Below are 230,686 nucleotides of genomic sequence, written 5' to 3' on the forward strand. Positions count from 1 at the left end.
CCGAGGCGTCACCCCCTTCTGGGGCCGCTTCTTCGAGATCGCCGAGGGCTTTGTCCTGCTCACCCTGATCCCGCTGACGCTGGCGGTCTTCGACGTGTACGCCTCCGCGCGCGCCATGACGAGCTGAGCACGCGCCGGAGCGTACGGGCGGAAAGCGGGGCGTGAGGAGAACATCCCGCGCCCCGCGCTCACACCTTCACATCAGGCCGACGCCGCATCCGGTAGAAGCCGCGCCAGAGCCAACTCACGTCAGGTCGAACTCGCCGTCCCGCGCGCCCAGGACGAAGGCACGCCACTCGGCCTCCGTGTAACGCAGGACCGTGTCCGGGTCCGTGGACGAGCGCATCGCGACGGCGCCACCGGGCAGGTGGGCGATCTCCACCCGCTCCTCGTCCGCACTGGTGCCCGGCGCACTCAGCCATTCGACGCCGGAGATGTCGAGCGCGTACAGCTCGTTCTTCTCCCGCTCCTTGCGTGCGGCGAGTTCCTGGTCCTGTGCTGCGTCCGACATCGGCGCGCGGCCCCTTCCCGTTGGGCGGAAGAAATCTGAAGTCTTAGAAGTCTGAAGTCTTAGAAGGTGGAAAAGGTGAAGACGGGCGGCGGTCCGCGGACGGAGGGAAACCCCACCCGCGGAACACCGCCGACCACCGAGCGTATATAAGGTGTGCGCGGCTACGGACCCGTATCCCGGAACATCCGCCGAGGGAGCGGAAGTGCTGCTTCCGGGTGACCGGAGGCCGCTGACAGGGGCGGCCCTTCGCCCGTCTCACCCCCTGGTACCCTGTGTGACGACCCCCAGACCAGTCGACGCCGGAGCCTGCTTCGGGCCCGGCGGCCGGTGCTGGTGGGATCTCTCGCCTTCCGAGTCACCGTAGTTTCCCCTGAGGAGAAGACCAGGGGCGCTCGGAGGGAAACGACCTCTCTAGGAGTACGCGTGTCGCTGGACGTCGCAACGAAGAAGCAGATCATGTCCGAGTTCGCCACGAAGGAAGGCGACACCGGATCTCCCGAGGTGCAGGTCGCGCTGCTCTCGCGCCGGATCTCCGACCTGACCGAGCACCTCAAGACGCACAAGCACGACCACCACTCGCGTCGTGGTCTGCTCATCCTGGTCGGTCAGCGCCGCCGGCTGCTGCAGTACCTGGCCAAGAAGGACATCCAGCGCTTCCGTGCGCTGGTCGACCGCCTCGGCATCCGCCGCGGTGCGGCGGGCGCCCGATAAGACGCCGTGAAGGGAGCGGTTCCCGTACCAGGGGGCCGCTCCCTTTGCTGTACGTGCGCTGTACGTGCGACAAGTCACCCTCCGCTTTGTAGTCTGGTCGCACAGGGCCGCGCGGCTGCTGCCCGGGTTTCCCGGGGGTGCCGCGGCGCGGGCCCCGGGTGGCCGAAAGGCCATCGGCGCAGCCCGGGCGGGCGACGCCCCGGCCGGGTACGGACAAAGCGGAAACACACAACGCCATACTGAACGAGGAAGAGCGCACCCTCGCCGGTCCTCGGTAGTGGCCCCCGGGCGTACGACCCCCGGGTGCTTCGATCGAAGACCGGCCAGCCAGCACCGAGGCGCGCTCTCCACCGTCCGGCCGTCACACGGGCGGCACGGACACAAGACGCAGACAAGACGCACGCGTGTGGAGCGCCCAGAGCGCACCGGCCGCGTGAACTTACGAACACGGAGAATGCACTGGTGGAGAACGAGACCCACTACGCCGAGGCTGTCATCGACAACGGCTCCTTCGGCACCCGTACCATCCGCTTCGAGACGGGCCGCCTCGCCCGTCAGGCCGCCGGCTCCGCCGTGGCCTACCTGGACGACGACACGATGGTCCTGTCGGCGACCACGGCGTCCAAGAACCCCAAGGACCAACTCGACTTCTTCCCGCTGACGGTGGACGTCGAGGAGCGCATGTACGCCGCGGGCAAGATCCCGGGCAGCTTCTTCCGCCGTGAGGGCCGTCCCTCCGAGGACGCGATCCTCACCTGTCGCCTCATCGACCGCCCGCTGCGCCCCTCCTTCAAGAAGGGCCTGCGCAACGAGATCCAGGTCGTCGCCACGATCATGGCGCTCAACCCCGACCACCTGTACGACGTCGTCGCGATCAACGCCGCGTCCGCGTCCACGCAGCTGGCCGGTCTGCCCTTCTCCGGCCCGATCGGCGGCGTCCGCGTCGCGCTGATCAAGGGTCAGTGGGTCGCCTTCCCGACGCACACCGAGCTCGAGGACGCCGTCTTCGACATGGTCGTCGCGGGCCGCGCCCTGGAGGACGGCGACGTCGCGATCATGATGGTCGAGGCCGAGGCCACCGAGAAGACCATCAAGCTGGTCGAGGGTGGCGCCGAGGCGCCGACCGAGGAGATCGTGGCCGCCGGTCTCGACGCCGCGAAGCCCTTCATCAAGGTCCTGTGCAAGGCGCAGGCCGACCTGGCGGCCAAGGCCGCCAAGGAGACCGGCGAGTTCCCGGTCTTCCTCGACTACCAGGACGATGTCCTGCAGGCCCTGACCACCGCGGTCAAGGACGAGCTCGCCCAGGCGCTGACCATCGCGGGCAAGCAGGAGCGCGAGAGCGAGCTGGACCGCGTCAAGGCTCTGGCCGCCGAGAAGCTGCTGCCGCAGTTCGAGGGCCGCGAGAAGGAGATCTCCGCCGCGTACCGCTCGCTGACCAAGACCCTGGTCCGTGAGCGCGTCATCAAGGAGAAGAAGCGGATCGACGGCCGCGGCGTCACGGACATCCGTACGCTCGCCGCCGAGGTCGAGGCGATCCCGCGGGTGCACGGCTCGGCGCTGTTCGAGCGCGGCGAGACCCAGATCCTGGGTGTCACCACGCTCAACATGCTCCGTATGGAGCAGCAGCTGGACACCCTCTCGCCGGTGACCCGCAGGCGCTACATGCACAACTACAACTTCCCGCCGTACTCCACCGGTGAGACCGGCCGCGTCGGTTCGCCGAAGCGTCGCGAGATCGGCCACGGCGCGCTGGCCGAGCGTGCCCTGACGCCGGTGCTGCCGACCCGCGAGGAGTTCCCGTACGCGATCCGTCAGGTTTCCGAGGCGCTCAGCTCCAACGGTTCGACCTCGATGGGCTCGGTCTGCGCCTCCACCATGTCGCTGCTGAACGCCGGTGTGCCGCTGAAGGCCCCGGTCGCAGGTATCGCCATGGGTCTGATCTCCCAGGAGATCGAGGGCGAGACGCACTACGTCACCCTCACCGACATCCTCGGTGCGGAGGACGCCTTCGGTGACATGGACTTCAAGGTCGCCGGTACCAAGGAGTTCGTGACCGCCCTCCAGCTCGACACCAAGCTGGACGGCATCCCCGCCTCCGTTCTGGCCGCGGCCCTCAAGCAGGCCCGTGACGCCCGCCTCCACATCCTCGACGTGATGATGGAAGCGATCGACACCCCGGACGAGATGTCCCCGAACGCCCCGCGGATCATCACCGTGAAGATCCCCGTGGACAAGATCGGTGAGGTCATCGGCCCCAAGGGCAAGATGATCAACCAGATCCAGGAGGACACCGGCGCCGACATCACGATCGAGGACGACGGCACCATCTACATCGGTGCCGCCGACGGTCCGGCCGCCGAGGCCGCCCGCGCCACGATCAACGGCATCGCCAACCCGACCATGCCGGAGGTCGGCGAGCGCTACCTGGGCACCGTCGTGAAGACGACGACCTTCGGCGCGTTCGTCTCGCTGCTGCCGGGCAAGGACGGTCTGCTGCACATCTCGCAGATCCGCAAGCTCGCCGGTGGCAAGCGCGTGGAGAACGTCGAGGACGTCCTCGGCGTCGGCCAGAAGGTCCAGGTCGAGATCGCCGAGATCGACTCCCGCGGCAAGCTCTCCCTGATCCCCGTGATCGAGGGCGAGGACGAGTCCGAGGGTGACCAGAAGAAGGACGACGCCGACAAGTGACGTCCCGTAGTCCCGAGACGACGGCCCGCACCTCCCGTGAGGCGCGGGCCGTCGCCCGTACCCAAACACTGCTCAAGGGCAAGGACGGCGCCGGTACGGTCCGCCGTACGACGCTGCCCGGCGGCCTGCGCGTGGTCACCGAGACCCTGCCGACGGTGCGCTCGGCCACCTTCGGCATCTGGGCCCACGTCGGATCCCGCGACGAGACCCCGAGCCTGAACGGCGCCACGCACTATCTGGAGCACCTGCTCTTCAAGGGCACCCGCAAGCGCTCGGCGCTCGACATCTCCGCCGCGATCGACGCGGTCGGCGGCGAGATGAACGCGTTCACGGCCAAGGAGTACACGTGCTACTACGCGCGGGTGCTCGACAACGACCTGCCGCTGGCCATCGACGTGGTCTGCGACATGCTCACCGACTCGCTCATCCTCCAAGGCGACGTCGATGCCGAACGCGGCGTCATCCTCGAAGAGATCGCGATGACCGAGGACGACCCGGGCGACTGTGTGCACGACCTCTTCGCGCACACGATGCTCGGCGACACCCCGCTCGGCCGTCCGGTGCTCGGCACGGTCGACACCATCAACGCGCTCACCTCCGACCGCATCCGGCGCTTCTACAAGCGGCACTACGACCCCACCCACCTGGTGGTCGCCGCGGCCGGGAACATCGACCACCACAAGGTCGTACGCCAGGTCCGTGCCGCGTTCGAGCGGGCCGGCGCACTGGAGCGCACGGACGCGGTTCCGGTGGCGCCGCGCGCGGGCAGCCGCGCCGTGCGCGCCGCGGGCAAGGTCGACTTCCTGCACCGCACGAGCGAGCAGAGCCACGTCATCCTCGGCATGCCGGGGCTGGCCCGCAGCGACGAACGCCGGTGGGCGCTCAGCGTGCTGAACACGGCGCTCGGCGGCGGCATGTCCTCGCGCCTCTTCCAGGAGGTCCGCGAGAAGCGCGGCCTGGCGTACAGCGTCTACTCGTACACGTCGAGCTTCGCCGACTGCGGACTGTTCGGGGTGTACGCGGGCTGTCGCCCGAGCCAGGTGCACGACGTGCTGAAGATCTGCCGCGACGAACTCGAACTCGTCGCCCGCGACGGTCTGCCGGACGACGAGATCGCCCGCGCCGTGGGACAGCTCTCCGGCTCCACCGTCCTCGGCGTCGAGGACACCGGCGCCCTGATGAACCGTATCGGCAAGAGCGAACTGTGCTGGGGCGAGCAGATGTCGGTCGACGACATGCTGGCCAGGATCGCCGCGGTCACCCCGGACGACGTGCGGGAGGTGGCGCGGGAGATCCTGGGACGGCGTCCCTCGCTGTCCGTCATCGGCCCGCTGAAGGACAAGCAGGCCGACCGGCTGCACGAAGCCGTCTCCTGAAGCCGGGCCCGGACCGGTCTCGAACCGGTCCGGGGCGGCCCTACCGACAGCTGAGAACAAGCGAAGGAGCAGCGACATGAGCAAGCTGCGCGTGGCCGTACTCGGCGCCAAGGGCCGTATCGGCTCCGAGGCGGTACGGGCCGTCGAGTCCGCCGAGGACATGGAACTCGTGGCCGCCCTCGGCCGGGGCGACAAACTGGAGAGCCTCGTCGACGCGGGCGCCGAGGTCGTGGTGGAGCTGACCACCCCCGGCTCGGTCATGGGCAACCTCGACTTCTGCGTACGGCACCAGATCCACGCCGTGGTCGGTACGACCGGCTGGACCGAGGAGCGCCTGTCCCAACTGCGCGACTGGCTGGCCGAGTTCCCGGACACCGGTGTGCTCATCGCGCCGAACTTCTCCATCGGCGCCGTACTGACCATGAAGTTCGCCGAGGTCGCGGCCCCGTACTTCGAGTCCGTCGAGGTCGTGGAGCTGCACCACCCGAACAAGGCCGACGCGCCCAGTGGCACCGCGGCCCGCACCGCGCAGCTCATCGCCGCCGCACGCGAACGGGCCCAGAGCCCGGCTCAGCCGGACGCCACGGTCACCGCGCTCGAGGGCGCGCGCGGCGCCGACGTGGACGGTGTGCCCGTGCACTCGGTACGGCTGCGCGGCCTCCTCGCCCACCAAGAGGTCCTGCTCGGCGGCGAGGGCGAGACCCTCACCATCCGGCACGACTCCCTGCACCACAGCAGCTTCATGCCGGGCATCCTGCTCGCCGCCCGTCGCATTCCCACCGCTCCCGGCCTCACGTTCGGCCTGGAGCACTTCCTGGATCTCGGCTGAACCATGCGCGCGAAGATCACGTACACCGTCACGGCCGCCGTCCTCGTCGTCTACTTCGTCCTGGTCGGCAGCCGCGGCGTCCTGCTCATCCAGCACGGCACCCCGATCACCGTCGCCTTCGGGCTCTCGGTGCTCGTCCTGCCGTTCATCGGCGTCTGGTTCCTGTGGAAGAGCACCCGCTTCGTCACCAAGGCCAATGCCCTGGCCGCCGAACTCGAGGCGGAGGGCGGGCTGCCCGTCGACGAGCTGGTCCGTACGCCCAGTGGACGGATCGACCGGGACTCGGCGGACGCGGTCTTCGTCAAGCGCAAGGCCGAGACCGAGGCCGCACCGGGGGACTGGCGCTGCTGGTTCCGCCTCGCGGTCGCCTACCACGACGCCCGTGACACCCCGCGCGCGCGTAAGGCGATGCAGCGGGCGATCGCGCTGCACGAGGGCAAGCCGGTACAGGCGGAGACGGTCTAGAAATCCCTGGCCGCTTCGGGCGGCCGCCCCCAGGCGCGGCCTGAGGCTGCGGTCGACCTTACGAACGGGGTCCGGGCCCACCCTGCGGGAGCGGGCCGTGGGCCCCGGCGTGCTGCTGTGCCCAGGCCTCGATCCGGTCGGCGGCACGGTCGAAGGCCCCGGGCCTGCCCAGGAAGTCGGCGTTGTGCGTGGTCATCAGCGGGCGCAGTTCCTCGTCCGGCCGGGAACGCCGCTGCAGCACCAGGGCCTCGCCCTGCACGGTGCGCGGTAGGCCGAGCCAGCGCACGGGCTGCTGCGCGGTGCGGACGGCGGCGACCTGGTCCCAGGAGACGGTCCGGGTGGCGAACATCCCCACCCGTCGCACGCCCCGGCTGCCCACCCATGTCCCCATCCGCAGCATCCGCAGCGCGGTGGCGATGATCAGCAGCGCAAGGACTCCGCAGGCCAGCGTCTCGGCGGGTGACCCCGCGAACGCGATGATCACCGTGGAGAGCAGGACGAAGGCGGCGAGCAGAAGCAGCGAGGCGGCCAGGCCCACCCGCCACGGCCCGGGCCGGTACGGACGGCGCCAGCGGTCCGGGTCGGGGTGGGGGAGTTCGTCGTCGCCGCGCGCATCTCCGAAGGCTCGGTCGGCGGTGAGAAAGGTCAAGGGCACGACGGGTCCTCACTCGTACGCGATGGGGCTGCCCGGTGAGGCTACCGACCACTTCGTCCCGTCACCACCCCGGTCGCGGCCGACTGTCGGTGGCGGGCCGTAGAGTTGGCGCCGCCCGTGAGTCGTGAGGGAAGGACCCCGCAGATCGTGACCGACACCCCCGCCGAGGACCTCAAGCCCGCCTTTCGCAGCGATGTCGTGGTGGAGCTCGTGAAGCACGCCGCCAACGACAGCGACGTGTTGTGGGCCGCCCGTGTCTCCACCGCCGGCGAGCAGTCGCTGGACGAGTTGAAGAAGGACCCGGAGCGCTCCAAGGGCCTCATCAACTACTTGATGCGGGACCGGCACGGCAGCCCCTTCGAGCACAACTCGATGACCTTCTTCATCAGCGCCCCGATCTTCGTCTTCCGCGAGTTCATGCGCCACCGGGTCGGCTGGAGCTACAACGAGGAGTCGGGACGGTACCGCCGCCTGCAGCCCTCCTTCTACGTTCCCGGCAAGGACCGCAGGCTCGTACAGCAGGGCAGGCCCGGCAAGTACGTCTTCGTCGAGGGCACCGAAGAGCAGTACGACCTGACCACCCGTGTGATGGAGGACTCCTACCGGCAGTCCTACGAGGCGTACCAGGAGATGCTCGCCGCCGGAGTCGCCCGCGAGGTGGCCCGCGCAGTGCTGCCCGTGGGGCTGTTCTCCTCGATGTACGCGACCTGCAACGCCCGTTCCCTGATGCACTTCCTCGGGCTGCGCACCCAGCACGAACTCGCGACGACGCCCAGCTTCCCGCAGCGCGAGATCGAAATGGTGGGCGAGCAGATGGAGGCGCACTGGGCGCAGCTGATGCCCCTGACCCACGCGGCGTTCAACGCCAACGGCCGCGTGGCACCTTGATCACCGGGCACAGGTGTACGGGTCAGCCATGCGAGGTGTCCGGATTGCGGGGCTTTGTGAGGTTCATCTAGCCTGATCGCACGGACCCGGCACTGCTTGAACCCCCGAGCAGGCAGTGCCGGGCTCCGTCTTTGTCACGTCCAGCGGTCTGCCCCGAGGGGCGACCGCGCGTTGAGCAGCGAGTAGCGTGTTACCCATGGCTCCGACCTCCACTCCGCAGACCCCCTTCGGGCGCGTTCTCACCGCCATGGTCACGCCGTTCACGGCGGACGGCATTGTCGACCTCGACGGCGCCCAGCAGCTGGCCCACCACCTGGTGGACGCGGGCAACGACGGCCTGATCATCAACGGGACCACCGGTGAGTCCCCGACCACCAGCAACGCGGAGAAATCGGAGCTCGTACGGGCGGTCGTGGAGGCCGTCGGCGACCGGGCCCACATCGTGGCGGGCGTCGGCACCAACGACACCCGGCACAGCATCGAACTGGCCAAGGACGCCGAGCAGGCGGGCGCACACGGCCTGCTGACCGTCACCCCGTACTACAACAAGCCGCCGCAGGAAGGCCTCCTGCGCCACTTCACCGCCGTGGCCGACGCGACCGCGCTCCCGGTGATGCTCTACGACATCCCCGGCCGCAGCGGCGTACCCATCAACACCGAAACCCTGGTGCGTCTGGCCGAGCACCCGCGTATCGTCGCCAACAAGGACGCCAAGGGCGACCTCGGCCGCGCGAGCTGGGCCATCGCCCGCTCGGATCTCGCCTGGTACTCCGGCGACGACATGCTGAACCTCCCCCTCCTCTCGGTTGGCGCGATCGGCTTCGTCTCCGTCGTCAGCCACCTGGTGACCCCGGAACTCCGCGCCATGCTCGACGCCTTCAACGCGGGCGACGTGCACAAGGCCACCGAGATCCACCAGAAGCTGCTGCCGGTCTTCACCGGGATGTTCCGCACCCAGGGCGTCATCACCTGCAAGGCCGCACTCGCTCTGCAGGGACTCCCCGGCGGACCGTTGCGCCTGCCCCTGGTCGAACTGTCACCCGAGGAGACGGCCCAGCTCAAGAGCGATCTCGCGGCCGGCGGGGTACAGATCTGAGTACACACCTCGGCCGGACCCACCGAGTCACGGCCGACAAAGACTTCACAACTGAATAGGCAGGGCACTCCGAACGTCCCTGCCGTCCCACACAGTCACATGCACGAAACGTCATACGCGCCACGTGCCCCCGAGGTACGTGGCGCGCATGGTCAGGAGAGTCTTTTGAGTCATCCGCATCCCGAACTCGGCCGACCGCCGACACTCGCCAAGGGAGCCCTCCGGGTCACCCCGCTCGGCGGCCTCGGCGAAATCGGCCGGAACATGACCGTCTTCGAGTACGACGGCCGCCTGCTGATCGTCGACTGCGGAGTGCTCTTCCCCGAGGAGGAGCAGCCCGGAATCGACCTGATCCTGCCGGACTTCACGTCCATCAGGGACCGCCTCGACGACATCGACGGCATCGTCCTCACCCACGGGCACGAGGACCACATCGGCGGCGTCCCCTTCCTGCTCCGCGAGAAGCCGGACATCCCGCTGATCGGCTCCAAGCTGACCCTCGCGCTCATCGAGGCGAAGCTCCAGGAGCACCGCATCCGCCCCTACACACTCGAGGTCGCCGAGGGCAACCGCGAACGGGTCGGCCCCTTCGACTGCGAGTTCATCGCCGTCAACCACTCCATCCCGGACGCCCTGGCCGTCGCCATCCGCACGCCCGCGGGCATGGTGGTGCACACCGGCGACTTCAAGATGGACCAGCTCCCGCTGGACAGCCGGCTCACCGACCTGCACGCCTTCGCGCGGCTGAGCGAGGAAGGCATCGACCTTCTACTCTCGGACTCGACGAACGCCGAGGTCCCCGGCTTCACCCCGCACGAGCGCGACATCTCCAATGTGCTGCGCCAGGTGTTTGCCGGTGCCCGCAAGCGCATCATCGTGGCGAGCTTCGCCAGCCATGTGCACCGCATCCAGCAGATCCTGGACGCTGCCCACGAGTACGGCCGCAGGGTCGCCTTCGTCGGACGGTCGATGGTCCGCAACATGGGCATCGCCCGGGACCTCGGCTATCTCAAGGTGCCGCCGGGCCTGGTGGTGGACGTCAAGACACTCGACGACCTGCCGGACAGCGAGGTCGTCCTCGTCTGCACGGGATCCCAGGGCGAGCCGATGGCCGCGCTCTCCCGGATGGCGAACCGCGACCACCAGATCCGGATCGTCCAGGGCGACACCGTGATCCTCGCGTCCTCGCTCATCCCCGGCAACGAGAACGCGGTCTACCGCGTGATCAACGGCCTGACCCGGTGGGGCGCCAATGTCGTACACAAGGGCAATGCCAAGGTGCACGTTTCCGGCCACGCCTCCGCGGGCGAACTGCTGTACTTCTACAACATCTGCAAGCCGCGCAACCTGATGCCGGTGCACGGCGAATGGCGCCACCTGAGAGCCAACGCCGAGCTCGGCGCGCTCACCGGTGTCCCGCACGACCGCATCGTCATCGCCGAGGACGGAGTCGCGGTCGACCTCGTCGAGGGCAAGGCGCGCATCTCCGGCAAGGTCCAGGCGGGGTACGTCTACGTGGACGGCCTCTCGGTCGGCGACGTCACCGAGACCTCGCTCAAGGACCGCAGAATCCTCGGCGACGAGGGCATCATCTCGGCCTTCGTCGTCATCGATTCCAGCACCGGCAAGATCACCGGTGGCCCGCACATCCATGCGCGGGGTTCCGGCATCGACGACTCGGCCTTCTCCGCGATCATCCCGAAGGTCCAGGAAGTCCTGGAGAGATCCGCGCAGGACGGTGTGGTCGAACCCCACCAACTGCAGCAGCTCATCCGTCGCACGCTGGGCAAGTGGGTGTCCGACACCTACCGCCGGCGCCCGATGATCCTGCCGGTCGTGGTCGAGGTCTGACCCGGCCGGGAGCCGCGTCCGCACGCCGTCACTGGAGCGGAGCCCCTCGATTTGCTTCGAGGCGCTCCGCTCCAGTACGTTTACGGCTCCGCCAGCGAGGGAACACCGGCCGCTCACACGGTTGTTGGGACCCAGAGGGGGCGGAGAAACCGACTCAGAGTCTCTGATAAAGTCGGTTCAGCCGAAAGGGAGCCGCAAGGCGAGCGAATAGGCAAAGGCTTTCCAGCGGCCACTGGATCGAAATTCGGACCGGTAACGGGACGGGAAAACGGTCTGGTAGAGTCTGGAACACCGAAGGGAAGCGCCCGGAGGAAAGCCCGAGAGGAAAGCTTGGGTGAGTACAAAGGAAGCGTCCGTTCCTTGAGAACTCAACAGCGTGCCAAAAGTCAACGCCAGATATGTTGATACCCCGTCTCCAGCATCAGCTGGGGCGAGGTTCCTTTGAAGAAAACACAGCGAGGACGCTGTGTGCGGGAGCGATTATTCCTTGCTCTCGCACCGCTCTCGTGATGTGTCGTTCCGATTACGGGAAAACATTCACGGAGAGTTTGATCCTGGCTCAGGACGAACGCTGGCGGCGTGCTTAACACATGCAAGTCGAACGATGAAGCCGCTTCGGTGGTGGATTAGTGGCGAACGGGTGAGTAACACGTGGGCAATCTGCCCTGCACTCTGGGACAAGCCCTGGAAACGGGGTCTAATACCGGATAATACCCTCTCTCGCATGGGAGAGGGTTGAAAGCTCCGGCGGTGCAGGATGAGCCCGCGGCCTATCAGCTTGTTGGTGAGGTAGTGGCTCACCAAGGCGACGACGGGTAGCCGGCCTGAGAGGGCGACCGGCCACACTGGGACTGAGACACGGCCCAGACTCCTACGGGAGGCAGCAGTGGGGAATATTGCACAATGGGCGAAAGCCTGATGCAGCGACGCCGCGTGAGGGATGACGGCCTTCGGGTTGTAAACCTCTTTCAGCAGGGAAGAAGCGAAAGTGACGGTACCTGCAGAAGAAGCGCCGGCTAACTACGTGCCAGCAGCCGCGGTAATACGTAGGGCGCAAGCGTTGTCCGGAATTATTGGGCGTAAAGAGCTCGTAGGCGGCTTGTCACGTCGGTTGTGAAAGCCCGGGGCTTAACCCCGGGTCTGCAGTCGATACGGGCAGGCTAGAGTTCGGTAGGGGAGATCGGAATTCCTGGTGTAGCGGTGAAATGCGCAGATATCAGGAGGAACACCGGTGGCGAAGGCGGATCTCTGGGCCGATACTGACGCTGAGGAGCGAAAGCGTGGGGAGCGAACAGGATTAGATACCCTGGTAGTCCACGCCGTAAACGGTGGGCACTAGGTGTGGGCAACATTCCACGTTGTCCGTGCCGCAGCTAACGCATTAAGTGCCCCGCCTGGGGAGTACGGCCGCAAGGCTAAAACTCAAAGGAATTGACGGGGGCCCGCACAAGCGGCGGAGCATGTGGCTTAATTCGACGCAACGCGAAGAACCTTACCAAGGCTTGACATACACCGGAAACGGCCAGAGATGGTCGCCCCCTTGTGGTCGGTGTACAGGTGGTGCATGGCTGTCGTCAGCTCGTGTCGTGAGATGTTGGGTTAAGTCCCGCAACGAGCGCAACCCTTGTCCCGTGTTGCCAGCAGGCCCTTGTGGTGCTGGGGACTCACGGGAGACCGCCGGGGTCAACTCGGAGGAAGGTGGGGACGACGTCAAGTCATCATGCCCCTTATGTCTTGGGCTGCACACGTGCTACAATGGCCGGTACAATGAGCTGCGATACCGCGAGGTGGAGCGAATCTCAAAAAGCCGGTCTCAGTTCGGATTGGGGTCTGCAACTCGACCCCATGAAGTCGGAGTCGCTAGTAATCGCAGATCAGCATTGCTGCGGTGAATACGTTCCCGGGCCTTGTACACACCGCCCGTCACGTCACGAAAGTCGGTAACACCCGAAGCCGGTGGCCCAACCCTTGTGGAGGGAGCTGTCGAAGGTGGGACTGGCGATTGGGACGAAGTCGTAACAAGGTAGCCGTACCGGAAGGTGCGGCTGGATCACCTCCTTTCTAAGGAGCATCTAGGCCGCCAAGCTTGCTTGGTGGTCCAGAGCCATAACGCAGGCGAACGTCCTGCGATGGTCGCTCATGGGTGGAACGTTGACTATTCGGCACAGACAGTTGGATGGGTTCACTAGTACTGCTCTTCGGAGCGTGGAACGTGGAGATCGTCAACTGGCTGTGCCGGGCGCGCTGTTGGGTGTCTGAGGGTGCGAGCGTGAGCTCGCCCTTCGGTATGCCGGCCCCAGTGAACTCGGACTCTGGTTCGGGGTGGTGGGTGGTTGGTCGTTGTTTGAGAACTGCACAGTGGACGCGAGCATCTGTGGCCAAGTTTTTAAGGGCGCACGGTGGATGCCTTGGCACCAGGAACCGATGAAGGACGTGGGAGGCCACGATAGGCCCCGGGGAGCTGTCAACCGAGCTGTGATCCGGGGGTGTCCGAATGGGGAAACCCGGCAGTCGTCATGGGCTGTCACCCTTGCCTGAACACATAGGGCATGTGGAGGGAACGCGGGGAAGTGAAACATCTCAGTACCCGCAGGAAGAGAAAACAACCGTGATTCCGGGAGTAGTGGCGAGCGAAACTGGATGAGGCTAAACCTCAAGCGTGTGAGACCCGGCAGGGGTTGCGCTTGGGGTGTTGTGGGATCTCTCTTCTGTCGTCTGCCGGCGGCAGGACGAGTCAGAAACCGTTGATGTAGGCGAAGGACATGCGAAAGGTCCGGCGTAGAGGGTAAGACCCCCGTAGCTGAAACATTAGCGGCTCGTTTGAGAGACACCCAAGTAGCACGGGGCCCGAGAAATCCCGTGTGAATCTGGCGGGACCACCCGCTAAGCCTAAATATTCCCTGGTGACCGATAGCGGATAGTACCGTGAGGGAATGGTGAAAAGTACCCCGGGAGGGGAGTGAAATAGTACCTGAAACCGTGTGCCTACAAGCCGTGGGAGCGTCGGACACACTTTGTGTGTCTCGTGACTGCGTGCCTTTTGAAGAATGAGCCTGCGAGTTTGCGGTGTGTTGCGAGGTTAACCCGTGTGGGGAAGCCGTAGCGAAAGCGAGTCCGAATAGGGCGGTTTAGTAGCGCGCTCAAGACCCGAAGCGGAGTGATCTAGCCATGGGCAGGTTGAAGCGGAGGTAAGACTTCGTGGAGGACCGAACCCACCAGGGTTGAAAACCTGGGGGATGACCTGTGGTTAGGGGTGAAAGGCCAATCAAACTCCGTGATAGCTGGTTCTCCCCGAAATGCATTTAGGTGCAGCGTCGTGTGTTTCTTGCCGGAGGTAGAGCACTGGATAGGCGATGGGCCCTACCGGGTTACTGACCTTAGCCAAACTCCGAATGCCGGTAAGTGAGAGCGCGGCAGTGAGACTGTGGGGGATAAGCTCCATGGTCGAGAGGGAAACAGCCCAGAGCATCGACTAAGGCCCCTAAGCGTACGCTAAGTGGGAAAGGATGTGGAGTCGCAGAGACAACCAGGAGGTTGGCTTAGAAGCAGCCATCCTTGAAAGAGTGCGTAATAGCTCACTGGTCAAGTGATTCCGCGCCGACAATGTAGCGGGGCTCAAGCGTACCGCCGAAGTCGTGTCATTGCAGCAATACTCCCAACGGAGGCTGTGATGGGTAGGGGAGCGTCGTGTGCCGGGTGAAGCCGCGCCGGAAGGCAGTGGTGGACGGTTCACGAGTGAGAATGCAGGCATGAGTAGCGATACAAACGTGAGAAACGTTTGCGCCGATTGACTAAGGGTTCCTGGGTCAAGCTGATCTGCCCAGGGTAAGTCGGGACCTAAGGCGAGGCCGACAGGCGTAGTCGATGGATAACCGGTTGATATTCCGGTACCCGCTGTAGAGCGTCAAACATTGAATCCAGTGATGCTAAGCCCGTGAAGCCGTTCCGGACCCTTCGGGGAATGGAAAGTGGTGGAGCCGGTGACCCGAGCTGGTAGTAGGTGAGTGATGGGGTGACGCAGGAAGGTAGTCCATCCCGGGCGGTGGTTGTCCCGGGGTAAGGGTGTAGCCCGTCATCTAGGTAAATCCGGATGGCACGTGGGTGAGACCTGATGCCGAGCCGATTGTGGTGAAGTGGATGATCCTATGCTGTCGAGAAAAGCCTCTAGCGAGTTTTATGGCGGCCCGTACCCTAAACCGACTCAGGTGGTCAGGTAGAGAATACCGAGGCGTTCGGGTGAACTATGGTTAAGGAACTCGGCAAAATGCCCCCGTAACTTCGGGAGAAGGGGGGCCATTTCTGGTGATGAGCTTCGCGCTCTGAGCTGGGGGTGGCCGCAGAGACCAGCGAGAAGCGACTGTTTACTAAAAACACAGGTCCGTGCGAAGCCGTAAGGCGATGTATACGGACTGACGCCTGCCCGGTGCTGGAACGTTAAGGGGACCGGTTAGTCACATTTCGGTGTGGCGAAGCTGAGAACTTAAGCGCCAGTAAACGGCGGTGGTAACTATAACCATCCTAAGGTAGCGAAATTCCTTGTCGGGTAAGTTCCGACCTGCACGAATGGCGTAACGACTTCTCGACTGTCTCAACCATAGGCCCGGTGAAATTGCACTACGAGTAAAGATGCTCGTTTCGCGCAGCAGGACGGAAAGACCCCGGGACCTTTACTACAGTTTGATATTGGTGTTCGGTTCGGCTTGTGTAGGATAGGTGGGAGACTGTGAACTCTGGACGCCAGTTCAGGGGGAGTCGTTGTTGAAATACCACTCTGGTCGTGCTGGATGTCTAACCTGGGTCCGTGATCCGGATCAGGGACAGTGTCTGATGGGTAGTTTAACTGGGGCGGTTGCCTCCTAAAGGGTAACGGAGGCGCCCAAAGGTTCCCTCAGCCTGGTTGGTAATCAGGTGTTGAGTGTAAGTGCACAAGGGAGCTTGACTGTGAGACCGACGGGTCGAGCAGGGACGAAAGTCGGGACTAGTGATCCGGCGGTGGCTTGTGGAAGCGCCGTCGCTCAACGGATAAAAGGTACCCCGGGGATAACAGGCTGATCTTCCCCAAGAGTCCATATCGACGGGATGGTTTGGCACCTCGATGTCGGCTCGTCGCATCCTGGGGCTGGAGTCGGTCCCAAGGGTTGGGCTGTTCGCCCATTAAAGCGGTACGCGAGCTGGGTTTAGAACGTCGTGAGACAGTTCGGTCCCTATCCGCTGTGCGCGTAGGAATATTGAGAAGGGCTGTCCCTAGTACGAGAGGACCGGGACGGACGACCCTCTGGTGTGCCAGTTGTTCTGCCAAGGGCATGGCTGGTTGGCTACGTTCGGGAGGGATAACCGCTGAAAGCATCTAAGCGGGAAGCCTGCTTCGAGATGAGTATTCCCACCTCCTTGAGAGGGTAAGGCTCCCAGTAGACGACTGGGTTGATAGGCCAGATATGGAAGCCCTGTAAGGGGTGGAGTTGACTGGTACTAATAGGCCGAGGGCTTGTCCTCAGTTGCTCGCGTCCACTGTGTTGGTTCTGAAACCACGAACAACCTCCACACCCATGTGTATTGGGTGTGATGCCTGGTTGTCTGTTTCATAGTGTTTCGGTGGTCATAGCGTGAGGGAAACGCCCGGTTACATTCCGAACCCGGAAGCTAAGCCTTACAGCGCCGATGGTACTGCAGGGGGGACCCTGTGGGAGAGTAGGACGCCGCCGAACTAAACGTAGAAGGAGCGGGTCCCCGATCTTAGGGTCGGGGACCCGCTCCTTTTTTGTTTCCGTCACCTCACGTTCACGTTGCGCGGCAAGCATGCCCTGTATGGGGACACTTGCAATGCTGCGAGCCGCTGGTATCGGCGCTGGTGACGACGTTGTCGTGTCGGCCTTCGGGAACCCCGAGGTGGCCCGGGCGGTGGCCCTCGCGGGTGCCCGTCCGGTGTTCGCGGACATCGACGAGTCGAGCTACTGCCTGGACCCGGCCGCCGTGGAAGCCCAGGTGGGACCGCGGACCGCCGGTGTCGTCGCCGTCCACCGCTTCGGCCACCGCGCGGACCTTACGCGGCTGCACAGCATCGGTCGGCGGCACGGCCTCCTCGTACTGGAGCACCTGGAGCACGCCGAGGACGAGGTGGGCGACGAGGTGCGGCAGCGGCGGGTGCACGCGGCCTATCTGGACCGTCGGCTGAGCGGTGTCCTGACGCCGCTGCCGTCGGACGGGCACAGCTATGCGCAGTACGTGGTGCGGATCCCGGGGAACGGGCGGCCGGACCGGGACGCGTTCGCCAGGACGATAAGGGCGAGGGGCGTGGAGTGCCGGGTGCCAGTGAAGACGCCGTTGCACCGGACGCCGGAGTTCTTGCGGCAGGTGGCACTGCCGAGGACCGAGCGGGCCGCCGACGAAACGCTTGCGCTTGCGGTTGATGCCTCGATGGGCCGCCGCGATCTTCAGCGCACCGTGTCCGCGTGCAATGCCCTCGGCGGTCTGCTGATGCCTGCCTGAGGGGTGCGGCTCCGGGCCGGGTGGCCTGGCCCAAGTCCCTGATGGGGAGGGGCGGGACACCGGTTGGGAGCACCGCTTCGAACGGGGTATGATCTATCTCGTTGCCGCGCGGAAAGCAGGAAATCCGCGAAGTGACCGGCCCCTATAGCTCAGTCGGTAGAGCGTCTCCATGGTAAGGAGAAGGTCAACGGTTCGATTCCGTTTGGGGGCTCAGACAAACAAAGGCTCTCGCCCAACTGGGCGGGAGCCTTTGGTGTTTGAGGGGCGGGTCGGGGAGTGTTCCGGCCCGCCCCTCGTTCTTAGTCCGTGTGGAGGCCCGGGACGCGCATCGCCAGAATGGCCATGTCGTCCGAGGGCGCGTCCGAGGCGAAGCGCTCCACGGCGCGCATCACCCGTGCGGCCACCGCGCCCGCGGTGAGTCCCGTGGACGTGGCGAGGACCTCGGCGAGGCCGTCGTCGCCCAGCATGCGGGAGCCCTCACGGCGTTCGGTGACGCCGTCGGTCACGCACAGCAGGATGTCGCCGGGGTCCAGGGTGACGGTCTGTTCGTAGAGCTCGAGGTCGTCCATGACGCCGAGCAGCGGCTGCGGCTCGGCCGCCGGTTCGACGGTGCCGTCCTGGCGGAGGCGCAGGGGCAGCGGATGGCCCGCGCAGACCACCTTCAGGATCGCGCTGCCGTCCTCCTGCGGCCACAACTCCCCGTACAGCAGCGTCAGGAAGCGGCTGCGGGCGCCCTCGTCGAGGATGGCCGAGTTGAGGCGTTCCAGGACGGCGGGGCCGCCGAAGCCCTCGCGGGCGAGCAGGCGCAGGGCGTGCCGGGCCAGGCCGGTGACGGCCGCGGCCTCGGGGCCCGTGCCGCAGACGTCGCCGATGGCGAAGCCGTAGGCGCCCTCGCGGATGGGGAACAAGTCGTAGAAGTCGCCGCCGACTTCGTTGCCCTCGCCCGCGGCGCGGTAGATGACGTCGACCTCCACGCCCGGCACCTGGACCAGCTCGGGCGGCAGCAGGCTGCGCTGGAGGGACTGGCTGATGGCCGTCCGCTCCGAGTACAGGCGGGCGTTGTCCAGGGCGAGCGCCGCTCGGCGGGAGAGGTCCTCGGCGAGTTCCAGGATTTCCTGGCGGAAGTGTTCGTCGGTGGGCTTGCCGAGCGTCAGCATGCCGATGACGCGGTTGCGTGCCACCAGCGGGAGTACCACGGTCTCGCCGCCGACCGCGGAGGCGGTGGCGAGGGTGGTGCCCACGCCCGCGGCCAGGCTGGGCGGTTCGCCGAGGTCGAGGTTGCGCATGGAGGTGCGCAGCGCGGCCTCGTGCGCCGCCTTCGCCGGCGCGTTCCAGATGCGTGCGCCCGGCGTGGGCACCGGGTCGGGCGGATCGATCCTGGAGAGCAGGGCCTTGAGGCCGTCGATGCGTTCCTCGTCCTCGTGCAGTACGTAGGAGAGGTATGGGTCCGAGGACTGGTCGGCGATGGTGTAGACGGCGCACCAGGTGGCGAGCGTAGGGACGGTCATCTGCGCCATGAGCGCGAGCGTCTGGTCCCGGTCGAGGGTTCCTGCGAGGAGGTCGGAGGCCTCGACGAGGAAGGACAGCGAACCGCGGCGCAGGCGTTCGAGTTCGCCGAGACGGGCGGACTCGACGGCGAGGGCGATCCGGTCGGCGGCGAACTGCAGCCGCAGCGCCTCCTCGTTGGAGTACCGCCCGGGGGACTCGGCCGCGACACCGAGGGAACCGGTCAGGCGGCCCTCGACCTTCAGCGGCACGGTCACCACCGAGCGCATACCCGTACCGCCGAGGAGCGGCACCGCGCCGGGGACGACCGTGAGGTCCTCGTGGACGGCGGGCATCCGGGCGGAGCCGTAGCGGCCGGGGCCCGCCTCGACGGGGACGCGGGCGAAGCGCTGGCGGGCCGAGGGCAGTCCGGTGGAGGCGCGGACCTCCAGCTCGGTCTCGTCGTCGGTGGCCAGGAGCAGGAAGGCGGCGTCGCCGTCGAGCATGTCACGGGCGCGTTCGACGGTGCGCTGGAGGAGGCCGTCGAGGTCGTCCGGGGCGGGCGAGCCGATGAAGACCTCGAACGGGTCGGCCGAGGAGCCGTCGCCGGAGGAGGCGGACTGGTCGGACTGTGCGACGCGCAGCGGCGTCTGGAGGACGGCGCGTTCGTGGTCGCGTACCAGCAGGCAGACCGTGGAGGGCTCGCCGTCGGCGTCGCGGACCCGCAGGTGCGAGGCGTAGACGGGGGTGACCCGGCCCTGGGCGCTGCGGATGCCGTAGCTGCCCTCCCAGCGCGAGAGCTGGAGGGCCTCGGCGATGCCGGTGCTGATCCCGGGGGTGTGCGGCCAGGCGGCGAAGTCGGTCAGGGGCTTGCCGGTGACCTGGTCGGCGGCGTAGCCGAAGAGGGTTTCGGCGTCCTCGTTCCAGGAGCTGATGGTGCCCGCGCGGTCGATCTGGACGACCGCGACGCGGACCCGGCCGTCGGCCAGCGGGAGCACGTCGGTGGGCAGCGAGGGACCGGCCGAGCGGGTGCCGACCGGCCGGTCGGGGAGTTCGAGGGCGAACCAGACGTGCTTGTGGGTGGGGCTGTACTCGACGCCCCAGTGCCCGGCGAGCGCGGCGCAGAGCTGGAGGCCGCGGCCGCCCTCGCGGTCGGGGCTGCCCATGTTGACGGCCGACTGCTGGAGCGGGATCTCACGCTCCGGGTAGCGGTCGCCGACCTCGATGCGTACGGAGTTCTCGCTGCGCAGGCACAGGACCTCGGCGGCGGTGCCCGCGTGGACGACGGCGTTGGTGACCAGTTCGCTGGTGAGCACCACCGCGTCGTCGATGACGTCGGCGAAACCCCAGCCTTGCAGGGTGTCGCGGACGAAGGAGCGTGCGGTCGCGACGGAGCGGCCGACCGGTTCGAATGTCGCGGCCGCGCGGGCGGTGATCACAGAGCTCCTTGTGCCGTGGTCGACGTGTGCTGCCGTGCGGTCCGCCTGATCGTGCGGCCCTGGTTCGGGGGCGCCGCCCCCGGGCAGGTGCAGTCCGGTGGTCATGTGCGGCCGCGTCCTCCGATACCCGTGTCTGTGCCTGCCACCCCCGGCCGGGCGGTCCGGGTGGGTGGACAGCCGTCGCCCAGGTTACTTACCTTCGCCATTCATGCGGATGCCGCCCGCAACACTTTCCGCCCGGAGGGTGTGCGGAGGGTGTGCGAAGCTGCCGAACTGTTATGGCCTGGTTCAGCCGGGGTGAAACACTGGGCAGGCTTGGAACGAGAGCCCGATCACGAGGTCGACCCCTGCGGGAGGGACACGGTGGAGTCTGGCGCAGCGACGCGTAGCACCAGCACGCGCGCAGAAGGCGGACAAAACCCGGGTAAGCCGCGAAAGTCGCGCAACGGGACAACTACGGTCGACTCGGCGGCCCTGAACAGATTGCTCGCCGCCCTGGTGTCGATGCGCGACGGAAACTTCCGCAAGCGTCTCACCGTCTCCGGTGACGATGTGATGTCCGAGATCGCCGCCGTGTTCAACGAGGTGGCCGAGCGGAACATGCATCTCACCGGCGAGCTGACGCGGGTGCGGCGGATGGTCGGGCGTGAGGGAAAGCTCACGGAACGGCTGGAAACAGGCGCTTGCGAGGGCTCCTGGGCGGTGGCGATCGATGCCTCCAACGCCCTGGTCGAGGATCTCGTACGTCCGGTCTCCGAGGTCGGACGGGTGCTCTCCGCGGTCGCCGACGGCGATCTGGAGCAGCGGATGGAGCTGCGGGCGGAGGCACCGGAGGGCAACGGGCACCCGCTGCGCGGCGAGTTCCTCAAGGTCGGCCGGACCGTCAACAACCTGGTCGACCAGCTCTCCACCTTCACCGACGAGGTGACCCGGGTGGCCAGCGAGGTGGGCACCGAGGGCAAGCTCGGCGGGCAGGCCAGGGTGCGCGGGATGTCGGGTTCCTGGAAGGACCTGACGGACTCCGTGAACACCATGGCGTACCGGCTCACCGCACAGGTGCGCGACATCGCCCTGGTGACGACGGCGGTGGCCAAGGGTGATCTTTCCCGCAAGGTCACCGTGCACGTCGCCGGCGAGATGCTGGAGCTGAAGAACACCGTCAACACCATGGTGGACCAGCTCTCCTCGTTCTCCTCCGAGGTGACCCGGGTCGCCCGCGAGGTCGGCACCGAGGGTGAACTCGGCGGCCAGGCCCGGGTGCCCGGCGTCGCCGGTGTGTGGAAGGACCTCACCGACTCGGTGAACCTGATGGCGGGCAACCTCACCGCACAGGTGCGCGGGATCGCCCAGGTCACCACCGCGGTCGCCAACGGCGACCTGTCGCAGAAGGTCACCGTCAGCGCGCGGGGCGAGGTCGCACAGCTCGCCGAGACCATCAACCAGATGACCGAGACGCTGCGCACCTTCGCGGACGAGGTCACGCGTGTGGCCAACGAGGTCGGCGCGGAGGGGCGGCTCGGCGGCCAGGCGAACGTGCCGGGCGCGGCCGGTACCTGGAAGGACCTCACCGACTCGGTGAACACGGTCTTCCGCAACCTCACCACGCAGGTGCGCGACATCGCGCAGGTGACGACGGCGGTGGCCAACGGTGACCTGTCCCAGGAGGTCACGGTCGACGTCTCCGGCGAGATGCTGGAGCTGAAGAACACCGTCAACACGATGGTCGGGCAGCTCTCCGCGTTCGGTGCCGAGGTGACCCGCGTCGCCCGCGAGGTCGGTGTCGAGGGTGAGCTGGGCGGCCAGGCGCAGGTGCCCGGCGCGGCCGGTACCTGGAAGGACCTCACCGACTCGGTGAACACCGCCTTCCGCAACCTCACCGGGCAGGTCCGCAACATCGCCCAGGTGACGACGGCGGTGGCCAACGGTGACCTCTCGCAGAAGGTCACGGTCGACGTCTCCGGCGAGATGCTCCAGCTGAAGAACACCGTGAACACGATGGTGGACCAGCTCTCCAGCTTCGCCGACCAGGTCACCAGGATGGCCAGGGACGTGGGCACCGAGGGCCGCCTCGGCGGTCAGGCCCGGGTGGACGGCGTGAGCGGCACCTGGAAGGAACTCACCGACTCCGTCAACTTCATGGCGGGCAACCTGACGTCGCAGGTGCGCCAGATCGCGCAGGTGACGACGGCGGTGGCGCGCGGCGACCTGTCGCAGAAGATCGACGTCGACGCGCGCGGCGAGATCCTGGAGCTGAAGAACACCATCAACACGATGGTCGACCAGCTCTCCGCCTTCGCCGACCAGGTGACCAGGGTCGCCAGAGAAGTAGGTACGGAGGGCCGCCTCGGCGGCCAGGCACAGGTGCCCGGCGTCGCCGGAGTGTGGCGCGACCTGACCGACTCGGTGAACGGCATGGCCGGCAACCTCACCGCCCAGGTCCGCAACATCGCCCAGGTGGCCACGGCGGTGGCGCGCGGCGACCTGTCGCAGAAGATCGACGTCGACGCCCGGGGCGAGATCCTGGAGCTGAAGAACGTCCTGAACACGATGGTCGACCAGCTCTCGAACTTCGCGGAGCAGGTGACCCGGGTGGCCCGCGAGGTGGGCACGGAGGGCATTCTCGGCGGTCAGGCCGAGGTGCAGGGCGTGAGCGGTACCTGGAAGGACCTCACGCAGTCCGTGAACTTCATGGCCAACAACCTGACCATCCAGGTGCGCAACATCGCCGAGGTCACCACCGCGGTGGCCAAGGGCGACCTGTCGAAGAAGATCACCGTCGACGCCAAGGGCGAGATCCTCGAACTCGTCACCACCGTGAACACGATGGTCGACCAGCTGTCCAACTTCGCCGAGCAGGTCAACCGGGTGGCCCGTGAGGTGGGCACCGACGGCAACCTGGGCGGCCAGGCCCGGGTGCCCGGCGTCACGGGCATCTGGAAGGACCTGAGCGACAACGTCAACCTGATGGCCAACAACCTGACCAGCCAGGTGCGCAACATCTCCCAGGTGGCGACCGCGGTGGCCAACGGCGACCTGACCAAGAAGGTCACCGTCGAGGCGAGCGGCGAGGTCGCGCAGCTCGCCGACACCGTCAACACCATGGTGAAGACGCTGAGTTCGTTCGCCGACCAGGTGACCCGGGTGGCCCGCGAGGTGGGCACCGACGGCATCCTCGGCGGCCAGGCCCGCGTACCGGGCGTCTCCGGTACGTGGAAGGACCTCACCGAGTCCGTGAACCAGATGGCGTCCAACCTCACCGGCCAGGTGCGCAACATCGCCATGGTCACGACCGCCATCGCCAAGGGTGACCTGACCAAGAAGATCGACATCGACGCGCGCGGCGAGATCCTGGAGCTCAAGACCACCATCAACACAATGGTCGACCAGCTCTCCAGCTTCGCCGAGGAGGTCACCCGGGTCGCCCGCGAGGTGGGCACCGAGGGCCAGCTCGGCGGTCAGGCGCGGGTGCGCGACGTGGACGGCACCTGGCGCGACCTCACCGAGTCCGTGAACGAGATGGCCGGAAACCTGACCCGGCAGGTGCGCGCCATCGCGGCCGTCGCCACCGCGGTGACCCGCGGCGACCTCAACCTGAAGATCGACGTCGACGCGGCCGGTGAGATCCAGGTCCTGCAGGACAACATCAACACCATGATCGCGAACCTGCGCGACACCACCCTGGCCAACAAGGAACAGGACTGGCTCAAGGGCAACCTGGCGCGTATCTCCGGTCTGATGCAGGGCCGCCGCGACCTGGACGACGTCGCCTCGCTCATCATGAGCGAGCTGACCCCGGTGGTCTCGGCCCAGCACGGCGCCTTCTTCGTGGCCATGCCGACGGACGACGACCCGGGCGCGGAGCAGGCGGACGCGTACGAGCTGCGCATGCTCGGCTCGTACGGCTACTCGATGGGGTCCATGCCGACGTCCTTCAGGCCCGGTGAGACGCTGATCGGCACCGCGGCGCTGGAGCGGCGCACGATCCTGGTGGAGAACGTCCCGCCCGGTTACCTGAAGATCGCCTCCGGACTCGGGGAGGCTCCGCCCGCGCATGTGATCGTGCTGCCGGTGCTCTTCGAGGGGACCGTGCTCGGGGTGATCGAGTTGGCCTCGTTCCAGCCGTTCACGCAGATCCAGAAGGACTTCCTGAGCCAGATCGCGGAGATGATCGCCACCAGCGTCAACACCATCTCCGTCAACACCAAGACCGAGGTGCTGCTCAAGCAGTCGCAGGAGCTCACCGAGCAGCTGCGCGAGCGCTCCGCGGAGCTGGAGAACCGGCAGAAGGCGCTGCAGGACTCCAACGCGGAACTGGAGGAGAAGGCCGAGCTGCTCGCCCAGCAGAACCGCGACATCGAGGTGAAGAACACCGAGATCGAGGAGGCCCGGCAGGTGCTCGAGGAGCGGGCCGAACAGCTCGCCGTCTCGATGCGCTACAAGTCCGAGTTCCTCGCGAACATGTCGCACGAGCTGCGCACCCCGCTCAACTCGCTGCTGATCCTGGCCAAGTTGCTCGCCGACAACGCGGACGACAACCTCACGCCCAAGCAGGTCGAGTTCGCCGAGACCATCCACGGGGCGGGATCCGACCTGCTCCAGCTCATCAACGACATCCTCGACCTGTCCAAGGTCGAGGCGGGCAAGATGGACGTCTCGCCGACGCGGATCGCGCTGGTCCAGCTCGTCGACTACGTGGAGGCGACCTTCCGCCCGCTCACCGCGGAGAAGGGCCTGGACTTCTCGGTACGGGTCTCGCCGGAGCTGCCCGCCACCCTGCACACCGACGAACAGCGGCTGCTCCAGGTGCTGCGCAACCTCCTGTCGAACGCGGTGAAGTTCACCGACTCCGGCGCGGTGGAACTCGTCATCCGCACGGCGGGCAGCGATGTGCCCGTGCAGATCCGCGAACAGCTCCTGGAAGCCGGTTCGTTGCGCGAGGCCGACGCCGACCTGATCGCCTTCTCGGTGACGGACACCGGTATCGGCATCGCGGCCAGCAAGATGCGCGTCATCTTCGAGGCCTTCAAGCAGGCGGACGGCACCACGAGCCGCAAGTACGGCGGTACCGGCCTCGGTCTGTCCATCAGCCGGGAGATCGCGCGGCTGCTCGGTGGCGAGATCCACGCGGCGAGCGAGCCGGGACGCGGTTCGACCTTCACGCTCTACCTGCCGCTGCACCCGAGCGAACTGCCGCCGCAGGGCTACCCGCAGCCGATCCCCGGCAGCGACACCGCGCAACTGGAGGCGGCACCGGCGCAGGACGAGCGGCCCGACGTGTCCACGCCCGCCGAGGTCAAGTCGTACCAGGAGACGCAGAACGGAGCGGCGGCGCTGTTCCGCAAGCGCCGCCGGGCGGCCGTGACACAGCCCGGGCCGCTGCCGGAGCTTCCCGCGGCGTCGGAGTCGGCGGAGGTGACGGAGACGGCGGGCTTGTCCGTTCGTGAGGAGTGGGGCGCACCGAAGCCCGCGCCGGAGCCGCGGCCGCGCGGACGGCGCGGGACACAGTTCGGCGGCGAGAAGGTCCTCATCGTCGACGACGACATCCGCAACGTCTTCGCGCTCACCTCGGTGCTCGAACAGCATGGTCTGACGGTGCTGTACGCGGAGAACGGCCGGGAGGGGATCGAGGTCCTGGAGCAGCACGACGACATCACGGTCGTGCTGATGGACATCATGATGCCGGAGATGGACGGCTACGCGACCACGACGGCGATCCGCAGGATGCCGCAGTTCGCCGGGCTGCCGATCGTCGCGCTGACGGCCAAGGCGATGAAGGGCGACCGGGAGAAGGCGATCGAGTCGGGCGCTTCCGACTATGTGACCAAGCCGGTCGATCCCGATCATCTACTGACCGTCATGGAGCAGTGGATGCACGAGAAGTGACAAATTCGGCCCTTAGTCACTGACGGTGCCGGTCGTCCGACCGGCACCGTTGGCGGCACCCCGACACCTGTGCCGGGGTCTGCCGCGCTCTGCCGCCGTCGGTCCTCGTCCGTCCGGATCGGTGCGTATCGGTGCGCGTCTGTGAGGGACTGTCGGGGCCGTCGGGACACGAAATGGCTGGCTGGTGCAAGTGGTCGGGTGCCCGGGGCAGCGCGCGGGGCGGGCGAGGCCCTAGGGTGAGAGTGCATGGTCAGGGCGGACGCACCCGTCTCGGGAACTTTCTCCTGCCCACCCCGCGTTTGAGCCGTGTGCACAGTGACATCGCGGTGACAGGGTGTGGCGACGGGCAGGGTGCGGCTACCATGACCGGCACAAGGGCGGGCGGCGCAAGGGAGTCGTCGCCTGGGGCGGCGCCCGGCGCACAGCCGGGTCGAGGAGGGCGGGCCATGGTGCAGAAGGCCAAGATCCTCCTGGTCGATGACCGGCCGGAGAATCTGCTGGCGCTGGAGGCCATCCTCTCTGCGCTCGATCAGACGCTGGTACGGGCATCCTCCGGGGAGGAGGCGCTCAAGGCGTTGCTCACTGACGACTTCGCGGTCATTCTGCTGGACGTCCAGATGCCAGGAATGGACGGATTCGAGACAGCCGCGCACATCAAGCGGCGGGAACGGACCCGGGACATCCCGATCATCTTCCTCACCGCGATCAACCACGGTCCGCATCACACCTTCCGCGGTTACGCGGCCGGTGCCGTGGACTACATCTCCAAGCCCTTCGATCCGTGGGTGCTGCGCGCCAAGGTCTCGGTCTTCGTCGAGCTGTACATGAAGAACTGCCAGCTCCGTGAGCAGGCGGCGCTGCTGCGGCTGCAGATCGAGGGCGACGGCAAGGCCGAGCAGGCCAAGGAGCCCGCCGGGCTGCTCGCCGAACTCTCCGCGCGGCTCGCGGCAGTTGAGGAGCAGGCGGAGGCGCTGTCCAAGCAACTCGACGACGACGCCGCCGATGCCGCCGCCGTCGCCACCGCCGCCCATCTGGAGCGCAAACTCACGGGACTTCGCCGCGCCCTCGACGCCCTGGAGCCCGGCACGAGCGCCGAGGCGCCCTCGCTGCCCTCGCAGAACTGACCCACGCGCCACGGCCTGTTGAGGAAGCGTCAGTCGCGCGTGTCGGCGATCACGACACGAACGGGTGAACACGTGGGCGCGCGTGTCCGACCCGCCCGACACCGGTAACCTCACCACCATGGCCTCACGTACGTCCGGCAAGGGTTCCCAGGGCACGGCGGGCACCGCGAAGCGCGCCGGCCGTGGCGGGGGCGCGGCGAAGAAGGCGCCCGCGAAGAAGGCGGCAGCCAAACCCCCCGCCAAGAAGGCGGCGGCGAAGAAGGCGCCCGCCAAGAAAGCGGCGCCCAAACCCGCGCCGAATCCGACCAACGGCATCTTCCGGCTGGTGCGCGCCGTCTGGCTGGGCGCCGCCCACGCCGTGGGCGCGGGCTTTCGCGGCCTGGGCCGCGGCGCGAAGGGGCTCGACCCGGCGCACCGCAAGGACGGTGTGGCCCTGCTGCTGCTCGGCCTCGCGCTGATCGTCGCCGCGGGTACCTGGTCCAACCTGAAGGGCCCGGTCGGCGAGCTCGTCGAGACGCTGGTGACCGGCGCCTTCGGCCGCCTCGACCTGCTCGTGCCGATACTTTTCGCGGTCGTGGCCGTCCGCCTGATGCGTCATCCGGAACGGCCGGAGGCCAACGGACGGATCGTCATCGGCCTGTCCGCACTGGTCGTCGGCGTCCTCGGCCAGGTGCACATCGCCTGCGGCTCGCCGGGCCGCGACGAGGGAACCCAGGCCATACGGGACGCCGGAGGACTCATCGGCTGGGGCGCCTCCGCCCCGCTGATCTTCACCATGGGCGAGATGCTCGCGGTGGCGCTGCTCGTCCTGCTCACCGTCTTCGGCCTGCTCGTGGTGACCGCCACCCCCGTCAACGCCATCCCGCAGCGCCTCAGGATGCTCGGCATCCGCCTCGGGCTGCTCCAGGACCCGGACGACGACGGCGAGTACGGCGCACACTTCGACGACGACGACGACTACGCAGCCGACGGGCAGGGCGAGGACGCGTACGAGGACAGCAGGCGCGCACAGCCCGTGCGCGGGCGCCGGGTTCCGCGCGCGCTCCAGGCGCGCGACCCCGAGCAGGCGGAGCAGGCCGAGCAGGAGGCGCTCGCCAAGCGCCGCCGCCCGCGCCGGAGTTCCGCACAGCCCGCCCTGGAACGGCCCATGGACCCGGTCGACGTGGCCGCCGCCGCGGCGGCCGCCCTCGACGGTGCCGTACTGCACGGCATGCCGCCCTCGCCGGTCGTCGCCGACCTCACCCAGGGCGTCACCGTCGAGCGCGAACCGGATCCCTCGCCCGCCGTGCCGCCCGCGCGTGCCGACGAGGCGTCACCCGCCCCCGGCGCCAAGAAGCAGCGGACGGAGCGCGGCGGCCAGTCCGCGCTGCCGGTGCCCGACCTGACCAAGTCGGCACCCGACGCGCCGCGTGAACTGCCGCCCCGCGCCGAGCAGTTGCAGCTCTCCGGGGACGTCACCTACTCCCTGCCCTCGCTGGACCTCCTGGAGCGCGGCGGCCCCGGCAAGGCGCGTAGTGCCGCCAACGACGCCATAGTGGCCTCGCTCAGCAACGTCTTCAGCGAGTTCAAGGTCGACGCGGCCGTCACCGGCTTCACCCGGGGGCCGACGGTCACCCGCTACGAGGTCGAGCTCGGCCCCGCCGTGAAGGTCGAGCGGATCACCGCGCTCACCAAGAACATCGCCTACGCCGTGGCCAGCCCCGACGTCCGCATCATCAGCCCCATCCCCGGCAAGTCCGCGGTCGGCATCGAAATCCCCAACACCGACCGCGAGATGGTCAACGTCGGTGACGTACTGCGCCTCGCGGACGCCGCGGAGGACGACCACCCGATGCTGGTGGCGCTCGGCAAGGACGTCGAGGGCGGCTATGTGATGGCCAACATGGCGAAGATGCCGCACATCCTGGTCGCCGGTGCCACCGGCTCCGGAAAGTCCTCCTGCATCAACTGCCTGATCACCTCGATCATGGTGCGGGCCACCCCCGAGGACGTACGGATGGTCCTCGTCGACCCCAAGCGCGTCGAGCTGACCGCGTACGAGGGCATCCCGCACCTGATCACGCCGATCATCACCAACCCGAAGCGGGCCGCCGAGGCGCTGCAGTGGGTCGTCCGCGAGATGGATCTGCGCTACGACGACCTGGCCGCCTTCGGCTACCGCCACATCGACGACTTCAACGAGGCGGTGCGCAACGGCAAGGTGAAGCCGCCCGAGGGCAGTGGGCGCGAGCTGCAGCCGTATCCGTATCTGCTGGTCATCGTCGACGAGTTGGCCGACCTGATGATGGTGGCGCCGCGCGATGTCGAGGACTCGATCGTGCGCATCACGCAGCTCGCCCGCGCCGCCGGTATCCACCTGGTGCTCGCCACCCAGCGGCCCTCGGTCGACGTCGTCACCGGTCTGATCAAGGCGAACGTGCCCTCCCGGCTCGCCTTCGCCACCTCCTCGCTCGCCGACAGCCGGGTGATCCTCGATCAACCCGGCGCCGAGAAACTCATCGGAAAGGGTGACGGTCTCTTCCTGCCGATGGGCGCCAACAAGCCCGTCCGGATGCAGGGCGCCTTCGTCACCGAGGACGAGATCGCCCAGGTCGTGCAGCACTGCAAGGACCAGATGACGCCGGTCTTCCGGGACGACGTCACGGTGGGCACCAAGCAGAAGAAGGAGATCGACGAGGGCATCGGCGACGATCTCGACCTGCTGTGCCAGGCGGCCGAACTCGTGGTCTCCACCCAGTTCGGATCCACCTCGATGCTCCAGCGCAAACTCCGGGTCGGCTTCGCGAAGGCGGGCCGTCTGATGGACCTCATGGAGTCGCGCGGCATCGTCGGGCCGAGCGAGGGTTCCAAGGCTCGTGACGTTCTTGTGAAGCCTGATGATCTGGACGGTGTGCTCGCGGTCATCCGGGGGGAGGCTCAACCCTAGACCCTGCCGCCCCGACCTCCGCGGGCCCAGCGGCGTCCGGTAGCCCTTCCATGCCCTCAACCGGTGTGGGAGGCGTTCCCGTTCGCCGCGGAGCGGTCCGCGAAGACCGGAGGGGCAGGGCCGACCGTGGTTGCCCGACCTGTGCGCGGCCTGGCGGAGCCGATCGAGTCCGTTCGGAGCCGATCGAGTCCATTCCGTAAGCGAAGCGAGGGCAACCGTTTCCCCATGGCGTACGTCAAGTTGAGGGAGGGGACAGAATGGTGTCCCACCATCGCGGAAAGCGGCCATACAGATGGCGTAAGAAGTGCGTCCGCCCGGTTGCTCCCCCTTCTGACACCCCCCCTAGACTGAACCTCCAGCAGGTGGCTACACGCTCGAAAGGCGCCCCCGTGTCCATCGGCAACTCCCCCGAAGACGACAGCCAGTCGGACGTCCCGTCGGTAGATGACGGCCCGTCGGTCGGTGAGACGCTCAGGAAGGCCCGTATCGAGGCCGGTCTGAGCATCGAAGCAGTCAGCGCGGCCACCCGCGTGCGTGCGCCGATCGTTCAGGGCATCGAACAGGACGACTACTCCCGCTGCGGCGGCGATGTCTACGCGCGCGGTCACATCCGCACGCTGGCCCGCGCCGCAGGCATCGATCCGAAGCCGCTCATCGAACGCTTCGACGCGGAACGCGGCGGTGCGCCCGCGCCCACCCCCGCCACTCCCTTGTTCGAGGCGGAACGTATCCGCCGGGCCGAACCGCGCCGCCCCAACTGGACCGCGGCGATGGTCGCCGCGATCGTCGTGGTGATCGGCTTCGTCGGCTTCACACTCGCGAACGGCAACGACGACAAGGGTGGCCACGAGGCCGCCGAGGGCTCGACCCCGCAGACCAGCAAGCCGGTCACCAAGCCCGGTCACGACAAGCCGGGCGGCACGCGTCCGACTCCTACCGAGAGCGCCATCGCGGCAGCGCCGCGCGACAAGGTCACCGTCGTCGTCGAGGCGGCGGACGGGCGGAGCTGGATCGCCGCCCGCGACCACAACGGCCGCACCCTCTTCGACGGCATGCTCAAGCAGGGCCAGACCAAGACCTTCCAGGACAAGGAGAAGATCGGCCTGATCCTGGGCGACGCCGGTGCCATCGATCTGGTGGTGAACGGCAAGCCCGTGGACGACGAGTTCCGTCCCGGTCAGGTCGAGCGCCTCTCGTACACGAAGGGCGACCCGGCGGCCGGCTGACCGAGCGGCGGCGGTACGACGATCTTGAAGCGGTCCTGAGGGCGGGGACTGTCGGACGGGCCCGAATGTCCGCGTAGGCTTGTGCCCATGCCAGATCGCCGTACCGTCGCCCTTGTCACGCTTGGCTGCGCCCGCAACGAGGTGGACTCGGAGGAGCTCGCAGGCCGTTTGGAGGCGGACGGCTGGGAACTCGTCGAGGACGCCGCGGGAGCGGACGTCGCCGTCGTCAACACCTGCGGCTTCGTCGAAGCCGCCAAGAAGGACTCCGTCGACGCCCTCCTTGAGGCGAACGATCTCAAGGAGCACGGCCGTACGCAGGCCGTCGTCGCGGTCGGCTGCATGGCCGAGCGGTACGGCAAGGAGCTCGCCGAGGCGCTGCCCGAGGCGGACGGTGTGCTCGGCTTCGACGACTACACCGACATCTCCGACCGGCTGCGGACCATCCTGGGCGGCGGCATCCATGCCGCCCACACCCCGCGCGACCGCCGCAAGCTGCTGCCGGTCAGCCCGGTGGCACGCCAGGAGGCCGGTGCCCAGGTCGCGGTCCCGGGCCACGCGCCCGCCGATCTGCCGGATCTGCCGGAGGGTCTGGCGCCCGCCTCCGGACCGCGCGCACCGCTGCGACGCAGACTCGGCACCGCCCCGGTGGCCTCGGTGAAGCTCGCCTCCGGCTGCGACCGGCGCTGCTCGTTCTGCGCCATCCCGTCCTTCCGCGGCTCCTTCCTCTCGCGGCGCCCCTCCGACGTGCTGAACGAGACGCGCTGGCTGGCCGAGCAGGGCGTGAAGGAGATCATGCTGGTCTCCGAGAACAACACCTCGTACGGCAAGGACCTCGGGGACATCCGGCTGCTCGACTCGCTGCTGCCCGAACTCGCCGCGGTGGACGGCATCGAGCGGGTGCGGGTCAGCTATCTGCAGCCCGCGGAGATGCGGCCCGACCTGATCGACGTGCTCACCTCGACCGAGAAGGTCGTGCCCTACTTCGATCTCTCCTTCCAGCACTCGGCGCCCGCGGTGCTGCGCGCCATGCGCCGCTTCGGCGACACCGACCGCTTCCTCGACCTGCTCGAGACGGTCCGCTCCAAGGCCCCGCAGGCGGGCGTGCGCTCGAACTTCATCGTGGGCTTCCCCGGCGAGAGCGAGTCCGACCTCGCCGAGCTGGAGCGCTTCCTCACCGGCGCCCGCCTCGACGCGATCGGGGTCTTCGGCTACTCCGACGAGGACGGCACGGAGGCCGCCGGATACACGGACAAGCTCCCCGCGGACGTCGTTGCCGAACGCCTCGCGAGAGTCTCCCGGCTCGCCGAGGAGCTCACCGCCCAGCGCGCGGACGAACGCATCGGTGAGACCGTGGAAGTACTGGTGGAGAGCGACGGCAGCCGCGTCGACGAGGCGGCCGAGGACACGGACGAGACCGAGGTGTACGGGCGCGCGGCGCACCAGGCGCCCGAGACGGACGGACAGGTCTACCTGACCGGCGTCGAGGGGATCGCGGTGGGCTCGCTGGTCGAGGCCAAGGTGGTGGCCACCGAAGGCGTCGACCTGGTGGCGGAGCCGATCGGGCTCTCCGGAGAGTGTCACGAGGAGGCAGGCAGATGACCGGAGCTCCGGCGTCCGCCGCGGGCGGCTCCGGCGCATCGGCGGCGAAGCCGGTGCGCGGGGGAAAGCCGGACGGTTCGGCCGTCCGCCAGGTCAGCCTCTGGAACGTCGCCAACCTGCTGACCATGGCCCGGCTGCTGCTGGTGCCCGGCTTCGTGGCGCTGATGCTCGCGGGCGGCGGCTACGACCCCGCCTGGCGCTCGCTGGCCTGGGCCGCCTTCGCCATCGCCATGATCACCGACCTGTTCGACGGCCATCTGGCGCGTACGTACAACCTGGTCACCGACTTCGGCAAGATCGCCGACCCCATCGCCGACAAGGCGATCATGGGCGCGGCGTTGATCTGTCTGTCGGCCCTCGGCGACCTGCCGTGGTGGGTGACCGCCGTGATCCTCTCCAGGGAACTCGGCATCACGCTGTTGCGGTTCTGGGTGATCCGGTACGGCGTGATCCCCGCGAGCCGCGGCGGCAAGCTGAAGACGCTCGCCCAGGGCACCGCGGTGGGCATGTACGTACTGGCGCTGACCGGCCCGCTGGCCACCCTGCGCTGGTGGGTGATGGCGGTGGCCGTGGTGCTCACCGTGGTCACCGGACTCGACTACATCCAGCGAGCGATCGTGCTGCGCAGGCGCGGGCTCGCCGCGCGGCGGGCGGTGGACAGTGGCGGCACGGAGTCGGCCGGTGCTTCCGTGGTCGCAGCGCCTCCGCAGGCCGTAGCGGGTGAGGGTGCCGCGACCGCGGACGCGGGCCGGCGGGTGGGCGGCGAGGGCGCCGCTGCCGGGGAAGGGCGCGCGGGTGAGCGGCCCGCGGTGGAGCGGGACCGATGAGCGGGCCCGCCCACGAGGCCCTGCGGCTGCTGCGGTCCCGTGGTGAGACGCTCGCGGTGGCCGAGTCGCTGACCGGCGGTCTGGTGGCCGCCGACCTCACCGCGGTGCCGGGTGCCTCCCGCGCCTTCCGCGGCTCTGTCACTCCCTACGCCACCGAACTGAAGCACCGGCTCCTCGGCGTCGATGCGGAGATACTCAGGGCCCGCGGGGCCGTCGATCCCGAGGTCGCGCTGCAGATGGCGCGGGGCGTGCGTGAGGCGCTCGATGCCGACTGGGGGATCGCGACCACCGGCGTCGCGGGGCCCGAGCCGCAGGACGGACAGCCGGTCGGGACCGTGTTCGTCGCGGTGCGGGGGCCACTCGGCGAGGGGAAAGTGGCCGCACTGCGATTGAAAGGCGATCGGGCGGAAATCCGTAGGGAGAGTGCACGGAGCGTGCTCGCACTGCTTTGTGAAGAGCTTCCGGGGCAACAGTCCCGGAACGAGCGGACACAGGATACGGAACAATACGGGGGGACTTGATGTTTGCAGCCCTGAGTGAACACGACATCGTCCCCCGCACGACCGCGACGCAAGGCGGTACGGTGGGGCGTGAAGGATGCGGCTACACGGTCCGAGGAGGGAGCGACCGATGATTCTGCTCCGTCGCCTGCTGGGTGACGTGCTGCGTCGGCAGCGCCAGCGCCAGGGCCGTACTCTGCGCGAAGTCTCCTCGTCCGCCCGAGTCTCTCTCGGCTATCTCTCCGAGGTGGAGCGGGGGCAGAAGGAGGCGTCCTCCGAGCTGCTCTCCGCCATCTGCGACGCGCTTGACGTACGGATGTCCGAGCTCATGCGCGAGGTCAGCGACGACCTCGCACTCGCCGAGCTGGCCCAGTCGGCAGCCGCCACAGAGTCTGTCCCCGCACCGGTACGTCCGATGCTGGGTTCCGTCTCCGTGACCGGTGTGCCACCGGAACGCGTCACGATCAAGGCACCCGCGGAGGCGGTGGACGTCGTCGCCGCCTGACGCCAGTACTGCCAGAACCCCTGACGGGGCGGCCCCACCGGGCCGCACCGGCGGGGGTTTCGGGTTTTCCGGGCCTGATTCCGGTCAGGCGATCCGAGATCCACTGAAATGTTGCTTATGTCGCTATGTGACATGGTGGACAGAGTCGTGCGAAGGCGTCGCGCGTGAAGCGAATACCGACGAGGAAACCGGAGGATTCGGATGTACGTCGTGAAGAGCCCACTGGCGGACGCTGATCTCAAGGTCGTCTCCGAGGCCCTGCAGGGTGCCCTGGTCGACCTCGTGGATCTCTCCCTCGTGGCAAAGCAGGTGCACTGGAATGTGATCGGACAGCGGTTCCGCACTGTCCACCTGCAACTCGACGATGTCGTCGACACGGCCCGTAAGCACTCCGACACCGTCGCGGAACGGGCCTCCACACTCGGGGTCTCTCCCGACGGCCGGGCCGTGACGGTCGCCAAGAGCACCGGCATCGACCAGGTCGCCGAGGGCTGGATCAAGGACACCGACGCGGTCGACACCCTGGTCAAGGCACTCGGCGCCGTGATCACCAGGATGCGTGAGCGGGTGCTGAGCACGGCCGACCCCGACCCGGTGACCCAGGACATCTTCATCCAGCTCACCGCCGATCTGGAGAAGCACCACTGGATGTTCCAGGCGGAGAACGGATGAGGGACGGCTGAGGTACGGCGGACGGCGGCGGGGCTGCTGAAGGGCGGGCTCTGCTCGTCGCCCGGCCGTGCGCTCGTCGCCTGATCGCTGGGCAGGATGGGCTGTCTGGCCATCTGCTCGCCTGAATGCTTGGCCGCTGGGGAACCGGTTCCGGATGCTGTGTGCGTCCGGGACCGGTTCTGCGTTCGTTCGGGCCTATGGCTGTGTGCGGCCACCCGCTACGGGCCTGGCTGCGCCGCCTGGGTGCGGCCTCGGGTCGGGCGGGTGAGACTGGTCGCGGAGGTTGATGCCGGATGACCGTACGCGAGGAACGTGACGTTCTGTGCGGGGCCGGGCGCGTGCGGTGCCCGGGTCGGCCTCAGGGGTGCGCCGTGTGTGCGGTGGCTCCTCCGGGAGCGGGGGGTTCGGCGGGGGCCCGGCGTTCCGGGGGCGGGCGCGGTTTCAGCCCGTCCGGGAGCCGTGGTCCGATGGGCGGCCCAGGGGAGTGGGAGACGCCGCTGTGAAGGGCCGAATAGCGCGCTGCGGCGCGGCTCTCGTTCTCGGCCTGCTCTGGTGGGCCGCCGTGCTGCGGCTGATCCTCGTACCGGGTGCGGGCACCGCCGAGGCCGCGATGGCGGCGGGCGGCTGGAGCCTGAGCCTGTTGCCGGTGCACTGCGTACCGAAGCCCGCGGTACGGGACTCGCCCCGTACCGGCACCTGGCTGCGGCGGCTGGGTGGCGGGAAGTCCCTTGAGCGGAAGGCTCCTTGAGGGCGGGATGCGTCCTTGAGCGGGATGTTTTCCCGAGGGCGAAGGCTTGTTGAGGGCCAACGCTTCATGAGCGCCAAGGCTTCTTGAGGCGTGGGCGTGGCGGGAGCGCGTGCGCCGTTGCGCGTGGTGGTTCGGGCGCCCGCGTGCGCGGTGGCTCAGGCGCCCGGCGTACGGCGTGGGCGCCGGGGTTGCGTGGAGGTGCGGGGGTTGATCGCGGAGCCGCCGGGGGTGCGTGTGCGCGCCGGGGCGGGGGAGGGGCCCTGCTGGCACCTGGGGCACCAGTAGGTGGGCCGTTCGCGGCCGGGCTCGCCCTGGTCGGCCACGCGGACGGACGTCATGCAGCGCAGGCACGGGCGCGGGGCGCGGGCGTAGACGTAGTGGCGTTGGTCGGGGCGGCCGGTGGTCCGGCGCAGCGGGCGGTCGCGGTTGGCTTCGAGGAGCTTCTTGGCGAGCAGGGGGAGTTGCTCGGTGGCCTGCGCGGGCAGTTCGCCGACCGGGAGCCAGGGGGTGACGCGCAGCAGGAAGCAGATCTCGGACTTGTAGACATTGCCGATTCCGGCGAGGTTGCGCTGGTCGAGCAGTGCCTCGCCGAGTTCCCGGTCCGGCTCGGTGAGCAGATTGGCCAGGGCCTTCGCGGGGTCCCAGTCCGGCCCGAGCAGATCCGGGCCGAGGTGGCCGACGATCCCGGACTCCTCGCCGGTCCTCACCAGTTCCAGCACGGGCAGCCGGTAACCCACCGCGGTACGGGCCGAGTTGGCGAGGATCGCGCGGATCTGGTGGCCCTGGCCGCCGCGCCAGCGCTCCTCCGGCTCGAAGATCCGCCAACTCCCCTCCATGCCCAGATGGGAGTGGAGCGTGAGGCCCCCTTCGACGCGGGTGAGGAGATGCTTGCCGCGCGGGGTCACCTCCAGGACGCGGCGGCCGGTCAGATCGACCGTGGCCAGTCGCGGCACACGCAGGTCGCAACGGGTCAGCGGCTCACCCGCCAGCGCACTGTCCAGTTGCCGGGCGGCCTGCCAGACGGAATCTCCTTCGGGCATGGGACCAGGGTGGCACGGACCGGGGAGCCGGGGCACGGGCGGAAGAGCGGGGCGGCGACGGCCGGGACGCCCGCGCACCGCCGTGGGCCTCCTCAGGCGCGCAGTCGCAGCCCGCGTGGTGTGGCGTGGAAGCCCGCTCCTTCCAGTACGGGGCCGAATGGTGAGGTGAGTGCGGGAGTGCCGTTGATCCGTTCCACGGTCACCGTGCCGAGGGAGCCCGCGGCGGCCGCGGCCGCCAGGGACTCGGCGGCGGTGGTGAGCCGGGCCTCGCGTACCGCTTCGGCAGCGCTGTCGGCCTCCGTCCAGACCAGGAGTGTCTTGCCGCCGCGTTCCATGTAGAGGGTCAGTTCGCCGTCGACCAGTACGACGAGCGAGCCCGCCTTGCGGCCCGGCTTGTGCTGGGCGCCGCTGGGTGGTTCGGGCCAGGGCAGGGCGGCGCCGTAGGCGTTGGCCGGGTCGGCGGCGGCGAGAACCACGGCGCGCGCGGGTCCGGCCGTCCGCGACGGCGCACGGTGGAAGCCGTCCGCGTATCCCTCTGGCTGCTCGGGCAGGGACTGTTCGCGCTCGCGGGCGTTGGCCGTGGCGCGCAGCCGGTCCACCGCTCCGTCCATGGCGAACTGCGCGGCGCCGAGGCCCTCCACGACGTAACCCCGGCGCGCCTGGCCGCTCTCCTCGAAGACGGACAGCACCCGGTAGGCCGCGGAGAACCCGCCCTCGACGCCTTCCGCCGCCACCGCGCCGCGGGTGAGTACGCCGTGCCGGTCCAGCAAGGTACGGGCCAGCGCGTGCGCCCGCACCGTCGGATCCGGTTCGCGGACCGGCAGCAGTGACCAGCGCCCGGCGACGGTGGGCGGTCCGGAGCGTGAGGCGGGACGCGCGGCCGCGGTGAGGCTGCCGTAACGGCCCCGGGGCACCGCGCGTTTGGCGCGATGGGCGGTGGCTCCCGCGGTACGGCCCGACCCGAGCAGGGCCCGCATCGGCGCCAGGGTGTCGTTGGTGAGCCGTCCGGACCAGGCCAGATCCCATACGGCGTCGGCGAGTTGAGGGTCGGTGGCCTCGGGGTGCGTACCGGACCGTACGTGTTCCGCGATCTGCCGGAAGAACAGTCCGAACCCGCCGGACAGTGCGTCGAGGACCGCTTGGTGCAGCGGGGTCGGCTCCAGGGGGAGCGGTTCGGGCAGCAACAGCGGTGCGGCGTCGGCGAGAAAGAGGCGGACCCAGCCGTCCTTGCCGGGCAGCGCGCCCGCTCCGGCCCAGACCACTTCGCCCGCCGAGGTCAGTTCGTCCAGGAGGGCCGGAGCGAAGCCGGTGACCCGGGACGGCAGCACCAGGCGCTCCAGCGCGGACGCCGGTACGGAGGCGCCCTGGAGCTGTTCGACCGCGCGTACCAGTCCGTCGATGCCGCGCAGCCCCTGGCCGCCGAGGTGCTGCCACTGGGGCAGGAACTGGGCGAGCGCCGCCGGGGCCACCGGCTCGACCTCCTGCCGCAGGGCGGCCAGCGAACGGCGGCGGAGTCTGCGCAGTACGGTCGCGTCGCACCACTCCTGGCCGATGCCCGCCGGGTGGAACTCGCCCTCCACCAGCCGCCCGCCCGTGGCGAGCCGCTTCAGGGCTCCCTCGGTGACCGCCGCGCCGAGTCCGAACCGCGCCGCCGCGGTGGCGGTGGTGAACGGGCCGTGCGTACGGGCGTACCGGCCGAGGAGGTCGCCGAGCGGATCCTTGACGGGCTCGGTGAACGCCTCGGGCACCCCCACCGGCAACGCCGTACCGAGGGCGTCGCGCAGCCTGCCCGCGTCCTCCACCGCCGCCCAGTGGTCCCGGCCCGCGAGCCGGACCCGGATGGCACGACGGGCACCGCCGAGTTCCGCGGCCCACTGCGGCTCGGCGCCGCGCTCGGTCAACTCCTGCTCGGTGAGCGGGCCGAGCAGCCGCAGCAGGTCGGCCACCCCCTCCGCGTCCTTGACCCGCCGGTCCTCGGTGAGCCACTGGAGCTCGCGTTCGAGTTCGGTGAGCACCTCCGCGTCGAGCAGTTCGCGCAGCTCCGCCTGGCCGAGCAGTTCGGCGAGCAGCCGGGAGTCCAGCGACAGGGCCGCCGCCCGGCGTTCGGCCAGCGGCGAGTCCCCCTCGTAGAGGAACTGGGCGACGTACCCGAACAACAGGGAGCGGGCGAACGGCGAGGGCTCGGGGGTGGTCACCTCCACCAGGCGCACCGCACGGGACTCGATGTCGCCCATCAGCTCGGTGAGTCCCGGCACGTCGAAGACGTCCTGGAGGCATTCGCGTACGGCTTCGAGCACGATCGGGAAGGAGCCGTACTCGCTTGCCACTTCGAGCAGTTGGGCCGCGCGCTGGCGCTGCTGCCAGAGCGGGGTCCGGCGGCCGGGGCTGCGGCGCGGCAACAGCAGCGCCCGCGCGGCGCACTCGCGGAACCGCGAGGCGAACAGGGCGGAGCCGCCGACCTGTTCGGTGACCACCCCGTCCACCTCGCCCTTGTCGAAGGCGACATCGGCCGCGCCGACCGGGGCCTTCTCCGCGTCGTACTCGCTGCCGAGCCGCGCCGGGTCCTGGTCCAGCAGGTCCAGGCTCATCAGATCGGCGTCGGGCAGCCGCAGCACGATGCCGTCGTCCGCGTGCATGACCTGGGCGTCCATGCCGTACCGCTCGGACAGCCGGGCCCCGAGGGCCAGCGCCCACGGGGCGTGCACCTGGGCGCCGAAGGGGGAGTGGACGACGACCCGCCAGTCGCCCAGCTCGTCGCGGAAGCGCTCCACGACGATGGTGCGGTCGTCGGGCACATGACCGCAGGCCTCGCGCTGCTCGTCGAGATAGGCGAGGACGTTGTCCGCGGCCCAGGCGTCGAGTCCGGCGGCGAGCAGCCGCAGCCGGGCGTCCTCCGCGGACAGCGAGCCGACCTCGCGCAGGAACGCGCCCACCGCACGGCCCAGTTCGAGCGGACGGCCGAGCTGGTCGCCCTTCCAGAACGGCAGCCGCCCCGGCACGCCCGGCGCGGGGGAGACCAGGACCCGGTCGCGGGTGATGTCCTCGATGCGCCAGGAACTCGTACCGAGCGTGAACACGTCCCCGATCCGGGACTCGTACACCATCTCCTCGTCGAGTTCGCCCACCCGTCCGCCGCCCCGCTTGGGGTCCGCGCCCGCGAGGAAGACTCCGAACAGGCCGCGGTCGGGGATGGTGCCGCCGGAGGTGACGGCAAGGCGCTGTGCCCCCGGCCGCCCGGTGACCGTGCCCGCCACGCGGTCCCACACGACGCGGGGTCTCAACTCGGCGAAGGCGTCCGAGGGATAGCGCCCCGCGAGCATGTCGAGGACGGCGGTGAACGCGGACTCCGGCAGCGCGGCGAACGGTGCCGCGCGGCGCACCAGGGCGAGCAGGTCGTCCGCCTGCCAGGTGTCCATCGAGGTCATCGCGACCAACTGCTGGGCCAGTACGTCGAGCGGGTTCGCGGGCACCTTCAGCGACTCGATGGAGCCGGTGCGCATCCGCTCGGTCACCACGGCCGCCTGCACCAGGTCGCCCCGGTACTTGGGGAACACCACCCCGGTCGACACCGCTCCCACCTGGTGTCCCGCCCGGCCGACCCGCTGGAGTCCGGAGGCCACCGAGGGCGGTGACTCGACCTGGACGACCAGGTCGACGGCGCCCATGTCGATGCCCAGCTCGAGACTGGACGTGGCGACCACCGCGGGCAGACGGCCCGCCTTGAGGTCCTCCTCGACCAGCGCGCGCTGTTCCTTCGACACCGAACCGTGGTGCGCTCTGGCGATCACCGCGGAGGCGCCCCGTGCCGCACCCGAACCGCCCATCAACTGGGCCGGGGCGTGCGCCTCTTCGAGGGGTTCGCCGGTGGCGCGCTCGTGGGCGATCTCGTTGAGCCGGTTGCACAGCCGCTCCGCGAGACGGCGCGAATTGGCGAAGACGATCGTGGAGCGGTGCGCCTGCACCAGATCGGCGATCCGCTCCTCCACATGCGGCCAGATCGAGGGACCTCCCTCCGCACCGCCGTCGGGAGCCCCCGAGCCGTCGGCCGGCGGCGCGGCACCCGGCGTCTCACCGGGCGCGCTGAGGTCCTCGACCGGCACCACGACGGACAGGTCGAACTCCTTGCCGGAGGGCGGCTGAACGACCTCCGCCCTTCGCTGCGGCGAGAGGAAACGGGCCACCTCGTCCACCGGGCGGACCGTCGCCGACAGACCGATACGGCGTGCGGGGCGCGGCAGGAGTTCGTCGAGCCGCTCCAGGGTGAGCGCCAGATGCGCACCGCGTTTGGTGCCCGCCACCGCGTGCACCTCGTCGAGGATCACCGTCTCGATGCCGGTCAGGGCGTCCCGGGTGGCCGAGGTGAGCATCAGGAACAGGGACTCGGGGGTGGTGATGAGGATGTCCGGGGGGCGGGTCGCAAGCGCACGGCGCTCGGCGGCGGGGGTGTCCCCGGAACGGATCCCGACCCGCACCTGGGGCTCGGGCAGTCCCAGGCGCACGGCCTCCTGACGGATGCCGGTCAGCGGGCTGCGCAGATTGCGCTCCACGTCGACGGCGAGGGCTTTGAGCGGGGAGACGTACAGCACCCGGCAGCGCTTCTTCTGTTCCGCGGGCGGCGGCGCGGACGCGAGCCGGTCGAGCGCCGCGAGGAAGGCGGCGAGTGTCTTGCCGGAGCCGGTCGGCGCGACGACGAGGACGTCCGCACCCTGCCCGATCGCCCGCCACGCGCCCTCCTGGGCGGCGGTGGGCGCGGAGAAGGCCCCCGTGAACCAGCTGCGGGTCGCGGGGGAGAAGTCGTCGAGCGCGGACCTGACCATGCCCCCATCCTGCACCCGGCCACCGACAATGCCCGCCCACCTGCGCAAAGGCCGTTCGCAGGGGTATCGCAGAATGGAGGCATGGCAGGCTCACGGGAAGTCGCGCGGCACTGGCGGTACGCCCCGCTCCCGGGCGTCGACCTGCTCCAGGCGAGCTACGTACGCAAGACCTTCGTACGCCACACCCACGAGAGCTTCGTGATCGCGGCGATCTCGCAGGGCGTCGAGGTCTTCGACGTCTACGGGCCCCGCGCGGTCCCCGGCCGCTCCGGCCGCGGCGGGGCCGAGGTGCACGCCGGGCCCGGCATGCTCGCCCTCGTCAACCCGGACACCCCGCACACCGGCCGGGCGCACGGGCCCGAGGGCTGGCGTTACGGCGCTGTGTACCCGTCGCCGGAACTGGTCGCCGAGATCGCCGCCGAGACGACCCGGCTGCGCGGAACACCGGGCTTCACCGAGCCGGTACTGGACGATCCGGCCGCCGCGCGCCTGGTCCACGAGGTCCTGCGCGCCGCCGAGCAGGGCAACGCACTGGCCGCCGATACCAAGCTGCGGCTGGCGGTCACCCGGCTGCTGCGGCGCAACGGCGGTCCCCTGCCCCGGCGCGCGGTGCGCACGGCAGGCGCGCGGACCGCGGAACGCGCCCGTCAGCTGCTCGAGGAACGCATGGCAGAGCCCTCGTCACTCGAAGCCCTCGCGACCGAACTCGGAACCACTCCCTTCGCCCTGCTGCGCGCCTTCCGCGACGCCTACGGAATGCCGCCGCACACCTGGCTCACCGACGCCCGGGTACGCCGCGCCAAACGGCTGCTCGACACCGGCGTCCCGCCCGCGGAGGCGGCCGTCGCGGTCGGCTTCACCGACCAGCCCCATCTGAACCGCCACTTCACCCGGATCGTGGGGGTGCCGCCCGGGGCGTATCGGCGCGAGCGGCTCGGGGCGGACGAGGCGCACGGGACGTCGGGACTTCGGCTCTGACGCGGGAACGTCGTACAGGAAGTCGTGCCACAAGCCGCGCCGGAAGCCGTACGGGAAGGTGACGCGAGGTGGGTGCAAGAACGTACAAGACGACAAGCGGCGGCCTCTCGTAACGTCCGGGACGTGGGAGAACAGCACCTGGCAGCGGAAACGGCACGAGATCCGTCGGCGACGACAGCGGGATCGACAGCGGAGGGCACGAGTTCGGGGACGAGTTCGGGGACGAGTTCGGGCGGGGCAACGGCGACGGCAACGGACCGACAACTGGCCGGGATTGGGACCGAGGCCGCCTCGGAACCGGTGGCATCGGTGACGGCACAGGCACCTGACACCGAGGTGCCGAGCAAGACCGACGCGGCGGTGGTGCGTGACGCGCTCGGCGTCGGGGTCGCGGTGGGGCTGTCCGGCTTCGCCTTCGGGGTGACCTCGGCGGGCAGTGGCCTGAGCCTCGCGCAGACCTGCGTACTCAGCCTGCTGGTGTTCACCGGCGCCTCGCAGTTCGCCCTGGTCGGAGCCCTCGCGGCGGGTGGCGGTCCGCTGACCGCGGCGGCCGGTGCCTTCTTCCTCGGCACCCGGAACGCCTTCTACGGACTGCGCCTGTCGCAACTGCTCGCGCTGCCGCGTGCCGTACGCCCCCTGGCCGCGCACTGGGTGATCGACGAGACCACGGCCGTCACGCTGGCTCAGCCGAACCGGCGCGCGGCACGGCTGGGATTCGTCGTGACCGGTCTGAGCCTGTACGTGCTGTGGAACCTGACGACCTGGGCCGGAGCCCTGGGCGCCGAGGCCATCGGCGACACCGCGGCCTGGGGCCTGGACGCCGCGGGACCCGCCGTCTTCCTCGCGCTGCTCGCGCCCATGTTGCGCGGCACGACCCAGCGGACGACGGCGCTCCTGGCCGTACTGCTCGGTCTGGGACTGCTCCCCGTCCTCCCCGCCGGGGTCCCGGTACTCGTCGCCGCCCTGGCCGCACCCGCGGTCCTGTACGCGCAGGGCCTGCGCCGGGGTGAGCGTCGACGAGCGCGCTCGCAAGAACCTGCGGAACAAGCGGAACGAGAAGCGGCGGAGCCCGGAGGAGAAGGGGCTGAGACACGTTGAACATCTGGATCGCCATCGCGGTGACCGCCGCGGGCTGCTACCTGGTCAAGCTGGCCGGACTTCTGGTTCCGGCCGGAGTGCTCGAACGGCCGCTGGTCCAGCGGCTGGCCGCCCTGATGCCGGTCGCGCTGCTCGCGGCGCTCACCGCGCAGCAGACCTTCGCGGACGGCCAGACCCTGACCGTGGACGCCCGGGCGGCAGGGATCGCCGCGGCCGGTGTGGCACTCCTGCTGCGCGCGCCCTTCCTCGTGGTGGTCGCCTCGGCCATCGCCGTCACGGCTGGGCTGCGCGCCCTCATCGGCTGAGGGCGTGGCAGCTGAGGACATTCGGTGGCGGACAGCTCGGCCTGGGCTCAGCGCTCTACCGGTACGCCTGGGCTCAGCGTCCTACCGGTACGAGGGAGTCTCAGCCCAGCACCCTTCCGTACGCGGCGAGTGTGCGCAGCCGCTCGATGGTGACCATCGGCCTGCGTTCGACGGAGGCGGCGGGCGGGCAGACGCGCGCCCGCAGTTCGCCCGGGCTGCCCGCCGGACGGTCCGGCCAGCCGCCGTCCTCGCGTTGCTGGGCGGCGAGGAAGTCCAGCGCACCCTCCGTCTCGGCGTCGGTGAACCAGCAGCGGGCTAGGGAGTCGGGGCGGGGCGCGAAGTCGTACGGGAAGTAGTGCGCGCTGGAGGCTCCGGCGCGCGCCGGGTCCAGCACCACCAGCCGTTGCGCTCGTACCAGCCGCCCGAGGCGGTCCGCTGCCGCCCGGGCACGGGAGCGGTCGGCAGCGCTGTCCAGGAAGGTCACGGCCGACGCCACCTCGTACGGGTCGGGCGAGGCCAGCGAGTCGACCGCCTGCCAGCAGAACTCGGTGGCCCGGAACAGCCAGGCGTGCCAGACGTCGTTGCGGTGCAGCAGACCGACCACCGGCCCGGTCGCGCCGAGCTCACCGCGCGCGAGGCGCAGCGTGCCCGCCGCCCTCGGCACCGGCACGCCCGTCGGGCCCTGGCGCCCCTCGCCCGCGCGGGCGGCGAGCGCCCCGTCGGGTTCGGAGACCGAGGTCAGGTAGCGGCAGATCAGTTCGACGCGGCGGCCGTCGCAGCGCCCGACGGCCTCCAGTACGCGCAGCGCGTGCGCCGCGTGCGCCGCGCAACTTCCGGGGCCGCGCACCGCTGGATCCAGGCCGTGGCCGAAACTGCCGTCCTGGTTGGCGTACGCGGTGAGGGCGGCGTCGACCGGGTCGGCGGGGCCGCCGAGGAAGAGGTGCGCGAAAAGCCGCTGCTCCAGTACGCGACCGGTCAGCCAGATGAACCTGGCGGCGCGTCCGAGCGGTGACCCCGGGCCCTCGGGGGGCGGGGCGGGGGCGGACCAGAGAGCGCGGGCGGCGGCGTGCGGCGCGCGCGAAGGGAGTGCGGAAGCTCCTGTTTCGGCCATGTTCCGACCGTAGAGGGCGAAAGCTCCCGGGCAAGGCCTCTCGGGCCGGGAGCACTCTCAGGGGCGGGATACTGGGGTCATGCGGTTGACGGTCTTCTGGCAGCGGATGGGCGATCACTTCGGCGTGGGCTACGCCGACACCTTCGCCCGCGACCACGTCATGAGCGATCTGGGCGGGCGCACGGTGAACGAGGCGCTGGACGCGGGCTGGGAGGCCAAGGACGTCTGGCGCGTGGTGTGCGCGACGATGGGGGTGCCACCCGAGAGCCGGTGACGGTCCGGGAGGCGGTGACGCTCCGAAATCCGGTGACGGTCCGAAGGCCGGTGTCGGTGACGCCCGAAACCTGGTGGCGGCCCGGAAGCGGTGACCGCTCGACTCCGGTCCGTTCCGGGTGCGACCGTGCCCTTGCCGTCCCGGCGGACGGTTTGATGAACAGTTGGCGGAAAGTGGCCCTGGCTCTGGTCTTGACTGCGAGGTAGGCGAGACTGTCCGGGTGGCCCCCACAGACGAGACCGCGAAGGTCGCAGAGAATCCCGTAGCCGAGATCCCGTCCCCGGGCGGACCCGGCCCAGGAACCGCGAGTGTGCGGGACGCCGCCGCGCGTATGCCGCGGTGGCTGCCGCGCGCCATCATTCTCGCGCTGGCCCTCGTCGCCTGTTTCCAGTTCAGTATCTGGGCCTTCCACCAGCTCACCGGGCTGCTCCTCAACGTACTGATCGCGTTCTTCCTGGCGCTGGCCGTCGAGCCCGCCGTGAGCAGGCTGGCCCACCTGGGCATGCGGCGCGGTCTGGCCACCGGGATCGTCTTCCTGTGCGTCGTGGCCGTGGCGGCCGGGTTCGTCGCGCTGCTCGGCTCGATGCTGGCCGGTCAGATCGTGAACATGATCGAGAACTTCCCGCGCTATCTGGACCAGTTGATCAACTGGACGAACAGCACCTTCCACACGGAACTCAGCCGGGTCGAGGTCCAGGACAGCGTGGTGCACTCGGACTGGCTGCGGAAGTACGTGCAGAACAGCGCGAGCGGCGTCCTCGACGTCTCCGCCCAGGTCCTCGGCGGACTCTTCCAGCTCCTGACGATCTTGCTGTTCGCCTTCTACTTCGCCGCCGACGGACCGCGACTGCGGCGCACCGTCTGCTCGCTGCTGCCCCCCGCGCGGCAGGCCGAGGTGCTCCGCGCCTGGGAGATCGCCGTCGCCAAGACCGGCGGCTACCTCTACTCGCGCGGCCTGATGGCCCTGGTCTCCGGGGTGGCGCACTACGTCCTGCTCGAGTTCCTCAACGTTCCCTACGCTCCCGTCCTCGCCGTGTGGGTCGGCCTGGTCTCGCAGTTCATCCCGACCATCGGCACCTATCTCGCGGGTGCGCTGCCGATGCTGCTCGCCTTCACGGTCGACCCCTGGTACGCCCTGTGGGTGCTGATCTTCGTGGTGATCTACCAGCAGTTCGAGAACTACCTGCTCCAGCCGAAGCTCACGGCCCGCACCGTCGACATCCACCCCGCCGTCGCCTTCGGCTCCGTCATCGCCGGAACCGCACTGCTCGGCGCCGTCGGCGCACTCATCTCCATCCCCGCGGTGGCCACGCTCCAGGCGTTCCTCGGGGCCTACGTGCGCCGCTACGAGGTGATGGACGACCCGCGCGTCCACGGACACCGGACCGCCAACGCGCGGGGCGGTTCCTTCCGTTCGCGGTTCAAGCGTGTGGTGAGTGGGCCGGGGAGTCGCTGAGGTTCCGTACACGAACGGGGTCTGGGGGCGCCGGGCTTCCGTCGAAGAACGAGCCCGGTGTGGCGGGCCGGGCGTACGCTCGGTGAAGCGGCGGGTCGTGCTTGACACGAAAATCGAACATCCATTCTCATGGGGTCCGGCATCGCTCGCGACCGGGGGCCTTCCCCAGCGGATTCCCGTGAGAATTCCCCGAGTTATCCACAGGCCGGAGGGCGTCGAAGCGCATTGTCAGTGGCAGGCGTTAGCGTCTTTGACGTGAAGCGATCGACTCAAGCAAACCGGGTGGAACCCATGGCTGGAACGGACCGAGAGAAGGCGCTCGACGCCGCACTCGCGCAGATTGAACGGCAATTCGGCAAGGGCGCCGTGATGCGCCTCGGCGAGCGGCCGAACGAGCCCATCGAGGTCATCCCCACCGGGTCGACCGCGCTCGACGTCGCCCTGGGGGTCGGCGGCCTGCCGCGCGGGCGCGTGGTGGAGGTGTACGGACCGGAGTCCTCCGGTAAGACCACACTGACCCTGCACGCGGTGGCGAACGCCCAGAAGGCCGGCGGACAGGTGGCGTTCGTGGACGCCGAGCACGCCCTCGACCCCGAGTACGCCAAGAAGCTCGGCGTCGACATCGACAACCTCATCCTGTCCCAGCCCGACAACGGCGAACAGGCCCTGGAGATCGTGGACATGCTGGTCCGCTCCGGTGCTCTGGACCTGATCGTCATCGACTCGGTCGCGGCCCTCGTGCCGCGCGCGGAGATCGAGGGCGAGATGGGTGACTCGCACGTGGGTCTCCAGGCACGACTGATGAGCCAGGCGCTGCGGAAGATCACCAGCGCCCTCAACCAGTCCAAGACCACCGCGATCTTCATCAACCAGCTCCGCGAGAAGATCGGCGTCATGTTCGGCTCGCCGGAGACCACGACCGGTGGCCGCGCCCTGAAGTTCTACGCCTCGGTGCGCATCGACATCCGCCGTATCGAGACCCTCAAGGACGGTACGGACGCGGTCGGCAACCGCACTCGCTGCAAGGTCGTCAAGAACAAGGTCGCCCCGCCCTTCAAGCAGGCCGAGTTCGACATCCTGTACGGCCAGGGCATCAGCCGCGAGGGCGGCCTGATCGACATGGGCGTGGAGCACGGCTTCGTCCGCAAGGCGGGTGCCTGGTACACGTACGAGGGCGACCAGCTCGGGCAGGGCAAGGAGAACGCCCGCAACTTCCTGAAGGACAACCCCGATCTGGCCAACGAGATCGAGAAGAAGATCAAGGAGAAGCTGGGCGTCGGCGTGAAGCCCGCGGACCCCGCGGCCGAGCCCGAGCCCGGAGCCGACGCCGCGGTGGCCGCCCCGGCAGCCGATGCCGCCGCCAAGTCCGTTCCCGCCCCGGCCGCCAAGGCCACCAAGCCCAAGGCCGCCTCGGCCAAGAGCTGATCCGTGACACGGCGAACCGACTGGCCGGAGCCCGTGGCCGACGGCGGGGGATCGGGCGAAGGCCGGTGGAACAAGCGGTACGGACAGGACTCGGCGCAGGCTGAGAACTCCCGGAACTCGGCGAACTCCCAGAGCTCGGGAGACTTCGAGGACTGGGGGGACTCCGAGGGCTGGGACCCCGGACGGGGTGAGGCCGTGGACGCCCCGTCCGCGAACGGCCGCCGTCGGCGCGGTCGTTCGCGTGGACGGACTCCAGGGCACCAGGACAGCGCCGCTTCCCCGTCGAGGGCCGAGGAAGCGGCGCCGCCAGGGGACCCGGTGGAGCGGGCCAGAGCGATCTGCCTGCGCCTGCTCACCGGGACCCCGCGCACCCGCGCACAACTCGCCGCGGCTCTGCGCAAGCGCGGGATTCCGGACGAGGCCGCGGACGAGGTGCTGTCCCGGTTCGAGGAAGTCGGGCTGATCAACGACGGGGCCTTCGCCGATGCCTGGGTGGAGTCACGTCACCACGGCCGCGGGCTCGCCCGCCGCGCGCTCGCCCAGGAACTGCGCACCAAGGGCGTCGACTCCACCCTGATCGACGAGGCGGTCGGACAACTCGACCCGGAGCAGGAGGAGGCCACCGCCCGCGAACTGGTCGCCCGTAAGCTCCGGTCCACCCGCGGCCTCGACCGGGACAAGCGCCTGCGCCGTCTCGCCGGAATGCTCGCCCGCAAGGGCTACGGCCAGGGGCTCGCGATGCGGGTGGTACGGGAGGCTTTGGAGCAAGAGGGCGAGGATGTGGGGGAGTTGGAGGCGGGGGAGGGGGAGAGTGCGGAAGAGTTCTGAGCACCGGGCCGGAGATCGACCGGCGAAGCCGGAGTCGGCACGTGAAGCCGGAGACGACAGATGAAGCCGGACGACCGGTGCGTTCACGGATTCCTTCGCACGTTTCCGCCCTGCCTCAACTCCCGCCCTGCCTCAACTCCCGTCCCCGGCTTGGTCTTGTCCCTCGGCTCCGGCTCCGGCTCCAACTCCGCGCAGCCTCGTGCTCGCCGTCGGCTTCCTCGCTAGTGGACCTCGGCTATCGACGGGGCGCGCCACGAGGCGGACGACGGGCCGGACTCCGTGACCGGTACGACCGGCAGGCCTGCCGCGCGCCATGCCTGAAAGCCGCCGACGAGGTCCGTTGCCCGGTGGAGGCCGAGGTCCTTGAGGGAGGAGGCGGCCAGGCTGGAGGCGTAGCCCTCGTTGCAGATGACGACGACGTGGAGGTCGTGGCCGGTGGCCTGGGGGAGCCGGTGGCTGCCTCTGGGATCCAGCCGCCACTCGAGTTCGTTGCGCTCGACGACCAGGGCGCCGGGGATCAGGCCGTCCCGTTCCCGTAGGGCCTGGTAGCGGATGTCGATGAGCAGGGTCGTACCGGACTCGGACGCGGAATGGGCGGCGTGGGGCTGGACGCGGTCGAGACCGGCGCGTACCCGTTCCAAGTGCCCCTCGATGCCGGGGCGTTCGGCGCCGGGGGCTTCGGGGCGGGGATGTTCGCTCACTGCCAGTCCTCCGGGCGTTCCACGTGTTCGAGCCGCAGGATCGGGCCGGTGCGGCTGTAGCGGCGCAGGTGCGGCAGCGGTGGATAGTAGGCGTGGACGGAGACGGCGTGCTGCTCGGCCGACTCGTTGTAGACCTCGTGCACATGCTGCTGTCCGAAGGCCCGGCCCTTGCCCGCCGGGAGCCGACGCTGCCGGTCGACCCCCTCGGCGAGTTCGAGGGTGGTCCAGCCCTCCGTGGGAAGGCGTACGGCCAGGGCGTTCTCGGTCAGTTCGCCGGTGGCGGTGAGGAAGGCGCCGTAGGACTCGGCGTGGTCGTGCCAGCCGGTGCCGGTGCCGGGCGGCCAGCCGATGAGCCAGGCCTCGCTGCCGCCGGGACCGTCGAGACGCAGCCAGGTACGTCCCTCGGGGTCGAGCGGGAGCGAGGAGATGAGTTCCCGGTCGGCGGCGGCGCGTCGGACGAAGTCCAGCAGGTCGCCGGGGCCGGGTGCGGGGCCGGCACTCCGCGCCGAATCCGGGGAGGCGGAGGAACCCTGTCCGGCGCCGGACAATCCGGCGCGGGACGGTTCAGCACCGGGATGCTCGGCGCCGGGTGGGTCGACGCGGGGCGGGTCGGTGGGGTGCGGGTCGGCGGAATCGGCCGATGAGACCGAAGCTGAAAACGAAGTCGAGACCGGCTCGGGAGCCGGAGCCGAAGCCAGGTCCTGGTCAGCGGCCGCGACCTGAGAAGTGCTTACGGGATGTGACACGGGTGCCGTCCTGATGAGTGCGCTGGAGTCTCACACCGCGGTCACGGCCCTGGGCGTCGTACGCGACAGGGGAACCGAGAGGCCCGGGAACACCGGCGAAGGCGGCGTGAGAGAGGGGCAGGCGGGTTCAACAGGACGGACGACACACGCAGCCCGCGTAACGGACCAGGTCCATATGGACCCTCCGCCACAGCAGCACACGAGTGTCGGTCATGCTCCGGAGTACACCATGCTCCTTTACGGAGGGTCAACTCACCGATGCGGCCGGAGTCCCGCAGCCACCGCGCCCCCGCAGGTCAGCCGCGCGGCGGGGCCTCGGCTCGCCATGAGTCGTCCCCGCCCGAGGCACGAGGGACAGCGCTGTTCCGACCGCCGGTGCTCCTCGACCCCGAGCTCGCTCCGCTCCCCGAACCGGCACCGGCTTCCGACCTCGCACTGGTCCCGGCACCGGCATCGGACTCTGAACCGGCGTCGGCGTCGGCGTCGGCGCCTGCACCGGCAACGGTCCCGGAGCCCGCCCCAGCCCTCGAACCTCTCTCGCCCTCCGGACCCTCTCCGGCCCTCGCACCCGCTCCCGCCGCGGGCAGCGCACGCAGAGCCGCCCCGCGCCCAAGACCATCCACATCCCGAGCCACGGCCCTGGGAACCGCAACCGCCGCCGAACCTGCAATCACCCGCGGAGCCGCCCCCGCACCTTCGCCCGAACCCGCACCAGCCTTGGAACCGGCACCCGCCCCGGAACCCGCACCCGCACCCGCCCCGGAACCCGCGCCCGCCCCAGAACCCGGTCCAGCTCCAGAACCCCGCCCGGCTTCCTTCCGTCCCCCGTCCCGCTCCACAACACCGCGCCCGAGCGCCGCCTCCGCCGCCAGCTTCAGCTCCTGCGGGTGGACCCCGCCGAAGGACGCCACGAGGTGGCCGTCCGGGCGGATGAGAAGGACGGTGTGGGCGGCGGCGCCCGGGTACTCCTCGGCCACCAAGAGTTCGGCCGGGGCCGGAAGGGCCTCGACGGCGGCCGCGAGTCGGGGCATCAGGCCCGCGCTCATCCAGTGCCGCCGGTCCCAGACACCCGTGCCGGGAGCGACGAGCAGGACCAACAGGGCGCCGTGGCCCAGGCGTTGGCGCAGTGGCACGAAGGTGCCGTCCTCGGCCGTCACCGTGACATCCACGACCGGGGCACCGGGGGTGGTCCCCACGGCGCTGTGGGCGGGTGAACCGGCGGGCGCGAGCGGGGAGTTGCGGTAGGTGCCGGGGGAGCCGATCTTGCCGCGTCCGAGGTGGCCCTCGCTCAGCAGTACGTCGCTGCTGCGCGCGGTGCCCGGTACCAGCGCGCGCAGACCGCCCCCGCTCCGTACCAGGGGCAGCGCCTGGTCGGCGGCACGCAGCCGCGTGGAGACGGCAGCCCGGCGCTCGGCCTGGTAGCTGTCGAGCAGCGCCTCGGCGGGGCCGTGATGCCAGGCGAGGGCCAGCTTCCAGGCGAGGTTGTCGGCGTCGCGCAGGCCTTCGTCGAGGCCGTGGGTGCCGAGGGCGCCGAGCAGATGCGCGGCGTCCCCGGCGAGGAAGGCCCTGCCCACCCGCCAGCGCCGGGCGAGACGGTGATGGACGGTGTGCACGCCCGTGTCGAGCAGTTCGTACGCGGGGCTCGCGCCGCCGGTCCAGCCCGCGAGGGTCTGGCGTACCCGGGCCACCAGGGCCTCGGGCGTGACGAGTTCGTCCCGGGTGGGCAGCAGCCAGTCCAGGCGCCAGACGTCACCGGGCAGCGGACGGCCGGAGATCTCCTGGCCCTCGCCGCGCCACGGCGGGTTGCGGTGCAGCAACGCCTCGTCCTGCCAGGGGAGTTCGGCGCGCAGGGCGGCCACGGCGTGCCGTTCGACGGCGGTACGACCGGGGAACCGTACGCCGATCAGCTTGCGCACCGTGGAACGCGGTCCGTCACAGCCGACCAGGTAACTCCCGCGCCACCAGGTCTCGGTACGGCCCTTGCTGTGGGCGGTGACCGCGTCCTTGCTCTGCTCCAGTGCGTCGAGCCGGCTGCCCGGGACGATCCGGATGTGCCGTTGCCCCGCGACGGCGGTGCGCAGTGCCGAGGTCAGGACATCCTGCGCGAGGTGCAACGGGGCGGGATCCTCGTCACCGAACGTGACATGGCGCAATTCCTGTTTGCGGCGCAGCGAGCGCCAGCCCGCGAAGCGGCAGCCGTGTTTGGCGAAGTCCGTGCCGGTCAGACGCCGCACGAGCGCGGCCGTGTGCTCGTGCAGGACGACGGTGCGGGCGGGACGGCTCGGTTCGGCGGCGGCTGCCTCGTCCAGTACGACGGAGGGGACGTCGAGTCGCGCGAGCGCGAGGGAGAGCGTGAGCCCGACGGGCCCCGCCCCCACGACGATCACCGGATCCACGGCGTGGCGTCCCCGTCCCGGAGCGGAGTCCTGCGCGGGGCGCAGGAAATGTCAGTTGGAGCGGGGAGCACGATCACAGAACGTATGCAACCTATTGCGGGTTCCCACGTCAAGCGACGGAGGCAGTGGCGATCATGCCACTGCCTCTGTCGGGTTACCAATTCGTCCAGGGTGGCTAGAAGCCGCCGCCGACTCCTCCGCCGCCACCCTCGCCGGTCTTGAACGGGAAGTTGCCGGTGCCGGGCTCGTCGGCCTTCTCCGCCGCACTCACTCCGAGCACCGCGCCCGTGCTCCGCTTGCTCCGGCGCAGGAACTTCTCCAGCCAGGAGGCGAAGGTCGTGAGGATGAGGTTCACGATGATGAAGATGACGGCGACGACGACCAGCGCCTGCACGATGTTCGTGTAGTTCGAGGCGAGCGTCTTGCCTTCCCCGAGCAGCTCCGGGAACGTCAGCATGGCGCCACCGAGAGCCGTGTCCTTCACGATCACCACGAGCTGGCTGACGATCGCCGGAAGCATCGCGGTCACCGCTTGCGGAAGCAGGATCGAGCGCATGACCTGGCTCTTGCGCAGACCGATCGCGTTCGCTGCTTCCGTCTGGCCCTTCGGCAGGGCCAGGATGCCGGCCCGTACGATCTCGGCGAGGACCGAGGCGTTGTAGAGGACCAGGCCGGTGACGACCGCGTAAAGGGGACGGTCCTCACTGCTCACCGTGCCCGCGTTCGCGTAGAGCTGGTTGGCGAAGACCATCATCAGCAGGACGGGGACCGCGCGCAGGAACTCCACCACTACGGAGACCGGGACCCGGATCCAGCGGTGGTCGGACAGGCGCGCGATGCCGAGGGCCGCGCCGAGAGGCAGCGCGATCAACATCGACAGACCCGCGGCCTTGAGCGTCTCACCGAGGCCCGGCAGCAGATACGTGGTCCAGGCCTCGGAGGTGGTGAACGGCTCCCAGAGCTCCCACTCCAGCTGGTTCTTGTCGTCGAGGGTGTTCCAGACCCACCACAGGGCGAGGGCGAGCAGCACCAGGAAGACGACGGACAGGACCAGATTGCGGGCCCGGGCGCGGGGCCCGGGTGTGTCGTACAGAACGGAGCTCATCGCTTCACCGCCACGCGCTTGGCGAGCCAGTTGAGGAACAGGCCCATGGGGAGGGTAAGGACCACGAAGCCGAAGGCGAAGACGAGACCGATGAGGACCGTCTGGGCCTCGTTCTCGATCATCTCCTTCATCAGCAGCGCCGCTTCCGCGACGCCGATGGCGGCGGCCACCGTGGTGTTCTTGGTCAGCGCGATCAGGACGTTGGCCAGCGGGCCGATGACCGAGCGGAACGCCTGCGGCAGCACGATCAGGGTCAGGACCTGGGTGAAGTTCAGACCGAGCGCCCGAGCTGCCTCGGCCTGTCCGACGGGCACCGTATTGATACCGCTGCGTACCGCCTCACAGACGAACGCCGCGGTGTACGCGGTGAGCCCGAGTACGGAGAGCCGGAAGAACTGCGAGCTCGTCGCCTCCTCGGCGCCCAGGGTGACACCGAAGACCTGGGCCAGGCCGAGCGAGGTGAAGACGATGATCACCGACAGGGGGATGTTCCGGACGGTGTTCACGTAGAAGGTGCCGAACCACCGCATGATCGGGACAGGGCCGACCCGCATCGCCGCCAGCAGGGTGCCCCAGATCAGGGAGCCGACGGCGGAGAAGAACGTCAGCTGGATGGTTTTCCAGAACGCCCCGAGCACGTCGTAGCCATCAAGAAAGTCGAACACGATCTCCCGCGCTTCCGCGTGTGTCGAAGGAGAGGGGGTGCCGCATCACCATGCGGCACCCCGCCTGGCATTGCCTCAGTTCTTGATCTCGCCGATCTTCGGGGCGGGCTCGTTCTTGTAGTCGGCGGCACCGAGGTTCTTCTCCACGGCCTTCTCCCAGGCGCCGGAGCTGACCATCTTCTCGATCGCCTTGTTGATCTTGTCGATGGTCTCCTTGTCGCCCTTCTTGACGCCGACGCCGTAGTTCTCGTTGCTGAGCTGCAGACCCGAGAGCTTGAACTTGCCCTGGTTCTGCTTCTGCGCGGCGTAACCGGCGAGGATGGAGTCATCGGTCGTCAGGGCGTCGATGGCGCCGTTGGCGAGACCGGAGATGCACTCGGAGTAGGTGCCGTACTGCTGCAGCCTCGCCTTGGGGGCGATGCCGGGCTTGCCGTCCTTGCCCTCCTTGAGGTTCTGCGCCGAGGTCGAACCCGACACCGAGCACAGCTTCTTGCCGTTGAGGTCGGTGCCCTTGGTGATCTTGTCGTCGGCGCGCGTCAGCAGGTCCTGGTGAGCGAGGAAGTACGGCCCGGCGAAGTCGACCTTCTCCTCGCGCTCGGGCGTGATCGAGTACGTGGCCACGATGAACTTCACGTCGCCGTTCTTGAGCGCGTTCTCACGGTCGGCGCTCTTGGTCTCGACGAACTCGATGTCCTTCTCGTCGTAGCCGAGTTCCTTGGCGATGTACCGGGCGACGTCGACGTCGAAGCCGGCGAACTCACCGTTGGGCGTCTTCTGTCCCATGCCCGGCTGGTCGATCTTGATTCCGACCTTGAGCTTGTCGCCACTGTCGTTCGAACAAGCAGTAGCCGTACCCACCAGGGCGAGAGCGGCGGCCGCGGCGACGGAGACCTTGCGGAGCTTCATGGTGAACATCCTTTGATTCGGCACCAGGAGGGCCTGGTTGCAGGGGAGGCAAGGAAAGCCGGGCGGGAGGGGGCGCGCCGGGCGCCTCGCCTCCTGCGGGGAAGGATCGTGCCTCAGTGATGCAGGATCTTGGAGAGGAAGTCCTTCGCACGGTCGCTGCGCGGGTTGCTGAAGAACTGGTCCGGGGTGGCTTCCTCCACGATCCGCCCGTCCGCCATGAAGACGACACGGTTGGCCGCGGAGCGGGCGAAGCCCATCTCGTGGGTGACGACGACCATGGTCATGCCGTCCCGGGCCAGCTGCTGCATGACCTCCAGGACCTCGTTGATCATCTCGGGGTCGAGGGCCGAGGTGGGCTCGTCGAAGAGCATCACCTTCGGGTCCATCGCCAGGGCGCGGGCGATCGCCACCCGCTGCTGCTGGCCACCGGAGAGCTGGGCGGGGAACTTGTCCGCCTGCGAGGCGACTCCCACCCGGTCCAGGAGCTCACGTGCCTTTCGCTCCGCCGCCTTCTTGTCCGCCTTGCGGACCTTCACCTGGCCCAGCGTCACGTTCTCGAGCACCGTCTTGTGCGCGAAGAGGTTGAACGACTGGAAGACCATGCCGACGTCGGCGCGCAGCTTGGCGAGCGCCTTGCCCTCCGCGGGCAGCGCCTTGCCGTCGATCGCGATCGAGCCGGAGTCGATGGTCTCGAGCCGGTTGATCGTGCGGCACAGCGTCGACTTGCCGGAGCCGGAGGGCCCGATGACGACGAGCACCTCGCCCCGCTGGATGGTCAGGTCGATGTCCTGGAGGACATGCAGTGCGCCGAAGTGCTTGTTGACGCCGCTGAGCACCACCAGTTCGTCGGCCGCGGGTACGGCGTCCTTGGCCACCGATACGTGGGTCATCCGCTACTTGCTCCGTCCTCCTCGGTTGCGAGGACCTTAGTGACGCCGCCCGAGCAGCGTCATTACATCTGAGGGGAAATTGAGCATAACGATCCGGCTTCGGACGGGCACCGGTAGTCACCGGGGCACGTCTTCAGTCAGTGGGCTACCAGTGGACGCGTACCGGCTGGATAACGGAAGCCCACTACAGTGCGGCATTCCCTTGACGGCGCGCCCGTGATCGGGATGGATGCTCTGTTGGGTACCGAATTGTGACCTCGGGGCCCGGTGCCATTCGCTCGAACGAGTGGCCGCATCGACGAGGACAACGAGACGACAACGAGAGGAGACGCGTGAGACTGCTGCTTGTCGAGGACGACGATCATGTGGCCGCGGCCCTCTCGGCGGTGCTGTCCCGGCACGGCTTCGAGGTCGTGCACGCGCGCAGCGGCGAGGAGGCCCTGCAGGCACTGCTGCCCGACGACTCCGGCTGCGTCCAGGCCTTCGGGGTGGTCCTGCTCGACCTCGGCCTGCCCGACCAGGACGGCTTCGAGGTCTGCGGCCGGATCCGCAAGCGCACCAGCACCCCGGTGATCATGGTCACCGCGCGCGCCGATGTGCGCTCGCGCATCCACGGCCTGAACCTCGGCGCCGACGACTACGTGGTGAAGCCGTACGACACGGGGGAGCTGCTCGCCCGTATCCATGCCGTGAGCCGCCGCCACGCCTCGGGCGAGGGGGAGAGCCTGCCCGCCGGGGACATCCTCACGCTCGGCCCGGTCCACGTCGAGCTGCCCACCCGGCAGGTCAGCGTCGGCGGCGAGGTGGTGCAGCTGACCCGCAAGGAGTTCGATCTGCTGGCCCTGCTCGCGCAGCGGCCCGGGGTCGTCTTCCGTCGGGAGCAGATCATCAGCGAGGTCTGGCGCACCAGTTGGGAAGGCACGGGCCGCACTCTCGAGGTGCATGTGGCCTCGCTGCGGTCCAAGCTGCGGATGCCCGCCCTGATCGAGACGGTCCGCGGAGTCGGTTACCGGCTTGTGGCCCCCGCCGGTTAGCTTTCCCTGTGCACTCTCGTCTGCTGCCGCTGCTCATCGTCCTCATGGCGGGCGTGCTTCTCGCGCTCGGCTTTCCGCTGGCGGTGAGCGTGGCCGCCGCCGAGCAGCAGAAGGTCGTCGTCGACCGGATCGACGACACGGCCCGGTTCGCCTCGCTCGCGCAGTACGTCACCCAGCGCTCGACCGGCTCGCGCCGCACCGTCAAGGACGAGCGCCAGGAGACCCTGGAGCACGAACTCGACCGCTACCACGAGGTGTACGGGATCAGGGCGGGCGTCTTCTACCGCGACGACGAGCCCATGGCGCACGCCCCGCAGTCCTGGTACCTGCCCGCGCGGGGCGCCGAGCGGAAGGCGTTCCAGGAGGCGCTCCTTTCGCGGCCCGGGCACGACCCGGCGCAGGTCTGGCCCTGGCAGCGCGGCGGACGGCTGATCGTCGCCTCGCCGGTGGTACGGGACGGGGACGTGGTGGCCGTGGTGGTCACCGACTCGCCGACCGGTCAGATGCGCTCCAGGACCCTGCGCACCTGGCTGCTCATCTGCCTGGGCGAGGGCGCCGCGATGCTGCTCGCCGTCGGTGCCGCGCTGCGGCTGACCGGCTGGGTGCTGCGGCCGGTACGGGTACTCGACGCGACCACCCACGACATCGCCACCGGACGGCTGAAGTCGCGCGTCGCCGAGACCGGCGGGCCGCCCGAACTGCGGCGCCTGGCACAGTCGTTCAACGAGATGGCGGACAACGTCGAGGAGGTGCTCGAACAGCAGCGGGCCTTCGTCGCCGACGCCTCGCACCAGCTGCGCAATCCGCTGGCCGCCCTGCTGTTGCGCATCGAGCTGCTTGCCCTCGAACTGCCCGAGGGCAACGAGGAGATCGCCTCCGTACGCACCGAGGGCAAGCGTCTGGCCCAGGTTCTCGACGACCTCCTCGACCTCGCCCTCGCCGAGCACGCGGACGCCGACCTGGGACTGACCGACCTCGGCGAACTGGCCGCCGAACGCGTCGCCTCCTGGCGCGCGACCGCCGAGGCCAAGGGCGTACGCCTGACCGGCCACTGCCCCGCCCTGACCGCCTGGGCCGACCCGGTGGCCGTCTCCAGCGCCCTGGACGCCGTGATCGACAACGCCGTCAAGTTCACCCCGGAAGGCGGCGAGGTACGCGTCCTGGTCGCCGTGGAGGGCGAGCGCGCCGTGGTCCGGGTGCTCGACGAGGGGCCCGGCCTCACCGAGGAGGAGCTCTCCCGTATCGGCGACCGCTTCTGGCGCAGCAACCGGCACCAGAACATCAAGGGGTCGGGCCTGGGCCTGTCCATCACCCGGGCGCTGCTCGCGGCGGGCGACGGCACCCTCTCGTACGCGCACCGCGATCCGCACGGTCTCGAGGCCAGCGTCTCGCTGCCGCGCAGTTCGCCGCAGCCCTGACCGTTTCCCGGTGGAACCGAACTGGCCGTCGCAGGGCGGGAGTTGGGCCCGTACGGCCGCGAGTGCGGCTCATACGCGACGGCCGGGCCCCGCTCAGGGACCCGGCCGCCATGAGTGCTGTACGTACTCAGCCGCTCACGGCCAAGCGCAGTGTCACCAGCTGGAACGGGCGCAGCGCAAGCGCCACCGCACCGTCCTCGACGACGAACCGGGGCCCGTCCGCGAGTTCGCGCTCAAGGAGATCGGTCGCGACGACGGAGGCGGCCGGGAAGCCGAGGCGCAGCTTGGTCCGGGCGCGGCCGCCGGTCGCCTCGTAGAGCCGGACGACTACGTCGCCCGAGCCGTCGTCGGCGAGTTTGACCGCGCTGACGACCACCGCGTCGTCCTCGGTCCACGCCAGCGGGGAGACCGCGCCCGAGCCAGGTACGCGCCGCTCCGGCAGGTTGATGCGGTAGCCCTCGCGGACCGCGTCGGTGATCGAGGCGCCGGGGACCAGGGAGTGGCGGAAGCGGTGCACGCCCTGGTCGGTCTCGGGGTCGGGGAAGCGGGGGGCGCGCAGCAGGGAGACGCGGACCGTGGTGGTGGTGCCGGAGTCCTCCGGGCGGACGGTGCGGGTGACGTCGTGTCCGTAGGTGGAGTCGTTGACCAGGGCGACGCCGAAACCGGGCTCGGCGAAGTGGACGAAGCGGTGCTGGCAGGCCTCGAACTTGGCCGCCTCCCAGCTGGTGTTGGTGTGGGTGGGCCGGTACAGGTGGCCGAACTGGGTCTCGGCGGCGTACCGGTCGGTGTGCAGGTCGAGCGGGAACGCCGCCTTGAGGAACTTCTCGGTCTCGTGCCAGTCGACCTCGGTGTCGATGTCGAGCCGTGCGCTGTCGGCGGCCAGCCGCAGGACCTGGGTGACGCGCGAGGAGCCGAAGGAGCGGGTCACGGTGACGGCCGCGGCGCCCGGTTCCTCGGCGACGGTCACGGAGTCCGCCTCGGTGAGGTCGGTGACGACGTTGCGGTAGAACTCGTCGACGTCCCAGGCGTCCCACATGTTCGGGAAGTCGGGGTGGAGCTGGAGCAGGTTGGCCGCCCGTCCCGGCGCGATCGTCTCCCGGTCGGCGCGGATGTCGTACACGGAGACGACGAGCCCGCGCGTGTCGATGGCCACCCGCAGCAGGCCGTTGTCGAGGCCGTGGCCGCCGTCGGGGAGCGAGGTGACGGTGACGGTGCCCTCGGCGCTGGCCGCGGGTGCGGCGCCGCCCGCGAGGGCACCGGCGCGCGAGTGCGGGGCCGCGTTGAACACCAGCTCCGCACCCGGCTGCGCGGGCTCGCCGGCCAGCGCGCGCTGGGCGCCGTCGATGATCGCGTTCAGTTCCCCGGCCAGGCGCTGATAGGTGGCGCGGGCTTCACGGTGCACCCAGGCGATGGACGAGCCGGGCAGGATGTCGTGGAACTGGTGCAGCAGTACGGTCTTCCAGATCCGGTCCAACTCCTCGTAGGGGTACGGGAATTGGCTGCGTACGGCGGCGGTGGCGGCCCAGAGTTCGGCCTCGCGCAGCAGGTGTTCGCTGCGGCGGTTGCCCTGCTTGGTCTGGGCCTGGCTGGTGAGGGTGGCGCGGTGCAGCTCCAGGTAGAGCTCGCCCGCCCAGACCGGCGGTTCGGCGTATTCGGCCTCGGCCTTGGCGAAGAAGGCGGCCGGGGACTCCCACTCGACGGTGGGGGAGCCCTCCAGGTTCGCGAGCCGCCGTGACTTGGCGACCATCTCCCGGGTGGTGCCGCCGCCCCCGTCGCCCCAGCCGGTGGGGGCGAGCGAGTGCCGGGCCTTGCCCTTGTCCTTGAAGTTCGTCGCGGCGTGGGCGATTTCGCGGCCGAGCATCGAGCAGTTGTAGGTGTCGACGGGCGGGAAGTGGGTGAAGATCCGGGTGCCGTCGATGCCCTCCCACTGGAAGGTGTGGTGCGGGAACTTGTTGATCTGCGACCAGGAGATCTTCTGGGTCAGCAGCCACTTCGCCCCGGCCGCCTTGATGATCTGCGGAAGTCCGGCCGCGAAGCCGAAGGTGTCCGGCAGCCAGGCCTCGTCGTTCTCGATGCCGAACTCGTCGAGGAAGAAGCGCTTGCCGTGCACGAACTGGCGGGCCATGGCCTCCGAGCCCGGCATGTTGGTGTCGGACTCGACCCACATGCCGCCCGCGGGCACGAACCGGCCCTCCGCGACGGCCTTCTTGACCTTGGCGTAGACCTCGGGCCGGTGCTCCTTGATCCACGCGAACTGCTGCGCCTGCGACATGGCGAACACGAACTCGGGCTCGTCCTCCAGGAGCGCGGTCATGTTCGCGGTGGTGCGGGCGACCTTGCGGACGGTCTCGCGCAGCGGCCACAGCCAGGCGGAGTCGATGTGGGCGTGGCCGACCGCGCTGATGCGGTGCGCGGAGGCGTCCGCGGGCGAGGACAGCACCTCGGTGAGGCGGGCGCGGGCCGCGGCCGCCGTGCCCGGCACGTCCTGGAGGTCGACCGCGTCAAGCGCGCGGCCGAGCGCACGCAGCAGATCGGCCCGGCGCCCGCTGTCCAGGGGCAGTTCGTGCATCAGCTCACCGGCCACCTCCAGATCCATCACCAGCTCCCAGACCTCGGTCTCGAAGACGGCCAGATCCATCCGTGCGAGGCGGTACTGCGGCTCGCTGCCCGCGGTGTCCTTGTCGCCGAGCCGAGTGGGCAGGAAGGGGTGGTAGTCGAGGATGACCGGATTGGACGCCGCCTCCAGGCGCCACTCGACCCGCTCGCCGCCGGCCACCGGAGCGCCCACCCGTACCCACTGGTTGCGCGGGTTGAGGCCCTTCACCGGCTCGCCGTCCGGGGTGTAGACGAGCGCTTCGCACTGGAAGCCCGGCATCTTCTCGTCGAAGCCGAGGTCGAGCACCGCCTCCACGGTGCGGCCCGCCCATTCCTCGGGAACGGTGCCGGTCACCTTGAACCAGGTGGTGGCCCACGGAGCCCCCCACGCGTCGCCGACCGCGACCGGTGTGTGCGCGGCCGCGAGACCTTCGGCCACCGGCACCGGCTCGCCGGGGGCGACCCAGGCCTCCACGGTCAGCGGCACCGAGTGCGAGTAGACGGCGGGGAGGATGCGCTCCTTGAGGACGCGCTGCAGACGGGCCTCGATCAGGCCGCGGTCGTCATGCATGGGGAACTCCGTGTTCTGTGGTGACGGTGCGGGCGGGTGCCGGGTGGACTACCAGGGATGCTCGACGGTTACGGGAGAGGACGCGCTGTACAACTCGCCCACCGCGCGCAGTTCGAAACGGGCGGCGGGTTCGTTTCCGTCACGTGTCGCCCCCTTCACGTAGTACGCCGACTGCGCGGTCCCGCCGAGGAAGCGCCGGGTCCCGTCGGACAGCAGACGGTGCAGCTCGTAATGGCGTACGCCGTCACCGGCCGGGTCCCAGGCGAAGCGGAACCGGCCGTCCGTGCCGCTGCGGGTCACGCGCAGCGCGCGGGGCGCGGGCATCTCGGGGGCGCCGTCGCGCACCGCGAGCGCGCCCAGGCGCCAGGACACCTTCGCCTCCTTGCCGGTCAGGCGTACGGCGAGCCCGTGCACGGTGCCGGTACCGAGCGAGGACAGCTTCACCGTCGCCGTCGACCAGTCGCCCCGGGTGACGGTCTGCACCGGAAGGAAGCTGTACGCGAGCGGGGCGCCCGGCTCCTGTGGCGGGCGCAGGGCCACACCCAGTTCCACGGTGACCTCGCCCGCGTCCGCCCGGTGGGTCAGCTCCACCGTTGTCGCAGGCCCCAACGGCAGCCTGGTGGCGTGCAGTTCGACCGTGGTGGACCGCAGCGCGCCGTCCACGAGCAGGCTGCTGCCGCCGCGCCAGGCGGCGGCGAAGTCCAGGGTGACCGCGGGGCGTTCGCCCTCGGTGCGCACCACCCAGCGGCGGCCCGGCAGCACGTCCTGGAGCCCGAGATGGTTCCATGCGGCCTCGCTGCCGACCTCGCCGTTCTCGTACCAGCGCAGCCCGTGCCCGGTGTTGAAGGTGGTCGCGAACGGCAGGGCGGTCACCGTCGACCGGTCGGCGACCACGGCCGCCGCGGCCCGCCAACTGCCGCCCGGCTCGGCCGGATCCAGCGACTCGCCGGTCCAGAAGCGGTCGTCGGCGGCGTGGAACTGCCCCGGCGTCCGCTCCTTGGGCAGATGGTGCAGCGTCCACTCGGGCCGGTAGAAGCCGTACGAGGTGGTGTGCGGGCGATCCGCCGGGAAGAGGGCGTCCCAGTCGACCCGGGTGTCCCAGCCGTTGGACTCGACGTCGATGCCCGCCCACAGCTCGTACGGGCTGCGGCCGAGCTTGGCCGCCAGGTCGGCCGAGCCGGACAACAGCCCCAAGTTCCAGCGGAAGTTGAGGAACACGGTGTCGGCGACCTTGCCGTCCGCGCCGTGGAAGAACTGCTGGTTGTGCTCGTTGAGGGCGTTCTGCCAGGAGATGGCCCCGCTCTTGTCCATGGCGTCGTACCAGGTGATGCGCAGACCCTCGGCCTCGCCGAGGGTGCGCAGCGCGCGCAGGAAGTCCCGCATACGGGTGGCGAGTTCACTGTCGCCGCCCTCGGTCTCGACGTTCAGGAACCATCCGTCGAAGCCGTAGGTGGTGGCGACCTGGACGAGCTTGGCGGCCAGCGGGAAGTCGCCGTGCGCGTCCCGCTGCACCAGGTCGCGGGTCCACTCGATACGTCCGTCGAATGCGGTGGGCGGCAGGAAGACGGTGCCGAGGACCGGGACGCCGTTGCGGTGCGCGGCGTCCACCACCGGTGCGTTCGGGGCGAGGATCAGGCCCTCGCCGGAGGAGCCGCCCCAGAAGACCAGCTCGTCCCAGTAGGCCCAGTGGGTGGGCGCGTAGAAGTCGGCGGTCGGGCCGCCCTGCGAGGGGTTGGCGGCGGTGGGCCCGAAGGAGACCAGTGCGCTCACCCGGGCCTGGTCCGTGCGGGCCGAGGTGTTGACGGGCACCGGTGTGAACCGCTCGGCCAGCGGGACCGAGGCGGTGTTGAAGGCGAGGTCCGGGTCCTTGTCGGGGGACCACTTCCTGAGCGAGCGCCAGGTGATGCCGTCGCCGGGCGTGCCGGACGGCAGCGAGTCGGGGTACCAGTACGAGGCGTAGGGCTGGAGGTTGTCGGCGGCCGGTTTCCCGGTAGCCCCGCGAGAGGTGGCGGCCTGTGCGAACGGGGTGCCGAGCAGCGCGGCGGCGGCGCTCGCGCCGAGCAGGACGGTGCGGCGGCTGGGTGGGGTGTGCCGGGTGGGTTGGTGGGAGGTGCGCCGGGTGGGGTGGTGGGAGGTGTCGGACACGGACGGCTCCTTCGGCATCGGTATCAGTCGACCTCGTGCGGGCGGATCACTTCGGTGAGGCCGCGGGACGCCAAGTGGGCGGTGTCCTCGGCGAGTTCGGACAGGACCACGGCGGGGCGCACACCCTGTGCGGCCAGCGCCGCCCAGGCCTCGAAGAAGGTCCCGCCGGGTGCGCAGTGGGCGCGGGAGGGGGCGGCCACGGTGTCTCCCACGTCCAGTACGAGAGCCGTGGTGCGGGGCGCGGGGGCGTGGACGGTGCCCCGCCGGTCCTTCACGATCCGGGCGATGGCCTCCCCGGCGGGCTTGACCGTACGGTCGTTGGCGAGCAGCCCGAGGCTGTACTCCAGCAACGGGAAGTCGGCCAGCTGGGGCGCGACGTCGTGGGAGCACCACCAGGTCACGCCCCAGACGTCCGTGCAGTCCAGGGCGGCCGCGACGGTCGCCTCGGTGAACCGCGCGGCCCCGGCGGCTGGGATGTGCGGCTGCGGGGCGCCGACCTCCTGGAGCCACACCGGCCGGTGCGGATCGGTGTGCCAGGCGCGGGCGAGCTCGATCAGATAGGCCGCGTGCTGTTCGGTGGCCGTCGCGGTGGCGCCGTGCCGCTGCGCGGTGCCGTTGAACACCCAGGAGTGCACCGCCGTGGCCCCGCCGAGCCGGGCGGCCTGGGCCGGGGTGAACGGGTGCCCGTCCTGGTACCAGGCGGCGTCGTACTCGGCGTGCAGATGGAGCCTGCCGGGCGCGCCCCGTTCGCAGGCGGCGAGCATCCGGCGCAGCCAGGACTCGGCCTGTTCGTGGCCGATCCGGTCCGGGTCGGGATGCGGGCCGTCGGAGAACTGGTTGATCTCGTTGCCGAGGGTCATACCGAGGAAGTTCGGCCGGTCGGCCAGCGCGGCGGCCAGCGTGCGCAGGTACTCCTCCTGGCCCGAGAGCACGTCCGGGTCGGTGAAGAGGTTGCGCCGGTGCCAGGTTTGGGTCCAGGCGGGCAGGAAGTCGAAGCTGGACAGGTGGCCCTGGAGCCCGTCGACGTTGACGTCGAGTCCGCGCTCCGCGGCCGCGTCGGCGAGCTGGACCAACTGCTCGACGGCGCGCGGCCGGATCAGGGTGCGGTTGGGCTGGAACAGCGGCCACAGCGGGAAGACGCGGATGTGGTCCAGGCCGAGTCCGGCGATCGAGTCCAGGTCGGCGCGCACCTCGTCCAGGTCGAAGTCGAGCCAGTGGTGGAACCAGCCCTTGGTGGGCGTGTAGTTGGCGCCGAAGCGCGGGCTGCGGGCGGCGTCGGGCATGTGGGGTCCTCGCGCGGGGGAGCGGGATGGCGGGAAGGGCCGCGGGGCCGGGCGGGGCGGGGTCGTGGGCTGTTCAGCCCTTGACCGCGCCCTCGCCGACACCGCGGAAGAAGTAACGCTGGAGGCAGGCGAACAGCACGATCAGCGGGGCGACCGCGATGATCGTCCCGGCGGCGACGAGCCGCTGGTTGTCCGCGAACGCGCCGTGCAGATAGTCCAGGCCGATGGTCAGCGTGAACTTCTCCTGGTCGCTGAGGACGATCAACGGCCACAGGAAGTCGTCCCAGGCGCCCATGAAGGCGAAGATGGCGACGACCGCGAGGGTGCCCTTGACCGAGGGCAGCGCGACGTGCCAGAAGCGCTGCCAGGCGTTGGCGCCGTCGACGTACGCGGCCTCCTCCACCTCGTAGGGCAGGTTCGCGAAGGCGTTGCGCATCAGCAGGACGTTCATCGCGCCGATGCAGCCGGGCAGCACCACACCGATGAGGGTGTTGTTGAGCTGGAGTTCACGCATCGTCATGAACTGGGCGATGATGATCGACTCCACCGGCACCAGCATCGCCATCACAAAGGTCACCAGGGCGACCTTGCGGCCGCGAAAGCGCATCCGGGCCAGCGCGTATCCGGCGAGTGCCGAACCGACGCAGTTGGTCAGGACGTTGGTGACGGCGACCTTCAGCGAGTTCAGGGCGAAGTCCCAGACCGGGATGAGGTCGGCGACCTTGGCGTAGTTGTCGAGGGTCGGGTCGGAGGGCAGCAGCTGGGGGGTCTTGCTGTAGATGTCCTCGTTCGGGCCCTTGAGGGAGGTCGAGAGCTGCCACAGGAAGGGGCCGATCATCACGGCCAGGATCGCGAGCAGCAGCAGATAGCGCAGGACGAGCTGCCACAGCGGCAGCCGCCTGCCACCCGTGTCGCCGAACTCCTGTGCCCTGGCCGCCCGGCGGCGCGCCCTGCGCTCGGCCCGCGGCTCGGCGGCCGTACTCATGAGTCCTCCTTGCGGTTGGCCCGCAGCACGAGCAGCATCAGGCCGAGGGTGATCACGAAGACGACGACGGAGATGGCCGAGGCGTAGCCGACCCGGCCGCTGAGGCCGGTGCCGGTCTGCTTGACCAGCATCACCAGCGTGGTGTCGTCGCCGCCGGGGCCGCCGCCGGGCCCGGCCATCAGATACACCTCGGAGAAGACCTTGAACGCGGCCACCGAGGACAGCGCGCCGACGAGCACCATCGTGGAGCGCACGGCGGGCACCGTGACGGTGAAGAAGCGGCGGACGGCGCCCGCCCCGTCCACGGCGGCGGCCTCGTGCAGCTCACGCGGGACGTTGGCCAGCGCGGCCAGGTAAATGATCATGTAGTAGCCGAGGCCCTTCCAGACCGTGACGAGCATCGCCGAGACGAGCAGCAGCGTGGAGTCGCTGAGGAAGGGGATCCGGTCCAACCCCAGGCCCGTCACCATGGAGTTGACCAGCCCGCGGTCGTCCAGGAGCCAGACCCAGATGAGTCCGACGACCACGACCGAGGCGACGACGGGGGTGTAGAAGGCCGAGCGGAAGAAGGCGATGCCGGGGATCTTCCGGGCCACGAGCATCGCGAGCAGCAGGGGCAGGATCACCAGGAGCGGCACCACGCCGACCATGTACAGCAGGCTGTTGCGCAGCCCCGTCCAGAACTTGTCGTCGTGGATGAGCTCCTGGTAGTTGGCGCCGCCCACGTACTGCCCCTCGACCAGCGTGCGCCGGTCGGTGAACGAGTCCACCACCGTGGTCACGAAGGGGTAGAGGCTGAAGCCGCCGACGATGAGCAGCCCGGGGCCCAGGAACAGCCACGGGGTGCCGGGCAGATGCGTACGGACCTTGCGGTGCGGCCGGCCCCCGGGGGCCGGGCCCGCCGCGGCCCCCTTGGCGGGGCTCGCGGCGGGCCCGGCCACCGCGGCGGCGGTGGCCCGGTCGGTCACGGGGGACTCGCTCATGCCGTCTTCAGCAGCTTGTCGCACTCGGCCACGGCGGCGTCCAGCGCCTCCTTCGGGCTCTTCTTGCCCTGCATCGCCTTGGCGACCTCGTTGCGCAGGACCACCTTCATCTGCTCACTGAAGACCGCGGGCGTGTAGTTGACCGCCGTCTTGATCGCCTTCGCCGAGGCCACCTTCACCCGGCCCTCGTCGGTGCCGTCCTCCTTGGTGAAGAACGGGTCGTCCAGGGAGCCCTTGGTGGAGGGGAAGATGGTCACCTCCTTCGCGAAGCCCATCTGGTTCTCGGCGTTGGTGACGAAGTGCGCGAAGGCCACGGCGGCGGGCTTGACGTCGCTCTGCTTGTTGACCATGACGCCCATGACGTACATGTTGTCCTTGCCGGTGTTGCTCACCGCGGGCGTGATACCGATGTTCTTGTAGAGGCTCGGCGCCTCCTTCTTGTACTTCTCCAGGTCCAGCGCGCCGCCCGGGTTCATCGCCACGGACTGCTGCTTGAACTTGCGCCCGGTGGCCTCCGCCTGGTTGGTCAGTGCCTGCGAGTCCAGCGCCCCGGCGTCGAACAACTTCTTGTACTGGGTGACGAGTTCGACGCCCTTCGGCTCGTTGAAGCTGAACCCGGAGCCGTCCTCCTTCATGAGCTTCACGCCGTAGCGGCCGAAGTCCTCGACGGCGGGTATGCCGCCGAGCATGGCGATCTTGCCCTTGCTCTCGTCGGCCATCTCCAAGGCGGCGTCGAAGAGTTCGTCGTAGGTCTTCGGCGGCTTCTCGGGGTCCAGGCCCGCGTCCTTGAACAGCCCCTTGTTGTAGAACATCGGGCCGGTGTTCAGGTACCACGGGAAGGCGTAGACACCGTCCATGCCGGGCAGTTCGTGGCTCTTCCAGGCGCCTTCGAGGTACTCGCCGCGGTACTTGCCCGCCGCCTTCTCCAGGTTCATCGCGAGTCCGGCCTTGGCCAGCGGGTGGACCAGGTCGGGCGAGACGTTGACGACGTCGGGGAGGTTCCCGGCCGCCGCGTCCGAACTGAGCTTGTCCGCATAGCCCTCGGCGGGCTGGTCGATCCAGTTGACCTTGGTCCCGGGGTACTTGTCCTCGAAGTCGTCGATCAACTTCTCGAAGTAGCCCTTGAAACCGGTCTTGAGGTTCCAGGTCTGGAAGTCGACCGTCCCCTCGATCTTGCCCTCGGCGCTGTCCGAGCCGCCCTCGTCGGACGAACCGCAGGCCGTGAGGACGAGCACTGAACTGAGCGCCACCGCGGTGGCGGCGACTGCACGACGACGGGACATACGCATGGGGGCGGCTCCCTGCTCGGACCGGAACTTTCGGGGAAATGGGGCGGGTGGAACACCTCTGCCGGGGCCTTCGGGTGGGCACCCGGGGGCCGGTGAGGGACGAAGCGGGCCACCGGTCGGCTGCCGTCCGGCAATTCACGAAACCCTGGTCCTCCTCGGCGAGGAGTCCGGTTTCCGGGTGCAGGTTTCGGTGGCGCGGCAGACGCTAGTAATGCGGTTTAGTAACTGTCAATAGCCCTGCGAAGAATGATCGGCACAAGGACCGTTGAACGGTAATGCGCGGCAGGCCGGACCGAGACCGCCGAGAGTGCCCGGAAAGGATCTTCTCGCAGGTGACAGGCTGGAGTTGAGACGCTCGGCCGCGCGCACGACGGCGGCCGCCCGGGCGGTTGACACTTTCCGGCTGCTGCGTAAGTCTGAACAGGTAATGCGGTTTAGTGGAGAGCGTCGAAGATGAGGGAGGGGTCGCCCCGGCAGGCACGCCGGACAGGACCGTCATTGCTGTTCCACAGGCCGCGGCGGTGTGGTTCCGCCACCCTGCGGCCGGAGGTAATTACGCAGGACGGGCGTACGTCGCGTACCGTCACCGACTGCACGAGACGGCAGCCACCCCCCGCCGTATCCACGAGGAGCCCACGAGATGACAGTCCCCGCCGGTGACGCGCCCCGGGCAACTCCCGCGCGCAGGCCGACGATCAAGGACATCGCGCGCCGGGCCGGGGTCTCCGAGAGCGCCGTCTCCTTCGCGCTCAACGGGCGCCCCGGTGTCTCCGAGGGCACCAGGGAACGCATCCGCCGGGTCGCTGCCGATCTCGGCTGGCAGCCCCACATCGCCGCCCGTGCCCTGTCCGGCGAACGCTGCGGCAGCGTCGGCCTGGTCCTCGCCCGGCCCGCGCACACCCTCGGCGTCGAGTCCTTCTTCCTGCAACTCGTCTCGGGCGTCCAGGAGGTGCTCGCCGCCCGCAACGTCGCGCTGCTGTTCCAGGTCGTCGAGGACACCGGCGCCGAGTGCGCGCTGCTCAGGCGCTGGTGGGCGGAGAAGCGGGTCGACGGGGTGCTCGTGGTCGACCCGCGCGCCGGGGACCCGCGCCCCGAACTGCTCGCCTCGCTCGGCCTGCCCGCCGTCATGGTCGGCGCCCCGGCTCCCGGCGAGGAGGTGGACCGGATCTCCACCGTGCGGGCCGACGACGCGGCCGCCATGTCCTCGGTCCTGGCCCATCTGCACGGCCTCGGACACCGGCACATCGTGCATGTCGCCGGTCTGCCGGGGCTCGCGCACACCGAGCGCCGCATCCGCTCGCTGCGCGCCGAGGCGGCCCGCCTCGATCTCACCGGCGCCCGCTCGGTCACCACGGACTACTCGGACGCCGAGGGCGCCGAGGTCACCCGGCGGCTGCTCGACGACCCCCGGCCGCCGACCGCGATCATCTACGACAACGACGTGATGGCCGTGGCAGGCGTCAATGTCGCGGCCGAGCGCGGCATCTCACTCCCCGCCGACCTGTCCGTGGTGGCCTGGGACGACTCGGCCCTGTGCCGGGTCACCCACCCCCGCCTGACCGCCCTGGTACGCGACACCCCCGCCTTCGGCAGACTCGCCGCACAGGAACTGCTCGACCGGCTCGACGGCGGCCCGGTCCGCAGCGTCCAGGCCGAACTCCCGCACCTGGAACCCCGCGAGAGCACCGCGCCGCCCAGGACGGACACCGCCCCGGCGGACGCTACGGCTTGACCGACCGGTAGTAGCGCCGCGCCCCCTCGTGCAGCGGCAGCGGATCGGTGTACGGCGCGGTCCTGAGGTCGACCAGCTGTGCCGCGTGGACCTCCGCACCGATCCGGTCACGGCTGTCGATCACGGTCCGGGTGAGCCCCCGGGTCAGCTCCGGGTCGGCCCGGTCGGTGGTGACCAGGAGGTTGGCCACCGAGACCGTGTCGACGGCGACGCCGTGCTGGGCCGCGGGGTAGGCGTCGGCGGGCATCACCGAGCCCCGGTAGTAGCGCGAGGCGCCGCCCTGTGCGTGCAGCTCGTCGACGAGGTCACCGAGCGGCACGAACTGGATCCGGAACCGTTCGGACAGCTCGCGGACCGCGTTCGTGGGCAGGCCGCCGGACCAGAAGAAGGCGTCGATCTCGCCCCTCTCCAGGGCGGCGGGTGTGGTGTCGATCGCCATCGGCCGGGCGTCGAGGTCCTTGCCCGCGTCGATGCCCGCCGCCTTCAGCACCCGCTCCGCGATCAGCCGTACGCCCGAGCCGACCTGGCCGACCGCGACCCGCTTGCCGCGCAGCCCGGCCACGGACTCGATCGTGGACGCGCGCGGCACGACGAGCTGGACGTAGTCGTCGTAGAGCCGGGCCAGCCCGCGCAGCCGGTCGGCGCCGGGGCCGCCGTCGCGCCGGTAGGTCTCCACCGCGTCGGCCGCCGCGATGGTGAAGTCGCTCTCGCCGGTGGCCACGCGCCGTACGTTCTGCTGGGAGCCCTCGCTGTTGATCATCCGCATGTCGAGGTCGGGCATGTCCTTGGCGGCGGCGGAGTCCAGGAGCTGGCCGTAGCGCTCGTAGACGCCCGAGGTCACCCCGGTGCTGAAGGACACCGAACCACTCGGCGACTCGTCGTCGCCCGGCCCCGCCGGGCCCAGCCACCACAGCAGCAGCCCGGCCACCACGAGGAGGGCGGCCGAGCCCAGCAGGAAACCGCGGCGCTTGCGGCGGGAGAGGGCCTGGAACATACGGGCGATCCTGCCATTTCCCCACCCCCGCGGGCCAGGCCGGTACGGCGGACCGCCCCGGCGCCCCCGGCCGCGCCCCGCACCCCCTCAGTCGAAGTGCGCCGCGAGAAAGTCCAGCGCCCCGGGCAGCCCGCTCGTCCAGTACTCCCAGTCGTGGGTCCCCTCCCGGGCCGTGAAGTGGTACGGGACCTTCTTCCGGGCCAGCGCGAGGTTCAGCCGCGCGTTGCCCTCGAAGAACTCGTCGTAGGACCCGCAGTCCAGGTAGTACGGGGTGCGCGCCAGCTCCGCCGCGGGTGTGCGCTCGATGGTGTCGAGCAGGCTCCAGTACCGGCACAGCGCGTTCAGGCGTGCCTCGCCCGCCAGGCCCTCGCCCCATGCGCGGGCGTAGCGGACCCGGTAGGCCTCCGCGTCCAGCGCGACGATCTGCGCGTCGGTGCGGTGCGCCGTGCTCAGCCCGAACGCCCCGGCGAACATGCCCTGGTGGCGCAGAGCGAAGGACAGCGCCCCGAAGCCGCCCATCGACAGACCCCCGATACCGCGCCGCCCGGGCCGTCCGCCCGCCCGGTAGCGGGACTCGATGTACGGCACGAACTCCTCGGTCACCATGTCCGCGTAGCGGTACGCGCCGTCCGCGTCGTTCATGTAGTACGTGAGCTGCTGGCCCTCCTTGGGCGCGTACGGGTCGCGCCAGGCGTCCGGGATCGCCACCACGGTCGGTGGTATCCGGCGCTGTGAAATCGCCCTGTCCAGCAGGTACTTGAGGTTCCCGTCGCGCAGCCAGGAGGTCCGGTCGTCGACGCCTCCGCCGTGCAGCAGGAAGAGCACCGGATGGGTGGTGCGCCCCTCGGGGCGCCAGCCCGGCGGCAGATAGAGCGCGTAGAGCACCTCCTTGCCGAGGATCCGGCTGTACGTCCGCAGGGTCTCCGCCGTCCAGCCGCCCCCGCCGTCCGCGCGGACGGGCGCCGCAGACCCCACGGCGAGGGCCGCGGAGGCGGTGGTCGAGGCGGTGAGCAGGGTGCGACGCTTCATCGGGTCTCCCTCGCCGAAGGGCTTCGCGGTGCACACGGGACCGGCCGGGCGTCGGCGTAGTGCACCGCCGCCGGGCCGGTACGGCGTGGATAGTGCCGCCACCCGTCGAAGTCAATGACCGTGCGGGCGGCTGCACTTGGGGCCGTTGACCCTCGTACCCGGTGCCCCGCTCCGCCCCGTCAGGGCTTGCGGCCGACCCCGCCGAAGCTGCTCACGACCGGGGGCTGAGAGCCGCCCGCCGCGTCGTCCGGCTCGGGCCGCCAGCGCGACACGGACACCAGGCCCGGTTCGAGGACCTCGAAGCCGTCGAAGAAGCGGGTGATCTGCGCCGGGGTCCGGTTGACCCGCGGATTGTCGCTGGCCTGGTTCCACTGCTCGACCATCGCCCGCATCGACTCGGGACGGAACTCCTCGGTGCTGTCGCAGAACACCAGGTGGCTTCCGGCGGGCAGCGCGTCCGTCAGCCGACGGACGATCCCGTACGCGCCGTCATCGGTGATGTGGGCGGCGATACCGAGCAGCATCAGCGCGACCGGCTGCCCGAAGTCCAGTGTCCTGGCGGCCTGTTGGAGGATGGATTCCGGGTCGCGCAGGTCGGCGTCGATGTAGTCGGTGGCGCCCTCGGGCGTACTGGTCAGCAGCGCGGTGGCGTGCGCGAGGACGATCGGGTCGTGGTCGACGTAGACGATCCGGGAGTCCGGGGCGATGCGCTGGGCGACCTCATGGGTGTTGGCGACCGTGGGCAGCCCGGTGCCGACGTCCAGGAACTGGCGGATCCCGGCCGAAGCCGTCAGATGGGTGACCGTGCGGGCCAGGAACGCCCGCTGGGCCCGGGCCACGTGCACGATCTCCGGGTTGACCCTGCGGATCTCCTCGCCGACCTGCTGATCGATCTCGTAGCAGTCCTTGCCGCCCAGCCAGTAGTTCCAGATCCGGGCGGAGTGCGGCACGCCGCTGGTGGTCACGGGAACGTCATGTGCCATGAGAACTCTCCGAGTTGGGCCGCCGGTGGGCACTCCAACTTAGCGGCAGTGGCGAGAGGTGGATCCTAGAGGTCGCACTCGCCGTGACTGCCCCACGCCGGGAACGGATCGGCCTCCGGCACGCTTTCGCCGGGTGTCAGCAGGCAGTCGGCGAGTTCCTCACGCAGGGCGTCGGCGCGCAACTCGGTGCCGATGAAGACCAGTTCCTGGCCGTGACAGCTCTCCTCGGTGCGGACCCCGGAGGGCTCGAAGCGGGCGACCGACCCGGCCTGGGACCACAGGCCGGTCACCCCGGGGCGGCTCGCCAGCCAGAAGAAGCCCTTGGAGCGCAGCACTCCGCCGAACTCGCCGCTGTCCAGCCGCTCGGTGACGAAGGTCCACAACCGGCCGGGGTGGAAGGGGAGTTCGGCACGGAAGACGGTCGAGGAGATGCGGTACTCCTCGGTCTCCGGCACATGGTCGCCGTTGAGCTCGCGCACCCAGCCCGGCGCGGTCTGCGCGCGCTCCAGGTCGAACAGGCCAGTGCCGAGGACCTCGGCGAGGTCGACCCGGCCGTGCGCGGCGGGCACCACGCGGGCGGCCGGGTTGAGGCGGCCGAGTGCGGCGGTCAGCCGCCGTGCCTCCCGCTCGCCGACCAGATCGGTCTTGTTGAGCACCAGCACGTCGGCGAACTCGATCTGGTCCATCAGCAGATCGCTGACGGTGCGCTCGTCGTCCTCGTACTGGTCCAGGCCGCGCTCGGCCAGTGCGTCGCCGCCGTCGAGTTCGGGCAGGAAGTTCACCGCGTCCACGACGGTCACCATGGTGTCGAGCCGGGCGACATCGCCGAGGCTCGCCCCGTCGTCGCGGGCGAAGGCGAAGGTCGCGGCCACCGGCATCGGCTCCGAGATTCCGCTGGACTCGATGAGCAGGTGGTCGAACCTGCCCTCGCCGGCGAGCCGGCCGACCTCTTCGAGGAGGTCGTCGCGCAACGTGCAGCAGATGCACCCGTTGGTCAACTCGACGAGCCGCTCCTCGGTGCGCGAGAGCGCAGCCCCGCCGCCGCGTACCAGGGCCGCGTCGATGTTGATCTCGCTCATGTCGTTCACGATCACGGCGACGCGCAGGCCCTCGCGGTTGGCCAGGACATGGTTGAGCAGGGTCGTCTTGCCCGCGCCGAGGAATCCGGACAGGACGGTGACAGGCAGCGGCAGCCGGTTCATCTCCGTCAGCCCTCGGGGTGCAGGAGCCCGCGCTCGTAGGCCTTGGCCAGGCGCTGCGGGACGAGGTACGAGACGCCCTCCACAGTGACGGGAACGAGCTGCGGCGTCGACGCCTTCCACTGGGCGCGGCGGTGACGGGTGTTGCTGCGGGACATCTTCCGTTTGGGAACGGCCATGGGAAACCTCCTGGTGAGCCGGGGTGTCACAGGCTATATGAAAATGGATCCCATTTCATCCTCGACTGCACGCACCACCGGTCGTAGATGAAAGTGATTGTCATGGCTAATGTGCTGCCTCGCTCGTCCGGCCATTTCCGGGCGAGGGCACGGAAAGCGCCCTGCGCGCCGTGCGTCGGACGGTTGCCGAGTCACGGACGATGGGCGGTCAGCGATGGTCGAGCAGACGGCAACGGCCGTGGGCCCACGGGGAGTTGGAACGAGCCCGCCCGAGGGCGAGCGGCCGCGCCCGGCCCGGGTGTCCCCGGTGCTCGTCCTCGTTCTCGGCGCCGTCGCGGTGGTACTGCTCGGTCCACTGGGGCTCCCGGGGGCCGACGGGCCCGCGTTCGCGGCCTGGCGGACACTGCTCGTGGCCATCGTGGTCCAGGGCATCCCCTTCCTGCTGCTCGGCACCGTGGTCTCGGCGGCGATCGGCGCGTTCGTACCGGAGCGGGTGTTCGCCCGTGCGCTGCCCAAGGACCCGAGGCTCGCCGTCCCGGTGGCCAGCGCGGCGGGAGTCGTCCTGCCCGGCTGTGAATGCGCCTCCGTACCGGTGGCGGGCAGCCTGATGCGCCGGGGTGTGGCACCGGCCGCCGCGCTGGCGTTCCTGCTGTCCGCGCCCGCCGTCAACCCGGTCGTCCTGGTCTCGACGGCCATCGCCTTCCCCGGCAGCCCGGAAATGGTGGCCGCCCGCCTGGTCGCCTCGCTGCTCACCTCCGTGATCATGGGCTGGCTGTGGATCAGGCTCGGGCGCGAGGAGTGGCTGCGGCTGCCGAAGCGGACCGCCGGTCACGCCCCCGGAGCGAGCAGGCTCACCGAGTTCCGGCGCGGGCTCCAGCACGACTTCCTGCACGCGGGCGGCTTTCTGGTGGTCGGCGGCGCCGCGGCGGCGACCTTCGCGATCGTCGTACCGCCCTCGGTGCTCGACCTGTTCACCGACTCGCCCTGGCTCTCGGTGCTGCTGCTCGCCCTGCTCGCGGTGGTGCTCTCGGTCTGCTCCGAGGCGGACGCCTTCGTCGCCGCCTCCTTCACCGGGTTCTCGCCCACCGCCCAACTGGCCTTCATGGTGGTCGGACCGATGGTCGACATGAAGCTGATCGCCCTCCAGACGGGGGCGTTCGGGCGGGAGTTCGCGGTCCGCTTCTCCAGTGCCACGTTCGTGGTGGCCGTCCTGTGCTGCGTGCTGATCTCGGGAGTCCTGCTGTGAAGAAGTCCGCCCAGCCCCTGCTCCTGGTCCTGATCGGCGTGGGCCTGCTGCGCATCACCGTCGGCAGCGACCTGTATCTGCGGTACGTCAAGGAAGGGCTCCGTATCCCGCTGGTCGTCTCGGGCCTGCTCCTTGTCCTGATCGGCCTCGCGGGCGCCGTCGCCGTCCTCGCCGACCGGTTGCGCGAGCCGGTCACCGAGGTGAGCCTGGACGCGAACGGGCAGGTGGTACGGCGTACTTCGCGGGACGCGCACGCTGAGCACGACGGGCACGACCACGACGGCCACGGGCACGGCGAAGGCGGTACCCGGGTGGTCTGGCTGCTCGCCGTCCCCGCGCTGACACTGCTCTTCCTCGCGCCCCCGGCCCTCGGCTCGTACACCGCCTCCCGGGACCGTGCGGCGCCCACGGTCGAGAAGGAGTCCTACGACGCGCTCGGCGAGGGGCCGGTCGCGCCCATGCGGATGGGCGAGTTCATCGGCCGCTCGGTCAACGAGCCGAAGAGCCTGGCCGGGCGCCGGGTCACGCTGATGGGCTTCGTCGTCCCGGGGGAGAAGCCCGGAACCTGGTACCTCAGCCGGATCACGGTCAAGTGCTGCGCCGCCGACGCCCGCACCATGCGGATCGAGGTGCACGGCGTGAAGGCCCCGCCCGCCGACACCTGGGCCCAGGTCACCGGAACCTGGCGCGACGCGACGGTCGACCCGGCCGACCCGCTGCCCGCGCTGGACGCCGACGGGATCCGCCGGGTGTCCGAGCCGCGCAGCCCGTACCGCGATCTCGCACCGGCGGCACCCGCCAAGTCGCCTTCTTCGAAGAAGAGTTGAGCGCAGCGGGGGCGCGCCGGCGCCCCCGCTGAACAGGGCCCGGCCAGGTCCGGGGCGGCAGTCGCCGGGCTTCCCCGGATCAGCTCTTGGTCAGGCCGTTCAGGAGCAGTTCCGCGAGGTGCTCGTACGCCTCCGCGTCCGCGAGACCCGTCGACGCCGCGACCCGGCGCTGCTGGATCCGCACCATCACCGAGCTGATGACATCCGCGGCGAACGGCACATGGACCTGTCGGAAGACGCCCGCCGCGACGCCCTCCTCGATGAGCTGCTGCACCCGCCCCGCCGCCGCGCGCGTATTGCGCTCGTAGACCTCCGCCGCGGGTTCGAAGGCGGCCACGTCGTCGAAGAACTGCGGTGACACCGGGGCCAGTTCGTCCGAGACCGCCCGCAGATAGGCGGCCAGGCGCCGGGCGGGCTCGGTCTCGGAGGCCAGTACCGACTCGACCCGCTTGGTCGCTCGCCGGAAGAAGTGCACCACCGCCGCCCTGACGAGCTGCTCCTTGCTGTCGGCGATTCCGTACAGCGTCCGCTTCGAGCAGTGCAGCCGGGCCGCGAGGTCGTCCAGGGTCAGCCGGGCGAAACCCTCACTCACCAGCAGGGTCACCAGTTCCTCGAAGAGGGCCGAGCGGCGCGCGGCGCCACGGCCCGTCGGCTTCGGGGCGCTGGTGTCGCCGGCGGCTGAGGTCGCGGTCATCCGCTCAGTATTCCAGTGCCGCAATCCAGTGCCGCCCCTCGGACCCACTGCGCCGGGTTCCCGTGCGTACACAAAAGGGCTACGCTTGACGGTACTGAGGTACCCCCCTCAGTACCGCTTCGAGTGTCACTTGGAGTCACCATGGCAGTCGACCGCCTGCTTCCCACCCCTGAGGCAGCGGACCTCATCGCCCTCACCCGGGAGATCGCCGACAAGGAACTCGCCCCCCTCGTCACCAAGCACGAGGCCAGCGAGACCTATCCCGAGGGCCTGTTCGCGAAGCTGGGCCGGGCCGGGCTGCTCGGTCTCGCCTATCCGGAGGAGTTCGGCGGCGGAGGCCAGCCCTACGAGGTCTACCTCCAGGTTCTCGAGGAGCTCGCGGCACGCTGGGCGGCCGTCGCCGTCGCCACCAGCGTGCACACCCTCGCCTGCCACCCGGTGAACGCGTTCGGCACCGACGCGCAGAAGGAGCGCTGGCTGCCCGGCATGCTCGCCGGTGAGCTGATCGGCGGCTACAGCCTCTCCGAGCCCCAGGCCGGCTCCGACGCCGCCGCCCTGACCTGCAAGGCGGAGCGCACCGAGGACGGCTCCGGCTACCGCGTCACCGGCAACAAGGCGTGGATCACGCACGGCGGCAAGGCCGACTTCTACGCGCTGTTCGCCCGTACCGCGCCCGGCAGCCACGGCATCTCCTGCTTCCTGGCACCCGGCGCCGCCGAGGGCCTGACCTTCGGCCGCCCCGAGGAGAAGATGGGCCTCCAGGCGGTGCCCACCACCTCCGCGCACTGGGACGGCGCGGTCATCGACGGCGACCGGCTGATCGGTGAGGAGGGCCAGGGTCTGCAGATCGCCTTCAGTGCCCTGGACAGCGGGCGGCTCGGCATCGCGGCCTGTGCCACCGGGCTCGCCCAGGCCGCACTCGACGCCGCCGTCGCCTACGCCAACGAGCGCACCACCTTCGGCCGCCGCATCATCGACCACCAGGGCCTCGGCTTCCTGCTCGCCGACATGGGCGCGGCGGTCGACTCGGCCCGGGCCACCTACCTGGACGCGGCCCGCCGCCGCGACCTCGGGCGCCCCTTCAGCCGTCAGGCCAGCGCCGCCAAGCTGATCGCCACCGACGCCGCGATGAAGGTGACCACCGACGCGGTCCAGGTCCTCGGCGGGTACGGCTACACCCGTGACTTCCCGCTGGAGCGCTATATGCGCGAGGCGAAGATCATGCAGATCTTCGAGGGCACCAACCAGATCCAGCGGCTCGTCATCAGCCGCCACCTCGCCGCCTGACCGACGTCGCCCGGCACCTTCGCCGATCCGATCACACCTACGGAGTCTCATGGACATCGCCGGATCCACCGCGCTCGTCACCGGCGCCGCCTCGGGCCTGGGCGCCGCCACCGCCGCGGCCCTCGCCGCCCGCGGCGCCACCGTCTACGGCCTGGACCTGGACAAGGCCGTCGCCGCGGCCGACCCCGGCCCCGAGGGCGTCACCCTGCTCCCCGCCGACGTCACCGACGAGGAGCAGGTCCGGGCTGCGCTCGCCCGGATCGACGCCGACGGCGCCCGGCTGCGGCTCGCCGTCAACTGCGCGGGCATCGCCCCGTCCGCCCGCATCCTGGGCCGGCGCGGCCCGCACGACCTCGACCTGTTCAAGGCGGTGCTCGAGGTCAACCTGGTGGGCACCTTCAATGTGATGCGCCTGGCGGCCCAGTCCATCGCCCGCCACGAACCGGACGACAACGGCCAGCGCGGCTGCGTCGTCAACACCGCCTCGATCGCCGCCTACGAGGGCCAGGTCGGCCAGATCGCGTACGCGGCCTCCAAGGCGGGCGTCGCCGGAATGACCGTCACGGCCGCCCGCGACCTCGCCCAGTACGGGATCCGTGTGGTCACCATCGCCCCGGGCATCGTCGACACCCCGATGATGGCCGGTTTCAGCGATGAGGTACGGACCGGTCTCGCCGAGGGCGTCACCTTCCCGAAGCGCCTGGCCCACCCCGACGAGTACGCCCGTCTGGTCACGATGATCGCCGAGCACGACTACCTCAACGGCGAGACGATCCGGATGGACGGCGCGCTGCGGATGAACGCCCGCTGAGCCGCGGTACTTCGGCGCACGACGGCCCGCCGCCGGTCCTGTACGGACCGGTCGGCGGGCCCGTCCGTTCCTGGGCTCGGCCCACGGACTCCCGGACTCGGCCGCCTGACTCCCGGATTCAGTCCCCGGACCGCGGCTTCCGCAGCCGCTCCACCTGCTCCGCCGTCATGGGCCGCCCCAGCTCCGTACCGGTGAACAGACGCCCGCCGAGGTAGGGCGACTCGGTGCGGTCGGCGGGGAGTTCGGCCGCGTAGCGTTCCGAGTCGTCGACCGGGCGATAGCCAAGGGCGGTGCCCTCGGCGAGGGAGCACCAGCCACGGGTGTTGGCCGAGACACCCCAGACGGTCCGAAGGCCCGGCGACCGTGCGGTCAGACACGCGGTGAACAGCCGCCCCGCGTCGTCCGGGGACAGCCAGAGCCCCAGCGCGTGCCGGTCCTTGGGCCGCGGGGAGCACGAGCCGATGCGTACGCAGATCACGTCGAGCCCGAACCGGGAGTGGTACAGGCTCCCCAGGGACTCGACAGCGGCCTTGCTGAACCCGTAGTACGTGTCCGGCTGTGGCGCCGAGTCCGCCGCCAGACCGGTGCCGATGTGCCGGAACCCGGCGGCGTGCACGCTGGAAGCCAGCACCACCCGGGGCACCGAGGCCGCCCGCGCCGCCTCGAGAACCGTACGGGTGCCGTCGACGTTGACCGCGAGGATCTCCTCCCAGGGGCGCTCCGAGGGATGCCCGGCCAGATGGATCACCGCATCCGTCCCCGCACAGGCCGCCGCCATCACCTCGGGGTCGGTCACCGATCCGGTCACCGTCTCGCCCGACTCCGCGAGCGCGTCGTCCGCCGCCCAGGACAGATCGAGCAGCCTGAGGCGCCGCCCCTTGCGCAGCCGCGGAACGAGGACGCGGCCCACGCGGCCCGCCGCCCCGGTGATGAGCACGTTTTCCACGGGACCTCGCTTCGGGACGCGGGGGGAGGGAAGGCACTGGCGAATGCGTGCGGACCACCGTAGTGCCTGCTGCCCCGGCCGGAACCCTCCGTGCTGCGGCATGCGGTCAACTCCGGCGGAGGACAGGGGAGTTGACGCCGGTTCGCTAGCCTTCGGCGCGTTGCGGGAACGCCCGCCCGAGCAGCTCGTACAGCGCGTCCCGGTCCGCGGCTTCCAGCGAGGCCAGGCCCTGCTGGGTGTGGAGCATGCTGTCGCGGACGGTGGTGATGGCGCGCCTGCCCTCGTCGGTGAGCAGGACGTGCTTGACCCGACGGTCCGTGGGGCTCGGCTCGCGGTTCACCAGGCCCCGGCGCTCCAGGCGGTCCACCACCCCTGTGACGTTCGACGCGTCGCAGGACAGGGCGGTCGCCAGCTCACGCATGGTCGCGGTGCCGCGGCTGAGGACGCCCAGGGTGTTGGCCTGGGTCGAGGTGAGTCCCTCCTTGACCGCCGCCGCGGTGAAGTCGCGGTAGTACGCGACGAGTGAGTCCGACAGCCGCTGCATCAGAGCGGAGTCGGCGACGGGGGCAGGCGTGGGCATGCCGTCCAGCATACGGCCCCTGTGCGGGAAAAGCTTGACTCAGGAAACTATTGAGTTCTACCGTCTTTCACATCTGAAGTAATTGAGTACCTCAAGTATCTGAACCTCAAGTCTCCGCTCCCAGCGACACCCGAGAGAAGAAGACCCGAAGACCTGTGAACCCCACTCATCGCTCCGCTCGCGCCGGAACCGGCCTGGTCCTGGCACTGGGACTCGCCGCCATGGTCGTCTCGATGATGCAGACCCTCGTGGTCCCGATCCTCGGCATCATCCAGAACGATCTCGACACCACCACCGCCAACGTCAGCTGGGTCACCACCGCGACCCTGCTCTCCGCGGCCGTCTTCACCCCGCTGCTCGGCAGGTTCGGGGACATGCACGGCAAGAAGCCGACCCTGATCGGTGTCCTGCTCGTGATGGTCGCCGGGTCCGTGCTCGCCGCGACGACCAGCTCCCTGGCCCTGCTCCTGCTGGCCCGGGTGCTCCAGGGCGCGGCCACCGCGATCTTCCCGCTCGCCCTGTCCGTACTGCGCGACGAACTGGAGCCGAAGCGTCTGCCCGGCGCGATGGCCCTGGTGAGCGGCACGCTCGCGGTCGGCGCCGGGCTCGCCCTAGTCGGCGCGGGTCTGCTGACCCAGGGCTCGGACCCGGACTACCACCGGGTGTTCTGGCTCGCCGCCGTCCTCGCGCTGCTCGCCCTGCTGGCCGTAGTGACCGTCGTACCGACGTCGGCGCACCGGCCCGGCGGCCGTACCGACTGGGCCGGCGCCGGATCGCTGGCCCTGCTGCTCGTCCTGGTGCTGCTGCCGCTGTCCCAGGGCAACGAGTGGGGCTGGACCGACGTCCGTACGCTCGGGTCCTTCGCCGGTGCCGCGGTGATGGCCGTCGTCTGGGTGCTCGTGGAGCGCCGGGTCAAGGCGCCGATGGTGGACATGCCGATGTTCGCCCACCGGCCGGTATGGCTGACCAACCTGTCCGGACTGCTCCTCGGCTTCGGCATGTTCACCCAGTTCATCGGCGTCTCGTACCTGGTGCAGATGCCCGACGAGCTCACCGGCTACGGCTTCGGCGCCTCCGTGCTGCGCGCCTCGGTCGTCTACCTGCTGCCGACCACCGTGGTCTCCCTGATCGCCTCGCAGTTCGGCGGAATCCTCGTCCACCGCCTCGGCGCCCGGCTCACCCTCGCCCTCGGCGGAGCGATCGGTGTCGTGGGCTTCGCGTGGCTCACCTTCGCGCACGGCTCGACCGCCTCGGTGATCCTCGCCGGAATGGTCGTCGGTGTGGCCATCAGCCTCGGCTACTCCGCGCAGCCCGCCCTGATCGTCGCCAGCGTGCCCGCCCACCAGACCGGCATCGCCAACGGCATCAACTCCATCTCCCGCTCGGTCGGCAGCGCCGTGGCGAGCGCGGTGATCACCACCCTCCTCGCCGCCAAGACCCTGGACAACCTCCCTCCGGGAGTCCCGGACCTCCCGGCCGAGAGCCAGTTCACCACCGGCTTCGCCCTCGCGGGCGGCGCCTTCCTCCTGGTCGTCGTGGTGGCACTGGTCGGCCTGCGGCCCCACCACGCGGCCGCGGCCGACTTCTCCGCGGCCACCCCCGCCGCGCGCGAGAACGACGCGGCCACCCCGGTGGGCAGCGCGAAGTCCTGAACCAGCCGCACGACCGAGGGAATCGAGGGAAAGGTCATCCGGGCAAAGGGCTCAACCCCTGTGCGGGGAGGGGCTGTTCGGCCCAGATGACCTTTCCCTCGCGGTGGTGGCGGGCACCCCAGCGCGCGGCGAGCTGGGCGACGAGGAGGAGGCCGCGGCCGCCCTCGTCGAAGGTGCGGGCGCGGCGCAGGTGGGGTGCGGTGCTGCTGGCGTCCGAGACCTCGCAGGTGAGGGTGGACTGGAGGATCAGGCGGAGCTGGATGGGGGGTTTGCCGTAGCGGATGGCGTTGGTGACCAGTTCGCTGACGATGAGCTCGGTGGCGAAGGAGAGTTCGTCCAGGCCCCATTGGGCGAGCCGGTCGGTGGTGAGGGTGCGGGCTCCGGCGACCGCCGCCGGGTCGGCCGGGAGGTCGAGGGTGGCGACGTGCTCGGGGGCCAGCGACTTGGTACGGGCCACCAGGAGGGCGACGTCGTCCGTGGGGCGGTGCGGCAGGAGCGCGGCCAGTACGCGGTCGCAGATCCGCTCCGGTGAGTGGGGTGCGTGGGCGAGGACGTCGCGCAGGGTGGCACGGGCGACGTCGACGTCGTGGCTGCGGCTCTGAACGAGGCCGTCCGTGTAGAGGGCCAGGAGGCTGTCCTCCGGGAGCTCGAACTGGGCGGTCTCGAAAGGCAGTCCGCCAAGGCCGAGGGGCGGGCCGATGGGCATCTCGGGGTAGTACACCGACCTGACGGCGGGTGCCTCGTTCCCCTTGCTCGGGACCGGTTCGACTTCCCGCGCGTGCAGGGGTGTTCCGATGGCGGGCAGGACGTGGCCCGCACTGGCCAGTGCGCAGGTGCGGGAGATGGGGTCGTAGATCGCGTAGAGGCAGGTGGCGCTGAGTTCGCTGTCGTCGCGCTGTTCCTCGCGCTGGAGGCGGATGACGACATCGTCGAGGTGGGTGAGCAGTTCGTCGGGCATCAGGTCGATGTCGGCGAACGCGCGGACGGCGGTCCGCAGGCGCCCCATGGTCGCCGAGGCATGCAGGCCCCGGCCCACGACATCGCCCACGACCAGGGCGACCCGCGCTCCCGACAGAGGGATCACGTCGTACCAGTCACCCCCCACGCCCGCCCGCGCACTGCTCGGCAGATAGCGCGAGGCCATCTCCACGGCGGGCTGCTGTGCCGTGTGCAGGGGCAGCAGGCTGCGCTGGAGCGTGAGCGCGGTCAGACGCTCGTACGTGTACTGGCGGGCGTTGTCGATCGAGACCGCGGCCCTCGCCGAAATCTCCTGCGCCAGACGCAGATCGTCGTCGACGAACGGGTCGGCGGTGCGCTCGCGGACGAACTTCACCACACCCAGCGTGCTCCCACGCGCCTGAAGAGACAGCAGCAGAACCGAGCGGACCCTCGGAGCGCCGGGGGCCGATACCTCACGCAGGACAGGCTCCCCCGTACGCAGAACGCCGGCAGGATCCGAATCGGCGGGATACGTGTGCGCACCCCCGGTGGCCACCGGAGGACCCCCGTAAGGATCGCCGAACCCCTCGGGAATCTGCGCGATACGACGCAGCACCGGCTCAGCGGCGGAGGGCTCCGGCGTCTGACCGTCGTGAAGGACCGCATCGAGAAGGTCCACGGTCACGAAGTCGGCGAAGTCCTCCGTGCCCACCTCCGCCAACTCCTCAGCGGTACGCGCGATGTCGAGCGTGCTTCCGATCAGTGCGCTCGCCTTGTTCGCCAGGATCAGACGGCGTTGCACCTGGCGGTCGCGTTCGTGCTGGTAGAGGGCGACGACCTGTTCCGAGCTCCGGTCGACGTGGGCGAAGGTCGTCGCGAGCATGTGCATGGTCGCCTGGTCGATCAGCCGCCAGTCGGAGGTGAGGCGGGCGGCCTCCTCCCGCATCAGATCGAGCACCGCCATGTGGCCGAGCCTGAAGGCCCGCAGCAGAACGCTGAGCGCGATGCCGCGCCGGGCGGCCTCGCGGGCGAGTTCCAGGGCCAGGGGAGGAGTGGCGACCGTCGTCGGATCGAGGCGGTGCTCCAGCATGTCCAGGAGGACGGTCACGTGCCCGGCGGATTCCTCCAGCGTACGAGCGGCCAGGTCCTCGTACTCCGACAGTTCGGAGAGCTCGTCGCGCATCCTCTCCACGAGAGCCTCGGCCGACCGGTTCACCCGCGGCCGCAGCTCTTGAGCCAGGCGGCGCAGGAACGCGTCGACGTCCGTCTCCATACCGGAAAAGTACCGAAGGAGTGGGATCTGTGCCCCCTGGGTCGGCGACCGGTCCTCTCCGGGCCGGATCCCGGGCAACGGCAACGGGGGCACAGGCTGTCCGGCGCACCGCCTACCCTTGTGCGCATGAGCAGCATCGACCGGAGCCGGCCTGTGGACATCACGCGAACATATGAGGTGCGCACCTACGGGTGCCAGATGAACGTCCACGACTCGGAGCGGCTCTCCGGGCTGCTGGAGGACGCCGGGTACGTCAAGGCCCCCGAGGGCTCCGACGGCGACGCGGACGTCGTCGTCTTCAACACCTGCGCCGTCCGTGAGAACGCCGACAACCGGCTGTACGGCAACCTCGGGCGGCTCGCCCCGGTCAAGGCGGGCAAGCCCGGTATGCAGATCGCCGTCGGCGGCTGCCTTGCGCAGAAGGACCGGGACACCATCGTGCGGCGGGCGCCGTGGGTGGACGTGGTCTTCGGTACGCACAACATCGGGAAACTGCCGGTGCTCCTGGAGCGCGCCCGGGTGCAGGAGGAGGCCCAGGTCGAGATCGCGGAGTCGCTGGAGGCCTTCCCGTCCACGCTGCCGACCCGGCGCGAGAGCGCGTACGCGGCCTGGGTCTCGGTCTCGGTCGGCTGCAACAACACCTGCACCTTCTGTATCGTCCCCGCGCTGCGCGGCAAGGAGAAGGACCGCAGGACCGGCGACATCCTCGCCGAGGTCGAGGCGCTCGTCGCCGAGGGCGTCAGCGAGATCACCCTGCTCGGCCAGAACGTCAACGCCTACGGCTCCGACATCGGCGACCGCGAGGCGTTCGGCAAGCTGCTGCGCGCCTGCGGCCACATCGAGGGCCTGGAGCGGGTCCGCTTCACCTCCCCGCACCCGCGCGACTTCACCGACGACGTGATCGCGGCGATGGCCGAGACCCCCAACGTCATGCCGCAGCTGCACATGCCGCTCCAGTCCGGCTCGGACACCGTGCTGAAGGCGATGCGCCGCTCGTACCGGCAGGAGCGCTACCTCGGCATCATCGAGAAGGTGCGCGCCGCCATCCCGGACGCGGCGATCACCACCGACATCATCGTGGGGTTCCCCGGCGAGACCGAGGCCGACTTCGAGCAGACCCTGGACGTCGTACGCGAGGCCCGGTTCGCGCAGGCCTTCACCTTCCAGTACTCCAAGCGCCCCGGAACCCCGGCCGCCGAGATGGACGGCCAGATCCCCAAGGCCGTGGTGCAGCAGCGCTACGAGCGCCTGGTCGAGCTCCAGGAGGAGATCTCCTGGGCCGAGAACAAGAAGCAGGTCGGCCGCACCCTGGAACTGATGGTCGCCGAGGGCGGCGGCCGCAAGGACGACGCCACCCAGCGGCTCTCGGGCCGGGCACCCGACAACCGTCTGGTGCACTTCACCCGGCCCGAGGCGGAGGTCCGGCCCGGCGACGTGGTCGAGGCCGAGATCACCTACGCCGCCCCGCACCACCTCCTCGCCGAGGGCCCGGTACGCAGCGTGCGCCGCACCCGCGCCGGAGACGCCTGGGACAAGCGCAACGCGGCCGAGTCCGCCAAGCCCGCCGGAGTCATGCTCGGCCTGCCGAAGATCGGCGCACCGGAGCCGCTGGCCGCGACGACCGGTGGCTGCGGCTGCGACTGAGCTGCGAGGCCGGCGCGGGGCGTGGGGTACTAGGCTGCCGATCATGCTTGTCGCCGCCGCCGTCTGCCCCTGTCCGCCGCTGCTCGTACCCGAGGTCGCCGCCGGTGCGGCGCACGAACTCGACGCGGCGCGGGCGGCCTGCGCCGAGGCGCTGCGGCGGCTGGGTGCCGCGCGCCCCGACCGGCTCGTGGTGGTGGGACCCGCGGGTGCGGGGGCTCGCAGCGACCGGCATCCGCACGGATCCACCGGCTCCTTCCGGGAGTTCGGGGTGGACGTCGAGGTACGACTCGGTGCGGGGGAGCCCGTGCCGGGACCGTTGCCCGCCGCGCTGGCGGTGGCCGCCCGGCTCCTCGCCGAGGCCGGTTTCGAGGACGTTCCGGTCGAGGGGCTCGCGGTCGGGGAGGGCCTGCAGCCCTCTGCCTGCCGCGAGTTGGGCGCCCGGGCCAGTGCTGAGGACGCTCGCCTCGGCCTGCTCGTCATGGGGGACGGCAGTGCCTGCCGTACGGTCAAGGCACCCGGCTACTTCGACGAACGGGCCACCGCCTTCGACGCCGAGGCCGCGCGCGCACTCGGCGCCGCCGACACGGGCGCCCTCGCCGCGCTGGACGACGTACTCGCCCGCGAACTCAAGGTCTCGGGCCGGGCGCCCTGGCAGATCCTCGCCGGAGCCGCCGAACAGGCCGGGCTGCGCGGGGAGTTGCTGTTCGAGGACGCCCCCTACGGTGTCAACTACCTCGTTGCCGCCTGGACTTGAGCCGGACCGCACCGTCCTCCCGGGATCGTGTGCGGCGGGCCTGAGCCGGGCCTGAACCGCAAGCCATCCTCGGCCGCTCGCCAACTCCCGCCCCGCGCCCGCCCGTTCACCCGAAGTCGCCGAAGGGCGCGCCTCGTCCCGGAACGCTGAAGGGTGCGCCTCGTCCTCCGATAACGCGGAAGGGCGCACCGCACGCGGCTTCCCGCGCCGTGCGCCCTTCGCACCGCTCAGTTCAACATGCCTTCACCGGCTGGGTGGCGGGGTGCTGCCGCCTGACTCGTCCTTGTGCGCGAGCTTGTCGATCGCCCCCTTGGCCTTGCTGCGGCCGGACTCGATCTTCTCGCTGTACTTGCCCTTGGTCCGCTGGTCGACCGCCTTGGCGGCCTTGCCGAGGCTCTGGTCGATCTTGTCGCCGTGCTGCTGCGCCAAGTCCGAGACCTTGCCCTTCGCCGGTTGGAGCTTGGACTTGATGTTGTCCATGATGCCCATGGTTCACCTTCCCTCGACGTGGAAGTCGTCGCGGCATCCTCACCGCGGCCGGTCATCGGCCTGCGGCCCTGCTTCCCCGGACCGCGTGCGGCAAACTGCGGAAGAATGCCCTATTTGTGCTGCTCAGCCTACTCGTCCCGGTGCAAGGCCGCGCCGTGTTCGGACGGCGGCGCGGCGGCATACGTACCCGAAGATCCGCTTCGGCCGCCGGGTGCGCCACCACCCCCCGGGGTTTGCGAAACTGGGCGGGTGAGCAGCGCAGACATCGCACCCCGGGTCATCGCCGTGGTCGGCCCGACCGCCGCGGGCAAATCGGACCTCGGAGTCCATCTCGCCCGGCGACTCGGCGGCGAGGTGATCAACGCCGACTCGATGCAGTTGTACCGGGGGATGGACATCGGTACCGCCAAGCTCACCGAGGCCGAGCGCGGCGGTGTGCCGCACCATCTGCTCGACATCTGGGACGTCACCGAGGCCGCCAGCGTCGCCGAGTACCAGCGCCTGGCCCGGGCCGAGATCGACCGCCTGCTCGCCGCGGGCCGGGTGCCCGTACTCGTCGGCGGCAGCGGTCTCTACGTACGCGGGGCCATCGACAACCTCGACTTCCCGGGCACCGATCCCGAGGTGCGCGCCCGTCTGGAGGCGGAGTTGGAGGAGCACGGCTCCGGCGCGCTGCACGCCCGCCTGGCGCAGGCCGATCCGCCCGCCGCCGAGGCCATCCTGGCGAGCAACGGCCGCCGTATCGTGCGGGCTCTGGAGGTCATCGAGATCACCGGACGCCCCTTCACCGCGAACCTTCCCGGACCCGACTCCGTCTACGACACCGTGCAGATCGGCGTGGACCTCCCGCGCCCGGAACTCGACGAGCGCATCGCGCTGCGGGTGGACCGGATGTGGGAGGCGGGGCTCGTCGAGGAGGTGCGCGCGCTGGAGCGGAACGGACTGCGCGAGGGGCGTACGGCCTCGCGCGCGCTCGGCTACCAGCAGGTGCTCGCCGCCTTCGCCGGCGAGTGCACCGAAGCGGAGGCGCGCGCCGAGACCGTACGCGCCACCAAACGCTTCGCACGCCGTCAGGACTCCTGGTTCCGCCGCGATCCGCGGGTGCACTGGCTGAGCGGTGCGGCCGCCGACCGGACGGAACTCCACAGCCGTGCGCTGGCCTTGCTCGAACGACCGGTCACAGCCTGATCACGTCATGGCATCGGGACGCTCCGGCGGTCATCCGGGTCCTTGGGGCCGTGCCATCATCGAGCTTCGATCGACCAGTGAAGTCCTGAGTGGGAGGGCGCGTGGCGATGGAGGCCGGCCCTCACAAATCCGCAACGGGCGGTGAAGAGCTCAGTTCCGACGGGCCCGAAAGCGCGGCACCCTCGGTGAGCGACGACGGCCCCGCGGCGGACGAGATTCTCGCCGAGGAGGTCGAGGTCGAACTGCGGCCGCAGCGCCGCCTCGGCTTCTGGCAACTGACCCCTGTGGTCGGGCTCACCGCGGTCGGCTCACTGATGTTCGCCTTCCCGCTGGCCTTCGAGTTCGGCGACGGCGGCGCGGTCGTGGCCATGCTCGGACTGCTCCTGTGCTGCTGCGCCGCGGGCTGGGGCATGATGGCCGCCCGCCGCGTCGGCTACGCCCTGCCCGGCCTGCCCGCCCCCGGTTCGGGACGCCGTCCCGACTGGCGCGTGGTCCTCGCCTACGTACTGGCGCTCGCCGCGGTCACCGTGCTCGCCGTGTGGCGGGTGGCCCGGCTGCGCTGAGCCGCGGTCCCGGCCCGCGTCGCACCGTGCGCGCACCCCGTACGATCGAGGCATGAACAGCGCGCACGGCGATCGCTCCCACCAGGGCGGCAAGGGCACGACGGTCGCCTACCTCAAGGGGCACGGCACCGAGAACGACTTCGTGATCCTGCCGGACCCCGACAACGAGCTGGACCTGGGGCCCGCCGTGGTGGCCGCGCTCTGTGACCGGCGGGCGGGCATCGGCGGCGACGGCGTGCTGCACGTCGTGCGGTCCGCGGCGCACCCGGAGGCGGCGGCGATGGCCGACCGCGCCGAGTGGTTCATGGACTACCGCAACGGCGACGGCTCGATCGCCGAGATGTGCGGCAACGGCGTACGCGTCTTCGCGCGCTACCTCCAGCGGGCCGGACTTATCGGCGCGGGCGATCTCGCGGTCGCCACCCGGGGCGGGGTCAAGAGCGTGCACATCGCCAAGGACGGCAGCGAGCCGCTGTCCGGCGACATCACCGTCGGCATGGGCCGCGCCGTCCTGCCCGAGGGCGAGGTCACCGTCGGCGTCGGCGCGCGTGAGTGGCCCGCCCGCAACGTCGGTATGCCCAACCCGCACGCGGTGGCCTTCGTCGAGGACCTCGACCATGCCGGAGACCTTTACACGGCGCCCCGGTTCGCGCCCGCGGCGGCCTACCCGCGCGGCGTGAACGTCGAGTTCGTCGTCGACCGCGGCCCGTCCCACGTGGCCCTGCGGGTGCACGAGCGCGGCGCGGGGGAGACCCGCTCCTGCGGCACCGGCGCCTGCGCGGTCGCCGTCGCCGCGGCCCGCCGCGACGGCGTGGACCCGGCCCGCACCGGCACCCCCGCCACGTACACGGTGGACCTGCCCGGCGGGCGGCTCGTGATCACCGAACACCCGGACGGCGAGGTCGAGATGACCGGGGGCGCGGTCATCGTGGCCGAAGGCGAGATCGACTCCGCGTGGTTCGAAACCCTGAACCCCTGAAGGCGCTCCGCAACACCGTGACATCGCTCGAATGGGTGATCCTTTTCACGCTCGGCGAGAGCTGAACAGCCGCGCGTGATGGGGTCGGTAGCATCAAGCACCGGCCCGGCCGCCTCACCGATCACCCCGTTCCCTCGAACGGATCGCCTGGGCTTGCCGCACCGTGCCGGTCGAAGCAGCCGGAGGTGCCTGCCCATGAGTACGGAGGCGACGAACCCCGCCACGCCGCCCGCTCCCGAGGCCGGGCCGCAGCGCAGACGCCGGCCCCGTATCGAACTGCGCAGACTGGGCAGGGCCGCACTCCTCGGCAACACCGGACGCCACCGGCTGCCGGACGCCATCGGGCACGTGGCCGACGCGCACCGCGCCCACCACCCCGAAGCGGACCTCGAAATCCTGCACCGGGCCTATCTGCTCGCCGAGTCCTCGCACCGCGGGCAGATGCGCAAGAGCGGCGAGCCGTACATCACGCATCCGCTCGCGGTGACCCTGATCCTCGCCGAACTCGGCGCGGAGACAACGACGTTGACCGCCTCCCTGCTGCACGACACGGTCGAGGACACCGAGGTGACGCTCGATCAGGTCGGTGCCGAGTTCGGCAGCGAGGTGCGCTTCCTGGTCGACGGCGTCACCAAGCTGGAGAAGGTCGACTACGGCGCCGCCGCCGAGCCCGAGACCTTCCGCAAGATGCTGGTGGCCACCGGCAACGACGTCCGCGTCATGTCGATCAAACTCGCCGACCGGCTGCACAACATGCGCACCCTCGGCGTGATGCGCCCCGAGAAGCAGCAGCGCATCGCCAAGGTCACCCGGGACGTCCTCATCCCGCTCGCCGAACGCCTCGGTGTCCAGGCCCTGAAGACCGAACTGGAGGACCTGGTCTTCGCGATCCTGCACCCAGCCGAGTACGAGGCGACCCGGACCCTGGTGGCCTCCGGCACCGAACGCGGGCGCGACTCGCTGGCCGAGATGGCCGACCGGACCCGCGGTGTGCTGCGCGAGGCCGGGCTGAGCGCCGAAGTCCTCGTCAGGCCACGGCACTTCGTCTCCGTGCACCGCGTCCGCCTCAAACGCGGCGAGCTGCGCGGCGCCGACTTCGGACGGCTGCTGATCCTGGTCGCCGAGGACGCCGACTGCTACGGGGTCCTCGGCGAACTGCACACCTGCTTCACGCCGGTGGTCTCGGAGTTCAAGGACTTCATCGCGGTGCCCAAGTTCAACCTGTACCAGTCGCTGCACACCGCGGTCGCCCGCGAGGACGGCGAGGTCGCCGAAGTCCTCATCCGTACCCACCAGATGCACAAGGTCGCCGAGGCCGGTGTGGTCGCGCTCGGCAATCCCTACACGCCCGTCCCCGAGGGCACCGGTGAGCAGCCCGAGCAGCAGGTGCGCGGTCTGACCGAGCGCGCCGACCCGACCCGGCCCGGCTGGCTCTCCCGGCTCCTGGACTGGCAGCGGGCCGCACCCGACCCGGACACCTTCTGGTCCACGCTGCGCGACGACCTCGCCCAGGACCGCGAGATCACCGTGTTCCGGCCCGACGGCTCCCCGCTCGGCCTGCCCGAGGGCGCGAGCTGCGTGGACGCCGCCTACGCGGCCTACGGGGAGGACGCGCACGCGTGCATGGGGGCGCGCGTCAACGGGCGGCTCGCCACGCTCGGCACCCGGCTCGTCGACGGGGACATCGTGCAGCTCCTGATGGGGCAGGACCCCGCCTCCGGCCCGCCCCGCTCCTGGCTGGAGCACGCCCGTACGCCCGCCGCGCGGATCGCCATCGGACGCTGGCTCGCCGCACACCCGGGGCCCGCCCCGGCCGCCGACAACACCCGGGCGCGCACGCCCGCGCACGCCCATGCGCTGCGCCCCGCACCGGCGGGCGCGGTGGCGGACCGCCCGGGCGCCGGCGTGCGCCTGGCCGGATGCTGCACCCCGGTGCCGCCCGACACCGTCACCGGCTTCGCGGTACGCGGCAACCATGTCGCCGTGCACCGCGCCGAGTGTCCCGGCGCGACCCGGATGAAGGCCGAGGGCAGGCCGGAGGTACGGGTGCGCTGGGCCGGGACCTCGCAGTGCCGGGTCACCCTGCACGCGGAGTCCTTCGGGCGGGCGCGGCTGCTCGCCGACCTCACCGAGGCCATCGCCCTCGCCGGTGCCGCGATCGTCTCGGCCACCGTCGAGCCGCCCACCGAGCAGCGCGTACGGCACACGTACACCCTGCAACTGCCCGAGGCCTCACAGTTGCCGCGGCTGATGCGGGCCATGCGGGAGGTTCCGGGCGTGTACGACGTGACGCGGGCGCAGGCCGCGCAGCACTCCTGAGCGCGTGACCTGCGGGAAGGCAGGCGGCCTGCCGCGCGGGGCGCGAGGCGGTGCCCGCACCGGCCCGGCGGCGGCCGACCGGCCCGCGAAACTCCGGTGACGCGGGGTACGCGAGCGTGCGAACATCGTGGGGCGAACGCGGCGGGGACCGGCTGTCCGGCCTGTGGCGGGCCGGGGAATCTCCCGGGCGCCCCGTACGTTGTTCCCCACAGCGGGTGAAGTCCGTCCCGCTTCCCGGACCCTCGACGTAAGGACCCAATGACCTCCTCTTCTTCCCTTCCCCAGGCCGCACGGAGCGCTGCTCAGAAGTACGCTGAAGGACTCGCCAAGGACCTTCGGGCCGATGCCCTGATGGAAGAGGACGTCGCCTGGAGCCACGAGATCGACACGGACCGGGACGGCGACCAGTTCGACCGCTCGGACCGTGCGGCCCTGCGTCGTGTCGCGGGGCTGTCCACCGAACTCGAGGACGTCACCGAGGTCGAGTACCGCCAGCTCCGTCTCGAGCGCGTGGTACTCGTCGGGGTGTGGACCTCCGGCACGGTGAACGACGCCGAGAACTCCCTCGCGGAGCTCGCCGCCCTCGCCGAGACCGCCGGAGCCGTCGTGCTCGACGGTGTGATCCAGCGCCGGGACAAGCCCGACGCGGCCACGTACATCGGTTCCGGCAAGGCCCGTGAACTGCTCGACATCGTGCTGGAAACGGGCGCGGACACCGTCATCTGCGACGGTGAACTCTCCCCGGGCCAGCTGATCCACCTCGAGGACGTCGTCAAGGTCAAGGTCATCGACCGTACGGCGCTGATCCTCGACATCTTCGCCCAGCACGCCAAGTCCCGTGAGGGCAAGGCGCAGGTGGCGCTCGCACAGATGCAGTACATGCTGCCGAGGCTGCGCGGCTGGGGTCAGTCCCTGTCGCGGCAGATGGGCGGCGGCAAGGGCGGCGGGCTCGCCACCCGTGGTCCCGGTGAGACCAAGATCGAGACCGACCGGCGGCGGATTCGCGAGAAGATGGCGAAGATGCGCCGGGAGATCGCGGACATGAAGACCGGCCGCGAGATCAAGCGCCAGGAGCGGCGCCGCAACAAGGTGCCCTCGGTGGCCATCGCCGGGTACACCAACGCGGGCAAGTCCTCGCTCCTGAACCGGCTCACCGGCGCGGGTGTACTGGTGGAGAACGCCCTGTTCGCCACCCTCGACCCGACCGTGCGCCGGGCCGAGACCCCGAGCGGCCGCCTCTACACGCTGGCGGACACCGTCGGCTTCGTCCGGCACCTGCCGCACCACCTGGTCGAGGCGTTCCGCTCGACCATGGAGGAGGTCGGCGACAGCGATCTGATCCTGCATGTGGTGGACGGTTCGCACCCGGCCCCGGAGGAGCAGCTCGCCGCCGTCCGCGAGGTCGTCCGCGAGGTGGGCGCCACCTCGGTGCCCGAGATCGTGGTGATCAACAAGGCCGACGCCGCCGATCCGCTCACCCTGCAGCGGCTGATGCGCGTCGAGAAGCGGGCCATCGCCGTCTCGGCCCGTACCGGCCAGGGCATCGAGGAACTGCTCGAGCTGATCGACGCCGAACTGCCGCGGCCCGAGGTCGAGGTGACGGCCTTGGTGCCGTACGCGCTGGGCCGCCTGGTGGCCCGTGCGCACACCGACGGCGAGGTGATCTCCGAGGAGCACACCCCAGAAGGCACCCTGCTCAAGGCGCGGGTGCACGAGGAACTCGCCGCGGAACTCGCCCCGTACGCCCCCGCGGCCACGGGCTGACGCGACACCCGAAGGCCCCGACGGAGCACGCTCCGCCGGGGCCTTCGGCATGTCAGGGACCGCTGGCCTGACTTGCTGACCGCTGGCCGAGGACCCCTCAGCCCAGGTCCGGGTCCTCCCTGATCTCGATCTCCTTGCCGGTCCGCTCCCACTCCATGACGACGAGTTCATTGGAGCCGCGGCGCCACAGACGGCCCGGGGCGTACAGGGTGACCTGCGGGCCCCGGTCCGAGTACCGGCCGAGGGAGAAGCCGTTGAGCCAGAGCATGCCGTGGCCCCAGCCGGGCAGTGCCAGGAAGGCGTCGGCCGGGGTGCCCACGTCGACGGTCGCCCGATGGAAGGCGGGTGCGGTCGCCGACCCTCCGGGCTTGAACCGCAGGACGCTCAGGTCCTCCAGCGGCATGCCGCGGTTCTCCCAGCCGAACAGGGCCTGCGGGCCGAACATGACCTGGCCGCTGATGCCCTTGGGGTCGACGATCTCCTGCCCGTAGTTGACCCGGCCAGTGGCTTCCACCAGGAGGTCCAGGGTGCGGGACTCGCCCTCGACGGCGAACTCCACGCCCGTGTCGGGCTTGGTGCGGTCCAGAGTGCCGAGCAGCTTTCCGTCGCTGAACACCAGCGCACGGTCCCCGAGCCCGGTCACCTTGAGCTGCTGTTTGCCGAGCGGCCCGCGCACCGTGGTGCGGTAGTGGACCACGCCGTAGGGCTGTCCCAGCTTCTCCATGGGCAGCGGCGCTGCGCTGCGTACGGGCTTGCCGAGCCGGTCCAGGGAGTCGAGCAGGCTCACCGAGGCGGTGGTGGTGACCTTGCCCGCGGGCTGGTGCGGCGGGTCGGCGGGCAGCGGCCCGGGCGGCAACGAGCCGTACTCGCCGAGGACTTCGCGGATGCGGTGGAACTTCTCGGTGAGGCGGCCGGACTCGGAGATCGGTGCGTCGTAGTCGTAACTGGTGATCGTGGCCTTGTAGTTGGTACCCGTGCGATTGGCTCCGGCCCACCAGCCGAAGTTGGTGCCGCCCACGGCCATGTACAGGCAGACCGAGCCGCCCGCCTCGAGTATCTTGCGGACGTTGCCCGCGGTGGTGACGGGGTCGGTGGTGTTGTGCTTCCCGCCCCATTGGTCGAACCAGCCGTCCCAGAACTCGGTGCAGAACAGGGGGCCTTCGGGCTGGTAGGCGCGCAGGGCGGCGAAGGGTTCGGCGGGGTCGCCCGCGAAGTTGACGGTGGCGAGCTCGTCCGGCAGGTTGCCGCCGCGCAGCATGTAGTCGGCCGGGCCGTTGCTGCAGAACAGCAGGCTGTCCACGCCGAGCCCGCGCATCCGCTTCTTGAGGTGCTCCAGGTGGTCCCGGTCGTTGCCGAAGCTGCCGTACTCGTTCTCCACCTGCATGGCGATGATCGGGCCGCCCTTGGTGGCCTGGAGTCCGGTCAGCTGGGGCAGCAGCTCGCCGAACCAGGTGTCCACGGCGCGCTGGTAGGCGGGATCCGCGCAGCGCAGCGCGATGTCGCGGTCCTCCAGGAGCCAGGCGGGCAGTCCGCCGAAGTCCCATTCGGCGCAGATGTAGGGGCCCGGCCGCACGATGACCTTCAGCCCCTCCTCACCTGCCATCTCCACGAAGCGGACGAGGTCGCGCCAGTCGCGGAAGTCGGGCTTGTCGGTGCGCCGGGGCTGGTGGAAGTTCCACGCCACGTACGTCTCAAGGGTGTTGAGCCCCAGGTGGCGCATGCGTTGCATCCGGTCGCGCCAGTCGTCCGGATGGGTACGGAAGTAGTGGAAGGCGCCCGCCAGAATGCGGAACGGCTTGCCGTCCAGCAGGAACTCGTTTCCCCGGACCGTCAGGCCCGCGGGGTTGTCGGCCTCGGCGGCCACGGACCGGCCCGCACCCAAGGTGACGGCCGCGGCCCCGACGCCCGCGGCCCCAAGAAATCCTCTTCGGCTGAACTCGCTCACGGCAGCATCCTTTCGGCTCGGTCCACGGAGCATGTGTCTCCGCGATTGGATGTGTTGAGAAAAGTCAAAGCCTGGGGAAGTCTGTGGGTGCGCCCGTCGTTCCTCAAGATGTTTGCGTAAACTCGTTGGAAAGTTGGGAGACTTGAGATGTGGCGGCCTCCGCGCGCGGTGCGCACGGCAAGCACGACGACGTGACACAAGGACGGCGGCCCGCCCTCCCGGAATCCCGGGGGAGCGGGCCGCCGCCCGAACTGCCCTGTGTTACCGCGTCGGTTACCGCGAGCCGTACTTCTCGCTCACCAGGTTGAACACGTCCTGCGCGCCCTGTCCGAGCTGCGGACCGGCCAGCCAGGTGCTGTCCGCCGGGCCCATCGAGGTGTTGGAGACCAGCTTGGTCTTGTCACCGACCACCCGGAACCAGCCGCCGCCGGAGGAGCCACCGGTCATGGTGCAACCGATGCGGTACATCGTCGGCAGCGCGGCGCCGATCGACAGGTTGCCGGGCCGGTCGAGGCACTTGTGCATGATCTCGCCGTCGTACGGCGGGGCGGCCGGGTAGCCCCAGGCGCCCATGGTGCCGACCTCGCGGGCGTCCGGCACGGTGAAGTCGACGTCGAGCGCGTTGCCGACGGTCTCCTCCAGGGACTTGCCGCCCTGCTCCGGCTGGACGTGCATCACGGCGTAGTCGTACGCGAAGGCGTCCGAGCCGGAGTGCGAGCCGTTCGCGATCCACTCGTTGGAGGTGGCGACCCAGTCGGCCCAGTACTGGCCGTAGGGCTGCACCTCCTGGCGGGTGGCGTTGTCGCGGGCCGCGCCCTGCTTGCCGTTGTCGTTGTACGAGGGCACGAAGGCGATGTTGCGGTACCAGCCGCCCTCCTGGCCCGCGTGCACGCAGTGGCCGGCGGTCCACACCAGGTTGGACTTGCCCGGGTTGCGCGGGTCCTTCACGACCGTGCCGGAGCAGACCATCGGGCCCTCGGGGGCGTCGAAGAAGATCTTGCCGACCGGGGCCGCGTGGTTGTGGTACGGGGTCTTCTCGCGCTGGGCCTGCTTCGGCTCCGGGTCCGGGTCGCTGTAACCGCCGTCGTCGTAGGAGCTCTTGGCGCCGAGCGTGACGCCCGGGTCCTTCGCCTCCTTCATCCGCTCGGGCTTCCACAGGCCGTCGATGACCGGGTTGACGAAGTCCTTCGCCTCGCGCAGCCACTTGTCCTTGCCGAAGTCCTTCCAGCCGCCTTCGGCCCACTTGTCGGCGTCGATGCCGTGGTCCTTGAGCTTGTCCTTCAGGTCGCCGGGCAGCTCGACCTTGCCGCCCTCGTCCGCGCCCTGGGAGGAGTCGGCGGCGGGCTTGTCGGCGGCAGAGTCCTCGTCGCCGCCGCCACAACCGGTCGCGGTGAGCGCCAGGGCGGCGACCAGCCCGGTGGCGGCGACGGTCAGACGCCGCGCCCTGGAGAAGGGCGGTCGAATGGAACGCATGGTGCGTAAACCCCCGTGAGTACTTATGTGTGTCATGTGCTTGTCATGGCGTGGCCTGAATCTGTCCCCGGCCGCACGCCCAAGGCCCACCACTATGCCGGGCCAATCGCGGGTGAACAGCGGCGGGGTGGTGAAGATCCTGCAGGTAACCACCCCGCCGCGGTTTACCGGCCGCTCGCGTCGCCCGGATCGACCGGGTCTCGCGAGCAGGCCGTCAAACCGTGTCCGGATATGCCTACTTGGCGAACTTCTCGCTCACCGCGTTGTACACACCCTCGGCCTCCTTGCCCAGGCGAGGACCAGCCAGCCAGCCCGAAGTGATCGGGCCGATGGAGGTGTTGGAGACCAGCGCGGGCTTGCCGTCGCTGCCGTTCGCGATCCAGCCACCACCGGAGGAGCCACCGGTCATGGTGCAGCCGATGCGGTACATCGTCGGCTGGTCCTGGGTCAGCGACAGACGGCCCGGCTTGTCCGCGCACTGGAACAGCTTCTGACCGTCGTACGGCGGCGCCGCCGGGTAGCCCTTGGCCGTCATCTGCTCCAGCTTGGGCACCGCGGGCGCGTTGAAGTCGACCGACACGGCCGAACCGACCGTCTCCTCGAGGGACTTGCCCTCCTTGCCCTTCTCCGGCGTCACGTGGATCACCGCGAAGTCGTACGGCGCGCCGGCGCCGCCCTCGGCCGCACCCTGCTCGATCCACTGGTCGGAGGTCTGCGCCCAGTCACCCCACCAGACACCGTACGGAGCGATCTCCTCGCGGGTGGCCTGCTCCAGCTCGGAGGTCGGCTTCGCGTCGTTGTTGTACGAGGGCACGAAGGCGATGTTGCGGTACCAGCCGCCCTCCTTGCCCGCGTGCACACAGTGGCCCGCGGTCCACACCAGGTTGGACTTGCCGGGGTGCGCCGGGTCCTTGACCACGGTGGCCGAGCAGACCATCGAGCCCTTGGGGCTGTCGAACAGCAGCTTTCCGGCCTCCGGCGCCTTGCCGTGGTACGGCGCGCCGATCGCCTCGGCCTTGACCGGCTCCGGGGTCGGGTCGGTCACGCCCTGGTCGCCGGAGACGTCGCTGTCGTCGACGCCCTTGTCCGGCGGGTTGGCGTCACGCATCCGGTCCGGGTCCCACAGGTCCTCGATGATCGGGTTGACGAAGTCCTGGGCCTCGCGCAGCCACTTGTCCTTGTCCCAGTTCTTCCAGTCGCCGTTCTTCCAGGAGTCCAGGTCGATCCCGTGCTCCTTGAGGCGGTCGCGCACGTCGTCGATGCCGACGCCGTCGTCCGTGCCGTGACCCGGGTCCGTGTTGGTGGGCGAGGAGTCGCCGCCCGCGTTGTCGTCCTCGGGCCCGCAGGCGGTGGCGGTCAGCGCAAGTGCCGCAGCCAGAGCCAGAGTTGCCGCTGTTCTGCGGCGCGCGGCACCGGACCGGCGCACGGCGGAGTACGGACGTATGGATCGCATGGAGTGTCCCCCTGGGCTGAGATGTAACGCACCGCCGCCGGGTCCGACCGGCCGATTCCGGCCGTGCGCCCTGCGGCGTCGTGCTGCTGAACGGCTGCCCACACTATGCCGAGGCCGTACGTGACTTCGCACGGGACGGCAACGGTTCGGATACAGGCTGTCCAAGCAGGCAACCATGCGTGAATATGCCGATTTGGCGCCGTATGCCGGCTCATGGCTCTGGAGTCGGAGCAGCACGCCGGGGAGCCGGTGCCAAGGCGATTCCCGGGCGAGTACGAGCCGCTGTGAACCCTCAGCCGTTCACGGCAACTCCCGTCACCAGTGCGGCGGTTACCGGATGCCGCGGCGCGCTGAACAGGCGGGCGGTGGGGCCGGACTCGGCCACCCGGCCCTCGGTGAGGACCACCAACTCGTCCGTACGGTCGGCGACCAGCCGCAGGTCGTGGCTGACCAGGACCAGCGAAAGGCCGCGCCGCTCACGCAGTTCGCTGAGCAGGTCCATGACGGCCTCGGCGGTGTCCGCGTCGAGCGCGGAGGTGACCTCGTCACAGAACAGCACGTCGCAGTCGGCCGCCAGGGCGCGGGCGATCGCCACCCGCTGGCGCTGGCCGCCGGACAGCTCGTGCGGATAGCGGTCGGCGACCGCGGCGGGCAGTCCGACCTGGTCGAGGAGTTCCAGTACGCGGGCCGGGGCCTCGGCGCGGGTGGCCCTGCGGTGCAGCAGCAGCGGGCGGCGCAGTGCGGCGCCCGCGGTGCGGCTGGGGTTGAGGGTGCCCAGCGGGTCCTGCGGGACGAACTGCAGACGGCGGCGCTGCTCGCGGGAGCGGCGCCGCGCCGTGGGGGAGAGGCCCTCGCCGCTCAGCGAGACGGTCCCGCCGGTGGGCCGGTGCAGCCCGACCAGGGCGCGCAGCAGGGTCGTCTTGCCGGAGCCGGAGGCACCCACGATGCCGAGGTTGCTCCCGCTGGCGAGGGCGAATTCGATGTCGTGCAGGACCGGAACGCGGCGGCGGCGATGGGTGTGCGCGGCACTCAGGCCGGACACGGTGAGCACGGGCGGTCCGGCGGGAGCGGGCGCGGACGGCTCGTCCGAGCCGGCCAGGGACTCCCCAACCACACGTTTTTTTACGGGAGTTGGCGGCCGCGGCCCGGACAGGTCCACGACCTCGTCGGCGAGCCTGGCGACCAGGTCGGCGTCGTGGCAGGACAGGGCGAGAGCGATCCGGTGGCTCTCGGCGAGGTGCCGCAGCAACTCGGCTATCTCGTCGCGCAGTGCGGGGTCGAGTCCCGCCGTCGGCTCGTCGAGGAGCAGTACGGCGGGGCGGCGGGCCAGCGCCCGGGCGAGCGCGACCCGGCGCTGCTGGCCGCCGGAGAGCGCGCCGATGCGGCGGTCCGGCAGGCCGCCGTCGAGGGGCAGCCGCACCTCCGCGAGCTGCGCCGATATCGCCTCCCGGCCGCGGTCCGCGGCGACTTCGGCGAGCAGACGGCGCACGCTCATCCACGGGTTGAGGCTGGAGCCGGGGTCCTGGCCCACGTAGGCGACGCGGTCGCGGCGCAGGGCGCGCAGCTCGGCCGCGGGCAGGGCGAGCGGGTCCCGGCCGAGGACGGTGACGGTGCCTTCGGTGCGGGTGGTGCCCTCGGGCAGGGCGCCCGCGACGGCGCGCAGCAGGGTGGTCTTGCCGCACCCGGAGGGCCCGACCACGGCGGTGACCCGGCCGGGTGTCAGCTCCAGGTCGGCACCCTCCAGGAGCAGACGGCCGTTCGCGGCGGCGATGGTCAGCTGCTCGATGCGCACCGCACTCTCGCCGTCCGGTGCCTGGTTCTCCGAGTACCAGTCGGGCATGTGGTTCACAGCGCGGGCACCGCCTTCCGGCCGGTCGTGGGGACGAGGGCGGCGGCCGCCAGATTGACGCTCATGGCGAGCAGGCCGATGGCGATGCTCGGTGCGAGCACCGCCCAGGGGTTGAGCAGGATGCCGCCGGAGTTCTCGCGGATCATCAACGCCCAGTCGGCGTCCGGCGGTTGGGGTCCCACCTGGAGGAACCCGGCGGTCGCGACGAGATAGACGGCGGCGACGAACCGCAGCCCGAACAGGGCGAGCAGGGTGGCCCGGAGGTTGGGCAGCACCTCGCGGACGACCAGGTACCACAGCCGTTCGCCGCCGACCGCGGCCGCCTCCACGTATCCGGACCGCGCCACCGGGGCCGCCGCGCCCGCGACCAGCCGTACCGCGTAGGGGACGCCGAGCACCACGGACACGGTGACGATGGCCAGGCGTCCGCCGTCCGGCCAGGACAGGGTGACGAGCAGGATGCCGAGGACGGCGGGCAGCAGCATCAGCACGTCGGCGGCGCGCTCGACGATCCGTCCGACGGCCGGGCGCAGCGCGCTGACCGCGCCGAGCACCGCGGCCACCGCGGTGACCAGGACCGCGACGAGCAGCGAGGTGACGATGAGTTCGCGGCCGCCGGCCAGTACGCGGCTGAGAATGTCCCGCCCCAACTGGTCGCCGCCGAGCGGGGCTCCGCCGCCGGGTTCCGCATAGGGGGCGTCGACCGGCGTCTCGATCGACTTCGGGGCCAGCCAGGGACCGGCCAGGGCGAGGGCGGTGAGCAGCAGGGCGGGGGAGACCCGCAGGACGAGGCCGCTGCGCGAGGGCGCACCCGAACGCGCTGTCGGCGGGGCGGACTTGGTCGGTGTGGTCATGTCCGGCCTCCCGAGGCCCAGGCGCGTACGAGGTCGGCGAGCAGCAGGATGCCGGTGAGCACGGCGCCGGTCAGGGCGACGACCCCGGCGATCAGCGGGCCGTCGCGGTCGGTCACCGCTCCGGCGAGGACGGAGCCGATACCGGGGTAGTTGAAGATCGTCTCCACCACGACGGCGCCGCCGAGCAGCATGCCCGTCGACGTGGCGATGCCCGCCGTGATGGTGGGCAGTGCGCCGGGCAGCAGGTGGTGGGTGAGGATCCGGCGCCGGGGCAGCCCGTCAAGGACCGCGGTCTCGATGTGCGGCGCCTTGGCCTCGTCGGCGAGGGCGGCCCGCACGATACGGGTGTTCCAGCCGATCTGGGGGATCGCCAGGGCGAGTGCCGGCAGGACGAGCATCTGCCAGGAGGCGGGCGAACCGTTCGCGTCGGTGAGCGTGACGGCGGGCAGCCAGTCCATCCACAGGGCGAAGACCAGCACCAGTGCCACCGCGACGACGAACTCGGGCAGCGCGAGGATGCCGGAGGCGCTCGCCGAGACGGACCGGTCGACGGCGCCGCCCGGCCGGGCCGCAGCCCAGCAGCCGAGCAGCACCGAGACCACGGCCGTCAGCAGCAGCGCGATCCCGCCGAGCAGCAGGGTGTTGGGGAACGGGCGGGACAACAGGTCGGCGACCGGCTCGCCGTGTGCGGAGGTGCCGAGGTCTCCGGTGGGCAGGCCGGTCATCCAGTCCCAGAACCGTTCGGAGACCGGGCGGTCCAGGCCGAGCAGCCGACGGCGTTCGTCGACGTCGGCGGCGCTCTCCCCGCGTTCGGAGGTGGCGGTGGCCGCGTCGCCGGGGAGCAGTTCGACAGCGGCGAAGACGAGTGCGAGGAGCACGGCGAGCAGCAGGATCCGGCGGGTGAGGACTCCGGCCAGGTGCAGGGCTGTGCGCAGGAACGCCGGAACCGGCCGGGGCAGCGTGCTGCCACCGGCCGGTTCGGCTCCGCTCAGCGAGCCAGCCATGCCTGCTCGAGCTGTACGCGTCCGTAGCCGGGCAGGGTGGGCAGACCGCGGACCGGCGGGCCCGCGAGGTCGATGCCGTCGGCCATGCCCCACAGCAGGTAGCCGGACGACTCGTGCTGGATCTCCTGGAGTTCGCGCAGCGTCTTCGCGCGGGCCGCGGGGTCCTTGGTCGCCATGGCCTTGCGGTACGCGGCGTCGAACTCGGTGTTCTTCCAGCCCGCCTCGTTCTGCGCGGAGTCGGAGACCATGGTCTTGCTCGCGAAGAAGACCACGGAGTCGTTGGTGCCCCAGTAGGTCGTGTACAGGTCGCCCTTGAGCCAGGTCTTGTCCCAGAAGGTGGCGGACTCCTGCTTGACCACCTTCACCTTGACGCCCGCCTCGCGGACCTGCGAGGCGAACAGGGTGGCCGCCTCGGCGAGGCCCGGCACGTCCTCGGTGGTGAGCAGCCGGTAGGTCTTCGACAGGTCGAAGTCGGCTTCCTTCAGCAGCTTCTTGGCCTTCACCAGGTCGCGTGCGCGCTGTGGGACGTCCTTGACGTAGGCGGGGTCGCCGGTGCCGAGGATGTCGTTGGCGACCGTGCCGTAGCCGGACAGCACCTGCTTGACCATCGCCTCGCGGTCCACCGCCAGGCGCAGCGCCTCCCGGACCTTCGCGTCCGCGAACGGTCCGTCGGCGGTACGCATCACGATCGGCATCGCCATGTCGTTGGGGCGCCGCACGACCTGGATGTCGCCGCGCTTCTCGGCCGTACGGGCCGCCACCGAGCCGACGTTGGAGGCCACGTCGATCTGGCCGCCGAGCAGCGCGTTGGCCATCGCCTGCGGGTTCTCGAAGATCTTGACCTCGATGGCGTCGAGGTGGACCTCGCCGCCGTACCAGTCCTCGTTGCGGACCAGCCGGGCGTTGCCGGAGCGGAACCAGTCCAGCTTGAACGGGCCGGTGCCGGGTGCCTTGCCGACCTCGGAGTCCTTGGTGTCCTTCTTGAGGACGAAGGTCGTCAGACGGGTGAGCTGGGGCAGTTCGGCGTTGGGGTAGTCCGAGACCAGGACGACCGTGCCGGTGCCCTCGGCCTTGATGTTCTCCGCCTTGATGCCGGGCAGCCGGGAGGCGCCGGAGGGGGTGCCGCGCAGTCGCTTCAGGGACCAGACAACGTCCTCGGCGGTGACCGGTGAGCCGTCGTGGAACTTCGCGCCCTTGGCGATCGTGAACCGCCAGGTCTTCAGATCGTCCGAGGACTTCCAGGAAGTGGCAAGCCGGGGAACGGTGTTGGGCTTGGTGCCGGGGACGGTGAGGGTGTCGTGGACCAGCGAGATGATCAGGTAGTCGCTCTCGTTGGCCTGGGTGCTGTGCGGGTCGCGGGTGATGGCCGAGGCGCGGCCGAGCGCGCCGACCCTCAGTGTGCCGCCGCGACGGGGCTTCTCGTTCTTGCCCGGCTTGGCGGAGGTGTCGTCCCCGCCGCCGCAGGCGGCGAGGAACGTGGCCGCGCCTATTCCGCCACCGGCCCACAGGACTTGGCGTCTGTTCAGGTTCACGTACGACCGACCTCGATCCACTCCATACGACAGTTTGCTTAGGCGTGCCTATCCTAAGATTCGGCCATGCGCAAGCGGCGAGTGAGGCCTGTGACCTCACCTGTCGAAGCGTCAAGTCCGCGCACGGAAGCACGTGGTGGCCGAAATGCGCGAGGGGTGCACGGATCGAAGCACTGGACACTAGTAAGGCTTGCCTTACCTAAATCGCACTGATACGTTTCGGCCGCGTCGACGCCACAGTCTCCAGATCCGCGTTCCGGACATACCGCACCCCGCACCCGCACCCCGAAACGGATGATTCCGCCATGCCCACGGGAGCCGCGCCGATAAGGCAGCTCGACCCGCACGCCGTCGACGAGTTGACCCGCACCGCCCGGAAAATCCTCGCCGAGTTCGGCAGTTCGGCCACCCGGCCCGAACTGCTCGGCCGAGTCGCCGAATCCGCCGCCCTGTTCAGCGACCCGATCCGCGAGCACTGCCGTCCGGTCGACACCGACGACGGCCTGTTCGTCCTGCGCGGTCTGCCCCTGGACGACGCGGACATCGGTCCCACGCCCGCGAGTTGGGCCACCGCCGGCGACCGCGCGGCCGAATGGGACGTGATCCTGCTGCTGCTCACCGCCGCCATGGGCCACCCGATCGCCTGGGCGGGACAGCAGGAGGGCCGGTTCGTGCACAACATCGTGCCCTCGCCCGGACACGAGACGGAACAGACCGGCGCCAGCAGCGGCGTGCTGCTCAGCCCGCACACCGAGGACGCGTTCCATCCCGGCCGCGCGCATCTGCTGCTGCTCGCCTGTATGCGCAACCACGACGCCATCGCGACCACCGCGGCCAGTATCCGCAAGGTCCAACTCGCCGACGACGACATCGAGTCGCTGACCCGCCCGGAGCTGCCCATCCTCCCCGACGACGCCTACGCCGAGGCGCAGTCCTTCGGCGGCGTGCCACCGAAGGTCCCCACCCTCTGGCGCTCCGAGACCGGCACCACCCTGCGCTACGACCCCGCCTACACGCCCCTCGAAACGGCCTCCGCCGAACACCGCGCCGCCTACGCCCGGTTGACCGCCGAACTGGAGCGCGTCTCGGTGGCCGTGTCCCTGGAGCCCGGCGAGGTGCTCGTGGTCGACAACGACCTGGTCGTCCACGGCCGGGTGCCCTTCCAGGCCCGCTACGACGGCACCGACCGCTGGCTGAAGCGGGCATCCGCCCGGCTGCCCGGCCGCCGGAGCCGCCCGCCCGCCGAGCGGGAAGAACACGGCTACGGCCAGGCCGCGCTCGTGGCCCACCCCTGAACCCCGCCCTCTCCTCGTACGAAGGGACCAGCTGTGACCGGCACCCCCGCCAGCGCCGACCGCGACCCGGTCGGCATATCCGCGGACGACAAAGCCCTGCGCATCCTCAGCACCAGTGACGTCGCGGGCCTCGACATCTCCCTCGCCGACGTGGTCGCGGTGGTCGAACAGGCCTACCGCACCCTCGCCGACGGCAAGTCGGCCAACCCGCGCAAACTCACCGTGAAGCCCGAGGACGGCCACTCCGTCTCCTACGCGATGCTCGGCCGCGACGGCGTCCGCGAGGTCGTCGCTGTCAAGACCTCGTACAAGCACGGCCTGGACAAGTCGCGCGACGAGCAGCACTACTACACGACGCTGACCCTCTACGACGACGTCACCGGGCTGCCCGTGGCGATGATGGACTGCGGCCGCGTCGGCTCGCTGCGCACCCCGGCCGTCTCGGCACTGCTCGCCCGCGAGCTGGCCGCGCCCGCCAGCCGCAGCGCGCTGGTCATCGGCACCGGTACGCAGGGCCGTCTCGCCCTGCCCTTCCTGCTGACCACACTGCCCGGCCTGGATCGGCTGATGGTCCACGGCAGCCACCCCGAGGGCCTCGCCGCGGTCCGCGAACGCCTCCACCACTACTTCCCCGACCGGGAGTTGGAGGTCGTCGAGGACGTACGGGCGGCCGCCGCCGAGGCGGACGTGGTGGTGGCCACCGCCGGTCAGCACACCCGCGCCGCCGTCGAGTCGGCCGACCTGAAGCCGGGCGCCCTGTCGATCCTGGTCGGCCACGGCATCGCCCCCTCCACCCTGCACGAGGCGGACCGGGTGATCGCCACCAGCGAGGCGCAGATGCGGGTCACGGGCACCGACATGGCCGACGCCGACGGTCAATTCCCGGCCGTGGACGCGGAGTTCCCCGAGGTGATCGCAGGGCGCGCGAAGGGCCGGGGTGCCGCGGACGAGCGGATCTTCGCCTACAACAGCGGCCTGGTCGTCACCGACATCGCCCTTGGGCACCGGTTCGCCCAGCTCGCCGTCGAACAGGGCCTGGGAACGCGGGTGTCACTGTGGCAGTGACCCCTCTCCCGGCGGCGGCCGCCCCGCCGCTGCCCGCCCACCCGGACCCGTACCTCGACGCACTCCTCGCGAGCGGACTGCCCAAGGATCTCTCGTACGCCTTCGGTGGCCCGTTCCATCTGCTGCTGCCGGAGCGCTTCGACGCCAACCTGGCCGCTTTCACAAGGGTGTTGGACGAGACGGGCGTAGGCGGCCGGGTGTACTACGCGAAGAAGGCCAACAAGGCCGCCGCATGGATGGACCGCTGCGCGGTGACGGGCACCGGCGTGGACGTGGCCAGCACCGGCGAACTCCGGGACGCGCTCGGCCACGGGGTGCGCGGCGAACACCTCGTGCTCACCGGCCCCGCCAAATCCGCGGAACTGCTGCGGGTCGCCGTGCTTCAGGGCTGCCTGATCGCCGTGGACGCGCCCGACGAACTGGAGCACGTACTCACCCAGGCGCGCGCCCTCGCCCGCCGGGCCCGGGTCCTGCTGCGGCGACTGCCCCCGGCCCAGCCGCACAGCCGCTTCGGCCTCGACGACGCGGAACTTGAGGCCGCCCTCGCCCGGTGCGCCGAGGCCCCGGACGCCGTCGACATGGAGGGCTTCTCCTTCCACCTGTCCGGCTACGCCACCGAGCCGCGCGCCCAACTGGCCGTCGAACTGGTCGAGTTGTGCCTCAAAGCGCGCACCCTCGGCCTGCGCGCCGACCGGATCAGCATCGGCGGCGGCCTCGCCGTCGACTACACCGACGCCGCGCACTGGGAGCACTACCTGCGCGAGCAGCGGCCCGACCACTACCACGCGGGCAAGTCCTTCGACGCCGGGGACTTCTACCCGTACCACTCACCCGTGGCCGGCGCCGAGGCCCTGCGGGCGGTGCTCGGCGCGCACGCTCTCGCCGAACGCCTGCGCGCGGCAGGGGTCTCGCTCCTCCTGGAGCCCGGCCGTGCCCTGCTCGACGGCGCCGGATGCACGGTCTTCGGCGTCCAGGGTGTGAAGGACCGCCCCGGCTACGGCATCGTCACGGTGGACGGCAGCAGCCTGAGCCTGTCCGAGCAGTGGTTCAACAGCGAGTACCTGCCGGACCCGGTACTGCTGCGCGGCGAGAGCACCGGCGGCGAGCCGTACCCGGCCTGCGTCGGGGGCGCCACCTGCCTGGAGTCCGACATGGTCACCTGGCGCAAGGTGGCGCTGCCCGCACGTCCGGCCCCCGGCGACCTGCTCGTCTACCCCAACACCGCCGGGTACCAGATGGACTCCAACGAGTCTCCGTTCCACGAACTCCCGCTCCCGCCGAAGGTCGTCGTCGAGAACGCCGACGGCCGTATCCGCTGGCGGCTGGACCGCCACCCGCTCTCCTGACTCGCCCTCTCCCTCCCCCAGGAGTCCCCCGATGGACAAGGCGCTCTCGCGTCCTGCCGTGGTCAGCCGCGTCTCCGACCTCATCGGCCACACCCCGCTGTTCGAACTGTGCCGCACCGAGAACGGCAGCCGACTGCTCCTGAAACTGGAGCAGTTCAACCCGACCGGCACCGCCAAGATACGGATGGCCCGCCAGATGGTCCTGGACGCCGAGGAGCGCGGACTGCTGCGCCCCGGCGGCCGTATCGTCGAGTCCACCTCCGGCAACACGGGCCTCGGCCTCGCGGTGGTCGCCGCCGAACGCGGCTACACCTTCACCGCGGTCGTCGACCACCACGCCGCCGCCGACAAACTCCGCGGCATGAAGGCCCTCGGCGCCGAACTGGTCTACGTCGCCGAGGAGGGCGACGAGGAACTGGCCACCGCCGCCCGCGAGGAGTTCGCCGAGAAACTGGCGGACGAGGACGACACCGCCTACTTCACCGAGCAGCACAACAACGCGGCCAACGCGGTCGGTTACTACAGCGTCGCGCATGAACTCGACGCCGCCCTCGACGGCCGTATCGACATCCTCGTCGGCGCCGTCGGCACCGGCGGCGGGCTGTGCGGCACCGCACGGGAACTGCGCAAGACCGTGCCGGACGTACGGATCGTGGGTGTCGAACCGAAGGGCTCCATCGCCTTCGGCGGGCCCGCCCACGACTACTACCAGTCCGGCACCGGCACCCCCGAGGGCGCCACCATCGGCCTGCTGGTCGACTTCGACCTCATCGACGAGGGCGTCAAGGTCGGCGACGTCGAGGCCTTCGCCACCGCCCGCGTCCTCGCCCGCCGCACCGGTCTGCTCATCGGCGGCTCCGCGGGCGGCGTCGTCCACGAGGCGCTGACCCGCATGTCCGCCCTGGAACCGGGCACGACTATGGTCGCGCTGGTCAACGACGGAGGCGAGAAGTACATGGACACCGTCTTCCACGACGACTGGATGGACGCCCGCAACCTGACCGACCCGGCCGTCGAACGCGAAGTCGACGAGCTCCTGGCCAAACTCCGCGAGAACTGAAGCCCCATGCCGACACCGTTCACCACCCTGCTCAGCGACAGCCGTGCCCTGGCGACGCTGGCCGTACCGCTCGCCCTGACCCAGCTCGCCCAGGTCGCCCTGACCACCACCGACACGGTGATGATGGGCCTGATGGGCGCCGAGGCGCTGGCCGGGGGCGGCCTGGCGCTGGTCATCTTCAACCAGCTCCGCACCATGGGCGTCGGCATGGTCACCGCCGTCGGCAACCAGGTCTCCGCCGCCTCCGCCCGCGCCGACGAGGACGGCGAACTCACCGCGGAGGCGGCCGAGGAGGTCCGGGGAGTGGTGCGCGCCGGGCTGGCGCTCGCCACCCTGTCCGGCCTGTTCGGCGCCCTGGTGATCCTGGCCCTGGGCCGCCTCGTCGGCTACCTCGGCCAGGACGCCGACGTGGTGGACCGCGCCTGGCCGGTGATCCTCGCCCTGGCCCCCGGCCTGGTCCCCTGCCTGTGGTTCCAGGCCATCCGCCAGTTCACGGTCGGCATGCGCAGACCACAGGCACTGCTGCAGATCACCATCGCCTCGGTGGCCGTCAACGCGGCCCTCAACTGGGGCCTGGTGCACGGCACCTGGCTGCTGCCCGAACTCGGCCTGCCCGGCATCGGCGTGGCCACCAGCATCGTGTACGCCCTGACCTGCCTGGCCCTGTACGCCTCGGCCCGCCGCGACCCCCGGCTCGGCCCGCTGATCGACATCCGGATCTGGAAGTCCGACCCGGCCACCCTGCGCCGCCTCGGCGGCCTCGGCCTGCCCATCGCCGCGACCTACGGCTCCGAGGCCGGGTTCTTCTCCGTGGTCGCCCTGATCATCGGCACCTTCGGCAGCGCCGCCCTGGCCGCGCACACCGCGGTCAACCAGCTCATCTACATCGTCTTCCAGATCGCCGTCGGCCTCTCCCACGCCGCCTCGCTCAACGTCAGCCGGGAACTCGCCCTGGACCGGATCGTCGCGGCACGGCGCATCAAGAACACGGCCCTGGCCTGCGCGGCCGCCGTCATGGCCGTGGTCGGCCTCGTCTATCTGACCGTTCCCGGCCTGGTTCTGCGCCCCTTCCTCGACGCCTCCGCCCAGGACGGCAACAGCGCCACCGACATCGCCACCAACCTCCTCCTGGTCGCGGCGGTCCTCCAGTTCTTCGACTGTGCCCAGAACATCGGCGTCGGCCTCCTGCGCGGCCTCGACGACACCAGGAGCGGCTTCCGCATCACCCTCGTCGGCTACTGGCTCGTCGGTCTGCCTGCGGCCTGGCTGCTCGGCACCGTGGCCGACCTGGAGACGGTGGGCGTCTGGCTGGGCCTGCTCACCGGCCTCGCGGTCACCGCCCTGCTCCTGCTGCGGCGCTACGGGCAGGCGTTGTCGGGGCGGGCGGTGGGGGAGGTGGTCCCGGCCTGAGCCGATGGGGGCGGGCCCCCGGCTCCGGCCCAAGTGGCGTGCGAGCCCGGGCAGTTGAGGTGGCCTGCTCTCAGGCCGCCTCCGCCGCGGCCACCCGTCGCAGCCGGAGCCCGACGGCCGTGGCGAGCAGCGCGACGACCGCGGTGAAGATGACGCCCGCGGGCCTCAGACCCAGCCACACCGCCATCGCGCCGACTCCGACCACGGGCAGCGAGATACCCGCGTACGCGACGACGAAGAACGCAGAGACGGTCGCGCCCCGTTGGGCGTCCGGAGCGGCGGTGCCCACCGAGGTCACGGCGGCGCGGAAGGCGAGGCCCTGGCCGGTGCCGCCGGTGACCGCACCGCAGATCAGCAGGGGCAGGGATTCGAGCAGCAACGCCCCGGCGATCAGCGCGAGACCGGCGACCAGGACCAGACAGCCGTACGGCAGCGCGCGACGGGCACCGACCCTCGGCGACAGCAACTGCCCGGCGGTGGAGGCGAGGAACACGGAGAAGACCACCACGCCGGAGACGGCCAGATTGCGGACGTCGAGCGTCTCGGCGATGAAGCTGGGGGCCACCGCGGTGAACAGGCCGAGCAGCGAGAAACCCGCGAACCCGGCCAGCGCGGCCGGTGCGAACAACGAGCGGACCCGCGGCGGGACGACCATGCCCTGAGGCTTGAGCCGCGGCCGGTGCTCGCGCTCCGCGACCGTCTCCGGCAGGGCGAACAGCAGCAGCGCGGCGAGCACGAGCAGCGCCAGATGGACCAGGAACGGCAGGGTCAGCGGCCGGGGCGCGTACTCGGCGAGCAGCCCGGAGAGCAGCGGACCGCAGCCGAGGCCGCCCATGTTGGCGGCGGTGGCGGCGAACCCCGCACGGCTACGGGCGTCGGGCGCGGCCAGTTCCAGTACGGCGGCGGTCGCCGCACCGCTGAACAGCCCCGCGGCGAAACCCGAGAGCAGCCGTCCGGCGAACAGCAGCGGCAGCCCGCCCTCCAGCAGAAAGCACACCGCGCTCCCCACGGAGAGCAGCAGCGCGACCAACAGGACGGGGCGGCGCCCGGCCCGGTCGGAGTAGTCCCCGGCGGTGAGCAGCACCGTGATGACCCCCACCGCGTAGACGGCGAACACCACGGTGACCATCAGCTCCGAGAAGCCCAGCTCCTCGCGGTAGAGGCCGTACAGCGGGGTGGGCAGCGTGGTCCCGGCCATGCCGATGGCGAACACGGCCGCCGCCGCCGGGTATCCGAGGCGAACGGAGCTGGGCATGGGCTCACGCTAGGACGTCCCGGCGTGGATACGGGCGAGACGCGCAGAAGGCGGTCCCCGCCGCTGTGCCCCCACCGCACGCCGCCCCCGCGACACCGACGAGCGGGCGCGGACTCGGCGCGACCCGTGCTTCCCGTGCGCCCCTGCCATCCGGGCGACGGTCCGTTCGGCGGCTCTCCCACCAGGCAAAGGATCGGAAAACGTCCGTTCGAGCATGGGACACAGATATGAGACGAGCCACGCGCGCCGCAGCCCTCGCCGCGGTCGCGCTCTTGATCCCCCTCCTGGAAACGGCCCCCGCCACGGCCGAACCGACCCGGGCGGCCCGGCCGCCCGCCCGCCAGCACTCCGCACCCGAGTCGCTGACCTCGGACGACGCGCTGCGCGCCGCCGGATACGAGCGCATGGCGGTCATCCGGCTCTCGGGAGCGACCGGCACGCTGTGGCGCATCATCGAACCCGCGGGCGCCTGGACCTGGCACGGCAACCTCCACAACGCGCCTCCGGGCTCGCGCATCGAGGCCCGCAACTGGTTCGAGAACGTCATCACCAGTGCCGTGGTCGCGCCCGGCCACATCGGCGTCAACACCAGTACCTGGAGCAGCCGTGGCCGGTTCCGGATCTGTATCTACGTCGCGGGCGGACGCAGCGGCTGCTCCTACTTCTCGCCGACCTGATCCGCGACGACGGCCGTAGCGGTGGGCGGTTGACCCGCGCGGGCGCCCGGCAGGCCCCGAGGGCTGCCCGGCGCCCGCGCTCCGGCGTGCGCTCCACCCGTCCCCTCCGGCAACCCGCCGTCAAGCACCCGCACAGCAGAGGCGCTTCTGCCGCCTCGCCCGTTCGTCCCGGCCGGGCGCCCTCCCCGCGCACGGCAGCCCGCCGATGACCGCGCCGCTTCCGCTCGCGGCCGTGCCCCGGACCCCGCCCCGCAGGCGACGACAACTTCCCGCCACCGCAAGGATCTTCGGGTGAACCGTGATCCCCCGCCCCCACGGTCGTTGGTACTACGGGGCCCGTGGCCGTGCAGGGACCCCGCCGTGCCCGCGAGGGTGAGCACGTCGTGCCGGAAGGCAGCAGGGAGGACGAGAGCCCGTGGCCCTGACCGAGCCCGTCACGAGGGCGCCCGGTCCCGCGAAGGACGGCGTTCCACGACGCCGGGCGATCCGCGAGTCCGCGGCGCGCGGCTATGCGTGCGCCTTGCCCGTGGTGCCGGTACGGGCCCGCGGGCTGATCATCGAGGGCGCCGACGGTCGCCGTTACCTGGACTGTCTGTCCGGCGCCGCGGGCCTGGTACTGGGCCACAACCACCCCGTCGTCCTGCGCGCGATCCGCGAGATGCTGGACTCCGGCGAGCCGCTCCAGACACTCGACCTGGCAACTCCGGTCAGGGACAGGTTCGTTGGCGAACTCCTCGGGAGCCTGCCCGGTGAACTCGCCGGGCGGGCCCGGGTCCGGTTCTGTTCCCCGGGCGGGACGGACGCCGTCGAGTCCGCGCTCGCGCTGGTGCGCGCCGCCACCGGACGCACCGACCTGCTCACCTTCACCGGCGCCCGCCACCAGCCCTCCACCGCCGCACCGCCCACGGTGAGCACCCCGCTCCCGTACCCGCAGGACTACCGCTGCCCGTTCGGCACCGGCGGCGAGCGGGGCGCCCAACTCGCCGCGCGCTGGGCCGAATCGCTCCTGGACGATCCACTGTCGGGCATCGGGCGCCCGGCGGCGCTGCTCCTGGAACCGGTACAGGACGAAGGCGGCGTCCTCCCGGCGCCCGCGCCCTGGCTGCGCCGGCTGCGGGAGCTGACCAGCACGTACGGCATCGCCCTGGTCGCCGACGAGAGGCGGACCGGGATCGGCCGTACCGGGTCCTTCTGGGGCGTCGGGCACAGCGGAATCGTTCCCGAGGTGATGGTGCTCTCCGGCGCCGTGGGCGGCGGCATGCCGCTCGCGGTCCTCGTGCACCACGAGGACCTCGGCGACCCGCGCGACGAGGCGTCCCCGGGCACCGTCCGCGGCAACCAGCTCGCGATGGCGGCGGGCGCGGCCACCCTCGCTCATGTCCGGCGCAACGGCCTGGCCGCACGCGCCGGTGAACTCGGCGCCCGGCTGCTCGGCCTGCTGCGCACCCTCGGCGCCGCCCACGACTGTGTCGGCGAGGTGCGCGGCCGCGGACTGATGCTCGGCCTGGAACTCGTCGACCCGGCCGGTACCACCGCGGGAGCGCCCCCGGCCCCCGCCCCCGAACTGGCCCGCCGGGTACGGCAGGAGTGCCTGAACCGCGGCCTGATCGTCGGCCTGTGCGGACGCCACGACGCCGTCGTACGGCTGCTGCCCCCGCTGACGCTCACCGACGAACAGGCCGACGCGGTGGTCGAGCGGCTCGCCGACGCCCTGCGCGCGGCGGCCGCGGCCCGGCCGCCCGGCACCGATCCGCTCCGGCCCGACGTACGCCCTACGACTCCCATTCATCCTCCGAGGTAGCCCCCGTGAACGCGACCCCCTCACCCGACGGCACGCCCCGCAAGCCCGGTCAGGGCGAATCCCAGCCGTCACCGCAGCCCGAGACCGCCGCCGTGCCCCGGCAGGCGGCGGGCCCGCGCCACCATCCGCCCGCCCCGGCGGGGCCGGACCCGCTGGACCACGAGGACCCGCGGAGCGCCGCCCAGGCGGCGGGCGCCGAGAACCTGCTGCGCTGCTGGGTGCGCGAACGGGCCCTGGGCAGGCCGGAGAACGGCACGCTGCGGCTCGCGCTGCCCGCGTCGAGGACCGCCGTCCTGGTGCCGGTGCACTACTGGTCGCGTTCGGGCTGGCACCGCTTCGGGCCGCCCCGTATCGAAGGCGCCCCGACGAACGCACCGCCGCTCGACGCCGTCGCGCTGGCCGCCCTGCTCGCCCGGGAGGGCGCCGATCCGGCATCCGGCGAGGAGGTCCGGGTGCCCGAACAGGGCGCTGCCGCCCGGCGATCCGAGCCCCCGGCCGCTGCCGGCGCGGACACCGAGAGCGCCGATCTGGTGGCCAGGGTCGCCGACTCGGTGCGGCGCACCGCGCACTTCCTCGCCGAGCGCAGGGCCCGGCCCGGCGACCCGGCCGACCTGTTCCTCGGCGGCGAGCAGGCCCTGGTCCTCGGCCATCCGCTGCACCCCACACCCAAGAGCCGCGAAGGCCTCTCGGAGACCGAAGGGCGCCTGTACTCACCGGAGTTGCGCGGCAGCTTCCCGCTGCACTGGCTCGCGGTGCACCAGTCCGTACTCAGCGCCGACTCGGCCTGGACCGAGGGCGGCCGCGCGGTCCCCGCCGAGCAGCTCGCCGCCCGCCTCGGCGGCGCCGAACTGCCGCTCCCCGAGGGCTTCGTGGCCCTGCCCGCGCACCCCTGGCAGGTCCGGGAGGTGCGCGAACGGGACGACTTCGGCGAGCTGTTCGCCGCCGGACTCCTGGTCGACCTGGGCGCGCACGGCCCCCGGTGGAGCCCGACCTCCTCGGTCCGCACCGTCTACCGCACCGGCGCGCCCGCGATGCTGAAGCTCTCGCTCGGCGTACGGATCACCAACTCCCGCCGCGAGAACCTGCGCAAGGAACTGCACCGAGGCGTCGAGGTGCACCGTCTCCTGCGCGGCGGGCTCGCCGCCCGCTGGCGGCACGCGCACCCCACCTTCGACGTGGTGCGCGACCCGGCCTGGCTGGGTGTCGACAGCCCGCGGGGCGGTCCGCTCACCGGGCTCGACGTGGTGATCCGGCACAACCCCTTCGGCCCCGGCGACGACGTGGCCTGCGTCGCGGGCCTGGTCGCACCGCGCCCCACCGGCTCGGGCACCGGACCGCTCCGCTCACGGCTCGCGGAACTGGTGCAGCGCCTGTCCGCCCGGACCGGCGCCCCGCTCGGAGCCGTGTCCGCCGAGTGGTTCCTGCGCTACCTGGAACAGGTCGTGCGCCCCGTCCTGTGGCTGGACGCCGAGGCGGGCATCGCGCTGGAGGCGCACCAGCAGAACACGCTGCTGCTGCTCGACGCGGAGGGCTGGCCCGCCGGAGGCCGCTACCGCGACAACCAGGGCTACTACTTCCGTGAGTCACGGCGGGCCGAACTCGCCGCCCGGCTCCCGGGGATCGCGGCCGAGAGCGACACCTTCGTCGCCGACGCCGTGACCGACGAGCGCTTCGCCTACTACCTCGGCATCAACAACGTCCTCGGCCTCATCGGCGCCTTCGGCTCGCAGCGCCTGGCCGACGAGGAACTCCTCCTCGCCGCCTTCCGCCGCTTCCTCGCCGAGGCCGCGGGCGGCAGGGACAAGACCCGCTCCCCGCTGCCCGCGCTGCTGCTCGACACCCCGGTGCTGCGCTGCAAGGCCAATATGCTCACGCGGCTGCGCGGCCTGGACGAACTCGTCGGCCCGGTCGACACCCAGTCCGTGTACGTCACCTTCGCCAACCCCCTGCACGCATGAGCCCGGAACCCGCGGCCCATGCCACGGCGGACACCTCCACCGGCCCCGCCGCCCGCGACGCCCCGTACGACAACGAGGACACGCTGGAGCTGCGGCTGCCGCCGAGGCCCGAGCCGCTGCCCGCTCCCGAGGAGCCCGCGCCCGGTTCGTTCGCCCCGGGCGACCTCCTCGACCACGTCGCCCGCTGGTCACCGGCCCGTACCCCGCTCGGCGTCTTCCGGCTGGTCCCGGTACGCCCGGAGCGGGACCTCGCGCTGCTCGCCCGGTGGATGAACGACCCGGCGGTGGACGAGTTCTGGACACTGGCCGGGCCCGAGCAGCGGACGGCGGAGCATCTGCGGCCCCAGTTGGAGGGCGACGGGCGCAGCGTGCCCTGTCTCGGAGTGCTCGACGACGTGCCCATGAGCTACTGGGAGATCTACCGCGCCGACCTCGATCCACTGGCCCGGCACTACCCGGCCCGGCCGCACGACACCGGGGTCCACCTGCTGATCGGGGAGGTCGCCGACCGTGGCCACGGAGTCGGCCGCGTGCTGTTGCGGGCGGTGGCCGACCTCGTCCTGGGCCACCGCCCCGACTGCCGCCGGGTGGTGGCCGAGCCGGACCTGCGCAACACCCCCTCCGTCTCGGCCTTCCTGGGCGCCGGATTCCGTCTCGCGGCCGAACTCGACCTGCCCGACAAACGCGCCGCGCTCATGCTGCGCGACCGCCACCCGCGCGCGGCACCGCGCGCGAGACCGGACAACCAGCCACCCCCGCAAGGGAGTTGAGGTCGGCCCTGACCCCACGGGCGGACCCCTCGCCGCCGCGCGGCGGCCGAGCGACCTGCGACGAACAGCGCCACCCCGGCCGCTGCGGCCACCACCGGAGCGGCCACGGAAACCAAGGGCCACAAGCCCGGCAGCAGATCCGGCACCAGACCCGACAACAGACCCGACAGGCAGTTGAAGGAGTCCCCCCATGTCCGACAGGTTCGACGCGATAGACCCCCAGGCATCCGACACCCTCCGCCCGCTGTACCGCCCGTCCGAGCTGAACTCCGCGTCCTGGCAACGGGCCGAACGCACACTCCTGGCGAAGACACTCGCCGAGTTCGCCTACGAGGAGATCCTGCGGCCACTGCCGCGCCCGCAGGACGGGACATCGGACGGACACCCGCCGACCCGGCCCGAACCAGACGGTGTCCTCGGGCAAGTTCAGACGTACGCGATCCAACTCGACGCTCCGGACAGCGAGTTGACCTTCCGCGCACGGCGCGGGTCATACGGCGGCTGGCAGGTGGACGCCTCGACGATCACGCTCACCGAGGCCGGACGCGCGCCCCGGCCGTTCGGTGAGGTGACCGGCTTCTTCACCCGGGCCCGGGCCACCCTCGGCCTGGACGGCACCACCCTCGGCCACGTCCTGCGCGAACTGACCCGCACCCTCGCCGCCGACGCCCGGCTCGGCGAGAGCGCCCCGACCGCCGCCGCACTCGCCGACCTCGGCTACGCCGCACTCGAAGGACACCAGACCGGCCACCCCTGGCTCGTCCTGAACAAGGGCCGACTCGGGCTCTCCGCCGCCGACTTGGCGCAGTGGGCCCCCGAGGCGCGCCGCCCGCAACCCCTGCCGTGGATCGCCGTGCACACCCGGCTCGCCACCTATCGCGGCGTCGCCGGACTCGACACCGCCGAAGCCCTGTACGCCGCCGAACTCGCCCCGGACGTACGGCAGTTCTTCGCCAACGCGCTGCGAGCGCGCGGTCTGGACCCGGGGGAGTACCTGCTGCTGCCGGTGCACCCCTGGCAGTGGGACGAGATCGTGCTCCCGCTGTTCGCGCCCTGGGTCGCCACCGACGAGATCGTGCCGCTCGGCACCGACGCCGACCTGCGCCTGCCGCAGCAGTCCGTGCGCACCTTCCTGAACATCAGCCGCCCCGACCGTCTCACCGTCAAGCTTCCGCTGTCGGTCCTGAACACCCTGGTCTGGCGCGGACTGCCCACCGAACGCACTCTGGCCGCGCCCGCCGTGACGGCCTGGGTGCAGCACCTGCGCGACGCCGACCCCTTCCTCGCCGAGGAGTGCCGCGTCGTCCTGCTCGGCGAGGTCGCCTCGGTCACCGTTCCGCACCCGGTGTACGACACCCTGGACGGCCGGGACGGTCAGGGCGGCGAGGACGGCCGGGCGGCGGTCCCGTACCAGTACCGCGAACTGCTCGGCGCGATCTGGCGCGAACCCCTCACCGGACGGCTCGACCCGGGGGAGCGGCCGCGCACCCTCGCCGCGCTGCTGCACACCGACCCGCACGGCCGCGCCCTCACCGCCGAACTCGTCGCCCGCTCGGGACTGGCCCCGCGCACCTGGCTGCGGCACCTCTTCGCCGCGCTGCTGCCCGCACTGCTGCACTTCCTGTACCGCTACGGCACGGTGTTCTCCCCGCACGGTGAGAACACCGTCGTGATCTTCGACGCCGAGGACGTTCCGGTGCGGCTCGCCGTCAAGGACTTCGTCGACGACGTGAACGTGAGCGCCGAGCCGGTGCCGGAGCAGGCGGCGATGCCCGAGGAGGTGCGCCGGATCCTGCTCACCGAGCCGCCCGCCTTCCTCACCCAGTTCATCCACTCCGGGCTCTTCGTCGGCGTCTTCCGCTATCTCGCGCCCCTGTGCGAGGCGCAGCTCGACGTTCCCGAGGCGGAGTTCTGGCAGCTCGTACGGGCCGAGATCGTGCGCTACCAGGAGCGCTTCCCCGAGCTGAAGGAGCGCTACGAGACCTTCGACCTGCTCACCGAGCGCATCGAGCGGCTGTGCCTGAACCGCAACCGGCTGCACCTGGACGGCTACCGCGACCGGGGCGAGCGCCCGCACGCCGCCGTGCACGGCACGGTGCCGAACCCGCTGTACCGCGCCTGACCCGCGCCGACCCGACCCGACCGGGCCTGACCGGGGCCGACCGGACCTGACCGGATTCGCGCTCGTGGGGAGGGGAGTGTCAGTGGGGCGACGTAGGGTGGTCCGCGCTATGACGTCCTCGCGCCCCACACTCCCCGATCTCCTGCACGCCGCCGTGGAAGCGGTCGGCGGCAGCGAACGCCCCGGCCAGGTGACCATGGCCGAAGCCGTCGGCAGTGCCATCGACGACGGCAGCCATCTGCTCATCCAGGCGGGCACGGGCACCGGAAAGTCCCTCGGCTATCTGGTGCCCGCGCTCGCGCACGGCGAGCCGGTGGTGGTGGCCACGGCGACGCTCGCGCTCCAGCGCCAGCTCGTCCAGCGCGACCTGCCGCGCACCGTCGACGCCCTGCATCCGCTGCTGCGCCGCAGACCCGAGTTCGCGATGCTCAAGGGCCGCTCGAACTATCTGTGCCTGCACCGGCTGCACGAAGGCATGCCGCAGGACGAGGACGAAGGGCTCTTCGACCAGTTCGAGGCGGCCGCCCCGACCAGCAAACTCGGCCAGGACCTGCTCCGGCTGCGCGACTGGTCCGACGAGACCGAGACCGGCGACCGCGACGACCTGACCCCCGGTGTCTCCGACCGGGCCTGGTCCCAGGTCTCGGTCTCCTCCCGCGAGTGCCTGGGCGCGAGCCGCTGCGCGTACGGCGCCGAGTGCTTCGCCGAGAACGCCCGCGAGCGGGCCAAGCTCTCCGAGGTGATCGTCACCAACCACGCCCTGCTCGCCATCGACGCCATCGAGGGCGCGCCGGTGCTGCCCGAACACGGCGTACTGATCGTGGACGAGGCGCACGAACTCGTCTCCCGGGTGACCGGCGTGGCCACCGGCGAACTCACCCCCGGCCAGGTCAACAGGGCGGTCCGGCGCGCGGCCAAGCTCGTCGACGAGAAGATCGCCGACCAGATGCAGACGGCCGCCGAGGGCTTCGAGCGGCTGATGGAACTGGCCCTGCCCGGCCGCCTGGAGGAGATCCCGGAGGACCTCGCGTACGCGATGCTCGCCCTGCGCGACGCCGCCCGCAACGTCGTCTCCGCGCTCGGCAGGACCCGCGACAAGTCGGTCCAGGACGAGGACGCCGTCCGCAAGATGGCGCTCGCCTCCATGGAGTCGGTCCACGACGTCGCGGAGCGCATCACGCACGGCTCCGAGTACGACGTGGTCTGGTACGAACGCCACGACCGCTTCGGCGCCTCGCTCAAGGTCGCGCCGATGTCCGTCTCCGGCCTGCTGCGCGAGAAGCTGTTCGCCGACCGCTCCGTCGTCCTCACCTCGGCCACCCTCAAGCTGGGCGGCGACTTCAACGGCGTGGGCGCCTCGCTCGGCCTCGCCCCCGAGGGGACGAAGCCGCCCGCGGACGAGGAGGACAAGGCGCACCCGGTGTGGCGCGGCGTCGACGTCGGCTCGCCCTTCGACTACCGCAGGCAGGGCATCCTCTACGTCGCCTCGCATCTGGCCCGCCCGGCCCGCGACGGCGACCGCCACGACATGCTCGACGAGCTGACCGAACTGATCCAGGCGGCCGGCGGGCGCACCCTCGGACTGTTCTCCTCGATGCGCGCGGCCCAGCTCGCGGCGGAGGAACTGCGGTCCAGGATCCCCGAGTTCCCGATCCTGCTCCAGGGCGAGGAGACCCTCGGCGAGCTGATCAAGAACTTCGCCGCCGACGACCCCACCTGTCTGTTCGGGACGCTCTCCCTGTGGCAGGGCGTCGATGTCCCCGGCCCCGGCTGCCAGTTGGTGGTCATGGACAAGATCCCCTTCCCGCGCCCGGACGACCCGCTGATGAGCGCCCGGCAGAAGGCGGTCGAGGAGGCGGGCGGCAACGGCTTCATGGCGGTCGCGGCCACCCACGCCGCCCTGCTGATGGCCCAGGGCGCGGGCCGTCTGGTCCGTGCCTCCGGCGACCGGGGCGTGGTCGCGGTCCTCGACCCCCGGCTCGCCACCGCCCGCTACGGCAGCTATCTGCGCGCCTCGATGCCGGACTTCTGGTACACGAACGACCGCAACCAGGTCCGCAAGTCGCTGGCGGCGATCGACGCGAAGGCCAAGGCCAAGGCCGGGGACGGGGCCGAGGACGCAGCCGGGGACTCAGCCGGGGAGTGAACACCCGCTCGCCGCAGGGGAGTTGACCGGTTTCGGGGACGTCGGCGCACCGGGCGGCGGCAGGGCGCTCTTCCCGCCTGCCGCCCGCTGCCGAACCAGGCGAGCCCGCCCTCGGGTATGGCACGGCACCCCATGAAGTGGGCGCCGACTGTGGTGCCCGGCCCCATGTCCGGCGGCGGGCCGGCTTCCTACGGTGGCGGCCATGGACAGCACCCATGACGCCAGTCACGGGCGGCCGGGCGAACCCCTCGCCGGGCCGCCCGACGCCGCCCCGCTCGCCGGTCGTTCGGTACTGATCACAGGCGCGGCCGGGGGCATCGGCCGGGCCTGTGCGCGGGCCTTCGCCGCCGCCGGTGCCGAGGTTCACCTCACCGACCGCGCGGCCGAGGCGGCAAGGGCACTCGCCGAGGAGACCGGCGGTGTCGCCTACCCCGTCGAACTGGCCGATCCCGGCGCGGCGGAGGAGCTTCCCGCGGACGTCGACATCGTTCTCAACAACGCGGGCTTCCAGCACATCGCTCCCGTGCACGAGTTCCCGCCCGAGCAATTCACCCTGATCCAGCGGGTGATGGTGGAGGCACCCTTCCGCATCCTGCGCCGGACCCTGCCGCACATGTACGCCCGCGGCTGGGGCCGGGTGGTCAACATCTCCTCCGTGCACGGCCTGCGCGCCAGCCCCTTCAAGTGCGCCTATGTGGCCGCCAAGCACGCCCTGGAGGGGCTCAGCAAGGTGGTCGCCCTGGAAGGTGCGGGCCGCGGGGTCACCAGCAACTGCCTGAGCCCCGGCTACGTCCGTACCCCGCTGGTCACCGCACAGATCGCCGACCAGGCCCGGGCGCACGGCATCAGCGAGTCACGGGTCCTGGACGAGGTGCTGCTCGACCGCACCGCGGTCAAACGCCTCGTCGAACCCGAGGAGGTCGCGGCGGCGGCCCTGTGGCTGTGCGGACCGCACAGCGACTCCCTCACCGGTATGTCCCTCCCCCTGGACGGCGGTTGGACCGCCCGCTGACCCCGCGCACCCCCCCGCTCCGCTCACCCGCCCCCCACGCAACCCGTCCCCGCACCCCTTCGAGGAGGGCGCCCCATGCCCACACCATCCGCCGAGGCCGGACCCCCGGGCGCCGCACCGCCCGGCCCACGCGCCCTGCACAAGGTCGTGGCCGCGAGCCTGATCGGCACGACCGTGGAGTGGTACGACTACTTCCTCTACGGCTCGGCCGCCGCCCTTGTCTTCGGCAAGGTCTTCTTCCCCGAGTCCGACCCGCTCACCGGCACCCTGCTGTCCTTCCTGACCTACGCGATCGGCTTCGCCGCCAGACCGCTCGGCGCCCTGGTCTTCGGCCACTACGGGGACCGCGTCGGCCGCAAGAAACTCCTGGTGGTCAGCCTGCTCATGATGGGCGGGGCCACCACGCTGATCGGCTGTGTACCCGGCTACGCGAGTATCGGAGTCGCCGCGCCGGTCCTGCTGACCTTGCTGCGCCTGGTGCAGGGATTCGCGCTGGGCGGCGAGTGGGGCGGCGCGGTGCTGCTCGTCTCCGAACACGGCGACGCCCGGCGGCGCGGCTTCTGGGCCTCCTGGCCGCAGAGCGGCGCACCCGCCGGGAACCTGCTCGCCGTCGGCGTCCTGTCGCTGATGACCACGCTGCTCAGCGACGAGGCGTTCACCGCATGGGGCTGGCGCATCCCCTTCCTGCTCTCCGCCGTCCTGGTCGGCGTCGGGATGTGGATCCGGCTCGCGGTCGACGAATCACCGCTGTTCAAGGAGGCCCTGGCACGCGCCGAGGCCCGCAAGGCCGAGCAGGGTGCGGCCGCCGAACAGCCGCCGGTGCTCGCCGTGATCCGGCACCACTGGCGCGACATCCTGGTCGCCATGGGCGCCCGGATGTCCGAGAACATCTCGTACTACGTCATCACCACCTTCGTCCTCGCCTACTGCGTCGACCACCTCGATCTGGACAAACAGACCGCGCTGAACGCCGTACTCATCGGCTCCGCCGTGCAGTTCCTCCTCATCCCCGTCTTCGGGGCGCTGTCCGACCGGATCGGACGCAAGCCCGTGTACCTGGCGGGAGCCGTCGGCGTCGGCGCCTGGACCTGGCCCTTCTTCGAGCTCGTGGACACCCGGTCCTTCCCGGCGCTGGTCCTCGCGGTGACCGTCGGCCTGGTCTTCCACAGCGCGATGTACGCCCCCCAGGCGGCCTTCTTCTCCGAGCTCTTCGCGACCCGGATGCGCTACTCGGGGGCCTCACTCGGCGCCCAGTTCTCCTCGGTGGCCGCCGGAGCCCCCGCCCCGCTGATCGCCACGGCCCTGCTCGCCTCGTACGGCGATGCCACACCCGTGTCCGTCTACATGACCCTGGCCGCCCTGCTCACCATCGTCGCGGTACTCGCCGCCCGGGAGACCCGCGGCCGGGACCTCGCCCGTATCGAGGAGGGCGGGCGCGACGACGCCCGCACCAGCCGCGGGAAGAAGGCCGTCAGGTCCGGATGAGCCCGGATCAGCCGGATCAGCCGGGATGAGCTTGCGCCGAGGGAGATCCGGGGGCCTGTTCCCACGGGTCCCCTCGGCCGGGCGCCTCTGACACGATGGCCCGCACCATGCCCGAAGAGCCCGCATCCGCAGCCGCCGCCGGTGCCGCCCGCGCGCCCGGGCGGCAGTCCGAACTCCTCGCCCTCCTGGAACTCCTCGAACGGGACGCCCCGGCCGAGGAGTTCGGCGCGCTCACCGCCCGGGCGCGCGCCCAGGGCGCGGGCGCGGCGGACCTGGACACCCTGGAGCGGGCCACCGCCGCCGCCCTGCGCATCCGCAGCACCCTGCACCAGCACCGCCGCCGCGAGACCGAACTGGCCGCGCTGTTCGACACCGCGGGCGACCTCGCCGCCCTGCGCGAACTGGACGCGGTCCTCAGATCCATCGTGCGCAGGGCCCGCACCCTGCTCGGCACCGACACCGCCTACCTCACGCTCCCCGACACCGAGGCCGGGGACACCTACATGCGGGTGACCGACGGCAGCATCTCGCCGGTCTTCCAGAACCTGCGCCTCGAACTCGGCGAGGGCCTCGGCGGCCTGGTCGCCCAGACCGCACGCCCCTATGCCACCCCCGACTACCCGACCGACCGGCGGTTCCGGCACACCCGGGGCATCGACACGGGCGTACGGGACGAGGGTCTGGTCGCGATCCTCGGCGTGCCGCTGCTGCTCGGCTCCGGGACGGGGGAGACGACGGACGCGGCGGACACGACCGGCGCGGACGGCGGCGGCAAGGTCATCGGGGTGCTCTTCGCCGCCGACCGTTCGCCGCGCTCGTTCAGCCCCGACGAGGTGGCCCTGCTGTGCTCGCTCGCCGCCCACGCCGCGATCGCCATCGACACGGCGGGCGCCATGGAACACGCCCGCACGGCCCTGAACGAACTCGCCGAGGCCAACGCCCTGGTACGCGAGCACGCCCAGGCCGTCCAGCGCGCGGAGCAGGCGCACGACCGGCTCAGCCAACTGGTGCTCGGCGGCGGCGATGTGACCGATGTGGCCACCGCGCTCGCCTCGCTGTTCCAGGGCGCGATCACCGTCCACGACCCCGAGGGCCGGACCCTGGCGGCGGTGGCCGGGGCGGGTCCGAGCCGCCGCGACCTGGCGGCCGCGCCCGCGCCCAGGGCGGCGGCCGAGGAGTCACGGGCGGCGGGCCGGGCCGTGCACCGCGACGGGCGCTGGGTGTGCGCGGTCCTCGCCGGACAGGAGCCGCTGGGCTCACTGGTGCTGCACGGCCGCGACCGGCTCGGCGACCCCGACCGGCGGCTGTTCGAGCGGGCGGCGGTGGTGACGGCCCTGCTCCTGCTGCTGCGCCGCTCGGTCGCCGAGACCGAGAACCGGGTCCGGGGCGAACTGATCACCGACCTGCTCGCCGCTCCCGGCCGCGACCCGGCGGGCCTCGTCGCCCGCGGCCACCGGCTCGGCCTGGACCTGACCCGTCCGTACCTGGTCCTGGTGGCCGAGGCCCCCGACGACTGCCGCGGAAAGCTGGCCGCGGTGGCACCGCGGTACCTCTTCGGCGGCGCCGGCGCGGCGGCCGAACACCGGCAGTGCGTCGTGCTGTTGGTGCCCTCGGACGGCGCGGACGCCGGGCGCGCGGCCAAGGCGGCTGCAGCGGATCTCTCGTACCGGCTCGGGGCGCCGGTCACCGTCGCGGCAGCGGGGCCCGCGTCCGGTCCGGGCGCGCTCGCGGTGGCGCACGCCGAGGCGGTGCGCTGTCTGCGCGCCCTGCACATCCTCGGCCGGACCGGCGACGGCGCCTGCACGGCCGAACTCGGCTTCCTCGGCGTACTGCTGGGGGACGGCCACGATGTGGACGGCTTCGTGGAGAGCGCCCTCGGGCCGTTGCTCGCCTACGACAGCAGACGCGGTACGGACCTCGTACGCACCCTGCGCGCGTACTTCGCCTGCGGCGGCAGCCTCACGCGCAGCAAGGAGGTGTTGCACGTCCATGTGAACACGGTCGTCCAGCGGCTGGACCGGATCGGGGCGCTGCTCGGCGGTGACTGGAACACCCCCGAGCGGGCGCTGGAACTCCAGCTCGCGCTGCGGCTGCTCGACCTGACCGGGCGCGGCGGCGGGAACCCAACGGCCGGGCCGGACTGAGCTGGGCCCCGAGCACCCGGCGCGGTCACAACCAACCCCGGAACCGGCGCAGTTGGTCCCGGGGTCGGACAGGGGGTCCGGGCCTGCCGCCCGGACCGGGGGAGCGCTCAGACGCGGCGCAGCACCGCGACCACCTTGCCGAGGATGGTGGCCTCGTCACCGGGAATCGGCTGGTACGCGGAGTTGTGCGGGAGCAGCCAGACATGGCCGTCCTCGCGCTTGAAGCGCTTGACGGTGGCCTCGCCGTCCAGCATGGCCGCCACGATGTCGCCGTTCTCCGCGACCGGCTGGCGGCGCACCGTCACCCAGTCCCCGTCGCAGATCGCCGCCTCGATCATCGAGTCGCCGACGACCTTGAGCACGAACAGCTCGCCGTCACCGACCAGTTGGCGGGGCAGCGGGAAGACGTCCTCGACGGATTCCTCGGCGAGGATCGGTCCACCGGCGGCGATCCGGCCCACCAGCGGTACGTACGAGGCGGCGGGTTTGCCCGAGGTGTCGGTGGGCTGCACACTCGGGGTGTCCGAGCCCCGGACCTCGTAGGCGCGCGGCCGGTGCGGGTCGCGGCGCAGGAAGCCCTTGCGCTCCAGGGCCATCAGCTGGTGCGCCACCGAGGACGTGCTGGACAGACCGACCGCCTGGCCGATCTCCCGCATGGACGGCGGGTACCCGCGGCGCTGCACGGAGTCCCGGATCACCTCGATCACCCGGCGCTGGCGGTCCGTGAGCCCCGAACTGTCCGCCCTGATTCCGGGTGGCCTGCCGGGCAGGGAGCGTGCGGGACGTGGGGGGTCCGGATTTACGGATGCGTCATTCGCGGAGTTCACAGCATGCACCGGCTCGAGTCGGCCCTGGGAACGCTCCTGGGCAGTGAAAGTTGCACTGTCGGCGGTCGTGGTCACGTCGGCCCCTCTCGAGATCTTCTCCCTAATTGGACAACGGTAGTTGCTTTCGAAAGGTTGCGCCAAACACACGTTCGAGTGAAAAAGCGCAGATTACGTGACGTGATCAAGGGTTCGGGTGTAATGAGCGGCCCTCGGATGCGGACACCGATCCCCCGTGGGCTACGCTGCTCCGCCGTGACCGGGTCCTCGGCCGGGGCAAGTCTGCCATCCCCCGGAGCCCGCGAAGGTCACCGCCCCCTGCGCCGCGCGCGCCTTCGGATCGCCCTGCGAGGTCGCCCCGTGACCCCGTGTGCCCGCGCGCGCCAACTCCCCTGCCGCGACACGCGATAGGGTCGAAAATCGCAAGCCGACACCAGATCTAGTGGTTGGATTGCGTCAGCAGCCCAGAAGTTGTGGTGCCTGGTCCAGAAGGGTCCCCGGCATCGCCTATGCTTGGGGCTGCTTCCGCGGGGCCTCAACGGCCTTGCGGTGTCATGGATTCGTGCGGAAGAAGGAGTGTCGGGAAACATGCACTGCCCCTTCTGCAGACACCCCGACAGTCGTGTGGTCGACAGCCGGACAACCGACGACGGAACGTCGATCCGGCGCCGACGTCAGTGTCCGGGCTGCTCGCGCCGCTTCACGACCGTCGAGACGTGTTCACTGATAGTGATCAAGCGCAGTGGGGTCACCGAACCCTTCAGTCGCACCAAGGTCATCAACGGTGTGCGCAAGGCCTGCCAGGGCCGGCCCGTCACCGAGGACGCGCTCGCCCAGCTCGGTCAGCGCGTCGAGGAGGCCGTACGTGCCACCGGCAGCGCCGAGCTGACCACCCACGACGTCGGGCTGGCCATACTCGGTCCGCTGCGCGAACTCGACCTCGTCGCCTATCTGCGGTTCGCGTCCGTCTATCGGGCGTTCGACTCGCTCGAGGACTTCGAGGCCGCCATCGTCGAACTGCGGGAGGGGCTCGGCTTGCCGGACCCGGCCGCCGCTGCCGGACGGGTACCTGACGTGTCCGGCGAGGGGCAGGGAGTGACGCCGGGCGTCCCCCTGCCCACGGCCGCCGCCGACTGAACCCCGGCGGGCCGCCCGCCGGGGCGGCCGCAGGGGGTGGTCGGTGGCGCAGGAAGGTTTTGCTGGGGGGCGGCTGTGCGGCTCCCCGGTATCGGAACAGCAATGTGTTGCGGGAAGAACGCGGCATTTCAGGGCGTTATCGCCCGGTACAGGGAGGCGGCATGACAGAGACGGCGAGCGGTCCGGCACGAGGTTCCCGGGCCAAGAATGCGAAGGCCGGCAAGGGACTGCGTGTGGAGCGCGTGCACACGACCCCCGGAGTGCACCCGTACGACGAGGTGACCTGGGAGCGTCGTGACGTCGTCATGACCAACTGGCGCGACGGCTCGGTCAACTTCGAGCAGCGTGGCGTCGAGTTCCCCGACTTCTGGTCGGTGAACGCGGTCAACATCGTCACCAGCAAGTACTTCCGCGGCGCCGTCGGCACCCCGCAGCGCGAGACCGGTCTGAAGCAGCTGATCGACCGAATCGTGAAGACCTACCGGAAGGCCGGCGAGGACCACAGGTACTTCGCCTCCCCCGAGGACGCGGAGATCTTCGAGCACGAGCTGGCCCACGCCCTCCTGCACCAGATCTTCAGCTTCAACTCCCCGGTCTGGTTCAACGTCGGCACCCCTCAGCCACAGCAGGTCTCGGCCTGCTTCATCCTGGCCGTCGACGACTCCATGGAGTCGATCCTCGACTGGTACAAGGAAGAGGGAATGATCTTCAAGGGCGGTTCGGGCGCCGGCCTGAACCTGTCCCGCATCCGCTCCTCGAAGGAACTCCTCTCCTCCGGCGGCAACGCCTCGGGACCGGTCTCCTTCATGCGCGGCGCCGACGCCTCCGCCGGCACCATCAAGTCGGGCGGCGCCACCCGCCGGGCCGCCAAGATGGTCATCCTGGACGTCGACCACCCGGACGTCGAGGACTTCATCCAGACCAAGGTCAAGGAAGAGGAGAAGATCCGCGCCCTGCGCGACGCGGGCTTCGACATGGACCTCGGTGGCGACGACATCACCTCCGTCCAGTACCAGAACGCCAACAACTCGGTCCGTGTGAACGACGAGTTCATGAAGGCGGTCGAGACGGGCGGCAAGTTCGGCCTGCGTGCCCGGATGACCGGCGAGGTCATCGAAGAGGTCGACGCCAAGTCCCTCTTCCGCAAGATGGCCGAGGCCGCCTGGGCCTGCGCCGACCCCGGCATCCAGTACGACGACACCATCAACCACTGGCACACCTGCCCGGAGTCCGGCCGTATCAACGGCTCGAACCCCTGCAGCGAGTACATGCACCTGGACAACACGTCCTGCAACCTGGCCTCGCTGAACCTCATGAAGTTCCTCAAGGACGACGGCCTGGGCAACCAGTCCTTCGAGGTCGAGCGCTTCGCCAAGGTCGTCGAGCTGGTCATCACGGCGATGGACATCTCCATCTGCTTCGCCGACTTCCCGACCCAGAAGATCGGCGAGAACACCCGCGCCTTCCGCCAGCTCGGCATCGGCTACGCCAACCTGGGCGCCCTGCTCATGGCCACCGGCCACGCCTACGACTCCGACGGCGGCCGTGCGCTGGCCGGTGCCATCACCTCCCTGATGACCGGTACCTCGTACAAGCGCTCCGCCGAACTCGCCGCCGTGGTGGGCCCGTACGACGGTTACGCGCGCAACGCCGCGCCGCACAACCGCGTCATGAAGCAGCACGCCGACGCCAACGCCACCGCCGTACGCATGGACGACCTGGACACTCCGGTGTGGGCCGCCGCGACGGAGGCCTGGCAGGACGTGATCCGGCTCGGCGAGAAGAACGGCTTCCGCAACTCCCAGGCTTCGGTGATCGCCCCGACCGGCACCATCGGTCTGGCGATGTCCTGCGACACCACCGGCCTCGAACCGGACCTCGCCCTGGTCAAGTTCAAGAAGCTGGTCGGCGGCGGCTCGATGCAGATCGTCAACGGCACCGTCCCGCAGGCACTGCGCCGCCTCGGCTACCAGGAGGAGCAGGTCGAAGCGATCGTCGCCCACATCGCCGACCACGGCAACGTGATCGACGCCCCCGGCCTCAAGCCCCGGCACTACGAGGTCTTCGACTGCGCGATGGGCGAGCGCTCCATCTCCGCCATGGGCCATGTGCGGATGATGGCGGCGATCCAGCCCTGGATCTCCGGCGCCCTGTCCAAGACGGTCAACCTCCCCGAGACGGCGACCGTCGAGGACGTGGAGGAGGTCTACTTCGAGGCCTGGCGGATGGGCGTCAAGGCGCTCGCGATCTACCGCGACAACTGCAAGGTCGGCCAGCCGCTCTCGGCGAAGAAGAAGGACGTCACCGAGGAGCAGAAGGCCGAGATCGCGGAGAAGGCCGAGGAGGCCATCCGCAGCGCGGTCGAGAAGGTCGTCGAGTACCGCCCGGTCCGCAAGCGCCTGCCCAAGGGACGTCCCGGCATCACCACCTCCTTCACGGTGGGCGGCGCCGAGGGCTACATGACCGCCAACTCCTACCCGGACGACGGCCTGGGCGAGGTCTTCCTGAAGATGTCCAAGCAGGGTTCGACCCTCGCGGGCATGATGGACGCCTTCTCCATCGCGGTGTCGGTGGGCCTGCAGTACGGCGTCCCGCTGGAGACCTACGTCTCGAAGTTCACCAACATGCGCTTCGAACCGGCCGGAATGACAGACGACCCGGACGTGCGGATGGCCCAGTCGATCGTCGACTACATCTTCCGCCGCCTCGCGCTGGACTTCCTGCCGTTCGAGACCCGCTCCGCCCTCGGCATCCACTCCGCCGAGGAGCGCCAGCGCCACCTGGAGACCGGTTCGTACGAGCCCTCGTACGACGACTCCGTGGAGGTCGACGTGGAGGGCCTCGCCCAGTCCGCGCCGCGGCACACCGAGTCGCTGAAGGCGGTCGAGAACACCGGCACGAAGGCGGCCACGCCCGCCCCGCAGCAGGCCCACACCAGCGCCGAACTGGTCGAGATGCAGCTCGGCATCCAGGCCGACGCCCCGCTGTGCTTCTCCTGCGGAACGAAGATGCAGCGCGCGGGCTCGTGCTACATCTGCGAGGGGTGCGGGTCCACCAGCGGGTGCAGCTGACATAGGGCACCGATCAGGGGCAACTGACCTCGTAGGGGCGGTGGAACCGGGTTCTTCCCGGCTCCACCGCCTTTTGCGTGCGAGCGAACGATCCCGGAGCCGGGGGCGCGGAAGTTCGTCCGCGCTGCGCGAACTGCCCCAACTGCCCCTGGAGCTAAGCGGAACCGATTCTCCCCGTACGGGAACGGGGTCGTGCGCATCTGCCCGTATGGCCGGGCCAGTGCCCCAACTGCCTTGCCCGGCCTGGAGTCGACGGGAGCATGACCATCACCACACTCGGTGGCCGTACGATGGCGCGGTGCTGGTCAAGTGGATTCGCTGCACCGTCGTCGACCGCAAGGGCTTTGAACGAGGGCAGCGAAAATGGGCGGGGCTCCCGGGCGAGCCGGGCTTCCGCGGGCAGGGCGGGGGCTGGAGCAGGGGCAGGGCGGGTGTGGCGCACCTGTTCTCCTTCTGGGAGAGCCGCGCCTTCTACGACTCCTTCATGGCCAGGTCGCACACCCGGCTCGCGGCCGCGCAAGTGGGCACCTTCAAGGAACCGCAGATCAAGCTGTTCGAGCACCGCTTCGACGTGAAGACCGGTTTCGAACCGCGTTTCACGGACGCCGACCTGCTGCGCTTCGCCCACTGCCGGGTGCACGAGGAACGCGCCGAACACTTCTCCCTGATGCAGGAGAAGGTGTGGAACCCGGCGATGGCGGGCTCGCCCGGCATGGTCCGCGGCCTCTTCGCGGAGGCGCCCGGCACCGAGTTCCTCGTCCTGTCCATGTGGCAGTCGGAGGCCGAGCACGGCAAGTACCGCCGCGAGCGCATCGAACGCCTCTCGCTGCGCGCCCAGACCACGGCCGACATCGCCGCCATAGACGGCGACCTCGTGGACCTCGAACCCTCCTGGTGCGTCTGAGCCTGGCCTCGGCCCGGCTCCCGCCGCGCGCATGTCCGCACGTGCTCGCCGCCCGCCGTCACACCACGGGCGCACAACCGTCACCCGGGCGATCTAGGGTTTGTGCCATGGCACGCCCACGACGCATCGTCCTTGTCCGGCACGGCGAGTCCCAGGGCAACGTCGACGACACCGTGTACGAACGGGAGCCGGACCACGCCCTCGCGCTGACCGAGCGAGGTCTCGCACAGGCGCGAGCCACCGGGGCGCGGCTGCGCGAGCTCTTCGGTGACGAACGGGTCAGCGTGTACGTATCGCCGTACCGCCGTACCCACGACACGCTCGGCGCCTTCGACCTCGACCCGGAACGGGTCCGCATCCGCGAGGAGCCGCGGCTGCGCGAGCAGGACTGGGGGAACTGGCAGGACCGCGAGGACGTCCGCCTCCAGAAGGCCTACCGTGACGCCTACGGTCACTTCTTCTACCGCTTCGCCCAGGGCGAGTCCGGCGCCGACGTCTACGACCGCGTCGGCTCCTTCCTGGAGAGCCTGCACCGCAGCTTCGAGGCCGAGGACAGCCCGCCCAACGTCCTGCTCGTCACCCACGGACTGACCATGCGGCTGTTCTGCATGCGGTGGTTCCACTGGTCGGTCGCCGAGTTCGAATCGCTCGCCAACCCGGGAAACGGCGAGATGCGTGTCCTGGAGCGGGGCGAGGACGGCCGCTACACCCTGGACAAGCCCTTCGAGCGGTGGCGCGAACCGGAGCCGTACGGCGCCACCGGCCAGCCGCCGGGAAAGCCCGCGGGATGGCCCGCCGGATAAGCTGGCCGCAATATGACAAACCCTTGTCCCGCTGAAGCCCGGCGCCTGGAGCGCGCCCTGGCCAGTCTGCGCGGTCTCGCCGTCGGCGACGCGCTCGGTTCGCAGTTCTTCGTTCCCGACAACTACCCTCTCCTCGCCCGCCGCGAGCTGCCGTACGGCCTGTGGCAGTGGACCGACGACACCGAAATGGCCTGCTCGGTCGTCGCCGTGCTGGCCGCACACCACCGCATCGACCAGGATGCCCTGGCCCGGTCCTTCGCCGTGCACCACGACTTCGACCGCGGCTACGGCCCCGCGGTCAACCGGCTGCTCCGGCTCGTCCGCGAGGGCGGCGACTGGCGGGAGCTGGCCGCCGCGCTCTTCAACGGCCAGGGCTCCTGGGGCAACGGCGCCGCCATGCGGATCGCCCCGCTCGGCGCCTGGTACGCGGACGATCCCCAGCAGGCCACCCATCAGGCCGAGATCTCCGCCTACCCCACGCACCAGCACCGCGAGGCGGTCGTCGGCTCCATGGCCGTCGCCGCCGCGGCCGCCCTGGCCGCGGCCCCGGGCGGCCCGCCCGCCGGGGAGCAGCTGCTCGACGACGTCGTCGCGCTGCTGCCGCGCAGCGCCGTCACCGCCGGACTGCGGCGCGCCCGCGACATGCTCGACTACGACGACACCACGACGGTGGCCGCGGTCCTCGGCTGCGGACGGCGCACCAGCGCCCACGACACCGTGCCCTTCGCCCTGTGGGCGGCGGCGCGCAACCTCGGCGCGTACGACACGGCCTTCTGGGCGACCGCGCAGGCGGGCGGCGACGTGGACACCAACTGCGCGATCGTCGGCGGCATCGTGGCCGCCGGAGGGGCGGCACCGCCCGCGGAGTGGCTGGAGCGGACCGAGGAACTGCCGGACTGGCTGACCGTCGCCTGAGGACGTCGCGGAAGCGGTGGCGGGGCGGGCGCCCGGCGGGCCCTGGTTCCCCCACCACCTCTCAGGCGCCGCCGGGACCGGCGGCGCCCGAGAGCGCGTCGAGGTCGCTGCGGCGGACCTTGACCACGAACAGGGACACCAGCAGCGCCAGCACCGCCATCGCCACCGCCGGGAGGAACGCGGTCGCGATGCCCTGCGCGAGGACCTCGTGGCTCCAGGGCGGCGGAAGCTCGTGGGTCTTCGCGAACGCGGCCTTCTGTGCGGGGGTCGCCGTCGCGAGGAAGTCGCGTACCTGTTCCTTTGCCTCGTCACGGCTGGCCGTGCCGAAGACCGTGGTCAGGATGGAAAGACCGAGCGAACCGCCCACCTGCTGGGTCGCGTTGAGCAGTCCGGAGGCCGCGCCCGCTTCGTGCGGGGCGACGCCGGAGACCGCCGTCAGGGTCAGCGTCACGAAGTTCATGCCCATGCCCAGGCCGAACACCAGCATCGGGCCGAGTACCCCGTCCACGTACGAGCTGTCCACGCTGACGAAGCTCTGCCAGGCCAGCCCGGCCGCGGCGAGCGCCGAGCCGATCGCGATGAACGGCTTGGGCCCGAACCTCGGCAGGAACTGCTGTGCCAGACCCGAACCCACGACGATGGCCGCGGTCACCGGCAGGAAGGCGAAGCCGGAGCGGATCGGCGAGTAGCCGAGCACGTTCTGCACGAACAGCACGATGAAGAAGAACATGCCGAGCAGCGCCGCGGCGAGGCTGAGCATGATCACGTACGTGGCGGAGCGGTTGCGGTCCGCGAACATCCGCAGCGGTGTGATGGGCTCCTTGGCCCTGGCCTCGATGACCGCGAAGAGCAGCAGCAGTACGACGGCGGCGGCGAAAGAGCCGAGCGTGATCCCGTCCCGCCAGCCGTCCTCGGAGGCGCGGATGAAGCCGTAGACCAGGGAGGCCATGCCCAGCGTGGAGGTCAGTGCGCCCGCGATGTCGAACCTGCCCGGGTGGCGTTCGGACTCGTCGATGTACAGCGGCGTCACCAGGGCGATCAGCAGCCCGATCGGCACATTGACGAAGAGCACCCAACGCCAGTCGAGCCACTGGACGAGCATGCCGCCCGCGAGCAGGCCGACCGCACCACCGCCCGCGGACACCGCCGCGAAGACCCCGAACGCCCGGTTGCGTTCCGGGCCTTCGGGAAACGTCGTGGTCACCAGTGCCAGCGAGGTGGGCGAGGCGATCGCGCCGCCGACGCCCTGCACCGCGCGTGCGGCGAGCAACTGCCAGGGCTCCTGGGCGAATCCGCCGAGCAGCGAGGCCAGCGTGAAGAGCAGGATGCCCGCGATGAACACACGCCTGCGGCCGAGGATGTCACCGGCCCGTCCGCCCAGCAGCAACAGACCGCCGAAGGTCAGTGTGTAGGCGCTGACCACCCAGGTCAGGTCCGTGGTGGAGAAGTTCAGAGCCGTCTGGATGTGAGGCAGCGCGATGTTCACGATGGTCACATCGAGCACCACCATCAGCTGGCATGCCGCGATGACGGTGAGCGCGATACCGGGATGTTTGCCCCGCCGGGCCGCGCCTGGCTTCTGATCCTGTTTCAGCCGAGAAGTTGTCACTGAACGTCACCCACAAGTCTTTATCGAACGTAGATGCGCCGTTTCGCTCAGGCGGCATTCACTGTCAGTGAACGCAACTGCTCAACGGTTTCTGCTCTTTGTGTGCCTGTCGGCGTGTCCTTGGGCGGGCGGGGGTTGGACGGGGAGGGGTGGGGGTGGACTGTGGTTCGGGGTGTTCGGGTTCGGTCGGCTCTGGGGTCGACGGGGTGTGGCCGTGGTTGCGGGAGTGTCCGGTTGATCGTTTGCGGCCGCTTGTTCGCTGGGCACCCGGCCTGGGTTCGGAAGATGGGCTTCCGTTGACCGATGCCGGGGGAGCGGGTCGTGTCCCGTCTCGGGTCGAGTCACTGGTCGCGGATCACGTTCGAGGCGGGGTGATGGTCCCGAACCGGTGGGTCGTGGCTGGTGGTGCGCTTGGCGCGTGGGGTGCGTTCGTCCGTCGCCAACTCGCGGCGGGGCACGGCAGTTGAGCCCCCGGAATGCCGCGACGAGGTGCTGGCTCCCCAAGAAGTGTCGCGCAGATGTGTACGCAAGTTAAGGGTGCGGGAAGTGCCGGTGGCCGCGCGGTGAGCCGCGACCGCGAGCGCCTTCCCGCGTGCGCCGACTCCTTTACGAGGGACGGGGTGTCGTTTACGGGGGACGGGGTGTCGGCGGCGGATCACCACGTCGTACCCTGGAGGTGCCATGCCGTACCAACCTCCCACCCACACCGTCGAGCGCTCGATCCGAGCCACCACGGGCGCCAAGGTCGTCGCCGGTATCGATGAAGTGGGGCGAGGCGCCTGGGCGGGGCCCGTCACCGTCTGCGCGGCGATCACCGGACTGCGTCGGCCCCCCGAGGGCCTGACCGACTCCAAACTCCTCACGCCCAAACGCCGTGACGAACTCGCGGTGGTGCTCGGGAAGTGGGTGACCGCCCACTCCTTGGGTCACGCCTCGCACGAGGAGATCGACGCCATGGGGATGACGGCGGCCCTGCGCCTCGCCGCCACCCGTGCCCTCGACGGGCTGCCGGTGCGACCCGAGGCCGTCATCCTCGACGGCAAGCACGACTACCTCGGAGCGCCCTGGCAGGTACGGACGGTGATCAAGGGTGACCAGTCCTGCGTCGCTGTCGCCGCGGCCTCGGTCATCGCGAAGGTCCGCCGCGACAAAATGATGGCCGAACTCGGCGCCGACCATGCAGACTTCTGCTTCGCGGCCAACGCCGGCTACCCCTCGCCGGTGCACAAGGCCGCGCTGCTGGAACGGGGCCCCACCCCGTACCACCGTCTCACCTGGGCGTATCTTGATGCGCTGCCCCAGTGGCGGCATCTCAGGAAGCCGCGCCTGTGGGCGGACGAAGCGATTCCGGAGATCGAGGGCCAACTCGGCTTCGACTTCTGATTCCTGGCGTCCGTACGCAAGTCCCGACTCAACCGCCACCCGCCGACGCGAGTCGCAACGGCGTTTGATAAATATCAGCCCATGCCTCTCCTTCCCGAGGAGCCTCAGATTCACGAGAGTGCCCAGGGTCCCCGCGCCACCCCGGCCAGCAGCCGTACCGCGCCGACCCCTCGTCCCGTACCCGGCCCCCGTCCCGCTCGACCCGGCCGGCCCGGACCCGTACGTCCGTCCGCACCCGCTCAGCGCACGCCGCGTGAGCAGCAGACGGCGCCCTCCGGTGCAGCGGCCGGTGCGACGCCCCAGATCCAGCTCATCCCCGCCTCCGTCGAGGGTGCGCTGGACGCCGCCGAAGAAGCCGTCGACCTGCTGCTGGACTCCGGCCGCGCCCCCGGCGAGATCCTGGTGATCACCACCGGAGATCCCCACCCTTGGGCCGCCCACGAACTGTCCTTCGGCGAGACCGCCTACTGGGCCCAGCACGACGCCGGTGACGACGTCTTCCACGCCCAGTCCACCACCGCCGCACGTGCGACCACCCGCTCCGTCGTGGTCGTCGCCCTCAACGGCGGCACGGACGAGGCGGCGGCGAGCACCCTGCCGCTCGCCCTCGGCAAGGCGGGCTCCCTGCTGATCGTGTGCGGTGACCCGCAGCGCATCAACTCCATTCTCGGAGCGGGTGTCTGAGCCGTGCCATGTGGCACGGCTCAGGCCCGCCCCTGGGCCTGAGCCCTGACGCTCGGCCTGGGGCGACGCTGCCTGTCCGATGCCGTCGCCCGCGCTCGACCCGTTGAGCCGGGCGTCGTCCGGAGGAGCGGTCGACCCGGGCCCGCGTCGCGGCAGGGGCCAATTGCCGAACGGACCAACGGAGCGTCGCCTTGAGCGTTCCGCTCGGTGGGTCGGGCGTCAGCGCGACCGTCGATGCGTCGGATGTCAGCGTGCCGCCGCGCGCCGCATGGGTGCGGAGATCCCTCCGCCAGGGCGGAGGCACGGCACGTTGTCCGACAGTTCGGCGAGCGGTGTCGGCGACACCCCGGTGCGTGGACTGCGCCCGGAGCGCCCCTCACCCTCGACCCGCCACCCCTCCTGGGTGAGGACGATGTACGCCCCGCAGCGGAGGCCGTGCAAGGTACAGGCGTCCCGCAGCCCCCACATCCAAGCGCCGTCCTCTGCCGTCCACCGGTTGTCGCCGTCACGGCAGTAGAGCAGCACCGCCGTACGCGCCGGGGCGCGGCGACGCAGATCGTGCGGGATGACGCGTCGCAACTGGGCCAGCAGCGCGTTCCGGAACGCCCAACCGTCCGAGGCCGACGCCCGCTCGAACGAGGCGCTTGCCCGCAGCCGCTCCTCGGCGTCGAACACCGCGACCACCGCGGTGGCCGGGGCCGGATAGTGCCTGCCGTACAGTCCAGTGACGACCTGGCGAGGGTCGCGCAGCAGGGGCACTCCCGCGGCGGCCCACTCGTCCGGTTCGAGCAAGCGGCCGGGATCGGCTCTACGGGCGAAGTGCAGCGGCCCGCTGCGACGGGCGCCGCGGTCCGGCTCTCGCGGGGGCTGCGCGAATCCGAAGGTCACCATTCTCCCTTCGGACGCTCGCCCGCCGCGGTGGCAGGAGGGAACACGGGGGCACGCCACGTCAACCCGATTCCATACCCGGGTCGCGTAGAGGCAACGTCAATTCTTCCTTCCGTTCAGGTTCGCGGCAACGAGTAATTGGAGCCACTGCCTCGATTCCTCGTTGTTGGTCGATATCTCCCCTTCGTTCCGGGAGAGAAGGGGTGGGTGGGGCGGGAGCGGACGGAGGCGGCGGGCGGGGGGATGGGCCGTTGTACGGGGCGGGCGGGCGAAGTGGTGCGGCACCCTCGCCCGCGGTCTGCTCGGTACCGCTGCCGTACGGCGGTGGCGGCGGTGACTTCGATGGCAGCGGCGATGGTGAGGGTGACGGCAGTGGCGATGGTGACTGCAGTGTGCGGGCCGCCCGGCGCGGCGAGGCCCCTTCGCGCGCCGCAGCGTGATCATCCTGAGCCCGTCTTCACTTCCGGCGTCCATACTCGGCCTCTCCGACTCCTCTCCTCCACGCCTCAGTTGGTCCCCATCCCGTTGGGTCTTCCTCCCACGCCGCCCTGTTCCGCCTTCCCTGCCTCACCCCTGCACCGCGAGTACCAGCGGCAGCACCCCCTTCGCGCCTGCCCTGCGCAGCAACCGGGCGGCCATGGCCAAGGTCCAGCCCGTTTCGGTGAAGTCGTCGACGAGCAGAACCGGCCCTTGGGCACTTGCCAGTGCGCTGTTCAGGTCGGTTGGGAGAGCCAACGCGCTGTCGAGTGCCCGCAGCCGCTGGGCGCTGTTGCTCCGGGAGGCGAGGAGTTCCTCACCTCCCGGCTGATACGTCAGCGAGCCCAGCATCGGCAGACGCCCGACCTCGGCGATCCGTGCGGCGAGGGACGAGATCAGCGCGGGGCGCGAGGCCGAGGCCATGGCCACGACGCCGACCGGGCGCGGTGGTGCCTCAGCGGTTCCGGACGCCCAGCCACCCGGCCCTTTGGCCCAGTCGGCGAGTACGTCGACGACGGCGCCCGCCACATCGTCCGGTACCGGTCCGTCGGATGCCTGGCCGGTCAGCAAGGGCCGGAGCCGGTTGCCCCAGCCGATGTCCGAAAGGCGGCCCAGCGCCCGCCCGACCTCCGCCTGCTCGCCTGCCGGAATCCGGCCCTTGAGATCGATACCGACCGCTGAGAGCCCGGTCGGCCACATCTTCCTGGGCTCCACTTCCACCCCGGCCCGGACCAGTTCTCCCTTGGCCGTGCCGAGCGCCGCAGCCGATACGGCACTGTCGAAGCGCGGTCCGGAGCAGTTGTCGCACCGGCCGCAGGGCTCGGCCTCCTCGTCGTCGAGCTGCCTGCGCAGGAACTCCATGCGGCAGGTGTCGGTGCGCGCGTACTCCCGCATGGCCTTCTGCTCGGCGTCCCGCTGTCGTGCGACCCAGGCGTAGCGTTCGGCGTCGTACGCCCAGGGCTCACCCGTGCTCGTCCAGCCGCCCTTCACCCGGCGCACCGCTCCGTCCACGTCGAGCACTTTGAGCATGGTCTCCAGCCGGGAGCGGCGGAGCTCCACCAAGGGTTCCAGCGCGGGCAGCGACATCGGGCGGCCCGCGGCGGCGAGCGTGTCCAAGGTGTGCCGTACCTGCGTCTCCGGTGGGAAGGCCAGCGAGGCGAAGTACTGCCAGATCGCCTCGTCCTCCTGCCCCGGCAGCAGCAACACCTCCGCATGCTCCACACCGCGCCCGGCCCTGCCCACCTGCTGGTAGTACGCGATGGGGGAGGAGGGGGAACCCAGGTGCACTACGAAGCCCAGATCGGGTTTGTCGAATCCCATGCCGAGAGCGGACGTGGCGACCAGTGCCTTGACGCGATTGCCCAACAGGTCGTCCTCGGCCTGCTGACGGTCGGCGTTCTCCGTCCGGCCCGTATAGGAGGTGACGATGTGCCCCTGCTGCCGGAGGTAGGCCGAGACCTCCTCCGCCGCGGCGACCGTCAGTGTGTAGATGATCCCGGAACCTGGGAGCCGACCGAGGTTCTCGGCGAGCCAGGCGAGACGGTGCGCCGCATCCGGAAGCCGCAGCACTCCGAGGCTGAGACTCTCCCTGTCCAACGGGCCCCGCAGCACCAGGGCGTCCGAGGAGGATCCGGTGCCGAGCTGCTCGGCCACGTCCGCCGTGACACGCGCGTTCGCCGTGGCGGTGGTCGCGAGGACCGGTACGCCGGGCGGCAGGTCGGCGAGCATGGTCCGCAGGCGCCGGTAGTCGGGCCGGAAGTCGTGCCCCCAGTCGGAGATGCAGTGCGCCTCGTCCACCACGAGCAGACCCGTCGCCGAGGACAGCTTGGGCAGTACCTGGTCCCGGAAGTCCGGGTTGTTGAGGCGTTCCGGACTGACCAGGAGGACGTCCACCGCCCCCTCGGCCACTTCGGACTGGATCTGCTCCCACTCCTCCGTGTTCGCCGAGTTGATCGTGCGCGCGTGGATCCCGGCCCGTGCCGCGGCCTCCACCTGGTTGCGCATCAGGGCAAGTAGCGGTGACACGATCACGGTCGGTCCGCTGCCGCGCGCCCGCAGCAGGGCGGTTGCCACGAAGTAGACCGCGGACTTGCCCCATCCCGTGCGCTGCACGACGAGCGCCCGGCGCCCGTGGGCGACCAGCGCCTCGACGGCGAGCCACTGGTCCTCGCGCAGCCTGGCGCCGCCCGTCGGATCGCCGACGAGCCGGGCCAGGACGGCGTCGGCTGTTGTTCGCAGGTCTTCGCTCATGCCCCCATGCAACCCGATCGGTCGGACATCCGGCGACCGCGCCCGCGATCCTGTGGACAACTCCTGGCATGCCCCTGACCTGAGTTGTCCACAGGCCCCCACGGGTTTTCCCGAATCGGGCCATCGTGTGCCGCATGACCAATCACCACGAGGCAGAAGCCTTCGACACATCCGGAAACACCGCCGACCGGTACGCGAAGTCCTCCGGCCCGGCCCAAGAACAGAAGCCGATCACGCTGCGCTCCGCGGCCGAACTGGCCGATGCCCTCCCGTATTTGCTCGGGTACCGGCCCGGAGACAGCATCGTGCTGGCCGCCATCCACGCCGATGGCGGGCACGGAACCTTTGGCGGGCGCGCGAGGCTCGCCATCCCCGCCCGCGCGGAGGAGTGGCCGACGATCGCCCGCAAGACCGCCGAGTCCCTCATCGACGGGATCGAACGCCGACGCGGCAAGCCCGACGGAATGATCGTCTACCTCTCCCAGGAACCGCGAGGAGGGGAGAGTGGCCGCGAGGTCATGGAACGGCTCCGGCCACTGGCCCAGACGCTCCGGACCTCCTGCGGCGCTCTCGACGTCCCTGTGGTGGAGGCCCTGTGCCTCTCCGGAGGGAGGCTCTGGTCGTACTGCTGCCCCGGGCGCGGGTGCTGCCCGCCCGAGGGTGTCCCGATGGGAGTGCCGGGCACCTCCGTTCTCGCAGCTGCCGCAACCTTCGCGGGCATCCAGGTACGGGGTTCCCTCGAGGATCTCCACGCCCGGCTCACCCCATGGCGGACGGAGGGTGGGGAAATGGCCCCTCGCGCCGCGGAACAGGAACGGGAACTCGACGCCGCGTGCACCGCGCTCGTGCCCCGGATGCTCGGCGAGACCGAACGGTCGACGGTGGCCGAGGACACCCTTGACCTGGCCCGACACCTGACCGCGCGCCTGGCCGAGGCGCCGCCCTCGACCGGGGAGCCGGCCTCCGACCGACGTGACGACGGCCTGGTCGCCAACGACGAGGCAGCGGCGTTGATCCTCGGTCTGCAGGACCGGGACACCCGGGACCGGGCCGCGGAGTGGATGGAAGGGGACGAGGCGCGCCAAGCCTTGCGGCTCTGGCGAGCGCTGGCCCGGCGCTGTGTCGGGCGATATGGCGAACACGCTGCCGCGCCCCTGACGCTCGCGGGCTGGGTCGCATGGTCGCTCGGCGACGAGCTGGAGGCCCGCGAAGCTCTCGCCATGGCCCTGGCGGCAGACCCTCAGTACACCTTCGCCATGCTTCTGCACCGCGCGTGCAACGAGGGGGTCGAGCCGGAGGCGGTCCGGAAATGTCTCCGACAGTGCAGGGCGGACCGGGAGGCGGCGCGGACGAGGAGCAGTGGCACAGAGAGGAAGACTGAGGTCCCCGGGACGGGAAACCCGGCATCGCTCGCCGAGCGACGTATCAAGCCACTGCCCCGCCGCCCCTCCACGCCGCCGAAGCAGGCGCCCCACCACGCGAAGCCGGTGACGGGACGCCCGCCGAAGTACGGTCCGCGTGTCCCGTCCCAGAGCCGCCGAGTCGGCAGGCGCGGCGCGAGGAACAGCCGGTGACCACCGCAGCCGGGCAGTCTCGTGCACGGGTGGCTGCCGCACAGTACGGGGGCGTTCGCGGCAGCCGTCCGGCAGTGGTTCCAACTTCCGCCGATGCGCGCACAATGCGTCCGGATCCCGATGTGGGCCCTCCGTACGAACCGGATGTTTATCGTCAGGCAGACGACTATGATCACCGTCATGCCCCCCTACGACCCCTCGGCGTTCCCGCCCTTCGCCGTCACCGTGGACCTGGTTGTGCTCACCGTGCGCCGTCACGCCCTGTGCGCGCTGGCCGTGCGGCGCGGCGAACCTCCGTTCCAGGGCCGGTGGGCGTTGCCCGGGGGCTTCGTACGCGACGACGAGGACCTGGAGGCGGCTGCGGCCCGGGAACTCGCCGAGGAGACGGGGCTCTGCGCCCAGACCGAGGCACCGGAAGCCGAAGTCAAGGGTGCCCACCTGGAGCAGTTGGCGACCTACGGCGACCCGCAGCGGGATCCACGCATGCGTGTGGTGAGCGTCGCCCACCTCGTGCTCGCACCGGACCTGCCCGCGCCACGGGCGGGGGGCGATGCCAACAGCGCGAAATGGGCGCCGGTCGACGAACTCCTGGAACAGTCGGACGCCCGGCTCGGCGAGGAGCCCCCGGCCCCGCTGGCCTTCGATCACGCGCGGATTCTCGGCGACGGCGTGGAACGCGCCCGCTCCAAGATCGAGTACTCCTCGCTGGCCACCGCTTTCTGCCCGCCGGAGTTCACGGTCGGCGAGCTGCGCCGGGTGTACGAGGCGGTGTGGGGCGTCGCTCTCGACCCGAGGAACTTCCACCGCAAGGTGACGGGAACCCCGGGGTTCCTCGTGCCGACCGGGGGCACCACCACCCGGCAGGGCGGCCGGCCCGCTCAACTGTTCCGCGCGGGCGGCGCGACGCTGTTGAACCCCCCGATGCTGCGACCCGAGGTCTGAAGTCCGGCTCAACGGACGAAGCGCGGATCGCCACCGGTTGCAGCTTCCCAGAAAATCGGATATTTCAGGCTATCTTACTGAGGTACCCGCGGGGCCGGTCCGTGCCCGATCCGGACGGGCCCCGGCCGCCGAGCGGTCGCACCTCCCGTGAGAGAAGCGATGATTCAGGCCATCGGACTGACCAGCCATCCGTACCGGAAACTGCCGCCGGCCGTGGAGGACGTGTCCTTCGAGGCGCACGACGGTCAGGTCACGGCGCTGCTCGGCGGGCCACGTTCCGGCAGAACGACCACGCTCAGGCTGTTGCTGGGGCTGCAACCGGGCCGCGGCATCGCCTACTTCAAGGGGCGGCCGCTCCACGTCTTCGACCACCCCGCACGCGAAGTCGGGGCACTCGTCGGCGAGGTCTCGGGGCACCCGTCCCGGAGCGTGCGAGGTCACCTCCGGATGCTGTGTGCCGCCGTGGGCGCTCCCACCGGACGTGCCGAGGAAGTGCTCGACGTACTGGGCCTCGCCGAACTCGCCGGTGAGCCCCTGGGGCGGCTCTCACGCGGGATGGACCGGCGCCTGGGTCTTGCCGGTGCGCTGCTCGGAGACCCGCACACCCTGGTCCTCGACGAGCCCACGGCGAACCTGTCGAGTCGCGAGGCCCTGTGGCTGCGCGGCCTCTTGCGCGCCCATGCGGCACAGGGCGGAACGGTGCTGTTCACGACCGAGCACGCCAAGGAGGCGGCCGGTGTCGCGGACCGCGTGGTGGTGCTGGAACGCGGGCGGATCGTCGCCGAGCAGACCGTTGCGGACTTCGCGCGCACGCGACTGCGCCCACGAGTCTCGGTGCGCAGTCCGTACGCGGCTCGTCTCGCCGATCTGCTGACCAAGGAAGCGCGGGTGACCCACCGGTCCGTCGAGGTGGTGAAGGAGGACGGCAACCGGCTCTCGGTGTACGGGAGTTCTTGCGCGGATGTCGGTGACCTCGCGCATCGGCACGGCGTTCTCGTCCACCAACTCGCCGACGAGACGGGGGACATGGGTATCAAAGCGCACGCGCCGCCTGCCCCTGCCCGCCCACGGCTGGAGGCGTGCGAAGCCGTACGTATCGACGGCAGACGGTTCAACGCCGAAGCCGCGCAAGGTGGAACCGATGGCCCCGGTGCGAGCGACCGGCTGCGCAAGGGGGAATCGGAGCCCTCCGAGGGCTGGGGTGCGTCAAGCCCCGTGCAGGGTTCGGTCAGCGGAAAGGAAAGCGGCACCGCGGTACGGGGCGGAGATACGCCCCGGTCCGGTGGTGGAGCCTCACCTGGCGGTCCTGGCGGTCCTGGCGGTCCTGGCGGCGAGACGGTGCGGCGTACCGCTCTCCTCGACGGCAAGGCCGATCAGCACACCCGCACCCCCTCCGCGACCGAACGCAAGGCGACAACTGGCCGTCCCGAGAAGGCCGTCGAGCTCTCCCAACTACCACCACCGCTCACCATCCGTCCCGCACGCATTCCGGTGCGTGTTCTGACCTATGAATTGCGCCGGGCGTCGGGAGTGTGGGCCGGTTATCTCACTCTGGGCGTGGTCCTGTTCGTCTCCGCCGTGATTTCGTTCTGCCTGGTACGCAATGGGCAGACGCCTCAGCAACGGGTACTCGCCGCCTGGCCGCGAGAGTTGCCGCTGCCTCCGGCCGCGCTCGGGGCGGGAGTGCTCGGATCCCTGGCTTTCGGGGAGGAGTTCCGCTATCCGGTACTGGCGACCGAACGCTCGAGCGTTCCGCGCCGGTTGTCGTTACTGGGCGCCAAACTCGCCGTCACAGGAATGGCCGCGGTGCTCATCGCGCTGCTCACGGTCGGCTGTGACGCTGCTCTGCTACAGCTCGTATACGGGCCGAAGCCGAGTCCGGTACCCGACGACTGGCCCCTACTCATGGTGGGTTGGCTGGGCGTGGTGACCGGGTGCGCCTGGGTGGGGCTGCTGGCCGCAGGTGTCTTTCGGCGCACAACAGCCGGACTGGCCACGGTAGTTGGGCTCTCGGCCCTACTGGTCCCGCTGCTGAACAGGGTGGCGGATGTCCCTTCTGCGCACAGCGCGGCGGGCTTTCCGGCACGGCTGCGCTCACTGGCGTTCGTGCAGTGGCCGTTCGGAGCGCAGGAGTACTTCGCCGCGGTGGTGCGCGCGGCTACTCAACCCGTGGGTATCGCACTGTCGTTGTCGCTGTTCGCGCTGTCCTGCGCGTACGTGGTCATCTCGCTGCGGAGCAGGGCCCAGTAGCTGCGAACGGTCCAATATGGCACTCATATTGGGCGTAATGACGTGCCATTCGTTCAAAACCTTTCGAGAACGCGTCAATTGGGCCGCGGTAAGCGATCACCCTTTCGTGTGCTTTTCACCAAAGCCCTCAAGGGGGTTGGGGACCGGGCCGACAACAACAGTCGTGAGTACCCTTGCGCACACCATGATGACCGCCGCCCGCTCCTCGGATTCCGGGATCGCAGGACCGGGCGAACTCGACCGTTTCCCCTACGCGGAGGCTCCCGGAGTCGACCGCCCCGGCCCGCCCGCCTGGGAGGGCGCCGACCCGGAACTCGGCCGTGTGGGCCGGCGGACGGCAGGCAGCCGCGGCCGCGGCCTGCACGGCCAACTCGTTCAGCAACTGGGCCAGATGATCGTTTCCGGGGACCTCGGCGCGGACCGCCCGCTCGTTCCCGAGGAGATCGGCCAGCGCTTCGAGGTCTCGCGCACCGTCGTACGCGAGTCGCTGCGTGTGCTCGAAGCGAAGGGGCTCGTCAGCGCCCGGCCCAATGTCGGCACCCGGGTCCGCCCGGTCAGCGACTGGAACCTGCTGGACCCCGACATCATCGAGTGGCGCGCCTTCGGCCCCCAGCGGGACGATCAGCGCCGCGAGCTGAGCGAGCTCCGCTGGACGATCGAGCCGCTCGCCGCCCGGCTCGCCGCGGGCCACGGACGTGAGGACGTCCAGCAGCGGCTGACCGACCTGACCGAGATCATGGGGCACGCGCTGGCTCAGGCCGACGGGATCACCTACGCGCGGGCCGACGCGGAGTTCCACGGCCTGCTGATCCAGGTCGCCGGCAACCGCATGCTCGACCACCTCTCCGGCATCGTGTCCGCAGCGCTCCAGGTGTCGGGTGGGCCCTCCACCGGCTGTGACCGCCCCCACGAGGGGACCCTCGGTCACCACAGCCGCATCGTGGACTGCCTCGCCAACGGCGACGGCCAGGGCGCCGAGAGCGCCATGCGCCAACTCCTCACCGTTCACCCCGAGGTGGAGCGCGTGGTTCCGGCTCCGCGCGAGCACTGAATTCACAGGGAGAGGGCCGGGCGTGCGCGCCGCGCGATACTTCACTGCTCAACCAACTCCGTCCGGGCTCGTGTCGGTTCGCCGGCGACGGCGCGACCCGGGCGGGGTGCAGGAAGTGGCGTTCCTGATCGGATGTGACCGATCCGGATGGCGGACGTGCACGTCTCGCGTATGCCTTTGATCGTGTATGCCTGCATTTGTGGCCTTAAGGGGTGTGACTCGGGCCACGCAGATTGGGCGTAACACTCACGGGAACAGCGCGATGACCTAAGAGGTGACAGTCGAGGAGGGAATACGGCCGCCGTTCACGGCGCTGTGAATCTCCCCGGCCCCCGCCCGCGTCGCCGGCCAATCCCCAAGTCGGCGGTCGTCGGCTCCAGTCCTTCGTGGACGGGGCCGGAAGCCGTTTTCCATCGTTCCGAGAGGTTGTTCGTGTCGGCCAGCACATCCCGTACGCTCCCGCCGGAGATCGCCGATTCCGTCTCTGTACTGGCGCTCATCGAGCGGGGAAAGTCTGAGGGGCAGATCGCCGGCGACGATGTGCGTCGGGCCTTCGAAGCTGACCAGATCCCGGCCACTCAGTGGAAGAACGTACTGCGCAGCCTCAACCAGATCCTCGAGGAAGAGGGTGTGACGCTGATGGTCAGTGCATCGGAGCCCAAGCGCACACGCAAGAGCGTGGCGGCGAAGAGTGCGGCCAAGCGCACCGCCACCAAGACCGTGGCCGCCAAGTCCGTCCCCGCGAAGAAGGCCGCATCTGCGTCCGCTGCCGAGCCGGAGGCGACCGAGGTCTCCGCCGAGGCCGAGGAAGCATCACCGGCGAAGAAGGCCGCGGCCAAGAAGACGACCGCCAAGAAGGCGGCCGCGAAGAAGACCACGAAGAAGGCGGCGGCGAAGAAGACCACGTCCAAGAAGGACGCCGACGAGGCGACCGAGGACGAGGGCGCCGTCGACGAGGCACAGGTCGCCGCGGGCAAGCCCGGCGAGGAGCCCGCCGAGGACGGCAGTCAGGGCTTCGTCCTGTCCGACGAGGACGAGGACGACGCTCCCGCTCAGCAGGTCGCGGCGGCAGGCGCCACCGCCGACCCGGTGAAGGACTACCTCAAGCAGATCGGCAAAGTCCCCCTGCTCAACGCCGAGCAGGAGGTGGAGCTCGCCAAGCGCATCGAGGCCGGCCTCTTCGCCGAGGACAAGCTGGCCAGCGCCGACAAGCTCGCCCCGAAGCTCAAGCGCGAGCTGGAGATCATCGCCGAGGACGGGCGTCGGGCCAAGAACCACCTGCTCGAGGCCAACCTCCGTCTCGTGGTCTCGCTGGCCAAGCGGTACACCGGCCGCGGCATGCTCTTCCTGGACCTGATCCAGGAGGGCAACCTCGGTCTCATCCGCGCGGTCGAGAAGTTCGACTACACCAAGGGCTACAAGTTCTCCACGTATGCCACCTGGTGGATTCGACAGGCCATCACCCGCGCCATGGCCGACCAGGCACGCACCATCCGTATCCCGGTGCACATGGTCGAGGTCATCAACAAGCTGGCCCGCGTCCAGCGCCAGATGCTCCAGGACCTGGGCCGCGAGCCCACCCCGGAGGAGCTGGCCAAGGAACTCGACATGACCCCCGAGAAGGTCATCGAGGTCCAGAAGTACGGCCGGGAGCCCATCTCGCTGCACACGCCGCTGGGCGAGGACGGCGACAGCGAGTTCGGTGACCTCATCGAGGACTCCGAGGCCGTCGTGCCCGCCGACGCCGTGAGCTTCACGCTTCTGCAGGAGCAGCTGCACTCCGTGCTCGACACCCTGTCCGAGCGCGAGGCGGGCGTGGTCTCGATGCGGTTCGGCCTCACCGACGGTCAGCCCAAGACGCTCGACGAGATCGGCAAGGTCTACGGAGTGACGCGCGAGCGCATCCGCCAGATCGAGTCCAAGACGATGTCGAAGCTGCGCCACCCGTCCCGCTCGCAGGTTCTGCGGGACTACCTGGACTGATCCCCGCTCAACAGCCGTACGAGGCCCGGAACCGATCAAGGTTCCGGGCCTCGCGCGTGTTCGAGGATGCGGGAGCCGCGCCACTGACTCACCCTGGGTTTGCTGCCCCGTACAACGAGTGAGGAGAGCGTATGCGCCGTGGCTCCCGCATGATTGCAGCTCTGGTTTTCGGTGCCGCCGTTCTGTCCCTGCTCGCTCCGCTCTCGGCGGGAGCCGAGAGCGCGGTCGTCGGTGGACAGCGGGTGGGGCCGGGGGAGAGCCCGTGGGTGGTGGCTCTGACCAGCCGTGACCGGTTCGGCGGCAGGCGGGGAGGCCAGTTCTGCGGCGGTGTGGCGGTGGCGCGCACAACGGTGCTCACGGCGGCCCATTGTCTGAGCGGCGAAGTGCTCGGTGTGCCACTGCGGGAAGTGCGTGATCTGAGGGTCGTGGCCGGGCGTGCGGATCTGCGTATGCGAACGGGGAGTGAGACCGCCGTACGGCGGGCGTCCGTGAACCCCGCGTACGACAGGTCGACCAACGACGGTGATGTGGCGAAGCTCGAACTGGCCGAGCCGTTGCCGGCGAGCGCCGTGATCCCCATGGCCCGCCGGGGAGATACCGCGTACCGCGTGGGCACCGCCGCCCGGGTCTACGGCTGGGGCGATACCAGCGGCCGCGAGGACTATCCGGACGCGCTGCGTGGGGCCACGGTACGGGTCCTGCCGGACCGTGCCTGCGCCAAGGCCTATCCGGGCTCTGTGCAGGGGCGCTACGTGGCTGCGCGCATGCTGTGCGCCGGGGAGCCCGGGGGAGGGCGGGACGCCTGCCAGGGGGACAGTGGCGGGCCTCTGGTCGCGCGCGGGCGCCTGATCGGCCTTGTGTCCTGGGGAGGCGGCTGCGGAAGCGCCTCGAGTCCCGGCGTATACACGCGAATCGCCGGGGTGCAGGGCTTCGTCGACGGTCCGAAGTGACACATTGTGCGAGGCGGCGGTCACACAATGCGAGCGGGCGGCCGCCCCTTTGGCGGGGGCGGCCGCCCGATTCCGGCCATGGGGCCGGGGTGGCTCGTCGTTGAGGCCGAAGGTGTCAGCGCTCGCCTTCCTCGGCGCTCGGAGGGGCTGCGTTCAGCCGTTCGGTCTCGTCCTGTATCTCAGCGGCGATCTTCTTGAGTTCCGGCTCGAACTTCCGGCCGTGATGGGCGCAGAAGAGCAGTTCACCGCCGCTCAACAGGACGACGCGCAGATATGCCTGGGCGCCGCAGCGGTCGCAGCGGTCGGCGGCCGTCAACGGGCTCGCGGGGGTCAGAACAGTAGTCACGTCGCCTCTTCTCTAGCTCGACGAGCTGTCGTACCAGGGTCAACATCCAACCAGTCCGAAAACGTTCCCGCTCGCGGCATTTCCTTGAAGTTTTCTCTTCGTAGGCGGCTGGTTGCTGACGGTTGGCGGCGAATGTGCCGTATTGCGTGTCTTATGTGTCTTACGGGTTCGCGCTGTCTGTCAGTGTCTTAGTCCTCCCGGCTGGGTTGCCGGTTGTTCAGAAGGACGTGCCCGGAGCCTAAATGGTTCATGCCTCGTTGGGAACGTGATGTGTGCTTCACCCCAACGAGCGATCGTACGTACGTACGATTCTGTGAGGGTCCTGCACTAGTCTGAGTTTGAACGAGGGTGGCGTGACAACGGCTCTACCAGGCCTCGGTACCCTCTGACCGGCGACCGATGCCGGGCCCCTTACCCACTGGGGCCGCAACTGAAATTCAGCGAGGAGCGAACCGCGTGACCGCCGAGACGTCCGTGCCGTCCACAGCGCTGCTGACCGGAGCAGACCGTGACGGTTCCAACTACACCGCGCGGCACCTGCTGGTCCTCGAAGGCCTCGAAGCGGTCCGTAAGCGCCCGGGTATGTACATCGGATCCACCGACAGCCGTGGCCTGATGCACTGCCTGTGGGAGATCATCGACAACTCCGTCGACGAAGCCCTGGGTGGTTACTGCGACCACATCGAGGTCGTACTTCACGACGACGGCTCGGTCGAGGTCCGCGACAACGGACGCGGCATCCCCGTGGACATCGAGCCAAAGACCGGCATGTCCGGTGTCGAGGTCGTCATGACCAAGCTGCACGCGGGCGGCAAGTTCGGTGGTGGCTCCTATGCCGCCTCCGGTGGCCTCCACGGTGTCGGTGCGTCCGTGGTCAACGCCCTGTCGTCGCGCCTCGACGTCGAGGTCGACCGTGGCGGCCATACGCATGCGATCAGTTTCCGCCGCGGTGTCCCCGGCCACTTCTCCGGGCAGGGTCCGGACTCTTCGTTCGACGAGGGTGGCCTGAAGAAGACCAAAAAGGTTCCCAAGAACCGGGTCGGGACACGGATCCGCTACTGGGCGGACCGCCAGATCTTCCTCAAGGACGCCAAGCTCTCCCTGGACACCCTGCACCAGCGAGCCCGGCAGACCGCCTTCCTGGTGCCGGGCCTGACTCTCGTGGTGCGCGACGAGCTCGGCCTCGGCGAGGGCGGCACCAAGGGCGAGGAGTCGTTCCGCTTCGATGGCGGCATCAGCGAGTTCTGCGAGTACCTCGCGACCGACAAGCCCGTCTGCGACATCCTCCGCTTCTCGGGCCAGGGCACCTTCAAGGAGACCGTGCCCGTGCTGGACGACCGCGGTCACATGACGCCCACCGAAGTCACCCGTGACCTCGGGGTGGACGTGGCGCTGCGCTGGGGCACCGGCTACGACTCGACGGTGAAGTCCTTCGTCAACATCATCGCCACGCCCAAGGGCGGCACTCACGTCACCGGATTCGAACGGTCCGTGACCAAGACGGTCAACGAGGTGCTGCGCGCTCAGAAGCTGCTGCGGGTCGCCGAGGACGACGTCGTCAAGGACGATGCGCTGGAGGGCCTCACCGCCGTGGTCACGGTGCGTCTCGCCGAGCCGCAGTTCGAGGGGCAGACCAAGGAGGTGCTCGGCACCTCGGCGGCGAACCGGATCGTGGCGAACGTGGTGGCGAAGGAACTCAAGGCCTTCCTGACCTCCACCAAGCGGGACGCCAAGGGCCAGGCACGCGCCGTCATGGAGAAGATGGTCGCCGCCGCCCGTACGCGCATCGCCGCCCGCCAGCACAAGGAGGCGCAGCGCCGGAAGACCGCTCTGGAGTCCTCCTCGCTGCCGGCCAAGCTCGCCGACTGCCGCAGTGACGACGTGGAGCGCAGCGAACTGTTCATCGTCGAGGGGGACTCGGCGCTGGGCACGGCGAAGCTGGCCCGCAACTCCGAGTTCCAGGCCCTGCTGCCGATCCGCGGCAAGATCCTCAACGTCCAGAAGTCCTCGGTCTCGGACATGCTCAAGAACGCCGAGTGCGGAGCGATCATCCAGGTCATAGGAGCAGGCTCCGGCCGCACCTTCGACATCGACGCGGCGCGCTACGGCAAGATCATCCTGCTCGTGGACGCCGACGTCGACGGCGCGCACATCCGTTGCCTCCTGCTGACGCTCTTCCAGCGCTACATGCGACCCATGGTCGAGGCGGGCCGGGTGTTCGCGGCGGTGCCGCCGCTGCACCGCATCGAGTTGTCCCAGCCGAAGAAGGGCCAGGAGAAGTACGTGTACACGTACTCCGACCGTGAACTGCGGGACACCCTGCTCGAGTTGCAGCGCACCAACGTCCGGTACAAGGACTCCATCCAGCGATACAAGGGCCTCGGCGAGATGGACGCCGACCAGCTCGCGGAGACGACCATGGACCCGCGCCACCGGACGCTGCGCCGCATCAACATCTCGGACCTGGAGTCGTCGGAGAAGGTCTTCGACCTGCTCATGGGCAATGAAGTCGCCCCGCGCAAGGAGTTCATCACGGGGTCGGCGGCGACCCTCGACCGGTCGCGCATCGACGCCTGACCGCTCCGAGAGGGTCTGGGTGGAGGCCGGAGCCGCTGGTCTCCACCCCAGGGTGGAGGGTTCGAATCCACCCCGGATCCACCCCTGATCCGATGTGGGCCGACGGTTGAGCGGCGTAACTTCGAGGGCGTTCCTGCTGGTCCGTCCATGAAGGTGCCCATGTCCGTTCCGTTCCCCGCTCCCCTGATACCCGTTCAGGCCACCCTCGCCGTAGCCGGTGGCGAGCGCGTCCCGATGCTTCGCTCCGTACGGCGAGTGCGGTCGTGAGGCCGGGACTGTGGAAGGCCTGGCCCGCACCCGAAGCGCTGTCCCTGGCGAAAATGACGTTGGCGCGCCGCGTACTGACCTGGATGGTGCGGGCGTTGGTCATCGGCATTCTGATGTGGAGTGCCTTCGCGGATGCCGAGCTCTCCACCGGGATGCTCGTCGTCGCCGGGGCAGGGGTGGCTGGCTGTGCGGCGACAGCTTGGGCCTTTTTCCGGACGAGCCTTGAACACCGCTTGTGGCCCTCGCTGTTGCTTCTGGGAATGCTGCTCGGTGCGGGCATGGTTGCCGAAGCCGCCGGGCTCTCAGCGGTCGCGCTCATCCTGTGGTGCGGCTGTGTGGTGTCCGCGCTGGAACGGCTGCCGCTCATGGCTGCCGTTCCGACAACGGCGCTTGCCCTGGCTGCCTTTGTGTCCGTGGACGAGAGCTCCTGGTTCACCACGACGGTGACGGCGGGGGGTACGAGCCTCGCCGGTTACGTCCTGCGACTCGACGCCGAGGCGCGCGGCAGCGCGCAGCGACTACTCGAACAGGAACGGGCCGCGCGGCGAGCAGAGCGCGAGTCGGCGGCACTCGAAGAGAGATCACGGATCGCCAGGGAGATCCACGACGTCCTCGCGCACAGCCTGTCCGCGCAACTCGTGCACCTGGAGGCGGCGCGAGTCCTGCTCGACCAGAACGCCGAGCGCGATGTGGTGCGGGAACGTGTCGTCGCGGCCAGAGGCATGGCGCGACAAGGGCTGGAGGAGACTCGGCAGGCGCTCTCCGCCCTACGAGGCGATATGACGCCGTTGGAAGAGTACTTGAAGACGCTCGTCGCTGCGGCGGGAGGAAGTGAGGTGCAAGTGACGGGGGCGCCGCGACAGTTGCCCGCGGAGTCGTCCCAGACGGTGAGGAGGGTGGCGCAGGAGGCGCTGACCAACGTGCGCAAACATGCGCTCGGAGCCCGGGTCGACCTTCGGCTCGAATACGCGGAGGGCCATGTCACCCTCGCGGTGCGGGACTCGGGGGGAGCGCCCGGAGAACTCTCGCAAGCGGGAGGCGGATACGGCCTGTTGGGGATGCGGGAGCGTGCCGAACTGCTCGGCGGCTCGTTGGAGGCAGGGCCGTACGAGGAGGGATTCAAGGTGACGTTGAAGGTACCGGCATGACCGAACCGGGGGAGCGGCGCAATGCCAGGGTGGTGGTTGCCGACGACCAGACCGTGGTGCGCGAAGGCATCGTGATGCTTCTCGACCTGCTGCCCGGAATCACCGTGGTCGGCTCCGCGGCGGACGGGAACGAGGCGGTTGCCCGGGTGGCCGAACTCGCTCCGGACGCCGTCCTGATGGACCTGCGCATGCCGCGCTGCGACGGGGTCGAGGCGACGCGTCGGATCCGCGAACAGCATCCCGGAACGCAGGTCGTGGTGCTCACCACGTTCGGGGACGACGAGTCGGTCTTCCCGGCGCTGCGGGCCGGAGCCCGCGGCTATCTGACCAAGGACGCCGGCGGGGAGGAGATCGTCCGCGTCGTGCACAGCGTGCTGGCCGGAGACGCCGGATTCTCGCCCGCCGTCCAACGTCGGTTGCTGGAGCGCCTGTCGGCACCGCAGGACTCGTCACCCCGGTCGGAGGTGCCGGACGGTCTCACCACCAGGGAGAAGGAGGTGCTCGTACACATCGCGGAGGGGCTGTCCAACCACCAGATCGCCAGGGCGCTGCAGGTCTCGATGGCGACGGTGAAGACCCACATCAACAATCTGTTCGCCAAAGCGGGCCTCAAGGACCGGGCGGGGGCCGTGCGTTACGCATATGCCCACGGGCTTGTCCGCCCGCCGGACCGGTCCATCACCTGATGGTGTGAAGAGAGGAGGGAGCCAAACCTGGATCGTCACATTCCGCCCATCCTTGATGACGCGCCGCAACCAATCCGCGGCACGGGCAAGGAGAGTTCGGTGGACAAGCAGGTCGGGAACGAAGGCGGCAAGGTCCGGCTGGAGGATCCCTGGTTCGAGGCGCTGGCCTCGGGCTGGGAGGAACCTGACAAGACCGTCGGCGCTGAGCAGCCAGGGGTGCCACAGCCCCGGGCTTCGGAGTGCAGTGCCTCCAGCATTTACCTGGACGTGCAGCACAGCGCGGCCTTTCGCGAAGTGCGCAGCAGGTACCGGCGGTTCGTGATTCCGGCGGTGATCGCCTTCTTCCTCTGGTACGTGGCCTATGTGGTGGCCGCGACGACGGCTCCGGAACTGATGGCGCGGCCCGTGGTCGGCGTGGTGAACATCGCGATGTTCGCCGGTCTCGGACAGTTCCTGACGACCTTCCTGCTCACCTGGGCCTACGCGCGGCACGCACGGCTCCGCCGGGACCGGGCGGCGCTCGACCTCCGCTGGGACACGCAGGAGCGGACGCGGGGGATGCAGCGGTGACGGATAATCACCAGACACTGGCACTGGTGCTCTTCAGCGTCTTTGTCGCGGTCACCCTCACGATCACCGCGTGGGTGAGCCGGAACAGGCACGGATCGGCGGAGGAGTTCTACGCCGGAGGTCGGCTGTTCTCCCCCATGGAGAACGGATTCGCGATCGCGGGCGACTACATGTCGGCCGCCTCGTTCCTGGGAATCTCGGGGCTCATCGCGCTGTACGGCTACGACGGGCTGCTGTACTCGGTCGGCTTCCTGGTCGCCTGGCTCGTGGTGCTGATGCTGGTGGCCGAACTCGTCCGGAACTGCGGCCGGTTCACGTTGGCCGATGTGGTCGCGGCGCGGATGCGGGAGAAGCCCGTGCGCGTGGCCACGGGAGCCTCCTCCGTCACGGTGTCGGTTCTCTACCTGGTCGCCCAGATGGTGGGGGCGGGCAGCCTGGTGGCGCTACTGCTCGGCGGCAGCAGCGGGGCTGCCCAGGCATGGACCGTGATCGGTGTCGGCGCGCTCATGGTGATCTATGTGTCGATGGGCGGGATGCGGGCCACGACGTGGATCCAGATCGTCAAGGCCGTCCTGCTCATGGGGGGCGCCGTGGCGCTCACGGTGCTCGTACTGGTCCGTTTCCACGGAGACTTCGACGCGCTGCTGAGCACGGCGGCCGAGCGCAGTGGGCACGGTGACGATTTTCTGGCGCCCGGGCTCAAGTACGGCGGCAGTTGGACCGCCCGCTTTGACTTCATGAGCCTCGGGCTGGCCCTGGTCCTGGGCACCGCGGGACTTCCGCACATCCTGTCGCGCTTCTACACCGTGCCGACGGCGCGGGCGGCGAGGCGTTCGGTGGTGTGGTCCATCGGCCTGATCGGCAGTTTCTACCTGATGACGATCGTGCTGGGGTTCGGTGCGGCGGCGGTCCTCGGAACGAAGGAGGTGCGTGAGTCGAACGCGGCGGGCAACACAGCGGTGCCGTTGCTCGCCGGGGACCTCGGGGGCGGCCTCGACTCCATGGGCGGGACGGTGCTGTTCGCAGTCGTTGCGGCGATCGCGTTCGCGACGATCCTCGCCGTGGTCGCCGGAATCACGCTGGCCTCCTCGGCGTCCGTGGCACACGACCTGTACGCAAGTCTCCGGCGTGCGGGGGCCAAGAGGCACAGTGAGGTCGCGGTCGCGCGGGTCGCCGCTGCCGTGATCGGCGCGATCGCCATCGCACTGGCCCTGCTGGTGCGGGACTTGAACGTGGCGTTCCTGGTGGGCCTGGCCTTCGCGGTGGCGGCCTCGGCGAATCTTCCGGCGCTGCTGTACTCCCTGTTCTGGCGCAGGTTCAGTACCCGGGGTGCGGTCTGGTCCGTCTACGGAGGGCTGGTGCCCGCCCTGGTGCTGGTCGTGCTGTCCCCGGTGGTCTCGGGCAGCGAGACGGCGCTGTTCCCGGGCGTCGACTTTCAGCTCTTCCCGTTGGAGAACCCCGGGCTCGTCTCGATTCCGCTGGGCTTCCTGGCCGGGTGGATCGGCACGGTGACGTCCAGGGAACAGGCCGACGAGGCGAAGCACGCGGAGACCGAGGTGCGCTCGCTGACCGGAGCCGGGGCGGTCTGACGGCTCCTCCGCCGGGGCTCGCGGCCGACGCCCACAGACCGGTGGGCGGGACTACAGATCCGTCGCCCGTCAACAACCGTGCCCCGTAAGGGACTCGTGCTGTGCCGGTTCAGGGCGATGCCTGACCGGAATCCCATGCGTACCGGTGTTCCGGTCGGCCGGCCTCGCCGTAGCGCAGCGTCAGCCGGACTCGGCCGCTGCGTTCCAGAAGCTTGAGATAGCGCTGGGCGGTCTGGCGGCTCAGCGCGGTGCGATCCGCCAACTCCTGTGCGGACAACGGGCCCTCGGCCTCGCGCAAGGCGCGTCGCACCAGTTCGGCGGTGGTGGGGGAGTGGCCCTTGGGCAGTTCGGGCGGGGCGGTTGTCGACAGGGCTCCGAAGATCCGGTCGACCTCGGCCTGTTCGGCCTCGCCGCCGTCGTCGAGGGTGCCCAGCCTCGCGTACGCCTCCAAGCGTGACCGCAGACCGGCGAAGGAGAACGGCTTGACGAGGTAGTGCAGCGCACCGTGTCGCATCGCGGCTCGTACGGTGGCCACGTCCCGTGCCGCCGTCACCATGATCACGTCGGCCTGGTTGCCGCGTTCGCGCAGCGTCCGGACGACATCGAGACCGGTGCCGTCCGGCAGGTAGTGGTCGAGAAGGACGAGATCGACAGGCAGGCTGTCGAGTTGGGCGAGGGCGTCGGTCGCGCTGTGTGCCGTACCGGCGACGTGGAAACCCGGAACACGGGCCACATACGCGGCGTTGACGTCGGCGACCCGGGTGTCGTCGTCGACGACCAGGACCTCGATCACTGTGCCTCTCCCGTCACCGTGGGCGTCGTACCGTCCGGATCGGACACGCTAGCCGCAAGGTCCGGCGCGGCCCCGGCCACGGTGCCCGCCTCGTCGCCGCCGGAGGTCACGTCGAGCCGTTCGGGCCCGGCCGCGGAACGCCCGGTGGGCTCGGTCCGGCGGTCCCTGCCGGGCGCGGGTTCGGTGCGGCGGTCGGGAGTGCCTTCCCAGGAGCCAGGGTCGTCTTCCTCGTGAACGTCGGCCTCGGTGAGTGCCTCCGGGAGGACGATCGTGAACTCCGCGCCGCCGCTCGGGGACCGGTCCACCCGTGCACTGCCGCCCTGTCGATCGGCGAGCCTCTTCACGAGTGCCAGGCCGATGCCGCGCTTGCCGTGCGCGGGCGGGGTCTTGGTGGACCAGCCCTCCTCGAAGACTGCGCCGCGCTCGCCCTCGGGCACGCCGGGACCGGTGTCGCCGACCCGGAGGACGACGGTGCGCCCCTCGGCTCGCAGGGCGAGCTCCACCCGGGCAGAGGGAGTTCCGCTCACGGCGTCGAAGGCGTTGTCGACAAGGTTGCCCACGATCGTCACCAGGCCGCGGGCGTCGACCAGCCGGTCGGGCAGCGCGGGGTCGGCGGTCACCGAGAAGTCGACACCGCGCTCGGCGGCCACGGTCGCCTTGCCCACCAGCAGAGCCGACAGCAGTGGATCGTGGACCATCTCGGCCAGTTGTTCGGCGGTGACCCGATGGGCTCCGGTGATTTCGCTGACGAACTCGGCAGCCTCGTCGTGTAGACCGAGTTCGAGCAGGCCGAGCAGGGTGTGCATCCGGTTGGCGTGTTCGTGGTCCTGGGCGCGCAGCGCGTCGATGAGTCCCCGGGTGGAGTCGAGCTCGCGGCCGAGTTCCTCCACCTCGGTGCGGTCCCGCAGCGTCGCCACCGCTCCGCCGTCCTCGGTGGGCATCCGGTTGGCCACCAGGACGCGGGGCCCGCGCACGGTGAGCAGATCGGCGCCGGTCACCCGGCCTGTCAGTACGTCCGTGGTGCGGCCGGGGCCGAGCAGATCGTCGAGAGGACGTCCCACTGCGTCGCTGTCGATGCCGAGGAGCCGTTGGGCCTCGTCGTTGAGCAGACGCACTCGGCCCTGGGCGTCCAGCGCGACCACACCCTCGCGGATGCCGTGCAGCATCGCCTCGCGCTCTGCCAGCAGCCCAGCGATGTCGGAGAAGGCGAGGTCACGGGTCTGGCGGTGGACCCGCCGTGAGATGAGCCAGGCGGCCAGTGCGCCGACGGCGAGCGCGCCGCCCGCGTATGCGAGGAGGCCCGGAATCGCGTGGATGAGCCGGGCCCGCACGCTGTCGTAGGAAATGCCGACCGAGACCGCGCCGACGACCCGGCCTTCGGTATCGCGCAGCGGGACCTTGCCCCGTGCCGAGCGGCCGAGCGTGCCGTCGTCGATCTCCATGACCTCGTGCCCAGCCAGGACCTCGCGAGGGTCGGTGGACACGAAACGGCCGATCTCCGCCGGATCCGGGTGCGACCAGCGCACGCCCCGGTTGTTCATGATCACCACGTACTCGGCGCCGCTCGCCTGCCGGATCCGCTCTGCCTCGCGCTGTACGGGACCGTCGCTCGCCGGGCGGGTGTCGCGTACCTCGGCGGGAAGACCGGGGCGGGTGGCGGTGGTCTGCGCGACGGCGAGTGCCCGCCGCATCGCTTGGTCGTCGAGCTGGTCACCGAGTGGCGCGAGGAACAGGCCCGTAGCCAGCACGGCCACGCCCGCGGCTATCCCCAGCTGCATGAACAGCACCTGGGCGAACGCCCGCCGGGGCAGCGCGAGGCGTAGTCGTCGGGTGGCTGATATCGGGCTCATGGGTACGAACGGTACGGGGCAGGCCGGGTGCGGACGCAAGAGTGTGACGTCCGCCTCGCGCACGGCCATGCGGCGGTCCAGGCCTTCCGGCACAGGGGCTGGGGCCCTGCCGAGCCCGGCCGTATCAGGGCGGCGGTGCCGCGAATCACCCTTGGTGCGCGAGCTCCCGTACCGCCACGACATCCATCCGCGCCGGGGTACCGAGCGCGGCACCGCAGCTCTCCGGCCTCGGTGGCAGCGAGCTGCCCTGGGCGACGGTAACCAGCCATCGGCGACCGTCGGTGTGGGCCACGGTGATCTCCCAGCGGGGCGCGGCGCCCTCGGTGTGCTCGACGCGCAGCACGTCGGCCCGCAGTTCCCCGGTGGACGTGCGCACCGCGAGTTCCGCGGCCTGGCCCGGCCGGTCCCAGGCGGACATACCGCGGCAGCCCTCGGTGACGATCCGTCCCTCCTGGACACCGGCCAGGACGTCCTTCACGGCATGCGCCTCCGCCCTGCCGTACGCGTACCCGTAGGGCAGCACCAGCAGCGTGGGGGAGAAGCGGTGGCCGCCGAGGTGGGTGACCTCCCAGATGCCCTCCTGCCCTGACTCGCTCAGTTCCGCGGCCAGCGGGCGGCCGAGCAGCGCGCAGCAGCGGTCGCGCTTGCCGTTGGTGCAGACGAGTGCGAGGGGATGCGAGGTGTGCGGACTGCCGCCGAGAAGTGTGTCGAAGCCGGTCCGGTCGCCCTTGCCGAGAGCGGTGAAGTCGAGGCGCAGGAGCTCCGCCGGGTCCTGAAGCGTGGCCGTACGGAGCCAGGCGTTACCGGGGAGCGTGTGCGCCGCGTAGACACGGCGCACGCTGTTGGTGTGCGCATCGGCATGGCGGCCCGGACGCCGTATCAGCGCGACCCGCACGCCGGTGCCCGCAGCGGCCGATTCGAGTGCACGGCCCACCTCCGGATCCAGATGGCTGCAGGTGAGAGCCTGTGCTCCCCACGGACCTGGCTGCTCGATGAGCAGCCAGGTGGTAGCCGTGGCCGCGGTTCCGGCGAGCGGCTCGTCGAGGTGCTGCGAGGCTGTTGCGCACGTACTCACAGAGGTGAGCCTAACCTGCCCTACCCCCGCAACGGCGGCGCACTTGAACGCACGTCACGCGTGGCAAAGCGCGTCATGTTCGATCGGTTTCGGCCGTGGGCAGAGGCTGTGGCGGAGGCGGTCCCGTGTAACGGCCACTGGGACGCATACGGAGCGCCTGCTCCTCGTACTCCTCCATCGCATGTGCGATCCACCCCGCCGTCCGCGCGATGGCGAAAATGGTCTCTCCCGCTTCCGGCGCCATACCGCAGCTCACTGTCAGTACGGCCAGGGCGAGGTCGACGTTCGCGTGCAGACCCGTGTGACGTGCTGCCGTCGCCACGATGTCCCTCGCCGCGGCAAGGGCGGGCGCTGCGGCGGGCACCTTGTCGAGCTGCGTGAACAGGGCCTGCGCGCGGGGGTCTTCGCCGCGATAGAGGCGGTGGCCGAGTCCGGCCACCGGCCGTCCGGCCCGCAGTTCGGCCGCGACGGCCGGACCTGCCTCCCCCTGCTCCAGCACTTCGCGCAACAGCCGGTGAGCCAGTGCGCTCGCCGCGCCGTGCAGGGGGCCTTCCAGTACGCCCAGTCCCGCGGAGATCGCCGCGTACGGATGGGCGCGGGCCGACGCTGCGACGCGGACGGCGAGTGTGGAGGCTGCGAGGTCGTGGTCGACGAGCAGGGCGAGGGCGGTGTCCAGGACACGAAGGGTGGACTCGTCCGGTGCGTGATGGGTGAGGCGTCCCCAGAGGAGGGCGGCGATGGGGCCGCCCGCGGTGACGGGGCCGGCGACCGGGGGGAGCGCCCCGGCCAGGGTGGGGATGAGGGTGCGTCCGGTGCCGAGGACGGCTTTGGGGGACAGGTCGAAGCGCAGTGGGTCCACTGTCGCGGCCGCGATCGCGGATACGCGCAGCTTGTCGAGCGGTCCGCTGTCCTTGCGCAGCGCGGCGACGGCCTTGCGGGCGGCGTTGAGGTGGGTGCCGGGCGGTGTGAACTCGGCCCCCGGTTTCAGGGTGCCCGTCCACAGCCACTCGGCCGTCTCCTCGAAGCTGTGGCGGGTGGCCAGGCGGGTCGCGTCGACTCCGCGGAAGTAATAGCTGTCCTCGTCGATGAACGTGAGCCGGGTGCGTACCGCGAAGTCTCCGGTGGTCGGCTCCGGCCTGCGCTCACGGCTGTTGCGGCGGGCCAGCGCCTCGACCTCGTCGGGGGAGAAGGTGCTGCCCCGGCGGCCGGATGCACGCTGACTGCTCAGCAGCCCGCGGCTGACGTAGGCGTACACCGTCTCGGATTTCACGCCCAGGAGTTCCGCCGCCTCTCGGGTCGTGATCCGCGGAGGGGCGGTGTCGGCGTGCGGTGAGGTCGGCTGCTGGGGGTCCGTCATGGCGTCACCGTATCGGCAACTCTCTGTCATCTCTGCACTGGAGAAGGAATGTGTATTGACTCGATCAATATTGACAACAGTCAAGTCAATCATTGACAGTCAGGATCAAGAAATGACTGGTTGGGGCACCTGATCAAGGTTCCTCGCCGAACGACGGGAGCAGGCAGGCGATGAACATGCCGATCAACTCGCGAGCAGACGCATCGACAGCAGACGCATCGGACCGGCCTCGGCAGCCGCACACCACAGCGGCGCCCCCTCGGCCTCTTCATCGGGGCGACGCCGGTCGTACCTCCCCGACCGGTGCCGCGGCCGACATGGTTGACCAGGCGGCGAATGGCACGTCGCACTCGCCCGCACTCAACCCGACGGGGGAGACGCCCAACGGCAAGGGCGGCGAGGGCGGCACGGTGGAGGAGGTGAATCCGAGCGGCTCGACGGGTGCGGGGCTGACGGGTGCGGGGCTGCGGTCCAGCGGTGGAGGCGGGGGCCTCGCGGCGAGCGGCGACGGGGTAATCGAAGCGCCACGCGGGCTGGCCGGTGTGGTGGTCACCCGGACTGCGATCGGGGACGTTCGCGGCGGTGAGGGCTTTTACCACTATCGGCAGTACTCGGCCGTGGAACTCGCGCAGAAGCGGAGCTTCGAGGATGTCTGGTACCTCATGGTCCACGGGGCGCTTCCCGATGCGGGGCAGAGTGCCGAGTTCCGGCGGCAGACTGCTGCGCTGCGGAGCATCCCCGATGCGGTCAACGGCGTGCTGCCTGCGCTCGCCGAGGCCAGTGCCCGCTCGGGCCCCCTCGCCGGGCTGCGGACCGCGCTCTCGCTCTTCGGTGCGGCGGAGGGCTTCCTGCCCGTGTACGACACCGACGGCGCGCGGCGCCGTGCCGAGACCCTGGCCGCCTGTGCGGTGACCCCGACTCTGCTCACCGCACTGCACCGTCTCGGCCGCAGGCTGGAGCCGGTGGCGCCGCGCGAGGACCTGCCCTATGCCGCCAACTACCTGTACATGTTGACGGGGGTCGAACCGGAACCCGCGTATGCGCGGGCGGTTGAGCAGTACTTGATCTCCACGATCGACCATGGATTCAACGCGTCAACATTTACCGCGCGAGTCATCACATCCACGGGCGCCGATGTCGCTGCCTGTCTCGCCGGAGCCGTTGGCGCCTTGTCGGGCCCGTTGCACGGCGGCGCACCCAGCAGGGCCTTGGACACACTCGACGCCATCGGCAGCCCCGAGCGCATCGGCTCGTGGATTCGGGAACGCGTGCTTGCCGGGGAGCGGATCATGGGCTTCGGGCACCCGGTGTACCGGACCGAGGATCCGCGGTCGCGCATGTTGCGTGGGATCGCCGAGCAGTTCGGGGGCCCTCGCGTCGAGTTCGCCGTCGAGGTGGAACGTCAGGTGGAGGCGATCCTCGCCGAGCTCAAGCCAGGTCGTGCCCTGCACACCAACGTCGAGTTCTACGCGGGTGTGGTGATGGAACTCTGCGGGCTGCCACGGGAGATGTTCACCCCGACCTTCGCTTCGGCACGTGTGATCGGCTGGAGCGCCAACATCCTCGAACAGGCCGAGGACTCGAAGATCATCCGCCCTGCGGCCCGTTATGTGGGGCCGGTGCCGCCCGTGCCTGTACCTGAGCCGATCCGGGACTGAGTGCCGGTTTGCCGGAAGTCGGAAGCCGGATACAGGTTGCGGGTCGGCGACGGGCGCCGTGGTCGAGTGGAAGTTCGCCGGCGGAGCGGAAGCCGGGGGCGGGGGCGGCACTGAACGCGGTAGGGAAGGGCCGGACCGCTGAGTTGGCGGTCCGGCCTCGGTCCGGTTGGCGCCGATGGCTCCACTGGGCGGCGTGCCCCCGGTGCTTGTTGCTTTCTGGCGGGGCTTCGGGCCTTCACGTCTTCCGGGATACGGGTACGGGGTGTTCGGACCTCGGAGGGCGGTCGAGGGACGGCCGGTAGCAGCGGTGTCGGTGCGGTCTGCCGACCTATGTGCGAACCCAGAGGCAGAACGGATGGCCCGCAGGGTCGAGGAACACCAGGGTGTCGTCCTGGGGCTGGTAGGGGGCGAGTTCGGCGCCGCAAGCCGCCGCGTGTGCGCTGCCGGCAGTCAGGTCGTCGACCTCGAAGTCGAGGTGCATCTGCATCTGTTGATCGTCCGGAGCCGAGGGCCACCGCGGCCGTACGAACGTCGGCTCCGACTGGAAGGCGAGCGCGGCCCCGCCGTCGGGGGCCGCGAGCTTCACCCAGTCCGGCTCGTCCGTGACGACTGCCCAACCGAGCAACCGTACGTAGAACTGGGCGAGTTCAGGGGCGTTGGGCGCATCCAGCACCGTGCCGGTGAAGGTCAGGCGGGGATCGGGCATGGGCGGGAAATTCCTTCCGGAACGGGATGGGTCGAGGCAGCCTTGTGCGGGGATCTGTCCGCTTCAGCTGCTCTGTCAGTTTGCTCCGGTTGTTGCCATGTCCCCATGTCCCCATGTCCCCGTGTCGCCTGGCGTAGTTGGCGGTACCGGGGGCGGGCGTCACCGCCTGAGCTTGATCAATATGGATCACTATGCACTGGCGTGGATCGCTGTGGATTGCTCCAGGCGATGCGATGCGAGCCAGGCTTGATCGATCCAGGTCAACCAGCAACCTCGTGCAGTTTGCGGATCAGGGTGGATCAACATGGACGCGTCGTGTCATGTCTGCATGAGGCGCGTCAATGTGTATTGGCATGGACTCATGTGGATCGATATGGATCGCCTGGGTTGGTGCAAGTGGGTGCGTACACCTACTTGTAGATATGGGCAACTATTGAGTCGTGTTGATCAGCGTCGATAGACGTGGACCGGCATGGATCGGCGTGGCCCGGCGTGGATCGGTACGCATCAGCACTGTCCGACCGCGCTCGTATGCTGACGCAGTCATCCCGTCCATGGTCACGGCGTGCCCTGCGCCCGTTCGAAAGGTGTCGTCTTGAGCGAGGAGCAGATCCCGGTCGTCGTCCTTGCGGGCTTTCTGGGATCCGGCAAGACCACGCTGCTCAATCATCTTCTGCACAGCAGCGGAGGGAGCCGTATCGGCGCCATCGTGAACGACTTCGGGTCGATCGAGATCGATGCCATGGCGGTCGCGGGGAGCCTGGGGGACTCGACGGTGTCGCTGGGGAACGGCTGCCTGTGCTGTGCCGTGGACGTGAGTGAACTGGACGGGTTCCTGGACCAACTCACCCAGCCGTCGGCGCGGATCGACATCATTGTGATCGAGGCAAGCGGTCTGGCCGAGCCGCAGGAACTGGTACGGATGCTGCTGGCGAGTGAGAACCGGCGCATTGTGTACGGGGGACTGGTGGAGGTCGTGGACGCGGCCGAGTTCGACGCCACTCGGGAGCGGCACCCGGAGATCGACAGGCATCTGGCCGTGGCCGACCTCGTGGTCGTCAACAAGTCGGACCGGGTGGGCGCGGAGGAGACGACTCGTGTGCGTCGCCTGGTTGCGGATCTGACCGACCGGGCGGCGATCGTCGAGGCGGTCTACGGCCGGATCGACCCGGAGCTGCTCTTCGACCGTAAGCCGGTCACCGAACGCTTCGGCCAACTCTCCTTCGACGACCTACGGTTCCAGGACCAGGCCGGTGACCACGATCCCAACGGCCGCGATTGCGACTCCGACGTCTGCGCACATCCTCACCCCCGTCCCCACCCCCACCTGCACACCACGTACAAGAGCCTCGCCTTCACCAGCGAGACCCCCCTGCACCCCCGGCGCCTGCTGGATCTCTTGGACAGCCGACCGGAGGGCCTGTACCGGATCAAGGGGCAGGTGGACTTCGGAGCCGGGGACAGCGCGAACGCGTACGAGGTGCATGCCGTGGGGCGGTTCCTGCGGTTCACCCCGCACCGGTGGGCGGTCGGCGCCTCCCGTTCGACGCAACTCGTGTTCATTGGCTCGGACTTCGACGCCACAGCTCTGGAACGGGAGCTGGATGCCTGCCGCCAGAACGGGCCGCAGGACAGTCCCGAGGAACACAGCATGTGGGGCGTACTCCGCTATGTGCAGACGCCGGAAGAGCAGACGCCGGAAGAGCAGACGCCGCACGAGCAGCCTCCGCACGAGCGGGCCTCGGACGAGCAACCCGCAACAGCAGAGCCGGACGCCACAGCCGCCCGAGCCCCCGCCCTCTGACAGCCGCGGCGTCCTGCTCCGTCGACGCGGTCGGTCGGGCGGCCCCCACCAGCACTCCAACCCACTGGCAAGGGCAGCCCGCCCACCTACACCGCCAACCCCACCTACATCCGCATCCCCAACCCCACCTAAACCGGCCCCGCCACAGCCGCCACGGTCTTCGCCAGCGAGACGCCCGAGCCGTCGCGGCGCGGGTCCGGTTCGGGGAGTTCGGCGGCCGCGCCGCTCTTCTGTGTGGCGCGAGCGGGGGCGGGTCCGGCCCAGGCGATCGAGAGGCAGTCCTCGCCCTTGAGGAAGCGCTGGCAGCGGACGCCGCCGGTGGCCCGGCCCTTGCGCGGATACTGGTCGAACGGGGTCAGCTTGGCCGTGGTCTGTACCGAGTCGTCGAGGGTGCCGCGGGATCCGGCGACGGTGAACACCACCGCGTCCACCGCCGGGTCCACGGCCGTGAACGAGAGCACCTTGGCGCCCTCGGACAGTTTGACGCCCGCCATGCCGCCCGCTGCCCGGCCCTGAGGACGCACCTGGGAGGCCTGGTAGCGCAGGAGTTGGGCGTCGTCGGTGATGAAGACGAGGTCTTCCTCGCCGGTGCGCAGTTCGACCGCTCCGACGATCCGGTCGCCCTCCTTGAGGGTGATGACCTCCAACTCGTCCTTGTTGGACGGGTAGTCGGGCACCACGCGCTTGACCACGCCCTGCTGGGTGCCGAGCGCGAGGCCGGGTGAGGACTCGTCGAGCGTGGTCAGGCAGACCAGCGTCTCGTCGTCCTCCAGGGACACGAACTCCGCGATCGGGGCGCCGCCGGAGAGGTTCGGGGCGGTGGCCGCTTCCGGCAACTGCGGGATGTCCACGACGTTGAGGCGCAGCAGACGCCCGGCCGAGGTGACCGCGCCCACCTCGCCCCGAATGGTCGCGGGCACCGCGGAGACGATCACGTCGTGCTTGACACGCTTGCCGCCCTCGGGGAACGGCTCGGCGGTCGCGGTACGCCCGATCAGGCCGGTGGAGGAGAGCAGCACCCGGCACGGGTCGTCGGCGACCTGAAGGTCGGTCACCGGTACGGGCACGCCGGAGGATTCGAGCAGCAGGGTGCGCCGGTCGTTGCCGAACTTCTTGGCCACGGCGGCGAGTTCGCCCGAGACGAGCTTGCGCAGCTCGGTGTCGGATTCGAGGATGCGGGTCAGTTCCTCGATCTCCGCCGTCAGCCTGTCGCGCTCCGACTCCAGCTCGATGCGGTCGAACTTGGTGAGCCTGCGCAGCGGGGTGTCCAGGATGTACTGGGTCTGCACCTCGCTCAGCGAGAAGTGGCCCATCAGGCGTTCCTTGGCCTGGGCGGAGTTGTCGCTGGAGCGGATGAGGCGGATGACCTCGTCGATGTCGAGCAGGGCCACGAGCAGGCCCTCGACCAGGTGCAGCCGGTCGCGGCGCTTGCCGCGGCGGAACTCGCTGCGTCGGCGTACGACGTTGAAGCGGTGGTCCAGATAGACCTCGAGCAGTTCCTTGAGGCCGAGGGTGAGCGGCTGACCGTCCACCAGGGCCACGTTGTTGATGCCGAAGGACTCCTCCATCGGCGTCAGCTTGTAGAGCTGTTCGAGGACGGCCTCCGGTACGAAGCCGTTCTTGATCTCGATGACCAGACGGAGCCCGTGCGCGCGGTCGGTGAGGTCCTTCACATCGGCGATGCCGGTGAGCTTCTTCGAGCCGACCAGGTCCTTGATCTTCGAGATCACCTTCTCCGGCCCCACCGTGAAGGGCAGTTCGGTGACGACGAGCCCCTTGCGGCGTGCGCTGACGCTCTCCACCGCCACCGTGGCGCGGATCTTGAAGGTGCCGCGGCCGCTCTCGTACGCGTCGCGGATGCCGGAGAGTCCCACGATGCGGCCGCCGGTGGGCAGGTCCGGACCGGGTACGTGGCGCATCAGGGCGTCGAGGTCGGCGTTCGGATAACGGATCAGATGGCGTGCCGCGGCGATGACTTCGCGCAGGTTGTGCGGCGCCATGTTGGTCGCCATACCGACGGCGATCCCGGAGGAGCCGTTGACCAGAAGGTTCGGGTAGGCGGCCGGGAGAACGGCGGGTTCCTGCTCCTGGCCGTCGTAGTTGGGCCCGAAATCGACGGTGTTCTCGTCGATGGACTCCGTCATCAGGCTCGTGGCGTCGGCCATGCGGCACTCCGTGTACCGCATCGCGGCGGGAGGGTCGTCGTTGCCGAGCGAGCCGAAGTTGCCGTGTCCGTCGACGAGCGGGAGCCGCATGGAGAACGGCTGGGCCATGCGGACCAGGGCGTCGTAGATGGACGCGTCGCCGTGCGGGTGGAGCTTACCCATGACCTCGCCGACCACGCGGGCGCACTTCACATAGCCGCGATCGGGGCGCAGGCCCATCTCGTTCATCTGGTACACGATCCGGCGGTGGACCGGTTTCATTCCGTCGCGGGCGTCAGGCAGGGCCCTCGAGTAGATGACCGAGTACGCGTACTCGAGGAAGGAGCCCTGCATCTCGTCGACGACGTCGATGTCGAGGATGCGCTCCTCGAACTCCTCCCCGGGCTGCGGGGTCTTCGTGCTGCGGCGGGCCATCGCTGCTGCGGCTCCTTCACCAACATGAACGGGATCTGACGCCGACCATTGTGGACCTGCGTACCGACAACGCCGACCGCGACCCGTCGCAAGCGTGCGCGAGGGGGCGCTCAAGGGGTCTTCGCGAGCCGGGGCGCGGACCGGATCCTGGACGCCCCATGTTCACCCACAGCGTGCCGTCCGCGGGAACTTCGGCAGGTGTCAGCACGCTTGCATACAGTGGCAGCGCATTATCCGCACGGCGCTCGCCGCACCGGCACACGGGCCGGAGGACGGACACCGCACGGGACACGGACACGACGGACACAGCCCCTTACCGCTCACCGCTACGACAACCACGACAACTTCGGGTGCAGCGGCACTCGATCGAAGGGACGTACATGCCCATGGGTCACACGGCCACAGCGCAGGCGGCCTCAGGCGGCCTGACAGCGACCGAGCACCGCCTGGCCAACGGCCTGAGGGTGGTGCTCTCGGAGGATCATCTGACTCCGGTAGCCGCGGTCTGCCTCTGGTACGACGTCGGCTCCCGCCACGAGGTCCCGGGCCGGACCGGCCTCGCGCACCTTTTCGAGCACCTGATGTTCCAGGGCTCCGGACAGGTGCAGGGCAACGGGCACTTCGAACTCGTGCAGGGCGCGGGCGGCTCGCTGAACGGCACCACCAGCTTCGAGCGCACCAACTACTTCGAGACGATGCCCACCCACCAGCTCGAACTCGCCCTGTGGCTGGAGGCGGACCGGATGGGTTCGCTCCTGGACGCGCTCGACCTGCAGTCGTTGGACAACCAGCGCGACGTGGTGAAGAACGAGCGCCGCCAGCGGTACGACAACGTCCCCTACGGCACGGCCTTCGAGCGTCTGACCGCGCTCGCCTACCCGGACGGGCACCCGTACCACCACACGCCGATCGGTTCGATGTCGGACCTGGACGCGGCGACGCTGGAGGACGCGCAGTCCTTCTTCCGGACCTACTACGCGCCGAACAACGCGGTGCTTTCGGTCGTCGGTGACATCGACCCCGAGCAGACGCTGGCCTGGATCGAGAAGTACTTCGGTTCGATCCCGGGGCACGACGGCAAGCCCGCGCCGCGCAGCGGTGAGCTGCCGGAGACCATCGGCGAGCAACTGCGCGAGGTCGTCGAGGAGGAGGTCCCGGCGCGCGCGCTGATGGCCGCCTACCGGCTGCCGGAGGACGGCAGCCGCGCCTGCGACGCCGCCGACCTGGCCCTCACGGTGCTCGGCGGAGGCGAGTCCTCGCGCCTGTACAACCGCCTTGTGCGCCGCGACCGTACGGCCGTCGCCGCCGGTTTCGGTCTGCTCAGGCTGGCCGGTGCGCCCTCGCTGGGCTGGCTGGACGTGAAGACCTCCGCCGATGTGGAGGTGCCCGACATCGAGGCGGCCGTGGACGAGGAGCTCGCCCGGTTCGCCGCGGAGGGCCCCACCGCGGAGGAAATGGAGCGCGCGCAGGCGCAGTTGGAGCGCGAGTGGCTGGACCGGCTCGGCACCGTGGCGGGCCGCGCGGACGAACTGTGCCGCTACGCCGTCCTGTTCGGTGACCCGCAGCTCGCCCTGACCGCCGTGCAGCGGGTGCTCGACATCACCGCGGAGGAAGTGCGGGAGGTGGCCAAGGCACGGCTGCGTACGGACAACCGGGCCGTCCTCGTGTACGAGCCCGTCGCGGCCGAGGACGCCGAGGCCGACCAGGACGCCGCCGGTACCGAGGACGAGGAGACGGCGAAGTGAACGCCATGATGAAGTTCCACCCGCAGCCCACCGCAGGCGACGCCAAGCCGTGGGCCTTCCCCGCCCCGGAGCGCGGGCGGCTCGACAACGGCGCCACCGTGCTGCGCTGCCACCGCCCGGGCCAGCAGGTCGTGGCCGTGGAGGTGCTCCTCGACAGCCCGCTGGAGGCCGAACCCGCCGGGCTCGACGGAGTCGCCACCATCATGGCCCGCGCCTTCTCGGAGGGCACCGACAAGCACTCCGCGGAGGAGTTCGCGGCCGAGCTGGAGCGCTGCGGCGCCACGCTCGACGCGCACGCCGACCACCCCGGTGTGCGGCTGTCGCTCGAAGTCCCCGCCTCCCGGCTCGCCAAGGCGCTCGGGCTGCTCGCCGACGCGCTGCGCGCCCCCGCGTTCGCCGACAGCGAGATCGAGCGTCTCGTACGCAACCGGCTCGACGAGATCCCGCACGAGTCGGCCAACCCGGCCCGCCGCGCGGCCAAGGAGCTGTCGAAGCAGCTCTTCCCCGCCGAGTCCCGGATGTCCCGGCCCCGGCAGGGCACCGAGGAGACGGTGGCGGCGATCGACTCGGCCGCCGTGCGCGCCTTCTACGAGAAGTACGTGCGTCCCGCGGCGGCCACCGTCGTGGTCGTGGGCGACATCGCGGGCATCGACCTCGACGCGCTGCTCGGCGACACGATCGGCGCCTGGACCGGCGGTGCCGCGGTGACCGGCAGCCCCTCGCCGGTCACCGCCGACGACACCGGCCGGGTCGTCATCGTGGACCGTCCCGGCGCGGTGCAGACCCAGCTTTTGATCGGCCGGGTCGGCGCGGACCGCCACGACCGGGTCTGGCCCGCCCAGGTGCTCGGCACCTACTGCCTGGGCGGCACCCTGACCTCCCGGCTGGACCGGGTGCTGCGGGAGGAGAAGGGCTACACCTACGGCGTGCGTGCCTTCAGCCAGGTGCTGCGCTCCGCGCAGGACGGCTCGGGTGCGGCGATGCTCGCCATCTCCGGTTCCGTGGACACCGCCTCCACCGGCCCCGCCCTGGAGGACCTCTGGAAGGTGCTGCGCACCCTCGCGGCGGACGGTCTCACCGACGCGGAGCGCGATGTGGCCGTACAGAACCTGGTCGGTGTCGCCCCGCTGAAGTACGAGACGGCGGGCGCCGTCGCCGGGACGCTCGCCGACCAGGTGGAGCAGGAACTGCCCGACGACTTCCAGGGGCAGCTCTACCAGCAGCTCGCCGCGACGGGCACCGTGGAGTCGACCGCGGCCGTGGTCAACGCCTTCCCGGTCGACCGGCTCGTCACTGTCCTGGTGGGCGACGCGGCCGAGATCGAGGAGCCGGTGCGTGCGCTCGGCATCGGTGAAGTGACGGTGGTCACCGGCCAGTAGGACCGGTCGCCGGTCCGTGGGCCGGCAGCGAACGGCCCCGGTGTCGGCACCGCCACCGGGGCCGTTCGCTGTCTGGTTTCTGGTGAACGCACCGCTATGTCCTGTGTGATGGGCGACAAAAGACCGAATCGGTTTGGTCGCACCACCTCTCCCGCTTAGCGTCCTTCCGGCTGTTCGTCATGTGCGCGCCGCATCCGCGGCACCGGACAGTCATCGCCGAGTCCCCCGAAGGCGCGAGCCGGGGGAGCCGGGGACCCGCCTCCAAGGGCCCTTCGCGGTCCGGGAGTTCAGTTCCTGGGGTGAATCGGCCGCCCTCGCGGGCGTCCGTAGGAGACTTCCTGCTCCGAACCCGTCAGCTAACCCGGTAGGCGAGAGGGAAGGAAGGGACCAGCCACACCCATGGCGATCACCCGTGCCCGCGGGAGACACCGCAGACCGAGCCGCCTCACCAGGACGTCCGCCACCGCGGCCGGTGTCGCCGCACTCACCACCGCCGGGGTGCTCGGCGGTCTCGCGGCACCCGCCGGGGCCGCCGAGGAGTCCGTCGAGCAGAGTGGACTGGCCGGGGCGATAGCCATCGACCGGGTCGGCACCTCTCTCGCCGAGCGGATCGAGGCTCAGGCCGAGGCCCAGGAGGCCGCCGCCGCTGCCGAGGCCGCCAAGAAGAAGGCCGCCGAACTGGCCGAGCGCCGCGCCGAGGAGGCCAAGCGCAAGGCACGCGCCGAGCGGGCTGCCAAGGAGCGCGCGGCACGTGCCGCGGAGCGCCGCCGCCTCAACGCCTTCGTCCTGCCCGTCGAGGGCTCGTACGTCTCCACCTCGTACGGCGCCGGTGGTGGCATGTGGTCCTCCGGCAGCCACACCGGCGTCGACTTCCACGCCGCCTCCGGCACCTCGGTCCGGGCCGTCGGCCGCGGCACCGTCGTCAGCACGGGCTGGGGCGGCGCCTACGGCAACGAGGTGGTGATCCGGATGCACGACGGGACGTACACGCAGTACGGCCACCTGTCCTCGATCGGGGTCGCGGTGGGGCAGTCGGTGACGCCCGGTCAGCAGATCGGACTCGCCGGTGCGACCGGCAACACCACCGGGCCGCACCTGCACTTCGAGGCGCGCACCGGTGAGGACTACGGCTCGGACATCGACCCCGTCGCCTATCTGCGCTCCCACGGCGTGAATCTCTGAGGCGCCGCTCCCGGCCGGGAGCGCACCTCGGTGCGAAATGCCACGAAAGCCCTCGGCCTGCCCGCCGAGGGCTTTTGTGTTGTCCAAAAAATATCCCCGGATTCCCCTTCGCCGTCGGAAATCAAGTCACACTGCAATAGAGTCGTCTAACGCGTGCCGGTGAGCGGCGCGCGCGACAAAGCAGAGTGTTTCGCGCGGATCAATGCGGAGGTCCGGTCATGCGCATTCCCGCGCATTCGGTGTGCACGGCGATCCGGGACGACATCGTCTCGGGGGTCCACGAGCGGGGCGGGCGCCTCACGGAAGAAGTCCTCGCCCGGCGTTACGGGGTCTCCCGGGTGCCGGTGCGCGAGGCCCTGCGCACCCTGGAGGCCGAGGGCTTCGTGCTCACCCGCAGGCACGCCGGGGCCTGTGTCGCCGAGCCGACCGAGCAGGAGGCCGCCGACCTGCTCGACATCCGTACCGCCCTGGAACCGCTCGCCGCAGCCCGCGCCGCCCAGCGCCGCACGGAATCCCATCTCAAGGTGCTGCGGGGCCTGGTCAGGCTGGGGCAGGAGCGGTCCGTACGAGGGCACAGCGAGGATCTGCGCTCACTGGGCGGCTGGTTCCACGAGACGCTCGCGCAGGCCTCCGACAGCCCCGGGCTCATCGCACTGCTGACCCAGCTCCGGCACAAGATCTCCTGGATGTACACGATCGAGGCGCCGCGGCGGCCCGCCGACTCCTGGGCCGAGCGCGGCGCCATCGTCGACGCCGTGGCCCGCGGGGACGCCGAGCGCGCCCGATCGCTGACCGCCCTGCACGGTGAGCGGACCGCGCCTTTCCACCGGCTGAAGTTCGCGCCGGACCGCTCCCGCGTGAGGAGTTCGCAACATGCCGTAAACACGGCGAGCTCTCCTGATTAACATCGCTACCGTATACAAAGAATAGCCAATTTCCCTGCAGCTTTTCTTGTGCTGTCCACAGTGATTTACCGAAGGGAATACGTGGCCTTGGCGGTGGTGGAGAACCGGCCAAAGTGCGTACGCATGCTGCTTTTCCCTCGACCTGTTCGCGCCTAATTCTCGCGAACAGGTGGCCCGGCGTGCCCGAAAGTCGCGGAAAGTGCTGCGGGAATCCGTACCCGGAAATCCGGCCGGTGACCGGGCGGGCCGTCAGACCGTCTCGGGCAGTTCGTCGAGGCCCTCCGCGACCAGCTGCGCCAGCCGGTCCAGAGCCTGCTCGGACCCCTCGACGTCCGAGCTGAGCACGATCTCCTCGCCGCCCATCGCCCCGAGCCCGAGCACCGCCAGCATCGACGCGGCGTTCACCGGGGCACCCTCGCCCTTGGCCACCCGCACCGGTACCCCCGACGCGGCGGCCGCCCGTACGAAGACGGACGCGGGACGGGCGTGCAGCCCCTGCGGCCAGCCGATCCTGACGCGACGCTCAGCCATCCGTGCCGCCCTCCGTGAGTACGTTCAGCTCCGCTCGACTCCCAACCCAGTGTGGCGCACCCGCCGCGTCCGCCACAGGAGGACGGGTGGGCGGTGCGGCGGCGGACCGCGCCCCCCGCCCGCACCCGCACCCGCGCGCACGGGTCGCCGCAGGCGGATGACCCTTACGCTGGGGCCATGCAGACGCCGTCGGACCGGCACATCTACCCCGACCACTGGGAAGCTGACGTGGTGCTGCGCGACGGGGGAACCGCGCGCATCAGACCCATCACCACCGAGGACGCCGACCGCCTGGTCAGCTTCTACGAGCAGGTCTCGGACGAGTCGAAGTACTACCGCTTCTTCGCGCCCTACCCGCGGCTCTCGGCACGGGACGTGCACCGCTTCACGCACCACGACTACGTGGACCGGGTGGGGCTCGCGGCCACCGTGGGCGGCGAGTTCATCGCGACCGTGCGCTACGACCGGATCGACTCGACCGGCCGCCCCGCCTCCGCGCCCGCCGACGAGGCCGAGGTCGCCTTCCTGGTCCAGGACGCGCACCAGGGCCGCGGAGTCGCCTCGGCGCTGCTCGAACACATCGCGGCCGTCGCACGCGAACGCGGCATCCGCCGTTTCGTCGCCGAGGTGCTGCCCGCCAACTCCAAGATGATCAAGGTGTTCACGGACGCCGGTTACCAGCAGGAGCGCAGCTTCGAGGACGGCGTCGTACGGCTGGCCTTCGACCTGGAGCCCACCGAGGCCTCGCTCGCCGTGCAGTGGGGCCGCGAACAGCGCGCCGAGGCCCGCTCCGTGCAACGGCTGCTGCGCCCCGGCTCGGTGGCGGTCATCGGGGTGGGCCGCAGGCCGGGCGGCGTCGGCCGCACCGTGCTCGGCAACCTGCTCGCCGTCGGCTACAAGGGCCGCGTGCACGCCGTGAACCGCGCTCTCGACCCGCAGCAGCACGAGCTCGACGGGGTCCCCGCCCACCGGAGCCTGAGCGAGATCGGCGAACCGGTCGACCTGGCGGTGATCTCCGTACCCGCCCCACAGGTCCCCGAGGTCGTCGCCGAATGCGGGGAACACGGTGTGCAGGGCCTGGTCGTACTCTCCGCCGGGTACGCCGAGAGCGGCCCCGCCGGACGCGAACGCCAGCGTGAACTCCTGCGCCAGGCACGCTCGTACGGGATGCGGCTGATCGGGCCGAACACCTTCGGGGTCATCAACACCGCGCCCGAGGTCATGCTGAACGCCTCGCTGGCTCCCGAACTGCCGCGGCCCGGCCGGATCGGCATGTTCGCGCAGTCCGGCGCCATCGGCATCGCCCTGCTCTCCAGCCTGCATCGGCGTGGTGGCGGCGTGACCGGTCTGACCGGTGTCTCGACTTTCGTCTCGGCGGGCAACAGGGCCGATGTCTCGGGCAACGACCTTGTGCAGTACTGGTACGAGGACCCGGACACCGACGTCGCGCTGATGTACCTCGAATCCCTCGGCAACCCGCGGAAGTTCACCCGCCTCGCCCGCCGCACCGCCGCCGCCAAGCCGCTGGTCGTGGTGCAGGGCGCACGGCACAGCGGGGTCGCCCCGCTCGGCCACGAGGTGCGCGCCAGCCGCCTGCCCTACGCGACCGTCTCGGCGCTGCTGCGGCAGGCCGGGGTGATCCGCGTCGACACCATCACCGAACTGGTCGACGTGGGACTGCTGTTGGCGGGCCAGCCGCTGCCGGGCGGTCCGCGCGTGGCCATCCTCGGCAACTCCGAGTCGCTCGGACTGCTCAGCTACGACGCCTGTCTCTCCGAGGGTCTGCGCCCGCTGCGGCCCCTCGACCTCACCACCGAGGCCACACCCGCCGACTTCCACCGCGCCCTGCGCGGGGCGCTCGCGGACGAGCTGTGCGACTCCGTGGTGGTCACCGCGATCCCCGCGGTCGGCGAGGACGGCGCGGGCGACGAGGCACTGGCCCAGGTCCTGCGCGCCGCGGCCGCAGAGTTCCCGGACAAGCCCGTACTCGTAGTCCACCTCGAACTCGGCGGTCTGGCCCGGGCTCTGTCCGCGGCGACCAGCACCGCGCCCAAGCCAGTGTCCGCCTCGTCCGCCCAGTCCGGGCCCGCTGCCCAGCCCGCGCCCGCCACCCAGTCCGGCCCCGCCGCACCGTCCAGGCCGCCGACCGAGGCGCCGACAGGGGAACCGACCGTGACGCCACCCCCGCCGCAGAGCCCGCCCACCCCCGGCGCCGCGGCCCCGGCAACCCCACCCCCGCCCGGCACCCGAGCCGCCCGTATCCCGGCCTATCCCGCCGCCGAACGAGCCGTACGCGCACTCGCCGAATCCGTCCGCTACGCCCAGTGGCGGCGGGACCAGGCGGCCGGGCCGGGGCGGGTGCCCGAGTACGAGGACATCGACGAGAACCGGGCCGCCGCCCTCATCGAGCACCTGCTCGCCCGCAGCGGCGCGGACCCGCGCGGCATCACCCTGGAGCCTGTGGACACCGAGGCGCTGCTCGCCGCCTACGGCATTCCCGTGCTGCCCGCCCCTGAGGCGCCCAGCGCCGATGCGGCCGTCGCGGCGGCGCGCGCCCTCGGCTATCCGGTCGCGCTCAAGACCACCGCACCGCATCTGCGGCACCGCTCCGACCTCGGCGGTGTACGTCTCGACCTCGCCGACGAACACCAGCTGCGGCAGGCCTACGCCGAGCTGACCGGCAACCTCGGCAGCGCGGCGGAACTGCGTCCCGTGGTGCAGCCGATGCGGCCCCGCGGTGTCGACACCGTGGTGCGCGCCGTGATCGACGCCGCCGCCGGAGCGGTCCTCAGCTTCGGGCTCTCCGGCGCGCCCTCGGAACTGCTCGGCGACACCGCGCACCGGCTCATTCCGGTCACCGACCGGGAGGCCCAGTCCGCGATCCGCGCGATCCGCACCGCACCGCTCCTCTTCGGCTGGCGCGGTTCCGCGCCCGTGGACACCGCCGCCCTCGAAGAGCTGCTGCTGCGTCTGTCCCGTCTTGTCGACGATCATCCGGAGGTGGTCGCGGTGACCCTGGAGCCGGTGGTGGTCGCCAAGGAGGGGCTTTCGGTGCTCGGGGCGAGCCTGCGCCTGGCCCCGCCGCCGGTACGCGGGGAGCTCGGTCCGCGCACGCTGCCCACGTACTGACCTGTGCACGCACGCACCGCAGTGGCCCGCGGGGGCCGTAGGATGGCCGCATGGCCAAGACCAGTACGACGACCCAGGGGCTGCGCGCGGCGATCGAGCGCAGCGGTTACTACCCGGCTCTCGTGGCCGAAGCCGTGGAGGCCGCCGTCGGAGGCGAGTCCATCGGCTCGTACCTGGTCCACCAGGAGACCACCTTCGACGCCAACGAGGTCCGCCGTCATGTCACGGTCCTCGTCCTGACCGGCACCCGCTTCATCGTCAGCCACACCGACGAGCAGGCGGCCGACGCCACCTCGCCGAGCCCGTACGCCACCACCTCCACCGAGTCGGTGAAGCTGGGCCGTATCTCCTCCGTCGTGGTCAGCCGGGTCGTCGCGAACCCCGAGTCCTACACCCCCGGAACCCTGCCCCGTGAGGTCGTCCTCACCATCGGCTGGGGCGCCGTCTCCCGCATCGACCTGGAGCCCGCGGCCTGCGGGGACCCCAACTGCGAGGCGGACCACGGCTATACGGGCAACTCGACGGCGGACGACCTCAGCCTGCGGGTGAGCGAGGCGGGTGACGGCGCCGACACCGTGCGGCAGACCCTCGCCTTCGCCAAGGCGCTGTCCGAGGCGACCTCGGACGTCCGGAACTGATGGCCCAGCCCACCTGGGACGAACCCGAGCCGCTCGCCCTCGGCACCGCGCCCGTCCCGCAGTACGGCACGGGTTCGCTCGCCGATCTGCTGCCCACGCTCGCCGCGGGCCTCGGCGTCCCCGGAACCCAGGCGCGGATAGCCGAACTCGCGCCCGCCGACCGGGTCTGCGTCTTCCTCGTCGACGGCCTCGGCTGGCAGCAGCTCGGGCAGCACCCCGGCGAAGCCCCCTTCCTCACCTCCCTGCTGCACACCTCGCGCGGCGGCACCGGACGCCCGCTCACCGCGGGCTATCCGGCCACCACCGCGACCTCGCTCGCCTCCGTCGGCACCGGCCTGCCCCCGGGTGCGCACGGACTCCCCGGCTACACCGTGCGCAACCCCGGCACCGGCGAGCTGATGAACCAGCTGCGCTGGCAGCCCTGGGCGCCGCCGAAGGCCTGGCAGCCCCATCCGACCGTCTTCCAGCTCGCCGACCGGGCGGGAGTGCGCACCGCCCAGGTGACCTCGCCCGCGTTCGAGAGCACCCCGCTCACCAAGGTCGCGCTCAGCGGCGGCTCCTTCATCGGCCGGACCTCCGGCGAGGAACGCATGGACGTGGCGGCCGCCCAACTCGCCGCCGACGACCGGACGCTGGTCTACACGTACTACTCCGAACTCGACGGCGCGGGCCACCGGTTCGGGGTGGACTCCGAGGCCTGGCGGGCCCAACTCCGCTACGTGGACGGGCTCGTACGACGGCTGGCCGAGCAACTGCCGCCGCGCAGCGCCCTCTACGTCACCGCCGACCACGGCATGATCGACATCCCCTTCGACGAGCACCACCGTCTCGACTTCGACGAGGACTGGGAACTCAGCGCCGGAGTCGCCCTGCTCGGCGGCGAGGGCCGGGCCCGGCACGTCTACGCGGTCCCCGGTGCCGAGGCCGACGTCCTCACCGTGTGGCGGGAAGTGCTCGGCGACCGGTTCTGGATCGCGAGCCGTGAAGAGGCCATCGAGGCGGGCTGGTTCGGCCCCCGGATCGACGAGCGGGTGTACGGGCGGCTGGGCGATGTGATCGCCGCGGCGCACGACGACGCCCTGATCATCGCCTCGCGCCTGGAACCGAAGGAGTCGGCGATGGTCGGCAACCATGGTTCGATGACAGCGACGGAACAACTCGTTCCGCTCCTCGAAGTGCGCACCTGACCCTCCCGCCTCCACCTCGCCTGCCCCCCCACGACGCGAAAGGCCGTCCTTCCCCATGCCCGAGTTGGTGTTCTTCTCCGGAACCATGGACTGCGGAAAGAGCACGCTCGCGCTGCAGATCGGCCACAACCGTTCGGCGCGCGGTCTGCGGGGCCTGATCTTCACGCGGGACGACCGGGCCGGCGAGGGCAAGCTCTCCTCGCGCCTCGGTCTGGTCACCGACGCGATCGAGGCCGACGAGCGGATCGACCTGTACGCGCATGTGGTCGAGCATCTCTCGCGCGGCGGGCGCGCGGACTACGTCATCGTGGACGAGGCACAGTTCCTCGCTCCCGAGCAGATAGACCAGTTGGCGCGGATCGTCGACGAACTCGGCCTGGACGTCTTCGCGTTCGGTATCACGACGGACTTCCGCACCAAGCTCTTCCCCGGTTCGCAGCGGCTGATCGAACTCGCCGACCGCATCGAGACCCTCCAGGTGGAGACCCTCTGCTGGTGCGGAGCCCGGGCCACGCACAACGCCCGTACGGTCGGCGGGAAGATGGTCGTCGAAGGCGCCCAGGTCGTCGTCGGCGACGTCAACCAGGCGCTGGAGGAAGTCGGTTACGAGGTCCTGTGCCGACGTCACCACCGCAGCCGGATGACCAGTGCCACCGCACACGCCGCCGCGCTCTCGCCGGACGTACTCCCCGTCACCGAGTCCTGACCGCGCGCATGCGCCCCTGATCGTCGCCGCGTGGCAGAGGGGGTCGACGGGCCCGCCCGGCGGGGTGCAGCATGGAAGGGAACCGGAGCGCAGTCGTTTCGCGGAGGTGACCGCGATGGCTCTGCCCGTCCGTGCGCGGCCGGGGGCTCGTCATGCTCTTCCGTGACCGCGTCGAGGCCGGACGTCGTCTGGCCGCGGACCTCGGCCACCTGCGCGGGGCTCCGGTCGTGGTGCTCGGTCTGCCCCGGGGCGGTGTCCCGGTGGCACTGGAGGCGGCACGGGTACTGAAGGCCCCGCTGGACGTGTGCATGGTGCGCAAACTGGGTGTGCCCACCCAGCCCGAGCTGGGCATGGGAGCGATCGGCGAGGACGGCACCCGCGTCCTCAACAGCCGGGTACTCGCGGCCACCGGAGTCTCCGAGGCGGAGGTTGCCGCCGCCGAGACCCGCGAACGGGCCGTACTGGAGCGCCGCGCCGCGCTGTACCGCGGCGACCGCCCGCCGGTCGAGCTCGCGGGGCGGGTCGTGGTGGTCGTCGACGACGGGGTGGCGACCGGTTCCACCGCGCGCGTCGCCTGCCAGGTGGTACGGGCCCGGGGCGCGGAGCGTGTCGTGGTCGCCGTTCCCGTGGCACCGCAGGGCTGGACACAGACGCTGGGTGACGCGGCCGACGAGTACGTCTGCCCGCACACCCCGCCCGGCTTCTTCTCGGTCGGACAGTTCTACGACGACTTCGCCCAGACCGAGGACGCGGATGTGGTCGCCTGCCTGGACCGGGCTGCCGAGGAACTGCGCGGGGGCAGTGGGCCACGCGGGGGCGGGGAACGGTCGACGGGTGAGGAACCGCGTACAAATGCGGATGCGGATGGGGATGCGGGTACGGGCACGGGGCGGGACGGTGGTTCGCCCAGGGGAACCGTGCGGAGGGCCGGGCCGTGGACAGCGAGCTGAGCTTCGCCGTCGGTGAGGTGCGACTGGAGGGCACGCTCTCCGTTCCCCAACATGCCTGCGGCATCGTCCTGTTCGCCCACGGGAGCGGCAGCGGGCGGCACAGCCCCCGCAACCGGTACGTCGCCGCCGGACTCAACCGGGCCGGGCTCGCGACGCTGCTCTTCGACCTGCTCACCCGCGAGGAGGAGTCCGACCGTGCCAACGTCTTCGCGGTGCCGTTGCTCGCCGAGCGCCTGGCGGCCGCGGCCGGGTGGCTGCGCGGCCGGGCCGAAACCGAGCGGCTGCCGTACGGGTTCTTCGGCGCGAGCACCGGTGCGGCCGCCGCGCTCGCCGCTGCCGCCCGGGCGGACAGCGAAGCCGTCGCCGTGGTGAGCAGGGGCGGGAGGCCGGACTTGGCCGAGGCCGCTCTGGAGTCGGTCACCGCGCCGACCCTGTTGATCGTCGGCGGTGACGATGGTGTGGTGCTCGGCCTCAACGAGCAGGCACAAACCCGCCTGGGCAACTGCCCCAGCGAACTCGCCGTCGTCCCCGGGGCGACCCATCTCTTCGAGGAACCGGGCGCTTTGGAAGCGGTGGTGGACCTCGCCCGCGACTGGTTCCTGCGGTACTTCCCGCCGCCCGAGCCCGGGCCCGCCGCCTGACCATCGCGCCCGCTTTGGTCCCCTGCCACCACGGCTCTGAACAGCCGAGGACCGAAGTGCCGTGGCCCACAAGAGGTTTGGCGGTCATCGGCGACTTTGCCAACTGGTGCACGCAACACCGGAATTCCCATGGCGCACGGCGACCCGGGCGTCAAGAATCACCGGATGCACGAGATGCGTGAGAGGCATGAAGTGAGGCTGTCCGACGGGGTGGTGGCCCTGTCCCCGCTGCGCATGGACGATCTGGACGCGCACCTGGCGGGGGAGGACGAACTCCTCGTCCGGTGGCTCAGCGGCGGCCCGAGTACGCGTGAGAAGGCCGAAGCGTACTTCCGGCTCTGCCTGGAGCAGTGGGAGTCCGAGGGTTCTCTCCGCGCGTTCGGGGTCCGGGCCGGGACCGAGGGCGTGCTCGCGGGGACCATCGATCTCCGGTTCGGGGTGGAGGGTCTCGCCCCGGGCCAGGTGAACGTCGCCTACGGCCTCTACCCGTCCTGGCGGGGCCGGGGCCTCGCCACCCGCGCGGTGCTGCTGGCGTCCCGGTACGCCGGGACCGCGGGCGGGAAGCAGGCGGTGATCCGGGTGGAACCGGAGAACCTGGCCTCCGCCGCAGTCGCCCGGCGGGCGGGATTCACCCCGGGCGGGCGGACGTTCGGCAAGGACGGCACGGTGCTGGACTGGTACACCCTGGATCTGCACGAGCCCATGGTGGAGTGACGGGGGAGGGGCTGTGTTCGGGGCGAGACCGTACCGGGAGGGGAGAGGAGGGGCCGGGCCGGTCGGTACGGGACTTGGCCCCGCACCGACCCGAGGCTGCCCCGCTCGGGCGGCACCGTGACGGGCCTCGTCTCCGCCGCCAAAGCTTCCGTCACACCCTTCGCGACCCCCGTCTGCGACCCCTCCGCGATCCTCTCTGCGACATCGTTCGCGGCAACCGCCTGCGCGCCCCGCTGCACGCGTCGCACCGTCAACTCCCGCCCCCGGGCAGCTGTTTCAGCCCGAACGGTGCCGGTGGGCCGAACGGATCAGGGTGAAGAGGGCACCCTCGGGGTCCGCCGCCGTGAGCATCCGGCCGTGGGCCCCGTCCTCGGGCGGGTGCAGGACGTGGCCGCCGAGTTCGTCGACCCGCTCGGCGGCGAGCTCGGGGTCGTCCACCTCGAAGAAGGTCATCCAGTGGGCCCCGCGATCGCGGGGCAGCGACTGGCCGACACCGTGCATGGAGGCCACCGGCCGCCCGGCCAGGCGCAGGGTCAGATAGTCGAAGTCGGCGGAGATCTCCGCCTCCGTCTCGGCCTCGTAGCCGAAGATCGCCTGGTAGAACTTGACGACGCTCTCGGTCTCCCGGGTGACCAGCTCGTTCCAGGCCGGTGCGCCCGCGACGCCGCTGACCGCCGTGCCGAGACCCTCGGCAGGCTGCCAGATACCGAAGACGGCGCCCGCGGTGTCCGAGGCGATGGCGAGCCGGCCCGCCTCACCGGCGTCCAGCGGTCCCACTCCGACGGTGCCTCCACAGAGCCGAATGGTTTCGGCGGTGCGGTCCGTGTCCTCGGTCGCGAGGTACGGCGTCCAGGCGACCGGCAGGTGCCTTTCCGGCGGCAGCTGCCCGATGCCCGCTACGTCCTTGCCGTCGAGCAGCGCCCGCGCGTACGGGCCGAGTTGCTCGGGGCCCGGTTCGAACTCCCAGCCGAAGAGGGAACCGTAGAAGTTCTGAATTCCGGCGAGGTCGTGGACCATCAGGCTCACCCAGCATGGCTCGCCGGACAAGCGGGGTGGTGCCCCGTCGCGGGTTCGCGGTGTCGTCGGCTGCTGTGCCTCGCTCATCGTCACTCTCCTCTTGCCCCCTCCGGGGCCGTCACCGTCCACCGTGCCCCCGCGCCGACGCCCGTGCCAGCAGTCGCGTACCCGTCCGGCCGGGCATCACCGCCTGACGGCCGGTACGGCACCTCGGCGAGGACATCGGTTCCCTGCGATACGGGCACGCCGCACCGCGCCCCGCGTGGGAGCCCTGCCCCGCGGACGACTCCGGTGCGTGTCCGGCCGCTTGCTGAATGGCGTCGATCAGTTGTACACCGTGTGCCCTCGCCCGTACACCCTGTGGCATTGCGCGTTGATGTGCACGGATTGACCGGGGTGCCCGCGACCGGCCCGGGTGTGGGCGAGGATGTGGGCATGACTTCCCTGATCTCCGCCTCGGCACTGGCCGAAGAACTCGCCGGTGCCCGTCCGCCGGTACTCCTCGACGTCCGTTTCCAGCCCATGGGCGGCGAGAATCAGCAGCAGGCCTACCTGGCAGGCCACCTCCCCGGAGCCCTCTTCGTCGACCTCGACGCCGAACTGGCTGCCACGCCCGGAGCAGCCGGACGCCACCCGCTGCCCGACACCGAACTCTTCGGCGCCGCGATGCGGCGGGCAGGAGTCTCGGCCGGGTCCTCGGTCGTCGTCTACGACGGCGGTCTCGGCTGGGGCGCGGCCCGCGCCTGGTGGCTGCTGCGCTGGGCCGGACACACCGCGGTACGCGTCCTCGACGGGGGCCTCGCGGCCTGGCAGGGGCCCCTGGAGAGCGGCGCCGTGACCGCGGAAGCCGGTGACTTCGTGCCCGCTCCCGGCGCGATGCCCGTCCTGGACGCCGACGCGGCGGCGAAGCTCGCCAGGGACGGGCTGCTGCTCGACGCCCGCGCCGCCGAGCGCTACCGCGGCGAAGTGGAGCCCATCGACCGCGTCGGCGGCCACATCCCGGGCGCGGTCTCGGCCCCGACCGCCGACAACGTCGGCCCCGACGGCCTGCTGCGGCCCGCCGCCGAACTCACCGCCCGCTTCGCCGAATTGGGCGCCACTCGGGCCGAGCGGGTCGGGACCTACTGCGGTTCGGGCGTCTCGGCCGCCCAGCAGGTGCTCGCCCTGGAGGTGGCCGGTATCGAGTCCGCTCTGTATGTGGGTTCGTGGTCGGAGTGGTCCTCGGACACGTCCCGGCCTGTGGCCATCGGGGCCGAGCGCGGTTGAGGGGTCGGGGCTGATCGGGACGGTCTGTGACGAGCGATCCGTAGCGTCTGCGTCGGTCCGTGCGGTCCGTCCGGTCTGTGCGGTCCATGCCGCGTCGTTGTGGACCGGGCCCGATCGGGATGGTCGGTACGGGGCGCCCGCCGTGGGGCGAGGGAGCATGCGGACCGTCGCGGTGCTCGTCCCATGGCGTTGGGCTGCCGTTGGGCAAGTCAATGTGGATCCGCGTGTACCGGTGTCAGTCAATGTGGATCCATATGGATCCACATTGACTGACATGGACCAAAGTGGATTGCTATGGACTCGTGTGGACCCATGTAGGCCTGTATGGACTGAACGTAGAGAGTGTTGATCAATGCAAACGGTCTCGGGGCAGTCCAAGCGATGTCGGCGGTGTAGGTGAACCTAGATCAATGTGATCCAGTGTTGACAGCATGGATCAGTGCGGACGGTGCGGCGGGACCTGGATCAACGTGTACCGGTGTGCATGTAACTGGATCAACGTGTACTGGTATGGACGGAACTGGATCAACATGGACCAGTGTGTGCAGATCTAGATCAACGTAGAGCGCAGCGGGCAAGGCTGGATCAGTACGGACAAGACTGGATCAGTGTGGAGCGACATTGATTTGAGGGTGCACCTGACGGGATGCACCCTCAATCACGCTCAATCATGTAGCGGCTCATCGCTCGCAGCTCATCGCTAGCGCAGCACGACGACGGACAGAGCGCGACCGAACATCCCGTCCAAGCCGCGCCCCGCCACTCCTGACCGCTGTTCCAGCAGTCCAGCTGTCCGAGCTGCTCCCTATTCCTTATTCCTTCTTGCGCCGCGTACCGAAGACGATCTCGTCCCAACTCGGCACAGCGGCACGGCGTCCCGGCCGTACGCCGTCCGCCTCCGCCTGCCGGTCAGTGGAGCCGACGAGACGGTCGCGGTGGCTGGCCACGGCGCGAGGCATGAGCACGTCCGCGTAGGCGGCACCGGCGGACGCGGCGCTGGCGGGCGGCTCTTCCGCCTCGGGCTCCGCCTCGACCGAGGTCTCCTCGGCGGTGCGCTCGACGGGACCGGCGGCAGGGCGCTCCGGTACGACCAGGTCGCCACGGAAACTCGGCACTGCCTCGAGGAGGCTGGTGAGCGAGTCACGGCCCGAGTCCGCGGCGGCGGCCACCACCGGTGCCTCCTCGGGCTCCGGCGCGGGAGTCGAGGGCTGCGGGCGCTCGGCGGCGCGGTCCCGGGGGAGCCGGGCGATGCGCGGGACGAACGGGAAGCTCGGCTCCGGCTCGGCGATGTCGTCGGACTCGCCGATCAGCGAGCGCGCCTCGTCGTCCACGGCCTGGACGAGCCGCCGGGGCGGGTCGTACGTCCAGCTCGCGGTGTGGCCCTCACCGGCCACCCGATAGACGAGGCAGACCTCCCAGGTGCCGTCGTCGCGGCGCCAGGAGTCCCACTGCGCGGTGTCCTTGTCGGCGCCGCGCAGCATCAGTCGCTCCTGCACCGCCTCGCCGAGCTGGGGGCCGGTGTTCTCGCCGGGCCTGCGGACCGGGGTCTTGCGGGCGCGCTCCGCCATGAAGGCGCGCTCGGCGAGCACGGGGCCCTCGAAGCGGCGCACCCGGTCGACCGGGATGCCCGCGAGCTGTGCGACCTCTTCCGCGGTGGCGCCTGCTCGTATACGCGCCTGGATGTCGCGCGGGCGGAGATGGCTCTCCACCTCGATCTCGATCTGCCCGAGGCGCGGACGGTCGCCGCGCACGGCGGCGCGGAGACGTTCGTCGATCGGAAGCGTGTACTCCGTGCTGTCCGCAGCCTTGAGCACCAGTCGTGTGCCGTCGTTTGAGACGGCCACGACACGCAGTTCGGGCATGGGGACCTCCCGGGTGGTGCCTGCCGACGTCACCTGCGTCGCTGCTTCCGCTAGTCGAGTGTGGCCTGCCCGGGTGCGACCTGCCACTACCTTGCCGAGTTGCCCGGCGTGTCGGGCGTGAGCCCTGGTCCGCCGTTATGGCACGGTTACCTGTTCGCAACGCTAAGTGACCAATTCGGTCACCCTGTGCAACGAGTCCCCCTCCTGGCGGTCCTGTAGGGCCCCCGTCACCCTGGCGGGAGACCTGACCCAGGGCTCGTCACACTACTCCATTCGTGCCACGTCGGGGGCTCGGCGCGCCACTGAAGTTCTTCGGGTGGGCCGAACTCGGCCCTTCTGCATGCCCTGGTGACGGTCACCCAACGTGGTGTTCTTCACGGAATCCCCTCGCCAGGAATCCTCAATTCCGGCGAATCTTCCGGTTCTTGCGCAATCACCCTGAAGGGAAAGGAAGTTGACGCCGAGTCCGCTGCGAGGGGCCGGTACGCACCGCGCGAGACGCCCGTACGCCACCGCGCGGCCGCATGCCTTGCCGGCCTTCCCGAAGTCCCGTGTCCCGCACGGTAGTTCGAAGGGTCCCGGGAATGGTGGCCGGTCGACACCGCAGGCCACACCGTCCCGCAGTCGGCCCCACGGGCCGGGCGGCCCTGCCCGGCCGGGCAGTCCCCGAGTGGCGCCCCCGGCCCCCGAGCGGCAGCCCGCTCCCCGAGCGTCAGCTCAGTCCCCGAGTACCCGGCGCAGGTAGGCGTTGTCGAAGCGCCGGTCCGGGTCGAGCCGGTCGCGCAGCGCCGCGAACTCGCCGAAGTGCGGGTAGGACTCCGCGAAGTACGCGGCGTCGCGGGTGTGCAACTTGCCCCAGTGGGGCCTGCCTTCGTACGCGGTGAAGATGCTCTCCGCGGCGGAGAAGTACGCGCGGGGGGCCGTGCCCCGGTACAAGTGCACGGCGATGTAGGCCGATTCGCGTCCCGAGGCGGTTGACAGCGGGATGTCGTCGGCGGGTGCGGTGCGCACCTCGACCGGGAAGCTGATCCGCAGATCCGAGCGCTCGATCATGGACTTCAGTTCGCGCAGCGCGTCCACCAGCGCTTCGCGCGGCACGGCGTACTCCATCTCCAGGAAGCGCACGCGGCGTGGGCTGGTGAAGACCTTGTGAGGAATGTCCGTGTACGTACGGGCGGACAGTGCGCTGCTGGAGAGACGGGCCAGTCCCGGCACCGTCCTGGGCACCGCGCGGCCGAGTGAATTGACCACCTGGAACAGCCCGTTGGACAGGACCTCGTCCTCCAGGAAACCGCGGACCGGGTGTACGGGGGCGTTCGGGCCCGGGCTGCGGTTGTTCCGCTTGGTGATGCAGTTGTCCGTGTGGGGGAACCAGTAGAACTCGAAGTGGTCGTTGTCGGCGTGCAGTTCGTCGAACTCGGCCGTGACCCGCTGGAAGCTCATCGGCTCCTCGCGGGCGGTGAGCTGGAACAGCGGCTCCACCGCGAAGGTGAGCGCGCTGAGCACACCGAGTGCGCCGAGACCGATCCGCGCGGCCGAGAAGATCTCCGGGTTCTGCTCGGGGGAGCAGGTGAGCACATCCCCGTCGGCGGTCACCAGCTCCAGGGCCCGCAACTGCGCGCTCATCGAGGCCAGTTCCCGACCGGTGCCGTGGGTACCGGTGCTGACGGCACCCGAGACGGTCTGCTCCATGACGTCGCCCATATTGGCGAGCGAGAGCCCTTCGCGGGCCAGCGCCTTGTTCAGCCGCTTCAGCGGAGTGCCCGCGAGGACCGTGACCGTACCCTCCGCACGGTCGATCTCCCGGATGCCGGTGAGCAGATCGGGCCGCAGCAGAACACCGTCCGTGGCCGCGGCGGCGGTGAAGGAGTGGCCGGTTCCGACCGCCTTGACACGCAGCCCCTCGGCGGCCGCCTCGATTACCGCCGCCCGCAGCTCCTCGACCGAGGCAGGGGTGACCTCGCGGGCGGGGCGTACGACGACGTTCCCCGCCCAGTTGCGCCAGGCACCGCTGTTCTTCGGCATGTGCAGGTCCCTCCCGAGCGGCGCGGCGGGCGCGCGTGACGATTCCTCGTGAGCCGCGCACCGCGGTCCCCGATCAGGAGCACCGGAGACCGGCGCGGCCACCGCCCGCCGGTGGAAAGGGGATCATACTCACCGGTCGGTGCGGCCCGCCTTTTCGCGCCGTGGAAGTCGGGTGCCGCACGGGCCCGGTGGCCGCCCCGGGCCGGTCGCGTTCGGCGGCGCCGTGCCCGGGTGGCAGGATCACGGACATGTCCGAAGCGCCTGATCCCGGTCCGTACGACGCCCTGCTGCTGCTCTCCTTCGGAGGCCCCGAGGGACCCGACGACGTGCTCCCGTTCCTGGAGAACGTGACCCGCGGCCGCGGTATCCCGCCGGAGCGGCTGAAGGAGGTCGGGCGGCACTACTACCTGTTCGACGGAATCAGCCCCATCAACGACCAGAACCGGGCCCTGCTCGCGGCCCTGCGCGTGGACTTCGCGGGGCACGGACTCGACCTGCCGGTCTACTGGGGCAACCGCAACTGGACGCCGTACCTCACCGACACGCTGCGCGAGACGGTCCGCGACGGACGCCGCCGGATCCTGGTCCTCGCCACCAGCGCGTACGCCTCCTACTCGGGCTGCCGTCAGTACCGGGAGAACCTCGCCGCGTCACTCGACACGCTGCGGGCCGAAGGGCTGACCCCGCCGCGGGTGGACAAGCTCCGGCACTTCTTCAACCACCCCGGTTTCGTACGGCCGATGACCGAGAGCGTGCTCGCCTCGCTCGCCGAACTGCCCGCCGAGGCGCGGGAAGGCGCCCATCTCGCCTTCACCACGCACTCCATTCCGGTGGCCGCGGCGGACACCTCGGGACCGGCGGCCGAGCACGGCGAGGGCGGTGCCTATGTGGCGCAGCACCTGGAGGTCGCCCGGCTGATCGCCGACGCCGTACGCGAGGCCACCGGCACCGAGCACCCCTGGCGGCTCGTCTACCAGTCGCGCTCCGGGGCCCCGCACATCCCCTGGCTGGAACCGGACATCTGCGAGCACCTCGAAGCCGTGCAGGCCGAGGGCGCCCCCGCCGTCGTCATGGCACCGATCGGTTTCGTCTCGGACCACATGGAGGTCCGCTACGACCTGGACACCGAGGCCACCGCCAAGGCGGCCGAACTCGGCCTGGCGGTACGGCGCTCGGCGACGGTGGGCGCCGACCCCCGGTTCGCCGCCGCCGTACGCGAACTCGTCCTGGAGCGCGCGGCCGCCGAACGCGGGCTGCCCGTCGAACGCTGTGCGCTCGGCGCGCTCGGCCCCAGCCACGACCTGTGTCCGGTCGGCTGCTGCCCGGCCCGCACACCCAAGCCCGCGGCGGCGGGCGCCGACAGCCCGTACGCCTGACGGGCACCGCACACAGCGCCGGGCGGCCGACCGCCACGCCCTGGAGCGGCCGCCCAGCACGAACCCAGCACACCTCGCCCGTACCACCGCCGGAGGGACCGCGTTGACCGATCACCTGAGGGACGAACTCCTCGAACTCGCCCTGGAGGCCGCCCACCGCGCGGGCGACTTCCTGCGCGACTCGCGCCCCGACGACCTCGGCGTCGCCGCCACCAAGACCAGCGCGGTCGACGTGGTCACCGAGATGGATCTGGCCTCCGAGCGACTGATCACCGGCCTGATCACCGACCGCAGGCCCGACGACGGGATCGTCGGCGAGGAGGGCGCCAGCATCCCGGGCACCAGCGGGGTCGAGTGGGTCGTCGATCCGGTCGACGGCACCGTCAACTACCTCTACGGACTGCCCAGTTGGTGTGTGTCCATCGCGGCACGCAAGGACGGCGAGACCCTGGTCGGCGTGGTGCACGCGCCGATGCGCGGGGAGACCTGCCGGGCCGTCCTCGGGCAGGGCGCGTTCCTCAACGACACCCCGGCCCGGGTGCGCCCGGCGCCCGAGTTCTCGCTCGCCCTGGTGGGCACCGGCTTCGGCTACCTCGCCGAGCGCCGCGCCCAGCAGGCGGAGGTGGCCAGGAGCCTCATCCCGCAGGTGCGCGACATCCGGCGGGGCGGTTCGGCGGCCATCGACCTGTGCGACGTCGCCACCGGCCGGCTCGACGCGTACTACGAGCGGGGCCTGAACCCCTGGGACCTCGCGGCCGGGGACCTCATCGCCCGCGAGGCGGGGGCGCTGACCGGCGGACGTCCCGGTGAGCCGCCCTCCGGCGAGCTGACCGTGGCGGCCTCGCCCGGACTCTTCGCGGAGCTCCAGGGGCGCCTGGAGAAGCTGGGCGCCTGGCACGACGGCTGAGCGGCGCCGGACACGGACGAGGGCCCCGGTGGCGGAACATGTTCCGCCACCGGGGCCCTCGTCGTGCGTGGGTCAGGACTGCGAAGCGCCGAGCTGTACGCCGTGGTCGGCGGCGAGCCTGCGCAGGTCGTCGAGTTCCGACTGCTCGACCTCGGCCAGGAAGTCGTCGCCCGTCTCCCGGGCCTGGTCGAGGTCGGCCTCGGTCGCCTTTATGCGCTGAATAAGTCCTGTCGTGAAAGCGTCCATGGTTGCGCCCCCTCGTCCTGGGTCGTGGTCGGTGGCACGGGGGTGTGCCCAATGGTTGAGGTCCGATCGCAGCCGCCCCGCCTTTGCGGAAAGCGGTTCGTGGTACGCCACAGCGGCGGGCCTGATCGCGGGTGTGCAGACGTCTTCCCCCTGCCGTCTTCTACGGAAACCTCGATTCCACGAGAAAATCTGTGCCCGTTGGGCCGTCCGGGGCGCGACCTTGCGTGCCGGCCGTCATCTACGCGCGCCCGCCTGCCGCTGCTCCGCGCGCGACCGCCTTACCGCCGGTTTACGGACTCAACGGGCAGGATGGAGAGACTCCACCCCAGGACCGGGCCCGCGGGCCCACAGGAAGGACGACACGTGCGCGTACTCGTGGTCGAGGACGAGCAGCTGCTCGCCGACGCGGTGGCCACCGGACTGCGCAGGGAGGCCATGGCCGTCGACGTCGTGTACGACGGCGCCGCCGCTCTGGAACGCATCGGGGTCAACGACTACGACGTGGTCGTACTCGACCGTGACCTGCCGCTCGTGCACGGTGACGACGTGTGCCGCCGCCTCGTCGAGCTCGGCCTGCCGACCCGGGTGCTCATGCTCACCGCGTCCGGGGACGTCAGCGACCGGGTCGAGGGCCTGGAGATCGGCGCGGACGACTATCTGCCCAAGCCGTTCGCCTTCACCGAGCTGATCGCGCGGGTCCGCGCGCTCGGCCGGCGCACCAGCCTCCCGCTGCCGCCGGTCCTGGAGCGCGCCGGGATCAAGCTCGACCCCAACCGGCGCGAGGTCTTCCGCGACGGCCGGGAGATCCAGCTCGCGCCGAAGGAGTTCGCCGTCCTGGAGGTGCTGCTGCGCAGCGAGGGCGCCGTCGTCTCCGCCGAGCAGCTCCTGGAGAAGGCCTGGGACGAGAACACCGACCCCTTCACCAACGTCGTACGGGTAACAGTGATGACGCTGCGCCGCAAGCTCGGCGAACCGGCGGTCATCGTGACCGTGCCCGGCTCGGGCTACCGGATCTGACGCCGTGAGCAGCACCCCACAACCCCCGGCGACTCCGCCGCGCCCCACCTGGGACCCGCGCCGCGTCGAGCCGCCCTTCCCGCTGCTGCGCCCGACGATCCGGATAAGGCTGACCCTGCTGTACGGCGGGATGTTCCTGATCGCGGGCATCCTGTTGCTCTCGATCATCTATCTGCTCGCCGCGCAGGCCGTGCATGTCGGCAACGAACTCCCGTTCAAGATCATCAACGGCAGTGTCAAGGTGTCCTCGGACGCCTGCCCCGCACTCGTGGACGCGGGCGGCTCGCAGGACGAGTTCAACCGGGCGCTGAACGACTGCGTGAACCACCAGCGCCAGGAGGCCCTGGACGACCTGCTGAGCCGCTCGCTGCTGGCCCTGCTCGGCCTCAGCGTGATCGCCTTCGCCTTCGGTTACGGCATGGCGGGACGGGTCCTCGCGCCGCTCGGCCGGATCACCCGCACCGCCCGGCAGGTGGCCGGATCCGATCTGTCGCGACGGATCGAACTCGACGGCCCCGACGACGAGTTGAAGGAACTCGCGGACACCTTCGACGACATGCTGGAGCGCCTCCAGCGGGCCTTCACGGCGCAGCAGAGGTTCGTCGGCAACGCCTCCCACGAGCTGCGCACCCCGCTGGCGATCAACCGCACCCTCCTGGAGGTCCAGCTCTCCGACCCCTCGGCGCCGCCGGAACTCCAGCAGCTCGGCAAGACGCTGCTCGCCACCAACGAGCGCAGCGAGCAACTCGTGGAGGGGCTGCTGCTGCTCGCCCGCAGCGACAACCAGATCGTCGAGCGTGGCCCGGTGGACATCGCCGAGGTCGCCTCGCACGCCGTCGACCAGGTACGGGCCGAGGCGGAGGCCAAGGCCGTCGAGATCCGCAGCGACTGCGCGCCCGTCGTCGTACAGGGCAACGGCGTGCTGCTCGAACGGATCGCGCTCAACCTCGTGCAGAACGCGGTGCGGTACAACGTCGCGTCGGCCAAGGGGGCGGAGGAGCCCGGCTGGGTCGAGGTGAGCACTCGCGAAGAGAGCGGCCAGGCCGTGCTTCTGGTGGCCAATACCGGACCCGTGGTGCCCGCGTACGAGATCGACAATCTCTTCGAGCCGTTCCGGCGGCTGCGCACCGAGCGGACGGGCAGCGACAAGGGAGTGGGCCTCGGGCTGTCCATCGCGCGCTCGGTCGCGCGGGGGCACGGCGGGCGGATCTCCGCGGTGCCCCGGGAGGGCGGAGGACTGGTGATGCGTGTCACGTTGCCGGTGTGAGCGGATACTCGGAGTGCTGTCCCGGGATACAGCGTTCGCTTCTGGCGAAAATTTCCTGGGACTCAACCCTTGGGCTTGTGTGCGATCCGTCACAGCCCGCAGGGGTCCGGCCGACACTCTCCGTATCCGAACAACACGCCGAATAGCCCGGAAAAGCCGGGTTTCCCCGGGCGGTAAACACGGGAAGTACACGGGGGTGGCCCCTGTCAACGCCCGGACAGCGACCGTGTACGGTCCCGTTCGCCACCCAAGCCGATCACCCGTGGGGAGTCCGGTTGGGTGTCGATTGAGTAACAGACCTTGATGTGAGGCAAAATCTCCGCCTCAGGTCGGGCACAAGACCGGCCTCTCACGCGTTACGTGCGCTGGAGACACCGCAGACACCCAGAGGGGGAGAGCGACATGGCAACCGATTACGACACGCCACGCAAGACCGATGACGACCTCAACGAGGACAGCATCGAAGAGCTGAAGGCGCGGCGGAACGACAAGTCCACCTCGACCGTCGACGTCGACGAGTTCGAGGCAGCGGAAGGGCTCGAACTGCCCGGCGCGGACCTGTCCAACGAAGAGCTGGCCGTCCGCGTGCTGCCCAAGCAGCAGGACGAGTTCACGTGCATGAGCTGCTTCCTGGTGCACCACCGCAGCCAGCTCGCGCGGGAGAAGAACGGCCAGCCGATCTGCCGCGACTGCGACTGAGCGGCCGCGGCGACCGAGAGCGGGAAGAAGCCGTGACGGGAAACGGACGCAAACGCCTGCGCCTGGGACGGCGCGAGGCTCGCGACGGCCTGTCCGGCGGCGCACGTGACGACGAGCGAGGCCACGCGGCCTCGCTCGCGCCTGCACAACCGGCCGCCGCTGCCGACTCCGACGCGAGCGACAACGGCGTCGCAGTCGAGCGCGTGGCGGGCCGCGAAGCGGACCTGGACCGACCAACCGGGTCCCGCGGCCGGGTCGCGGCCGTGAAGAACGGCGTACGCAAGGGCGGCAGCCTCGCCAAGATGGGCCTGGGACGGCTCGCGGACCGCATCATCGAGGCCGCGCCACGCATCCCGGTGCGCGACCTGGCGACGCTGCGGCGGCAGTTCCCCGGGCTCGGCCCGGAGGAGATCGCCGACAAGCTGGTCGCCGGTGCGGCCGGCGGCACCTCCACGGTGGGGGCGGGGGTAGGGGCGGCGGCGATGCTTCCGGTGCCGCCCGCGATGCCCACCGAACTGGCGGCCGAGATCACCGGAGTCGCGCTGATAGAGCTCAAGCTCATCGCGGAGCTGTACGAGGTCTACGGGCAGCGGCCGGAGGGTTCGCTCAAGGACCGCACCACCGTGTACCTCAACTCCTGGTCCGAGGAACGCGGCATCGATGTCAGAAAACCGGCCACGATAAACGCCGCGCTCGGCAGCCGGATGAAGCGCGATCTGCGCCAGCGGATCATGAAGCGCATGGTCCGGAGCGTGCCGAACCTGATCCCCTTCATGGTGGGTGCGGCCGTGGGCGCCCTGATGAACCGCAGGGACACCCACAACCTCGCCGCACGCATCCGCAAGGACCTGCGCGCCCGTCAGGTCCCCTGGGACGCGCTGAAGGAGCAGCCCCCGCTGGAGAAGAAGGACCGGCTCCCGATGGCCGACCCCGACCAGGTCAAGGCGATCGACCCGGCCGACCCCGGCCCGGAAACCGGCCGCTGATCAAGCTCCTCGTACGGCCGGAACGTCTCGCCCCGGCCGCGACGGCAGTACCGCTGCCGCGTCCGTACCGCCTTCGCGGGCTCAGCGCCCCGCGTCGCCACCGAGCGCCGCCGCCAGTCGCTCGGGGTTGCGGGTGGACAGGTACAGGTAAGGAGTCGGGTCCTCGGGGTCGGTGACCTCGACCCGCAGGCCCGTGCGGATGTAGCTGCGCAGCAGCATGAACGCGCGCGTATCGGCCTTGTGCGTACGCCAGGCCGCGCACTCCTCGGCGTCCATCACATGGCTGTCGCCGAGCGCGGACAACGGGATCCGTGCCTCGCCCGCGACCAGCGAGTCCGCCACCACGCGAATCCGTACCGAGCCGTACGAGCTGATCACCACGGCCGCCACCGCGGTGCCCGCGACCAGGCCGCCGAGCAGGGCGAGTGCGCCGAAGGGCAGCATGATCAGGCCGCCCGAGACCCCCACCAGGACGGCCACGAACCACCAGGAGCGCGGCGCGGTCAGACGTTCTTCGTACTCAGTGGCGGAGGTCTGCATGTCCCAAGCTTGGCACGCCCGGTGGGGTCCCTTGCCGGGAGGTGGGCCGGGCCGCTCGGCGAACGCCCGGGGCGGGCCCGGCCGGGCGGCGGCCGGGGCCACCGGCACATGCCGCGGACACGAAGGGTTCCCTGAGCCGACCGCGCGGTAAGGTCTCGGCCTGTGAGTCGTACAACTTCTGCCCTGACCCCTCCGGCCGACGCCGTCGTGCCCGAGCGGCATCCCGAAGCCCCCGCGCCGGGCGAGCTGCTCGGCTCCCACTACGGCCAGTGTTTCGGCTGCGGTGGCGGGCAGCCGCACGGGCTCCATCTGGAGGCCAGGGCGGGCGAAGGACTGCGCGTCACCGCGGAGTTCACCGTGCGCGAGGTGCATCAGGGAGCGCCCGGCCTCGCCCACGGCGGCATTCTGACCACCGCCCTGGACGAGACGCTCGGCTCGTTGAACTGGCTGCTGCGCGCCATCGCGGTCACCGGCCGTCTGGAGACCGACTTCAAGCGGCCGGTGCCCGTCGGCTCGGTGCTGCACCTGGAGGCCGAGGTCACGGCGGTCGCCGGACGCAAGATCTACTCGACGGCCACCGGACGCATCGGCGGCCCCGAAGGACCCGTCGCGGTCCGGGCCGACGCCCTGTTCATCCAGGTCAAGGTCGAGCACTTCATCGACAACGGCCGCCCCGAGGAGATCAAGGCCGCCATGGAGGACCCGGACCAGGTCCGCCGGGCCCGCGCCTTCGAGGTGAACCCGTGACCGGGGGCGGCGCCGTCGAAGTACTGCTGCGACGTATCGACCCCGAGGTGCCGTTGCCGCGGTACGAGCATCCCGGCGACGCGGGTGCCGATCTGCGGACCACCGAGGCGTGCGAACTGGCCCCGGGGGAGCGGGTGGTGCTGCCGACCGGTGTCGCGATCGCCCTGCCCGAGGGGCATGCCGCCTTCGTGCACCCGCGGTCCGGTCTCGCCGCCCGCTGCGGAGTCGCACTGGTGAATGCCCCAGGGACCATCGATGCCGGGTACCGTGGAGAGATCAAGGTAATCGTGGTGAATCTCGACCCGCGCGAATCCGTGGGGTTCGAGCGATTCGACCGGATTGCCCAACTGGTCGTCCAACAGGTTGAGAAGGCCCGCTTCCACGAGGTGGCGGAACTTCCCGGATCTGTCCGGGCCGAAGGGGGCTTCGGGTCCACCGGCGGTCATGCCGCGGTGGACGGACCGGAGATCCCCGGCCCGGTACGGCAAGGACCGGGGGACAGTGGGCAAGAGGGCGGGAATCGATACGCGTCGGTCGTATCCGACCGGGAAGGACAGTGACGTGTTCGGACGTCGCAACAAGAAGGAATCCGCCGCGGAGGCGGAGGCGGCGAGCGGGGCCGAGCAGGTCGACGTCGACGACGTCGCGGCGGACGAACCCGGTCCCGGCGCCGAGCGTGCCCGGCTCGAGCCGGAGCCGCGTCCGGACGGGCCTTGGGACAGCACCGAGGTGAAGGACCCCGCCGAGGGCCGGGTCGACCTCGGCGGACTCTTCGTCCCCGGTGTCGAGGGCATGGAGCTGCGGGTCGAGGTCGCCGGAGACGCCATCGTCGCCGCGACGGTCGTACTGCGCGACAGCGCCGTACAGCTGCAGGCCTTCGCCGCACCCAAGCGCGAGGGCATCTGGGGCGAGGTGCGCGAGGAGATCGCCACCGGCATCACGCAGCAGGGCGGTGTGATCGACGAGGTCGAGGGTCCGCTCGGCTGGGAGCTGCGGGCCCAGGTGCCCGTGAAGCTGCCGGACGGCACCGGCGGTTTCCAGGTCGTACGGTTCGTCGGCGTGGACGGTCCCCGCTGGTTCCTGCGCGGTGTGATCTCCGGCCAGGGCGCGGTGCAGCCGCAGGCCGCCGGTCTGCTGGAGCAGATCTTCCGGGACACCGTCGTGGTCCGTGGCGAAGGGCCGATGGCCCCGCGCGACCCGATCGTCCTCAAGCTGCCCGACGACGCCCAGATGGTCGCCGAGGGCGGTGTCAAGCAGGAGGACCAGGCCGGCTCCCGCTTCTCCGGCGGCGTGGACCAGCTCGCCCGCGGCCCGGAGATCACCGAGATCCGCTGAGCGCACCGGCTCGCACACCACCGGCCCAAGGGCCGTGCCCGCAGGACCTCTCCCGTCGGCACGGCCCTTGGGTCTGTCCGGGGCCGCCCCGCATCAGGGTTGTGTCAAGGACATGCACCCGTGTGCCCTCCCGCCCGCAATGTCCACATTGGCCGCTGTAACGTCGGCAGGCAGTGCAGATGGGGGACACGGGAAGACAATGGGGCCATGGGACGAGGCAAGCTCCGCATCTATCTGGGAGCGGCACCCGGAGTGGGCAAGACCTACGCGATGCTTTCCGAGGCACATCGGCGGGTGGAGCGCGGCACCGACTGTGTGGTCGCCTACGTCGAGCACCACGACCGGCCGCGGACCGAGGTCATGCTGCACGGCCTGGAACACGTCCCCCGCCGGGAGCTGACCCACCGCGGCGCGCGCTTCACGGAGATGGACGTCGACGCCGTACTGGACCGGCGCCCGGCCGTCGCCCTGGTCGACGAACTCGCCCACACCAACGTCCCCGGCTCCCGCAACGCCAAGCGCTGGCAGGACGTCGAGGAACTGCTCGCCGTCGGCATCGACGTCGTCTCCACCGTGAACATCCAGCACCTGGAGTCGCTCGGTGACGTGGTCGAGTCGATAACCGGCGTGCGGCAGCAGGAGACGGTGCCCGACGAGGTGGTGCGCAGGGCCGACCAGATAGAGCTGGTCGACATGTCCCCGCAGGCACTGCGGCGGCGGATGGCGCACGGCAACATCTATCAGCCCGACAAGGTCGACGCGGCCCTGTCGAACTACTTCCGCCCCGGAAACCTCACCGCCCTGCGCGAACTGGCGCTGCTGTGGGTCGCCGACCGGGTCGACGAGTACCTCCAGCAGTACCGCGGCGAACACGGCATCCGCTCCACCTGGCAGGCCCGGGAACGCATCGTTGTCGGCCTCACCGGCGGCCCCGAGGGCAGCACCCTGATCCGGCGGGCCGCGCGGATGGCCGCCAAGGGCTCGGGCAGCGAGATCCTCGCCGTCTACATCGCCCGCAGCGACGGCCTGACCGCAGCCTCGCCCAAGGAACTCGCCGTCCAGCGCACCCTCGTCGAGGACCTGGGCGGCACCTTCCACCACGTCATCGGCGACGACATCCCCTCCGCGCTCCTGGAGTTCGCCCGCGGGGTCAACGCCACCCAGATCGTGCTCGGCTCCAGCCGCCGCAAGGCGTGGCAGTACATCTTCGGGCCGGGCGTCGGGGTGACCGTGGCCCGTGACTCCGGGCCCGACCTCGACGTACACATCGTCACCCACGAGGAGGCCGCCAAGGGCCGCGGACTCCCGGTGGCCCGGGGTGCCCGGCTCGGGCGGCAGCGGATTCTCTGGGGCTGGCTGGTCGGGGTCGCCGGGCCCCTGCTGCTCACCCTCCAGCTGACGAACCTCGACGCACACCTCGGGCTCGCCAACGACGTCCTGCTCTTCTTGACCCTGACCGTCGCGGCGGCCCTGCTCGGCGGACTGCTCCCGGCCCTGGTCTCCGCCGCGGTCGGCTCACTGCTCCTGAACTGGTTCTTCACCCCGCCCGTCCACGAGATCACCATCGCCGACCCCAAGAACTTCCTGGCCCTGATGATCTTCGTCGCGGTCGCGGTGGCCGTGGCCTCGGTGGTCGACCTGGCGGCGCGCCGTACCCACCAGGCCGCCCGGCTGCGCGCCGAGGCCGAGATCCTCGCCTTCCTCGCGGGCAGCGTGCTGCGCGGCGAGACCACCCTGGACGCCCTGCTCGAACGGGTACGGGAGACCTTCGCGATGGACGCGGTGGCCCTGCTCGAACGCGAGAACGAGGTCGAGCCCTGGACCGTCGCGGGCAGTGTCGGGTCAACCGCCGTCGAGCGGCCCGAGGACGCCGATGTGGACGTGCCGGTCAGCGACACCATGGCCCTGGCGCTCAGCGGCCGGGTGCTGCCCGCCGAGGACCGGCGCGTCCTCGCCGCGTTCGCCGCCCAGGCCGCGGTGGTCCTGGACCGGCAGCGGCTGCGGTCCGAGGCGGAACGGTCCCGCAGGCTCGCGGAGGGCAACCGCATCCGTACCGCCCTGCTCGCCGCCGTCAGCCACGACCTGCGCACGCCGCTCGCCGGGATCAAGGCGTCCGTCAGCTCACTGCGCTCCGACGACGTGGCCTGGTCCGAGGAGGACCAGGCGGAACTGCTCGCCGGGATCGAGGACGGCGCGGACCGGCTGGACCACCTGGTCGGCAATCTGCTCGACATGTCCCGGCTGCAGACCGGCACCGTCACCCCGCTCATCCGCGAGCTCGACCTCGACGAGGTCGTGCCGATGGCACTCGTCGGGGTGCCCGAGTCCAGCGTCGGGCTCGACATCCCCGAGTCGCTGCCGATGGTCGCCGTGGACCCCGGGCTCCTTGAACGCGCGGTCGCCAACGTCGTCGAGAACGCGGTCAAGTACAGCCCCGACGGCCTGCGCGTCGTGGTCGCCGCCAGCGCGCTGGGCGAGCGCGTGGAACTGCGCGTCGTCGACCGCGGCCCCGGCGTCCCCGACGACGCCAAGGAACGCATCTTCGCGCCCTTCCAGCGCCACGGCGACGCCCCGCGCGGCGTCGGGGTGGGCCTGGGCCTCGCCGTCGCCCGCGGCTTCGTCGAGGCGATGGACGGCACCCTCAGCGCGGAGGACACCCCCGGCGGCGGGCTCACCATGGTGCTCACCCTGCGCGCCGCGACCGCCGCCCGCCCGGCACCCGCCGTGGCAGAGGCCGCCCCGCGACCAGTGGGGACCGGCAGCACACGGCAACAGAGGGCCGCGGTGAGCAACAAGCGGTGAGCAACGCACAGTGACGCCCGGCCGCGGTCGGTGACAGCGGCCGGGCAGGACTGAAGCAATCCAGCAGAAGCAATCCAGCAGCAGCAACCCAGCAGAAGCAACGCAGCAGAGCACACGCGACACAGCAGCACAGAAAGGCAGGCGCAGATGCCGCAGCCCTCCTCCGGGCCGGGCGCCGCGAGCGCGACCAGAGTTCTCGTCGTCGACGACGAACCGCAGATCGTGCGCGCGCTCGTCATCAACCTCCGGGCACGGGGATACGAGGTCGACGCGGCCGCCGACGGCACCGACGCCCTCCGGCTCGCCGCCGCCCGGCACCCCCATGTGGTCGTCCTCGACCTCGGACTGCCCGACATGGACGGTGTAGAGGTGATCCGCGGCCTGCGCGGCTGGACCCGCGTACCGATCCTGGTGCTCTCCGCCCGGCACAGCTCCGACGAGAAGGTCGAGGCGCTGGACGCGGGCGCCGACGACTACGTCACCAAACCCTTCGGGATGGACGAACTCCTGGCCCGGCTGCGCGCCGCCGTACGTCGCGCGGAGCCCACCGGGCCGGGGGAGGAGGACGTACTCGTCGCCACCGAGGCGTTCACGGTGGACCTGGCGGCCAAGAAGGTCAACCGGGACGGCCGGGACGTGCGTCTGACGCCCACCGAGTGGCACCTCCTGGAGGTCCTGGTGCGCAACGCGGGCCGTCTGGTCAGCCAGAAGCAGCTGCTCCAGGAGGTCTGGGGCCCCTCGTACGGCACCGAGACCAACTATCTGCGCGTCTACATGGCACAGCTGCGCCGCAAACTGGAGGCCGACCCGGCCCACCCGCGCCACTTCATCACCGAACCGGGCATGGGGTACCGCTTCGAGAGCTGAACCGGCCGCTCGTACCCGTCCCGCGCGCCGAAGCTGGACGATGCGCGGACCGTGTGTGCGAGATGCTGCACAGTCGCGCGCACCTGTTCACTTGACGTCAACGGCCGCGGGTACGCTTCCCCTATGAGTGCCTCTTCGCGTTCTGGAAAGCCGGCCGGCCGGTTCCGGCGCATGCTCGACCGGTTCGCCGACATCTCGGCGTCCCAGGAGGATCTCGAATCGGAAGAGCTGAGAGAGGACGCCGCCGAGACCGCCGGCTGTACCCGGATCGGTGACTGCCAGGACCGTCAGATCGTGACCGTCACTGGTACCTTGCGCACGGTAACCCTGCGGCCACGCGCCGGAGTTCCGGCCCTGGAAGCCGAACTCTTCGACGGCTCGGCCCCGCTGGACGTGGTATGGCTGGGACGGCGCTCGATCGTGGGCATCGAACCCGGCCGCAGGCTGATAGCCTCCGGCCGCATCTCGCTCAGCCACGGCCGCCGGGTGCTCTTCAACCCGAAGTACGAACTCAGACCGCTCGGACGGGAGTAACTCTTGACGTCCCTCGACAAGCCGACCGGACAGCGCGAGACGCAGGACGGCAGCGCTGACCAGGACGACTCCAGGGCCGTGACGGAGGCCGCCCTCTTCGAGGCGTTCGGCGGCCTGCGCGGCATGGTGGAGACGGTGCTCCCCGGCCTGTTGTTCGTGACCATCTACACGATCAACAAGGACCTGCACGTCTCCGCCATCGCGGCGCTCGCGGTCTCACTGCTGCTGGTCGCGGTCCGCCTGGTCCGCAGGGACACCGTCAAGCACGCCTTCAGCGGCGTCTTCGGTGTGGCCTTCGGCGTGATCTTCGCGACCGTCACCGGCAACGCCAAGGACTTCTACCTGCCGGGCATGCTCTACACCCTCGGCCTCGCCCTGGCGTACATCATCACCACGCTCGCCGGAGTGCCGCTGATCGGACTGATCCTCGGCCCGGTGTTCAAGGAGAACCTCTCCTGGCGCACCCGCAACCCCGGCCGCAAGTCCGCGTACGCCAAGGCCAGTTACGCCTGGGGCCTGATCCTGCTCGCCAAGTGCGCGATCCTCTTCCCGCTGTACTGGTGGGCCGACACCGAGCAGCTCGGCTGGGTCCTGGTCGCTCTGAAGATCCCGCCGTTCCTGCTCGCCGTGTACCTGACCTGGCTCTTCCTCGCGAAGGCGCCCGCGCCCATCGACGTCTTCGCCGAGATGGAAGCGGCGGAGGCAGCGGAGGCCGCCGAGAAGGAGGAGCGGGAACGCCGTGCGTCACCGGAGCACGGGGCGGACGCGGAGACCGCGGACACCCCGGCCGGTACGAGCGGCCGCCACCGACGCGATTCCTGAGCACCGCACCGGACGTGAGAAGGGGCCCGCCACCAGGCAGGGCCCCTTCTCACGTCTCGTCCCGTCCCGCGGTGCGCACGGTCCCCCGTACGCACCGCCCGGGCTCAGTCCCCGTCCCCCCGGCGCACCGAGAGCAGGTCCTCCAGCTGCTCCTCGCGGGCCTGGGCCGCCACGAACAGCAGCTCGTCGCCCTCTTCCAGGGAGTCCTCGGGGGTGGGGGCCAGGACCCGGTTCCCGCGGATGATGGTGACCAGCGAGGTGTCCTCGGGCCACTCGACCTCGCCGACGCGGGTGCCCGCGATCGCCGACTCCGGCGGCAGGGTCAGCTCGACCAGGTTGGCATCGCCGTGGCTGAAGCGCAGCAGGCGCACCAGGTCGCCCACGCTGACCGCCTCCTCGACCAGGGCGGACATCAGACGCGGCGTGGAGACCGCGACATCGACGCCCCAGGCCTCGGTGAACAGCCATTCGTTCTTCGGGTTGTTGACCCGCGCGACCACCCTCGGCACCCCGTACTCGGTCTTGCCGAGCAGCGAGACGACCAGATTGACCTTGTCGTCACCGGTCGCGGCGATGACCACGTTGCAGCGCTGCAGCGCGGCCTCGTCGAGGGAGGTGATCTCACAGGCGTCGGCGAGCAGCCACTCCGCCTGCGGTACGCGCTCGACCGAGATGGCGGTCGGCGCCTTGTCGATGAGCAGGACCTCGTGGCCGTTCTCAAGGAGCTCGCCCGCGATGGAACGGCCCACCGCCCCGGCTCCGGCAATGGCGACCCTCATCAGTGACCGCCTTCCTCGGGGCCCTCGGCGAACGCCGCCTCGACCTTCTCGACCTCGTCCGTACGCATCATCACGTGCACCAGGTCGCCCTCCTGGAGAACCGTCTGCGAGGTGGGCAGGACCGCCTCGCCGAGCCGGGTCAGGAAGGCGACGCGCACCCCGGTCTCCTCCTGCAGGCGGCTGATCCGCTCGCCCACCCAGGAGTTGGCGGCATGCACCTCGGCGAGCTGCACACCGCCCGTCGGGTCGCGCCACAGCGGCTCCGAACCCGAGGGCAGCAGACGACGCAGCATCTGGTCCGCGGTCCAGCGCACGGTGGCCACGGTCGGGATGCCCAGACGCTGGTAGACCTCCGCACGGCGCGGGTCGTAGATCCGGGCGGCGACGTTCTCGATGCCGAACATCTCGCGGGCGACTCGCGCGGCGATGATGTTGGAATTGTCACCGCTGGAGACGGCGGCGAAGGCGCCCGCCTCCTCGATGCCCGCCTCGCGCAGGGTGTCCTGGTCGAAGCCGACACCCGTCACCCTGCGCCCGCCGAAGCCGGCGCCGAGCCGACGGAACGCGGTGGGGTCCTGGTCGACCACCGCGACGGTGTGCCCTTGTTGTTCCAGGGTCTGCGCGAGGGCGGAGCCCACTCGTCCGCAGCCCATGATGACGATGTGCACCTACCTGTACCCCGCAGTTCTGGTCTCGCCGCTGACCTGCGAATACACCCTGCTCACACTTCTTTCTCAGTCCAGGGAACAACGTCGGGCCACCGGCGTCGGCCCGGGCCCCGCTGCCGAGCTTATGCCGCACGCCCCGCAACACCGACACCCCGTGCGCAAAGCAGGGGTGACGGCGGCGCCGGAAACCCTGCCCACGTCGCCCTCGCGGCAACCGCGGCCCGGGCGACCGATGGACGTCTCGTCAAGAAAACATGAGCCGCTTTAGCGAGGCTCTGGCGCAAGCCTTACGATCCTCTGCGTGTCCAAACTGACCGACGTGCCCAAACGGATCCTCATCGGGCGCGCACTGCGCAGCGACCGGCTCGGTGAAACGCTCCTTCCCAAACGCATCGCGCTCCCCGTCTTCGCCTCGGACCCGCTGTCCTCGGTGGCGTACGCGCCCGGCGAAGTACTCCTGGTCCTGTCCATCGCGGGTGTGTCGGCCTATCACTTCAGCCCGTGGATCGCGCTCGCGGTCGTCGTGCTGATGTTCACCGTCGTCGCCTCCTACCGGCAGAACGTGCACGCCTACCCCAGCGGCGGCGGCGACTACGAGGTGGCCAACACCAACCTCGGCCCCAAGGCGGGTCTCACCGTCGCCAGCGCCCTGCTGGTCGACTACGTCCTGACCGTCGCGGTGTCCATCTCCTCCGGCGTGGAGAACCTCGGCTCGGCCATCCCGTTCGTGGTCGAGAACAAGGTGCTCTGCGCCGTCGCCGTCGTGGTGCTCCTGACGCTGATGAACCTGCGCGGCGTGAAGGAGTCCGGCAAGCTCTTCGCGATCCCCACGTACGTCTTCGTGTTCGGCGTGTTCGCCATGATCTGCTGGGGCGCGTACCGCGGTCTGGTCCTGGACGACACCATGCGCGCGCCGACCTCGGACCTCGAGATCCACCCCGAGCACGAGGGTCTCGCCGGATTCGCGCTGGTCTTCCTGCTGCTGCGGGCCTTCTCCTCCGGCTGTGCCGCGCTCACCGGCGTCGAGGCGATCAGCAACGGTGTCCCCGCCTTCCGCAAGCCCAAGAGCAAGAACGCGGCGACCACGCTGGCGATGATGGGCCTGCTCGCCGTCACCATGTTCTGCGGCATCATCGGCCTGGCCGCCGCCACCAAGGTGCGGATGGCCGAGAACCCGGCCAAGGACCTCCTCGACAAGGGGGTGCCGGTCGGCGAGGACTACGTCCAGGATCCCGTCATCTCCCAGGTCGCCGCGGCGGTCTTCGGCGACGGCACGTTCTTCTTCATCCTGCTCGCCGCGGCCACGGCACTGGTCCTCTTCCTCGCCGCGAACACCGCGTACAACGGTTTCCCGCTGCTCGGCTCGATCCTCGCCCAGGACCGTTACCTGCCGCGCCAGTTGCACACCCGCGGCGACCGGCTCGCCTTCTCCAACGGCATCGTGCTGCTCGCGGGCGCGGCCGCCCTGCTGATCGTGATCTACGGCGCCGACTCGACCCGCCTGATCCAGCTCTACATCGTCGGCGTCTTCGTCTCCTTCACGCTCAGCCAGATCGGCATGGTCCGGCACTGGAACCGTCACCTGCTCACCGAGAAGGACCCCGCCGCGCGCCGCCGCATGCACCGCTCGCGCGCGATCAACGGTTTCGGCGCCTTCTTCACCGGCCTCGTCCTGGTCGTCGTCCTGCTGACCAAGTTCACCCACGGCGCCTGGGTCGCCCTCCTCGGCATGGTCATCTTCTACGTGACCATGAGCGCCGTACGCCGCCACTACGACGCGGTCGCCGAGGAGATCTCCGCCCCCGAGACCCCCTCCGACGACATCGTCCGCCCCTCGCGGGTCCACTCGATCGTCCTGGTCTCCAAGATCCACCGGCCCACCCTGCGGGCCCTGTCCTACGCGAAGTTGATGCGCTCGGACACCCTGGAGGCGCTGAGCGTCGACGTCGACCCGGACGAGACCAAGGCCCTCAGGGCCGAGTGGGACCGCCGCGGCATAGACGTACCGCTGAAGGTCCTCGCCTCGCCCTACCGCGAGATCACCCGGCCCATCATCGAGTACGTGAAGAGCCGCCGCCGCGAGTCCCCGCGCGACGTGGTCAGCGTGATCATCCCCGAGTACGTCGTGGGCCACTGGTACGAGCACCTGCTGCACAACCAGAGCGCACTGCGCCTCAAGGGCAGGCTGCTGTTCACCCCCGGTGTCATGGTCACCTCCGTCCCGTACCAGCTGGAGTCCTCGGAGGCCGCCAAGCAGCGCGCCCGCAAGCGTGCCGAGTGGAACGCGCCCGGTTCGGTCCGCCGCGGCCCCGTCGAGAAGCGCCCGAAGGACACGGCAAAGACGAACGGCAAGGGCTGAGCGGAGCGGCCGGGGCCGGGTGGCAAGGGCCGGAGGCAGCCGGAAACCGCTGGTGGTGATCGGCGGTTCCGGGCGGGCCTAGACTGGTGGGCTGGCGTCGGTGTCGTCACGTCGAGGCGGATCACGGGGTGTGCGCAGTGCACATGCCCCGCCCCTCACCGGCGCGCCCGCAGCCAGCCAGTCGACCGGCCGTCCTTCCCCGTAGCTCTGGAGCCACCCCGCATGTCGTCAGAACCCAGGAAATCTCCGGTGGGCCGGGACAACTCGGCCGCGGGCCAAGGGAAGTCCGCGGCGGGGGAGGCCAAGCCCGCGGCAGGAGAGAAGACGTCGCTGGTGGGCCAGGAGTTCGAGGTCGAGGTCGGCCCGGTGGCCCACGGCGGCCACTGCATCGCGCGGACCGAGGCGGGCCAGGTCCTCTTCGTACGGCACACGCTGCCCGGCGAGCGGGTCGTGGCGCGGGTGACCGAGGGCGACGAGGGCGCGCGCTTCCTGCGGGCCGACGCCGTGGAAATCCTCGAGCCCGCCAAGGACCGCGTAGCGGCGCCCTGCCCGTACGCCGGCCCCGGCCGCTGCGGCGGCTGCGACTGGCAGCACGCCAAGCCCGGCGCCCAGCGCCGCCTCAAGGGCGAGGTGATCGCCGAGCAACTCCAGCGGCTCGCGGGCCTCACCCCCGAGGAGGCGGGCTGGGACGGCACCGTCATGCCGGCCCCCGGCGACAAGCTCCCCGCGGGCGAGGTGCCCGCCTGGCGGACGCGGGTGCAGTACGCGGTCGACGCGGACGGCCGGGTGGGCCTGCGACGGCACCGCTCCCACGAGGTCGAGGTCATCGACCACTGCATGATCGCGGCCCCCGGCGTCGACGAACTCGGCATCGAACGCCGCGAATGGCCGGGCATGGACACAGTCGAGGCGATCGCCGCGACCGGCTCCCAGGACCGTCAGGTCATCCTCACCCCGCGCCCCGGCGGCAGGCTCCCTCTGGTCGAACTCGACCGCCCCGTCTCGGTGTTGCGCGTCCACGAGCGCGACGGCAGCGTCCACCGCGTCCACGGCAGGCCCTTCGTCCGCGAACGCGCCGCCGACCACACCTGGCGCGTCGGCGCCGGAGGCTTCTGGCAGGTCCACCCGCAGGCCGCGGACGTCCTGGTGGAGGCGGCCATGCAGGGCCTGATGCCCCGCAAGGGCGAGATGGCGCTCGACCTGTACTGCGGAGTCGGCCTGTTCGCCGGCGCCCTGGCCGACCGCCTCGGCGACAAGGGCGCCGTCCTCGGCATCGAATCCTCCAAGCGCGCGGTCGAGGACGCCCGCCACAACCTCCAGGACTTCGACCGCGTCCGCATCGAACACGGCAAGGTCGACTCGGTCCTCCCCCGAACCGGCATCACCGAAGTAGACCTGATCCTCCTTGACCCGCCGCGCGCGGGCGCCGGCCGCCCCACTGTGGAACACCTCGCCTCGCTGGGAGCACGTCGCATCGCGTATGTGGCGTGCGACCCGGCGGCGTTGGCGCGGGACATCGGGTATTTCGGTGAAGTGGGGTATCGGGTGCGGACGTTGAGGGCGTTTGATTTGTTTCCGATGACGCATCATGTCGAGTGCGTCGCGATCCTTGAGCCTGCCGAAAAGGGTCGCTGACCTGGCGTTTCTCCGAGTGTGCGTTATGGGCGTTACGTGCGTTAGGTGCGATACCTTGACGCATATTCGACGCACGTGACGCACGATTGACGCACGGACGGCGCGGTTTCTGATGGGTCGTCATGCGTGATTGGCGACCGCCGGGCGGAGCCCTCGGCTGGGTGGCGGTGGGCACCTTGAAGTGGCCGGGACGCTGGCTGCCGAGCTGTTGACTGCCTCTGCCTGTCCGCCTCTCGACAGTGACGTTCCGTGATGCGAGGTTCGCGCGCTCGTGAGGGGGCGTCCGCTGGGTCAACTGATCAGGCAGGCCGGTTCGTGGATGCGGCGTCCGGGGCGAGCTGCTTCCTCCACTGAAAACCCTGCTGGACAGGGCCCTGGAAGATCCCATCCCGCTGGAGAACGTCCCCGAGGGGCTGCACCTGCGGTCCGTCACCACCACGCGGGACGGAATCGACGCCGCCTTCGCCGGCCGTTCGGTCGCCTTTCGGCAGGGTTCGTCCGCCGCCGGGTAGGAGTGGTCGTCTCAGGCGGGGCCGGGGAGGGGGCGCCGGGCGACCTCGTGGGCGTCGTCCGGTGGTACGCCCAGCATGCGCAGGACCATCTCGGCCAGGTTCACCGCGGCCTCGTCACCGTCCAGGTCGGGGCGGGTGAACCTCAGCTCCACCAGGGACAGCAGGGTGCCGCCCAGTGCGGACAGGGCCACAGTCGGGTCGGCGACGGTGAAGCGGCCGGAGGCCGTGCCGACCTCGATGTCACGCAGCGCCCGCCGGGCCAGGCCGTTGTCCGAGTGGATGTGACCGAGGCCCCGACGGCGCAGGACCTGCATCAGTTCGGGGTGGGAGTCGGCCATGCGTGCGCTGAGGCGGAAGCCCGCCGCGACGAGCTCCGCAGGGTCGTCGATCTCCGCCAGGCGCTGGTCGAAGTTCCGGCCGTACTCCTCCAGGGCGTCCACCACCGCCGCCTCGAACAGCTCGGCCTTCGACTCGAAGTGGTTGTAGAAGGAGCCGAAGCCCACGTCGGCACGCTCGGCGATTGCCTGGATGCTGATGCCGGTGTCCCCGCTGTCGGCGAGTATCTGCCGGGCGGCGCGAATGAGCGCGCTACGGGTCTCCGCGCGACGTCGCTCGAATCGGTTGCTGGGCGGGGCTGACGTAGGCATGCGCAAAGTCTAACCGCGCAGGCGATGGCGACTGCAGTTCTGATGTATCCATCATTTTCTGCCGGGAGCATCTTGACGACGGAACTGTCAAAGTTGATGATTTCCTCATTACGGCAATGTTGCTCGGAGGGCACCATGTCTGAAACACGCGTCCACGGGGCCGATGCCAAGACGGCCCACCAGGACCTGCACAGCGAACAGGGAGCCCTGCGGGGCGAGCATCCCGGCCGCTCCCGGAATCCCGTGATCAAGGTCGCGGACCTGGCCTGGCTGGAGTTCGAGAAGCCCGACCTGAGGCGGGCCGAGGTCTTCGCCCGGGACTTCGGCTTCCAGGTCGCCGCGCGCACCGAGAGCGAGCTGTGGCTGCGCGGCACGTTCGCCGGCTCGCCGTGCATGGTGATCCGGCGCGGGCGTACGTCCCGCTTCATCGGCCCGGCGTTCCGTGCGGAGGAGCGGCCCGATCTGGACCGGCTGGCGCGGGCCACCGGGTCCGACGTGCGTGACGCGGACGTGCCCGGCGGCGGAAAGGCTGTCGACCTGCTCGATCCGTCCGGCTTCCCGGTGCGGGTGGTGCACTGCGGCGAGCAGCTGCCGGCGCTGCCCGAGCAGCCGCCGCTGCTGCTCAACTTCGGCACGGACCATCGTCGTACGAACGCCACGCAGCGCCCGCCGCGCGAGCCGTCCCGGATCCAGCGGCTGGGCCACGTCGTCCTGGAGACCCGCGTGTTCGGCCGGGCCCTGGACTGGTACCTGGACACGCTGGGGATGATCGTGTCCGACTTCCTCTTCCTGGACGGGCAGCGCGACCGCGGTCCGACCATGGCGTTCATCCGCTGCGACCTCGGCAGCGTGCCGGCCGACCATCACACGCTGGCCATGCACCTGGGACCGGGGACCGGTTATGTCCACTCCGCCTACCAGGTCACCGACCTGGACTCGATCGCCGTCGGCGGCGAATACCTCAAGGAACGCGGATACGAGCGCAGCTGGGGCGTTGGTCGGCACATCCAGGGAAGCCAGCTCTTCGACTACTGGCGTGACCCCGACCGCTTCATGCTGGAGCACTTCGCCGACGGCGACCTGTTCTCCAGCGACGTCGAGCCCGGGTGGGCGCCCATGTCGACCAGCGGTCTTGCCCAGTGGGGTCCACCGGCCACGCGTGACTTCCTCGGCGCGAGTCCCTCCCCGCAGCGGGTCCGCGACGTCATCCAGGCCCTGCGCGGCGACAACGAGATGGACCCGGCGCGCCTGCTGGGCCTGCTCAGAGCCGCCAAGTCCTGAACCCCCAATCCCCTCACGAAGGTACTGACATGAGCACCAACGTCCTGCGCACCGCCGACGGATGGTGGGTCGTCCGTCCCCAAGCTCTCGACTCCGCTCGAGCAGGGGAGACCCCAATCCACCGGGCCATCCCTTTCGACACCAAGGCCACCACCACCGCCGAGCTGATCGCCGACCGTGACGCCGTACGAGAGGCGGCACGCTCGACCGAGGCGGGCACGCCCGTTGCCGACCTGGCCGTCCTCTCGCCGGTCACCACCCCCTGCCGGGTGGTCGCCCAGATGGTCAACTACCGCAGCCACGCCCGTGATTCGGGCTTCACGGGCGACATCCCGCCCGCCTTCTTCCGCAAGGCGTCCGGCTCGGTCAGCGGACCCGGCGACACCGTCGTACGGCCCTCGCACGTGAAGTTCCTCGACTACGAGGTCGAACTCGGGCTCGTCATGGGCGCCACCCTGCCCATCGGCACCACGGTCGAGGAGCGGGACCTGCCGTCGTATGTCGCCGGGCTCGTCGTCACCAACGACGTCAGCGCGCGCGACGTCCAGCTGACCAAGACGCAGTTCTACGAGAGCAAGTCCTACCCGACCTTCACGCCGACCGGCCCGTACCTCGCCCTGCTGGAGCCGGAGGACTTCGCCCATCTCCTCGACCTCAGGCTGAAGCTGTCGGTCAACGGCGAGCTGCGCCAGGACCGCACCCTCGCCGACATGATCGTCCGCCCGGCGCAGGCCCTCACCCTGCTGGCTCGATTCCAGACCCTCGACCCCGGCGACCTGCTGCTGACCGGCACGCCCGGCGGCACGGCCCTCAAGGCCCCGCCGAAGCCGGTCGAGAAGATCGGCGCGCTGCTGCCGCCCGCCATGAAGTGGAAGGCGTTCTTCAAGTCCCAGGCGAAGAACCCGCACTACCTGCACGCGGGAGACGTGATCACAGCGACGATCGCGACCCCGGACGGCCGGATCGACCTCGGCGAGCAGCGAACCTCCGTCACGGACGCGAAGTAGGGGCATGAGGTGAGCCGCACCGAACAGCAGGTACGCGTGGTGATCATCGGCGCGGGACCGGTGGGCGTGACCGCCGCCCTCCTCCTCGCCCGGCGCGGAGTGCGCACCGTCGTCCTGGAACGCCACCGGGACGTCTACCCGCTCCCGCGCGCCGTCGCCACCGACGACGAGGTCCGCAGGATCCTCCAGGCCGCGGGCGTGGGGGAGGAGTTCGCCGCGATCGCCCGCCCGGCGAACGGACTGCGGCTGCTGGACGCCCGGCACCGGGTGATGGCCGAGTTCCGCCGTGCCGAGCACGGCCGTCACGGCTACCCGCAGACCAGCATGTTCGACCAGCCCGAGCTGGAGCGACTGCTCCGCGACGCCCTCGCCCGGAACCCGCAGTGCGAACTGCGCGGCGGCGTGGAGGTCACCGGGGTCGCCCCGGACGGCGCAGGCCCCGTGCGCGTGACCTACCGCGATGACGACGGCGAGCACGAACTGTGGGCCGAGGCGGTCCTCGGCTGCGACGGGGCGAACAGCCTCACCCGCGACGCCATCGGCGCCGTATGGGAGGACCTGCGCTTCGAGGAACGCTGGACCGTCGTCGACGTCCGCACGAACGCCGACGTCCGCTGCTGGGAAGGCGTCGACCAAGTCTGCGACCCACACCGCCCGGCAACCTTCATGCGCGTCGGCGAGGACCGCTACCGCTGGGAGTTCCGGCTCGAGGGCGGCGACGAGCCGGTCCGCGAGCTGGTCGCGCCATGGCTGCCGCCCTCCGACGACGGTGACTTCGAGGTCGTCCGCGAGACCCAGTACACCTTCCGGGCGCGCATCGCCGACCGGTGGCGCAGCGGACGGGTCTTCCTCCTCGGCGACGCCGCCCACCTCACCCCTCCGTTCGTCGGACAGGGGCTGTGCGCGGGACTGCGGGACGCCTACAACCTCACCTGGAAGCTCGCCCGCGTCCTGGGCCAGGGCGGCGACGAGCGGCTCCTGGACACGTACGAGAGCGAACGCAAGCCGCACGCCCGCCACGTCATACGGCTCGCGGTCGCGATGGGCTGGGCCATGACCGGCGGCCAGGACAGCGCCGCAGCACTGCGCCGCAGATTCCTGGCCGCGGCCTGCCGCATACCCGGCCTGACGGAGCTGGCCGGCCGCGACCTCAGCCCGCCCCTGACCGCCGGACCCCTCGTCCGACGCCGCATCCGCAGGGGCCTCGCGGGCACCCACTGCCCGCAACCATGGATTACCACCGGCGGGCGGCGGACCCGCCTCGACGAGCTGCTCGGTGACTCCTTCACCATCCTGACCGCCACCGAACCCTGGCCCGCACTGAACGCCCTCGCCCATGCGCTCGGCGCCCGGACGATCTCTGTCACCGGCCTCGGCGACGACGGCACCCTCGCTGCCTGGCTGCGCGATGGCCGGGCGGATGCCGTGCTGCTGCGCCCCGACCGCGTCGTCGCGGACGTCGTCCCGACAGGGGGAAGCGACTTCACCGACACCGCCACCTGGGCGACTCTCCTGCACACCACGCGCAGCGCCCTCCCCCTTCAACAGACCGCCGAGAAAAGCCTGCTGAGGAGCGTCACACGATGACCGGGCCGGACCCCTTCACGACCCCTGACCCCAAGGCCGTCGCGAACAGCCGCATCATGGACTTCGCCCGCCACACCGGAAGGGACGGCACCGACTACACCGCCCTGCACCGCTGGTCGGTCACCGACCTGGAAGGCTTCTGGGGCGCGGTGTGGGAGTACTTCGACATCGACTCCGACACCCCGTACGAGCAGGTGCTGGCCGAGGAGCGGATGCCCGATGCCCGCTGGTTCACCGGATCGACCCTCAACTACGCCCACCACGCCCTGCGCGACCTGGCCGACGAGGACGTGGCGATCATCGCCCTCGACGAGACCGGCTCCTGCTGCGAGGTGACCGGGGGCCGCCTGCGCGCCCAGGTCGCCTCGGTGGCCGCGACCCTGCGCGAGCTGGGTGTGGGCCAGGGCGACCGGGTCGTCGGCTACCTGCCCAACACCCCGCACGCGATCGTCGCGTTCCTCGCCGCCTCGAGTATCGGCGCCGTGTGGTCGGTCTGCGGGCAGGACTACGCGCCCCAGGCGGCCGCCGACCGCTTCGCCCAGCTCGAACCCACCGTCCTGATCGCCGCCGACGGCTTCCTCTTCAACGGCACCACCCACGACCGCCGCGAGGCCGCCGGTGAACTGGCCGCGCACCTTCCGACGTTGAAGGCGACGCTGCTGGTGGACCACGTGGGCCTGTCGTGGCCTTCGCGAGCGTTCCCGTCGCTGGTGGTGCCGTGGGAGGACGCGGCCACTCGCGCCGAGGAGCTCACGTGTACGCCGGTGCCGTTCGACCACCCTCTGTGGGTCGTGTTCTCCTCCGGCACCACCGGTCTGCCCAAGGGCATCGTCCACGGTCACGGCGGCGTCCTGCTGGAGCACCTGAAGACCCTCGGCCTGCACTCCGACCTCGGCCCCGGCGACCGCCTGCTCTGGTACACCACCACCCACTGGATGATGTGGAACCTGGTCGCCTCCACGCTGCTCACCGGCGCCACGACCTGCACCTACGACGGCAGCCCGGCACCCTTCGCCCAGCTCGACGTCCTGTGGGAGCTCGCCGCACGCCACCGGGTGACCGTCTTCGGCACCAGCCCCCAGTACCTGCTGGGAATGGCCAAGTACGGCATCGACCTGTCCCGGCACGACCTGTCGTCGATCCGCGTCGTCGGCTGCACCGGCTCCGCCCTGCCGGCCTCCGCCTACCCCTGGGTCCGCGACCACGTCGGCGACCACGTCCTGCTCGCGTCCGTCAGCGGCGGCACGGACGTGGTGTCCGGCTTCGCGGGCAGCGCGCCCAACACTCCTGTCTGGGCGGGGGAATTGTCCGCACCTCATCTCGGCGTGGCGCTCGTCGCGTACGACGGCGAGGGCCTCCCGGTCGTGGATCAGGTGGGCGAGCTGGTCGTCACCCGTCCGATGCCGTCGATGCCGCTGTACTTCTGGAACGACCCCGACGGCAGCCGCTACCGCGACGCCTACTTCTCCTCGTACCCTGGCGTATGGCGGCACGGCGACTGGATCACCGTCACCGGTCACGGATCGGTGATCGTCCACGGCCGCTCCGACAGCACCCTGAACCGCAACGGCGTACGCCTGGGCAGCGCAGACATCCACGACGTCGTCGAACGCCTCCCCGAGATCACGGAAGCCCTCGTCATCGGAGCAGAAGAACCCGACGGCGGCTACTGGATGCCCCTGTTCGTGGTCCTCGCCGCCGGGGTGAGCTTGGACGACGCCCTCCGAGAGAAAATCAAGGAAGCGATCCGTACCGGCGCCTCACCCCGCCACGTCCCCGACGAGATCATCGAGGTGCCGGGCATCCCGCACACCCGCACCGGCAAGAAACTCGAAGTCCCCGTCAAACGCCTCCTCCAGGGCGCCCCCGTCGAGCAGGTCGTCAACCCGGCAGCCGTGGATGCCCCCGACCTCATCGACCACTTCGTCCGCCTGAGCACCGAACGCCGGAGGCGGCCGGCGTGACCACCGCACAGATCACCCTCGCCGTCGCGCTGTCCCTCGTCCTCGTTCCGCTGGGACTGGGGAAGATCGCCGCGGTGCCGTTCATGCGCCGGGCGGCAGCGCACCTCGACATGCCACCGGGCCTCTACCGCGTCGTCGGCGCCCTGGAGGTGGCCGGAGCCGTCGGACTGCTGCTCGGACCGGCTTCCGCCCCGCTCGGGATGGCCGCCGGCATCGGGCTGGCGCTGCTGATGACCGCGGCCGCGGTTGTCCACCTGCGCCACGGCGATCCGCCCGTGCGGGCCCTACCGGCCGCCGTGCTTGCCCTGACGGCGGTGGCATACGCCGGGGCGACGGTCGCAGCCGACTGACGTCCGAAATGTGCGCCGTCGCGACGCGTGAGACCTCGTCGCCCCCGACGGATCACGGACCGTCCTCCGACTCCTCGGCCAGCTTTGCTCCGAACGTCGTCGCCAACCGAGCAGGGCAGGACACCATCGGTTCACGCTCGCCGGGAACGTCTTGGTGGTCGATCCGGAGGGCACGGGTCACGCCGTGCTCGGCGAACCGGCGCGGATCAGACTTTCTCGGCGGTCACGCGGGGGTGATCGGCGGTGAGCATGGTGATGTCCTCTACATCGGACGTCAGGATCGTGACTCGGCCAGGCTGAGCGAGGGCGGTGGCGCAGAGCATGGCGTCGATGGCGTACTTGTGGCCGTGCATTCCGGCCGCGCGCAGCAGGGTGGCGGCGGACTGGGCGAGTGCCTGGATGACCGGCTCGACCCGCAGCCGGGACAGCGTCCATTTGAGGGCGGCGTCGTTGATCCGGGGGTGGATCACCTCGACAAGGACTGCGGCTGAGGTGATCACGGGTAGGTCGGCGTCGCGGGCGGCGGTGAGCCACTCGTGGACCTCGCGGTCGCGTCGCACGGCTTTGGCCAGGCCCTCGCTGTCCAGGATCAGGGCGCCGCTCACGCGGCCGCACCGGCATCGGAGGAGGTGCCGCCGGTGAGCTTCGCGCGCTTGGCGGCCACTGCCTCCGGGTCGGCGGGGCCGAGGGCCTTGTCGAAGTCGGCGATCAGCTCGTCCAGGTTGTCCCGCTCGATCTGCCGCTGCGCGGCCTTCTCCAGGAACGCGGACACACCCCGCTTGCCGACCCGCTCACGGATCGCTTGCAGGGTGCCTGCCGTGAGGGAGACGGAGATGCCGCTGGTGGGGCCGTCGCCGGGAGGAAAGTCGGTGTCGTCGTCAGCCATGGCACGAGTATGGCATTTCAAATGCTATACGGCGAGATCCTGGCCCCGTGGAGGGCCAGGGATCTCGCTGCGGTGTGCGTCAGAGATCGCACGTAGCGCCCATCGCGCACGTCATGCACATTGATCTTGCGCCCGTTTTGTGTATCGCACGCCGCTGACCTGCGGTTTTCGATTGGAGGCTTGCTCGAACTGTTTCCGGTCATTCATCGGGTCAAGTGGGCATTCTCCGGTTGAGAGTGGACTGACCTGCGATGTCATGCTGAAGCGGCCGCCAGGCCGACTGTGGGTCACTACGCCGCTCGGAATTCCTGACGCTCAAACGGCGCTCGTCCTGAGTAGCCGTCAGAGCTGCAAGCGGCAGCGCTTGGTGCACCCTCGTGATCAGCGGACGTCCGGCTCGCCGGACTCCTTGAGCAGTGAGTGGAGCAGGTGCAGGCGTGGCACAACCTGATCTGCAGTCTTGTGCGTGCGCGTTGTCGGCGAACTCGCCCTGAATGGTGATGCCGAGCTTTACGGTGGAGAACTGGATGCCGCCGAGGCGGTAGGGGAGGGGCCCACAGACATGCACAGAGTTCCACCGGAGATGTTCCGATTCGCCACGGTGGAGAGGTCCGATCTGTACGGGGCCGTACTGGACGCCTTCGGGGTGGCCGGTGAGCACCTGGAGACGGCACTGGGGCTCGACGAGGTGCGCGGTCGGCTGCGCGGGGTGGGCTGGGCGGCGGCGGCCGAGGACGAGGAACTGCATGAGGCGCTCAGGAAGCTCGTGCAGTGGGAGCTCCTGGACGTGGTGCACAACCACGCGGAGAACTACCGCACGGCCGAGGAATACGAGCGGCGCAACCTGCAGTACTCGCTGACTCGACGGGGTGAGGCCGCTCTCGCCGGAGTTCGGCACGCGCTTGAGGTTCTTGCCTCCACGGGTGCGCTGCAGACGGCCGTGCTGGAGGCGATCGCCGACAGACTGGACGAGCTGTGCCTGCTGTCCGACGAACCCGCCTCGGCCGACCGCAAGATTTTCAGCACGCTGCGGGAGCTGGAGGGGCATCTGGAGGCCTTGGTGGAGAACACCAAGGCCTTCAACGGCGAACTGCAGCGGCTCCTGCGCGCAGAGGGCGCGGATCTGGAAGTTTTCCGTGAGGTCAAGGCCGCCACCGTTGCCTATCTGCAGGAGTTCTTGGTCAACCTCGACCGGCGTGGGGGGATGGTCGCCGCCGCCGTGGCCCGGGTGGAGGAGCGGGGGACCGCCGTGCTGCGAGAGCGAGCCCTGCGCGGCGCCGAGCTGCCGCCGGTGGCTGGTGAGGATCCCGCGGCCGGCTGGCTGGAGAGCAGGCGGGCGCGCTGGGCGGGTCTGCGGGCGTGGTTCCTTCCGGACGAAGGGGCGCGGCCCCGGATCGAGCAGCTGCACGACATCGCCCGGCGGGCCATCGTCTCCCTCCTGCAGGTTCTGGAACGGATCAACGAGTCGCGGCGCCGCTCCTCCAGCGCTGTGCAGGACTTCCGGGAACTGGCGCGCTGGTTCGCGGCGGCTCCCGCTGAAGAGGACCTGCACCGGCTGTGGTCGACCGCCTTCGGCCTCGGCCCTGCCCGCCACGCTCACCTCGCCCACCCCGACCCGGAGTTGATTCCGTCGTCCCTTTCCTGGTCCGAAGCCCCGCCGGTGGAGGTGTCGGCTCTGCTGCGGACCAGCGGACGGACGGAGCGCTTCACCCGTACGGCCAAGGTGCGGGATGTCGCGGCCGTCAGGGCGGAGCGCGCCGAGCGGGCCCGAGCGGAGCGAGCGGAACTCGTGCGCGGCTGGCAGGAACTGGAGACGGAAGGACCCGTGCGCCTGTCCTCCTTCGGCGCGATGGATCCCGCTGTCTTCGACCGCCTGCTCGACCTGCTGGGCCGGGCTCTGTCCGCTCGGCCGGACGCGGCCGGCCGGCGGCGTGCCACGACGGGAGACGGCCGGGTGGAGATCGTGCTCATGCCGCCTCCCGATGAGCGCACCGCCGTACTGCACACCGCGAAGGGTTCACTGACCGGTCCGGACTACGTCGTCCACATCACCGCGGCGGGCGGAGCGAACGTCCTCCCGGCCGGCCGCGCCGCGTGGCAGGAGGCGGCGGGATGAGCACGCTGGCCAACCAACTGGCCGTTGCGGAACGGGAGGAGATCGCGCGAGCCATCCGCCTCCTCCTGGCCCGCCCCCTACTGACCGTGGCTGCCGAGCCGGCCGGCTTCGAACTGGTACGACGCCGTCATGAGCCGCTGGCCCAGTGGTTCGATTACACGTGTGGCTGGAGCCTGGTCGTGGAGCCTCGCCGCGGGTACGCCCGCCTCACCAAAGTCCGCGCGAACCCGGACGCCTCCCGACCGGCCCGCAGGGTCCGTTCCGCCCGGGCCCCGTTCGACCGCCGACGCTACGTTCTGCTGTGCGTGACCGCGGCCGAGTTGCTGTCGATGCCGATGACAACCATCGGCATGCTCGCCGATCGCGTCGTGCAGGCCACGGCGGCCGATCGGGCACTGGCCGCGTTCGACCCGGTCAACAAGCCGGAGCGAATGGCATTCGTCGATGTCCTGAAGCTGCTGGAGTCGTACGACGTACTGCGCGCGGTGGACGGCACGACCGAGACGTACGTCGAGTCCGCGGAGGCAAAGGTCCTCTACCGCGTGGACACCACTTTGCTGATGCGGCTGCCCGCCGCACCCGTCGGCGCCTCCCGACTCGCCGTACCACCGGACGAGGTGCCGGCGCGGTTCGAGGGACTCCTCATGGGCCTTGTGCGGGAGCGCCGCTACGGCGGCGCAGTCTTCGATGGGGCGGCCGACGAGGCACACAGCGAGACCGCCACCACGGATGCACAACGCAACCTGAGGCTGCGTCACTCTGTACTGCGCAGGCTCTTCGACGACCCCGTGCTGTACCGGGCGGACCTCGCCGACGACGAGCTGGCATACGTCACCTCCCTGACCGGACGCCAGATCCTGCGCCGTTCGGTCGAGCAGGCCGGCTTCCTCTTGGAGGAACGAGCCGAAGGCTTCCTGCTCGTGGACCTGGACGGGCTCGCCACCGATGTCCGCTTTCCCGACGACACGTCCACTGCCCGGGTTGCCGCGCTACTCCTTCTGGAGCCGCTGTGCGCCGCGCCTGCCGGAATGCTGCCCGAGCAGCTCACCGAGGCCGGAGCGGACCTGCTGCTCCGCTTCCCGCGCTGGGCCAAGGCGTACCAGTCCGAGGACGGCGCGGCCCGGCTGTCCGAGGACGCCGTACGCGTACTGCGCGACGCCGGCCTCGCCCGCCGAGCAGGGGACCGTGTCGTCGCGTGCCCGGCTGCGTACCGCTACCGCCTGACAGAGACCACGAGTTCGGATCCGGAGGATCGGTCGGAACGGAATCGGGCGTGAGTCCGCACGAGATGGCTGGCACCACGGCTTCCGGTGGCGGTGTCGTAGAAGGAGACAAGCAGTGAGTGTGACAGAGCTTCCCCTCCCGCGACGGCCGGAGGAGGCGGCCGAATCGGCCGGGCCGCCGAGGCAAGAGGCGGACGCCGCCCGCAACCGGTGGCAGCCGCACCGCGCGGGCATCCTCAACGTCTGGCGCTACTACGACGAGACCTTCACCTTCCACCAGGGGCGCCTGCTGCTGCGCGGCCAGAACGGCTCGGGCAAGTCCAAGGCCCTGGAGCTTCTGCTCCCCTTCCTCTTCGACGCCAGCCTCCGGCCCAACCGCCTCTCCACGTTCGGCGGTTCGGAACGAACCATGCACTGGAACCTGCTCGGCGAAGGCACCTCCGGCAAGACCCGCGTCGGATACGTGTGGATGGAGTTCCACCGCGTCGGCGACGACGGCACCGAACGATGGTTCGGCTGCGGTGCACGCCTGCAGGCGAGCGTGCACACCAGCGGGGTGCACGCTGATTACTTCACCACCGGCTCCAGGATCGCCCACACCGACGGTGTGCTCCTCGTCAACGAGTCGAATCAGCCCCTGACCCGTGCTGCCCTCGTCGAAGCCCTGCGCGACCGCGGCGATGTACACGCCTCGGCCACTGACTATCGCACCGCTGTCCGGCGTGAACTCTTCGCAGGCATGGGTGAGCAGCGTTATGAGTCGCTGTTGTCCGCCCTGCTCCAGCTGCGCCAGCCCAAACTGTCCGAACGGCTCGACCCGTCCCTGCTGTCCACTTTGCTGTCACGAGCTCTGCCCCCGCTGGGCGAGGGAGAGATCGCCGAACTCGCCGAGGGGTTCGAACGACTGGACCGTCAGCGCGAACACCTCAAGCGGCTGGGCGAGGAGGTGACGGCAGCCGAGACCGTCGCATCCCGGCAGCGCGCCTACGCTCGACGGGTTCTGCGGGCCGGCTCGGCCGCTCTGATCTCGGCGACCACCGAGATGGACGACCTCACCCGTGCCGCCCGGCAGAGCGCCGAGGAACTCGCACAGGCGCTGACGGAGCGTGAGTCGGCCCAGGCCCGGCGCGAAGAACAGGAGCTGCAGGCACACGCCCTGGAAGAGACCGTCGAAGGGCTGCGTGAGAGCGGCACGTACAAGCAGGGCGAGGAACTCGACCGGCTCCGCCGCCGCACGGAAGACGCGGTAGCCGCCGCCGGGCGACAGCACGCAACCGCCCAGACCGCTCAGGTCGGGGCGGAGAAGGACAGGAGGCACTCGGACGAGGCGGCGGGTCGGGCCCGCGCACTCGACGAGCACGCGCGTGAAGCGGGAGAGGAAACACGTCGGTCGGCTCGGGCGGCGGGTATGGAATCCATCCACCACGAGGTGAAGGCGATACTCGACGCGGATCCCACGGTGACGCTCTCCGACGGCACGGTTCGTGAGGAGGGAGGCCGTCCCTCCGAAGGCATGAGACGAACGGTGGGCGAGCACGGGGCCCGACAGGCCCGTCGGCTTCTCCGGGGCGCGGTCACCGCCCGACGACAGCAGGTCACCCTCATCACCGAGGCGATCGACGCCCACGACCTTGCGGTACGCGACCGGGGCGCCGGCGAGGATCTGTTGGACGAGGCCCGTACCCGGCTCGCGGAGGCGATCGCCCGTCGGGACGAGGCGTCCGGCGCCTGGGACCAGGCCCTTGCCACGCAGGCGGAACGGCTCCTCGCCTGGGCCGAGGGCTGCACGGAACTGCGTATCGCCGACCCTGGGGAACTAGCGGCCAGAGCGGCGGCGGAAGCCGACGTGAGGGCCCTCGTCGAAGCCGCCGCACGCCCGCTGGAACAGGAGATCGCAACGGTCGAGGCCACCGCCCGAGCCGCGCGTCAGGGACTGCGGGACGAGCGGAACCGACTTGAGGAGGAGGTACGACGGCTCAGCGGCGAGACAGACCTCCCGCCACCGCCTCCGCCCACCCGCACCACCGTCCGCACGGCGACGGCGGGAGCACCGCTGTGGCGGCTGGTCGCCTTCCGTGAAGATGTCCCGCTCCCTGTTCAGGCCGCGGTGGAAGCGGCGCTGGAGGCATCGGGCCTCCTGGACGCCTGGGTCAGCCCCTACGACGGGATCACCCTGCCAGGGCACGACACCCGCGCCGAGGCCGCCCTGGCTCTGACAGCCCAGGGGCCCAGTCTCCTGGACGTGCTGACGCCCGAGGAAGACATCCCCGTTCCGGCCGACACCGTGACCCGCATCCTCGCCGGTGTCGCATACGGCGTGGCGCTGCCCGGCGGTCACTCCGCGGCCGTCTCGGCCGACGGCGCCTGGCGTCTCGCGCTGGCCACCGGGACTTGGAGCAAGCCGGAACCCGCGTACATCGGTGCGCCGGCCCGGCAGCGGGCCCGGCAGCGCAGGATCAGTGAACTGACTGAGCACATCGGCCAGGTGAACGCTTCCCTCGCCGTGGTCGACGACCGACTGAGAGGCCTCGACGCCCGTCGTGTCCTGCTGGACGCCGACCGTGTTGCTCGACCCGACCACAGGGACCTCGACGCCCGCCGACGCGACTGGGACCGAGCCGAGGCGAAGGCGGCTGCCCGGGACGACGCCGTGCGTGACGCGGCCGCGCACCTGGCCCGGTGTGAGACCGACGTGGCGGGCGCCCTGCGCACGCTCAGCCGCCGGGCTGCCGAACACGGACTGCCCACCGACCGGGACCGGTTGCGTGAACTCTCCGTCGACGTCGACAATTTCCGGGATACGGCCGACAGCTGGGTGGACGCATGCCTTACCGCGACCGTCGCTGCCGACAAGGCCCGCCAACTGACCGCGCTGGCAGACCGATCGCTCCGGACCGCCGAGGAACAGTCCGAGGCGGCGGCTGCCACCGAAGCGGAGGCAGCGGGTCTGAAGGCCCGTCTTGAGGCGGTGGAGGCGACCGTCGGTGAGGACTACCGGCAGATCGTCGCGCGTGTCGCCGAGGCACGCGCCGAACTGCGGCGCTGTCGTGAGGAGGCCCGCAGGGCGGCCGATCTCCTGCTGCGCCTGGAAGGCCGCATCGGAGGACTCCGGGCCACCAGTGGTCAGGACGCCGAACGGCGGGAACAGGCCGTCGGAACCCGGGACGCCGCGGCTCACCGGTTCCGGCATCTGTGCCTGGTCGGGCTGGCCGAGGACGCCGGCATCGCACCGGAACTCGACGCCGGTGACGGCGCCAAAGCCACCCTGGAGGCCGCCCGGGCCACAGCGGCGGAGTGGCCCGGCATCCCGCACGCCCCTCGCAATCTGGGCGACGCGGCGACTCGTCTCTCCGAAGCGGTCCACGAGGCCCGTCAGAGACTTGGCGCCCGTGCCGACCTGGACCTGGAGCCCGACGACGACATCCAGCTGTTCACCGCCACCCTGGACGGCGTGCGCGTGGGGGCGGCGGGCATGCTCACCACGCTCACTCAGGAGCGCGACCGCAGCCGTGACGACATCACCACCGCCGAGCGGCGTCTTTTCGACCAGATCCTGACCGGTGACATCCGCCGTCACCTCGCGGCCCGCATCCGCCAGGCAGGCGAACTCGTCGACCGCATGAACAGACACCTCGAGCGGGTCCGTACCGCCTCCAACGTCGCCGTCCAGCTTGTCTGGGACGTCCGTCCGGATCTCCCGGACGGCACCCGCACCGCCCGTCAACTCCTGCTCAAGGACCCCGGCCGGGTCGACGAGACCGACCGGGAAGCCCTGCACGCCTTCTTCCGCGCCCGTATCGAGGAGGCCAAGGGCAGTGACACGGCCGCGAGCTGGGAGGAGCAACTCGGCGAGGTGCTCGACTACACCGCCTGGCACCGCTTCACCGTCCGCCTCGACCGGGCGAACGGAACCGGCTGGCAGCCGCTGACCAAGAAGCTGCACGGCGCACTCTCCGGCGGAGAGAAGGCCATCGCACTGCACCTGCCGCTGTTCGCCGCCGTCGCCGCCCACTACGAGGCCGTGCCCCTGGCACCCCGGCCCATCCTGCTCGACGAGGTCTTCGTCGGTGTCGACGCGGTCAACCGCGGACAGGTCTTCGCCCTGCTCACCACACTCGACCTTGATCTCGTGATCACCTCCGACCATGAATGGTGCACCTACGGCGAACTGCCCGGCATCGCCGTCCACCAACTCCTCACCGGCGGGGACGACGACGCTGTCACCAGCGCTCGCTTCGTCTGGAACGGCACCGACCTGGAGGTGGGATGACCCACACGGAACCCGCCCCGGGCGAACGCACCCTGCGCCGCCCCGAACTCCGCCCGCTCTGGCACACGGTCCACAGCCGTCTCTCTTCCGGCCGCCCCGTCAATCGGGTGCGCCTCGGACCGCTCGACGAGGCTCAGCGCGAGGCCCTCGCCGACCTTCTGGGTCTGGACCGCCTGCCGGACCCTCGCCCCTCCGTCTCGCTGGCCCGCTTGGAAGAGGCTGTCACGGAACTGTCCGGCTGTACGGTGCGTGAAACCGTCACCGAACTCGTCGGCCCACTCGATGACCGTGCAGGCGAACGGCGCCGCAAGGAGGACGAACGTGCGGAGCTGTGGACATGGTTGGACGGTCACGCCACTGTGCGGGCCCAGCCCGCGCTCGCCGACTGGACCGCGTCATGCCGAGCCACCGGTCTGGTCGGTGGCTCACCGCAGCTGACCCGAACCCTGCTCGCGGACGCGCTGACCGTGCTCGGGGAACTCCCGGCTCAGGCTGAGCCCCTGCCCGTCTTCGCTGCCCGGGTCCTGAAAGGCGACGCCCACGCACTCGACGACGGTACCCGCCTGTCCACCCTCGTCCTCCGCGCTCTAGCGACCCTCCACGACACCGCTGCACCGGAGTCCGCGGCGGCCCGGCGCGCCCTGTGGGCCCGGGCAGGTGTCGCCGACGACGACCTGTCGGCCACCGTTCTCGTCGGCGGCCTGCGTCCGGCCGGTGGCGGCCCACTGTCCCGTGTGGCCCGCGTTTGTGCCGAGGCCGGTCAGGCCGCCAGCCTGACCCTCGCCCAACTGCGGGCCCCGGGAGAGTTCACCCTCGCCTCCGATCCCGCACCCGTCGTCCACGCCGTTGAAAACCCCAGCATCCTGGCCCTCGCCGTACGCCGCTTCGGCCCGGACTGTCCGCCGCTCGTGTGCACCTCCGGCTGGCCCAACAGCGCGGCCATCCACCTCCTCCGCCTTCTCGCGGATCAGGGCGCCAGCCTCCGCTATCACGGCGACTTCGACGGCGAAGGCATCCGCATCGCCGCGTATCTCCTGGACAAGACGCCTGCCCGCCCCTGGCGTATGACAGCAGCGGACTACCGCGCCGCCGTCGCCCGCACGCCGCACGGCCCCCCGCCAGGCCGCCTCACCGAGGCTCCCTGGGACCCCGAACTGACCTGCGCCATGACCGACCACGGCACCGCCGTGGTCGAGGAACTAGTGACTGACGTGCTCTTGGCAGACCTGGCCGAAGCGATTCACGAGGGAAGCCACTGTGGCAGATCGTGACGCTCGTTAGACACTCCGGGCATCCGAAGGGGCCTCCAGGAGAGCCCCAAAATGGTGTTGACCAGCCGATATAGCAGGTCCCTCACCTAGTGACGTCTTTTCCTATGACGCATCATGTGGAGTGCGTGGCGATCCTTGAGCCTGCCGAGAAGGGCCGCTGACCCGAGGATTTGCTGGCCCCACTGTTCGCGGAAGCATCAGCACCGACCTGACCAGCCTGCCGGTGGGGCCCAGGAGTTGAGCCCCACCGGCACGCCCTCAGGCGGCTTCGGTTGCCGGTGCGGCTTCGCCCGTGTCCTCGGCCACCGGTCCCGGGCGGCCGAAGAGACCGATCAGGGCGGTGAGCAGGGACAGGGCGCCGAGGGCGGCCCAGCCCGCACCGTAGCCCGCGGCGGGCACGACCTTGCCGAAGATCACGGGGAGGAGGAAGCCGCCGACGGCCGCGAGGGTGAGCATCAGCCCGATGGCTGTGCCGATGTGCTCCGCGTCGATACGGGAGACGTCGACGGGGACGCACAGCCACGCGGGGAAGCTGAAGAGGAACAGGAATCCGATCAGCGCGGCCAGGAACCACAGCAGGGGAACCGAGCGGACGGGGACCAGGAACAGGGCGGCGCTCATCGCCAGGAACGGTATGACCATGATCATCCGGTAGTTCTTGAGCCGGTCCGCGACGTACCCGCCGAGAAGGCTGCCCGGTACTCCTGCCAGTGCGAACACGGCGCCCAGCAGCCCCCCTTGACTCTCACTGAAGCCGTGTTCGTCGATCGCGTACTCGCCGAGCAACTGGGAGGCGGTGATGTACGCGCCGTAGACACCGACCATGGCTCCGCCGTAGATCCACAACTGCCGGTCCCCCAGCGCCTTGGCGAGACCGGCGCGGGTGATCTCCGCCCCGGCGAGGCCGCCGACGTCCGGCGGCGTCCGGAACCAGAGGGCGCAGGCGGCGGCGACGGCGAGGGTGAACGCCCCGCAGACGCCCAGCATCATCCGCCAGCCCAGGGCGTCACCGAGGGCGACGCAGCCGTAGAGACCGAGCGCGGCCCCGACGCTGAACGCCGCACCACCGGTGACTCCCAGCGCGAAATTGATCTCGTGGTTGCGGAACCACACGCTGACCGCGCCCACGGACACCGAGAGGAAGATCGATCCGCCGATTCCGGCGATCACCCGGTAGACGGCCAGGTCCGGGTAGCCAACGGCGATTCCCGAGAGCATCCCGCCGACGCCCTCCAGGGCGAGGCCGAGGACGAGCGTGCGCTTGAGGCCGAGCCGCGTCGCGAGCAGACCGGCGGGAATGTGCACCACGCCGTAGCCGATCAGGAAGAGCGCGATCAGGAAGGCCAACTGCGTGAAGGACGCCCCGAGACCATCGCTGATGGGCGTGAACGCCGCCGTGATGTTGAACCAGTTGAGGGTGAGGCCCAGATACCCGGCCACGAGGAGAGCCAGCATGCGCCAGCGTTGAGCGTAGATGTCATCGGACATGGGTGAATGTCCCTTCTCGAAGGGCGGTGTCCCGGGAGAGCGGTGGGGCCCGCCCGTCCGACGCTGAGGTGGGAGGGGAGAGGAAACCCTGAGAGGAGAGGGGGAGAGGGGAACGGGGGAGAGGAAAGCGGGACTGCCGGGCCGTGGGGGAGGGCGGTGTGCCGCCGCCCCGTACGAGGTGACCGCGTGTGTGGTGCGGTGAGGGGAACGGCAGTCCGGGCGCCGGGGCCAAAGGGCCGCGAGCGCCAGGTCGTCGCGTGGGGAGCGCGGAGAGTGCGAGGCGCGGTTGGGTACGAAAAGCGTGCGCACTACGGGGAGTTCGGCGAGCGCGGGGGATACGGCCTGGCGGTGGGGTGTCCGGCGGCGCGTGGCGGCGGGTGATGCGGTGCTCGGCGGGCACGGTCCCGGTGTGATGCGGGGCCGGTGTACGCACGGGGCATCACCGACAGCACGTAAGGCGGCGCAGTACCAGCACCAGCACTGCCACCACCGCCGACAGGGTGCGGGAACAGGCGCCGCGGACACCGCGCGAGCTGCGGCACCGGGTGCCTCCCCCGCCGTCGTTCTCGGGGAGGCACCCGGCCGGGGGAGGGTTACCCCTTCTTCACCGCGATGGCTTCGAACTCGACGATCAGTTCCGGCTGTACGAGCCCGGTGACGAACACGAACGTCGAGGGGGGCCGGGTCGGGAGCCAGCGGTCACGGACCGACCGGATCTCCTCCAGGGCGTCGGGCCGGGCGATGAATCCCGTGATCTTGACGATCCGGTCCATCGAGCTGCCGGCCGCTTCGAGGGTGCGGGCGAGATTGGCGAACGCCTGCTCGGTCTGGGCGACGGGATCATCCGCGCCCACGACCTCACCCTGCTCGTCCCAGCCGATCTGGCCGGAGGTGAAGACGAGTTGGTCCACCGTGCCTGCCCAGTGCCAGGCCGTCCCCGAGAGGACTCCGGGCACTTCGGTCACCAGGTCGAGGTCGGCTGCCACGTCAGTCCTCGTCGATGATCGCGATGGCCCGGACCGGTCCGGCGGTGCCGCCCGCGATCTTCAGGGGCATGGCGATCACCTGGAAGCCGTGCGGCGGCAGCTTGTCGAGGTTGGCCATCTTCTCCATGTGGACGTATTCCTTCTCCAGCCCCAGCAGGTGGCAGGGCCAGAGGAACTTCGGGTCGTGGCCGTGCTTGTGGTAGTCCGCGGCCCAGGCGGCGTACGGGCGGTCGTAGCTCCACGCGTCGGTGCCGACGGTGGTGACGCCCTGGTCGAGCATCCACTCCAGGGCTTCGCGGCCCATGCCGCCGCCCCGGGTCATGTACTCCTCGGTGCCGAAGAACTTGTCGTTGCCGGTCTTCGACAGAACGATGTCGCCCGGCTTGAGCGTGTAGTCGATCTCGCGGAACTTGCGCTTGAGCTTCTCGAGCGAGACCTCCTCGCCGTCCTCGCAGTCCTGGATGTCGATGATGACGCCGTCGCCGATGCAGCGCTCCAGCGGCCACTCCTCGATCGTCTTCGGCTTCGTGCCGTCCGCGTTGCGCGGACCGAAGTGCCACGGGGCGTCCATGTGCGTGCCCGTGTGGTCGGTGATCTCCAGGTTGCAGATGGCGTAGGCCTCGCCGGGGGTGGGCCAGTCCTGGGGGTCGATGTCGTAGTTGTCCTTGTTCCACTTGGCGCCCTCGGAGTGGGGCACGAGCGTGACCCCCTTGCCCTCGAGAGTCGGGTCGGTGTCGACGGTCATCGAGAGGTCGACGATGCGCTTGGCCAAGGGACTGCCTCACTTTCCGTGAAGAGCTCGATGTCCACTAAATGGATATCGAATCAGCTTGCTGGATACCGTGTCCGAGACGATAAGTGCGCCGGGATGCCGCGTCAATGGCGATGACGACTTCTCTTCCGGCGGGAAACCGGCCCGGATCCGCTGCTCACCGAGCGCGCCGCCAGGGCGCGTTCGCGGTGGTCAGGGCTTTGTGTGCCGCGAGGGTGCGGAGTGGGCGCGGGTCTCGCCCGGCTGCTCCGGCTGTCGCTCGGGCAAGGGGTGTACGCCCGCGCCGCCGCGCAGGAAGGCTTCGACGCCGGCACGCAGCTCCCCGTCCGGGCCGAAGCAGGCCCGGCGCAGGCCGGCGGCGTCGAGCGACGGGGGCGGGGACGCCGGGGCAAGGACGCCGCCGACGATCCGCTTGTTGGCGGCGGTCGCCAGAGGCGCGAGCCGGGCGGCGCGCCGGGCGAGCCGCAGCGCGACCTCGACCTGGGCCCCGTCGTCGGCGAGTTCCGCGACGACGCCGGTCTGCCAGGCCCGTTGCGCGTCCACGCGTCGGCCGAACAGCAGCATCTCGCGGGTCAGCGCGCCGCCCCAGACCGAGGCGAAGCGGCGCAGCCCGGTGTCGGAGTACACGAGGCCGAGAGCACCGGCCGGGATGCCGAACACCGCGCCGCGGGTGGCGACTCGGGCGTCGCAACTGCACGCCAGTTCAAGACCGCCGCCGAGGGCGGCACCGTCGATCGCGGCGACGACCGGGAACGCACAGTTCTCCATTACGTCGAACACCGCATGGGCGGGATGGGCGATCAGGGGCTCGGCGAGCCGGTCGAAGTCGGGGCCTGCGACGCTGTGCAGGTCGTAGCCCGCGCAGAACGAGGGCCCGCTTCCGGTCAGCACCGCGGCGCGGG

Annotated in this window: 172 protein-coding genes, 1 tRNA gene, 3 rRNA genes, 3 pseudogenes and 1 riboswitch (2 of these 180 only partly in view); of the genes and pseudogenes, 115 read left to right on the forward strand and 64 right to left on the reverse strand. The window is 70.5% G+C overall.

The window, feature by feature from the left end; all coding sequences use genetic code 11:
* A protein-coding gene (gene eccD / locus HUT18_RS27155) for a type VII secretion integral membrane protein EccD (RefSeq protein WP_176104833.1) crosses the window boundary here: on the forward strand, nt 1-127 show its final stretch. 1,361 nt of this gene lie to the left of the window's left edge; the window shows 127 of its 1,488 coding nt (coding positions 1,362-1,488); the start codon falls outside the window, past its left edge; it ends in the stop codon at nt 125-127.
* A gap of 117 nt (nt 128-244) precedes the next feature.
* Here the strand turns inward: eccD and HUT18_RS27160 are convergent, their stop codons facing one another.
* A complete protein-coding gene (locus HUT18_RS27160) occupies nt 245-511 on the reverse strand; it encodes a DUF397 domain-containing protein (RefSeq protein WP_176103158.1) in 267 nt (88 codons plus the stop codon).
* Between the two features lie 423 nt (nt 512-934).
* On the opposite strand from HUT18_RS27160, the gene rpsO reads away from it, so the two are divergent.
* The 5 genes from rpsO to HUT18_RS27185 all read left to right on the forward strand — a co-directional run bounded on the left by rpsO (nt 935) and on the right by HUT18_RS27185 (nt 6,580).
* Entirely contained in the window at nt 935-1,222 is a 288-nt protein-coding gene (gene rpsO / locus HUT18_RS27165) for a 30S ribosomal protein S15 (protein ID WP_176103159.1), read from the forward strand.
* A 462-nt stretch (nt 1,223-1,684) separates the two neighbouring features.
* Nucleotides 1,685-3,910 (forward strand): polyribonucleotide nucleotidyltransferase, encoded by a 2,226-nt coding sequence (locus tag HUT18_RS27170; protein WP_176103160.1) that lies wholly within the window; start codon nt 1,685-1,687, stop codon nt 3,908-3,910.
* On the forward strand, nt 3,907-5,286 hold the full coding sequence (locus tag HUT18_RS27175) for a pitrilysin family protein (RefSeq protein ID WP_176103161.1): 1,380 nt from the start codon (nt 3,907-3,909) through the stop codon (nt 5,284-5,286). Before HUT18_RS27170 ends, HUT18_RS27175 begins: the two co-directional genes overlap by 4 nt.
* A 76-nt stretch (nt 5,287-5,362) precedes the next feature.
* The gene (gene dapB, locus HUT18_RS27180) at nt 5,363-6,115 is read left to right on the forward strand and encodes a 4-hydroxy-tetrahydrodipicolinate reductase (protein WP_176103162.1); all 753 of its coding nucleotides are present in this window, start codon (nt 5,363-5,365) and stop codon (nt 6,113-6,115) included.
* 3 nt (nt 6,116-6,118) lie between these two features.
* On the forward strand, nt 6,119-6,580 hold the full coding sequence (locus tag HUT18_RS27185) for a tetratricopeptide repeat protein (RefSeq protein WP_176103163.1): 462 nt from the start codon (nt 6,119-6,121) through the stop codon (nt 6,578-6,580).
* A 58-nt stretch (nt 6,581-6,638) separates the two neighbouring features.
* On the opposite strand, the gene HUT18_RS27190 is transcribed toward HUT18_RS27185, so the two are convergent.
* On the reverse strand, nt 6,639-7,235 hold the full coding sequence (locus HUT18_RS27190) for a PH domain-containing protein (protein ID WP_176103164.1): 597 nt from the start codon (nt 7,233-7,235) through the stop codon (nt 6,639-6,641).
* Between the two features lie 147 nt (nt 7,236-7,382).
* Here HUT18_RS27190 and thyX point away from each other — a divergent pair, with 147 nt between their 5' ends.
* From thyX to HUT18_RS27230, 8 genes are all read left to right on the forward strand, one after another.
* On the forward strand, nt 7,383-8,123 hold the full coding sequence (gene thyX / locus HUT18_RS27195; protein WP_176103165.1) for an FAD-dependent thymidylate synthase: 741 nt from the start codon (nt 7,383-7,385) through the stop codon (nt 8,121-8,123).
* A 196-nt stretch (nt 8,124-8,319) separates the two neighbouring features.
* Nucleotides 8,320-9,219, forward strand: a complete 900-nt coding sequence (gene dapA, locus HUT18_RS27200) for a 4-hydroxy-tetrahydrodipicolinate synthase (protein WP_176103166.1) — start codon at nt 8,320-8,322, stop codon at nt 9,217-9,219.
* Nucleotides 9,220-9,384: 165 nt separating this feature from the next.
* Nucleotides 9,385-11,070 carry a ribonuclease J gene (locus tag HUT18_RS27205; protein WP_176103167.1) on the forward strand — a complete coding sequence of 562 codons (1,686 nt, stop codon included), beginning with the start codon at nt 9,385-9,387 and terminating at the stop codon, nt 11,068-11,070.
* Nucleotides 11,071-11,606: 536 nt separating this feature from the next.
* Nucleotides 11,607-13,131, forward strand: a 16S ribosomal RNA gene (locus tag HUT18_RS27210).
* Nucleotides 13,132-13,446: 315 nt separating this feature from the next.
* Nucleotides 13,447-16,563: ribosomal RNA gene (locus HUT18_RS27215) — 23S ribosomal RNA — on the forward strand.
* 95 nt (nt 16,564-16,658) lie between these two features.
* A 5S ribosomal RNA gene (rrf, locus tag HUT18_RS27220) occupies nt 16,659-16,775 on the forward strand.
* The 16S, 23S and 5S rRNA genes sit together here, the layout of an rRNA operon.
* Nucleotides 16,776-16,890: 115 nt before the next feature.
* Complete coding sequence (locus HUT18_RS27225) at nt 16,891-17,556, forward strand: DegT/DnrJ/EryC1/StrS family aminotransferase (protein WP_176103168.1); 666 nt, start codon at nt 16,891-16,893, stop codon at nt 17,554-17,556.
* A gap of 138 nt (nt 17,557-17,694) precedes the next feature.
* Nucleotides 17,695-17,767, forward strand: a tRNA-Thr gene (locus tag HUT18_RS27230).
* Between the two features lie 88 nt (nt 17,768-17,855).
* On the opposite strand, the gene HUT18_RS27235 is transcribed toward HUT18_RS27230, so the two are convergent.
* Entirely contained in the window at nt 17,856-20,585 is a 2,730-nt protein-coding gene (locus HUT18_RS27235; protein WP_176103169.1) for a SpoIIE family protein phosphatase, read from the reverse strand.
* Between the two features lie 258 nt (nt 20,586-20,843).
* On the opposite strand from HUT18_RS27235, the gene HUT18_RS27240 reads away from it, so the two are divergent.
* The 10 genes from HUT18_RS27240 (at nt 20,844) to HUT18_RS27285 (ending at nt 36,490) form a co-directional block, all read left to right on the forward strand.
* Nucleotides 20,844-26,363, forward strand: a complete 5,520-nt coding sequence (locus HUT18_RS27240; protein ID WP_176103170.1) for a HAMP domain-containing protein — start codon at nt 20,844-20,846, stop codon at nt 26,361-26,363.
* A gap of 446 nt (nt 26,364-26,809) precedes the next feature.
* On the forward strand, nt 26,810-27,487 hold the full coding sequence (locus HUT18_RS27245; RefSeq protein WP_176103171.1) for a two-component system response regulator: 678 nt from the start codon (nt 26,810-26,812) through the stop codon (nt 27,485-27,487).
* 118 nt (nt 27,488-27,605) lie between these two features.
* A complete protein-coding gene (locus tag HUT18_RS27250; protein ID WP_176103172.1) occupies nt 27,606-30,413 on the forward strand; it encodes a DNA translocase FtsK in 2,808 nt (935 codons plus the stop codon).
* Between the two features lie 395 nt (nt 30,414-30,808).
* The gene (locus HUT18_RS27255; RefSeq protein WP_254879101.1) at nt 30,809-31,639 is read left to right on the forward strand and encodes a helix-turn-helix domain-containing protein; all 831 of its coding nucleotides are present in this window, start codon (nt 30,809-30,811) and stop codon (nt 31,637-31,639) included.
* Nucleotides 31,640-31,726: 87 nt separating this feature from the next.
* Nucleotides 31,727-33,238, forward strand: coding sequence for a 30S ribosomal protein S12 methylthiotransferase RimO (rimO, locus tag HUT18_RS27260; RefSeq protein WP_176103174.1), 1,512 nt, complete (start codon nt 31,727-31,729; stop codon nt 33,236-33,238).
* Entirely contained in the window at nt 33,235-34,065 is an 831-nt protein-coding gene (gene pgsA, locus HUT18_RS27265) for a CDP-diacylglycerol--glycerol-3-phosphate 3-phosphatidyltransferase (protein ID WP_176103175.1), read from the forward strand. The genes rimO and pgsA overlap by 4 nt, the downstream gene beginning before the upstream one ends.
* Entirely contained in the window at nt 34,062-34,586 is a 525-nt protein-coding gene (locus tag HUT18_RS27270) for a CinA family protein (protein ID WP_176103176.1), read from the forward strand. The genes pgsA and HUT18_RS27270 overlap by 4 nt, the downstream gene beginning before the upstream one ends.
* A 109-nt stretch (nt 34,587-34,695) precedes the next feature.
* Nucleotides 34,696-35,070 (forward strand): helix-turn-helix domain-containing protein, encoded by a 375-nt coding sequence (locus HUT18_RS27275; RefSeq protein ID WP_176103177.1) that lies wholly within the window; start codon nt 34,696-34,698, stop codon nt 35,068-35,070.
* 201 nt (nt 35,071-35,271) lie between these two features.
* Nucleotides 35,272-35,742, forward strand: a complete 471-nt coding sequence (locus tag HUT18_RS27280; protein WP_176103178.1) for a Dps family protein — start codon at nt 35,272-35,274, stop codon at nt 35,740-35,742.
* Between the two features lie 499 nt (nt 35,743-36,241).
* Complete coding sequence (locus HUT18_RS27285; protein WP_176096605.1) at nt 36,242-36,490, forward strand: hypothetical protein; 249 nt, start codon at nt 36,242-36,244, stop codon at nt 36,488-36,490.
* Between the two features lie 155 nt (nt 36,491-36,645).
* On the opposite strand, the gene HUT18_RS27290 is transcribed toward HUT18_RS27285, so the two are convergent.
* Together HUT18_RS27290 and HUT18_RS27295 are read right to left on the reverse strand one after the other, a co-directional pair.
* Nucleotides 36,646-37,530 carry an Fpg/Nei family DNA glycosylase gene (locus tag HUT18_RS27290; protein ID WP_176103179.1) on the reverse strand — a complete coding sequence of 295 codons (885 nt, stop codon included), beginning with the start codon at nt 37,528-37,530 and terminating at the stop codon, nt 36,646-36,648.
* Nucleotides 37,531-37,622: 92 nt separating this feature from the next.
* The gene (locus HUT18_RS27295) at nt 37,623-42,347 is read right to left on the reverse strand and encodes an ATP-dependent helicase (RefSeq protein ID WP_176103180.1); all 4,725 of its coding nucleotides are present in this window, start codon (nt 42,345-42,347) and stop codon (nt 37,623-37,625) included.
* An 81-nt stretch (nt 42,348-42,428) separates the two neighbouring features.
* Between HUT18_RS27295 and HUT18_RS27300 the strand changes: the two genes are divergently transcribed.
* From HUT18_RS27300 to HUT18_RS27310, 3 genes are all read left to right on the forward strand, one after another.
* Complete coding sequence (locus tag HUT18_RS27300) at nt 42,429-43,325, forward strand: AraC family transcriptional regulator (protein ID WP_176103181.1); 897 nt, start codon at nt 42,429-42,431, stop codon at nt 43,323-43,325.
* Nucleotides 43,326-43,625: 300 nt separating this feature from the next.
* Complete coding sequence (locus HUT18_RS27305; RefSeq protein ID WP_176103182.1) at nt 43,626-44,423, forward strand: AzlC family ABC transporter permease; 798 nt, start codon at nt 43,626-43,628, stop codon at nt 44,421-44,423.
* Entirely contained in the window at nt 44,420-44,728 is a 309-nt protein-coding gene (locus HUT18_RS27310; RefSeq protein WP_176103183.1) for an AzlD domain-containing protein, read from the forward strand. Before HUT18_RS27305 ends, HUT18_RS27310 begins: the two co-directional genes overlap by 4 nt.
* Nucleotides 44,729-44,828: 100 nt before the next feature.
* On the opposite strand, the gene HUT18_RS27315 is transcribed toward HUT18_RS27310, so the two are convergent.
* Nucleotides 44,829-45,839: a prenyltransferase/squalene oxidase repeat-containing protein gene (locus HUT18_RS27315; protein ID WP_176103184.1), complete on the reverse strand. Its 1,011-nt coding sequence runs from the start codon at nt 45,837-45,839 to the stop codon at nt 44,829-44,831.
* Nucleotides 45,840-45,918: 79 nt separating this feature from the next.
* Here HUT18_RS27315 and HUT18_RS27320 point away from each other — a divergent pair, with 79 nt between their 5' ends.
* From HUT18_RS27320 to recX, 4 genes are all read left to right on the forward strand, one after another.
* The gene (locus HUT18_RS27320; protein ID WP_176103185.1) at nt 45,919-46,113 is read left to right on the forward strand and encodes a DUF3046 domain-containing protein; all 195 of its coding nucleotides are present in this window, start codon (nt 45,919-45,921) and stop codon (nt 46,111-46,113) included.
* Between the two features lie 271 nt (nt 46,114-46,384).
* Nucleotides 46,385-47,569, forward strand: coding sequence for an AI-2E family transporter (locus HUT18_RS27325; protein WP_254879102.1), 1,185 nt, complete (start codon nt 46,385-46,387; stop codon nt 47,567-47,569).
* Nucleotides 47,570-47,860: 291 nt separating this feature from the next.
* Nucleotides 47,861-48,994, forward strand: a complete 1,134-nt coding sequence (recA, locus tag HUT18_RS27330; RefSeq protein WP_176103186.1) for a recombinase RecA — start codon at nt 47,861-47,863, stop codon at nt 48,992-48,994.
* 3 nt (nt 48,995-48,997) lie between these two features.
* On the forward strand, nt 48,998-49,822 hold the full coding sequence (gene recX / locus HUT18_RS27335; protein ID WP_254878833.1) for a recombination regulator RecX: 825 nt from the start codon (nt 48,998-49,000) through the stop codon (nt 49,820-49,822).
* A gap of 221 nt (nt 49,823-50,043) precedes the next feature.
* Here recX and HUT18_RS27340 read toward each other — a convergent pair whose 3' ends face one another.
* The 8 genes and pseudogenes from HUT18_RS27340 to HUT18_RS27370 all read right to left on the reverse strand — a co-directional run bounded on the left by HUT18_RS27340 (nt 50,044) and on the right by HUT18_RS27370 (nt 57,231).
* Nucleotides 50,044-50,523 carry a rhodanese-like domain-containing protein gene (locus HUT18_RS27340; protein ID WP_176103187.1) on the reverse strand — a complete coding sequence of 160 codons (480 nt, stop codon included), beginning with the start codon at nt 50,521-50,523 and terminating at the stop codon, nt 50,044-50,046.
* The gene (locus tag HUT18_RS27345) at nt 50,520-51,071 is read right to left on the reverse strand and encodes a cysteine dioxygenase (protein WP_176103188.1); all 552 of its coding nucleotides are present in this window, start codon (nt 51,069-51,071) and stop codon (nt 50,520-50,522) included. The genes HUT18_RS27340 and HUT18_RS27345 overlap by 4 nt, the downstream gene beginning before the upstream one ends.
* Nucleotides 51,072-51,396: 325 nt before the next feature.
* Entirely contained in the window at nt 51,397-51,483 is an 87-nt protein-coding gene (locus HUT18_RS34370) for a putative leader peptide (RefSeq protein WP_368661575.1), read from the reverse strand.
* A 634-nt stretch (nt 51,484-52,117) separates the two neighbouring features.
* Nucleotides 52,118-53,665: pseudogene (locus HUT18_RS27350) on the reverse strand (FAD-dependent monooxygenase); the annotation flags it as partial.
* A gap of 175 nt (nt 53,666-53,840) precedes the next feature.
* Entirely contained in the window at nt 53,841-54,770 is a 930-nt protein-coding gene (locus HUT18_RS27355; protein WP_176103189.1) for an amino acid ABC transporter permease, read from the reverse strand.
* Nucleotides 54,767-55,435: an amino acid ABC transporter permease gene (locus HUT18_RS27360; protein WP_176103190.1), complete on the reverse strand. Its 669-nt coding sequence runs from the start codon at nt 55,433-55,435 to the stop codon at nt 54,767-54,769. Before HUT18_RS27360 ends, HUT18_RS27355 begins: the two co-directional genes overlap by 4 nt.
* A 75-nt stretch (nt 55,436-55,510) precedes the next feature.
* Nucleotides 55,511-56,341 carry a glutamate ABC transporter substrate-binding protein gene (locus HUT18_RS27365; protein ID WP_176103191.1) on the reverse strand — a complete coding sequence of 277 codons (831 nt, stop codon included), beginning with the start codon at nt 56,339-56,341 and terminating at the stop codon, nt 55,511-55,513.
* 113 nt (nt 56,342-56,454) lie between these two features.
* Nucleotides 56,455-57,231 carry an amino acid ABC transporter ATP-binding protein gene (locus HUT18_RS27370; RefSeq protein WP_176103192.1) on the reverse strand — a complete coding sequence of 259 codons (777 nt, stop codon included), beginning with the start codon at nt 57,229-57,231 and terminating at the stop codon, nt 56,455-56,457.
* A gap of 332 nt (nt 57,232-57,563) precedes the next feature.
* Here HUT18_RS27370 and HUT18_RS27375 point away from each other — a divergent pair, with 332 nt between their 5' ends.
* Both HUT18_RS27375 and HUT18_RS27380 read left to right on the forward strand, forming a co-directional pair.
* Nucleotides 57,564-58,265: a response regulator transcription factor gene (locus HUT18_RS27375; protein WP_176103193.1), complete on the forward strand. Its 702-nt coding sequence runs from the start codon at nt 57,564-57,566 to the stop codon at nt 58,263-58,265.
* 8 nt (nt 58,266-58,273) lie between these two features.
* Complete coding sequence (locus tag HUT18_RS27380; protein WP_176103194.1) at nt 58,274-59,683, forward strand: HAMP domain-containing sensor histidine kinase; 1,410 nt, start codon at nt 58,274-58,276, stop codon at nt 59,681-59,683.
* A 127-nt stretch (nt 59,684-59,810) separates the two neighbouring features.
* Here the strand turns inward: HUT18_RS27380 and HUT18_RS27385 are convergent, their stop codons facing one another.
* From HUT18_RS27385 to HUT18_RS27410, 6 genes are all read right to left on the reverse strand, one after another.
* Nucleotides 59,811-62,849, reverse strand: a complete 3,039-nt coding sequence (locus HUT18_RS27385; RefSeq protein WP_176103195.1) for a glycoside hydrolase family 38 C-terminal domain-containing protein — start codon at nt 62,847-62,849, stop codon at nt 59,811-59,813.
* 48 nt (nt 62,850-62,897) lie between these two features.
* Nucleotides 62,898-64,994: an endo-beta-N-acetylglucosaminidase gene (locus HUT18_RS27390; protein WP_254878834.1), complete on the reverse strand. Its 2,097-nt coding sequence runs from the start codon at nt 64,992-64,994 to the stop codon at nt 62,898-62,900.
* A gap of 23 nt (nt 64,995-65,017) precedes the next feature.
* Complete coding sequence (locus HUT18_RS27395; RefSeq protein ID WP_176103197.1) at nt 65,018-66,277, reverse strand: glycosyl hydrolase; 1,260 nt, start codon at nt 66,275-66,277, stop codon at nt 65,018-65,020.
* A gap of 73 nt (nt 66,278-66,350) precedes the next feature.
* Nucleotides 66,351-67,262, reverse strand: coding sequence for a carbohydrate ABC transporter permease (locus HUT18_RS27400; RefSeq protein ID WP_176103198.1), 912 nt, complete (start codon nt 67,260-67,262; stop codon nt 66,351-66,353).
* Entirely contained in the window at nt 67,259-68,245 is a 987-nt protein-coding gene (locus tag HUT18_RS27405; protein WP_176103199.1) for a carbohydrate ABC transporter permease, read from the reverse strand. Before HUT18_RS27405 ends, HUT18_RS27400 begins: the two co-directional genes overlap by 4 nt.
* On the reverse strand, nt 68,242-69,534 hold the full coding sequence (locus HUT18_RS27410) for an ABC transporter substrate-binding protein (RefSeq protein WP_176103200.1): 1,293 nt from the start codon (nt 69,532-69,534) through the stop codon (nt 68,242-68,244). Before HUT18_RS27410 ends, HUT18_RS27405 begins: the two co-directional genes overlap by 4 nt.
* A gap of 640 nt (nt 69,535-70,174) precedes the next feature.
* On the opposite strand from HUT18_RS27410, the gene HUT18_RS27415 reads away from it, so the two are divergent.
* Nucleotides 70,175-71,266, forward strand: a complete 1,092-nt coding sequence (locus tag HUT18_RS27415; protein ID WP_176103201.1) for a LacI family DNA-binding transcriptional regulator — start codon at nt 70,175-70,177, stop codon at nt 71,264-71,266.
* On the opposite strand, the gene HUT18_RS27420 is transcribed toward HUT18_RS27415, so the two are convergent.
* From HUT18_RS27420 to rpmF, 5 genes are all read right to left on the reverse strand, one after another.
* On the reverse strand, nt 71,256-72,260 hold the full coding sequence (locus tag HUT18_RS27420; RefSeq protein WP_176103202.1) for a TAXI family TRAP transporter solute-binding subunit: 1,005 nt from the start codon (nt 72,258-72,260) through the stop codon (nt 71,256-71,258). The two genes, HUT18_RS27415 and HUT18_RS27420, sit on opposite strands and share 11 nt — an antisense overlap.
* Nucleotides 72,261-72,347: 87 nt before the next feature.
* On the reverse strand, nt 72,348-73,289 hold the full coding sequence (locus tag HUT18_RS27425) for an alpha/beta hydrolase family protein (RefSeq protein WP_176103203.1): 942 nt from the start codon (nt 73,287-73,289) through the stop codon (nt 72,348-72,350).
* A gap of 179 nt (nt 73,290-73,468) precedes the next feature.
* The gene (locus tag HUT18_RS27430; protein WP_176103204.1) at nt 73,469-74,272 is read right to left on the reverse strand and encodes an SAM-dependent methyltransferase; all 804 of its coding nucleotides are present in this window, start codon (nt 74,270-74,272) and stop codon (nt 73,469-73,471) included.
* 65 nt (nt 74,273-74,337) lie between these two features.
* Nucleotides 74,338-75,474: a GTP-binding protein gene (locus tag HUT18_RS27435; protein WP_176103205.1), complete on the reverse strand. Its 1,137-nt coding sequence runs from the start codon at nt 75,472-75,474 to the stop codon at nt 74,338-74,340.
* Between the two features lie 5 nt (nt 75,475-75,479).
* On the reverse strand, nt 75,480-75,650 hold the full coding sequence (gene rpmF / locus HUT18_RS27440; RefSeq protein ID WP_176103206.1) for a 50S ribosomal protein L32: 171 nt from the start codon (nt 75,648-75,650) through the stop codon (nt 75,480-75,482).
* A 298-nt stretch (nt 75,651-75,948) separates the two neighbouring features.
* Between rpmF and HUT18_RS27445 the strand changes: the two genes are divergently transcribed.
* Entirely contained in the window at nt 75,949-76,896 is a 948-nt protein-coding gene (locus HUT18_RS27445) for a permease (RefSeq protein WP_254879104.1), read from the forward strand.
* Entirely contained in the window at nt 76,893-77,723 is an 831-nt protein-coding gene (locus HUT18_RS27450; RefSeq protein ID WP_176103208.1) for a TIGR03943 family protein, read from the forward strand. The genes HUT18_RS27445 and HUT18_RS27450 overlap by 4 nt, the downstream gene beginning before the upstream one ends.
* A gap of 79 nt (nt 77,724-77,802) precedes the next feature.
* On the opposite strand, the gene HUT18_RS27455 is transcribed toward HUT18_RS27450, so the two are convergent.
* Complete coding sequence (locus HUT18_RS27455) at nt 77,803-78,417, reverse strand: TetR/AcrR family transcriptional regulator (RefSeq protein ID WP_176103209.1); 615 nt, start codon at nt 78,415-78,417, stop codon at nt 77,803-77,805.
* A 141-nt stretch (nt 78,418-78,558) separates the two neighbouring features.
* On the opposite strand from HUT18_RS27455, the gene HUT18_RS27460 reads away from it, so the two are divergent.
* Nucleotides 78,559-79,704 (forward strand): acyl-CoA dehydrogenase family protein, encoded by a 1,146-nt coding sequence (locus HUT18_RS27460; protein ID WP_176103210.1) that lies wholly within the window; start codon nt 78,559-78,561, stop codon nt 79,702-79,704.
* A gap of 49 nt (nt 79,705-79,753) precedes the next feature.
* A complete protein-coding gene (locus HUT18_RS27465) occupies nt 79,754-80,515 on the forward strand; it encodes an SDR family NAD(P)-dependent oxidoreductase (protein ID WP_176103211.1) in 762 nt (253 codons plus the stop codon).
* A 118-nt stretch (nt 80,516-80,633) separates the two neighbouring features.
* On the opposite strand, the gene HUT18_RS27470 is transcribed toward HUT18_RS27465, so the two are convergent.
* Both HUT18_RS27470 and HUT18_RS27475 read right to left on the reverse strand, forming a co-directional pair.
* The gene (locus tag HUT18_RS27470) at nt 80,634-81,461 is read right to left on the reverse strand and encodes an NAD(P)-dependent oxidoreductase (RefSeq protein WP_254878835.1); all 828 of its coding nucleotides are present in this window, start codon (nt 81,459-81,461) and stop codon (nt 80,634-80,636) included.
* 145 nt (nt 81,462-81,606) lie between these two features.
* On the reverse strand, nt 81,607-82,041 hold the full coding sequence (locus tag HUT18_RS27475) for a MarR family winged helix-turn-helix transcriptional regulator (RefSeq protein WP_254878836.1): 435 nt from the start codon (nt 82,039-82,041) through the stop codon (nt 81,607-81,609).
* 155 nt (nt 82,042-82,196) lie between these two features.
* On the opposite strand from HUT18_RS27475, the gene HUT18_RS27480 reads away from it, so the two are divergent.
* Nucleotides 82,197-83,693 (forward strand): MFS transporter, encoded by a 1,497-nt coding sequence (locus tag HUT18_RS27480; protein ID WP_254878837.1) that lies wholly within the window; start codon nt 82,197-82,199, stop codon nt 83,691-83,693.
* Between the two features lie 34 nt (nt 83,694-83,727).
* On the opposite strand, the gene HUT18_RS27485 is transcribed toward HUT18_RS27480, so the two are convergent.
* Nucleotides 83,728-85,905 (reverse strand): SpoIIE family protein phosphatase, encoded by a 2,178-nt coding sequence (locus HUT18_RS27485; protein ID WP_176103213.1) that lies wholly within the window; start codon nt 85,903-85,905, stop codon nt 83,728-83,730.
* Between the two features lie 126 nt (nt 85,906-86,031).
* On the opposite strand from HUT18_RS27485, the gene miaB reads away from it, so the two are divergent.
* Nucleotides 86,032-87,549, forward strand: coding sequence for a tRNA (N6-isopentenyl adenosine(37)-C2)-methylthiotransferase MiaB (gene miaB / locus HUT18_RS27490; protein WP_176103214.1), 1,518 nt, complete (start codon nt 86,032-86,034; stop codon nt 87,547-87,549).
* 43 nt (nt 87,550-87,592) lie between these two features.
* Nucleotides 87,593-88,303, forward strand: a complete 711-nt coding sequence (locus tag HUT18_RS27495; RefSeq protein ID WP_176103215.1) for a class III extradiol dioxygenase subunit B-like domain-containing protein — start codon at nt 87,593-87,595, stop codon at nt 88,301-88,303.
* 243 nt (nt 88,304-88,546) lie between these two features.
* On the opposite strand, the gene HUT18_RS27500 is transcribed toward HUT18_RS27495, so the two are convergent.
* Nucleotides 88,547-88,792 carry an antitoxin gene (locus HUT18_RS27500; RefSeq protein ID WP_176103216.1) on the reverse strand — a complete coding sequence of 82 codons (246 nt, stop codon included), beginning with the start codon at nt 88,790-88,792 and terminating at the stop codon, nt 88,547-88,549.
* Nucleotides 88,793-89,041: 249 nt separating this feature from the next.
* On the opposite strand from HUT18_RS27500, the gene miaA reads away from it, so the two are divergent.
* The 5 genes from miaA to hflX all read left to right on the forward strand — a co-directional run bounded on the left by miaA (nt 89,042) and on the right by hflX (nt 95,605).
* Complete coding sequence (gene miaA / locus HUT18_RS27505) at nt 89,042-89,980, forward strand: tRNA (adenosine(37)-N6)-dimethylallyltransferase MiaA (protein WP_176103217.1); 939 nt, start codon at nt 89,042-89,044, stop codon at nt 89,978-89,980.
* A gap of 107 nt (nt 89,981-90,087) precedes the next feature.
* Nucleotides 90,088-90,543, forward strand: a complete 456-nt coding sequence (locus HUT18_RS27510) for a hypothetical protein (RefSeq protein ID WP_176104838.1) — start codon at nt 90,088-90,090, stop codon at nt 90,541-90,543.
* Nucleotides 90,544-90,595: 52 nt separating this feature from the next.
* The gene (dapF, locus tag HUT18_RS27515) at nt 90,596-91,522 is read left to right on the forward strand and encodes a diaminopimelate epimerase (protein WP_176103218.1); all 927 of its coding nucleotides are present in this window, start codon (nt 90,596-90,598) and stop codon (nt 91,520-91,522) included.
* 195 nt (nt 91,523-91,717) lie between these two features.
* Entirely contained in the window at nt 91,718-93,841 is a 2,124-nt protein-coding gene (locus HUT18_RS27520) for a bifunctional (p)ppGpp synthetase/guanosine-3',5'-bis(diphosphate) 3'-pyrophosphohydrolase (RefSeq protein WP_176103219.1), read from the forward strand.
* 258 nt (nt 93,842-94,099) lie between these two features.
* Complete coding sequence (hflX, locus tag HUT18_RS27525) at nt 94,100-95,605, forward strand: GTPase HflX (protein WP_176103220.1); 1,506 nt, start codon at nt 94,100-94,102, stop codon at nt 95,603-95,605.
* Nucleotides 95,606-95,702: 97 nt separating this feature from the next.
* Here the strand turns inward: hflX and HUT18_RS27530 are convergent, their stop codons facing one another.
* From HUT18_RS27530 to HUT18_RS27560, 7 genes are all read right to left on the reverse strand, one after another.
* Nucleotides 95,703-97,550: a beta-galactosidase gene (locus HUT18_RS27530; RefSeq protein ID WP_254878838.1), complete on the reverse strand. Its 1,848-nt coding sequence runs from the start codon at nt 97,548-97,550 to the stop codon at nt 95,703-95,705.
* 273 nt (nt 97,551-97,823) lie between these two features.
* Nucleotides 97,824-99,023 (reverse strand): serine protease, encoded by a 1,200-nt coding sequence (locus HUT18_RS27535; RefSeq protein WP_176103222.1) that lies wholly within the window; start codon nt 99,021-99,023, stop codon nt 97,824-97,826.
* 235 nt (nt 99,024-99,258) lie between these two features.
* Nucleotides 99,259-100,476 carry a serine protease gene (locus HUT18_RS27540; protein WP_176103223.1) on the reverse strand — a complete coding sequence of 406 codons (1,218 nt, stop codon included), beginning with the start codon at nt 100,474-100,476 and terminating at the stop codon, nt 99,259-99,261.
* 292 nt (nt 100,477-100,768) lie between these two features.
* Nucleotides 100,769-102,316 carry an ABC transporter ATP-binding protein gene (locus HUT18_RS27545; protein WP_368661576.1) on the reverse strand — a complete coding sequence of 516 codons (1,548 nt, stop codon included), beginning with the start codon at nt 102,314-102,316 and terminating at the stop codon, nt 100,769-100,771.
* Between the two features lie 5 nt (nt 102,317-102,321).
* Entirely contained in the window at nt 102,322-103,179 is an 858-nt protein-coding gene (locus HUT18_RS27550; protein ID WP_176103225.1) for an ABC transporter permease, read from the reverse strand.
* On the reverse strand, nt 103,176-104,183 hold the full coding sequence (locus tag HUT18_RS27555) for an ABC transporter permease (RefSeq protein WP_176103226.1): 1,008 nt from the start codon (nt 104,181-104,183) through the stop codon (nt 103,176-103,178). Before HUT18_RS27555 ends, HUT18_RS27550 begins: the two co-directional genes overlap by 4 nt.
* Nucleotides 104,168-105,715, reverse strand: a complete 1,548-nt coding sequence (locus HUT18_RS27560; protein ID WP_176103227.1) for an ABC transporter substrate-binding protein — start codon at nt 105,713-105,715, stop codon at nt 104,168-104,170. Before HUT18_RS27560 ends, HUT18_RS27555 begins: the two co-directional genes overlap by 16 nt.
* A 305-nt stretch (nt 105,716-106,020) precedes the next feature.
* Between HUT18_RS27560 and HUT18_RS27565 the strand changes: the two genes are divergently transcribed.
* From HUT18_RS27565 to HUT18_RS27585, 5 genes are read left to right on the forward strand one after another with little or no spacing between them, the layout of a single operon-like run.
* Nucleotides 106,021-107,010: a TauD/TfdA family dioxygenase gene (locus HUT18_RS27565; protein WP_176103228.1), complete on the forward strand. Its 990-nt coding sequence runs from the start codon at nt 106,021-106,023 to the stop codon at nt 107,008-107,010.
* Nucleotides 107,011-107,043: 33 nt separating this feature from the next.
* Nucleotides 107,044-108,075, forward strand: a complete 1,032-nt coding sequence (locus HUT18_RS27570) for an ornithine cyclodeaminase family protein (RefSeq protein ID WP_176103229.1) — start codon at nt 107,044-107,046, stop codon at nt 108,073-108,075.
* Complete coding sequence (locus tag HUT18_RS27575) at nt 108,066-109,421, forward strand: alanine racemase (RefSeq protein ID WP_176103230.1); 1,356 nt, start codon at nt 108,066-108,068, stop codon at nt 109,419-109,421. The genes HUT18_RS27570 and HUT18_RS27575 overlap by 10 nt, the downstream gene beginning before the upstream one ends.
* 31 nt (nt 109,422-109,452) lie before the next feature.
* Nucleotides 109,453-110,481: a cysteine synthase family protein gene (locus HUT18_RS27580; protein WP_176103231.1), complete on the forward strand. Its 1,029-nt coding sequence runs from the start codon at nt 109,453-109,455 to the stop codon at nt 110,479-110,481.
* A gap of 6 nt (nt 110,482-110,487) precedes the next feature.
* Nucleotides 110,488-111,891: an MATE family efflux transporter gene (locus HUT18_RS27585; protein WP_176103232.1), complete on the forward strand. Its 1,404-nt coding sequence runs from the start codon at nt 110,488-110,490 to the stop codon at nt 111,889-111,891.
* A 70-nt stretch (nt 111,892-111,961) separates the two neighbouring features.
* Here HUT18_RS27585 and HUT18_RS27590 read toward each other — a convergent pair whose 3' ends face one another.
* The gene (locus HUT18_RS27590; protein WP_176103233.1) at nt 111,962-113,146 is read right to left on the reverse strand and encodes an MFS transporter; all 1,185 of its coding nucleotides are present in this window, start codon (nt 113,144-113,146) and stop codon (nt 111,962-111,964) included.
* Nucleotides 113,147-113,373: 227 nt separating this feature from the next.
* On the opposite strand from HUT18_RS27590, the gene HUT18_RS27595 reads away from it, so the two are divergent.
* From HUT18_RS27595 to HUT18_RS27635, 9 genes are all read left to right on the forward strand, one after another.
* Entirely contained in the window at nt 113,374-113,823 is a 450-nt protein-coding gene (locus HUT18_RS27595; RefSeq protein ID WP_176103234.1) for a hypothetical protein, read from the forward strand.
* 415 nt (nt 113,824-114,238) lie between these two features.
* On the forward strand, nt 114,239-115,624 hold the full coding sequence (locus HUT18_RS27600) for an aminotransferase class III-fold pyridoxal phosphate-dependent enzyme (protein ID WP_176103235.1): 1,386 nt from the start codon (nt 114,239-114,241) through the stop codon (nt 115,622-115,624).
* A 92-nt stretch (nt 115,625-115,716) separates the two neighbouring features.
* Entirely contained in the window at nt 115,717-117,582 is a 1,866-nt protein-coding gene (locus HUT18_RS27605) for an IucA/IucC family siderophore biosynthesis protein (protein WP_254879105.1), read from the forward strand.
* Nucleotides 117,579-118,352, forward strand: coding sequence for a GNAT family N-acetyltransferase (locus HUT18_RS27610; protein WP_176103237.1), 774 nt, complete (start codon nt 117,579-117,581; stop codon nt 118,350-118,352). Before HUT18_RS27605 ends, HUT18_RS27610 begins: the two co-directional genes overlap by 4 nt.
* A gap of 190 nt (nt 118,353-118,542) precedes the next feature.
* Nucleotides 118,543-120,474, forward strand: coding sequence for an IucA/IucC family siderophore biosynthesis protein (locus HUT18_RS27615; protein WP_176103238.1), 1,932 nt, complete (start codon nt 118,543-118,545; stop codon nt 120,472-120,474).
* Nucleotides 120,475-120,583: 109 nt separating this feature from the next.
* A complete protein-coding gene (locus tag HUT18_RS27620) occupies nt 120,584-122,620 on the forward strand; it encodes an ATP-dependent DNA helicase (protein WP_176103239.1) in 2,037 nt (678 codons plus the stop codon).
* Nucleotides 122,621-122,822: 202 nt separating this feature from the next.
* On the forward strand, nt 122,823-123,632 hold the full coding sequence (locus HUT18_RS27625) for a 3-hydroxybutyrate dehydrogenase (RefSeq protein WP_176103240.1): 810 nt from the start codon (nt 122,823-122,825) through the stop codon (nt 123,630-123,632).
* A gap of 75 nt (nt 123,633-123,707) precedes the next feature.
* The gene (locus tag HUT18_RS27630) at nt 123,708-125,117 is read left to right on the forward strand and encodes an MFS transporter (protein WP_176103241.1); all 1,410 of its coding nucleotides are present in this window, start codon (nt 123,708-123,710) and stop codon (nt 125,115-125,117) included.
* A 107-nt stretch (nt 125,118-125,224) separates the two neighbouring features.
* The gene (locus HUT18_RS27635; protein WP_254878839.1) at nt 125,225-127,261 is read left to right on the forward strand and encodes a helix-turn-helix domain-containing protein; all 2,037 of its coding nucleotides are present in this window, start codon (nt 125,225-125,227) and stop codon (nt 127,259-127,261) included.
* A 107-nt stretch (nt 127,262-127,368) separates the two neighbouring features.
* On the opposite strand, the gene lexA is transcribed toward HUT18_RS27635, so the two are convergent.
* Complete coding sequence (lexA, locus tag HUT18_RS27640) at nt 127,369-128,163, reverse strand: transcriptional repressor LexA (RefSeq protein WP_176103243.1); 795 nt, start codon at nt 128,161-128,163, stop codon at nt 127,369-127,371.
* Between the two features lie 510 nt (nt 128,164-128,673).
* Between lexA and nrdR the strand changes: the two genes are divergently transcribed.
* The 5 genes from nrdR to HUT18_RS27665 all read left to right on the forward strand — a co-directional run bounded on the left by nrdR (nt 128,674) and on the right by HUT18_RS27665 (nt 134,915).
* Nucleotides 128,674-129,222 (forward strand): transcriptional regulator NrdR, encoded by a 549-nt coding sequence (gene nrdR / locus HUT18_RS27645; RefSeq protein ID WP_176103244.1) that lies wholly within the window; start codon nt 128,674-128,676, stop codon nt 129,220-129,222.
* 161 nt (nt 129,223-129,383) lie between these two features.
* Nucleotides 129,384-132,293 (forward strand): vitamin B12-dependent ribonucleotide reductase, encoded by a 2,910-nt coding sequence (locus tag HUT18_RS27650; RefSeq protein ID WP_176103245.1) that lies wholly within the window; start codon nt 129,384-129,386, stop codon nt 132,291-132,293.
* Nucleotides 132,294-132,591: 298 nt separating this feature from the next.
* A complete protein-coding gene (locus HUT18_RS27655; protein WP_176103246.1) occupies nt 132,592-133,197 on the forward strand; it encodes a YdbC family protein in 606 nt (201 codons plus the stop codon).
* A 107-nt stretch (nt 133,198-133,304) separates the two neighbouring features.
* Nucleotides 133,305-134,000, forward strand: a complete 696-nt coding sequence (locus HUT18_RS27660; protein ID WP_176103247.1) for a histidine phosphatase family protein — start codon at nt 133,305-133,307, stop codon at nt 133,998-134,000.
* Nucleotides 134,001-134,012: 12 nt separating this feature from the next.
* The gene (locus HUT18_RS27665) at nt 134,013-134,915 is read left to right on the forward strand and encodes an ADP-ribosylglycohydrolase family protein (protein ID WP_176103248.1); all 903 of its coding nucleotides are present in this window, start codon (nt 134,013-134,015) and stop codon (nt 134,913-134,915) included.
* 61 nt (nt 134,916-134,976) lie between these two features.
* On the opposite strand, the gene HUT18_RS27670 is transcribed toward HUT18_RS27665, so the two are convergent.
* Nucleotides 134,977-136,524 carry an MFS transporter gene (locus HUT18_RS27670; protein ID WP_176103249.1) on the reverse strand — a complete coding sequence of 516 codons (1,548 nt, stop codon included), beginning with the start codon at nt 136,522-136,524 and terminating at the stop codon, nt 134,977-134,979.
* Nucleotides 136,525-137,205: 681 nt separating this feature from the next.
* Between HUT18_RS27670 and HUT18_RS27675 the strand changes: the two genes are divergently transcribed.
* Both HUT18_RS27675 and HUT18_RS27680 read left to right on the forward strand, forming a co-directional pair.
* Nucleotides 137,206-137,907: a ribonuclease HII gene (locus HUT18_RS27675; protein ID WP_176103250.1), complete on the forward strand. Its 702-nt coding sequence runs from the start codon at nt 137,206-137,208 to the stop codon at nt 137,905-137,907.
* 81 nt (nt 137,908-137,988) lie between these two features.
* Nucleotides 137,989-138,591: a hypothetical protein gene (locus HUT18_RS27680; protein WP_176103251.1), complete on the forward strand. Its 603-nt coding sequence runs from the start codon at nt 137,989-137,991 to the stop codon at nt 138,589-138,591.
* A gap of 246 nt (nt 138,592-138,837) precedes the next feature.
* On the opposite strand, the gene HUT18_RS27685 is transcribed toward HUT18_RS27680, so the two are convergent.
* On the reverse strand, nt 138,838-139,416 hold the full coding sequence (locus HUT18_RS27685) for a hypothetical protein (RefSeq protein WP_176104839.1): 579 nt from the start codon (nt 139,414-139,416) through the stop codon (nt 138,838-138,840).
* A gap of 630 nt (nt 139,417-140,046) precedes the next feature.
* Nucleotides 140,047-142,206, reverse strand: coding sequence for a RecQ family ATP-dependent DNA helicase (locus tag HUT18_RS27690; RefSeq protein WP_176103252.1), 2,160 nt, complete (start codon nt 142,204-142,206; stop codon nt 140,047-140,049).
* Nucleotides 142,207-142,340: 134 nt separating this feature from the next.
* On the opposite strand from HUT18_RS27690, the gene HUT18_RS27695 reads away from it, so the two are divergent.
* The 6 genes from HUT18_RS27695 (at nt 142,341) to HUT18_RS27720 (ending at nt 150,956) form a co-directional block, all read left to right on the forward strand.
* Complete coding sequence (locus HUT18_RS27695; RefSeq protein WP_176103253.1) at nt 142,341-143,780, forward strand: DUF4192 domain-containing protein; 1,440 nt, start codon at nt 142,341-142,343, stop codon at nt 143,778-143,780.
* A 180-nt stretch (nt 143,781-143,960) separates the two neighbouring features.
* Nucleotides 143,961-144,722, forward strand: coding sequence for an NUDIX domain-containing protein (locus tag HUT18_RS27700; RefSeq protein ID WP_176103254.1), 762 nt, complete (start codon nt 143,961-143,963; stop codon nt 144,720-144,722).
* Between the two features lie 159 nt (nt 144,723-144,881).
* Nucleotides 144,882-146,972, forward strand: a complete 2,091-nt coding sequence (locus HUT18_RS27705; protein ID WP_176103255.1) for an ATP-binding cassette domain-containing protein — start codon at nt 144,882-144,884, stop codon at nt 146,970-146,972.
* A 163-nt stretch (nt 146,973-147,135) separates the two neighbouring features.
* A complete protein-coding gene (locus tag HUT18_RS27710) occupies nt 147,136-148,023 on the forward strand; it encodes a FadR/GntR family transcriptional regulator (protein ID WP_176103256.1) in 888 nt (295 codons plus the stop codon).
* 432 nt (nt 148,024-148,455) lie between these two features.
* A complete protein-coding gene (locus HUT18_RS27715; RefSeq protein ID WP_303246558.1) occupies nt 148,456-150,006 on the forward strand; it encodes an RNA polymerase sigma factor in 1,551 nt (516 codons plus the stop codon).
* A 149-nt stretch (nt 150,007-150,155) separates the two neighbouring features.
* The gene (locus tag HUT18_RS27720; protein WP_254878840.1) at nt 150,156-150,956 is read left to right on the forward strand and encodes a trypsin-like serine protease; all 801 of its coding nucleotides are present in this window, start codon (nt 150,156-150,158) and stop codon (nt 150,954-150,956) included.
* A 115-nt stretch (nt 150,957-151,071) separates the two neighbouring features.
* Here the strand turns inward: HUT18_RS27720 and HUT18_RS27725 are convergent, their stop codons facing one another.
* A complete protein-coding gene (locus HUT18_RS27725) occupies nt 151,072-151,302 on the reverse strand; it encodes a hypothetical protein (protein ID WP_176103259.1) in 231 nt (76 codons plus the stop codon).
* A gap of 456 nt (nt 151,303-151,758) precedes the next feature.
* On the opposite strand from HUT18_RS27725, the gene HUT18_RS27730 reads away from it, so the two are divergent.
* The 5 genes from HUT18_RS27730 (at nt 151,759) to HUT18_RS27750 (ending at nt 158,139) form a co-directional block, all read left to right on the forward strand.
* Nucleotides 151,759-153,879, forward strand: a complete 2,121-nt coding sequence (locus tag HUT18_RS27730) for a type IIA DNA topoisomerase subunit B (protein ID WP_176103260.1) — start codon at nt 151,759-151,761, stop codon at nt 153,877-153,879.
* Nucleotides 153,880-154,199: 320 nt separating this feature from the next.
* Nucleotides 154,200-155,294: a sensor histidine kinase gene (locus HUT18_RS27735; protein ID WP_176103261.1), complete on the forward strand. Its 1,095-nt coding sequence runs from the start codon at nt 154,200-154,202 to the stop codon at nt 155,292-155,294.
* Nucleotides 155,291-155,980 (forward strand): response regulator transcription factor, encoded by a 690-nt coding sequence (locus HUT18_RS27740; RefSeq protein ID WP_176103262.1) that lies wholly within the window; start codon nt 155,291-155,293, stop codon nt 155,978-155,980. Before HUT18_RS27735 ends, HUT18_RS27740 begins: the two co-directional genes overlap by 4 nt.
* Nucleotides 155,981-156,079: 99 nt before the next feature.
* Nucleotides 156,080-156,550, forward strand: coding sequence for a DUF485 domain-containing protein (locus HUT18_RS27745; RefSeq protein ID WP_254878841.1), 471 nt, complete (start codon nt 156,080-156,082; stop codon nt 156,548-156,550).
* Nucleotides 156,547-158,139: a cation acetate symporter gene (locus tag HUT18_RS27750; protein WP_176103263.1), complete on the forward strand. Its 1,593-nt coding sequence runs from the start codon at nt 156,547-156,549 to the stop codon at nt 158,137-158,139. Before HUT18_RS27745 ends, HUT18_RS27750 begins: the two co-directional genes overlap by 4 nt.
* Nucleotides 158,140-158,248: 109 nt before the next feature.
* On the opposite strand, the gene HUT18_RS27755 is transcribed toward HUT18_RS27750, so the two are convergent.
* The 4 genes from HUT18_RS27755 to HUT18_RS27770 form a co-directional block, all read right to left on the reverse strand.
* Nucleotides 158,249-158,932 carry a response regulator gene (locus HUT18_RS27755; RefSeq protein WP_176103264.1) on the reverse strand — a complete coding sequence of 228 codons (684 nt, stop codon included), beginning with the start codon at nt 158,930-158,932 and terminating at the stop codon, nt 158,249-158,251.
* The gene (locus HUT18_RS27760) at nt 158,929-160,782 is read right to left on the reverse strand and encodes a sensor histidine kinase (RefSeq protein ID WP_176103265.1); all 1,854 of its coding nucleotides are present in this window, start codon (nt 160,780-160,782) and stop codon (nt 158,929-158,931) included. Before HUT18_RS27760 ends, HUT18_RS27755 begins: the two co-directional genes overlap by 4 nt.
* A gap of 145 nt (nt 160,783-160,927) precedes the next feature.
* Nucleotides 160,928-161,857 carry a sucrase ferredoxin gene (locus HUT18_RS27765; protein WP_176103266.1) on the reverse strand — a complete coding sequence of 310 codons (930 nt, stop codon included), beginning with the start codon at nt 161,855-161,857 and terminating at the stop codon, nt 160,928-160,930.
* Between the two features lie 73 nt (nt 161,858-161,930).
* Nucleotides 161,931-163,214 carry a citrate synthase gene (locus tag HUT18_RS27770; RefSeq protein WP_176103267.1) on the reverse strand — a complete coding sequence of 428 codons (1,284 nt, stop codon included), beginning with the start codon at nt 163,212-163,214 and terminating at the stop codon, nt 161,931-161,933.
* Nucleotides 163,215-163,678: 464 nt separating this feature from the next.
* Between HUT18_RS27770 and HUT18_RS27775 the strand changes: the two genes are divergently transcribed.
* A complete protein-coding gene (locus tag HUT18_RS27775; RefSeq protein ID WP_176104841.1) occupies nt 163,679-164,872 on the forward strand; it encodes a citrate synthase/methylcitrate synthase in 1,194 nt (397 codons plus the stop codon).
* A gap of 328 nt (nt 164,873-165,200) precedes the next feature.
* On the opposite strand, the gene HUT18_RS27780 is transcribed toward HUT18_RS27775, so the two are convergent.
* Entirely contained in the window at nt 165,201-165,578 is a 378-nt protein-coding gene (locus tag HUT18_RS27780; RefSeq protein WP_176103268.1) for a VOC family protein, read from the reverse strand.
* A gap of 595 nt (nt 165,579-166,173) precedes the next feature.
* Between HUT18_RS27780 and HUT18_RS27785 the strand changes: the two genes are divergently transcribed.
* Entirely contained in the window at nt 166,174-167,382 is a 1,209-nt protein-coding gene (locus HUT18_RS27785; protein ID WP_176103269.1) for a GTP-binding protein, read from the forward strand.
* Nucleotides 167,383-167,510: 128 nt separating this feature from the next.
* Here the strand turns inward: HUT18_RS27785 and HUT18_RS27790 are convergent, their stop codons facing one another.
* Nucleotides 167,511-169,961, reverse strand: a complete 2,451-nt coding sequence (locus tag HUT18_RS27790; RefSeq protein WP_176103270.1) for a DNA topoisomerase (ATP-hydrolyzing) subunit A — start codon at nt 169,959-169,961, stop codon at nt 167,511-167,513.
* 386 nt (nt 169,962-170,347) lie between these two features.
* Between HUT18_RS27790 and HUT18_RS27795 the strand changes: the two genes are divergently transcribed.
* The 4 genes from HUT18_RS27795 (at nt 170,348) to HUT18_RS27810 (ending at nt 175,172) form a co-directional block, all read left to right on the forward strand.
* Nucleotides 170,348-171,706 (forward strand): pitrilysin family protein, encoded by a 1,359-nt coding sequence (locus HUT18_RS27795; protein ID WP_176104842.1) that lies wholly within the window; start codon nt 170,348-170,350, stop codon nt 171,704-171,706.
* 8 nt (nt 171,707-171,714) lie between these two features.
* Nucleotides 171,715-173,085, forward strand: a complete 1,371-nt coding sequence (locus HUT18_RS27800) for a pitrilysin family protein (protein ID WP_176104843.1) — start codon at nt 171,715-171,717, stop codon at nt 173,083-173,085.
* A gap of 204 nt (nt 173,086-173,289) precedes the next feature.
* Nucleotides 173,290-173,471: riboswitch (cyclic di-AMP (ydaO/yuaA leader) on the forward strand.
* 13 nt (nt 173,472-173,484) lie between these two features.
* Nucleotides 173,485-174,267, forward strand: a complete 783-nt coding sequence (locus HUT18_RS27805) for a M23 family metallopeptidase (RefSeq protein ID WP_176103271.1) — start codon at nt 173,485-173,487, stop codon at nt 174,265-174,267.
* A gap of 218 nt (nt 174,268-174,485) precedes the next feature.
* The gene (locus HUT18_RS27810) at nt 174,486-175,172 is read left to right on the forward strand and encodes a GntR family transcriptional regulator (RefSeq protein WP_176103272.1); all 687 of its coding nucleotides are present in this window, start codon (nt 174,486-174,488) and stop codon (nt 175,170-175,172) included.
* Nucleotides 175,173-175,421: 249 nt separating this feature from the next.
* Here the strand turns inward: HUT18_RS27810 and HUT18_RS27815 are convergent, their stop codons facing one another.
* Nucleotides 175,422-175,703 (reverse strand): HPr family phosphocarrier protein, encoded by a 282-nt coding sequence (locus tag HUT18_RS27815; RefSeq protein ID WP_176103273.1) that lies wholly within the window; start codon nt 175,701-175,703, stop codon nt 175,422-175,424.
* A gap of 177 nt (nt 175,704-175,880) precedes the next feature.
* Between HUT18_RS27815 and HUT18_RS27820 the strand changes: the two genes are divergently transcribed.
* The 6 genes and pseudogenes from HUT18_RS27820 (at nt 175,881) to HUT18_RS27845 (ending at nt 183,668) form a co-directional block, all read left to right on the forward strand.
* Nucleotides 175,881-178,832: a bifunctional GNAT family N-acetyltransferase/acetate--CoA ligase family protein gene (locus tag HUT18_RS27820; protein WP_176103274.1), complete on the forward strand. Its 2,952-nt coding sequence runs from the start codon at nt 175,881-175,883 to the stop codon at nt 178,830-178,832.
* A 50-nt stretch (nt 178,833-178,882) separates the two neighbouring features.
* Entirely contained in the window at nt 178,883-179,470 is a 588-nt protein-coding gene (locus HUT18_RS27825; RefSeq protein WP_176103275.1) for a DUF5998 family protein, read from the forward strand.
* Complete coding sequence (locus HUT18_RS27830; protein WP_176103276.1) at nt 179,470-180,657, forward strand: alkaline phosphatase family protein; 1,188 nt, start codon at nt 179,470-179,472, stop codon at nt 180,655-180,657. The genes HUT18_RS27825 and HUT18_RS27830 overlap by 1 nt, the downstream gene beginning before the upstream one ends.
* 55 nt (nt 180,658-180,712) lie before the next feature.
* Nucleotides 180,713-181,363, forward strand: coding sequence for a thymidine kinase (locus HUT18_RS27835; RefSeq protein ID WP_176103277.1), 651 nt, complete (start codon nt 180,713-180,715; stop codon nt 181,361-181,363).
* A 152-nt stretch (nt 181,364-181,515) separates the two neighbouring features.
* Nucleotides 181,516-182,954: pseudogene (locus HUT18_RS27840) on the forward strand (phosphoribosyltransferase family protein).
* Nucleotides 182,955-183,119: 165 nt separating this feature from the next.
* Nucleotides 183,120-183,668 carry a GNAT family N-acetyltransferase gene (locus HUT18_RS27845; protein WP_254878842.1) on the forward strand — a complete coding sequence of 183 codons (549 nt, stop codon included), beginning with the start codon at nt 183,120-183,122 and terminating at the stop codon, nt 183,666-183,668.
* A gap of 276 nt (nt 183,669-183,944) precedes the next feature.
* Here HUT18_RS27845 and HUT18_RS27850 read toward each other — a convergent pair whose 3' ends face one another.
* Nucleotides 183,945-184,685 carry a VOC family protein gene (locus HUT18_RS27850; protein ID WP_254879107.1) on the reverse strand — a complete coding sequence of 247 codons (741 nt, stop codon included), beginning with the start codon at nt 184,683-184,685 and terminating at the stop codon, nt 183,945-183,947.
* Between the two features lie 435 nt (nt 184,686-185,120).
* Here HUT18_RS27850 and HUT18_RS27855 point away from each other — a divergent pair, with 435 nt between their 5' ends.
* A complete protein-coding gene (locus HUT18_RS27855; protein ID WP_176103279.1) occupies nt 185,121-185,951 on the forward strand; it encodes a sulfurtransferase in 831 nt (276 codons plus the stop codon).
* Nucleotides 185,952-186,763: 812 nt separating this feature from the next.
* Here HUT18_RS27855 and sepH read toward each other — a convergent pair.
* Entirely contained in the window at nt 186,764-187,813 is a 1,050-nt protein-coding gene (gene sepH, locus HUT18_RS27860) for a septation protein SepH (RefSeq protein ID WP_176103280.1), read from the reverse strand.
* A gap of 717 nt (nt 187,814-188,530) precedes the next feature.
* On the reverse strand, nt 188,531-189,838 hold the full coding sequence (locus HUT18_RS27865; RefSeq protein WP_176103281.1) for a D-arabinono-1,4-lactone oxidase: 1,308 nt from the start codon (nt 189,836-189,838) through the stop codon (nt 188,531-188,533).
* A gap of 248 nt (nt 189,839-190,086) precedes the next feature.
* On the opposite strand from HUT18_RS27865, the gene HUT18_RS27870 reads away from it, so the two are divergent.
* Nucleotides 190,087-191,214, forward strand: coding sequence for a ferrochelatase (locus tag HUT18_RS27870; protein WP_176103282.1), 1,128 nt, complete (start codon nt 190,087-190,089; stop codon nt 191,212-191,214).
* A gap of 103 nt (nt 191,215-191,317) precedes the next feature.
* Nucleotides 191,318-192,121 (forward strand): inositol monophosphatase family protein, encoded by an 804-nt coding sequence (locus HUT18_RS27875; RefSeq protein ID WP_176103283.1) that lies wholly within the window; start codon nt 191,318-191,320, stop codon nt 192,119-192,121.
* Nucleotides 192,122-192,193: 72 nt separating this feature from the next.
* Here the strand turns inward: HUT18_RS27875 and HUT18_RS27880 are convergent, their stop codons facing one another.
* A complete protein-coding gene (locus tag HUT18_RS27880) occupies nt 192,194-192,367 on the reverse strand; it encodes a hypothetical protein (protein WP_176103284.1) in 174 nt (57 codons plus the stop codon).
* 363 nt (nt 192,368-192,730) lie between these two features.
* Between HUT18_RS27880 and HUT18_RS27885 the strand changes: the two genes are divergently transcribed.
* The 4 genes from HUT18_RS27885 (at nt 192,731) to HUT18_RS27900 (ending at nt 196,336) form a co-directional block, all read left to right on the forward strand.
* A complete protein-coding gene (locus HUT18_RS27885; RefSeq protein WP_176103285.1) occupies nt 192,731-193,384 on the forward strand; it encodes a response regulator transcription factor in 654 nt (217 codons plus the stop codon).
* Nucleotides 193,385-193,388: 4 nt separating this feature from the next.
* The gene (locus HUT18_RS27890) at nt 193,389-194,651 is read left to right on the forward strand and encodes a HAMP domain-containing sensor histidine kinase (protein ID WP_176103286.1); all 1,263 of its coding nucleotides are present in this window, start codon (nt 193,389-193,391) and stop codon (nt 194,649-194,651) included.
* A 402-nt stretch (nt 194,652-195,053) separates the two neighbouring features.
* A complete protein-coding gene (locus HUT18_RS27895) occupies nt 195,054-195,350 on the forward strand; it encodes a DUF4193 domain-containing protein (protein ID WP_003951337.1) in 297 nt (98 codons plus the stop codon).
* Between the two features lie 224 nt (nt 195,351-195,574).
* Nucleotides 195,575-196,336, forward strand: a complete 762-nt coding sequence (locus HUT18_RS27900; protein WP_176104845.1) for a hypothetical protein — start codon at nt 195,575-195,577, stop codon at nt 196,334-196,336.
* 81 nt (nt 196,337-196,417) lie between these two features.
* Here the strand turns inward: HUT18_RS27900 and HUT18_RS27905 are convergent, their stop codons facing one another.
* Nucleotides 196,418-196,876 carry a DUF3093 domain-containing protein gene (locus tag HUT18_RS27905; RefSeq protein ID WP_176103287.1) on the reverse strand — a complete coding sequence of 153 codons (459 nt, stop codon included), beginning with the start codon at nt 196,874-196,876 and terminating at the stop codon, nt 196,418-196,420.
* Nucleotides 196,877-197,038: 162 nt separating this feature from the next.
* Between HUT18_RS27905 and HUT18_RS27910 the strand changes: the two genes are divergently transcribed.
* The 7 genes from HUT18_RS27910 to HUT18_RS27940 all read left to right on the forward strand — a co-directional run bounded on the left by HUT18_RS27910 (nt 197,039) and on the right by HUT18_RS27940 (nt 203,983).
* Nucleotides 197,039-197,623, forward strand: coding sequence for a PaaI family thioesterase (locus HUT18_RS27910; RefSeq protein ID WP_176103288.1), 585 nt, complete (start codon nt 197,039-197,041; stop codon nt 197,621-197,623).
* On the forward strand, nt 197,620-198,183 hold the full coding sequence (gene dut / locus HUT18_RS27915) for a dUTP diphosphatase (RefSeq protein ID WP_176103289.1): 564 nt from the start codon (nt 197,620-197,622) through the stop codon (nt 198,181-198,183). The genes HUT18_RS27910 and dut overlap by 4 nt, the downstream gene beginning before the upstream one ends.
* A gap of 1 nt (nt 198,184) precedes the next feature.
* Nucleotides 198,185-198,958 carry a DUF3710 domain-containing protein gene (locus HUT18_RS27920; RefSeq protein ID WP_176103290.1) on the forward strand — a complete coding sequence of 258 codons (774 nt, stop codon included), beginning with the start codon at nt 198,185-198,187 and terminating at the stop codon, nt 198,956-198,958.
* Between the two features lie 207 nt (nt 198,959-199,165).
* Nucleotides 199,166-201,760 (forward strand): sensor histidine kinase KdpD, encoded by a 2,595-nt coding sequence (locus HUT18_RS27925; protein WP_176103291.1) that lies wholly within the window; start codon nt 199,166-199,168, stop codon nt 201,758-201,760.
* A gap of 147 nt (nt 201,761-201,907) precedes the next feature.
* Nucleotides 201,908-202,627, forward strand: coding sequence for a response regulator (locus HUT18_RS27930; protein WP_176103292.1), 720 nt, complete (start codon nt 201,908-201,910; stop codon nt 202,625-202,627).
* A 123-nt stretch (nt 202,628-202,750) separates the two neighbouring features.
* Complete coding sequence (locus HUT18_RS27935) at nt 202,751-203,161, forward strand: OB-fold nucleic acid binding domain-containing protein (RefSeq protein ID WP_176103293.1); 411 nt, start codon at nt 202,751-202,753, stop codon at nt 203,159-203,161.
* Nucleotides 203,162-203,164: 3 nt separating this feature from the next.
* On the forward strand, nt 203,165-203,983 hold the full coding sequence (locus HUT18_RS27940; RefSeq protein ID WP_176103294.1) for a DUF3159 domain-containing protein: 819 nt from the start codon (nt 203,165-203,167) through the stop codon (nt 203,981-203,983).
* A 104-nt stretch (nt 203,984-204,087) separates the two neighbouring features.
* Here the strand turns inward: HUT18_RS27940 and HUT18_RS27945 are convergent, their stop codons facing one another.
* A complete protein-coding gene (locus HUT18_RS27945) occupies nt 204,088-204,762 on the reverse strand; it encodes a TrkA family potassium uptake protein (RefSeq protein ID WP_176103295.1) in 675 nt (224 codons plus the stop codon).
* On the reverse strand, nt 204,762-205,430 hold the full coding sequence (locus HUT18_RS27950) for a TrkA family potassium uptake protein (protein WP_176103296.1): 669 nt from the start codon (nt 205,428-205,430) through the stop codon (nt 204,762-204,764). Before HUT18_RS27950 ends, HUT18_RS27945 begins: the two co-directional genes overlap by 1 nt.
* Before the next feature lie 301 nt (nt 205,431-205,731).
* Between HUT18_RS27950 and HUT18_RS27955 the strand changes: the two genes are divergently transcribed.
* Together HUT18_RS27955 and HUT18_RS27960 are read left to right on the forward strand one after the other, a co-directional pair.
* Nucleotides 205,732-207,789, forward strand: a complete 2,058-nt coding sequence (locus tag HUT18_RS27955; RefSeq protein ID WP_176103297.1) for an APC family permease — start codon at nt 205,732-205,734, stop codon at nt 207,787-207,789.
* A 222-nt stretch (nt 207,790-208,011) separates the two neighbouring features.
* Nucleotides 208,012-209,424, forward strand: coding sequence for a class I SAM-dependent RNA methyltransferase (locus HUT18_RS27960; protein ID WP_176103298.1), 1,413 nt, complete (start codon nt 208,012-208,014; stop codon nt 209,422-209,424).
* Nucleotides 209,425-209,947: 523 nt separating this feature from the next.
* Here HUT18_RS27960 and HUT18_RS27965 read toward each other — a convergent pair.
* Nucleotides 209,948-210,583: a TetR/AcrR family transcriptional regulator gene (locus HUT18_RS27965; RefSeq protein ID WP_176103299.1), complete on the reverse strand. Its 636-nt coding sequence runs from the start codon at nt 210,581-210,583 to the stop codon at nt 209,948-209,950.
* A gap of 135 nt (nt 210,584-210,718) precedes the next feature.
* Between HUT18_RS27965 and HUT18_RS27970 the strand changes: the two genes are divergently transcribed.
* The 5 genes from HUT18_RS27970 to HUT18_RS27990 are packed head-to-tail and all read left to right on the forward strand — an operon-like array spanning nt 210,719 to nt 216,772.
* Nucleotides 210,719-211,864, forward strand: coding sequence for a VOC family protein (locus HUT18_RS27970; protein WP_176103300.1), 1,146 nt, complete (start codon nt 210,719-210,721; stop codon nt 211,862-211,864).
* 29 nt (nt 211,865-211,893) lie between these two features.
* Nucleotides 211,894-212,871: a fumarylacetoacetate hydrolase family protein gene (locus tag HUT18_RS27975; protein ID WP_176103301.1), complete on the forward strand. Its 978-nt coding sequence runs from the start codon at nt 211,894-211,896 to the stop codon at nt 212,869-212,871.
* A 9-nt stretch (nt 212,872-212,880) separates the two neighbouring features.
* Nucleotides 212,881-214,458 (forward strand): bifunctional 3-(3-hydroxy-phenyl)propionate/3-hydroxycinnamic acid hydroxylase, encoded by a 1,578-nt coding sequence (locus HUT18_RS27980; RefSeq protein WP_176103302.1) that lies wholly within the window; start codon nt 212,881-212,883, stop codon nt 214,456-214,458.
* Nucleotides 214,455-216,422 (forward strand): acetoacetate--CoA ligase, encoded by a 1,968-nt coding sequence (locus tag HUT18_RS27985; protein WP_176103303.1) that lies wholly within the window; start codon nt 214,455-214,457, stop codon nt 216,420-216,422. Before HUT18_RS27980 ends, HUT18_RS27985 begins: the two co-directional genes overlap by 4 nt.
* Complete coding sequence (locus HUT18_RS27990) at nt 216,419-216,772, forward strand: DoxX family protein (protein WP_176103304.1); 354 nt, start codon at nt 216,419-216,421, stop codon at nt 216,770-216,772. The genes HUT18_RS27985 and HUT18_RS27990 overlap by 4 nt, the downstream gene beginning before the upstream one ends.
* 206 nt (nt 216,773-216,978) lie before the next feature.
* Here HUT18_RS27990 and HUT18_RS27995 read toward each other — a convergent pair whose 3' ends face one another.
* Together HUT18_RS27995 and HUT18_RS28000 are read right to left on the reverse strand one after the other, a co-directional pair.
* Nucleotides 216,979-217,377, reverse strand: a complete 399-nt coding sequence (locus tag HUT18_RS27995; RefSeq protein WP_176103305.1) for a PIN domain-containing protein — start codon at nt 217,375-217,377, stop codon at nt 216,979-216,981.
* Nucleotides 217,374-217,658 carry a hypothetical protein gene (locus HUT18_RS28000; protein ID WP_176103306.1) on the reverse strand — a complete coding sequence of 95 codons (285 nt, stop codon included), beginning with the start codon at nt 217,656-217,658 and terminating at the stop codon, nt 217,374-217,376. The genes HUT18_RS27995 and HUT18_RS28000 overlap by 4 nt, the downstream gene beginning before the upstream one ends.
* A 562-nt stretch (nt 217,659-218,220) precedes the next feature.
* Here HUT18_RS28000 and HUT18_RS28005 point away from each other — a divergent pair.
* From HUT18_RS28005 to HUT18_RS28020, 4 genes and pseudogenes are all read left to right on the forward strand, one after another.
* Nucleotides 218,221-219,774: a TIGR02677 family protein gene (locus HUT18_RS28005; protein WP_176103307.1), complete on the forward strand. Its 1,554-nt coding sequence runs from the start codon at nt 218,221-218,223 to the stop codon at nt 219,772-219,774.
* Nucleotides 219,771-221,116, forward strand: a pseudogene (locus tag HUT18_RS28010) (TIGR02678 family protein). Before HUT18_RS28005 ends, HUT18_RS28010 begins: the two are co-directional and overlap by 4 nt.
* Nucleotides 221,113-225,267, forward strand: coding sequence for a TIGR02680 family protein (locus HUT18_RS28015; RefSeq protein WP_176103309.1), 4,155 nt, complete (start codon nt 221,113-221,115; stop codon nt 225,265-225,267). The pseudogene HUT18_RS28010 and the gene HUT18_RS28015 overlap by 4 nt, the downstream one beginning before the upstream one ends.
* Nucleotides 225,264-226,538, forward strand: a complete 1,275-nt coding sequence (locus HUT18_RS28020; RefSeq protein ID WP_176103310.1) for a TIGR02679 family protein — start codon at nt 225,264-225,266, stop codon at nt 226,536-226,538. Before HUT18_RS28015 ends, HUT18_RS28020 begins: the two co-directional genes overlap by 4 nt.
* A gap of 258 nt (nt 226,539-226,796) precedes the next feature.
* Here the strand turns inward: HUT18_RS28020 and HUT18_RS28025 are convergent, their stop codons facing one another.
* The 4 genes from HUT18_RS28025 to HUT18_RS28040 all read right to left on the reverse strand — a co-directional run.
* On the reverse strand, nt 226,797-228,026 hold the full coding sequence (locus HUT18_RS28025) for a nitrate/nitrite transporter (RefSeq protein ID WP_176103311.1): 1,230 nt from the start codon (nt 228,024-228,026) through the stop codon (nt 226,797-226,799).
* A 593-nt stretch (nt 228,027-228,619) separates the two neighbouring features.
* Nucleotides 228,620-229,012 carry a RidA family protein gene (locus HUT18_RS28030; RefSeq protein WP_176103312.1) on the reverse strand — a complete coding sequence of 131 codons (393 nt, stop codon included), beginning with the start codon at nt 229,010-229,012 and terminating at the stop codon, nt 228,620-228,622.
* 1 nt (nt 229,013) lies between these two features.
* Nucleotides 229,014-229,784: a cyclase family protein gene (locus HUT18_RS28035; protein WP_176103313.1), complete on the reverse strand. Its 771-nt coding sequence runs from the start codon at nt 229,782-229,784 to the stop codon at nt 229,014-229,016.
* A 192-nt stretch (nt 229,785-229,976) separates the two neighbouring features.
* A protein-coding gene (locus tag HUT18_RS28040) for an enoyl-CoA hydratase/isomerase family protein (RefSeq protein WP_176103314.1) crosses the window boundary here: on the reverse strand, nt 229,977-230,686 show its 3' portion. 151 nt of this gene lie beyond the right edge of the window; only the last 710 of its 861 coding nucleotides appear in the window; the start codon falls outside the window, past its right edge — the gene reads right to left on this strand; its stop codon occupies nt 229,977-229,979.

Source organism: Streptomyces sp. NA04227 (assembly GCF_013364195.1).
Taxonomy (GTDB): Bacteria; Actinomycetota; Actinomycetes; order Streptomycetales; family Streptomycetaceae; genus Streptomyces.

What these genes read in the sequence shown, in the direction of transcription:
- HUT18_RS27160 (WP_176103158.1), bottom strand. Translation starts at nt 511, where the DNA reads ATGTCGGACGCAGCACAGGACCAGGAACTCGCCGCACGCAAGGAGCGG.
- dapB (WP_176103162.1), top strand. Translation starts at nt 5,363, where the DNA reads ATGAGCAAGCTGCGCGTGGCCGTACTCGGCGCCAAGGGCCGTATCGGC.
- HUT18_RS27185 (WP_176103163.1), top strand. Translation starts at nt 6,119, where the DNA reads ATGCGCGCGAAGATCACGTACACCGTCACGGCCGCCGTCCTCGTCGTC.
- dapA (WP_176103166.1), top strand. Translation starts at nt 8,320, where the DNA reads ATGGCTCCGACCTCCACTCCGCAGACCCCCTTCGGGCGCGTTCTCACC.
- HUT18_RS27225 (WP_176103168.1), top strand. Translation starts at nt 16,891, where the DNA reads ATGCTGCGAGCCGCTGGTATCGGCGCTGGTGACGACGTTGTCGTGTCG.
- HUT18_RS27235 (WP_176103169.1), bottom strand. Translation starts at nt 20,585, where the DNA reads ATGACCACCGGACTGCACCTGCCCGGGGGCGGCGCCCCCGAACCAGGG.
- HUT18_RS27245 (WP_176103171.1), top strand. Translation starts at nt 26,810, where the DNA reads ATGGTGCAGAAGGCCAAGATCCTCCTGGTCGATGACCGGCCGGAGAAT.
- HUT18_RS27250 (WP_176103172.1), top strand. Translation starts at nt 27,606, where the DNA reads ATGGCCTCACGTACGTCCGGCAAGGGTTCCCAGGGCACGGCGGGCACC.
- rimO (WP_176103174.1), top strand. Translation starts at nt 31,727, where the DNA reads ATGCCAGATCGCCGTACCGTCGCCCTTGTCACGCTTGGCTGCGCCCGC.
- pgsA (WP_176103175.1), top strand. Translation starts at nt 33,235, where the DNA reads ATGACCGGAGCTCCGGCGTCCGCCGCGGGCGGCTCCGGCGCATCGGCG.
- HUT18_RS27270 (WP_176103176.1), top strand. Translation starts at nt 34,062, where the DNA reads ATGAGCGGGCCCGCCCACGAGGCCCTGCGGCTGCTGCGGTCCCGTGGT.
- HUT18_RS27275 (WP_176103177.1), top strand. Translation starts at nt 34,696, where the DNA reads ATGATTCTGCTCCGTCGCCTGCTGGGTGACGTGCTGCGTCGGCAGCGC.
- HUT18_RS27280 (WP_176103178.1), top strand. Translation starts at nt 35,272, where the DNA reads ATGTACGTCGTGAAGAGCCCACTGGCGGACGCTGATCTCAAGGTCGTC.
- HUT18_RS27290 (WP_176103179.1), bottom strand. Translation starts at nt 37,530, where the DNA reads ATGCCCGAAGGAGATTCCGTCTGGCAGGCCGCCCGGCAACTGGACAGT.
- HUT18_RS27295 (WP_176103180.1), bottom strand. Translation starts at nt 42,347, where the DNA reads ATGGTCAGGTCCGCGCTCGACGACTTCTCCCCCGCGACCCGCAGCTGG.
- HUT18_RS27300 (WP_176103181.1), top strand. Translation starts at nt 42,429, where the DNA reads ATGGCAGGCTCACGGGAAGTCGCGCGGCACTGGCGGTACGCCCCGCTC.
- HUT18_RS27315 (WP_176103184.1), bottom strand. Translation starts at nt 45,839, where the DNA reads ATGGCCGAAACAGGAGCTTCCGCACTCCCTTCGCGCGCGCCGCACGCC.
- HUT18_RS27320 (WP_176103185.1), top strand. Translation starts at nt 45,919, where the DNA reads ATGCGGTTGACGGTCTTCTGGCAGCGGATGGGCGATCACTTCGGCGTG.
- recA (WP_176103186.1), top strand. Translation starts at nt 47,861, where the DNA reads ATGGCTGGAACGGACCGAGAGAAGGCGCTCGACGCCGCACTCGCGCAG.
- HUT18_RS34370 (WP_368661575.1), bottom strand. Translation starts at nt 51,483, where the DNA reads ATGACCGACACTCGTGTGCTGCTGTGGCGGAGGGTCCATATGGACCTG.
- HUT18_RS27355 (WP_176103189.1), bottom strand. Translation starts at nt 54,770, where the DNA reads ATGAGCTCCGTTCTGTACGACACACCCGGGCCCCGCGCCCGGGCCCGC.
- HUT18_RS27365 (WP_176103191.1), bottom strand. Translation starts at nt 56,341, where the DNA reads ATGAAGCTCCGCAAGGTCTCCGTCGCCGCGGCCGCCGCTCTCGCCCTG.
- HUT18_RS27370 (WP_176103192.1), bottom strand. Translation starts at nt 57,231, where the DNA reads ATGACCCACGTATCGGTGGCCAAGGACGCCGTACCCGCGGCCGACGAA.
- HUT18_RS27385 (WP_176103195.1), bottom strand. Translation starts at nt 62,849, where the DNA reads ATGCATGACGACCGCGGCCTGATCGAGGCCCGTCTGCAGCGCGTCCTC.
- HUT18_RS27395 (WP_176103197.1), bottom strand. Translation starts at nt 66,277, where the DNA reads ATGCCCGACGCCGCCCGCAGCCCGCGCTTCGGCGCCAACTACACGCCC.
- HUT18_RS27400 (WP_176103198.1), bottom strand. Translation starts at nt 67,262, where the DNA reads ATGAGTACGGCCGCCGAGCCGCGGGCCGAGCGCAGGGCGCGCCGCCGG.
- HUT18_RS27405 (WP_176103199.1), bottom strand. Translation starts at nt 68,245, where the DNA reads ATGAGCGAGTCCCCCGTGACCGACCGGGCCACCGCCGCCGCGGTGGCC.
- HUT18_RS27410 (WP_176103200.1), bottom strand. Translation starts at nt 69,534, where the DNA reads ATGCGTATGTCCCGTCGTCGTGCAGTCGCCGCCACCGCGGTGGCGCTC.
- HUT18_RS27415 (WP_176103201.1), top strand. Translation starts at nt 70,175, where the DNA reads ATGACAGTCCCCGCCGGTGACGCGCCCCGGGCAACTCCCGCGCGCAGG.
- HUT18_RS27420 (WP_176103202.1), bottom strand. Translation starts at nt 72,260, where the DNA reads ATGTTCCAGGCCCTCTCCCGCCGCAAGCGCCGCGGTTTCCTGCTGGGC.
- HUT18_RS27425 (WP_176103203.1), bottom strand. Translation starts at nt 73,289, where the DNA reads ATGAAGCGTCGCACCCTGCTCACCGCCTCGACCACCGCCTCCGCGGCC.
- HUT18_RS27430 (WP_176103204.1), bottom strand. Translation starts at nt 74,272, where the DNA reads ATGGCACATGACGTTCCCGTGACCACCAGCGGCGTGCCGCACTCCGCC.
- HUT18_RS27435 (WP_176103205.1), bottom strand. Translation starts at nt 75,474, where the DNA reads ATGAACCGGCTGCCGCTGCCTGTCACCGTCCTGTCCGGATTCCTCGGC.
- rpmF (WP_176103206.1), bottom strand. Translation starts at nt 75,650, where the DNA reads ATGGCCGTTCCCAAACGGAAGATGTCCCGCAGCAACACCCGTCACCGC.
- HUT18_RS27455 (WP_176103209.1), bottom strand. Translation starts at nt 78,417, where the DNA reads ATGACCGCGACCTCAGCCGCCGGCGACACCAGCGCCCCGAAGCCGACG.
- HUT18_RS27460 (WP_176103210.1), top strand. Translation starts at nt 78,559, where the DNA reads ATGGCAGTCGACCGCCTGCTTCCCACCCCTGAGGCAGCGGACCTCATC.
- HUT18_RS27465 (WP_176103211.1), top strand. Translation starts at nt 79,754, where the DNA reads ATGGACATCGCCGGATCCACCGCGCTCGTCACCGGCGCCGCCTCGGGC.
- HUT18_RS27475 (WP_254878836.1), bottom strand. Translation starts at nt 82,041, where the DNA reads ATGCCCACGCCTGCCCCCGTCGCCGACTCCGCTCTGATGCAGCGGCTG.
- HUT18_RS27485 (WP_176103213.1), bottom strand. Translation starts at nt 85,905, where the DNA reads ATGGAGACGGACGTCGACGCGTTCCTGCGCCGCCTGGCTCAAGAGCTG.
- miaB (WP_176103214.1), top strand. Translation starts at nt 86,032, where the DNA reads ATGAGCAGCATCGACCGGAGCCGGCCTGTGGACATCACGCGAACATAT.
- HUT18_RS27495 (WP_176103215.1), top strand. Translation starts at nt 87,593, where the DNA reads ATGCTTGTCGCCGCCGCCGTCTGCCCCTGTCCGCCGCTGCTCGTACCC.
- HUT18_RS27500 (WP_176103216.1), bottom strand. Translation starts at nt 88,792, where the DNA reads ATGGGCATCATGGACAACATCAAGTCCAAGCTCCAACCGGCGAAGGGC.
- HUT18_RS27510 (WP_176104838.1), top strand. Translation starts at nt 90,088, where the DNA reads ATGGAGGCCGGCCCTCACAAATCCGCAACGGGCGGTGAAGAGCTCAGT.
- dapF (WP_176103218.1), top strand. Translation starts at nt 90,596, where the DNA reads ATGAACAGCGCGCACGGCGATCGCTCCCACCAGGGCGGCAAGGGCACG.
- HUT18_RS27520 (WP_176103219.1), top strand. Translation starts at nt 91,718, where the DNA reads ATGAGTACGGAGGCGACGAACCCCGCCACGCCGCCCGCTCCCGAGGCC.
- hflX (WP_176103220.1), top strand. Translation starts at nt 94,100, where the DNA reads ATGACCTCCTCTTCTTCCCTTCCCCAGGCCGCACGGAGCGCTGCTCAG.
- HUT18_RS27535 (WP_176103222.1), bottom strand. Translation starts at nt 99,023, where the DNA reads ATGCGTTCCATTCGACCGCCCTTCTCCAGGGCGCGGCGTCTGACCGTC.
- HUT18_RS27540 (WP_176103223.1), bottom strand. Translation starts at nt 100,476, where the DNA reads ATGCGATCCATACGTCCGTACTCCGCCGTGCGCCGGTCCGGTGCCGCG.
- HUT18_RS27545 (WP_368661576.1), bottom strand. Translation starts at nt 102,316, where the DNA reads ATGCCCGACTGGTACTCGGAGAACCAGGCACCGGACGGCGAGAGTGCG.
- HUT18_RS27550 (WP_176103225.1), bottom strand. Translation starts at nt 103,179, where the DNA reads ATGACCACACCGACCAAGTCCGCCCCGCCGACAGCGCGTTCGGGTGCG.
- HUT18_RS27555 (WP_176103226.1), bottom strand. Translation starts at nt 104,183, where the DNA reads ATGGCTGGCTCGCTGAGCGGAGCCGAACCGGCCGGTGGCAGCACGCTG.
- HUT18_RS27565 (WP_176103228.1), top strand. Translation starts at nt 106,021, where the DNA reads ATGCCCACGGGAGCCGCGCCGATAAGGCAGCTCGACCCGCACGCCGTC.
- HUT18_RS27580 (WP_176103231.1), top strand. Translation starts at nt 109,453, where the DNA reads ATGGACAAGGCGCTCTCGCGTCCTGCCGTGGTCAGCCGCGTCTCCGAC.
- HUT18_RS27585 (WP_176103232.1), top strand. Translation starts at nt 110,488, where the DNA reads ATGCCGACACCGTTCACCACCCTGCTCAGCGACAGCCGTGCCCTGGCG.
- HUT18_RS27590 (WP_176103233.1), bottom strand. Translation starts at nt 113,146, where the DNA reads ATGCCCAGCTCCGTTCGCCTCGGATACCCGGCGGCGGCGGCCGTGTTC.
- HUT18_RS27595 (WP_176103234.1), top strand. Translation starts at nt 113,374, where the DNA reads ATGAGACGAGCCACGCGCGCCGCAGCCCTCGCCGCGGTCGCGCTCTTG.
- HUT18_RS27610 (WP_176103237.1), top strand. Translation starts at nt 117,579, where the DNA reads ATGAGCCCGGAACCCGCGGCCCATGCCACGGCGGACACCTCCACCGGC.
- HUT18_RS27615 (WP_176103238.1), top strand. Translation starts at nt 118,543, where the DNA reads ATGTCCGACAGGTTCGACGCGATAGACCCCCAGGCATCCGACACCCTC.
- HUT18_RS27620 (WP_176103239.1), top strand. Translation starts at nt 120,584, where the DNA reads ATGACGTCCTCGCGCCCCACACTCCCCGATCTCCTGCACGCCGCCGTG.
- HUT18_RS27625 (WP_176103240.1), top strand. Translation starts at nt 122,823, where the DNA reads ATGGACAGCACCCATGACGCCAGTCACGGGCGGCCGGGCGAACCCCTC.
- HUT18_RS27630 (WP_176103241.1), top strand. Translation starts at nt 123,708, where the DNA reads ATGCCCACACCATCCGCCGAGGCCGGACCCCCGGGCGCCGCACCGCCC.
- HUT18_RS27635 (WP_254878839.1), top strand. Translation starts at nt 125,225, where the DNA reads ATGCCCGAAGAGCCCGCATCCGCAGCCGCCGCCGGTGCCGCCCGCGCG.
- nrdR (WP_176103244.1), top strand. Translation starts at nt 128,674, where the DNA reads ATGCACTGCCCCTTCTGCAGACACCCCGACAGTCGTGTGGTCGACAGC.
- HUT18_RS27650 (WP_176103245.1), top strand. Translation starts at nt 129,384, where the DNA reads ATGACAGAGACGGCGAGCGGTCCGGCACGAGGTTCCCGGGCCAAGAAT.
- HUT18_RS27660 (WP_176103247.1), top strand. Translation starts at nt 133,305, where the DNA reads ATGGCACGCCCACGACGCATCGTCCTTGTCCGGCACGGCGAGTCCCAG.
- HUT18_RS27665 (WP_176103248.1), top strand. Translation starts at nt 134,013, where the DNA reads ATGACAAACCCTTGTCCCGCTGAAGCCCGGCGCCTGGAGCGCGCCCTG.
- HUT18_RS27675 (WP_176103250.1), top strand. Translation starts at nt 137,206, where the DNA reads ATGCCGTACCAACCTCCCACCCACACCGTCGAGCGCTCGATCCGAGCC.
- HUT18_RS27680 (WP_176103251.1), top strand. Translation starts at nt 137,989, where the DNA reads ATGCCTCTCCTTCCCGAGGAGCCTCAGATTCACGAGAGTGCCCAGGGT.
- HUT18_RS27690 (WP_176103252.1), bottom strand. Translation starts at nt 142,206, where the DNA reads ATGAGCGAAGACCTGCGAACAACAGCCGACGCCGTCCTGGCCCGGCTC.
- HUT18_RS27695 (WP_176103253.1), top strand. Translation starts at nt 142,341, where the DNA reads ATGACCAATCACCACGAGGCAGAAGCCTTCGACACATCCGGAAACACC.
- HUT18_RS27700 (WP_176103254.1), top strand. Translation starts at nt 143,961, where the DNA reads ATGCCCCCCTACGACCCCTCGGCGTTCCCGCCCTTCGCCGTCACCGTG.
- HUT18_RS27705 (WP_176103255.1), top strand. Translation starts at nt 144,882, where the DNA reads ATGATTCAGGCCATCGGACTGACCAGCCATCCGTACCGGAAACTGCCG.
- HUT18_RS27720 (WP_254878840.1), top strand. Translation starts at nt 150,156, where the DNA reads ATGATTGCAGCTCTGGTTTTCGGTGCCGCCGTTCTGTCCCTGCTCGCT.
- HUT18_RS27735 (WP_176103261.1), top strand. Translation starts at nt 154,200, where the DNA reads ATGACGTTGGCGCGCCGCGTACTGACCTGGATGGTGCGGGCGTTGGTC.
- HUT18_RS27740 (WP_176103262.1), top strand. Translation starts at nt 155,291, where the DNA reads ATGACCGAACCGGGGGAGCGGCGCAATGCCAGGGTGGTGGTTGCCGAC.
- HUT18_RS27760 (WP_176103265.1), bottom strand. Translation starts at nt 160,782, where the DNA reads ATGAGCCCGATATCAGCCACCCGACGACTACGCCTCGCGCTGCCCCGG.
- HUT18_RS27770 (WP_176103267.1), bottom strand. Translation starts at nt 163,214, where the DNA reads ATGACGGACCCCCAGCAGCCGACCTCACCGCACGCCGACACCGCCCCT.
- HUT18_RS27780 (WP_176103268.1), bottom strand. Translation starts at nt 165,578, where the DNA reads ATGCCCGATCCCCGCCTGACCTTCACCGGCACGGTGCTGGATGCGCCC.
- HUT18_RS27790 (WP_176103270.1), bottom strand. Translation starts at nt 169,961, where the DNA reads ATGGCCCGCCGCAGCACGAAGACCCCGCAGCCCGGGGAGGAGTTCGAG.
- HUT18_RS27795 (WP_176104842.1), top strand. Translation starts at nt 170,348, where the DNA reads ATGGGTCACACGGCCACAGCGCAGGCGGCCTCAGGCGGCCTGACAGCG.
- HUT18_RS27800 (WP_176104843.1), top strand. Translation starts at nt 171,715, where the DNA reads ATGAAGTTCCACCCGCAGCCCACCGCAGGCGACGCCAAGCCGTGGGCC.
- HUT18_RS27805 (WP_176103271.1), top strand. Translation starts at nt 173,485, where the DNA reads ATGGCGATCACCCGTGCCCGCGGGAGACACCGCAGACCGAGCCGCCTC.
- HUT18_RS27810 (WP_176103272.1), top strand. Translation starts at nt 174,486, where the DNA reads ATGCGCATTCCCGCGCATTCGGTGTGCACGGCGATCCGGGACGACATC.
- HUT18_RS27815 (WP_176103273.1), bottom strand. Translation starts at nt 175,703, where the DNA reads ATGGCTGAGCGTCGCGTCAGGATCGGCTGGCCGCAGGGGCTGCACGCC.
- HUT18_RS27820 (WP_176103274.1), top strand. Translation starts at nt 175,881, where the DNA reads ATGCAGACGCCGTCGGACCGGCACATCTACCCCGACCACTGGGAAGCT.
- HUT18_RS27825 (WP_176103275.1), top strand. Translation starts at nt 178,883, where the DNA reads ATGGCCAAGACCAGTACGACGACCCAGGGGCTGCGCGCGGCGATCGAG.
- HUT18_RS27830 (WP_176103276.1), top strand. Translation starts at nt 179,470, where the DNA reads ATGGCCCAGCCCACCTGGGACGAACCCGAGCCGCTCGCCCTCGGCACC.
- HUT18_RS27835 (WP_176103277.1), top strand. Translation starts at nt 180,713, where the DNA reads ATGCCCGAGTTGGTGTTCTTCTCCGGAACCATGGACTGCGGAAAGAGC.
- HUT18_RS27845 (WP_254878842.1), top strand. Translation starts at nt 183,120, where the DNA reads ATGCACGAGATGCGTGAGAGGCATGAAGTGAGGCTGTCCGACGGGGTG.
- HUT18_RS27850 (WP_254879107.1), bottom strand. Translation starts at nt 184,685, where the DNA reads ATGGTCCACGACCTCGCCGGAATTCAGAACTTCTACGGTTCCCTCTTC.
- HUT18_RS27855 (WP_176103279.1), top strand. Translation starts at nt 185,121, where the DNA reads ATGACTTCCCTGATCTCCGCCTCGGCACTGGCCGAAGAACTCGCCGGT.
- sepH (WP_176103280.1), bottom strand. Translation starts at nt 187,813, where the DNA reads ATGCCCGAACTGCGTGTCGTGGCCGTCTCAAACGACGGCACACGACTG.
- HUT18_RS27865 (WP_176103281.1), bottom strand. Translation starts at nt 189,838, where the DNA reads ATGCCGAAGAACAGCGGTGCCTGGCGCAACTGGGCGGGGAACGTCGTC.
- HUT18_RS27870 (WP_176103282.1), top strand. Translation starts at nt 190,087, where the DNA reads ATGTCCGAAGCGCCTGATCCCGGTCCGTACGACGCCCTGCTGCTGCTC.
- HUT18_RS27880 (WP_176103284.1), bottom strand. Translation starts at nt 192,367, where the DNA reads ATGGACGCTTTCACGACAGGACTTATTCAGCGCATAAAGGCGACCGAG.
- HUT18_RS27895 (WP_003951337.1), top strand. Translation starts at nt 195,054, where the DNA reads ATGGCAACCGATTACGACACGCCACGCAAGACCGATGACGACCTCAAC.
- HUT18_RS27905 (WP_176103287.1), bottom strand. Translation starts at nt 196,876, where the DNA reads ATGCAGACCTCCGCCACTGAGTACGAAGAACGTCTGACCGCGCCGCGC.
- HUT18_RS27925 (WP_176103291.1), top strand. Translation starts at nt 199,166, where the DNA reads ATGGGACGAGGCAAGCTCCGCATCTATCTGGGAGCGGCACCCGGAGTG.
- HUT18_RS27930 (WP_176103292.1), top strand. Translation starts at nt 201,908, where the DNA reads ATGCCGCAGCCCTCCTCCGGGCCGGGCGCCGCGAGCGCGACCAGAGTT.
- HUT18_RS27935 (WP_176103293.1), top strand. Translation starts at nt 202,751, where the DNA reads ATGAGTGCCTCTTCGCGTTCTGGAAAGCCGGCCGGCCGGTTCCGGCGC.
- HUT18_RS27945 (WP_176103295.1), bottom strand. Translation starts at nt 204,762, where the DNA reads ATGAGGGTCGCCATTGCCGGAGCCGGGGCGGTGGGCCGTTCCATCGCG.
- HUT18_RS27960 (WP_176103298.1), top strand. Translation starts at nt 208,012, where the DNA reads ATGTCGTCAGAACCCAGGAAATCTCCGGTGGGCCGGGACAACTCGGCC.
- HUT18_RS27965 (WP_176103299.1), bottom strand. Translation starts at nt 210,583, where the DNA reads ATGCCTACGTCAGCCCCGCCCAGCAACCGATTCGAGCGACGTCGCGCG.
- HUT18_RS27970 (WP_176103300.1), top strand. Translation starts at nt 210,719, where the DNA reads ATGTCTGAAACACGCGTCCACGGGGCCGATGCCAAGACGGCCCACCAG.
- HUT18_RS27975 (WP_176103301.1), top strand. Translation starts at nt 211,894, where the DNA reads ATGAGCACCAACGTCCTGCGCACCGCCGACGGATGGTGGGTCGTCCGT.
- HUT18_RS27985 (WP_176103303.1), top strand. Translation starts at nt 214,455, where the DNA reads ATGACCGGGCCGGACCCCTTCACGACCCCTGACCCCAAGGCCGTCGCG.
- HUT18_RS28000 (WP_176103306.1), bottom strand. Translation starts at nt 217,658, where the DNA reads ATGGCTGACGACGACACCGACTTTCCTCCCGGCGACGGCCCCACCAGC.
- HUT18_RS28005 (WP_176103307.1), top strand. Translation starts at nt 218,221, where the DNA reads ATGCACAGAGTTCCACCGGAGATGTTCCGATTCGCCACGGTGGAGAGG.
- HUT18_RS28020 (WP_176103310.1), top strand. Translation starts at nt 225,264, where the DNA reads ATGACCCACACGGAACCCGCCCCGGGCGAACGCACCCTGCGCCGCCCC.
- HUT18_RS28025 (WP_176103311.1), bottom strand. Translation starts at nt 228,026, where the DNA reads ATGTCCGATGACATCTACGCTCAACGCTGGCGCATGCTGGCTCTCCTC.